The following is a 226,032-nucleotide window of genomic DNA, read 5'->3' on the forward strand; positions in this document are numbered from 1 at the left end:
CTGCGCGGAAGATGTAACGGGGCTAAACCATGCACCGAAGCTGCGGCAGCGAACGTATCACCCAAGACAACTTTGCAGAGTTGACGATTGACGGAGCGAAGCGACGTCAATGCGTTTTACAACGTCGAGTTGGCTTAGGGATACGTTCGTTGGGTAGGGGAGCGTTCTGTAAGCCTGCGAAGGTGGACTGTGAGGTCTGCTGGAGGTATCAGAAGTGCGAATGCTGACATAAGTAACGATAAAGCGGGTGAAAAGCCCGCTCGCCGGAAGACCAAGGGTTCCTGTCCAACGTTAATCGGGGCAGGGTGAGTCGACCCCTAAGGCGAGGCCGAAAGGCGTAGTCGATGGGAAACGGGTTAATATTCCCGTACTTGGTGTTACTGCGAAGGGGGGACGAAGAAGGCTAGGCCGGCCGGGTGACGGTTATCCCGGTTTAAGCGTGTAGGTGGGTGGTCTTGGTAAATCCGGACCGCTATTAACACTGAGGCGTGATGACGAGTCTCTACGGAGATGAAGTGGTTGATGCCCTGCTTCCAGGAAAAGCCTCTAAGCATCAGGTAACACGAAATCGTACCCCAAACCGACACAGGTGGTCAGGTAGAGAATACTCAGGCGCTTGGGAGAACTCGGGTGAAGGAACTAGGCAAAATGGTGCCGTAACTTCGGGAGAAGGCACGCTGGCAGTAGGTGAAGTGGCTTGCCCATGGAGCCGAAGCCAGTCGAAGATACCAGCTGGCTGCAACTGTTTATTAAAAACACAGCACTGTGCAAACACGAAAGTGGACGTATACGGTGTGACGCCTGCCCGGTGCTGGAAGGTTAATTGATGGGGTTAGCGCAAGCGAAGCTCTTGATCGAAGCCCCAGTAAACGGCGGCCGTAACTATAACGGTCCTAAGGTAGCGAAATTCCTTGTCGGGTAAGTTCCGACCTGCACGAATGGCGTAATGATGGCCAGGCTGTCTCCACCCGAGACCCAGTGAAATTGAACTCGCAGTGAAGATGCTGTGTACCCGCGGCAAGACGGAAAGACCCCGTGAACCTTTACTATAGCTTGACACGGAACATTGAACCTTGATGTGTAGGATAGGTGGGAGGCTTTGAAGTGTGGACGCCAGTCTGCATGGAGCCAACCTTGAAATACCACCCTTTAATGTTTGATGTTCTAACTCGACCTGCTGAATCGCGGGTGAGGACAGTGTCTGGTGGGTAGTTTGACTGGGGCGGTCTCCTCCCAAAGAGTAACGGAGGAGCACGAAGGTTGGCTAATCCTGGTCGGACATCAGGAGGTTAGTGCAAAGGCATAAGCCAGCTTGACTGCGAGAGTGACGGCTCGAGCAGGTACGAAAGTAGGTCTTAGTGATCCGGTGGTTCTGAATGGAAGGGCCATCGCTCAACGGATAAAAGGTACTCCGGGGATAACAGGCTGATACCGCCCAAGAGTTCATATCGACGGCGGTGTTTGGCACCTCGATGTCGGCTCATCACATCCTGGGGCTGAAGTAGGTCCCAAGGGTACGGCTGTTCGCCGTTTAAAGTGGTACGCGAGCTGGGTTTAGAACGTCGTGAGACAGTTCGGTCCCTATCTGCCGTGGGCGCTGGAAGATTGAGGGGGGTTGCTCCTAGTACGAGAGGACCGGAGTGAACGCACCGCTGGTGTACGGGTTGTGATGCCAATTGCATTGCCCGGTAGCTACGTGCGGAAAAGATAAGCGCTGAAAGCATCTAAGCGCGAAACTTGCCCCAAGATGAGTCTTCCCTGGGACTTAGAGTCCCCTAAAGGAACGTTAAAGACGATGACGTAGATAGGCTGGGTGTGTAAGTGCAGCGATGTATTGAGCTAACCAGTACTAATGAACCGTGAGGCTTAACCTTACAACGCCGAAGGCGTTTTAGAGACGAAGAATTATTCAGTTTGTTCTGCGGATTAAAGTCCGAAGGATTTCGCGGTGAGGCAAGGCGGCAAACGAGGGCGGCACGGGAACATACATAGGTATGTGACTATGACGACGGAGAGCGGCCAACGCAGCATCAGCGTGAAAGACACAGGACAGAGCACAAAGAATATGCCTGGCGGCGACAGCGCGGTGGTCCCACCTGACCCCATGCCGAACTCAGAAGTGAAACGCCGTAGCGCCGATGGTAGTGTGGGGCTTCCCCATGCGAGAGTAGGGAACTGCCAGGTTCTTAATTTAAAGAAGTAAGCCAGAGCGCTTCTGGTGAGATAAAAATTCGGTGGAGCGGTAGTTCAGTTGGTTAGAATACCTGCCTGTCACGCAGGGGGTCGCGGGTTCGAGTCCCGTCCGTTCCGCCACTTATTAAAAGCCCTGAGTATGCACTCAGGGCTTTTTTCTTGCTTATAACCCTATTGTTGCTTTTTAGGCAAAAATCCTCTGCATTTATCGCTCTTTTTCTTCTTGAATGTGTTGGTCATAATCTCTTTACTTAACAAACACAGAGAGAAAGAGAAACGCAATGACAATCCCCGCATTTGGCCTTGGTACTTTTCGTCTGAAAGATGATGTCGTTATCGCATCTGTAAAAACGGCGCTGGAACTCGGTTATCGTGCCGTTGATACGGCACAAATTTATGATAATGAGGCGGCCGTAGGGCTGGCTATAGCCGAAAGCGGCGTGCCGCGCGGTGAGCTGTACCTCACGACTAAAATCTGGACTGAAAACCTTAGTAAGGAAAAGCTAATTCCTAGCCTGAAAGAGAGTCTGAAAAAGTTACGTACTGACTACGTTGATCTGACTCTGGTTCACTGGCCGTCTCCGAATGATGCGGTTTCCGTTGAAGAGTTTATGCAGGCGCTTCTTGATGCAAAAACGGAAGGGTTGACGCGTGAAATTGGTATATCTAACTTCACAATCCCTTTGATGGAAAGAGCCATTGCGGCAGTGGGAGTGAATAATATTGCGACCAATCAGATCGAGCTGTCTCCATACTTGCAGAACCGCAAGGTGGTTGACTGGGCTAAGCAGCACGGTATTCATATCACGTCTTATATGACGCTGGCTTACGGCAAAGCGCTAAAAGATGAGCTGATTGCTCGTATTGCTACCAAACACGGCGCTACGCCAGCTCAGGTTATTTTGGCGTGGGCGATGGGAGAGGGCTATTCCGTTATCCCTTCTTCAACGAAGCGCGAAAATTTGGCAAGCAATTTGTTGTCTGTTGACCTCCGGCTGGACGATGAAGACAGAAAGGCTATCGCCACGCTCGATTGTAACGACCGTTTGGTAAGTCCAGAAGGGCTGGCTCCAATATGGGATAAGTAAATAATATTATGAGCGGCTTCGCAGCTAGCTGAGCCGCTCGCTTAAAAAATCAATAAAGGCCCGAATACGGGCGCTGACGGCTCTGTCGCTATAGTAAACTGCGCTAAACGGCATTTCGATAGGTAAACGGTGCGTCGGCAGCAGTTCCACAAACTCACCTCGTTCGATTTCCCCGTCAATCATATAGTCTGACAAGCAGGCTATACCATTACCGCTTAAGCATAATTGTTTAATGGTTTCGCCGCTGTTGGATGACAACGAGCTGGTAATTTCAAAGAGCTGGCCGTCACCACGGGAGACCGGCCAAATATTTAGCGAGGCGGGTTCTGTAAAGCCCAGACAGTCATGTTCTTTGAGATCCTCGATCGTTTGCGGCGTCCCCCTACGCGCAAGATAGTCCGGAGAAGCCACTATCTTGCGGTAGCTGGTAAACAGGGGGCGGGCGCGCAGGCTGGAGTCCGTCAGGGTTCCTGCACGGATTGCTATGTCTACCTTTCGCTCAATAAGGTTAATGAAAGTCTCCGACGAAACGAGAGAGAGCGTAATCTCCGGGTAACGTTCGCGAAATGGCTTAATCAGCGGCATCAGAAAATGGAGCATCACCGGCGTCGCCGCATCGATGCGTAATAGCCCGCGCGGCGTTCTTTTTGTTTCCATTATTTCATTTTCGGCGGCCGCCATTTCCTGCAAGATAGCCTGAACGCGACGAAAATAGCGTTCGCCTTCTTCCGTCAGGCTGAGTTGCCTGGTGGTGCGATTGAGCAGGCTAACGCCCAGTTTGGATTCCAACTTTTTGACCGACCGACTAACGGCTGAATTAGCCAGCCCCAGCTGTTCTGCTGCGCGGCTGAAGCTTCCGCTTTCTACGACGGCAACAAAGATGGCAATTTCTTCCGATGTAGCTCTCATTATTGCTCCTGAAGCAAAATTTTATTGAGATTTTGACGGTTTTTGTTATTTAAACACCTATGCATACTACGTGTCATCTTAATCTTGTTGATACGGAGTGAACTATGCCGTTGGCGTTACTTGCCTTAACTATCGGAGCCTTTGCAATCGGTACCACTGAGTTTGTGATTGTGGGTTTGGTTCCCACCATTGCTGAACAGTTATCCATTTCCCTGCCGTCGGCTGGGCTTTTGGTTTCTATCTATGCGCTTGGCGTGGCGGTTGGTGCGCCAGTGCTGACGGCGTTGACCGGCCGCCTACCGCGTAAACAGCTGCTGCTGGCGCTAATGGTATTGTTTACTGCCGGTAACCTGCTGGCATGGTTGGCACCTGGATATGGCGTGCTGGTGGTAGCTCGCCTGCTGACCGGGCTGGCGCACGGCGTGTTTTTCTCGATTGGTTCGACGATAGCGACCAGTTTGGTACCGAAAGAGAAAGCCGCATCTGCAATTGCCATTATGTTTGGCGGCCTGACGGTTGCGCTCGTAACGGGGGTTCCTTTAGGGACATTTATCGGACAGCATTTCGGTTGGCGCGAGACATTTCTAGCGGTATCCCTGCTGGGGGTGGTGTCGCTTATCGGCAGCTTTATTTTGGTGCCGGGTAATATTTCCGGCGGCGCCGCAGCCAGCCTGCGCGAGCGGATGAGAGTTCTTACTCATCCGCGCCTGCTGATAATTTATGCCATAACTGCGCTGGGTTACGGAGGCGTGTTCACCGCTTTTACTTTTCTTGCTCCAATGATGCAGGAGCTGGCGGGGTTCTCGCCCGGTTCTGTAAGCTGGATCCTGTTGGGCTATGGCGTTTCAGTGGCCGTAGGCAACGTTTGGGGCGGTAAGCTTGCCGATAAGCACGGAGCTGTTACTGCACTGAAGTTTATTTTTGCCGCTTTAGCATTATTGTTGCTGATTCTTCAATTCACTGTTTCAGTTCAATATGCGGCGCTGGTGACGGTGTTGCTCATGGGCGTCTTTGCGTTTGGCAACGTTCCTGGCCTGCAGGTCTATGTAGTCCAAAAAGCGGAACAGTATGCCCCTAACGCCGTTGACGTAGCATCTGGATTAAATATTGCCGCTTTTAATATTGGCATCGCTATTGGGTCGGTCATTGGCGGACAAACGGTAGAGCATTATGGCCTGTCGCAAACGCCATGGATTGGCGCAGCCATCGTTCTGGCAGCATTTATGCTGACCGGCTTTAGCGGACGCATGGATAAGACAGTAAGGGCTGCCATGAGCTAATACGTTCTAAGATAAGGTAGCCCATGTTTGATTAATGAAAGGCCGTATCTTTTTTAACAAATGCGGCTTTTTGTTTATATGTTTTTCTGGCTTGAATAAATTGAAAGAGAACAATTCTATTCATGAATGCCGTAACTATTTGTTGGGTTTCTTATTATTTTCTTTAAACTCCTTCGTTTTTTAAAAACGTTTTTATTGTTGTAATTAACTGATGCTAAATAACTTTATTGGCACATGCTTCATGTTGTTTTTATTTTTTGGCAAACGTGGTTCGGCAAAGATAACTTTCCGGTAGTGCTCTATTTATGTATATCTCTGATAGCGCTAAAAAATCATGCTTTAGCGCGGCGACTTTATAGCCTCTTTTTATACTCATGGTTACGTCGACCGGCGTATTTATTCGTGGGGTGATGTCATGAGCACAAGTAACCTAAATCGCCTTGGCGCGCTAGCGCTGGCGATAGCCGTTGCGTTCTCCCTTTCGGCCTGCAGCGGAAGCGGTGGTTCCAGCGATATTGGTTCTGACGGAAAATATACCAATAGCGATGGTGGAAGCGGGGATTCAGGCGGTTCTAACGGTGGAAATGATGGTTCTAATGGTGGTGGGAGCGACGGGGGGACAGATCCTGGCGATGGCGGGACGGGAACTGTGGCTAACGGCTCTGCCGTAAATAATGTTGTTAGCGATTTGGGTACGGCGGGGAACGGTCTTGGCGGCGCGATTAATGATATCGCCGATCGGATTCCGCTTAAGGACAATCCCGTTACGTCTACGGTTGCGGTAACGGTTAGTGGCGTTGGTGATGCCGTTACAACCGTAAGTTCAGGCCTTAAAGACGGAATTGGAGATGTTAACAATCCTAACGGCGTTGGAACGACTTTGACCGGAGTGACCAATACGGTTTCCGGCCTTGGGACAACGGTTTCCGCCGTAGGAAATAATCTGGCGGATACGACGGCTAATACTCCGCTAAAAGGAACGACGGCACTGGTGGGCGGCGTTGTTGATACGACGGGCAAGGCAGTGAACGGCGTTGGAAATACGCTGACTTCCGTCGTTCAAAGCGAACCTGTAAGTACGTTAACGACGGGGACAACGACCGTACTGAATACGACGCTGGCCGATACGCAGAAAGTCACTCAAACCGTGGGTACGGCAACCGGGATTGGTTCTCCCGTTAATACCGTTTTGACCGCCGTAGGTACAACGGTTAGCAACGTTGGATCTCAGGTGGGAGCTACTTCGCCTGCGCTTAACGGCGCTGGCCAGTTGGTTCAAGGGGTCGGTCAGGCCGTTGTGGATACCGGCGGATTAGTTAAACCGATATCTACTACCGACGGAGGCAGTACGTCAGGCAGCGCGGGGGCGGGAAGCGGTGGACTGGGTTCAACTTTAAACGGTTTAACCTCAGGCCTAACCTCGACGTTAACGACCACAACGGCGGCTGGCGGTAGCGGTACGGGCGCCGGAAGTTCAACGCCGGGTACTCAAAGCCCAAATCTTATTACTAATTTGACTTCGAGTTTGTCAAATCTCAATAAAAAATAAATATATAAGCGCTCCCACTCGTCGGGAGCGCTTCTTTTCTGCCGTTTTAATACGAGACAGTTTATGAAACAGCTGACGTCAGTGACGCTTGTGCTGAGCGTAATGATAGGCGCCGTTCGCGCAGATACGACCCCTTTGCTTATTGACCCCAATAACCCCGCCAAACCTTCTCCCGGTGTGGCTCCACCAAAAGCGAGCGCTTCGGCTCCGACCGTCACCGTTGACGCTGAAGCTCCTGCGCTGACGCCGCAAACGGAGATCAAGGTCGGACGGATTCAGTTTGTAGGAGGCTCGCGTTATTCTCTGCCTTCGCTCGTTGGGCCGTTTCGCCCGCTGATAGGTAAAACTGTTCCATTGAGTAAGCTACTCAAGCTGACGTCGGCTATTACTCAACGCTATAGGGATGATGGCTATCCGCTCTCTTTTGCTTTCTTGCCCAATAATAACTTCCAGAATGGGACCGTCACCGTCGTATTGGTTGAGGGCTATATCGCCCATAGCCAGATTAACAGCGATAGCCCACAAATTGCAGAGCGCGTGAAGCGACTGGCTGAAAAGATGATGCAGGAAAAGCCGCTGTCGCAGCGTACATTCGATCGCTACAGCCTTTTAATGACGCGAACGCCTGCCGCTAAAGTAGAGGCTAACGCCCAACTTCCAGCAAATATTTACGGTGCGGCGACAATGAGCGTGAATGCGGCGCAGCCCCGGCGGTGGGATGTGTCTTCAACGCTGGACTCACGCAAAGGGCAGAATCTGGCGATGCTTAACGGCTCACTGAGCAATATTACATCATGGGGCGATCAGCTTGGGCTGGCGGTTCTGGTTCCGCTCGATAAGACCGCCCGCAAGAACTACGTGGGTATGAACTACCAGCAATATCTGAGTGATGAAGGCTTACAGCTACAGCTTAAAGGAAGCTTCTATCAGGAGGATCCCCGTAGCTACACTCAGCTTCTTCAGCTAACGCCGGATATCAACGTTGAGTCGCGTCAAAAACAGACTCAGTACACGGGAGGCGTGGCCCTTAACTATCCGCTGGTGCTGGAGCGGCAGAGGCAGCTTGGGATATCGACCGAGCTTGACTATGTGGATAAGCATAATGACTATCGCCTTCGCGCCAACGGTTTTGGTAATACTGTTGACTTATCGACGGTGCGCCAGCATGTTCGATATCCTGCCGCCGAATTGGGCATCAACGGCTATCAGGAATGGGAAAAGGTATCGGCCAGCGCGCGCGTCGCGATGCGCCAAGGAATTAATGGCGCTGGCGCCGATATCTCTCCTAAAGACAGTGCCGATTTAAGCTTCACGCGATGGAAGGGCGGCTTCGACGGGGCGTGGTCAATGACTGACGCCTGGCGGCTTTCGACCTCTTGGGAAGGCGATTGGAGTAACGATAGCTTACCGGAGTCCGAACGCGCCAGCTTTGGGGCGCTTCGCTACGGGCGCGGTTATCCAGACGGAGAGGCCAGCGGCGACTATGGTTATGGCGGCCAGCTGGAGCTGCGCTATATCATTTCACGCGCTGAGAGCCAGTGGTTGGCCACCGTTCAGCCTTATGTATTGACCGATACTGCGCGAACGCGTTTTAATCAGAGCGGCCTTGGCGAGAAAAAGTTGGCCTCTGCCGCTGCGGGCGTTATGTTTGGCGATAACCGGCACTATACGCTGTCGGTTGAAGGGGCCAGACCGCTCGCGGACAAACCAAGCGACAGCCGCGACCGAGACTGGCGCTTTAGCGTAACCTTAACGTGGAACTTTAACGATTTGCGCTAAATACGATGGCTTCACCAATGGCTCGCCTTCCTACAGGAATTTTGGGGAACAACGCTTGTCGTTAATGGTCTAATTTTTAATAATCAGCTATTTTCTGTTATTGGCTGTAGAGTCGCACTTTTCCCCAGCGGCTTTTTATAAATTAAACAAAAGGACGTTATCGGCTCGGGATGCCGATGTAGCGCATAGGGAGATGCTGGGCTATTAATAGGTAGTGAGCGTGCGAAAAAGAAATTATGCCCTGCGTTATTCCGCCGGCGTGCCAGCCGAGCGCGTGTTTCCGGGTGTCCTGAACGAGCTTAATCCAACTATCGTCGCGCCGCTGCAGGCGTTTCCGACCCATGACGTTTTGAACGTCATGGTATGGAACATTTTCAAGCAGCAGAGGGCGGACTGGCTTAACGTGTTAAAAAGGCACGGTGTTGAAAATCAGCTGGTACTTTTACAGGAAGCGCAAACCTCTCCTGAGCTTATCCGATTTGCCACCTCTAACTACCTTACAGCCGATCAGGTGCCGGCCATCATGCTGCCTCAGTATTCTCTGGGGGTGATGACGTTGGCTTCGGCAAATCCCGTCTATTGCTGCCCGCTTCGCGAGAAGGAGCCGCTTCTTCGCCTGTCAAAATCCGCGCTGGTGACGGTGTACCCGCTGGATGATGGCCGTCAGCTTATGGTGGCTAATATTCATGCCGTTAACTTCAGCTTTGGCGTAGACATCTATCAACAGCAGCTTAAGCCCATCGGAGAGCAAATCTTGCAGCATAAAGGGCCGGTGATTTTGGCCGGTGATTTTAACGCCTGGAGCAAACAGCGCATTCGTTCCCTTTATCGCTTCTCTACGCTAACCGGGCTACAGGAAGTTCGCTTTACTCAAGACTGGCGCAAGCGCGCCTTTGGCCGTCCGCTGGACTTTGTGTTTTACCGTGGATTGGAGGTCATGGAGGCGTCGGTGCTGGTAACGAAAGCGTCGGATCATAATCCTCTGCTGGTCAAGTTTTATGCCGGCTCCAGATGAAGCCGGCATATTCGACAGTTAGCGTTTGTAAAGCGTTAAGGTATCGCCGGGCTGTAGGTTGTGGACGTCTTCAAGGGCCGTGTTCCATTTGAGAACGTCATTAATATCAACGTTATGGCGCCTTGCGATGCTGGTCAGAGAGTCGCCTTTGCGTACTCGATAAGTAATGCTTTTGCGAGAACCGCCGGAACTGACGATCTGCAGCGTTTGCCCAACCTTCAGCTTGCCGTTTTTCGCCAGCTTGTTCCAACGCTGAATGTCGCTGGTTTTTACCTTATGACGTTTAGCGATGGAAGAGAGGGTATCGCCGGAGCGAACTTTATACTTTGACGTTGACGTAGCGCTGCTTTTTGCAACCTGTGAGCTCTGTGCCTGCTGAAGCGCCAGCTGGCTCATGTACTCGGCTGAAACCGGCAGAGTAATGAGCTGCCCAGCGACGACCGGCTCTGTCAGCGCATTGGCCTCTTTTATTTCGCTGGCCTTAATGCCATAGCGCTGGGCCAGAATTTCAACGGTTTCCCCTTCTACGACGCGGTGTTGACCCCAGTTGACCAGATTGACGTCGCCTTTTTTCAGCGATGCCGTAAGCTTTTGGGCATTCTGCACCGGTAGGGTGATGGAATGCGGCCCGTTTGGCGCCGTAAAGTTGTGCTTATAGCCGGCGTTATAGGTCTTCAGTTTTTGAAGAGGGATATCGGCCATTTTGGCCGCCTGTTCCAGCTCTATTTGCTGACCGACTTCGATGCGCGTAAGCGCGCGGCTTACGTTGCCGTGCGGAAGCTCGATGTCATAGCTGGCGCTGTTTTTAATGATGCTGCTCAGGGCCAAAAGCTTAGGAATGTAGGCGGTAGTTTCCTTCGGCAGGTTTAGCGACCAATAGTCGGTTGGGCGCTTCTTTCTTTCGTTTTCTTTGATTGCCTTAAGTACGCATCCTTCACCGCAGTTATAGGCAGCAATAGTAAGCAGCCAGTCGCCGTCGAACATGCCGTTAAGGCGTTCAAGAAGGTTTAGCGCAGCGTCGGTGGATTCAGCAAGATCGCGCCGCCCGTCGTACCAGCGATTTTGCTTAAGGCCGTAGTAGAGCCCTGTCGTGGGCACGATTTGCCAAAGGCCCGCTGCGCTGGCCGGTGAGGTGGCATTAGGGTTAAAAGCGCTCTCCACTATGGGCAGTAGTGCCAGTTCCATCGGCATGTCGCGTTCTTTAATTTCGCTGACAATCCAATACATGTAGGGCTCCGCCCTAACGGCGACATTCTGGAGATAGCTCTTATGCTTTAGGTAATAATCCTTTTGGTCGCGAACCCGGGCGTTTTCCGGGACCTCCATCTTCAGCTCGGTGCTGACCGCTTGCCACAGGTTTTTTTCTGACTGGCCGTCCTCGGCCATAAGCCAATCTAGACTGCCACCCTGAGAGTGTTTAGCAAAAAAGTCGCTGGCGGAAGAAGAGTTCTGCTTGCCTGTGTCGGGCTGGGATACCTGATTATTGGTCGTCTGACAGCCAACGAGCAATACAGAGGCGAATAGAATCGCTCTTATCTTCATGTACTCACGTTGTTATTTGTTTAAAAGTCGACCGATAATACTTTGGCTGGCCGAATAACTCAACAAAAAGCGTCAGTAACTGTCCTTCAGGGCTCTTAATCGCTCAAAAACCTGCCAGGTCGCCATAGTTGTAGTATTAAAGCCTAACTTTCTTTGTAAATCAGACTGATGGCATCTTAAGAAAAGGTTGATTTTTTTCTCTTTTTCCAGCGTTGTGGGTACAGAAGGTTGCCCTTCTGAGCGGAGTTGCTCAATTTGTTTCACATATGTTTCAATTTCGCTATCTTCCGGTAAAATGTGGTGGGCAAAGCGCAGGTTCGATAGCGTATATTCGTGAGCGCAGCATACGATAGTGTCATCTGCGAGCGCGGCCAGTTTTTCTATCGACTCATACATCTGCTTTGCCGTACCTTCAAAAATTCTGCCACAGCCGGCGGAAAACAGCGTATCGCCACAGAACAGGTAGGGCGCACAGTAGTAGGCTACGTGCCCCAGCGTATGCCCTGGAACTTCGATAACCTGAAATGACAGCGAAGCCAGATCTATTTTGTCGCCTTCTTTGACTATTTTTGTTGCGCCCTTACTTTGCGTCTCCTGCGGGCCGTAAACCTCAATGCCGGGATAGCGTTCGCACAGCGTCGCGACGCCCCCCGTATGGTCGTTGTGGTGGTGGGTTAGCAGTATGGCCGAGGGCGCGATGGACTTTTTATCTAATAAATCGATAACCGGCCCGGCTTCTCCAGGATCGACCACGACGTTGATATCTTGACCATTCGTCAGTAGCCAAATGTAATTGTCCTGAAAAGCGGGAATGCTGATAAGATGCATAGAGATGTCCTTAAGGTTAACGTTAGACACAAAGAGATGATAATCCATGAGAGCCGCTCGTATCGAGAAGATTGTAGCACCGCCCGCGTCATGGGATGAGTTATCTTGTGGCGGCGCCCTTTTATCCGCGTTGGAGCAGCAGCTTGAACCCTGGTGGCAGAAGCTGTTTGGCTTTCACTTGCTGAAACTTGGCGAGTTGAGCGTAAATGTTAATACGGCCAGATGCCAAATAGCTCATCATATTCATGCGGCCTCAAAGGGAAGCGATCTTCACGTTTACGCCGACAGCCTTCAGCTGCCTTTCTTGAATAAATCGATAGACGCCTGCCTGTTGGCGAATACGCTGGCGTATTCGGAAGATCCTCATCAGGTACTGCGAGAGGTCGATCGCGTACTGATTGACGACGGCTGGCTGATTATCAGCGGTTTTAATCCGATAAGCGCCGTTGGCGTGGGGAAGCTTGTTCCTTTGGTTCGGCAGCGCCATCCCTATACTTCTCGTATGTTTACCAATATGCGGCTGATGGACTGGCTGAGCCTTCTAAACTATGAGGTGCTGTCCCATAGCCACTTTCAGCCCCTTCCCTGGACGCCGTCCGTCTGCAGGCCGGGAATGTCGTTTCCTATTTTGGGCTGTCAGAGCCTGATTGTCGCGAGAAAGCGGACAATCCCCTTAACGATTAATCCGGTTTCTCTGTTTCGAAAGCGCTTTAAGGTCAGGCCGGGCGCGCTGGGGGCGACGAAAAATATCCATCGGGGAGATTAGAACGTCGTTTCCAATCAGCTTTCAGGCGTATATCCTTCGTCGGTCAGCGTTGGCGAAGAGGCTGCGGTTCGGGCCAGTTCATCGCAGCGTTCGTTTTCTTCGTGTCCCGCATGCCCCTTAACCCAGTGCCACTCCACCTGATGGTGGCCGATAGCGCTATCAAGCCGCATCCAAAGGTCGACGTTTTTGACGGGCTTTTTGTCGGCCGTTTTCCAGCCGCGCTTTTTCCAGTTGTGGATCCAGCTCATGATGCCCTGACGCACGTATTGACTGTCGGTGCTCAGGCTGACCTGACAGGGCGATTTGAGCGACTCCAGCGCAGTGATGGCGGCCAAAAGTTCCATCCGGTTGTTGGTCGTCAGGAAATATCCCGCGCTAAGGGTTTTTTCGTGCTGTTTATAGCGTAAAATAGCACCGTAGCCTCCGGGGCCTGGATTTCCCAGACAGGAGCCATCGGTGAATATTTCTACCTGCTTTAACATCTCTGGTAGACTCATCTTTCAGTTTAAAAGCCTAAGTCTGACATAAAATGGAACCAATAAGCACTGAAATTACGCGCCAGATCGTGCTCGATACCGAAACAACCGGTATGAACATGGTCGGCGTGCACTATGAAGGCCACCGTATTATTGAGATTGGCGCGGTGGAAGTGATTAACCGCCGCCTGACCGGCAGGCATTTTCACGTCTATATCAAGCCGGACCGTTTAGTCGATCCCGAGGCCTTTGCGGTACACGGCATCAGCGACGAGTTTCTGGCCGATAAGCCTTCGTTTGCCGACATTGCCGATGAGTTCCTGGCGTTCATTGAAGGCGCTGAGTTAGTTATCCATAACGCATCGTTCGACGTCGGCTTTATGGATTACGAATTTCGCAAGCTGCGCCCTGACCACCCGAAGGTTGAGTCGTTTTGTACGGTGACGGACTCACTGCAACTGGCTCGCAGAATGTTCCCTGGCAAGCGTAACAGCCTGGACGCGCTCTGCAGCCGCTTGGATATCGACAACAGCCGCCGTACGCTGCACGGCGCTCTTCTCGACTCCGAAATTCTGGCAGACGTCTATCTGACGATGACCGGCGGTCAAACTTCCCTGTCGTTTGCGATGGAGGGGGAGACGCAGTCAGATAATAAAGGTTCCGAGATCCAGAGAATTGCCCGTACGGACTTTGCCATGAAGGTTATCTACGCCAGCGAAGAAGAACTAAGTCAGCACGAGTCTCGATTGGACCTGGTGGCGAAGAAGGGGGGAAGCTGCCTGTGGCGCACGCCGCAGGAGGGCGACACGGTTAATTAGCGTGGGTTATGCGCATTTCGTTGAATTTATGCGCAATTGATTTCGTTTTGATAAATTTAGGTTGACGGCAAAGAGCCTGAGCCTTAGTATCTGCCACATTCGAGTGGAGCGGTAGTTCAGTTGGTTAGAATACCTGCCTGTCACGCAGGGGGTCGCGGGTTCGAGTCCCGTCCGTTCCGCCACTTATTTAAGGCCTACGTTATTATTTAACGCAGGCCTTTTTCTTTTGTCATATCCCCAGTTCCCTTTGCCTTTGCCCCCGCGCTTCCGCTACATTACTCCCATTGCCAATTTATCGGACTGTCCGCATGTGGTTTCTTAAGTTTCTTTTTAAAAAGACGTTTGACGCCGGCTTTGTTGAGGCCTTTTTTGAGGCGCTTTCTGCTCGCATTCCTGAACTTGAGCTCGTATGGAAAAAGGGGGGAAGCATCGTGGCGAAAAGCGACGCCACGTCGGCGGTTATCAAGCGCGGGAAGCGTACGCTCTTTTGTCAAAATCCTCGCAATGGATGGATTGACCTCTTCGGAGCGGGTGAGGATCGTCCCGCGCTGCAGGAGACGGCCATGCGTTTTCAGCTTGGCAAAGAAAAGCCGGGATACGCCATCGGCGTCGTCTGCCTTATTCTCTATCTGATCCTTGCCTTCGGAACGATAACGGCGCGCGCTGGGGAAGAAACCTTAGCCAGCGTCTATATTGTTCTCGTAGGCGCCGTGCTTATCATGACGGCGATGATGGTGACAAGCTACAGCGCTAACTGGTCACATACGGCGCGCAGCCTGTGCGCGACGTTTTGGATTTTAACGATAATAGCGACCGCTATTTCTTCTCTATTACTGCTGCCGCTGGTTTGGGCCTTTAACCGCCAACAGCTTAGCAACCTCTATTATTCGAGCGGTTCTGGCGGCGGGCGGCCTGATTCTTCTCCACCAGCCGAATAGCCCTTTTCGCTGCTGCGGCCATCCGTTAAACTGCCCGGCATTGATTGATTTTATTTGATTACCCAAGAGGTGTGATATGTATCAGGATCTTATTCGCAGCGAGCTAAACGAAGCGGCTCAGGTGTTAAATAAGTTTCTTAGCGATGATGCGAACATTGCGGCCGTCGAACGCGCAGCTTTACTGCTGGCGGAGTCCTTCAAGTCCGGTGGAAAGGTGCTGTCCTGCGGTAATGGCGGTTCACACTGCGATGCGATGCATTTTGCCGAAGAGCTGACCGGACGCTACCGCGAAAATCGCCCCGGCTATCCGGCTATCGCTATCTCCGATCCCAGCCATCTCTCCTGCGTCAGCAACGACTTTGGTTTTGACTACGTGTTTTCTCGCTATCTTGAAGCCGTAGGGCGCGAAGGCGACGTGCTGTTTGGCCTGTCGACGTCCGGTAATTCCGCCAATATTTTAAAGGCGATCGACGCCGCACGCGCCAAAGGAATGAAGGTTATCCTGATGACCGGCAAGGACGGCGGCAAGATGAACGGCATGGCCGACGTCGAGATCCGCGTGCCGCACTTTGGTTACGCAGACCGCATCCAGGAAGTGCACATTAAGGTGATTCACATCCTGATGTTGCTGGTTGAAAAAGAGATGGAAAAGTCGTTTTGACGTTCGGGCCGACGGCGTTGTGTGATTGAGGAGGGCGGTATGTGTGAGTTACTCGGAATGAGCGCCAATGTGCCGACCGACATTTGCTTTAGCTTCACCGGCCTGATTCAGCGCGGCGGCCGCACCGGCCCTCATAAAGACGGGTGGGGCATCACCTTTTACGAGGGGAAAGGATGTCGAACCTTCCGCGATCCCAATCCTGGCTACAATTCGCCTATCGCTCGCCTGGTGCAGGAATACCCTATAAAGTCTTGCGCCGTCGTTTCTCATATTCGTCAGGCTAATCGGGGCGCGGTGGCGTTGGAAAACACGCACCCGTTTACCCGGGAGCTGTGGGGAAAGAATTGGACTTTCGCCCATAACGGTCAGCTAAAAGGCTACCGCAGCCTGAAGAACCCGTCGTTTATTCCCATTGGCGAGACGGACAGCGAATACGCCTTTTGCTGGCTGTTGGAACAGCTCAAACAGCGCTATCCAAGGTGCCCGTCCAACTGGCCTGCCGTATTTCGCTTTATCGCGTCCTGCGCCGGGCAGCTTAGGAAGAAGGGCGTTTTCAACATGCTGCTGTCTGACGGCGACTATGTGATGGCCTATTGCTCCACCCGGCTGCACTGGCTAACGCGCCGCGCCCCTTTTGGCAAAGCGACGCTGCTTGATGAAGACGTTGAAATAGACTTTCAGCGAGAAACGACGCCAAACGACGTCGTTACCGTGATTGCCACTCAGCCGCTAACGGGAAACGAGCAGTGGCAAAAGATTGAGCCCGGTGAGTTCGCGCTGTTCCATCTGGGAGAGCGCGTTCTTTAAGCTGAATTATTGGGCGAAAGGATTTCGGCTGTCGGTTGTCTTACGGTTAGCCAACAGCTCCTGAGATTCCAGGCTGTAGCGCCCGTTCGCCACGGTAACGCTGGGCGGCTGGTGGGTGCGCTCAAAGAAGTCGTACCCAGGCTTTAGCTGCTGCCAGAAGTCATAGTGTACCGAATGGCTGTAGCGCTGCATGTTCTCTTCCGTCATGCGGAAGGGGAAAATGCCGACGTCGACCTGAGGCTGCCCGCCGATCAGCGCATACTCAATAAATTGGTAAATTTCGGCAATCTGCCGGTTGGTCATGGCATAGCACCCTTCTGACACACAGTCGCCGTGCACCATCAGATGCTTACCGGTAAAACCATGCTCTTTGTCAAACTGGTTGGGGTAGCCGAGGTTAAAAGAACGGTAAAACTTGCTGTTGGGGTTCAAGCTGCCCATCGTGACCTGATAAAAGCCCTCAGGGCTCTTGAAATCACCCTGGAAGCGTTTGGGCCCGAGGCCGCCGGAGTAGTTACAGATAGGATATGTCTGTATGAGCTGAAAGTTTCCCCGATCCTTAACGAACAGTTCCAGCTTCTTTTCTTCTTTAATAATGCGGATATATACCGGCTTGCCCAGAAAGCGCTGCTTTTGCGGCGAAATCGGGTATGACTCCTGCTCCTGAGAGAGAGTCGGTTGAGCATAGGTTTGAAACACCGTCAAAGGGAGCAGCAGGCTGAGCAGCAGCAGGGTTTTGCCCATTTTCTTTCCTGTTGTAAAAGCGTATTCCATAACAAATCGAATTAGTAAACAAAAACGGCGGCAAACGCCGCGCATACGATGGACGATAGTGTATGCCAGCCGATGAAAAAAGAGCAACGATTTTTAGCGTAATCGCCCATATTTAGGGGGCTTCACGAGATTTCGAGTTTCAAAATCGGCATTAATGTGTCCATTCGGAACGTAGGGTGTAAAAGATGTCGTTTTCCATGTAAAAATGGCGATGCTCTTTTGTGAGTTTTTATTGTATTGACTGAGGTGGAAGGTTGAATTGGTTTTCTCGTAGGCTGGCGCCCTTTGCTGTCGCCGTTTCGCTGCTTTTTATTTTTGGCTGTCAGCCTGAACGGGTCTCTCTGGACGGTAAGACGATGGGGACCTATTACTCCATCAAATATCTTCCCGCGCCGAGCGCGCCGGGCGCCGAGCCGCTAAAGCAAAAAATTGACGCATTGCTTGAAGAGGTTAACGACCAGATGTCCACCTACAGGCCGGCTTCTGAACTCAGCCGATTCAATCAAAGCCGAGTGGTGAATCAGCCGTTTCCCGTTTCTGCGGCCACCGTCCGCGTGGTCAACGAAGCTTTTCGTATCAGCAGGTTGAGTCAGGGTGCGCTCGACGTTACCGTCGGGCCGCTGGTGAACCTGTGGGGGTTCGGCCCGGAAGCCAGACCGGATGCGCCGCCCGATGAAGCTGAAATCGCCCAGCGCCGGGCCTGGGTCGGTATGGATAAACTTGAAGTTCAGGGGCAGAGCCTGATAAAGCGCGTGCCGGAGCTTTATCTCGATCTGTCGGCTATTGCAAAAGGCTATGGCGTCGACGCCGTGGCGGAGTATCTGGAGTCGTTAGGCATTCAGAACTATATGGTCGATATTGGCGGCGAGGTTCGAACCCGCGGGCTGAACGAGCGGAAAAAACTTTGGCGAATCGCGGTTGAAAAGCCGGTTACCGGGGTTGAACAGCAGGTACAGCGCGTCGTTGAGCCAGGGAACATGTCGATGGCGACTTCGGGCAGCTATCGTAACTTCTTTGACGCGGATGGCATACGCTATTCCCATACCCTCGATCCCCGTTCCGGCAGGCCGATAATGAGCGACGTCGTTTCCGTTACGGTGATTAGCCCATCCTGTATGACGGCGGACGGTTGGGCAACGGCGCTGACCGTCTTGGGCGTCAAGGAGGGAATGGCGCTGGCGGAGTCGCTCGGCCTTCCCGTAATGATGATTTCTTCGACGCCAGAGGGATTTACCGAACACTTTTCGTCGGCGTTTAAGCCCTTTCTGGTTGCGCCCTGATGCACTAAGCGTCGTTTCGCTTGAGGAATGCTAATCTTGACTGTATATTTGTACAGTTTCTGATTCAGGAGTTCGTCGTGCGCAAGATCATTCATGTCGATATGGACTGCTTTTATGCCGCCGTTGAGATGCGCGACGATCCCTCGTTGGTTGATATTCCGATGGCGGTCGGCGGGAGCCGAGAGCAGCGGGGCGTGATAAGCACCGCTAACTACGTGGCCCGGCGTTTTGGCGTACACAGCGCCATGCCGGTCGCACAGGCGCTCAAGCTGTGCCCGCATCTAAAAGTTCTTCCGGGGAGAATGGCGCTGTATAAAGAAATTTCTCAGCAGATCCACGCTATTTTCCGCCGTTACACTTCGATGATTGAGCCTCTGTCGCTGGACGAAGCCTACCTCGACGTCACTGACTGCTCGGCGTTTAACGGCTCGGCGACGCTGATCGCCAGAGATATTCGCGCGGCGATTCACCGCGAGCTGGGCCTTACCGCTTCGGCTGGCGTGGCGTCGGTCAAGTTTTTAGCAAAGATTGCGTCGGATATGAATAAGCCCAACGGTCAGTTTGTTATTGCGCCCGAGCAGATTGGGGAGTTTTTATCAACGCTGCCGTTGACCAAAATTTCCGGCGTCGGCAGCGTGACCGGTAAAAAGCTGGCCGAGCTTGGTCTGCATACCTGTAAAGACGTTCAGCAGTACGATCTGGCTTCTCTCCTGCGCCGCTTTGGCAAATTTGGCCGGGTGCTTTATGAGCGCTGCAACGGCATCGATGACCGAGAGGTATGCAGTGACCGCCAGCGTAAGTCTATCGGCGTTGAAACTACGCTGTCGGTAGATATCTATAGCTGGGCGGAGTGTCTGGCGGTGATAGAGCGGCTCTATCCTGAATTGGAGCGTAGGCTCAGCAAGGCAAGGCCGGATCTGCGCATCGCCCGCCAGGGTGTCAAGCTTAAGTTTGATGATTTTCAACTAACTACGCAGGAGCACGTCTGGCAGCAGTTAGATAAAGGCGATCTGCTGGAGACCGCCGAACAGGTTTGGCAGGAACGTCGGCAGGGCAGAGGCGTTCGCCTGGTTGGGTTACACGTCACGCTGCTGGATCCCCAGATGGAAAAGCAGCTGGCGCTGTTTACCTAGACCATAAAAAAACGGCGGTTGTCCGCCGTTTTTCTCGCAATCACAAGCGCGATTAGCCTTTCTCAGGAATAGACTTCAGCACCTGAGTCAAAAGCTGCCAGTAGCGGCTCACGCTAGGAATGTGAACCTGTTCATCCGGAGAGTGCGCGCCGGTAATGGTTGGCCCGATAGAGACCATGTCCATGTCCGGATAGGGGCGTTTAAACAGCCCACACTCCAGGCCCGCGTGGATCACCATAACGTGAGGCGTGGTGTCGAACAGTTTCTTATAGCTCTCGCTCACCAGGTTCATTACCGGTGACTCAGGGTTGGGTTCCCATCCCGGATAGCCGCCTTTGGTTTTCACTTCGGCGCCGGCCAGCTGGCCCAGAGACATCAGCACTTCAACAACGTACTGTTTACCACTGTCGATAAGAGAGCGGATAAGGTACAGCACCTGCGCGCAGTCCTGCTCGGTCGTCACAACGCCGACGTTGAGAGACGTTTCCACGACGCCTTTAACGGAGTCGCTCATGCGCATCACCCCGTTAGGGCTGGCATTCACCAGACCGACAAGGCGGTTTTGGCTGTCTTGCGTTAGCGCTTTGGAACCACATTCAAAAGCATCAACCTGTAGGGAGATGCCTTTTTCTACGGCGGAAAGCTCATGGCCGATGAGCGTCAGATAGTCCGCGGCGGCCTGCTTCAATGCGCCGACCTTGGATTGAGGCACTGCGACCACCAGAGTGGCTTCTCGGGGGATAGCGTTACGAAGCGTACCGCCGGTAAAGGAGAGCAGGCGCAGTTCCAGCTCACTGGTCTGTGCGGCCAGGAAGCGGGCCATCAGCTTGTTGGCGTTGCCGAGTCCTAAATGAATATCGCCGCCGGAGTGGCCGCCCTTAAGGCCTTTGAGCGAAATTTTGAAGGTTTCATAGCCTGCCGGAAGCGCTTCGCGGCTCAGCGGCAGCGTAGTGATGCAGTCGACGCCGCCGGCGCATCCCATGTAGATTTCGCCTTCGGTTTCTGAGTCGGTGTTGATAAGAATTTCGCTTTTCAGCCAGTTGGGCTGAAGCCCGAACGCGCCATCCATACCGGTTTCTTCCGTCATGGTCAGCAGAACTTCAATCGGGCCGTGAACCAAGCTCTCGTCAGAAAGCACCGCCAGTGCAGAAGCCATACCGATGCCGTTATCGGAACCAAGCGTTGTGCCGCGCGCTTTCAGCCATTGGCCGTCGACGTAGGGCTGTATGGGGTCTTTTTCAAAGTCGTGCTCGGTGTCGTTGTTTTTTTGCGGCACCATGTCGAGGTGGGCCTGAAGAACGACGGACTTACGGTTTTCCATACCCGGCGTCGCCGGCTTACGGATCAGGATATTACCAACGGCATCGCGCTCAGCAAACAGCTTTCTCTCCTTCGCCCAGCTAACGATATGCTGAGCCAGCGCTTCTTCATGTTTGGACGGGTGAGGTATGGAGCAGATGGTTGCGAAGTGCTGCCACAGATGCTGTGGGGTAAGTTGTGATAAGTCAGACACGATGAATCTCCTGTAACGATTTCTTTTTTCAACGAGAGTCGGAAACGGCCGCTGCCGTAGGAAATAGGTTTTCAATTTACATAAGCAGCATATTAACCACAGATGAGGCTTTAGAGGTAGCCATTTTTGGCTGTAATGTGCCCTATAGAAAGATATTTTGGGTTGGCGGAAGGGCGGTCGAAAGAATGAAGAGACTTATGCATTATTCTCTGTCAGAAGCGCTGGTTTTTATGGGCGGCGATCTTTATAATTCCCGTCAACTTTTTTCCCCCTGATTCATTAGTTAAAGCCGTCTAGCGTCGGCTGGGATTCGATTTATATGAGCGAAAAATACATCGTCACCTGGGATATGTTGCAAATTGAGGCCCGTAAGCTTGCGCGTCGCTTGCTGCCGAGAGAACAGTGGAAAGGCATTATCGCCGTTAGCCGCGGCGGTCTGGTCCCCGCTGCGCTGTTGGCGCGTGAGCTCAGCATCCGCTATGTGGATACGGTTTGTATTTCCAGCTATGACCACGACAATCAGCGTGAGATGAACGTGCTTAAACGCGCAGAGGGTGACGGTGAAGGCTTTATCGTCGTTGACGATCTGGTTGATACCGGCGGAACGGCTAAAGCCATTCGCGAAATGTATCCTAAAGCCCGTTTCGTTACCATTTTTGCCAAGCCGGCCGGTAAGCCGCTGGTTGACGACTATGTCGTCGATATCCCGCAGGATACCTGGATTGAACAGCCGTGGGATATGGGCATTACCTTCGTTAAGCCTATCGGCGATTGCTGATCCTAGAGCGCCACGATAGAAAACCATTCAGAAAGCGGATGTCGCCATCAGGCGGCGTCCGCTTTGTTTTATCTTTCAGGCAAATAAAAACGCCTGCATTTGCAGGCGTTTGGGTCTGAAGCTTGAAGCTACATCGTTAGAGCGACTTCACTATCCGGCTCAGTAGCTTGATGCGCGGGATGATGCTGTCCAGCTCAACGTATTCTGCCGGGCTGTGGAAGTCAGCGCCGATAGGGCCGAAGCCGTCCAGAGAAGGCACGCCCAACGCGGCGGTGTGGTTGGCGTCAGAACCGCCGCCCACGGCCAGCCAGTTAATGGCGATATTCTCTTCGTTACCGCATTTTTCCACCAGCGCCATCAGTTTTTCCGTTTCTTCGCTCGGAGACATAGCGGGCGTATGGGCCATTTGGGTCACGGTCGCCGTAACGTCTTCTACGTAGGCGCGGTTGGTCATCTCGTGCATGGCCTTGTTGATGCGGTCATACTCGTTGTTGTCCCAAAAGCGGACGTCAACGACGGCCTGAGCTTTATCAGGAACGATGTTGGCCGCATCGCCGCCTTTGATGACGCCGACGTTCAGCGTAGTGCCCAGCTCTTTATCGCCCAGCTGGTTAATCGCAAGCACCCAGTTAGCCAGTTCAGTGATCGCAGAGCGGCCTTTTTCCGGCGCGTTGCCCGCGTGAGCGGCGCGGCCGTGGAAGTCGATGTTGTAACGAACCATTCCTTTACGGGCCTTAACCAGCGAACCGTCGGCGCGCGCAGCTTCGGCTACCAGCACGCAGCGGCTTTGCTTGGCGTACTTGCCGATCCACTCGTGGGAGTAAACGGAGCCGGTCTCTTCATCCGGGTTCATGGTTACAGCGATAGACAGACGCTCAACGTCTTTATCGTCCAGCGCGCGCAGCGCCCAAAGGATGTTCATCAGGCCGGACTTCATGTCGGCAGCGCCAGGGCCGTACAGGCGGGTTGCGTCCGTTGACATTGGGCGCTCTGCGGCAGTTCCCGGCGGGAATACGGTGTCCATATGGCCTACCAGCAGTACGTCATACTGGCTTGCATTCGGCTTATTGGTTGCGAAAACGCCCGGTCCGACTTCTTTGCCGAGATCGACGATTTCTGCGTGCCAGCCCATATCCTTATATTTTTTTGCCATGATGTCGGCAATGACGGCGACGCCTTCAACGGTTTGAGTGCCGCAGTCAACGTTGACCAGTGGGCGTAGTTCGTCAAGGTAGTTTTCTAACTGCATGATATGTCCTTACTTTTTTGAAGCCGCTGCGCTGAGCGCAGCGGCAAGGTTTACAGCCGTAGAGCAGAAGAGAGGGAGCGTTAGCCGACGAAGATCTTCATCAGGAACATAGCGATAAAGGCGTTGATGACAGAAACGACGATCATTACCGGTATCTTGCTGGCCTTGGTGCCGATAACGCCCAGAATGCGGCCTGCGTACTGGATCTGTGAGCCCATCAGGTAGATGGCCGGAGCCAGAATCGCCAGGTGTTCACCGCTGAGCGTGCCGTTGGCGTACAGGCTGACGGCAACGCCGATGCCGCCGCCCATAGACATCCAGCCGCCGATAAGTACGGCAGCGGCTTCGCCGGGCAGGCCGAACAGGTTCATCAGTGGAGCAAAAACGAATCCCAACCCTTTAAGCGCGCCGGTAATTTCCAGCGCTTTGATGATAACGAAGGCCATCAGTACGTTTGGCAGAGTGCTGGAAGTGGCAATTCCCCATCCTTTACGAGCGCCGGCGACGAATACGTCGGTAATCATGGGTTTGCTTTCATTTGACATGATCTTGATATCCTTAAATTCGGTATGGGGTTATGCGTTAGTCGCTTCTTTTTTAGTGGTCAGGCCCAGATAGAGTCGGAAAATGTTCGTTCCGACGATTTTCATCACGAACATAACGCAAATGCACAGACCGATGGAGGCCGGCACGGCGGGCGTATTGTCTACGGTCATCAGCGTAAACAGCACCGCACCGGAGGAGAAGAAGTTGGTGATCATTGCGCCAGCGGAAAACTGGAACATGGTGATCAGATCCTTTTCTTTTTCATTAAGCTGGCCTTCGTCAACCAGTGAACGAGTCAAGGAGGCGCCGACGTCGGTACTTTGCAGGCTGCCGATAATTGCCAGTCCGGTTGAGCCGGGGATGCCCAGCAGAGGGCGCAGCAGAGGCGTAAGCAGCTTGCGGGCGGCGTTAAGCGCGCCGTAGTGCTCCAGCACGTTGATCATGCCCAGAGCGAACATAACAGAAGGGATCAGGCCAAAAGCAAACAGAAAGCCGTCCATTGCGCCGTTACCGCCAGCGCCGCGGAACGTGGTCTTGGCGACGTTGAGCGCCCCGTCTGCCTGAGTGACGTTGGCAGTTACCTTACCAAACGCGCCGTTGAGCGTCGTAAAGTCGAAAACGGACCACCATTCTTTACCCCCCAGCAGGCCGGAAAAGAATACCATAGCGAAAATAAGTGAAATGTAAGCGCCGATGCCAACCTTAGCTTCCTCAGGTTGAGCCGGCTTAGAGCTTTCTTGAGACATATGAAGTTCCCTGATGAAAAAACACACTGTAATTATTTGATCGTCAATTATCTTTACTTCCCTTCATCATTTTTTTGATTTCTATCAAAATTGGAAGTGCTGTAGATCACGCTTCTGTGATATTTACGATTCAACCGCGCGCTTTCTATACGGTTGATAAAAAGTTTCTGCTGATGTATCCAATTTGTTAATTTATTTGTATCGAATAGACGATGTGACTGAATGGGCGCGGCGGATAGACTTTTATCTCATAATTTCGTCATTTCTTCCTCGGTTTATGTATTTTTATGCGTTATTCGTGCATACTTCGGCCATTCGCCATAAGAAAGTTAACGATAAGGATAAAGCCATGTTTAAACGTCTTTCTATTTTCGGTGCCTGTTTGGCCGCCGCCTTGTGCGCGCTGCCGGCTGCTAACGCCGCAGAGCCGACCTACGTTGTCGGGTCCGGCGGGACCTATCGCCCGTTTGAATTTGAAAACAGCAAGAAAGAGCTGGAAGGCTTCGACATTGACGTTATTACCGCTATCGCCAAAGCAGAAAACTTTAACATCAAGCTGGTTAACACGCCTTGGGAAGGCATTTTTGCGACATTAGGAAGCGGCGATCGCGACATTATTATTTCCGGCATCACCATTACGGAAAAACGTAAGCAGATGGTCGACTTTTCCGCCCCGTACTTCCCAGCCGAGCAGGCCATCGTCGTGCCTAAGGGCAAGACTATCGGCGGTATTGCCGATCTGAAGCCGCTGAAAGTGGGCGTCGTGAACTCCAGCACCGGCGACATCGTCGTTTCTGACGTGCTGGGTAAAAACAGCACCGCTATCAAGCGATTCGATAATACGCCTCTGATGCTGCAAGAGCTGTATGAAGACGGCATCGACGCGGCGGTAGGCGACGTGGGCGTCGCCAAGTTCTATATCAAAAACCATCCGGAAAAAGAGTTTAACCTGGTGTCCGACGCCAAGTTTGAACGTCAGTACTTCGGCATTGCGGTCGCGAAAGGCAACGAAGAACTGCGCGGTAAGATCAACGCCGGTTTGAAAAAGATTATCGCCGACGGCACCTATGCCAAAATTTATCAGAAGTGGTTTGATAACGACGTGCCGGCCCTGCCTGCGGAATAATTTTTCTTTTAGTCACAACGTTCAGGGCGATTGATTCGCCCTGAACGCTTTTTAACTACGGGTTCTTTTTTATGTCAGGATTTCGCTGGGAGATAATCCAGGAATACGCCCCGCTGTTTGCCGACGGGGCGTGGATGACCGTCAAGTGCACCATCATTTGTGTCATTTTAGGCGTCACGTGGGGATTAGCCTTAGGGCTTGGTCGACTGGCGCGCGCGCCGCGCAGCCCCGGTATGGATTTCTTCTTACGGGCTTTCGTACAAACGCCGGTTAAAATCTACGTTAGCGCCTTTCGCGGTACGCCGCTGTTCGTGCAAATCATGGTCGTGCACTTTGCGCTTATCCCACTGCTTATCAACCCGCGAGACGGGCTGCTGGTTTCCAGCGGCATTATGTCGGTGGACTTCGCGCGCATGCTGCGTTCGGAGTACGGCGCGTTTCTCTCCTGCGTAGTGGCGATTACGCTCAATGCCGGCGCCTATGTGTCAGAGATTTTCCGTGCGGGCATTGAATCGATAGACAAAGGGCAGATGGAAGCGGCACGCTCTCTGGGCATGACCTACGGCAAGACCATGCGTAAAATCATTCTTCCGCAGGCGTTTCGCCGCATGCTGCCGCCGCTGGGAAATAACGCTATCGCGATCGTTAAGGACTCTTCGCTGGCGTCCGCCATCGGGCTTGCCGACCTGGCCTATGCCGCCAGAACCGTATCGGGGGCCTACGCCACCTACTGGGAGCCCTATTTGACAATCTCTATCGTGTACTGGGTGATTACGTTCTTACTCTCTTTGATGGTAAGGCAGATGGAAAAGAGGCTAGGCAAAAGTGATTAAGATCCGTAATTTACAAAAGCAGTTTGGCAAAATTCACGTTCTGCGCGGCATCTCCTGCGATATTGCCGCGAATGAAGTGGTGTGCATCATTGGCCCCTCCGGTTCGGGTAAAAGCACCTTTTTGCGCTGCATGAACGCGCTGGAGGAGATGACCGACGGCGAGATTTATATTAACGGATTTGCCGTACACGATAAAAAAACCAATCTCAATCATCTGCGGGAAAGCGTCGGCATGGTGTTCCAGCGCTTTAACCTGTTCCCCCACATGACGGTTTTAGAAAACCTGATTCTGGCGCCGATGGACATCAAAAAGCTCTCCCGAACCGAAGCGATTGAGAGAGCGGAGAAGCTTTTACAAAAGGTGGGCCTGTTAGACAAAATAGACGCCTATCCTAGCCAGCTTTCCGGCGGCCAGCAGCAGCGGGTGGCCATTGCGCGCGCGTTGGCGATGGAGCCTAAAGTGATGCTGTTTGACGAACCGACTTCCGCGCTTGACCCAGAGCTGGTGGGGGAAGTGCTGGCGGTCATGAAGTCGCTGGCCCACGAGGGGATGACCATGGTGGTTGTCACCCACGAAATGGGCTTTGCCCGGGATGTCGCCGACAGGGTGATTTTTATCGATCAGGGCGTTATTCAGGAAGAAGACGTGCCTGAAAAGCTGTTCACGTCGCCTGCAAACGAAAGAACTCGCGCTTTCTTAAGCAAGGTGCTGTAGCTAGCGAACGGTGAGTTCAGAGTAAAAAACGGTCTCCGCTCCTACGGCGACCGTTTTTTTATGCCCGCAGGCGTGAGAGCCGCGTTAAGATTACACTGTGAGCGAAATAAAAAGAAAAGGGCTGGCTTGATATGAAAATCTGGGCGTTAGGCGATGCGGTCGTGGATTTACTGCCGCTGGGCAACCAGCAGTATGAGGCCTGCGCCGGCGGCGCACCGGCCAACGTGGCGGTCGGCGCCGCCAGGCTGGGGGCGTCATCCGGTTTTATCGGCCGCGTCGGCGACGATCCCTTCGGCCGCTTTATGCAGCAGGCATTGGAGGAGAACGGCGTAGACTGTCGGCTCGTCGAGCTGGACACCCTCCATCGCACCAGCACTACGCTGGTCTCGTTGGACGAAAGCGGCGAACGCAGCTTTACTTTTTTAGTTAATCCTGCGGCGGACCGCTTTCTTGAGCTTCGCCGACTTCCTTCAGAAGAGGCGTGTTTGCTTCATACCTGTTCTTTGGCGCTGGTGGGCGAACCGTGCCGCGACGCGGTGTGGGCGCTGACGGCGCAGGCGAAGGCGCAGCAAGGTGCCGTCAGCTTTGACGTCAATCTGCGCAGCCAAATGTGGGACGACAAAGCGGCCATGCGTCAGTCTATCGTTGACTACGCTTTCCAGGCCGACGTACTGAAGCTATCCGAAGATGAGCTGTTTTGGCTCACGTCGGTTGCAGAAGGGGAATGGGAAAAGGCGCTGAAGGCGGTGAGCGACTATCCCGCCGAACTGAAAGTCATCACCTGCGGCGGGGAAGGCGGCGTTGTACTCTGGCGGGGAGAGGCGTTTCGTTTTAATGCCTATGAGGTTGTCTGCATTGATACGACCGGCGCAGGGGACGCCTTTATGGCGGGGCTTTTGTCCGGCATTGCCCAAAGCGGGTTTCCTCAGAACAAAGAGGCGCTGCGAGCCTTGATAAATCGGGCCAGCGCCTGCGGCGCGCTGGCAACGACGCAGAAAGGCGCGTGGAGCGCGCTGCCGACGGCGCTTCAACTACGGGAGTTTCTCTCCCTTTCCTCAACTTTCCATATGGAGTCTGCCGACGAGTTATGGGATGATTAGCCGGTTTTTTGGGGGATAGGATGAAGAAACTTACGCTGTTACTGATTGTTTTGCTGGGCTGGCTACAGTATTCGCTGTGGCTCGGTAAAAACGGGCTGCACGATTATGCCCGCGTGAAAGAGGATATCGCGCTCCAGCAGGACAACAACGCCAAATTGAAGTCGCGTAACGAGCGGCTGTTTGCTGAAATTAGCGATTTGAAAGGCGGGCAGGAAGCCATTGATGAACGCGCGCGCAGCGAGCTGGGCATGATCAAGCCCGGCGAGAGCTTCTATCGCATTATTCCCGAACAGGGCGGTAAAAAGTAGATGTCCCAGGCGGCTTCCCCTTCTTTTCATACCGTCGCCATTTTGCCCGCCGCCGGTATAGGCAGCCGGATGCGCTGCGATCTCCCCAAACAGTATTTAACCATCGGTACGAAAACGATTATCGAGTACGCCATAGGCGCACTGCTTGAGCATCCTGCCGTTGAGCGCGTTATCGTTGCGCTTCATCCTGAAGATTCATACTTTTCTTCGTTGCCCGTTGCTGCCGATACCCGCGTCTCCACCGTAACGGGCGGCGCCGAGCGGGCCGATTCGGTTATGGCCGGTTTGAACTGCGCCAAAGGCATGGGCGCGCGCTGGGTGCTGGTGCACGATGCCGCCCGCCCGTGTTTACGCTACGAAGATTTAGACGCTCTGATGACGACCGTATATGAAGGTCGACAGGGCGGGATCCTGGCGATGCCTGCGAAAGACACGATGAAGCGGGAAACCGTCGGCGAGTCGAGCATTGCTCATACGGTCGATCGCGAGGGCCTGTGGCACGCCATGACGCCGCAGATGTTCCCGCTTGAGCTGCTTTACGACTGCATGGCCCGGGCGCTCGATGAGGGCGTCAGTCTGACTGACGAAGCCTCTGCGCTGGAGCACTGCGGATTTCACCCCCTGCTGGTGCCGGGGCGCTCTGACAATATAAAGGTTACGCGCCCGGAAGATCTGGCGCTGGCCACGTTTTATCTTACCCATCAATCATAGAAGCATAGAAGGAGTATGCCTGTGCGTATTGGTCACGGTTTTGACGTTCATAAGTTTGGCGAAGAAGGGCCGATTATCATTGGCGGCGTCGCTATCCCCTATGAGTTTGGCCTGCTGGCGCACTCCGACGGCGACGTTGCGCTTCACGCCCTGACAGACGCCCTGCTGGGCGCCGCCGCGCTGGGCGATATCGGCAAGCTGTTTCCCGATACCGATCCGGCCTATAAGGGAGCGGACAGCCGCGTTCTGCTAAGAGAGGCCTTTCGCCAAATTAAAGAGAAAGGCTATCGGGTCGGCAACGTCGATGTCACGATTATCGCACAGGCGCCCAAGATGCTGCCCCATATTCCCCAAATGCGCGTCAATATTGCCGAAGATCTTGGCTGTCATGTTGACGACGTCAACGTGAAGGCGACCACCACTGAAAAGCTCGGCTTTACCGGCCGTAAAGAGGGGATCGCCTGTGAAGCCGTTGCTCTGTTGGTGAAGGCGTGAGCGGTTTCGTGACTGAACCCGTTTGGCTTTACGGGCAGCCTGTATCTACCGGGGTCATTAAATCGGAGCCGGAAGACTTCTGCGTTCAGGAGGATTTAGGTTTTTCCTTTGACGGCGAGGGTGAACACGTGCTGGTTTACCTGCGTAAAACCGGCTGCAATACCCAGTTCGTTGCCGACGCGCTGGCCAAGTTTGCTCGCATTTCGGCTCGCGCCGTGAGCTATGCGGGGCTTAAAGATCGCAACGCGGTTACCGAGCAGTGGTTCTGTCTGCAGATGCCGGGGAAAGAAACGCCGGATTTTTCCCGCTTTAAGCAGGAAGGCTGCGAAGTGCTTAAAACGGCCCGCCACCGGCGCAAGCTTCGGATCGGCGCGCTGAAAGGCAACCGCTTTACGCTGGTTTTGCGGCAAATAAGCCATCGCGCCGACGTTGAAGCGCGGCTTGAACAAATCCAAACCCAGGGCGTTCCCAACTATTTTGGCGAGCAGCGGTTTGGCCGCAGCGGCAACAATCTGATAATGGCCCGCAAGTGGGCCAATGACGAAATTGTGGTGAAGGAGCGGGGCAAGCGCAGCTTCTATCTATCCGCCGCCCGAAGCGCCATGTTTAACCAGGCGACAAGCGCACGCATTGAGAGCGGCCATCATCGACAGGTGCTGTTGGGCGACGCCGTAGGGCTTGCCGGCAGCGGCAGCTGGTTTACCGTGGCTGAAGGCGAGCTTGAGAGCGTGCAAAAGCGTTTGGCCGAGGGTGACGTCTACCTGACGGCGCCGCTTCCTGGGGACGGCGCTTTGGGTAGCCAAGGCGAGGCGCTGGCGCTTGAAACAAAGGCGCTGGAGGCAAGCGGCGATTTTCTGTCTCTGATGACCAGAGAGCGCGTAGCGCCAGCGCGACGCGCGCTGATTGTCGTGCCGGAAAGCATGACGTGGCGCTGGCTGGACGACGAAACCCTCCGGCTTGGTTTTGAGCTTCCTGCCGGCAGTTTCGCCACCAGCGTCGTGCGCGAGCTGGTGCGTTCTCAATCAGATTTCCCGATCGACGCCTAATCCCTCATCGTTCAGGCGCGTTGCCCGTTTTCCTGAGCGCAAAGATGAGGTTATAATCGAAAAAGTTTCGGCTGCGGCTTTGCCGCGGCCTCCCTTCGAAATGTACGGGCCTGATTGATACCATGAGAATACTTCTGAGCAACGATGACGGCATAAGCGCTCCGGGGATCCAGACGCTGGCCGAATCTTTACGCCGGTTTGCTCAGGTACAGCTTGTCGCTCCAGACCGCAACTGCAGCGGTTCCTCCAACGCTTTAACGCTAGAAATGCCCCTGAAGATCCATTCGCTGAGTAACGGCGACATTGCCGTACGCGGTACGCCTACCGACTGCGTCTATCTGGGTGTTAACGCGCTAATGACGCCGCGCCCGGACATCGTCGTTTCGGGCATTAACGCCGGCGCTAACCTCGGTGACGACGTGATTTACTCAGGGACCGTCGCCGCCGCGATGGAGGGGCGCCACCTTGGGCTGCCCGCGCTGGCCGTTTCTCTCGATGGGCACCGCTATTTTGATACCGCTGCCGCGGTGACTTGTCGCCTCTTGAAGGCGCTGTCTCAGGAGCCGCTTCGCACCGGGCGAATATTGAATATTAACGTTCCAGACCTGCCTTTGGATGAGATAAAAGGTTTCAGGGTTACCCGCTGCGGCCGCCGCTATCCGGCTGAGCGCGTGATCCGCCAGACTGACCCCCGCGGTAATGACCTTTATTGGATAGGGCCGCCCGGAGAGAAGGACGATTCAGGTGAGGATACTGATTTTGCCGCGCTAGAGCAGGGGTACGTCTCAATTACGCCGCTGCAGGTTGATTTAACGGCCTATGCCGCTCAAGATGTTATTCATCAATGGCTAACGCAAGTGAAGGTTATCTGAGTATGCCAAGTATGCCGAGTAAACGCGTACAGACAATGCTAAAGCAGCTTGTCGGCCAGGGGATCCGCGACGAGCGCGTCCTGCAGGCTTTGGCTTCGGTTCCCAGAGAGCGATTTATTGACGAAGCGCTTTCCCATCAGGCTTATGACAATACCGCACTGCCGATTGGCGCAGGGCAAACTATTTCTCAGCCTTACATCGTGGCGAAAATGACGGAGCTTTTGAAGCTGACGCCGGATTCAACCGTACTGGAAATCGGTACCGGCTCTGGCTACCAGACCGCCGTGCTGGCGAACCTGGCGCGGCACGTTTACTCCGTTGAGCGAATAAAAAGCCTGCAGTGGCAGGCGAAAAGGCGTTTGAAGCAGCTGGATTTACACAACGTTTCAACCCGCCACGGCGATGGCTGGGAAGGATGGGCGGTTCGCGGGCCGTTTGACGCGATTATTGTCACCGCGGCGCCCGACGAGATCCCGCAGTCGCTGATAGAACAGCTGGCCGACGGCGGCCGCATGGTGTTGCCGGTAGGTGAACCCCAGCAGTCTCAGCTTTTGCAGCTGGTGCAGCGCCAGGGCGATCGGTTCGTTGCCGATACGATTGAGATGGTGCGCTTTGTCCCCATGCTAAAGGGCGATCTGGCCTGATTCCATCCGCTTTATATCGCTGGCTTTGCGCACTCGGGCTGATTGTAGAGATAAGTAAATTTCTCCATTCACATTTGACGAAGGATGGGGATAGATATAGGGTTCAAATTGCGAAAGTCTCTCATTTATGAAGAGAGAGTGAATAATTCGATGAGTTTCGACGGCATAGGCGGCATCGTCTGGCCGTTTTTGCTGTATATTTAGCAACCGGATATTGAAATGATTAATTCTGCTATGGTGGGGGAAGCATGAATAAAGGAAGCCCGATGATGACATATCGGCGTATAGCGTTAGGCGTAATCATCAGCGCAGCGTTAGTCGGCTGTAAAAGTGAGCCGAATAAGCCCGCGCCTATTACTTCTATTAACGGGAGCAGCGGAACCTATTCTTCTTCACCGGCTACTTCCGGCGGTTCTTCGAGTAGTTCTTCCGCAGGTGCGGCAGGCGCTTCTTCTCAGAATACGATGGCGATGGATACCAGCCGCCCTAACATTTCCAATGAGGGCGGTTCTTCTACCTCTACGGCAGCGGCGCAGAGCAGCGGCAATCCTTTCCAGGGCGGGCCCGTTGCGAGCAGCAGCGCGGCGGCTTCCGGTGAACGCATCGTTTATAACCGCCGCTACTCAGATATTCCAAAGGGATCTTATAACGGCGGTTCAACCTATACCGTTTCTCGCGGCGATACCTTATTCTACATCGCCTGGATCACAGGAAATGACTATCGCGAACTGGCGCAGCGCAACAGCATTGCTGAGCCTTACGCGCTGACCGTAGGCCAAACCCTGAACGTGGGCAACGGCGTAAATAACGGCGCGGTGGTCGCCTCAAATACGTCCACTACGACCTCCCCGAATGCAACACAAAATCGGACGGCGGGTGTTGATTCTCAAAATTCAGGGGCGTACACTGACACTAGTAAACAAAATGTTGATAAAACGTTACCATCTTCTCAACCGACTGCCGGATCAACGACTTCGGCGGCAACCGGAACGACAGCTTCCAGCAGCGTATCCGGCGTTCGCTGGCGTTGGCCGACGGAAGGGAAAGTGGTTGACAACTTCTCAACATCGGAAGGGGGCAATAAGGGAGTTGATATTTCCGGATCCCGGGGCCAGCCGATAGTCGCCGCCGCTGACGGTCGTATCGTGTATGCAGGCAATGCGTTGCGGGGTTACGGTAACCTCATCATTATCAAGCATAATGATGATTATCTGAGTGCTTATGCACATAATGACTCAATGCTCGTGGCCGAGCAGCAAGAAGTCAAAGCAGGTCAAAAAATAGCAACAATGGGCAGTACGGGAACGACCTCTGTAAGATTGCATTTTGAAATCCGCTACAAAGGTAAGTCCGTTAACCCGCTGCAGCACTTGCCGCAGCGTTGAGTGGGTAGGAACTCCTTTTTTCCTGCCCGAAATGTCGCAACTACGGGTAGGAAAAAATATGAGTTCCAATACGCTGAAAGTCAACGAATGGCCCGAAAATGCCGATTTCGATGATAGTGAACCCGCAGAGTTTGATGAGAAAGCGTCGATTGATGTCGTTGAAGACGACAGCTCTGCGGACGATATACTGCTTTCACAAGATGTGACTCAACATGTGCTGGATGCGACACAGCTGTATCTCGGAGAAATTGGTTTTTCACCCCTTCTAACCGCGCAGGAAGAAGTTTACTTCGCTCGCCGTGCGCTACGCGGTGATGCCGCCGCGCGTACCCGAATGATTGAAAGCAACCTGCGTTTGGTCGTCAAAATTGCCCGCCGCTACAATAATCGCGGTCTTGCGCTTCTGGACTTGATTGAAGAAGGCAACCTTGGGCTTATTCGCGCCGTAGAGAAATTCGATCCTGAACGCGGGTTCCGGTTCTCTACTTACGCAACCTGGTGGATCCGCCAAACGATCGAGCGGGCCATTATGAACCAGACAAGAACCATCCGCCTGCCGATTCATATCGTTAAAGAGCTTAACGTTTACCTGCGCACCGCGCGCGAGCTGTCCCAAAAGCTGGACCACGAACCGCGAGCCGAAGATATCGCGCATCAGCTGGATAAGTCCGTCGGAGACGTAAGCCGGATGCTGCGCCTCAATGAGCGCGTCACCTCCGTGGATTCACCGCTGAACGGCGAATCCGACAGCGCGCTGCTGGACATTCTGCCGGATGAGTACAACAACGATCCCGAGTACACCACTCAGGATAATGATATCAAGCAGAGCATCGTTAAGTGGCTGTTTGAACTCAATCCAAAACAGCGTGAAGTGCTGGCTCGCCGCTTTGGCCTTTTAGGCTATGAGGCCGCAACGCTGGAAGACGTCGGTGCCGAAATCGGCCTGACCCGAGAGAGAGTTCGCCAGATTCAGGTTGAGGGTTTAAGCCAGCTGCGCGAAATTCTGGTCAAGCAGGGTCTGAATATTGAGGCGCTGTTCCAGGAGTAATCGCCTTAACGGCGCTTTTCTGGAAATAAATAAGCCGGCTGGGAGCCGGCTTTCTTATGCGTGTAATTCGCGCGTCATTACCAGTGGTAGTTGATCTTCGCCGTTACGGTGCGGCCTTCGCCGTAGTAACACCAGTAGTTACAGCCGCTAACGTAGTTGGTATCCGTCAGGTTGCTGGCGTTGACCTGTACCTGCCATTCTTTGTTAATGTCGTAGCGAACCATTGCGTCCCACAGGGTATAAGCGGGAACTTTTAGATCCTTATCGTTCGTTTTATCGCCGTAGGTGCTGCCGATGTAGCGAACGCCGGAGCCAATAGTCAGCCCTTCAAGCTTGCCGTTAAAGGAGTAGTTTGCCCACAGGGACGCCATGTGCAGCGGCGTTAACGGCAGGCGGTTGCCGATTTCGTCGCTGTCGCCGGAACGGATGGTTTCTACGCGGTTTAGCGTGTAGTTAGCGTGGATCTGGAGGGAGTCAGTTACGTGGCCTACGCCTTCCAGTTCCAGACCCCGAGAGCGCGCCATCCCCGTTTGAACCTGAGCATAGTTGATTTTCGGATCGTTAGACGTCGTCAAAATGTTCTTCTGGTACATTTCAAACAGGGCCGCGTTAAAGTAGCCGTTGAAACCTTCAGGGACATACTTAACGCCGACTTCCGTCTGTTGGCCGGTCTGCGGCTTATAAGGGCTACCGTAGCCGTCGCGCCCGGACAGCGGCTGGAAGGATTCCGAATAGCTGATGTACGGGTTAAGGCCGTTGTCGGCAAGGTACATCAGGCCCGCGCTTTTGGTGTACTTATGGTCATCCATATCGATACGGCCTTCGGTGGCGCCGCTGTTTACACCCGCGTTTGATATGATATCGCTGGAGCGCGCCTTGTCGTAGCGGCCACCGAGCAGCAGTATCCACTTATCGTCGAACTTCAGCTGGTTCTGAACGTATACCCCCGTTTGAAAACGCTTGGTACGGTGGCTAAACAGCTCGTCGTCGCTGACCGGCGTATAGTTGCCGTAGACGGGGTTAAAGATATCCAGAGGAGAGCCGAAGCCATAAACGTTGCCGTCTTTACCGCGCGAGTTAATGGTTGTGTAGTCGGTGCCTAACAGCAGGGTGTTTTCAAAATTGTCTATCGTCCAGTTACCTACCAGACGGTTGTCGATGGCATAGTTTTGCGCGCTGCCGTCGCGATAGGTCAGGCCGCGCTGAACGTTTCTGTCATCAAGCATATATGAGCCGTAGACGTTGCGCAGCAGCAGATTCAGATAGCTGTAAGAGGCGTTTTGCTTAAACGTCCAGGTGTCGTTGAACATGTGGCTCAGCTCATAGCTGACGTTGAACTGCTCAGAATCGCCCTTGCTGTAGTCCGGTTCGCCGAAGCTGGTGTCTTTATCTACCTTGCCAAAAGGCGTGCCGTGCAGCGTACCGTAAGGCAGCTTAAAGCCGCTTGTGGGGTTGGAATTGTCTTTCATGTAGCTGGTAAGCACGGTCAGGCTGGTTTTGTCGTTGAAATCGACAGAAATGCTGGGCGCAAAGTAATAGCGTTCGTTGGACGCACCGTCTACCGGGCCGTTGTCTTTTTTGGCGAAGCCGACGAAGCGATAAAGCACGTTCCCTTCTTCGTTGAGCGGGCCGGAGGTGTCTAAACCGAAGTGCCGATAGTCGTTCGAACCGTAAGAAACGTCAATTTCACCCTGCTTTAGGCGAGTAGGATGCTTGGTGATCACGTTTACCAGGCCGCCGGGAGGGTTTTGGCCATACAGCATGGACGCAGGCCCTTTCAGCGCGTCAAGGCGCTCGATGCCGTAGGTTTCCTGGTGCCAGGAGTAGAACCCCGCTTCATTGTAAATCGTAGACAGCCCGTTTTGATAAGGCGCCCATTCGAAGCCGCGGATAATCAGCCAGTCGGTTCTGTTATCCGCACCATATTGGCCCGTCTGAATGCCAGCGCTGTAGCGCAGGGCTTCGTCGATTTTTTTAGCGCCGCGATCTTTGATGTCTTCCAGCGTGACTTCCGATACGGAGCGGGGCGTTTCCGCTGCCGGCGTATCAATTTTCATTGCGGTATTGGTACCGGTAACGATAAGGGTCTCACCCGCCTCGGCGTTTTGCTGTTTTTCCTCCGCCATGGCCGGTGAAGCCGCTGCCAGCCCTAAGAGTACGGCATAAGCCAAAGGCTTATAGGTCGGACTATACGGTGCGACTTGTTTGTTCATAGGTATGTTCTTCCCGTTATTGTTAAAAATGATAATTGTTATCATAGCTATTTTCTTTTGAATTGTTAGCGACTGTCAATGGGAACGTTTTGTGCGGATACCGATAGCAAAGATAAAAGATCGCATCCTGATGCAAACATAGAGAATGGTTATCGTTACGAATGAAGTGATATCATCTACACTATGACTTTGGCCGAAGCGCGGTAGCGCTTTGCTATTTAAAAAGGATTAATGATTTCATGTACAAAGGCGTGCGTTACTTACTTATGGCTCTGATTTTTTGTGCGTCAGCGGCCACGGCGGGCGAATGGCCTAAAGAGCTGGTGGATGTTTCCGGTCAGAAGGTCGTGCTAAAGCAAAAGCCGCAGAGAGTGATACTGGCGTCGGGCTACAGCCTGCTGGCGTTTTCATTTGTACATGAGGACCCGACGGCCGTGCTGGTTGGCTGGGGCAGCGAGCTTAAAAGGTTTGATGAAGCGACCTATAAGCTTTTTCTGAAGACTTTTCCAAAGCTGGCTGCGCTGAAAACCATCGGTAGCGGAAGCGGTGATGAGCTTTCGTTGGAGACGCTTCTTTCTTTAACACCGGACCTGGTGATATTTGAAGCTTGGCAGGTGCCGCGTTCTAAGTCGCTTATCGAGCTGCTGCAAAAGAGCAAGATACCGGTTGCCGTTATCGACTACTATCAGGAGCCGATGAAAAATACCGTTCCGTCGACCCGCCTTTTAGGGCAACTGCTGGACAGAGAAGAGAAGGCTGAGGCGGTCATCGATTTTTATCAGCAGCACATGGCGAGGCTTACCGAGCGGTTAAACGACAAAAACCTGACCCATCCGCGAGTGCTGCTGCACGCCTATCCCGGCGTATGGGACTGCTGCTGGAGCAGCGGAGCCGGCGGACTTGGCGAATATATTTCCCTGTTTAAAGGGGAAAATATCGGCGCTGACAAATTTCCAACCGCCAACGGCGGGCTACTGAGTCTGGAATACGTGATTAAAAAAGATCCGCAGGTGTACATCGCCACCGGCCATTCGGCGGTAGACCCCAACAAAGCTCTGCCGATGGGAACAAGCGTAGATCCGGCGCTAAGCCAGCGGCAGCTGAAAGCGCTGGTAGAGCAAAAGGGTATTAGCACCTTTGACGCGGTCAAAAACGGCAGAGTGCACGGTTTTTGGAACTATTTTACCGGTTCGCCTTTTAACGTCGTGGGGGCTGAGGTAATGGCCAAGTGGATACAGCCTCAGCTTTATCAGGATGTCGACCCGCAAAAAACGATGGATGAGATGAATCAGCGTTTTCTTCCGGTTCCTTTAACGGGAACCTATTGGACTACTTTACAGAGATAGCGTTATGTATATTCGACCCGAACATCTGGTGGCGTCTAAAGAGCAGCTGCGCGAGCACTATGCCATGCCGAACGACATCGTAATTAAAAAGCAGCTGGACTTTCTGGCGCCCTACGGCGCGAAAATGATCTCGCTGTCGCCCTTTATGGTGCTGGCGACGGTAGGGGAAAAGGGCGTTGACGTTTCGCCAAAGGGCGGTGTGCCCGGGTTTGTTAAAACGGTCGGCGAAAAGACGCTGCTTATCCCTGACTATGCGGGAAACAATCGTCTGGACGGCCTGCAGAACATCATTGATAACCCGCAGGTAGGCCTGACGTTCTTCGTTCCTGGCGTGAGCGAAGCTTTCCGCGTCAACGGTAAGGCGCGGCTGTCGCTTGATCCGTCGCTGAGCGATTTTTTTAGCGAAACCGGTAAGAAGGTGAAGTGCACCATCGTCGTTGAGGTTGAAGAGGCCTTTATTCACTGCGGCCAGGCCGTTTCGCTGGCAAAGCTGTGGGAAAGCGAAAGCCAGAGTAATAAAGACAAGGCGCCGCTGCTGAAGGATATTATCGACTTTCACCAAAACAGGATGCCGGTTTAAAAAAGAAAGGTCGGAGCATTCCGACCTTTTCTGTATTTACTGCATTACCGCTTGCGCTACAGCATCCCCTTCAGGCGATAGATCCACTCCAGCGCCAGCTTGGGCGAAAGCGCGTCGGGGTCGAGCGCTTCCAGCGCTTCCACGACCGGCGGCGCTTCCTCTTCGACCGTCAGCAGCGCCATTTGAGCGCCTTCGGTCGAGCCGTTGGCCGCGCTGGCGGACAGGCTCTCCAGCTCCTTAAGCTTTTGGCGCGCCCGCTTGATGACGTCGCGCGGCACGCCGGCCAGCGCCGCCACCGCCAGGCCGTAGCTTTTGCTGGCCGCGCCGGGCTGAACGCAGTGCATAAAGGCGATGGTGTCCCCGTGCTCAACGGCATCCAAATGAACGTTTTCCACGCCTTCCATACGTTCGGGCAGGGTCGTCAACTCAAAGTAGTGGGTGGCGAACAGCGTCATGGCCTTAATTTTATTTGCCAGACTTTCCGCACAGCTCCATGCCAGCGACAGGCCGTCGTAGGTTGAGGTGCCGCGGCCGATTTCGTCCATCAGGATAAGGCTTTGCTCAGTGGCGTTATGTAAAATATTGGCCGTTTCCGTCATTTCCACCATGAAGGTTGAGCGGCCCGACGCTAGGTCGTCCGCCGCGCCGATGCGGGTGAAGATGCGGTCTACCGGGCCTATGGTCGCGCTTTCCGCCGGCACGAAGCTGCCGATGTGCGCCATCAGCACGATAAGCGCCGCCTGGCGCATGTAGGTGCTTTTACCGCCCATGTTGGGGCCGGTCACGATAAGCATCCTGCGCTGAGGGGAGAGCTGCAGCGGGTTGGCGATGAAGGGCTCGCTGATAACCTGCTCCACTACCGGGTGACGACCGGCGGCGATTTGGATCCCCGGCCGGTCTGAAAGCGTCGGACAAACGTAGTTCAGCGCGTAGGCCCGCTCTGCCAGGCTGCTGAGCACGTCCAACTCGGCCAGCGCCGCGGCGCTTTGCTGCAGCGTCTCAAGATGAGGCAACAGAAGGTCGAACAGCTCGTCGTACAGGCCTTTTTCCAGCGCCAGCGACTTCCCTTTTGAGGTAAGAACCTTGTCCTCATACTCTTTCAGCTCGGGAATAATGTAGCGCTCGGCGTTTTTGAGCGTTTGCCTGCGGACGTAGTTTATCGGCACCAGGTGGCTTTGGCCGCGGCTGACCTGAATGTAATAGCCGTGAACCGCGTTAAAGCCGACCTTGAGGGTATCGAGGCCGAGCTTTTCTCGCTCGCGAACCTCCAGCCTGTCGAGATAATCGGTCGCACCGTCCGCCAAAGCGCGCCATTCATCAAGCTCTGCATTGTAACCGGGAGCGATGACGCCGCCGTCGCGAATAAGCACCGGCGGAGACTCAATAATGGCTCGCTCCAGCAGGTCCTTAAGTTCGTCAAACTCACCTATTTGCTGCTTAAGCGACAGCACTGCCTGGCTTGCCAGCGGTGCAAGCAGGGCGTGAATGTCGGGCAGTTGCTGGAAAGCGTTACGCATGCGGGCGAGATCGCGAGGGCGCGCGGTGCGAAGGGCCAGGCGGGCCAGAATGCGTTCCAAGTCGCCGATGCTGCGAAGGTACGGCTGAATATCGGTGTAAACGCCCTGTAGTTCCGCAATCGCGGTTTGGCGGTTTCGCAATACGGCATGATTTCGGGTTGGCGCATGGATCCAGCGCTTGAGCATCCGGCTGCCCATCGGCGTTACCGTACGATCGAGAATGGCCGCCAGCGTATTTTCGCTCCCTCCGGACAGGTTCTGCGTCAGCTCAAGATTGCGACGCGTTGCGGCATCGAGAATGATGCCGTCCTGCTGGCGTTCCAGCGTCAGGCTGCGAATATGGGGCAGCGCGGTTCTCTGGGTATCCTTTACATACTGCAGCAGGCAGCCCGCGGCGCGCAGGGCATGGGCCGATTTTTCAACGCCGAATCCGTTGAGATCCTTTGTGCCAAACTGCAGGTTAAGCTGCTGGCGGGCGGTATCGATTTCAAATTCCCACATCGGCCTTCTGCGAAGGCCGCGACGGTTCTCGATAAGATCCATTGCTTCCAGGTTTTCCGGATAGAGCAGCTCCGCGGGATTCGTTCGCTGCAGCTCTGCCGCCATGGTTTCTTTATCAGCCGGTTCCGCGACCTGAAAGCGGCCGGAGCTGATGTCCAACGTTGCATAACCAAAACGGGCTCCTTCCTGCCAAACGGCCGCCAGCAGGTTATCCTGCCTTTCTTGAAGCAGGGCCTCGTCGCTGACCGTGCCCGGCGTTACGATACGAACGACTTTACGCTCCACTGGGCCTTTGCTGGTGGCCGGATCGCCGATTTGTTCGCATATCGCTACGGATTCGCCCAGTTGAACCAGCTTCGCTAAATAGTTTTCCACCGCATGGTGAGGAACGCCCGCCATGGGGATTGGCTCTCCGGCGGAGGCGCCGCGCTTGGTCAGTGAAATGTCCAGCAGCTGGGACGCCCGCTTGGCGTCGTCGTAAAACAGTTCATAAAAGTCGCCCATGCGGTAAAACAGCAGGATCTGGGGATGCTGTGCCTTTAGTTTAAGGTACTGCTGCATCATGGGGGTATGGGCGTCTAAATTTGTCTTCTCATTCATAGAGGTAGTCTTGTTAATCCCTTGAATTCAGCGGTTGGCGCGAGGCGATCTATTCGGCTCCCGGCGGTTGCGATAAACGCAGTATAAATATATGGACGATACCGTAGGCCATACGCGAGGCCGTGGCAAGCGGCGACGGCCGGATAATGGCTAAATGGCAAAGAAGGTTATGATAAAACAAGGAAACGTGGCAATAAATTAAAAAGTGCGGCGAAGAAAAAGCGAGTGGTAAAAGTGGAAGGCGTTTCTAACCATCGGTATGTCGCTTGATATGAGATGGCCCGCATTTTGTGAATCAGGCGCGCAGGCTAAAGCGCTTTTCCCCGAAAGGCGCGACGCCAGTCGCTGGGGCTTATGCGATAGCGCGCCTTAAAACGCTGTCGAAACGATATCGGCGACTGAAAGCCAACGGCCTGAGCGACGCTTTCTATTGACTGATTGGCCGATTCCAGCAGCTCCTGAGCGCGCTGAAGGCGTTCCGTCTCCAGCCATTCGCCTACTGACATGCCGGTCGCCTGATTAAACTGGCGGGTAAACGTTCTGCGGCTCATCATAACGCGCTTGGCCAAGGCATCGAGACTGTGGGGCTGCTGCAGATTCTTTCTCAAGAACGCCAGTAAGGTATTGATGCGCACGTCTTTGGTTGAGAGCGGAAGCGGGCGATCGATAAACTGAGCCTGTCCGCCTTCCCTGTGGGGAGGGACGACCATTCGTCTGGCGATACGGTTGGCGATAGCGCTTCCATAGCGTTCTCGGACGATATAGAGGCAGCAGTCAAGTCCGGCGGCCGTTCCCGCCGAAGTGATTAGCCCATCGTCGTTGACGTAGAGCGCATTGGTGTCCAGCCGTACATCGGGAAAACGCTGGCAAAAATCCTGCTCATATTCCCAATGGGTCGAGGCGCGTCGGTGGGCCAACAGGCCCGCATAGGCGAGAACGTAGGTGCCCAGGCATAGCCCGACAATCGAGGTCCCTCGGTCGCGCGCCTTAATCAGCGCATCGAGTAGCGCCTGAGCTGGCTTTTCTTCCGGGTGAGGCCAAAAGGGAATGACGATCGTATCGGCTTTTTCCAATGCCTCAAGCCCGTGTTCCGCCGTCAGCGTAAGTCCCATCGTGGAGCGAACCGGTCCGGGAGCCTGAGCGCAAATGAGAAGGTTGTACAACTTTTGGTTGGGCAGGACGCTGCCAAAAATAGTACAAGGCACGGAAAAGTGAAAAGGGCTAAAGCCGTCGGTAGCGACGACGGCAACGGACGGCACGGACATACGGGCTCCCGAAAATAAGCGTAAGCAGCCTACAGTGTACAGGATCCGCCGTCTTCAGGAATAAGCAGGCGGTGGCTAAAGCCTTTTTTAAGGGCAAATTGGCGCAGCTCGGTTCTGGAAAGCGCGCAGTGATTGATAGCTTCCATATGCGTTGCAATCAGCGTGGCGTTTGGCGACGCTTGATGAACGCGAAAAACGTCCTCTGCTCCCATAATAATCGCGCCAAAGCGGTCGACCTGCGCAAATCCGGCGTTCAGAACGACAGCCTGAGGAGCGTGTTCTGATAGCGCGTTAGCGACGTGTTGATTCCAAACGGTATCGCCAGCGACGTACAGCGTTTTTTCCTGAGGGTGCTTAAAGACGACCCCGCAAACGTCGCCCAGGCGTTTCACCATATCCGCATTGGCATAGGCTTCATTGCTTCCATGCTGCCCGGAAGTTTTGACCAACGTAACGCCTTCATATTCGGCACGGTTCGATAACACCTCCACATGGCGAAATCCCGCAGCCTGAACGATCTCCGCATCTCCTTCATTTTGGGTGAAGATCGGTTTGTCTTTCGGCAGCGCCTGCGCCGCCGCTTCGTCCCAGTGGTCGGGATGAGTATGGGTAACGATAATGGCATCGACGTCAACGATTTGCGCTATCGGCATTGGAAGCGCAACGAGCGGATTGCGCAGATGAGCGTTAAGCGTACCGGTAAAGCCAGGATAAGCGCCTTTATCCGCCAGCATCGGGTCGATAAGAAAGCGTTTGCCGCCGTATTCCAGCCTTATGGTGGCGTTGCGTATTTGGGTGAGGTTCATTGTAGGACTCCTGTTGTTATTAAGCGTTACGACACATAAAGACAGTGTAAAGCGAGCGCACTCAACGGAATGAGTGGCCTGATGGCCAAATTAAGATGGAATTGGGCCAAGAGTGAACTTATTGATAAAAGAAGGCGCTGGGGCTGAATCTGGAACATATTCCCCATTCCCTTAGAAAGTCGTTTGATTTCGGCGCGCTTCTTTTTTATGTTTAGCGGCAGAATTTTGGCGATACCGTAAAGTAAACGTGAGGATGCGGCCCGTGGACGAGCAAATCTGCCAGTTGAGTAAAACCGTAGGGGAGAGGCTGAAGGCTAGAGGATGGTCGATAACCTGCGCGGAGTCCTGCACTGGAGGGTTGGTCGCCGCCTATCTGACGGAAATCGCCGGCAGCTCGGCCTACTTTGAACGCGGTTTTGTCACCTACAGCAATCAGGCTAAGCAAGAGCTGCTAGAGGTAAGCGCGACTACGCTGGAAAACCACGGCGCCGTCAGTGCACAAACGGTGATTGAAATGGCGAAAGGCGCGCTGAAGGCGGCTCAGGCCGAGGTGGCGCTTTCCATCAGCGGCATTGCCGGGCCGGATGGCGGAACGGTGCAGAAACCGGTGGGTACAGTTTGGTTTGGCTGGGCAAGCAAAGACGGGCTTGTTTTGAGTGAAGTTCACCGGTTTGACGGCGATCGTCACTGCGTTCGCCAGCAGGCGGCGCGGCACGCGCTGACCGTGGTGCTGGAAAAATTTCTTTAAATTGTCTTGATACTGTATGACTATACAGTATAATGATTTCATCAACGGCGCAAAGGCGCCTTATAAATTTATGACCCTGTTTGAAAATCGTGGAGCCGTATAATGGATGACAATAAGCAAAGAGCACTTGCCGCTGCCTTAGGGCAAATCGAGAAGCAGTTTGGTAAAGGTTCAATCATGCGTTTGGGGGATACTCAGGCGCTTGACGTCGAGTCCATTTCAACCGGCTCCCTGAGTCTGGACATTGCGCTCGGCATTGGCGGCCTGCCTATGGGCCGGGTTGTTGAAATCTTCGGGCCGGAATCTTCCGGTAAAACCACGCTGACCCTGTCCGTTATCGCTCAGGCGCAGAAAGAGGGAAAAACCTGTGCGTTCATCGATGCCGAACACGCGCTCGATCCTGTCTATGCCGCCAAGCTGGGCGTTCAGGTTGACGATCTGCTGATTTCTCAGCCGGATACCGGTGAGCAGGCGCTGGAAATTTGCGACGCTCTGGTTCGCTCCGGCGCGGTTGACGTCATCATCATCGACTCCGTAGCGGCGCTGACGCCGAAGGCCGAGATTGAAGGCGAGATGGGCGATTCGCACGTAGGTTTGCAGGCTCGGCTGATGTCCCAGGCGCTGCGTAAGCTGACCGGCAACATCAAGAACGCCAAGTGTCTGGTTATCTTTATCAACCAAATTCGTATGAAGATCGGCGTCATGTTCGGTAACCCCGAAACGACGACCGGCGGTAACGCGCTGAAGTTCTATTCTTCCGTTCGCCTGGACATTCGCCGCGTTGGCGCAATCAAGGACGGTGAAGAGGTTGTTGGTAACGAAACTCGCGTGAAGGTAGTGAAAAACAAAATTTCTGCGCCGTTCCGTCAGGCTGACTTCCAGATCCTTTACGGTGCGGGAATTTCAAAAGAGAGCGAGCTTATCGATCTGGGCGTGAAGCACAAGCTGGTCGATAAATCAGGCGCCTGGTATTCCTATAATGGCGACAAGATTGGTCAGGGTAAGGCTAATTCAATGAAGTTCCTGCAGGAAAACCCTGCAATTTCTTCCGAACTGGAAAAACGCCTACGTGAGCTGCTTTTGACAAACAATCCCGTTATTTCTGCATCGGAAGACGAGGATTCAGAAATGCCGGAAGGCGAAGAGTTTTAATGTCGGTTTGCCGACCTTAATCGGAATTAGCCGTTCATGAACTCACTGTTATCCCGCGCTATGCGGATATTATCCCAGCGGGATTACAGTGAGGCTGAGATGCGCCGTAAGCTTCTTACGGCGCATTCTTCTTTTCGGGGACGGGAGGAACAGGAACCGGTCTCCGCCGACGACGTCAATAGCGTCATCGAATACTGTCGCCAGCACGGCTGGCTTAACGACACAGGCTATGCGCAAAAGTTTGTTGAAAGCCGAAGCAGGAAAGGATACGGCCCCCAGCGTATTCAGTTTGAAATGCAGCAGAAGGGCATTTCACAGGAGGAAGCCTCGGCCGCATTGGCTTCCTGTGATATAGACTGGTTTGAAATAGCCAGAGACGTCGCCGCAAAAAAGGCGGGGCGAGCTATGCCGACGGACTGGAAAGAAAAGGCCAAGCTGCAGCGCCATCTTGCTCAACGGGGATTTCGTCAGGATGAGATCCGCGCCGTTTTCAGTGATTCTGAATATTAACGCCTCTGCTGATTTACTTCCCTCTCAAGAAATTTTATCTTATGCCTACTTTTTTAAAGCGTAAGCCGGTCGTTTTTTCCAACTCAATATTCAGTTACGTACCGCCTTCATTCTATCGATAGCCAGATATTGGAATTTATATGAGCAAGAGCACCGCTGAGATCCGTCAAGCGTTTCTCGATTTCTTTAATAGTAAAGGGCATCAGGTTGTTGCCAGCAGTTCTTTAGTTCCCCATAACGATCCGACATTGCTATTTACCAATGCGGGCATGAACCAGTTTAAAGACGTATTTCTGGGATTGGATAAGCGCGCTTATACGCGAGCGACGACTTCGCAACGCTGCGTGCGCGCCGGCGGCAAACATAACGATCTGGAAAACGTAGGCTATACCGCTCGCCACCACACCTTTTTCGAGATGCTGGGCAACTTTAGCTTCGGTGACTACTTTAAGCATGACGCCATCCGCTTTGCCTGGGAGCTTTTGACCAGCGCCGAGTGGTTTAACCTGCCAAAAGACAGGCTTTGGGTCACGGTATACGAGAGCGATGACGAAGCCTATGACATCTGGGCCAGCGAAGTTGGGGTGCCGAAAGAAAGAATTATCCGCATCGGCGACAACAAGGGCGCGCCTTACGCTTCCGACAACTTCTGGCAAATGGGCGATACCGGCCCGTGCGGCCCGTGTACCGAAATTTTCTATGACCACGGCGACCACATCTGGGGCGGCCCTCCGGGATCGCCGGAAGAAGACGGCGACCGCTACATTGAAATCTGGAACATCGTCTTTATGCAGTTCAACCGTCAGCCTGACGGTACGATGTTGCCGCTGCCCAAACCTTCCGTCGATACCGGAATGGGGCTGGAGCGCATTTCCGCCGTGTTGCAGCACGTGAACTCCAACTACGATATCGATCTGTTCCGCACGCTGATTGCCGAAGCGGCCAAGGTGACGAAAGCAACGGATCTGAGCAGTAAGTCTCTGCGCGTTATTGCCGACCACATTCGTTCCTGTGCGTTTCTTATCTCCGACGGCGTTATGCCGTCAAATGAAGGCCGCGGCTACGTGCTGCGCCGCATTATCCGCCGCGCCGTACGTCATGGGCACATGCTGGGCGCAACGGAGACGTTCTTCTATAAGCTGGTTGCGCCTCTGATTGGCGTAATGGGCAGCGCCGCCGACGAATTGAAGCAACAGCAGTCGGCGGTAGAGCAGGTGCTGAAAACGGAAGAAGAACAGTTTGCCCGCACTCTGGAGCGCGGTCTGGCTCTGTTAGACGATGCGTTGGCGCAGGTTGAGGGCGACACGCTTTCTGGCGAGACGGCATTCCGCCTCTATGATACCTACGGCTTCCCGCTAGACTTAACCGCCGACGTGTGCCGCGAGCGCAACATCAAGGTTGATGAAGAAGGCTTCGAGAAAGCGATGGAAGAGCAGCGCCGTCGGGCCCGCGAATCGAGCGGCTTTAGCGTTGACTACAGCAAGCTTATCCGCGTTGAGCAGGAGACCGGCTTTAGCGGATACGAGCGTCTGGAGCAGTCTTCTCGCGTAACGGCGCTGTTCGTGAACGGCAACGAGGTACAGAAGCTTCAGTCCGGTGAAAACGGCGTAGTGATTTTGGACAACACGCCATTTTACGGCGAGTCAGGCGGCCAGGTTGGCGATGTGGGCCAACTGCGCGCGCTGACGGCAAGCTTTGACGTTCAGGATACGCAAAAATACGGACAGGCGATTGGCCATATCGGGCAGTTGACGCAGGGCGAGCTGAAAGTAGGCGACAGCGTAGACGCCGTTGTTGACGGAGCTCGCCGCAACCGTATCCGTTTGAACCATTCGGCTACTCACCTGCTGCACGCGGCGCTTCGCCAAGTGCTTGGCGCTCACGTCGCGCAGAAGGGATCTTTGGTGAACGATAGCTACCTGCGCTTCGATTTCTCGCATACTGAAGCGATGAAGCCGGAACAAATCCGTGCGGTTGAAGATCTGGTGAACCAGCAAATTCGTCGCAATCTTCCCGTCGAGACTCAGGAGATGGATCTGGAAGCGGCTAAAGCCAAAGGGGCGATGGCCCTGTTCGGCGAAAAGTATGATGACAAGGTCCGCGTTCTCTCTATGGGCGATTTCTCTACGGAGCTTTGTGGTGGTACTCACACTGCTGCTACCGGCGATATCGGCCTGTTCCACATTACCTCTGAGTCCGGCATTGCCGCCGGCGTGCGCCGTATAGAGGCCGTCACGGGAGACAACGCAATTCGCGCTATGCATCAGCAAAGCGACGTTTTAAGCGAAGTTTCCTCACTGGTTAAGGGCGATAGCAGCAACCTGATCGAGAAGATTAAGGGGCTGATTGAGCATGCTAAATCGGTTGAGAAAGAGCTACAGCAGCTTAAAGAGCAGCAGGCTGCTCAGGAAAGTTTATCTCTGGTCAGCAAGGCCGTTGAAGTTAAGGGCGTCAAGCTCCTGGTTAGTCAGCTTAGCGGCGTAGAGCCGAAAATGCTGAGAACCATGGTTGACGACATCAAGAATCAGATGGGGTCGGGCGTTATCGTTTTGGCGACTGTCCATGACGATAAGGTTAGCTTGATTGCCGGTGTAACCAAGGACCTGGTCGATCGCCTGAAGGCCGGAGAGCTGATTGCTCCCGTAGCCCAGATGGTGGGAGGTAAGGGAGGAGGCCGTCCGGATATGGCGCAGGCCGGCGGCACCGATTGTAATGCTTTACCCGCGGCCCTGGCCTCGGTTGAAGGTTGGGTGGCTGCAAAACTGTAACTGAAAGATTGTCGCTTTTGTCCAAGCGCCGTTTGGCGGCGCTTGGCGCGAAAGTGTACCTTTCTCCAGTATTTTTTAGCACGTCGTGTAGTATAAACTTAATATAATTAGCTAAACTTAGGCATATACCTGTTCTTATCTGGGGTATGTATAGAATGAGCATAGGTCTCGGCGATATTTAATATTTATTAAATACCGCAGCTTACGTTCTTAGGCTATATCATGGATAATGGGCTGGATGCACAAGAGAAGCAATGGTTTGTTTAATCTGTCAAGGAGTAACGAATGCTTATTCTAACTCGCCGAGTTGGTGAAACGCTTATGATTGGTGACGAAGTTACCGTAACGGTTTTAGGCGTTAAAGGTAATCAGGTTCGTATCGGCGTTAACGCGCCAAAAGAAGTTTCTGTTCATCGTGAAGAAATTTACCAGCGAATTCAGGCTGAAAAGTCTCAGCAGTCGACTTTTTAAGCAATTGACGCACCCGGCGCGGTCTGGCGGGTGCGTTAATGCCTTTCCTATAGTCATTTTTTAATTTTATTTTCTCACGCTCAGGCGCGCCGAAACGGGCGTTTTTACTTTTGTCATTTGTTTTTTTGCTGGCAAAGTGTTCGGGTTGTTTGCTTAGTGCTCAAACGGACGGGATGCGCGAAAAAGTATTTGACTTATAGGGCCGGGAAAGTAATATGTGCGCCACGCAGAACTGATAAGCGCTAACGCTGCTTGAGGTTTTGCTGATAGTAGATATGGTGAAGTGGCCGAGAGGCTGAAGGCGCTCCCCTGCTAAGGGAGTATGTGGTCAAAAGCTGCATCGAGGGTTCGAATCCCTCCTTCACCGCCATTTACGAACTGCACCCGTAGCTCAGCTGGATAGAGTACTCGGCTACGAACCGAGCGGTCAGAGGTTCGAATCCTCTCGGGTGCGCCATCTTAGTAAGGTATCGCTATAATGCGATACGCCAGTGAACGTAGTCGTAACGCTCACTTCAGTTATTCAATGTGCATCCGTAGCTCAGCTGGATAGAGTACTCGGCTACGAACCGAGCGGTCAGAGGTTCGAATCCTCTCGGATGCGCCACTTTATTTCTAAGCGTCATGCAGCGTAAGTTAATCAAATGCATAATGCTTAGCGCCGTTGTCCTCAGCGTGAGGGTTAATCGGTAGATTTATCGGATGCACCCGTAGCTCAGCTGGATAGAGTACTCGGCTACGAACCGAGCGGTCAGAGGTTCGAATCCTCTCGGGTGCGCCACCTTTTCTTTCTATCTAAATCCCTTTTTTCAACCCCATCATTCTTTCAATCGTTTGCGTTTTTTACATCGACATAGCTATGCCGCTGTATTTCTCGTGCTTGCGTTTGTTGCCTATAACTAACGAAATTTGAAGACGTTAAAGACCTAAACAGATAAGAATTGGCTATTGAAGCAATCGCCTTCTCTTTTTTAGAAATCTGGTTTAATAGTGTGAGAGCTAGAGGAAAATAGATGGCGTCCCCGACAGGAATCGAACCTGTAACTAGCCCTTAGGAGGGGCTCGTTATATCCATTTAACTACGGGGACTTCTTTTTGAGTGTGTTCGGTGTTTTCTGCTTCTTTTCTATATTACCGCGTTTCTTCCCGTCCCATCAAGCATAACCTTTCGTTTCATTCTCAATTCTTCGCCTTTATTCTTGTTTGATATTGCTTCCTTCACTTGCCATTGCGTACAGTTTGAGTACAAAATGCGGTCATGCGATGTGTACAGGATATAAAACATGGCCCTTAGCGATACGAAACTGCGAAGCATTCACGGCAAACCATACAGCGGTCAGCCTGAGTTAACCGACGGCGATGGGCTAAGCGCCCGTGTATCCCCTGTTGGTACAATCACGTTTCAATTCCGATATCGCTGGAATAGTAAACCTGTACGCTTAACCGTTGGCCGCTATCCTGCTATCACTTTAAAGGACGCACGAGTGATTGTCGGAGAAATGCGGGCATTGTACATGAAGGGTATTAGCCCTAAAAATTATTTTGCGCGTAACAGCGGTGAGTTGACATTAAAAGAATGCCTTGATCAGTGGTGGGATAAGTATGTCACTGGACTGAAGCCAAATACTCAAACGCTATACCGATCTGTTGTGTACAACACCATGTACACAGAGTTTGAAGATATGCCAGTGACCAATATCCCCATCTCCCTCTGGGTGCAGTTTTTTGATAAGCAGGAAAAGAGGAATGGGAAAAAAGCGAGGGTGCTTTTGCTGCAACTTCGATCCGTTATCAATTGGTGTATAAGTCGTCAGCTAATCCCAACATGTGAGCTAACCAAGCTCAGCGTAAAAAATATTGGTAAAAAGCCGGACGTTGGGCATAGGGTTCTAACCTACAGTGAACTGGCAAGAATATGGATCGCCTTGGATAGATCCCGGTTAACTTCGTCGAACCGAGTGCTTCACCAATTGCTGCTACTTTGGGGGGCCAGACTTTCAGAGCTACGCCTTTCGACTGCTGAAGAGTTCAATATGAAAGATCTGATATGGACGACGCCGGCGGTTCACTCAAAGATGGGTAACGTTATCCGACGCCCGATCTTCGAACAGGTGCTGCCCTATATTGAACGGCTTCTAAATTCAGGAAATCAGATTTTATTTCCTGGTCAGGAACTAGACAAACCGATCGACTTATCCTCGGCAAATCTGTACATGAGAAAGCTAAGGGTAACGATCGACATTCCCGAGTGGCGTACGCACGATTTCCGGCGCTCTCTTGTCACGAATCTATCAAGCGAGGGTATCATGCCCCATGTCACCGAAAAGATGCTGGGGCACGAATTAGGGGGCGTAATGGCGGTCTACAATAAACATGATTGGCTGGACGACCAAAAAAAGGCATACGAGCTGTACGCTGATAAAATTTTTTGGCACGTTAAGCAGCTCGGTTAACTCCGCCTTCCGCTATCCATTTTTCTACAGCTGTGCGGCTGAACCTTGCCGGGTGGGTCAATACTGGCTCAGGAAAGCCGCAGTATTTTCTCAGTCGCCATAGCGCCGTCTCTTTTTTGCCGATCCGTGCAAACACCTGTTCTTTGGTCATGAAATCGTTATCGTTGGCCATGATTCGCCTCCTCTTGATTTTCTATACAGCCTTTTACTTTTTCCAACCGCACCAGAACGTCCTTTAAGTCTTTCAGTCGTTTGAACTCCGCGTGTAGCTGCTTTAACTGACGTTCAACGTAAGCGACGGTGGGTAGCGTTATTGTTTGCATTTCATCGCCTGCTGGTGGCAGGTTGATAGCGGCCTGAATAACGGTACTTTTGGTGTCGATTTCCTTTACTGGTGCGGGTTCAGCGCTGGCCGGAGTGCTGGTTGACAAATCCGAGCTTTTTGGTAATTCAGTTGACGCAATTTCGTCAACCAGCGCAGGGGTTGTTGATAGAGGTTTTTGTGTGGTGGTCATACCGTAGTAATTCACACCGTCTATTTTCCTCATGCTGAGCTTTCCTGCTTTTACATCCGTAGACAGTAGGCCGTAAATATTCTTCCTCGACACACCGGCGCGTTCTGCCAACTCAGCAGAATTCAACTCATGGCTAGCCTCTGCAAGCGCGATTCGACAGCGGTCAGTTTGTCCTGGTGCTGGTGGCTCAACGATGGTTTTCTTCGCCGGCGCGGTATCGGTTTTTATCGGGGCGCTGACTTGCGTAACTGGCGCAACCTCTCGTTTTTTCTCTTCATTTAAGATTGGGGTACTGACTGGCGCCGACGTGCTCATATCGTCGCTTAGGCGGTATTTATCGCCATCCCTGACAATAACGCCACGTTTCAGAGCATGAGTTAAGCTGGCGTTTATCATGCCTTCGCTTCGGTCGAGGTATCCGGCCAGCGTAGCTACGTCGCTTGGACCCAATTCTTCAATCGCTTCTATCAGTGGTGATTTCATTTTTTCTCGTCCTCTCGCTGGACAACTACGCTGTAAGTCTTGTGGGGCTGGGCGGCCTGTGATACGGACGCCCCTATGGTTTATTCCGCCGCCTTGGCCTTTCTCTGCCGCTTTTTCTTCGGCGCCTTAATCGGCTTAAATGACACCTCCGACACTTTCGGTGTTTCTGGTGGCGGTTGATAAATACCGTTCCTCATTCGGCGACGGGCGTTCATTCTCCAAACTATGCGATTAGTCCAATCGCAACCGTCATCAACAATCAATGCGCTTCTAACTAGCGGGTCGTCGATGTCTACCATGCCGTAATCGTCGGCTCCGATATCGGTCATCGTTCTTCCTCCCGCAATGCGACTTTGTAGGCTCGCATGACTGCTGATGTTTTCCCGCTGATAACCGTTGTGAGAAAGAAGAAGCCACTTCGCCTAGCAGTGACATAAGCGCTGAGTAGAGCGGCATCAACGACGCGGTTATGTCTTCTGAATTCGAAAACTGTACTGGTAATGGTTAACGTTGCGACGCTGCCGTGGTCTTGGTATTCAAATTTCATCCCTGTGGCCCCCTAACCACGTCAAAGGCATTGTCACGGCAGGGCATGACGACAAATTTCGGGTTGCCGTACATCCTGTTTATTGCCCGATCGAACTTGATAGTCACTGCGCTTTCTTTGCCTGATGGCAGCAGCTGCATAGGGATAAACTCCCGTTCGCGTCCGAACATCTTCTCTGGGTAGCTAAGGAGTCCTGCCTGAACAACAGGGTTAATGCTGTGGTCTACCGTCGTTGGTATAACTCGATCCATATCTGGAAAACGCCCATCCAGTAGCTTTATGGCGGTAAACCCTACGCGTTGCTCATTGGCGTCATAGTGAGTTGCCAGCAGTGATTTTCCGAACGCTAGCTCAGTCGTTTCTGCGCGAGCTGGGATACGCCCAATAAACTGAATAATGATATTTCGACGAGTGTTAATACCGTGCTCAAGGCGCAAAGCAACGTGACCGTTGGTTGCCTCGATATATTTTGACGTAATGTGGATACCGTTTAAGTAATAACGCGGATCGTCTTTTGCAACACAAACCAGCGCTGCACGAAGCATTGCAGATTTAATTTTCATTTCAGTTATCTCCCTTATTGGTAAAGCCCATAATTAATCCAAGAGTGAATGACAGTTTGTGAATAGCTTCACCATCATCAGAGTTCTTATTTAATAAATGGTCTACGTGAGACTCGAACTCGCTCAAAGTATTTGTCTTATTTAATAGCGCCACATAATCTTCATGCTTCACATATTCGCCGCTATCGCTTTCACGCATTAATACAGCTTCATGGCCTATGCTCATGCAATAGTCGGGTGTATATCGTTTAATGCTATTCATTTTCCTGCGCCTTCTGATGTAAGCGGTTCGCAATTAACTCGGTGATATAACCAAGAAACTCTGTGCCGGCTTTAGTTAAGTTCCCGCTGACGGTGTAGAGTTCGGCGTAAGTCGATATGATTTCGCCGTCAGTCAACGCCATAACTTGCCTGCATACGTTATTTTCATACAGACTTTCCAGCGCCTTACTTAATACCGTCTCATCTAAATTAAATTCATATTCATAATCATCGATAACACGAAGGCAGGTTGTGGTTTTTTTATTTTTCCGCAGGTGGTAAAAAACGGAATCAATAAAATTCTTTCTTCTTTTTTCGAGCAAAGATTTATTTTCCATTTCAATGTTCTCTTATTTTGGCCGAAGTTAACCCCGGCCATTGAGCCGTAAATAAAGTTGGGCGCTGCCTAAGTTAAATTAAAACGCTGGTGTCTTATTTTTTCTCCTGGCATATGTCGAGTTCACCAATAAGTTCTTCGCTATAACCTTCAGGGACGACAGAAAATAACGAATGATTAGTTGCTCCGATTCGATCATCTTCTAATGCATCAGTCGTCCTGCTTGTCGCTTCTTTAGCGTCTATGGCCAACACCGCCATTTGCAGCGGATGTCGGTGCCCGCATGGATAGCTGCTCAGATAGGTAACGATATACTTCTTAGTGTATTGCATCATCAAAACTCCCACCCGATAGCCTGAAATAGCCCCATTTTAGGGTGATACCTGCGCGTATTCCCGCGAGGCTCTGCTTCCGACATCATTTGATGAAAAGCGGACATGAAAGGTTCAAGCTCAACGATAGCACGACGGGACAACAGTCCATCCGGCGTCATAAATTCGTGTGTATCTGTGGGGATGTTATAGGCGTTAACCAGATTTCGGCATTTCGCATCAGTCATTCCGCTTTTGGCCACGACCTGACGATACCCAACGTATCCAGCTCGCATAGTGCCGCGCTTAATGTTCTCCACGGCTTCGGTTACCGTCTCGATCCGTTCTTCGACGTGATTCAGGCGTTTTTGCTGGCGAACGGCGTCGGCGGCCATTGCGGCAATCATTTCTATTTCAGTCAGTGGCTGGGTCTGCTTAGTGCGGAAATAGCTATTAACCAGATCTCGCTGAACCTGCCAGGCTAGATCGTCATTGAATGGCTTCGTCAACATCAGGTAGCCAGACTCGAAAAGAATGATTCCTTTGGCAGTGCGAGCGGCAAATACATCAGAAAGTGACTCCGTACGTATTACGTCCGCAGTCAATTCAAGAAAATCCACACCTTCAATAAAGTGAGTACGGTTACGGTTAAATGCCGCACGCGCTGTGCCCTCTGGCCGCTGGTGGACTTCATCAATCATCGCCAGAGTAACAATGCGCTGACCGCGATATTCAACAACAGGCAGTTGGGTGTTTTGGATAGTGATAACTTGGTTTTTCATGTCTATCATTCCTCTTAGTGAATCGCTGCCGGTGGCGGTGGTTGTAGCTCACCGGAAAGCAGTAACACTGCACTGTCTTTCAAAAAGTCATCAATGAATTTATTCAGCCAAGGACCACCTCTATTTTCCTCTTCCCGCTGATTCATCAGGTAGAAGTTCATAACGTGAAGGTAGCCATCGGAGTCAGGTATTTCTAAAAGCGCCGACTCAACCTGAGCCTGTAACAGCAGCTCAATGACATCACGGTCGATTGCGATAACGATATTGTCGCATTGAAAAACAAACCCGTTATCCCGTTTACCGAACCGTTCACCGCAGTAAATCAGGTAGCTTAATGCGGCATTGGTGCGGAGTAGGCCGGAGCAAATTTCCGCATACTCCTGCAGTTCCTCAGGCGTCATTGGACGCGAATTTTTCAGCCGTTCCGGCGCTGTCATCCACGACGGCAGCTTTAAGTCTTTCGAATCGAGGAACGCAATAAGCTCACTTTCGGTCATGTCGGCAATTAAGGGGCTAAGCAGTTTTTTCATTGACCCACCTTCATTGTCCCGTCAACAATTAGTTCATTGATGCTGACTTCAATAGCCCTCATCTTCTTAAACAGGCTCCGTAAAGTGCGGTACATGTGATCGTCACTATTATCGCCAACGGCCTCAGTCATCATCCCTATCGTTCCCACTACCTCTTCAACCTCTTCGTTGAGGGTGGTTAAGTTGACGTTACTCATCTTTCTCTGCCTCCCTGTCCAACCAAGAGGAAATTTTGCAGGATAAATCCCATGCAAGGCCGATAAGAGAGTAAACTTCTGCGCCGCCTGTTTTTTTTGGTCCGCGTTCATGCAATATGCATAGCAGTGACTGCAGGTTATCGGCAGTGATCGCCATTTCGTCGATAGTGGGTTTATTACTCATTGGTCACTCTCCGTTGACGACAGACAATCTCACCACCAGCGGCACTAGAATTCCGGTTAAGTACGTCCGCTATCTCTGCAAGCGTGGACAGGAACGCCCCCAATTTGCTCATATCTTTTTTGGCTTGTTCTTCTGGGTAGCCAGAACCTGATGCTGCCAAAAAGACTAAATTTCCTACCGTCGAAATACCGTCTAAAATGGTACAAACCGCATCATATTGAGTCTCAGATATGCTTTCCAACTCAGCCTCACTCACACTGGCGAGTCGTGAATATGCAGTTAGTTGTTCGCTTAGGCTCATACGTTCACCTCTGTATTCTCCATGTCGGCTAGTTTGCAATAAGCGTCTTCGACAAGGCTTCTTATGCCACTGAGGGCGATTTGTATGTCGGCGTTATCCATGTGTTCTACAGATGACTCAACGGCGATCAGTAGGGATGCTGCCTGAGTTGTGAGCCGAACTACGGACTTGTATTCCCGGACGCCGGTTGTCGATACCTTGTTCATTCACCCACCTCCGCACGCAAAGATGTAGTGATTTCCTGATTCAGATCGGCCGCAATGGTGATTAGGTCATGAAATTTTGGAGAGCATTCATCGGCGAATTTTTCCATCATGGCGGAAAGTAAAGACGCCAATAAACCGGCCTTATAGCAGGCCATATCCAGTGGAATAGCTTTCAGTGAAGGCTTACGCATGACTCACCTCCTGACGAATACGAGCAGAGAACATCAGCAGAAAGCCGCCGGACAGCATTTGACGAGCACTGCGCTCATCAGGAGCGATGATTTCACGCCGTGATGGAGTAGGTGAACGCACATCCCAGAACCGAAAGCGGAACAGGGGAAGGCGCACTGGACAGGCATCCACTACAAATGGGCGCTGGTTTGCGGTATGATTTATGCTGGTCATATAGACTCTCCGTTTGTTGTGACCTATGCAGCCCCGCAGTTGATTGCGAGTCGGTGCGGGGCTGTATTTTGTTAGCTTAATGCAGATTAACTACTGCTTGCCGGATGTGAACTAAAGTTAATATAAATTTTTACTTTAGTAAAGTGCGTGGTTTGATATTTTTATTTTCTGGAGTTAACTGTTTGAAATTTAAAAATAAAAAAACCGGCAACAGGCCGGTTTTTAGTGCGTTAAGTGTAAGCGAAGTTATATTAGAACAGAATACCAGAATACTCTCCCTATAATCTCAACGTCATCCATAGGGACTTCTTGATCTGGGAAGTCAGCTTTGTTGTAGCTGCGTATTCCCAGTATGTTGTTGGGCATGAGGTAGAGAAGCTTTATGCGTTTTAAACCTAAGTGGTTTATTGCGTACATCTTTCCATCAACGACTCTTTTGCTATTTGTGTTTACAGCAACAGTTGTTCCGTCTGGAAGTACTGGTTCCATACTATCTCCAGTAGCAGGAAAACATATAACACCAGACCCGTCAGTATTAGCGCCAACCCTCCGCAGGGTTGCTTTAGAAAATCGGAGCATAAAGCCGTTGTAATCCCCCTCATTAACCCGACCATCACCACAAGCAAACTCTATATCTTTAAGGAAGGGAACCTCTACTTCATCATCTTCAAGTGGGGTATTTTTATCCCAAACACTTATTGGCATCCATTCACTCTCTGGTGGTACTGAAGCTTCTTTTGATTGTTTTTTAACTATAGAGTTTTTGGGGCCATTACCGGTGGATAGCCATTCTGGCTCAACTCCGAGAACCTTTGCTATCTCAACCAGTTTTCTAGTGCTTGTAGATTTACCATTAGTTAGCTTCCAGATCCCGGGCGCACTCACACCCACTGCGTTAGCCAAGGAAGCTTGTGAGTGTCCTGATTCTTTAATAGCGGCATTTAACCGATCTGCAAATGTTTTCATAATTGTCATTCTAATCCCTTCGTTAATATTAGTAAATTAACTTACGTTATTGCCATAAGTTAATCAATGGGCTAATATCTATCCCTGAAATTAACTTATGGATGTGACTGTATGACTAATCCACATATTCAAAAAGCAGTTGAGATCACAGGTAGCCAAGCTGCTTTGGCTCGTTCCTGCGGTGTGTCTCCTGCGGCTGTATTCAAATGGTTAAATGGTCGTCGCGTAAAAGCTGACTATGTGATGTCGATAGTTCGCGCCACCGGTGGTCAAGTCATGGCTCATGAAATCCGTCCGGATCTAAAGGAATTATTTCCACACCCAGATAACCAACGATGCCCAGAGAAGCATACCTAAGCGCGGTTATGCCGGTGGTTTTTTGCCCTGATGATGAATTATGACGGATGAAATTATCGTTTTAGATCGTCGTTACCGAGATCCGCGTGGTGTCATTGTGCATGTCATCGGGTACAACGCGGAAAAGCAGCAAGTGATTTTCATGAGGTCAGGTTATGAACATCCCTGCATGCAACCAGTTTGGAAGTTTCAACAGTATTACGAGAGGTTAACGGTATGAGCAGCAAAATCCAAGGTTATGTTTGGGATGCCTGCGCCGTCTCAGGAGTAAAAGGCACTAAATTAATGGTAATGGTGCGCCTTGCTGATTATTCCAGTGATGAGGGAACCAGTTATCCGGGGATAAAAACGATTGCCCGCCAGATTGGTGCTGGTGAAAGTACGATCAGGACAGCTATAGCTGAGTTGGAATCTGATGGCTGGCTACGTCGTGAGAATAGGCGTAATGGCAATCGCAATACTTCAAATATGTACTACCTCAACATTGAAAAGCTGGAAGAAATAGCACTTTCTGAAAGGGTAAAACTTAAAGTCACACGGCGCAGAAAAGATGATTTTCACCCGTCAGAATCTGACCCGTCTAATTCTGAACAGTCAAAATCTGACCCGTCAGAAATGAGCGTGTCAACAGCCTTTCACCCGTCAGAATCTGGCAAAAACAACGCTTTTGACCCGTCAGAATCTGGAGGACAGGAACTACAAGTATTAAAACATGATCCACAAGTAAAAGATCATAAACCACAAGATGCGCACGCGAAGGACAAAAATAAATTTAATCCTGCAAAAGCAAAACCTGAAAACGTCAGTGATGAAATTTGGCAGGATTGGATTAAATTTCGCCGAGAGAAGCGTCAGCCCCTGACGGAAACAACCTGCACATACCAGACCAGACAGCTTGCAGGGCACCAGAACGCTGATGAGGTCATTCGCCGCTCAATTGCCAGTGGTTGGCAGGGATTATTCCCGGAGAAGGTACCAAACCAGCCTCTGTCCACGGTAGTAAAACCCACGGAAAAACCTGACAACTCAGGATGGTTCACCCCATCCAATGACGGCTCGGCTGAAGTCTTCGTGGATTACGCCGCTTTGGAGAGAGCCAAGCGTGGGAGCTGGCGACAATGAAACCCTTCCTCAAGCGTGTGCTGGTGGCTGGATATAACCACGGCATTTTGCGTGAGGAGTTTGTTACGTGGTGTTTTGCGAAGTTAGATTTACGGAGTGTGTAAATGACCGCCGCTGATTTATCCGAGAAGTTATGGGACAACGTGGAACGTGTATCCAAGTTCCTTTTGCCAAAAGGGCATAAGGAAGGCCATGAATGGTGTGCGGGAAGCGTGAACGGCGAGGCAGGGAAGAGCCTGAAAATTAACATGAGCGGCAAAAAGGCATGGTCTGACTTTGCTAGCGGCGACAGTGGCGACTTACTGGATCTGTGGGTTCTGGTTCGGAACTGCCAACTTCATGAAGCCATGCGGGAAGCCAAGGAGTTTTTAGGACTTAAGGATGACGATCACCACTTTGAGGCGAAGAAAAAGAACTTTGCGCGTCCGACGAAAAAAGGCGTTAAAAAAGCGGATCTATGCTACGAATACCTTGCGGCGCGGGGTATTACTCGCGAAACCGCCGATCTGTTTCGTATTTCTGACGCTGTTGTATGGTATCACGATGAAAACCGCGAGATCCCGGCCGTGGCTTTTCCGTATATCCGCAATGGTGAGTTGCTTCAGGTAAAGCGTATCGGTATTGAGCGGCCAAACGGCAAAAAACTGATTATGGCTGAGGCTGACTGTGAACCAAGTCTGTTTGGTTGGCAGGCGCTTGATGCAAAAATCCGTATGGTTGTTATCTGCGAAGGCGAAATCGACTGTATGACTTATACGCAGTACGGATTCCCCACACTATCAGTGCCGTTCGGTGGCGGTAAGGGCGCCAAGCAGCAATGGATTGAGTACGAATATCACAACCTCGATCGCTTTGATGAAATCTGGCTCAGCCTGGACAATGACGATGTAGGCCGAGAGGCTGCTAAAGAGATTGCCCGCCGACTGGGAGAACACCGTTGTCGCTTGGTAGAACTCCCCCATAAAGATATTAACGAGTGCCTGATGGCGGGTATGGATGCTGAACAGGTACTTTCTTATCTGGAAAGGGCTAAATTCTTCGATCCCGACGAACTATGTTCAGCGGGCGATCTTCTCCAAGAAACTATTGCGGCTTTCGAGCACCGTGATTCGGGGTTGTTCGTCAGTCCTTGGAAATCATTGAATTACAACTTCAGGTTCAGGGGAAGCGAACTGACACTGGTCAACGGCATAAATGGGCACGGTAAAACCGAGCTGGTTGGACATATTGCCGTTGAAGCAATGAGTCAAGGAGTGCGTACCTGCATCGCTTCACTGGAGTTAAAACCGGGAAAAATGCTAGCCCGCCTGACCCGGCAAACTATCTGCACTTCATCACCGTCACGCGACGAAATCATCATGACTAACGAATGGTTTTCTGACCGCCTATGGGTATTCAAGCTCACGGGAACGGCAAAGGCTGGCCGACTGCTTGATATTTTCGTTTATGCTCGGCGCCGGTACGGGATTGAGTTGTTTGTGATTGATAACTTGGCTAAGTGCGGCTTAGACGAAGAGGATTATTCCGGTCAAAAAGACTTCATCGACGCACTGTGCGACTTCAAAAATGAGCACAATTGCCACGTTCTGCTAGTGACGCACAGTAGAAAAACGAATGAAGCCGCGCCGACGGGAAAAATGGACGTTAAAGGGACGGGTGCACTAACGGACATGCCCGATAACGTTATGGCCGTTTGGCGTAACATCCCCCGTGAACTGGCTCAACGGAAAGCCGACAGGCAGGGTTATGAGAACTTAAGCAAGGATGAACAAGCCGCGATGGATTTACCGCCATCAATGATCCGACTGCTGAAGCAACGAGAGGGAGAGGGGTGGATTGGCGACATTGGCGCCACTTTTGACTCTCGTTCTCACCAGTTTTTGGAGGGGAATAACGGCGCTCAAAATTATTTGGTTGGCAAACCGCAGAGTGAAATCGATTTGGAATGGGAAGCGAACAACGTAACGAGGGCAGCATGAAGATTAATAACGAACTGAAAACAGCGATGAAAAAGTATTTTGAAATCAAAAATACCATACGGCAGCAGGAGAGTGAAAACGAGACTAGAGAACTGGAAGAAACAGGAAGTGGTTTCGATGCGAGCTTGTTACAGAAATTGATCGAAGCGCGAGACGAAGTTTCTCGTTTGATTTCTCCTGATAATTATATGGATGCATACAATGAAGTTATTAAGCTGAAGGGAGCCATTGGTGAGCTCATTTTAGAAAATTTAGCGCTGAAATCTGCCGTTAGTCGGTTAGGGGGCGCCCCCGGCTTTGTTGGCAACACAGCAGCAGGGGATAGTCAGCAATGAGAATCGACAATCCAGAGCACAAGGCGTTATTTTCGATCCCTGCTGCATCCTATAGCACCGAACTGGCGACAACCAAGCCGTTACCACCTCAGAAGACCATCACCGGACATAAGCAAACTGACGCTTATCTGTGGGTTCTGGAGGTCATAAGGACGAATGAACCAGCCCACCTACCGGCAGCAGAAGAGGCGCTAAAGAAGCTGAAAATCACGCCTAAAGAGGCTCAGAAGCGTTACTCTGATTATCTGATGGCATCCGGGGCCCATCCGTTACAGATTGCGTTTGGCACGATGAATATTGATGACCCGGAGGGATATTTGCGTGGCGCCCGTCGGAATATTGAACGGGCTAGCCTTGTACGCTCCTATTTTGGCAGTTATAGCGCAGCGTTAGAAAACACCCCACCTGAGAAGCTTATGCTGGTGGGCGAGCTAGATGATGTTTATAGCGCCCGCTGGGGATGGACAAAGGAAGAAATAGCGGCAAATTGTGTGCAGGGGGAGCGCTGTCAAGAGCTGGATAAACAGAGAAAGGCCATTTCCAAGGGATTTACGAAGCAGCTACCAGAGCCAACCACCCTATCTGATGTCGTTCGTGAATTCCAATATTGGGACTGGCTTTACTCCATGCGCAATAGTGCAGAAAAAGAGCTTGGCTATGAGTACGCCGATGGCGGTCGTTGCCACGTAAACGATCGTGAAGAATATCTTGAAACGCTACTCCCTAAAATTAAACCAGTAACCCGGCAAGAGGCTATCAATGTGTGTAAGTGGATACTGGAAGAAGAACGCTTTATGGATCGCGGTGAGCTTACAGACGAAATCATTCTTAACCTGGTGGGGGAATGCGGCTGATGAAACAGTATCAAATAGATTGTCTAATTGAATCAAAAGTTTCGCGCACAAAGGAAAAGGGCATGCTACTCGGTGTTGGTCATTTTGACGTCTCGTTTCCGCGTACGATTAGAATCGACGGCAAGCAGCACAATCATAGCGTCTATAGCGTTTGGCGTGACATGCTCCGTCGTTGTTATAAGCCAAACACTGAGAAATGGAAGCGTAACTATGCCGGCTGCACTGTCTGTGATGAGTGGTTGTATTTCAGTCACTTTCTGGCGTTTTACAAAATGAATTACCGTGAAAATTATGTGTTAGATAAAGACCTGCTCATTCTGGAAAATAAAGTCTACTCACCAGAGCACTGTGTATTTATCCCTCATGCACTGAACAACTTCACTGTAGATCGCGCATACGCACGAGGTGAGTGTCCTCAGGGCGTTTGCTGGGATAAGCGGCATGGTAAGTTTAAGGCGAGCATCCGTGTAAACAGTAAGCTAAAGCACTTAGGATTGTACGATACCGCTCATGCTGCACATATCGCATGGCACAATAAGAAACGGGAACTGGCAATGCAATGGCAGCCAGCATGTGATGAAATTCATTCAGGGCTATACAAAGGACTGATGGTGAAGATTGAATCGATGAGGGAGGCGTCATGAAGTTGGAGTCTTCACTAAAGCATTTCAGCCCACAAGGGCTGGCAATCACTGATTCACCGAGCGGAACCTCGGCAGAACGGTTGACTGGTACTGATATTATGGCCGCTATTGGAGTGTGCCAATCTAAAGCGGCTTTCGGAATGTCAGCATTTTTAGGGAAGACTGGTATTAGCGTTGAGGACAAAGCCAAAGCCATAGAGGCGCTGACGCATTATGCGCACAGGAAAGCCCCCCGGCTGGTGGGTAAAGTCGCCGGGCGTCGGATGGCCCACAGTATGAGGATTATCGCTACCTTGGCCTATGAAGAGTATTGCCATTCAGCCGGCGCCAGCGTGATATGCCACCATTGTTACGGTAAGGGGCTGGTGGAAGAATGGCGGGAGGTGGTGAAATATCCCGGTTACATCGGTGTAGATGGCGAAGAGAAAATCCCACCGGTCATCGAGCGTGAATTGGTTCGGGTGCTGTGCCAGCCTTGCGACGGTAAGGGCGTCATCCATAAACGCTGCCGGAACTGCAAAGGGACAGGGAAGGCGGTAGACCGGGAAGCAACAAAGGCCACAGGGGCACCAGTGGTAAAGGACTGCGAGCGTTGCGGCGGAAAAGGGTATAGCAGGATGCCGTCATCTACGGCTTACAGGGCAATTAAAGAGCTACTCCCAGAGTTAACCCAGTCATCGTGGTCGCGGAACTGGAAGCCGTTGTATGAGCAGTTGGTCGCCAAATGTGACGCAGAAGAGAGCACAGCTGACGCCACATTTCAGAAAATCACGCGGTAGGGGGAAATTCTATGCGGGTGCCGCTTGCATTTTGCATAAGAATGGCGTAATTTATCTAAATAGTGGGAATTTGTAGCTATACACCACTAAAATACATTTCAAACCTCGCTCCGGCGGGGTTTTCTTTTTTGGAAGGTGCCGCTCAGGAAGGGCGCATTGTCAAAGCCCGCACTATTAGTCAGTTGGAAACGTTTCCTCAAAGTCTTAATATGGTAACGCTATTTTCGATAAACTTTAGTGCATGGGGTTTTTATGAAAGATGGTATCTATTTTGTCGTATTCAAAAGCAATAACTTGGCTGCTGGTAGCGGAACTGTCGTTGTTAATGGGAATGCTGTTAACGGCGGAGATTTTGCCTACTCCTACAAGGGAAGGGCAAATGGTAATGCGGTGACTCTCGTTGTAGAGAAGCACAATAAGACGGCCACATCTGTTTTTGGTGATGTCAATAAATTCAATCTCATTCTTACTGCGGCTGAAACTCCTCACGGATATCTTATTTCCGGTAACATGGAGGGGATTCCTTCTGCGCAAATACAGATTGATGCAAAATTTATTGGAGATTTACTGTAAGAATCTCCAGTGATAACAGGCCACCGATTGGTGGCTTTTTTATTGGAGAATTTATGAAAAAAATATTCATTCATATTTGCGTTAAATTGTCAGGCAAGAGCCAATCTCAATTAGCTAAAGAATTCGAGTTTCATTACTTTCTTACCCGCTCTCGGTTTATAGCATACTTTAAGGCAGTATTTGCTTAACCCTTGCTATTTGTAACCCCATGCATGGTGTATAGCAAGGTGACGGCCGGGAAAGACCGGCTCACAATACAAAGCCCACACATCCCCAGCCAAACCCAACATACACCCTCATATGCTCAGTGGCTACGACTGAGGGCTAACCCTATTAACTAAAACGGACACTTCCGGTAGGAGGTGGATATGCGCATGGACAAATACTCAACTGGCTCTGCATACGGATGGGGGGCGTTTACTGCAATGCTAGGAGCTTTATCTCTAAATGACTGGGCTCTCGTCATTGGTATCGGCTGCACCATCGGGACTTTTGTTGTCAATTGGCACTACAAGCGTAAAGAGTTTGAACTCAAGGCTGGGGGAAATGATGAAAGAATCTCTTAAAAATAGGTTTCTTCAAGCTGGATTGCTTAGCGGGGCGTTGACGCTTGCCGCAACGATGGTGATGTATTTCGAAGGCTATGAGTCGAAGCCTTACCGTGATGTGGTCGGAGTCCTCACTGTCTGCTATGGACATACGGGGTCGGATATTGTTCCCGGTCGCGAGTATTCAAAGGCTGAGTGTGAAGAGCTTTTACGCCAAGATTTAGCTATCGTTCAGCGCCAAGTTGACCGCCTGGTGACGGTACCGCTCCCCGACGAAACGAGAGCCGCGCTTTATTCGTTCACGTACAACGTTGGTACCGGAGCCTTTAGCCGCTCAACGCTACTAAAAAAGCTTAATGCCGGAGACGGTAAAGGCGCATGTAACGAGCTGAAACGCTGGACATACGCAGGCGGCAAGGTTTGGAAAGGGCTAGTGACTCGCCGTGAGATTGAGCGCGAGGTTTGTCTGTGGGGTCAGAAATGAAAGCCCGCTATGTAGTTGCCATAACAGTGTTTGCCTTAAGCCTGTTCGGGGGAGTTTGCTGGTCAGCATATCACTACCACGGCAAATACCAGACAGAGAAAGCCAGAGCGGATTCAGCGGAACAGCGAGCCGATAGCGCTGGTGCCATCATTGAGCGAACACTGGTCGCCGCTAACGCCATCAATACCGTAATAGGGATAACTCACAATGCAAAGTTACAAATCGCACTGGAGTCACAGAGAGCCGAGGAAGATATCAAAGTGGCTGTTACAGGTGATGAGTGCGCTGGTCGCGCTGTTCCTGCTGCTGTCGATAGGCGGCTGCGAGAATACGCGCGTGGTTTACGTACCGGTTCCGGCGCTACCGCTACCGACGAACCTGACAGCCGAGACGCCACAACCACCAATACCGGCACCACTGACATGGGGAGGCAGCGTTAACCTGAACGTGGCGCTGCTGGCGGCGCTGGCGCAGTGTAACGCTGATAAGACGGGGATCAGGGAAATTGACATAAAAAAATAGCCCCAACTTTCGAGAGAGGAAGAAGGGGCAACCCATGAATATACATAGTATCTTTATTATTCCATGTGCCGTGCACGGTAATCATCGTAGCTAATAGTAATCGTATTTGCCAGTTGTTTGATTAATTTTTAAGCGGCCACCTTCAGCGCTGTACGTAGACTATCGGTCTTCTTCGTCAAAAAAGAAAGAGACCACCGCAGCAGCAGACAGGATTGAAATAAACAGAATGATAAATATATCAACGCTATTCATAGTGTCAGCTCCACGAAAAGAGATTTGGCATACTTAATGATAGCCGAGTTATGTGAATAAAATGTGAAGCTTTGATTTAAACGTCGTAGTTTGAGTATTGAAGATAAAAAAATGCCCCATCATCAGTGAAGGGGCGAACATCTTCTTTTGTGCACTCGTCTTAGCTTTCTGTTTTATCATCTGGATTTACGTGTTTAACACGCCCTTAAAGCGTAGTTAACAATGGCTAGGGCCGTCAAGCGTAAGGACATAAAAAATACCCCTTCATCCGGGAACAATAGAGATGAAGGGGAACGGAGACCAGTTTGTATTTTTTGGGTTTAAGTGAGTTTTACTGTTTCACCTTGGTTACGTGCATTGAACACGTCAGCAAACAATAATTAACAAGCATTGCAAGTGTCAAGTTTGATTTTAGAAAATGCTAAATTGATGCGTGATGATGTGACGAATTTAGCATAAACGCGCTGTATTGATACCGAGCACTCTTAAAAACATCGAGGGCTATATTTTCATGTGTAGCATAATATTCTGATGGGGCTCTTTGGAAGCCTTTCTCATCCCACAAAACAAAGAAAGTATGAACTTTTAACGAAAAGGTATGATAATCTAGCGTTGCTAACAACATTGTAGACTTGAATAACATACTTGTTATTAATGCCAGCCTTCCCGCTGGCATTTTTTATACCCCAAATTTGCCGCGCCACCCGTCGCTGTCTCCCTGCTTTAGCTATGACCATGATCCGCAAGGGTGCTCCTTATCATGCGAGCGGGCGGGGTTAATCAATAACGGGCAACGCCGGGTGAAGTTCCCATCATAGCGGTCTATCGGCAACCGTGGCGGAAGAATACTGATCACTAATACCAATCAGAGAGGGGAGAAAATGAAGAAACTGAATTTAAACGATGTGATGGCCTACATGAAAGTGACTATCACCGAAACCGGCTATGAGATATCAAGCCCGGCAGGCTCGGCACAGTATGACGCGTGGGGAAGCCGCACGACGGTCAACGGTATCCCTGAACACTTTCCGCGTTCATTGACAGTTAAGCAACCTAAGGCAGAGAAGGTTATCAGCACTCTAATAGTTGAAGTGAAGCCAAAGGTTGACGAATCAGCACTGGTGGACGTAGCGACGGCGATAAAGGCGGCAACAGAACGAGCAGCAACCGAAATCCTTTCACGCCTAAGGTAGCCTTATGCCAGCAAGAATACCCCGAGCTTGCCGTAAGCGTGGCTGCGGTAAGACTACAACTGACCGAAGCGGGTTCTGTGAGCAGCACCGCAACACAGGCTGGGAGAACCACCAGCGCGGACTCAGTAGGCATGAGCGCGGCTACGGTAGTAAGTGGGACATCATCAGGGCTCGCATACTGAAGCGCGATAACTATCTGTGTCAGAACTGCCTACCCACTGGCCGTGCCGTTGAGGCTAAGACCGTGGACCATATCACCCCAAAAGCACATGGCGGCACCGATGCAGATATTAACCTACAGGCATTGTGCTGGCCCTGCCATAAGACAAAGACAGCGAGAGAGAGGAACGCATGACACAAGACGAGCAGACGGTATTGATGTTCAAGGGGCTGATTGGTGCCGAGCTTCAAAATGAGTGTAAATGAGAATAAATCTCAAGTGTGGGGAGGGGGGATCAAATCTCTACCACTCTCGGCCTAAAGGACCGCTGCCTCACCTTTTTTCACACCGCCGCAGGTTAGAAACCTTTTTTGGGGCGTTTTTTAGCGGTGATTAATAGGAGTTTTCGATTATGTCAGGACCACCGAAAACCCCGACACACCTACGGTTAGTGAAGGGGAACCCATCAAAGCGAGCGATAAATAAAAGCGAGCCTAAACCACCGTCAGGGGTTCCCCCAATTCCAAAGCATTTTGATAAACAGGGGAAGTACTGGTTTAAGCGGATTGGGGAGGAGCTCGACGCCGTTGGCGTGATGACCACGTTAGACGCAAAGGCTCTTGAGCTGCTGATCGAAGCATACGTCGAGTACCGGCACCACTGTGACACGCTCGACCGCGAGGGATACACCTACGCGGTATATAGCGAGGATGAGCGTGACGAAGGGAAAGATCGTGAGATCCGAATGATTAAACCGCACCCTGCAGCTGTGATGAAGGCGGATGTTTGGAAACGTATTCGAGCCATGCTGTCTGAGTTTGGCATGACCCCCTCAAGTCGATCCAAAGTTGCGGCCAAAGGCCCGGCGGAGGAAGACCCATTGGAAGCATTTCTTAAAAAGCGCAAATGATGAATGGCAACCGTTGCAGATGGATTCCGCTACGCAGAGCGCGTGGTATCTGGCGAAATTGTTGCTGGCGAACTGGTGCGCCTGGCGTGCCAGCGGTTCTTTCATGATTTAGAGCACGGCCCTGAGCGCGGTGTCTATTTTGATGAGGACCGCGCTCAGCACATTCTCGATTTTTATTGCTTTGTCCCGCATGTAAAAGGGCATTTGACCGGCAAGCCGATCGAGCTGATGGATTGGCATGTTTTTATACTGATCAACATTTTTGGTTTTGTCATTCCGCTGATAGACGAAATGACATCAGAGCCGGTGATCGATGAGGATGGCGAACCGGTTTACGTTAGGCGATTCCGTACTGCCTATGACGAGGTTGCGCGTAAAAACGCAAAGTCCACGCTGTCTTCCGGTATCGGCCTTTATATGACCGGCGCCGATGGTGAAGGGGGGGCGGAAGTTTATTCCGCAGCTACCACTCGCGATCAGGCCCGCATTGTCTTTGAAGATGCCAAGCGAATGATCAAGTTGGCCGCCAAGACGCTCGGCAGGATGTTCGGCAGTAACAAGCTGAATATTCATCAGGAGCGCACCGGTTCGAAGTTTGAGCCGGTGGCCAGCGACGCCAACAACCTGGACGGCTTGAACATTCACTGCGGTATTGTGGATGAGCTGCACGCGCATAAAACCAGAGACGTCTGGGACGTTCTGGAAACGGCGACGGGCGCCCGCCTGCAATCGCTGATTTTTGCCATTACCACAGCGGGCTTCAACAAAGAGGGGATCTGCTACGAGCAGCGCGATTACGCGATCAAGGTGTTGCAGAATTTCGACAACCCGGACCCGCTATCTATAAAAGATGATAGCTATTTCGCGCTGATCTACACGCTGGATAAGGATGACGATCCATTTGATGAGGCTAACTGGCCAAAGGCCAACCCCGGACTAGGTATCTGTAAGCGCTGGGATGACATGCGCCGCCTGGCCAAGAAAGCCAAAGAGCAGGTATCCGCACGCGTTAACTTCTTCACCAAGCACCTCAATATTTGGGTACAGGGTGAGCAGGCGTGGATGGATATGGCCCGCTGGGAAAAATGCCGCGACACGTGGGATAGTTCGGAATCTGCTATTTGGTCTATGTGGCTCGGCGTTGACCTTGCCAACAAGATCGATATTTCAGCGGCGGTTAAAGTATGGCAATCGCCAAGCGGGGATATCTATATCAAGTCGAAATTCTGGATCCCAGAAGGGCGGCTTGAGGCGTGTTCCCGGCAGCAGGCTGAGTTGTATAAAAAATGGAATGAGGCGGGCTATCTGGAGTTTACCGACGGCGATGTTGTCGATCACAACTTAATCAAAGAGGAGACGTTGGACTGGGCTCGCGGTGACTCAATGAATGAGTTGGCCTACGATCCTTGGAGTGCAACGCAGTTTGCCCTATCTGTAGCGGCGGAAGGAGCTCCGATCGTAGAGGTTCCTCAGACTGTGAAAAATCTTTCTGAGGCCATGAAGGAGATAGAGGCGAAGGTTTACGCCGGGCGCCTTCATCACGACGGCAACCCGGTCATGACATGGATGATGTCAAACGTTACCGTCAAGCCGGACAAAAACGAAAATATCTTCCCTAACAAATCTACTCCAGAAAATAAGATCGACGGTCCTGTTGCGATGTTCATCGCGACGAGTCGTCTTCTGGTTAATGGTGGCGAACAGGAGCCGAGCCTGTCCGAGCACATTTCTAACGTTGGCATTCGCTCACTATAAACGAGGAAATTATGATCCTAACCATTCTCGCCCTGATTGTAGGGGTGGCGGGGGCGCTATTGCTCTCAATCGGGGCATGGATGATTTACCCGCCGGCGGGGTTTATCGCAGGCGGCGTTTTATGTCTAGCCTGGTCGTTCCTTGCGGCCCGCGCGCCACAGAAAGGGGGTAGTTAATGTTCTTCCCTGGACTGTTTAAGAAGTCTCATGATTCTACGCCGGTGACTACGCCGGCAGAGTTGGCCGAGTTAACTGGTTTAACTTACGACACCTACACCGGAAAACGTGTCAGCAGCCAGCGAGCGATGAGGCTCACGGCGGTTTTCGGCTGTGTTCGCGTATTGGCAGAATCGATCGGCATGCTGCCTTGCAACTTGTATAAAGCGACCGGGAAGGGCAAGGAAAAGGCGTCGGCGGAGCGGCTCTATAAACTTCTGTCTATGAAGCCCAACGGATACATGACGCCGCAAGAATTCTGGGAGTTGCTGACGGTATGTCTGTGCCTCCGCGGTAATTTCTATGCCTACAAAGTCAAAGCGCTGGGGGAGGTGGTTGAGTTGCTTCCACTCGATCCCGGCAGTGTAGCCCCTAAGCTCAACTCTGCATGGGAGCCGGTTTATCGGGTGACGTTCCCCGACGGTTCAACTGACGTTTTAGGCCAAGACGACATATGGCATGTCAGAACGCTAACGCTTGACGGACTGGTTGGGCTCAATCCTATTGCGTATGCGCGAGAAGCAATCGCTCTGGGGCTGGCGACAGAAGAGCACGGTTCGAGGTTGTTTAGCAATGGTGCGGTAACGTCCGGCGTGCTGCGCACTGAACAAACGCTGACTGATGCAGCTTATAACCGGTTGAAAAAGGACTTTGAGGAACGCCACTCCGGGCTGGGCAATGCTCACCGCCCAATGATCCTTGAGATGGGGCTGGATTGGAAAGCGATGGGGCTCAACGCGGAAGATAGCCAGTTTCTGGAAACCCGCAAATTCCAGCTGGAGGAAATCTGCCGCTTGTTTCGCGTCCCTATGCACCTGGTACAGAACACCGACAGGGCGACGTTCAACAACATAGAAAATCTGGGGATCGGTTTTATCAACTACTCCCTTGTGCCGTATCTCACCCGGATAGAACAGCGGATCAATACGGGGCTGGTACGGGAGTCGAAACAGGGCATCTATTACGCCAAGTTCAACGCGGGGGCGTTGCTGCGCGGCGATATGAAGTCGCGGTTTGAGGCTTACTCAACCGGGATCAACTGGGGGATCTATTCCCCCAATGATTGCCGGGAGCTGGAAGACCTTAACCCGCGTGCCGGCGGCGATGTTTACCTGACGCCAATGAACATGACGACTAAACCGTCTGACGGCGGCAAGCGAAAAATAACCGAGGAGCAGCACAATGCTGATGACCAAACAGCGGCTTGATATTCCGTTAAAACTAAAGTCGGTCAGTGATACCGGCGAATTTGACGGCTATGGCTCAGTATTTGGCGTCAAGGACAGTTACGACGATGTTGTTGTCCCCGGCGCGTTTTCTAAGTCGCTTCAAACGTGGCGAGAGAAGAATGCTATGCCAGCTATGCTCTGGCAGCATCAAATGGATGAGCCCATCGGTGTCTATACCGAAATGAAAGAGGACGAGGTGGGGCTGTATGTCAAGGGGCGACTTCTCATTGATGATGATCCTTTGGCAAAGCGCGCTCATGCTCATATGAAGGCCGGTTCTTTAACCGGCCTTTCTATTGGTTACATGCTGAAGGATTGGGAGTACGACCGGACTAAAGAGGTTTTTCTGCTTAAAGAGATCGACCTTTGGGAGGTCAGCCCAGTTACTTTTCCGTCCAATGACGAAGCCCGTATCAGCGAAGTAAAAAGCGCAGTAGCGCGGGGTGAAATGCCCTCCCAGAAAACTATCGAGCGAGTCCTGCGCGATGTTGGACTCTCCCGCACCCAGGCGAAAGCGTTCATGGCCGGTGGCTATGGCTCACTGTCTCAGCGTGATGTTGATGGCGTGTCTTCTGCATTGGATGCACTTAAAACCCTTAAATTTTAATTAGGAAAATAACTTATGGCTGTTGATATTAAAGATGTTGAACAGGTGGCGCAGGATCTGCAGGCGAAGTTTAATGACTTTCGAGCCAAGAACGACAAGCGCATTGATGCCATCGAAGGCGAAAAGAGCAAGCTGGCGGGCGAAGTGGAAACCCTGAACGGCAAGCTGTCTGAGCTGGATGCCTTGAAATCTTCGCTGGAAGCCGAATTGGCTGCGCTGAAACGCCCCGGCGGTGGCACGGAAACCAAAGCGGCCAGTGAGCACAAGGGCGCCTTTATGGATTTCCTGCGCAAAGGCAAGGATGACGGCTTGCGTGATCTGGAGCGTAAAGCGCTGCAGGTTGGTGTTGATGAAGATGGTGGATTCGCAGTACCTGAAGAACTCGACCGCGCTATTTTGGAACTGCTGAAAGATGAGGTCGTCATGAGGCAGGAGGCTACGACAATCACTGTTGGTGGCGCCAACTATAAAAAGCTCGTCAATCTTGGCGGTACGGCGTCTGGCTGGGTGGGGGAAACGGATCAGCGTCCAGCTACCGATGCCTCTAAGCTTGGTCAGATTGAACCCTTTATGGGTGAGATTTACGGTAACCCGCAGGCAACCCAGACCATGCTTGACGATGCCTTCTTCAATGTTGAAGCGTGGATCAATAGCGAGCTGGCGGTGGAATTTTCCGAGCAGGAAGAGATCGCCTTTACCAGCGGTAACGGCACTAAAAAGCCGAAAGGGTTTCTGGCGTATGCTTCCAGCCTGGACAATGACAAGCTCCGCGCATTTGGCACGCTCCAGCATATCCTCTCTGGTGCCGCTGCAGGTGTTACTGCCGATGCAATTTTTAAGCTGGTGTATACCCTGCGTAAAGTTCACCGTGCTGGCGCTAAGTTCATGATGAACAACAATAGCCTCTTTGCGATTCGCATCCTAAAAGACTCCGAGGGTAACTATCTGTGGCGGCCCGGTCTGGAGGTGGGCCAGCCGTCCACGCTGGCAGGCTATGGCGTGGCGGAAAATGAGCAAATGCCCGATATCGCGGCAGACTCCAAGGCGATCGCGTTCGGCAACTTCAAGCGCGGTTACACCATCGTGGATCGCATCGGCACGCGCATTCTCCGTGACCCGTACACCAACAAGCCTTTCGTAGGCTTCTATACGACGAAGCGCACCGGCGGCATGCTGACGGACTCGCAGGCAATCAAATTGCTGAAGATTGGCACTGGCGCATAACAATTATGGGGGCTTCGGCCCCCTTTCTGTTTATAAGGATGAACGATGATCAGACTTACTCGCGATTTAACGTGGTCCCCGGACGGCTGCCATGTAGAAACAATTAAGAAGGGAGACCACGACGATCTCCCCGAACGGGCGATAGAAATCGCTCACGAATTGGAAATTGTCGGCGATATTGACAATAAACCACCTGAACAAAACACTGGCCCGCAGCCAGAGCCAGAGCCAGAGCCAGAGCCAGAGCCAGAGCCAGAGCCAGAGCCAGAGCCAGAGCCAGAGCCAGAGCCAGAGCCAGAGCCAGAGCCAGAGCCAGAGCCAGAGCCAGAGCCAGAGCCAGAGCCAGAGCCAGAGCCGACCAAAAAGAGCAAAAAGTAACAGGCGGTAAAATATGCCATTGCCAACGCTTGAAATGTTGAGAAAGCAGTGCCGGATTGATGAAGACAATGAACTTGAGAATGATTTGCTTCTGAAATATCTCGGCGCCGCTCGAAAGCAGGCGGAAATTTATATCAACCGGGCTCTGTACGATAAGGATATTCCAGATACGGATCCTGATGGGGTGCGGATTTCTGAGGATATCGAGTTAGCGCTGATGCTGGCTGTAAACCACTTTTATGTGAACCGAGACCCGTCGGTTATGCCGAACGGGGTGAAGGTGATGTTGGGGCCGTATCGCCTAATAAACGTATAGGTGAATAATGAAAACTGGTGAGAAAGATAAGGTCATTACCCTTTATTCTCCGCAGCTGGTTTCTGGTGATTTGGGGGATGTTCGTACCGAGTTGGTGAAGGTGGTCTCGATATGGGCAAAGGTTGAGTCCATTTCTAACCGCAAGATTCGGACCGCTGAGCAAGAGCAGGTTATCGAAACTCTGCAATTTACGGTAAGTCCTCGCTCAGACGTTCAAATTGATTGGGTTATTGAATATCAGAAGCGGCTTTTTACTGTACGCGCCTGCGATCGCAATAACTCGGCCGAGCTTATCATTACAACGGAGGCAGATGTCCGCCATGATAGAGAGTGACATTCGTCAGTCTCTTTCCGGTATAACGAAACTTCCTGTTTTTCCCTTACTACTGCCAAAAGACGCCCAGGAAGGCATCACCTATCAGCGTATTAGCGATCCTCGCTATAGCTCAGGCCTAATCACGACTCATCTTGTTCAGGCTCGCTTTCAAGTCAGTATTTACATACTGAATGATTACGAAAAGGCCTTGAGGCTGGACAGGGCCGTTTGTGATGCTTGGGAGTCGGTGAGCCATGGGTATATCGGCAACCATCCTGTGCAGACAGTGCAGCGTGGAGGGATTAAGCAAGGCCGGGAGGAGCTGACAAAAAATACAGTCCGGTGGTCTGTTATACGGGACTTCATCATCATCTATCCCGAGGGGGCCGCGTGATAACGATGGAGATTAAGGGGCTGGACGAGCTAGCAAGACAGCTCGAACGGCTTGATCAAAAAGTGTCAGAAAAAATCCTCCGGCAAGCTGGCCGGGAAGCGATGGAGGTCGTTAAAGAGGATATGCAGGCAAACGCTGGGTTTGATGACTCAAGCGGCAGTGAGCACATGCGCGACAGCATTAAGATCACAACTAAAAAGCGCCGTAACGGCGTTTCTGTTTTTGTTGGCCCGTCAAAGCGTCACCGTATGAAAGCCGTGGCACAAGAATACGGAACCATTAAACAAGTCCCCCAAGCCTTCATCCGACCGGCCCTCGATTACAACAAGCGGGCCGTTCTTAATAAGCTAACCCAAGCGCTCCGTGATGCGCTTCAATCATATAGAAATATAAGGAGTTAAAAGATGGGAAGTGAAAAAAAATCATCCCCAGAGTACGCCATGCTGCCCGCTGGAACGGTTGTTAAGTTTGGTGCAGTTGGCGCCGCGGTCAGTGCATTACGACCGTTGGTGAATTGTAAAGCTCTCGGCGCTACAGGATTAACCGGCGGTTTTGTCGATTGCACGACTTTGTTAGACAAAAATAAGCAGTCTATTTCAGATTTGCCGGAAGGGCCGGAAAAATCGCTAGGATTTATCGATGATCCTACGAATGAAGATTTCGCCGCATTTCTAAATGCAGCTGAAAAAAGAGAGACAGTTCAATTTTATGTTGAGCTGCCAAACAAACGCACGTCAACGACGATCCTCTCGCTATCTGGCTGGGAGATGAATGAAATCTCCGCCCCTGCGAGTGAGGTGATTCAGATCACGGTTAAGGGCAAACAGAACAATTTGACCTGGGGAACGGTCACTGAAGCGCCTTCTGGCGAATAAGAACGGTTTTGTTAATAAGATAAAGATTAAGGAATTATATGAAGTCGTTGAAAGAACAATTGCTGACGCCGGGAAATACGGCTGAATCCGTTCATATCCTGGGGGCCGACGTGTTTATTCGCCGGAAGACGGCGCAGGAGCTGATCGATTACGATCGTGAATCAGCTCTCATTCGGGACAAAAAAGACGCAGAAGGGCAGTCTGTTTTTAGCGTCAACTTTATCCTGTCGGCTCTCGTTGATGAAAACGGCGCCCAGATCCCAGCGGAGGACCTGCCGACGGCTGCGGAGGTATTAGCCGTTCACGATAACGTGGCGCTAATGGATGCGTTAGTGAAAGTGCAAAAACACAGCGTCGGCACACTGGAGGAAGCGGAAAAAAACTCCTCGCCTCGCCGTGGTTAATGCTGGCCTTCCAACTGGCTGAGCGCTTCGGCGAGATAGACCCACGAAAAGTAACGCAACTCCCCGCGGATATTCTTTTGCACTGGCAGGCGTATTTCAAGATTAGCGCCGGCGCCATAAGCACTTCCGATCCTGAAATGCCCGCAGTGTCTGATATTGACGCTCAATGCGCGGCTGTAATGCGAGTATTATCATAATGGCAGATGTTGCATCTTTGGCTGTCGGCTTGCACTTGAATGCTGCGAGCTTTAAAGCACAGCTTTTTGAATCGTTAGGCAATTCAGAGCGTCGCTTTGCTACGTTTAACAGCAAGGCAAGGACCGATGCCAAAAAGACAACTGACGCCTATAGCGGGCTTTCTCGGGAAATTGCGAAAGCAAGCGGCTTGATTGCAGGGTTGACAGGGGCTGGGCTGTCGTTTGGTAGCATCATCAATACAACCCGTAAATATGAGCAGTCTCTGTCCGATCTGTCTGCTATTACAGGGGCTACCGGACGGCAGCTCAATGAGTTGAATAAAGCGGCTCAGGATATGGGCCGCTCTACTGGATATAGTGCCTCGGAAGCGGTTGAGGCACTTAAATTAATGGCCAGCGCAAAGCCTGAACTGATGGAAACGGCAGACGGCCTAGCGACGGTGACAAAGAGTGCGTTAGTTTTGGCACAGTCGTCCGGTGTAGCTTTGCCGGAGGCAACAAAAGCGCTGGCGCTTTCTTTGAACCAGTTCAGTGCCAGCGCTAAAGAGGCCGATCGGTTTATCAACGTATTGGCCGCCGGCGCGGCAGCTGGCAACTCAGAAGTACAGGACACGGCCGCCGCTATTAAAAATAGTGGTGTAGCAGCGGCACAGGCAAAGATTCCATTTGAACAGCTAAATGCCGCGATTCAGGTATTAGCTGAGCGAGAGGTTAAAGGCGGGGAAGCGGGAACCGCGCTGCGAAACGTAATTCTACGGCTGGAGAAAGCGACAGATGGCAATTTGAAGCCCTCTGTTGTTGGGCTTGAGAAAGCGTTAGAAAATCTCTCTAAGAAGAATTTATCCACGACACAGGCGATTAAGCTATTTGGACTTGAGAACTATAACGCCGCGGCGATTTTGGTTTCTCAACGAGAAAAGCTCAATAGCTTGACGCAGGCACTTACCGGCACCCAGTCAGCGCATGAGCAAGCCGCTGTGCGGGTTAATAACCTGAACGGCGATCTGCAGGCGCTGGCCGGTTCGTTTGAAGGAATGGCCATCAAGATCGGCCAGTCATCCAGCGGGCCGTTACGCGGTGCGATTAAAGGCACATCGGATGCCGTAAATTATCTCGCTGAAAACTTTGATACAGTCTCTAAAGTCGCGCTCTACACGCTTATCCCCGTCCTTGCTAATAAGCTTACCGCCGGACTTCAGCAGAATATAACTGCCTGGGTTAATTCAGAGATGGCCGCGAGAAAGGCGGCAGTGCAGCAGGCGGCAACCGCCAAGGCCGCACTTGAGGGGGCGCAGGCAATAAAGGCGCAAACTATCGCGCATAACCAGTGGATGGCCGCGCAGTCAGCCATTAATAGGCAGAATGGCCTAGTGGTTAATTACCAGGCTGACTACGTGAAAAATGCACGGGTCATAAGAGAGGCCACGATAGCGGAAACAGCCGCCAAGCGGCAACTGACGGCGGCAAATGCTCAATTAGCCGTTAGTGCCAGAGCCGCATCGGCGGCTGGTGGGTTGATGCGTGGTGCGCTCGGTTTGGTTGGTGGGCCGATGGGGATCGCCGTCATGGCTGCCGCCGGGATAGCCACGTTTGCTGCTAATGCATTTGCGGCAAAGAGCCCTACAGAGGATCTATCTGAACGCGTTAGGCAGCTCACCGCCGATATGAAAACCTTACAGCTGACCGAGCTTGATAAGACGCTTGGGGAGGTTGATAAGCAACTGGAAAATGTAGCCGGGCGCTGGAAATCACTTGAAGTTGCGAAAAAAACCGGCGGGGACGTTCCTACTTATGCAACCGATAAACTAACGGCTGAACAGGCTGAACTGAATAAAAGCCGTGAAGCCTTAGTAAAGCGGCGTGAGGAGATAGAAAAACAGGCATCGATTAAGCCTGAGCAAATTAGCTATGGGAGCAGCTTTTCTGGTTCCGGTGGGGCCGGCAAACATTCTGGACAAGTTAATCAGTTCAATACGTTTAGGCAGGAGATTGAACAGGCTAACGCCTCAAGCTTGGCCCGTATAGATTTGCAAGAGCAGCAGGCAAAGCAAAAGATGCTGGATTCAGCCAAGAAATCATCGGCCTCATTGGCTGAGGTTGAGGCTTTATCTGTACAAATTTCCCAGAAATACACCCGAGAAAGGCAGGCTTTAGCGGAGCAGTTTTCCCCAGGGAAGGCGTTGATTCGTAAAACACAGGAGACGAACGACACGCTAAAAGAGTTGTATGCCCGCGAGCTATTGAACGCGCAGGAATACAACCGGGCAAAGCAGGCTCTATATGTTGATAGCACTCGGGAGCGGCTGCGGGCTGAGGCTGAAAACGCTGTAAACCCTATGGATAGGCTGCGGGCTGATGTTGACCCTACGGCACAAATCCAGAATGAATATACGCAAAAACTAGCCTTACTTGATGCTTACCAGCAAGAGGAGGTGTTGAGGGCTGAGGGGCATGCTCAGAGAATTGCCGAGATAGAAGAGCGCTATGGTCAATTGAGGGTTCAGGCTGAAAGCGATAGAACCCAGAAGCTGCAGCAAACCAGCGCACAAGCTGCCCAGACAATGTTCACGGTAACAAGTCAGTTTGCATCGTTAACTTCAGACCTGATTCAAAACTCAGGACATGAAAATACGACAGCGATGAAAGTTCTGTTAGCTGTTCAGAAAGCGTTGGCTATTCCTTCGATTATGGTTCAAACGCAAATGGCGGCGGCGGCGGCCAGGGCTCACGGAGCTTTGTTGGGGGGGCTTATTTCTGGTGAGACTGCTGCTGATTTTGTTCAAGCTCAAGGAATGCTTTCCATTGGAATTGTGGCCAGCCAGGCGTTAACAGGTATGGCCCACTCAGGGATTGATGATGTTCCGAAAGAGGGGACCTGGCTTCTTGATAAAGGTGAGCGGGTAGTAGATCGGAGGACCAACGAGGATCTGAAGACCTACTTGAAAAGCCAGAATCAGACGCAACAGCGCGGCGCTGGCGGTACCACTCAAATTAATATTGAGGTCCCTGTTTCTATTGCCGGTCCTGAAAATTCTGGCGGCAGCGATAGCAGCATTTCGCCGGAGACAGCAAAGCTTCTGAGTCAATTTGTTACGGGGAAAATTAGGGAAGCTCTTGTGGAGCAATCGCGGGACGGCGGGCTTTTAAGCAGACGTTAAGGAGTCGAATGGAAACGTTTAATTGGGTTCCCGTGCCGGGAATGTCTGTTCAGGCAGAGCCAGACGTTAGGGTTGTAAAATTTGGCGACGGCTATGAACAGCGACAGAAGAAGGGTATTAACAATAAGTTGCTAAAATACTCGGTAACATTCAGGGTTCCACGTGCAGAGGCTTGGCTACTGGATGAATTTCTGGCGCGCCACGGAGGGGTAGCTGCGTTCCTGTGGACTCCGCCATATCGCTACAAACAAAGCCGGTTTGTCTGCCGTAAATGGACGTCGAACATCCGAAGCACGGTTACAGAGATTTCTTGCGAATTTGAAGAGGTAATGGCGTAATAGATTGAATTTAATGACGCAACAGGATGAAGCATGAAAAAAATCATATTATCAGTTGTTGGCGCAGTCTTGGTTTTTGGGCTATTGATGTTGGCTTCAGACGATTTTAACTATCTGGTGAAATCGAATATCCGGCGGTTAACTCAGGATCCAGGTCAACTCTGTGTTGACTATGAGCGTGACAATTTTTCATCTCCTAAAACAGTAAAATACTACAAAACTATATCCCATAATTCGGATGATATAGCGGTTATGGTTCTGGCTAAAAATCCCCTAGGGATAGAAGTACAAGATGTGATGCATTGCTATTTGAGTGGCGGTAAATTCAATGAATTGCATCATAGAGTTAAGAAGCTCACTAACTAATGAGCGATAAAGACTAATTCACACAAGCCCGCTGCACGCGGGCTTTTTCTTGCCTAATGTTCAGGGGACGCTATGCATAATTTACCAACGGAGACGCTACTGGAAACAGCGAAGCCGAGCCAAGAGGTTTTGATTGAGCTGTTTGATTTAGACCTGACACACATCGGCGGCGATCTTTACCGGTTCCACTCCGGCATGAACGAAATGCGCGGGGATGTCGTCTGGCAGGGCCACACATATACGCCATACCCCATAGAAGCGAAAGGATTTGAATTCAACGGCCAGGGTACAAGCAACCGCCCGACCATGACCGTCGCCAACCTGACAGGGCTGATTACCGGGCTGAGCCAAGACTATGACGATCTTGTGGGCGGCATCGTCACCCGGCGCCAGGTCTACGCGAAATTTTTGGATGCGGCCAACTTCTATCAGGGCAACCCTAACGCAGACCCAACCCAGGAGCTGGTGTCGCGCTACATCGTTGAGCGCATGACGACACTGCTGGCTGATTTCGCTACGTTTGAACTTGCGCTGCCGAGTGAAAGCGATGGGGCAAAGCTGCCGGCGCGGATCATCGTAGCGGACACCTGCGGCTGGATCTATCGCAGTTCAGAATGCAGCTACACCGGCGGGCCGGTGGCTGATGAGTTTGACACCCCTACAACAGATCCAAAATGCGATAAGTGCGGCAAGCGCCTGTCGTCTTGCAAGCTGCGGTTTGGCCGAAATGCGCCGCTGCCGTTCGGCGGGTTCCCCTCAGTATCTAAAATGTCCCGGTAATCATTATGGAAAAAGACATACTGGATCACGCTGCGGCGTGCTATCCAGCGGAGTCATGTGGCTTCGTTATAGAGACGGCCGCCGGGCGGCACTATATGCCCTGCGCCAATGTCGCCGAGTCGCCGACGGAATCGTTTGAGATATCGCCTGACGACTGGCTACGGGCGCATACCGCCGGGGAGGTTGTCGCAGTAGTTCATAGTCACCCCGACGGGCTGCCGGCCCTAAGTGTCGCGGACAGGGCCGCACAGCGCCGCACAGCTCTTGAGTGGTGGCTTGTTTGCGGCGGAACAATCCGGAAATTCCGGAACGTTCCGCCGCTGCTTGGCCGCCAGTTCGAACATGGCGCCACGGACTGTTACACGCTGTTCCGTGATGCGTATCATCTTGCTGGCGTCGATATGCCGGATTTTGCTCGGACGGACGAATGGTGGGCGCGAGGGGAGAATCTCTATCTGACGAATATGGAACCGACAGGCTTTCAGCGCGTCGATGCTCCAGAGCCAGGCGACATCATTTTAATCTGTCTCGGTACCGCGACGGCGAATCACGCAGCCATCTACTGCGGCGAGCAGATGATCTTACACCACTGCCCGAACCGGCTTAGCCGCCGGGACCTTTATAACGGCTACTGGCTCAACTACACGCATTCAATATGGAGGCATAACCAATGGCAATCGTCCGGTTTTATGGCGATCTCCAACGATATGGACGCAAGTTCACTATGAACGCACCCACAGCGAGCGAGGCGCTCCGTGGGTTAATACTGCAAATTCCCGGCCTGCAGCGGCATATTGCCAGTGACTTTTACCGCGTGCGGATCGCCGGGCGAGATATCGACGAAGGTGGTCTGCACGCGGGAATGCTGTCGCCGCTGCGCGATGATGACGTAATTCACATTATCCCGCGCGCGGTGGGAGCGAAAAACAGCATGGGGATTATCCAATTTGTCGCTGGTGCCGCTATGGTGATCGTTGGTATTTTTTCTTCGGCGTATGGCGGAGCAGGGATGATTGCCGCCGGTGCCGGTATGATGCTGGGTGGCATAGCAACAATGCTCACCAAAATGCCAAAAACAAAAACAGCCAATGATGGAGAGGGTAACAATAATACCGCGTTCTCCAATCTCGACAATACGGTTGCTCAGGGGCAGCCAGTCCCGCTCTGCTATGGCCGGATGATGATCGGCTCGAAGGTGCTATCACAAGGCCTAAGCACGCTGTAATCCATTTCTTTTTTCGTATAGCTCGCCCCGTGCGGGCTTTTTTATGCCTGGAGTTTTCTATATGGGTAAAGGTGGTGGTAGTTCACATACGCCAACTGAGGCGCCGGACTCGCTTAAATCACGACAGCAACTCTCAATTATCGACATGCTTTGCGAAGGCCCGATCGAGGGACCGGTAGGCGGCCTGCGTGGCGTCTATCTGAACAAAACGCCGGTGCAGGGGGATGATGGTACAAATAACTTTTCCGGCGTTCAGCTTCAGTGGGTTGCGGGTACACAGACACAGGAGCATCTTTCCGGCTTCCCGTCGTCAGAGAATGAGATATCCGTTGGCAGCGAAGTAAAGTACAGCACGCCAATTGTCCGAACCATTACGGATGTTGATATTGATCGGATCCGCGTAACAGTCGGCGTTCAAGCTCTCTATGAAGTGAATGATAAAGGCGACACAAACGGAAGCCGCGTGCAGCTGTTGGTACAGGTGGGGAGCGGTTCTGTATGGCGGACGGTTGAAACTGTTGATTTTAGCGGGAAGACGCGCAGCCAATATCTGCGCTCAGTCATTATCGATAACCTGCCGCCGCGCCCGTTTAATATCCGAGTGGCCCGCACGATAGAAGACAGCACGTCATCGCGGCTTGAAAATCGGACGCTATGGTCAAGCTATACCGAAATCATTGACACTAAGCTCACGTATCCCAACACAGCGGCGGTCGGCCTGCTGTTTGATTCCGAGCAGTTCAACGGCGTGCCTAGTCGGCAGTATCTGATCGACGGAATGATCATACGGATTCCGGACAATTATGATCCTGTTAACCGGACGTATAGCGGCGTATGGTCAGGAAATTTTAAATTTGGCTGGACCAACAATCCCGCCTGGATTTATTACGATATGGCGATGAATGAACGCTATGGGATGGGGAAGCGGCTCGGGCCGTTCGGCGCTGACAAATTCATGCTCTATACCATCGGCCAATATTGCGATCAGTTCGTTCCCGACGGCTTTGGTGGCACAGAGCCAAGAATGACGTGTAATGCATATATCACCGATGCGCGGGCAGCATATGAGTTGTTAAACGACTTAGGCTCTATTTTCCGTTCCATCCCAGTATGGAATGGGCTTCAAATGACGGCAATCATGGACCGTCCGGCGGATCCTGTTTGGCGCTACAGCAATGCTAACGTCGTTGACGGCAAATTTTCCCGCTCATCTTCAGCGCAAAAAGCCCGGCACACGGCGGCGCATGTTCGTTATATCGACCCGTTTAACGGCTGGGAGACGGCGACAGAGTACGTCGCGGACGATGACATGATAGCCCGCTACGGACTGAACGTCCTGCAGGTGGATGCTTTCGGTTGTACGTCACGCGGGCAAGCGCACCGCGCCGGGAAGTGGCTTCTTGAAACTGAACGCCTGGAACGCATGACAATCACGTTTGAAGTTGGGCGGGAAGGGCTCAAGCATTTGCCGGGTGACATTATCGAAATCGCTGACAATGACTATGCTGGCGCCCGCATCGGTGGACGCATCGTCAGTATCAGCGAGGACCGGCAAACTGTCACGCTTGACCGAGACGTTGTGATTAACGAAGGGGAGCAGGCGTTTTTTGGTTATATCGACGCCGACGGCACGCCGCAGCGTGTGCAGGTGTTCTCTCAGCCAGAGCCGAATGTGTTGGTTCTTGGTAAAGCCATTGCCGGCATGACCGACTTTGGCATGTGGACCCTATCGACAGCTTCCCTCAAACCGGAGCTTTTCCGCGCGCTGGGTATCTCTGAGTCCGACGGGGTTTACACTATCACCGCCGTACAGCATGAACCCCAGAAAGAGGCCGTGGTTGATCGCGGCACCGTCTTTGAGCCGGACACAAACACGCTATACAGTGGCGCCATTCCGCCGGTTGAACACCTACAGATTGAAGCCGTTCCGGACTCCGACGCGTATCAGATCCGGATGACATGGGACACGCCCCGAGTGATTAGCGATCTGTCGTTCGAGGTGAAATTGCTGCGCGGTGATGCTGTACATAAACGCGAAACCGTCAGGGATACCGAATTCTTATGCGGCAATCTGCCACTGGGCGATTATACAGTATCAATCCGGGGTAAAAGCGCAGCTGGTCAGATAGGGACGGAGACGACAGCAGTTTTTGAAATCGGGCCGCCGGCGCTGCCGGATAGTCTGCAGATCACCGCTGGAAACTTCAGCGTCACTATCAAACCGGTTGTAACAAAACCTACGAGTTTAGGGACTCAATACGAGTTCTATAAAGGTATGAGCGAAGCGGAAGTGTTGGCGCAGTCGAACTATCTTGGCCGGGCGTCGGTGCTGAATGACGTTAACTGTGCTCCTGACACTGAATACTGGTACGGCGTGCAGGCGGTTAATGGCGTTGGCCGCTCGGCGCTGCTGGTTCAGCGGGTACGAACGCAGCTTAAGCCAGAGGACATTCTTGATCTGATTGGCCCCGAAATTCCGAAGTTGGATTGGGCCAAAGACCTGCAAAATCTAGTTGAGGAAAACAGCAGTAATATCGTCCTGTTGTCTGACCGCGCCGCGCTGGTGGTGAATAAAGATAACCGGGTTACGGGGATCACTGTTACCGCCGGGGATGAGGCTAGTGCTATCGACTTTCTGGCCGACTTCGTTTCCTTCACCGATCCGGACTCTTTCGAAAGAAACCTTTATTGGGACAACAACCGGAAGACGCTTGTCTTAAAAGGACAAATTCAGCTTTTGGACGGGACTAGCATCTCATCTAAAAATGATTTGGGGAACGGCGGAGGCGGTATTTTTAGGATTAAGTCGGCTGGCGGCATATTTCCAGAAGACGATGCGGTGGTTAATGCGTTATTTCGCACTGCGTTCGGCTCCGATCCCGGCGTCGATACTGTGCTGACATTCTACGCTGTGAACGACGCAGGAAAGGTCACAAACTCCGATTCTCGGATGTACGACGGGCGGGCATGGATAAAGCCTCAGCTTTTCCTTGATGGCGACTTAATCGCGCTGGGGACGATTCGAGGCGATCGGCTGGTGGCCGGTACTGAAATTTACGCGCCGGTTATTAGAGGCGGACAGCTTGTGGCGGCAAATATTCAGGGCGGAACGTTGAATATTAATAACCGTTTTATGGTTGACGCTGCCGGGAATCTTTCTGTTGTTAACGGGAATGGTACCACGGGCCTTCAAATTACAAATGGTCAAACCATCAGCGTTGTTGATGAATATGGCCGGACTCGATGGATGGCAGGGAGGCTACGATATGGATGAGTATGGAGTGATAGCGTTTCCGGATATTGGGAACGCCGTTACGTTGACAGCAGGCAGTAGGGCTATGAGCTATTTGGGGTATTATGAGGTCGGGATTAGAAATAATTCCGGCTCGTTTTCTGTACCCAATAAAACGGCTGGCTCAACGCTTTACCTCGTGCCGATTATGTTCGGCACTATGATCGACGGTGGCGCATGGGCGCAGGCCGCCGTTGTAGATAGCCTGAGTATTAACGATAACGTCGTTAATTTTCACGTCAATAATCATAACCTAATAACTGTTAAATTCGCGGCATTCGAGATATTGGGGGTGTCAACGACGACCTCGACGTATGGCGTTATATTGTCGGATAGTAGCAATTATATGGAGTTGAACAGTAATACTGCAGGTTGCTGCGTCTGGCGAGGTTCGGTCAATATCAACGGGGCGTGGAGTGTCCCGACGACTATTCCCGCGCGACAGAATGCCGTTGTTTTTGCTAATTGGAGCGACCCGAATGCGGCGCTGACGTTCGACAATGCATCGAAGCAAATCAGATGCTATGCCCCCGATGGCAAGAGCGCCAGCGTGTGGGCTAACGTGTGTGTTTTTACGTCTGGTTTTAACCTTGAGCTTCCAATGTACGGCGACGCTATATTTAACGAAGCAGGGCAATGCACGTATTCATCTCTATATGCTCCGATATTTTTAGCCGGGGTGGCGGCACTAAACAAAACGCCAGGAACTTGGACGGCCTGTCCGGTTTCGGCGCCACTAATTCCTGTTGGTAGTGTTGGCGCGATGCGCACGGGTAGCGGCGGCAAAGACTACTATTTGTGGAGCCGCTGCGGCGTCAAGATGTATAACGGCAGTATCGCGGGCGGCCCCGGCGAATATCTTGGTTCATTCAAAGAGGCTGGCGCCGCGTCCTATTCTTGCGTATCTCCGGTTTCATTTCCGGTTCTTAACCTCTCCGATTATTTCTAAAATTTAAAGGTCAATTATGGCTATTCAAATTAGCGGCATTCTGAAAGATGGGATGGGGAAACCTATTCCCTGCACTATTGAACTACGTTGTAAAAAAACGTCTCTTACCGTTATTACGAAAACCGAGGCGCAACTCGGGCTGGACATTTCCGGTGCCTATAACATGCAAGTGGAACCGGGTGAATATTCGGTTTCGCTCTATGTTGATGGATATCCGCCGAAGACCGTCGGCGACATTCTCGTTTATTCCGACTCCGTGTCGGGGACGCTAAACGATTTCCTGATGATGCCCGGCGAGAGTGATTTAACGCCGGAACTCGTCCAAATATTCCAACAGCTCAGGTCAGAGGCGCAGCAGGCGGCCAGCATTGCGACCGGCGCGGCTACCACGGCGACAACGGCAGCCACGACGGCGACGAAGAAAGCCGAAACCGCGACGACCGCAGCAGACACGGCGACGGAGGCGGCGGAAACGGCAACAGAGAAAGCCGAGACAGCGACCGACGCAGCAGACACGGCAACGGCAGCAGCAGCAACAGCGACGGCGAAAGCGGGAATAGCCACGGATGCTGCTGATACGGCGACGGAGGCGGCGGACACGGCAACGACGAAAGCCGAGACAGCGACGACGGCGGCGACTACCGCAACAACGAAAGCGGAGACGGCCACAACTGCCGCGAACACGGCAACGACGAAGGCCGAAACGGCTACGACCGCCGCCAATACAGCCACAACGAAAGCTGGAGTGGCCACATCAGCCGCCGATACCGCGACAGCCGCAGCAGCGACAGCGACGACGAAAGCAGGGGTAGCGACCGACGCCGCTGATACTGCAACATCAGCGGCAACGACAGCAACGACGAAGGCCGGGATAGCAACGGCGGCAGCCGACAGCGTTAAATCGTTAACGGCTGAAGCCAGCACCTTGCCGCCTGGCTCAAATGCCACAGCGGAATGGGATGCGGAAGAGAATAAGCTGAAGCTGGGAATTCCCACTGGGGAAGAAGGGCCGCCAGCTCAGTTATCAGCACTACTAGAATCAATTTCCGCGCTTCAGACAGCAGCAAACCAAATCATCTACTTCACCGGAAGAGATAGTGCTGCGACCGCCGCTCTTAGCGAATTTGGCCGTTCGCTGATCGCGGCGGCTGACAAAGGTGCAGCTCTCGAACACCTCGGTTTAAGCGAAGCGGCTATCAAGACCGATGGCGCAGTGCCGCTCGACCAAGGCGGAACGGGGGCCACGACGTCCGAGGTGGCTCGGGTAAACTTGGGGCTTGGCAGCGCGGCAGTTCTTAATGCCGGAACAGAGACTGGTCAGGTAATGAAAGTTGGTGATACTCAGTATGTTTACAATGCAGCATACTCAGGTGGTTCATCTGCTGTAATCCCACAAGCTGGTTTTTTGTCTTCCGCTGCCGTAGGTCCAAACTCAGTAGTTAAAAACCTTGCTATTAAAGCAAGTAACGCTTCTGCGGGGTGGGTATTGTATTCTTCGTTTGGATTTTATGTTGATGGCACCAATAGCCCCAATACCTCAGCAATAATATTAACATGTACAGATGGTGGGGCGTACACGCGAAACTGGTTCTTATTTAATAATGGTGATTTGTTAGGGCCTGGCGGGGCTATGTGGGGACCAACAAATACAGTGGTTGATGCTAACGGATTTATTAAACGCGCATCGCCTGTCGTCAAACTGTTCGGGGACGGCGGCAGTGAACCAAATGGCGAGGCGGTAGGTGTAACGTCTGAGCGAATCTCAGAGGGAGTCTACCGGCTGTCCGGTGCGATTATGGGATTATGCTCGGATACAGCATGGCATATTGAAGTTCCGGCAGATGAGAACAAGCAGCCGCTGATATGGGTAGACTACGAAATAGAGCCGACAGGTGACGTTATCGTGAAAACGTATCATAGAACCCATCCAACAGCGCCAGCATTTGCGCGTAATGAGCGCGATGGATATGACGACGGCGAGCCGATTGATATACCAGCAGGTCGGTGGGTAGACCTGCGCGTTCAGGTTTATTCTGACGAGGCTCAACCTTAATCAAAATCACGGCGCTGTACTCAATGCAGCGCCGCATTTCCCCCGCTCTGTACTGGCTGGTGAGCGTTGTTACTGCTGGTTAACGGTGTCACTGCTGGTAGACGGTTTACCGTGTGAAAGGTAGACTGGTGCATTGTGGATTAGGCAAAGCTTTGAGTTGTGTACATATTGGTGTACTTTAATCTTGGTTTTTAAATTTCATTTTTTTGATTTTAAATGGAATATTTTGTTTTTTAGTTATATCCATTTAACTACGGGGACTCAAAAGCAGGCTGGCATTATATCCGCTTTTTCTATTCGTTTCAGCAGTTCAGTGTTCGTTTGTCTAACTTATCGCCTGTCTGCGGGTAAAAGGCGGTTTTTTGATAGGCTTCACATTCTGCAGACTTTCTCCCATAGGCTTTGATCTGACACCCTATTTTACTCATAAATAGGTACTTTTGGCACGGGGTGTACGCTACGAGCCCAGACAAGGCTATGTTATGATAACGGCAATTTTTCATCGACAACGTGTAATGTAAGCAATGCTGGAAGTACAAGGACTAAACTGTATCCGAGATGAAAGAGCTCTGTTCACCGAGCTTGGTTTTGTCATACATCCCGGTGAGCTAGTTCAGGTTGAAGGGCCCAACGGTGCGGGTAAAACCAGCCTGCTGCGTATTTTAGCCGGGCTTGCCAGCAGCGACGGCGGTAAAATCCTCTGGAAAGGGGAAGAAACCCGCCGCTCTCGCGACGGCTACCATAGCGACCTCCTCTATATCGGCCATCACCCTGGCGTAAAGGCCGTGCTTACTCCTTATGAAAACCTCTCCTTCTTTCAGAAAGCGTCTGGTAAAGCCGACGATAGCGCCATTTGGGACGCGCTGGCGAAGGTTGGGCTGGTTGGCTATGAGGACGTGCCCGTAGCGCAGCTTTCGGCCGGACAGCACCGTCGAGTGGCGTTGGCCAGGCTGTGGTTAAGCAGCGCGCCGCTGTGGATTTTAGATGAGCCTTTGACGGCGATAGACAAGCAGGGCGTTGAGCACCTGACTCGTCTGTTTGAAGAGCACGCTCAAAGCGGCGGCATTGTGATATTGACGACCCATCAGGATATGATTAGCGCGCGCTGCCCTATCCGCAAAATCAAGCTTGACGGCGGGGTGTGGCGCTAATGTTTATTTCCATCCTTCACCGTGAGCTGAAAATCGCCTTTCGCAAAGGGGCGGAGATCGTCAACCCGCTGTGGTTTTTCCTGATTGTCGTCACGCTGTTTCCTCTAAGCATTGGCCCCGAACCTCAGCTTCTGTCGCGCATCGCGCCGGGCGTCGTTTGGGTGGCGGCGCTGCTGTCTTCTCTCTTATCTCTTGAGCGCCTGCTGCGCGACGATTTTCTTGACGGCTCGCTTGAACAACTCATGCTGCTGCCCGTTCCGCTGCCGGTGACCATTCTGGCGAAGGTCTGCGCGCACTGGCTGCTGACCGGCCTGCCGCTTTTGATTCTGTCGCCGCTGGTAGCGCTGCTGCTTTCTTTCGATTTTTCTACCTGGCGCGCCGTTGCGCTAACGCTGCTTTTAGGAACGCCGACGCTGAGCTTTATTGGCGCCATCGGCGTTTCGTTAACGGTGGGGCTGCGTAAGGGCGGCGTCCTGCTGAGTTTATTGGTGTTGCCTCTGTATATCCCGGTTTTGATTTTCGCCACGTCGGCGATCGATGCGGCGTCAATGCTGCTGCCTATCGGTGGATATCTGGCGATTTTAGGCGCTATCCTTGCAGGGACTGCGACGCTGGCGCCGTTTGCCGCCGCCGCAGCGCTGAGAGTGAGCGTACAGTAACGGCAGCGTAGCGATTTTTTATTTTAAATGTGAGCGTAACGACTATGTGGAAATGGCTACATTCCCTCGCTAAACCCGAGACGATGTATCGTCTGTGCGGGAGGTTCATTCCGTGGACGGCCATTGCCGGTACGGTTCTCTTGTTAGGCGGCTGGACCTGGGGATTTGGCTTTGCCCCGGCGGATTACCAGCAGGGCGACAGCTTCCGGATTATCTATATCCACGTTCCTGCGGCCATCTGGTCGATGGGGATCTACGGTTCGATGGCGATCGCCGCCTTTATCGGACTGGTTTGGCAGATGAAGTCAGCCGACATGGTAGCCTCAGCGATGGCGCCCGTAGGGGCCGTCTTTACCTTCATTGCTCTGGCGACGGGGTCCGCGTGGGGTAAGCCCATGTGGGGAACCTGGTGGGTGTGGGACGCGCGTTTAACTTCTGAGCTGGTGCTGCTGTTTCTCTATCTCGGCGTTATCGCGCTGTATAACGCGTTTGAAGACCGCCGTCTTGCCGGGCGCGCTGCGGGCATTCTGGTGTTGGTGGGCGTTGTTAACCTGCCGATAATTCATTTCTCGGTTGAGTGGTGGAACACGCTGCACCAAGGCTCGACCAATATGCAGCAGTCTATCGACCCAAGCATGCGAGCGCCGCTGCGCCTGGCCATTTTCGGCTACCTTTTCTTCTTTATTACGCTGACGCTGATGCGCATGCGTAACTTGATTTTAAGCCACGACCGCCAGAAGCCCTGGGTTGAGTCGCTAGTCACCAAGGGGGCGCGCTAATGACACCGGCATTTTCTTCATGGCAGGAATTTTTCGCGATGGGTGGCTATGGCCTGTACGTTTGGCTGGCGGTATCGGCCACGATTTTGCCTCTGCTTATTTTAGTGTGGCACACGCGCTGGCAGCGTAAAAAGCTGCTAAACGAAATCCAACGCCGGAAATCGCGCGAGGCGCGCATTGAGAACGCAAAACGGGAACAGGAGGCCGTCCTATGAATCCACGTCGCAAGAATAGAATGTTTTTGGCGATCGCCATTCTTATCGGCATGGCCGTCACGATTTCGCTCGTACTGTACGCATTGCGCTCCAACATCGACCTGTTCTATACGCCGGGCGAGGTGGTTTACGGCAAGGGCGAGGACAAGATTAAGCCAGAGCCGGGGCAGCGGCTGCGCATCGGCGGCATGGTGATGCCCGGTTCCGTTGTGCGTGACCCTACGTCTTTAAAGGTGACCTTTAAGGTTTACGACGCGCGCGCGGCGATCGACGTTCGCTACGACGGCATTTTGCCTGACCTTTTCCGCGAAGATCAGAGCGTCGTTGCGCAGGGCGTATACGGTGAAGACGACGTGATTACCGCCAAGGAAGTGTTAGCTAAGCACGACGAAAACTATATGCCGCCGGAAGTTGAAGAGGCGATGAAGGATAACCACCACCGTCCGGCTGAAAGCTATAAAAAAGAGGCCGAGATGCAGGGGAAAAAGCAATGATCCCTGAACTCGGCACTTTTTCCCTCGCGCTGGCGACGGGACTGGCGCTGCTGTTGAGCATATATCCGCTGCTCGGCGCCTATCGACAGGACATGCGGATGATGGCGGTAGCTCGCCCTCTGGCTTACGGCCTGCTGGCGGCAACGCTGCTGGCCTTTGGCAGCCTGGTTTATGCGTTTATCGTCAACGACTTTAGCGTTATTTACGTTGCGGCCAACTCTAACAGCCTGCTTCCCGTCTACTTCCGCATGGCGGCGGTTTGGGGCTCGCATGAAGGTTCTCTGCTGCTGTGGATTGTGCTGCTGTCTCTCTGGACCGGCGCGGTCGCGGCGTTTAGCCAGAAAATGCCGATGGACGCCGTCGCACGCGTGCTGTCCGTGCTTGGCATGATAAACGTCGGTTTTTTGCTGTTCGTCATTTTGACCTCTAACCCTTTCCTGCGCGCGCTGCCGATGATCCCTATTGACGGTCGCGACCTGAACCCGCTGCTGCAGGACGTCGGGCTGATTTTCCATCCGCCGCTGCTTTATATGGGCTACGTGGGTTTCTCCGTTGCGTTCGCTTTCGCTATTTCTTCTTTGATGGCCGGTAAGCTCGATACCGCCTGGGCGCGATGGTCTCGCCCGTGGACGACCGCCGCGTGGGTTTTCCTTACTCTGGGTATTGCGCTGGGCTCCTACTGGGCCTATTACGAACTGGGGTGGGGCGGCTGGTGGTTCTGGGATCCGGTAGAAAACGCCTCGTTGATGCCCTGGATCACCGGCACTGCGCTGCTGCACTCGTTGGCGGTGACCGAGAAGCGAGGTTCGTTCAAAGCCTGGACGGTGCTGATGGCGATTGTGTCGTTCTCGCTGTGCCTGCTGGGCACGTTCCTGGTTCGTTCCGGCATTCTGGTTTCCGTCCACTCGTTCGCCTCAGACCCCGCACGCGGCATGTTCATTCTGGCGTTTTTAATCGTGGTGATCGGCGGCTCGCTGCTGCTGTATGCGATTAACGGCAGTCGAGTGAGAAAAACGCGGGCTCATCATGAGTTCTTTTCACGCGAATCCTTTTTGTTAGGCAACAATATCTTGCTGATGGCCGCCATGATGGTGGTTCTGTTGGGAACGCTGCTGCCTTTAGTGCATAAGCAGCTGGGGCTTGGCTCTATTTCCGTTGGCGCGCCGTTCTTTGACACGATGTTCATCTGGCTGATGGTGCCGTTCTCATTGCTGCTGGGCGTGGCGCCGCTGGTGCGCTGGCGTCGCGACGAGCCTTCCAAGCTGTTCAAGCGCTTGGCGGTCGCTCTGGTGGTTACGCTCGCCGCTTCGTTTATTCTGCCTTGGTGGCTGCAGGATAATATTATCGCCATGACGGTGCTGGGCCTGATGATGGCCGTTTGGGTCATCGTGCTGACGCTGATGGAGCTGCATGAGCGAGCGACCTACCGCCACGGCTTCTTTAAGGGATTGGCTCAGCTTCCCCGCAGCCACTGGGGTATGGCGTTAGCCCACCTTGGGGTTGCAATCACCGTGTTTGGCATTGCCTTTAGTCAGAACTACAGCATCGAACGAGACGTTCGGCTGAAGGATGGCGACAGCGTAGCGATCCGCGACTATACCTTCACCTTCCGCGACGTACGCGAAATTCAAGGGCCCAACTATACGGGCGGGGCGGGCGAGCTGGAAATCACGCGTAACGGCAAGCCGGAAGCCACGCTGCACGCAGAGAAGCGCTACTATAAGGTTGCAGGCAGCATGATGACCGAAGCCGCGATTGACGGCGGCATTACCCGCGACCTTTACGCCGCGCTGGGCGAACAGTTGGAAGACGGCGCCTGGGCGGTACGTATCTACTATAAACCGTTTGTTCGCTGGATCTGGTTTGGCGGCCTGTTTATGGCCTTTGGCGGCCTGCTGTGCATTCTCGATCCGCGCTATCGTATGAAGAAACATCCAACACGCGAGGAAACAGTGTGAACAAGAAACTGCTGTTTATTCCATTAGTCGTTTTCTTAGGCATGGTGATTGCCTTTATGGTGCAGCTGCAGCGCAACGCCGAGGGCGATGACCCAACTTCCCTTGAGTCCGCGCTTATCGGTAAGCCGGTGCCAAAGTTTAAGCTGGAGTCGCTGGATATACCCGGTAAGGTGTACGAGCAGGAGGCGCTAAACGACGGCAAACCGCTGCTGCTTAACGTCTGGGCGACCTGGTGCCCGACCTGCTATGCCGAACATCGGTTCTTAAACCGCCTGTCGGCGGAAGGCATTCGCGTAGTAGGTCTGAACTACAAGGATGAGCGGGGAAAGGCCATCAAGTGGCTGCAAGACTTGGGAAATCCTTACTCCCTTAGCCTGTATGACAACAACGGCATGCTGGGGCTGGATCTCGGCGTCTATGGCGCGCCGGAAACCTTTCTTATCGATGGAAAGGGGATTATCCGCTATCGCCACGCCGGTGATTTAAACGATAAGGTTTGGAACGAAGAAATTAAGCCTCTATGGCTTAAATATCAGGGGGAGGTTTCCCAATGATGAAGTCACTTTCAGCCATGCTGTTTACGCTGCTTATGGCGTTTAGCGTTCACGCGGCGATAGATACCTATAACTTCAAGTCCGTAGAAGAAGAGCAGCAGTTTCGCGAGCTTACCGGCCAGCTGCGCTGTCCTAAATGCCAAAACAACAGCATCGCCGACTCCAACGCGCCGATCGCAACCGATATGCGCAATAAAGTGTTTGAGCTGATGGAGCAGGGGCAGTCCAGACAGGAGATCGTTGACTACATGGTCGATCGCTACGGCCATTTTGTGACCTACGAACCCCCGGTGACGGCTGCAACCCTCATTCTGTGGATAGTTCCCGCTTTGTGCGTCGTATTTGGCATTGTTGCTATTGTGATGCTGTCCCGTCGGCGAAGAACGTCGGCGGCTGCCGGTGGCGCAGCGCTGTCGGTAGAAGAACAGCGTAGGCTTCAGCGCCTGTTAAATGAAGATAAGGGCGCAAAGGGCGGTAAAGCATCATGATGATATTTTGGCTTATCGCTGCCCTGCTGCTGATTGCGGCGACGGCGCTGTTTATCTTGCCGACGCTTAAAGGTCCAAATGAAAAGGCAGATGCAGACAGAGATGCGCTAAATAAGGCCTACTATCAGCAGCGCTTAAACGAGCTTGAGGACGACGAGGCATTGGGCGTCGTCGGTGAAAGAGACGCCATGGTAGCGGAGCTACAGCATAACCTGTTGGAAGACATTCCCGCTCGAGCCGGTACGCGTAAGCGCGCCCCCTTTAGCCTGACGGTTTTGCTGCCGGGCGTATTGCTGCTTGTGGCCGTGTCCGTTGGATTATACGTGTATACCGGTGGGATGACTCAGGTTTCCCAGTGGCGGCAGGTAGTAAAAAACATGCCCGAACTGCGGCAGAAGGCCGATGCCGGACAACTGAACGAACCCGAGGAGATTGCCCGATTTGCACTGGGGCTGCGCACCAGCCTGCTGACCGATCCGACAAACGTTCGCGATTGGACTATGCTTGGTTTGGCCGGGCTGCGCTTGGGCAACGGCGAAATGGCGCTACAGTCTTATGAAAAAGCGTATGAACTGTCGCCAAACGACGGCTATATCCAGATTATTTACGCTAAGCTGCTAACGCGCTCCAACAACCCGGAAGACGTAGCTCAGGCAAGCCGCATTCTGAAAACGCTGCTCAAGTCTGAGCCGGATAACGTGGATGCGCTTTCCGCGCTGGCGATGAACGCCTTTGGGCAAGGGAACTTTAACGAAGCTATCGCCGCTTGGGAAAAGGTTTTGACCCTGATGCCGCCGGACGCCAAAGGCGCTGACGTTATCAGGCAAAGTCTGGCCTACGCCAAGTCACAGGTAACGTCCAACGGCGTTCACCTGGGCGTGACGATTTCCGTTTCGCCTGACGTAGCGGCCCAGCTGCCGGCTCAGGGCGGCGTGCTGATTGCGGTGACCGACGGTAAGTCCACCGTTCCGGTAGCCGTAAAGCAGTTACAGTTAGGAACGTTTCCGCTTAAGGTCGAGCTGGACGACAGTAACGCGATGATGCCCTCCCGTTTGCTTTCCGGCCTGAAACAGGTAAAGATAATAGCTACCGTTACCAGCGGTGATGAGGCGGATAAACGGCGGATGATTGGAGAGAGTCGCGTTTATTCGTTCACCGGCAAAGAGAGCGTGGACGTTACGATTGAGCGAATTGAACAGTAAGCGCTGTGGCTATCAAGGCCAGCATTTGAGGGAGAAGAAAATGAAAAGCCGATTGGTCAGTTGTGTATTTGCTGCAGCGATGCTGACGGGCTGCGTTAACAGCGGCAGCCTGAACGAAGACGGTACGCGGCCAGACCCGCTAGAGGGTTTTAACCGCACCATGTTCAACTTTAACTACAACTATATGGATCCGTACGTCGTGCGTCCTGTCGCCGTCGTTTGGCGCGACTATATGCCGCAGCCGGCGCGCAGCGGATTGAGCAATTTCACCAGCAACTTGGGTGAACCTGCCTCGATGGTTAACAACTTTCTTCAGGGAAACATTTACGACGGTTTCCGCCATTTCAACCGCTTCTTCGTCAACACCCTGTTGGGGATGGGCGGCTTTATGGACGTGGCGGGCATGTCTAACGACAAGCTGAAGAAGGATTACAATAAAGAGTTCGGCCAGGTGCTTGGCCACTATAACGTGCCCTACGGGCCATACGCTGTTCTGCCCGCTTACGGTTCTGCGACCGTGCGCGACGAAGGCGGCGGCTATGTAGACTATGCCTATCCGGTGTTAAGCTGGCTCACCTTCTGGGGATCGGTCGGCAAGTGGACGGTAGAAGGCATTGAAAGCCGCGCTCAGCTGCTCGATCAGGATCAGATGCTGGCCAACTCGCCGGATCCATATATCTTCGTGCGTGAAGCCTACTTCCAGCGTCATGACTTCTTGGCTAACGGCGGCAAGATTGATGAGGAAAACAATCCGAACGCCGAAGCGCTTAAGGATCAGTTGGACGACATCGACTCAGAGTAACGTAAATTCAATAAAAAACCCGTCGAAAGACGGGTTTTTTGCATCATCAGCACAGAAAGCGGCTTAGAACGTATAGTTCAGGTTAACGCCATAAAGCCAAGCTTTGCCTTCAGATTCGAAGTGATACACCGGGCTGTTTGCCGAGTTGTTTTGCTTCTCGCTGATTTTGACCTTTTGGCCGTGCATGTAGGAGACGCCAACGTCGACCGATGCATCCGGCGTGAAGTTATAGGTCGTTCCCATACTTAGCCACAGGCGATCCTGATCGGGAATTGAAATAGAGCGGTTGCTAGCGGGAACCGCGCTGTCGTCAAAGGCGATGCCTGCGCGCCAGGTCCAGGTTTCGTCGTGGTAATAGGTGGTTCCCAGCGCCATGCGGTAGGCGTCCCTGAAGCCTTCATGCTTTTGGAACAGAACGTTGCCGTCGCTGTCTTTGGCCTTAAGCTCTTCGAACTCGCTCCAGCTGGTGTAGCTTAGGGTGTAGTGCATCGCCCACTTCGGCGCGACTTTGTGGTAGCCGGACAGCTCCCAAATCTCAGGCAGAGTCAGCGTCAGCTTGCCGGAACGAGAGGAGCCGTCGGTGCCCCAGGGCAGGCCGGTGATGGGCTGATAGCCGTTGAGGCGGCTGTTCAGATCGCTTTTGTACGTACCTTTAAAATCGATATCGATCTTCGAGCGGTAGCTTAGGCCGATACGGTTGTCTTTATCGATTTCATACAGCATGCCGGCGTTCCAGCCATAGCCCCATTCGTCACCGTGCAGGTAGGCGACGGTTGAGTTTGGCTGCATGGCGCCGCTGGCGCTTTCGCCCGCATAGCGTCTGATTTTCGCCTTGGCGTAAACGGCGTTAGCGCCAAGGCCGAGGCTGAAGTGTTCGTTGACGCGGTAGGCCGTGCTCAGGTTGAAGTTGCCCGTTTGCAGCTTGGTTGTGCCCGCCAGAGGGCCTGCGGCGTATTCGTCGTTAAAATGGGTTGATAACCCGTAGTTGCTGGTGGCGAAAGCGCCCAGCGCCCATTTTTCATTAATGGGGAGAACGAAGTGCAGGTTAGGAACCCATTCGTTAGGCGTGATATCGTTGGCGTGCATGTCGTTGCCCTGAGGCGACGTGCCGGTGATTTCTACCTCTGGCTGAACGTAGATGGCGCCGCCGGAAAAGGTTGCGCGATCGAACATTGTCATCGAGGCCGGGTTACGGTTGCCTGAAGAGGCGTTATCGGCAATGGCTCCTTCGCCGGAAAAGGCGCGGCCCAGGCCGGAAGCGGAGGATTCTTGCAGCTGAAAACCGGATGCGTACAAATTGCTCGAAAGGCTGGCGACGGCAATCGCCAGAATAGACTTCTTCAAATTCTTTTTTAGAAACATACAAAATCTCAACGAATCATAAGAATTATTACGAATTGTAATAATCGAAGCGCGCATTTTAGGGAGGATTAAAGGGCTGACAGATTAGACCAGTTGACTAAAAAGCGTGTTTTTAGCGGAGATTTTGATGTGGTAACCGCTGAAGTAGAGAACGCTTTTTATCAACAGGCCGATGGTCGCTTTATGTAACGCACCTGGTTGTTAACTAAAATCAATATAAATCAATAAAATAAATGACTTTCGTTTATTAAGCGAAGGGGAGGCGGTAGCCGTTAAGCGGGGATAAATGGTAAAATTCATGCATCGCGTGAGAGGAAGGCGTAGTATAAAGAAAATCATCGATTTTTGAGCCAGATCTCATAACAGCTTAGCCGTAAAGCGGAGATTGTTCCGCCTTACATAGAGGAGAAAAGAGATGTCAGATTCATTAAAGTGCAATGCTCAGGAAACTGCCGCCTGCTGCTGCGTTGACGTAGGGACAGTGATGGACAATACCGACCTGACGGCGTCCTATAAAAGCGAGTTTGCGTCCCGCGCTGAAGCGGAAAAGATGCTGAACATGTTGACGGAAAAAGCGCGCGCCACTGAGTCCGAGCCTTGCGATATTAAGAGCAGCATTGTTGACGTTAACGGCGGCGTTGAGCTTACCGCTGACTTTACGTTCTGCTGCCAGGCTGAAACGCTGATTTTCCAGCTCGGGCTGCGTTAGTTTTTCTAAGTAAGATTTTTACAAATGTGACTTACAGCAACGCCGGTTTTTCCGGCGTTACTTTTTTGCCAGGAGGGAAACCATGCGGGTGTTTATTATGCGTCACGGCGAGGCCAGCTTCCATGCAGACAGCGATCCTGCCCGTCGCCTGACCGAGCGAGGCGTTGAACAAACGGCGGACATGACGCGTCGACTGCGCGAGCAGTCAAACGGCATTGAATTTGTTCTGGTTAGCCCCTACGTTCGCGCCCAGCAGACGCTGGAGGTCGTGCGCCGCGAATTCCCGCTGCCTTCTGCCGTTTGTATTGAGACGTTTCCCGCGCTGATCCCCGGCGGCTCCCCCGCGCCGTGCGCTGACTACCTTACGGTGCTGGCACAGCAGGGCATCGGTTCCGTATTGATTGTTTCCCACCTGCCGCTGGTAAGCTATCTGGTTTCCGAGCTTAGTCAAGGGAGCGCTTCGCCGATGTTTCCAACCTCTGCGGTTGCCTGCGTTGAGCTGGATGCCCAAACTGCGAGAGGGCGGTTTGAGTGGATGATGGCGCCAGGGATATAGCCTGAGGCAATAAAAAAGAGATGCGTTAAGCATCTCTTTTTTCTCATTTCTTTTTGCCTATAGCCCCAGCCTGTGAGCGACAACTTCTTCAAGCAAAGCCACCAGCTCGGAGTCCATGTACTGATAGTCGTCGGGAATATCCAGCACGTGAATCGGCTTATGCTCCACCAGTCGGCGATAGTCCGCGACAATGCGGCTTTTGTGCTTTTGCTCCATCACGCAGATGACGTCGGCCCATTGCAACATTTCCGGCGTTAAGGGCTTTCTGGCGTTGCGGCTGGTGCCGGCGGAACGCACGGAAAGCCCCGGATGTTTACGCCAAACCTGCTCGGCCGTTGGGCTGCGCCATTGGTTACGGCTACAGATAAATAAAACATTCATACACTTCATCCTTCAAGCTGCCTCTTCGTTGGCTGCGTTCGCTCACCCTAGTCACGTACTTTTGTACGCTCCTAGGGATTCCCTCACTTGCCGCCTCGACGCACCTTGAATGATTTTGTGTATTACTTATATTCTTCCATCGCGCGGCGGGCGAGCTGTCCGCTTCGCACTCTCGGATAGTCCATCCCCAGTTGAGCCGCTCTGGCAAGCTTCTTTGAGCGGATATACATCAGCTTCCAGCGCTTTTCTTTAGGAAAGTCGCTGCGGGGTGGGTGACTGTCGCGTGAGCGATTGCGACTTTTCTGTGCGAGCCGCCAGGCCCGCGTGCGGTTATTGTCCATAATGTTCTCTCTGAATGAATTTACCGGGTTCAGCAGCCGCGGTAATACAGAGAGGCCTAAGCCGCGCGTATCATAGCGCGATTTAGAGAAAAGTACAGCCTAAGGCCTGTCGGCAAAATAGAATCCCTTAGGCGTGATGAGCGCCATGACGGCGCCCGACAGCATTCCCGGCGCAACGTAAAGCGCAAAGCGATGGAACAGGGAGCCTGGCCGATCCGTACCGATAAGCACGTCCTGAACGCCGAACACGACGGTGAAAAAGAGGAGCGCCAGCATCGCGCCCAATAGTGCGCAAAACGCCGTTCGGCGAAGCCTTGAACCGTAATGCCTAGCGGGAAGGCAGGCTGCGCCGATGCCCGTAAACAGCGCGGGAAGTACACCGAACGCATAGCTGATAAAAAACAGAATGGGGAAGAATGAAACCGTTGTGGCTTTGTCTTCGCTGCCGGGCAGCATTACGCCAAAAGCAATGTATAGGAAGCCAATGATTGGCCCTATCAGCGAAAACCAGAAGGCGTGGCACAGGGCGCGGTAGGCGAGCGTCATCGAGCTTCTCCTGTATCAGCTACGCTGTAGCCGTTTCTGGATTGCGTTTGAAAAGGTAAATGCATCAACGTCAGCAATGCGCCAGCAGAGGCAAAGGCGCCAGAGAACGCATAGAGAAAGAAGGTTAGAGGCCTATCTCCAGCTAACGTTGTCATGCCGAAAAAGAGCGGCAGAGGCAGTGATATGAGCGCACCAAACGCGATGATGACGTAATGGCGATAGGCGCGACGGCTGATGAAGCTGGCGAAAATTCCGGTTAACAGGGCAGCAGGGCCACCGAATATATAGGTGAACAGGATCGTAAGAAGCGGTTCTTCAATAAGTATTCCAATTGCGTTAAATGGCGTTTTGCCTATCGTTTCTAATATGATGATGCAGGCGACAAGCCCGAACAGCGGGCCAATGGCAGTGAACCAGAATGCATTAAGCAGTACGTGACGCGGCGTTGGCATGGTTTTTCTATTTATCCTGTGAATACCGTTGCGTTTATTTTTATAGGCTACCGCGGCTCTGTGAGCCGAAGATGAAGCTGGTGATAAATTATGTCTGTCGCTGAAGTCGGCCCTTTTTCCCACCGGGGAAAAAGGGCGCAATCAGGGCCGCCAATAAGGTCAGAAGCATGCCGATTCCACCAAGCGTCGCGCTGATGGTGAGGTCTTCGATGAATTGGCTGTATCCCGAAATACCACACTCTTCCGGATGATAGCTTGAGCTGGTAAATACAAATGTCGAACATACTAATACATAGATAAATACGATTAATCCACCCAATATGGATGTCGTGGCTAGACGGCGAAAAGGGGTATTAGCGTATTTTACTGATAAACAGGCCGAGCATATTCCTGTGATTATCGTCGGAACGCTGAGAATATAATAGAGCTTCGCAAGCTCATCGATATCAACCAGCGTTGATATTACGGCCAGTAAAGTGATGATAACGAAAATAAATAGCGTAAACCCAAAAACATGGCTCAGAGGACAGTAGCGGAAAGTCATCGTTTTTCCCTTTCTGAATAACCGGGCAGGCGAGTAATAACAAGCGAGAGCAGCGCGGCGGGGAATGCTCCCAGCTTGGCGCACATCATGATCCCTGTGAGAGGGGACCGAGAAAATCCACTTAAAACGTCCGATATGCCGAATAGCACGATAAGAAGGATAAATGCCGAACAGGCGCCAAACGTTGCTGAAAAAGCGATACGGCATACAGCAGGTTGATAACATCGTTTGGGAAGAAATGAGGTGCCAACTCCCGTAACCAAGGCGGGGATCGCGCCAAGGCAATAAATGATGGTGAACATGTCCCTTGGTGGGAGGCGACCGGCTAAAAGTAAAAGGGGAAGCGCAGTTATCAGGGGGCCTAAAAGCATAAACCAGAAGGCGTGATGCAGCATACTGCGTAGCGTTGGCATAATATTCCGTTTGTCCTGTAAGAGCGTTCCATTTTTTACACGTTAATGCGGCTTTGTGAACAGATAATGAAGTGGGCGATATATTATGTTTGTCGTTGAGGCCGGTTCTTTTTCCCTACGGGGAAATAGGGCGCAATCAGAGCTATCAATAGGGTAGAAAATAGACCGATTGCGCCAGCGGCTACGCAAAGGCCGCAGATTAATTGGCTGACATGGGAAATATCATACTCTTTTGTGTAATGGTCTGAACTTGTAAATGAAAGCATTACACGCAGTAAAAAATAAAAAAATGCGACTAATCCACCCCATGCGGAAGTAGACGCCAGGCGGCGTAAGGGAAAGCTCGAATATTTTACCGATAAACAGGCTGAGCCTATTCCCACTATTAACGCTGGCATACTGAAAGCGTAATAACTTTTTGCCAGCGACTGGAGAAATGGTTCCGTGTTCCACGGGGTAAACGGCATGAAAAGCAAAAGAGTGACGGCGGGGTTTAATAGCGTAAACCAGAAAGTATGATATAGGGAGTAACGCATATTTCCATTCTATCGTTGAAGTCGTTCCGTTTTTTTACAGGCTACCGCGGCTCTGTGAGCCGAAGATGAAGTAAGCGATAAGGTAACGCTGCTTTTACCTTATCGCCGGAAAGAAATACGATCAGCGCGCAACCCGGAACAGAACCTGACGCACAATAATCCGGGTGATGAGTGAAGAGAACAGAATTGTCAGAAAGCAGTGCAGGAGAAAGTTTTCCGGCACGTAGGTTGGGTTGAGAATGATAAGCTGAAGCAGCAAAACGGTGCAGCTTACGGCAATCATCATCAGGTTGCTTAAAATCCGTGAGCGAAACACCGCCGCAATAGTTCCTGCAGCAAAAGAAGCCGGTACGCCGAATGCATAAGTCATCAGGAAAAACTCAAACTGGCCCTGAGACAAAAATCTTGTAATAAACGCGAAGGGATCGTTGGTATTGGACGCGCTAAGAGCGGTAATAAAAATAAGGGAAACGAGCGGCATAATAAGCATAAACAACGGCACATAGCATAAAACCCGGTGCGCGGTTTTCATAAGCCTTATCCTCCTTGGTAGATGACGTTACTGCATTACTCTTCCCTTTCAATCAACACCAAAATGGCCGCATCGCCGCCGAACTCTTTCGGTGCTTGATGAAACGCCCGTACGTCGGGATGCTGCGCCAGCCACAGTGGAGTCTGTTTTTTCAATACGTGCTTGCCGTGGCCGTGCATCACGCAGGCGCAGTGGACGTGTTCCCGCCGACAGGCGGCAAGCAGCGCCCCCAGCTCCTGCTTGGCCTGCGCCTGCGTCAGGCCGTGCAGGTCGAGAAACAGTTCAGGCGTATAGTCTCCTCGCCTCAGCTTTTTCAGCTCGTAGTGGTCGACGTCGGAACGCACGTAGCGCATCGCGCCGTCTTCATTCAGCAGCGGCTGAAATTCGTCGGAAAAGTAAAACGATGCGTCGACCTGTTCCTGCATCAGGCGTTCTGGTGAAACGGCCTTTGCCTTACGCATGGGTCTATGCACCTTGGTCGTTTGTCGCAAAGGCTTCGCGCCCTGAACGGCGTCTTTAAACTGGGCGCTCTCTTCATCGGTGAGCGTAAATTTCTTTTTTGTCACAAAATAGCGCTAGCGTAAATTAAACGGAAATATCGGCGCAGGGCGCCCGAAATATAAGGGAAATTTTTCTATAAGAATAAAGGATGGAAGCTGATTTGTCGCGCGTTTCGTGGCAAACTGTTCGGCTATTTCCAGCCAGATTTCCCGTCGGAGGGGTAATTGGACAAGATTGTTATAGATGAAGCGGTTAGCGAGCTGCGTACCGTTCAGGACATGCTGCGCTGGTCGGTCAGCCGCTTTAGCGAGGCCAGCGTGTATTACGGCCACGGTGCTAACAACCCTTGGGATGAAGCCGTACAGCTCGTGCTGCCTACGCTCTTTTTGCCGCCGAATTCTCCGCCTGAAGTCTACCTGTCTCGCCTCACGAAAAGCGAGCGCCAGCTGATTGTAGAGAGGGTAGTGCGTCGCGTCGAAGATCGCCAGCCGGTGGCCTACCTGACCAACAGCGCCTGGTTTGCCGGGCACGAGTTTTACGTTGACGAACGCGTTCTTATTCCCCGTTCTCCCATCGGCGAGCTTATCGAGCAGCGCTTTACGTCGCTGCTGCCCCACGAACCTCGCGCCATTCTGGACATGTGTACCGGCAGCGGCTGTATCGCCATTGCCTGCGCTTACGCTTTCCCTGAAGCAGAGGTGGACGCGGTGGACATCTCCGCCGACGCGCTGGAAGTCACCGAATATAATATTCAGTCTCACCGCATGGAGCATCAGGTCACGCCGATGCGTTCGGACCTGTTTCGCGACATGCCGTCGATGATCTACGATCTTATCGTGACTAACCCGCCCTATGTGGACGCCGAAGATATGGCCGACATGCCGTCGGAGTATCATCATGAGCCCGAACTCGGGCTTGCGGCCGGGCACGATGGGCTCGATCTGGTTAAGCGCATTCTGGCCTGCGCGCCGGACTTCTTAAGCGACGACGGCGTGCTGATTTGCGAAGTGGGCAACAGCATGGTGCATCTGGATGAGGCCTATCCGGATATTCCGTTCACCTGGCTGGAGTTTGAGTTCGGCGGCGACGGGGTATTTATGTTGACCAGAGAGCAGCTGCTGGCGTGCCGCGAGCACTTCAGCGCCTACCGTGATTAATTACCGTAAATAAGAAAGACAACGCCTGAGGAACTACCATGGCCGGAAACAGTATTGGACAACTCTTTCGCGTGACGACGTTCGGCGAGTCTCACGGCGCGGCCCTTGGCTGTATCGTCGACGGCGTGCCGCCGGGGCTGGCGTTAACCGAGGCCGACCTGCAGCACGATCTGGATCGCCGCAGGCCGGGGACGTCTCGCTATACGACCCAGCGCCGAGAGCCCGACAGCGTACGCATTCTTTCCGGCGTGTTTGAGGGCGTTACCACCGGCACCAGCATCGGGCTGCTGATTGAAAATACCGATCAGCGTTCTCAGGACTACGGCGCCATTAAGGACCTGTTCCGCCCTGGGCATGCGGACTACACTTACCAGCAAAAGTACGGCGTTCGCGACTATCGCGGCGGCGGTCGCTCTTCAGCGCGGGAGACCGCCATGCGCGTAGCGGCGGGGGCGATTGCCAAGAAATACCTGCAGGAAACTCTGGGCGTTCGCATTCGCGGCTATCTGTCGCAGATGGGGCACGTTCAGTGCGAGCTGAAAGACTGGGAGCAGGTAGAGCAAAACCCGTTTTTTTGCCCGGACGTCGGTAAAATTGAGGCGCTGGACGAGCTGATGCGCGAGCTGAAAAAAGCGGGGGACTCCATCGGCGCCAGCGTAACGGTCATCGCCGACGGCATACCCGTCGGGCTGGGCGAACCGGTTTTTGACCGTCTGGATGCCGATCTAGCCCATGCGCTGATGAGCATCAACGCGGTGAAGGGCGTTGAAATCGGCGACGGTTTCGGCGTTATCGGCCAGCGAGGCAGCGAGCACCGCGACGAGATGACCCCGCAGGGCTTTTTGAGCAACCATGCCGGCGGTATTCTGGGCGGCATCAGCAGCGGCCAGCAAATCGCCGCTCGCATCGCCCTTAAGCCGACGTCGAGCATCATGGTTCCCGGTCGCACCATCAATATGCAGGGCGAAGCCGTAGAAATGGTGACTCGCGGGCGCCATGACCCCTGCGTCGGCATTCGCGCGGTGCCGATTGCCGAAGCCATGGCGGCCATCGTGTTGATGGATCACTTTTTGCGCCACCGCGCCCAGTGTGCGGACGTGACGACGGATATTCCTCGCTGGTAGTTAAGGACAGCAGAAAGACAAGTCATAAGGACAGATATAATGAAATATGGGTTTTGGGCCGCCGTAATACTGGCGGCAAGCGCTTTTTCTGCAACGGCCGCCACGCCGTGGCAAAAGGTGAAAGAGCCGGTTCCCGGCGCCCCTCAGGCGATCGGCGGCTTTTCTAACGGCTGTATTATTGGCGCGCAGCCTCTGCCGCTTAAGGGCGACGGCTATCAGGTTATGCGTACCGACAAGCGTCGCTACTTTGGTCACCCTGACCTGTTGAACTTTATCGATCGCCTGACGCAGAAGTCTCTGGCGCAGGGGCTGGGCGTGGTGCTGATTGGCGATATGGGCATGCCCGCCGGCGGCCGTTTTGCTACTGGCCATGCCAGCCATCAGAGCGGGTTGGACGTTGATATTTGGCTTCAGCTTCCGACGGAGCGCTGGAGCAATGCGCAGTTGAAAAGCCCCAGAGCGATAGATCTGGTTTCCGGCGACGGCAAGAGCGTAATTGAAAGCCTGTGGTCGCCGCAGGTGGGCGAGCTTATCAAGCTTGCCGCCAGCGACAGAGAGGTTACGCGCCTCTTCGTACATCCGGCCATCAAGCAGAAGCTGTGCCAGACGGCCGGCACCGATCGCACCTGGCTTAGAAAGGTGCGTCCGTGGTTTGGCCATCGCGCCCATATGCACGTTCGCCTGCGCTGCCCGGCCGATAGCCGGGAGTGCGAAGAGCAGGCGCCGGTACCCGCAGGGGACGGCTGTGGCGCAGAGTTGACCAGCTGGCTGGAGGCGCCGGCCAAGCTGCCTAACGCGAAGCCGAAGCCGCCGGTTATCCCCGAGCCGCCCGCTTCCTGTAAGGCGTTAATTGTGAACAGCTTTAAGGCAAAATAGGTTATGGAGTGGTTTCCGCTCGGCGCAGAGGTTTACGTTATCCTGTTTTTCGTTGCGATGATTGCAGGGTTTGTCGACTCTATTGCGGGCGGCGGAGGGCTTATTGGCCTGCCGGCGCTGCTGTCGGTGGGGCTTCCTCCCGCGCAGGCGCTGGCAACCAATAAGCTGCAGTCTATCGGCGGATCGTTTTCCGCCAGTCTCTATTTCATTCGCCAAAGGGCGGTGGACCTAAAGGGGCAGCGTTGGACTATCCTGTTAACCTTTATTGGCGCCATGATTGGCGCCATTTTGATTCAGCATATCCAGGCTGATATTTTGCGGGCCGTGTTGCCGATACTGGTGATCGCTATCGGCCTCTATTTTCTGTTTTGCCCTAAAGTGGGTGAGTTTGAACGCAGGCAGCGCCTGACCACATGGCCGTTTGCCTTTATCGCCGGCTTTTGCGTCGGCTTCTATGACGGCTTTTTCGGCCCCGGTTCGGGGTCGTTTTTCGCACTGGCCTATGTCACTCTGTTGGGTTTTACTCTGACGCGAGCGACGGCGCACGCCAAGGTGCTGAACTTCACTTCCAACCTGGCTTCGCTGCTGTTTTTTATTCTTGGCGGCAAGGTTATCTGGAGCATAGGGCTGGTCATGCTGTGCGGCCAGGTCATCGGGGCCCGCACCGGCGCCAAGATGGTGTTGAGCAAGGGGCAGAAGCTGATTCGACCCATGCTTATCGCCGTGTCGTTCGTGATGAGCGTTAAGCTTATTTACGACAGCCACGGCGCTGAAATTCAGCGTTGGCTGAGTCAATTTTTTAGTTAACCCGCATTGAAATAATAACAAAATGGACGTAAATCACCGTGACGTTGAAGCATAATCCTCAGGATCTCGTCGAGCTGTTCGACAGGACGTTTAAAGCACAGTACCAAACCGAGTTGGTAAACGACGGCGACGAGCCGATTTATCTGCCGGCGGACGAGAATTCTCCCTATCACCGCATCATATTCGCCCACGGCTTTTACGCCAGCGCGTTTCATGAAATCTCCCACTGGTGTATCGCGGGGGAAGAGCGGCGCAAGCTGGTGGACTACGGCTATTGGTACTGCCCGGACGGCCGCAGCGCCGAAAAGCAGGCCGAGTTTGAAGTCGTTGAAATTAAGCCGCAGGCGCTGGACTGGCTGTTTTGCGTCGCGTCAGGCTACCCGTTTAACGTCAGCAGCGACAATCTAGACGGCAACTTCGATCCTGACCGCGTCGCCTTCGCGCGCAAGGTTCAGGCTCAGGTGGTAGATTATTTGGCTAATGGCAATATTCCCGAACGCGCGGCCCGCTTTATTGACGCGCTGCGGGCGTTTTATAACACGAAGCCGCTGACGGCGGACGACTTCCCCTATCCGGAATACCCGGCGGGGTGGCAATAATAGCCTGTTGACTTGAGGTACTGCATGATTTCACAGTTCGAGCAGCGCATTCTGGCGCTGATTGATGAAAACGTTGAGCACGCCAGCGACGATGAACTGTTTGCCGGCGGCTATTTGCGCGGCCACGTCACTCTGGCCGCTGCGCAGGCGGAAGCGCAGGGTGAGGATTCGCTTGAAGCATATTCTGAACTGATTGAGCAGAGCCTGGACGGCGCCATTGCGGCAGGAGAACTGTCTCCACCGGACAGGGCGCTGGTGTTTGAAACGTGGAACGCCTTGAAGGCGCGCGTTGCCTGACGTTCTTCAATTAACGGCCCTCGCGGGCCGTTGTCGTTTATTCCACGCGGCTACCCTGATATTGCCGTCCCTTTTAGCAGCTTACGCACCCACAGTCGGTTAGGATTTAGCGCCGAGGCGAGATCCGCCGACAGCGGCAGCGGTTCGCCGAAAATCTGGCTGGCCAGCGTCTCGGCCATCAGCGGTGCGGAGCAAAGCCCGCGCGAGCCAAGCCCTCCCAACATGTAGAGCCCTCGCCATACGGGAGCCGCATCAACGTCTTCTTTACGCCTGATTTTTTCATGCAGATTTTGGTAATCGTTCAGGAGGCGCTCCGTATCGGGCACGGCGCCGACCATCGGCAGGTGATCGCGCACTGCGCTTCGTACGCCGCAGCGGGCAAGCCCGGCGCTCACGTCAACGCGCGTGGGCCATTCGACATTCGGCAGGCAGCGGATCAGGCGCTGGCGGTTTTCCTGCTGCTCCTCTTCGCGGTAGTCCGTGTTTTGCTCATCGCGCCCATAGCTGGCGCCGATGCAGTGAAATTGTCCCTCTGCGTCGACCGGCGTCATGTAGCCGTCATAGCAGATAACCTGCTGAAGGCGGCGAAGTTCGCTTGAGGTGGGGATCTGGCTGACCTGGCCGCGAACCGGAGTGAGCGCAAGCGAGGAGGTTTGGTTAAAATCGGGCAGGCGGTGGCCGTTGGCCAGGATGACCGTTTTGTGGCGCACGACGTCGCCGTTTTCAAACCTGAGCTTCCAGCCGTCGCCGGACTGGGTTAATGACGTTAGGCGGCGTTGATAATGGGCGCTCATTCCTCTTTTTTGCGCCTCTTCGATTGCCCGTTGAGTCAGCCTGCGGGGCGACAGCCACCCGCCCTGCGGATAGTGAATGCCGCCGCAGCCCGTTGGCAGCCCGCACAGGGCTTCCGCCTCTTCCTGGGTCACCGCGCGGGCAAGCTCAGAAAGCGGAGCCGAAGCCAGCATGTTAGCGACCTTTTGCCTGCTTTTTTCGTCATAGCCGAGCTGGGTTACGCCGCACCACTGGTGTTCGAAGTCAATGCCCTGAAGTAAAAGCGCATCGTAGCGCCGCCGGGCGAAGATAAAAGCGTGAGTAAAAACGTCGCTTAACGCGCTGGCCTGTTTAGCCAGCAGCGGATATAGCGCCCCCTGAGCGTTGCCGGAAGCGTTCTGAGCGGGCTCGTCATCCGCGCAGTAGAGCGTGACTAGCGCTCCACGACGCAGCAGCGCCAGGGCGGCCATAGCGGAAGCGATGCCGCCTCCGATAATGGCGACGTCGTCAGAGCCTTCAGCCTTGGGTGTCCGGTACCAGGGGCGCTCGTCGCGCAGAGGAACCGGCAATTCGCTGCGGCGAACGCCGACCAGCATTTCCCGCTTTTGGCCAAATCCTTTGATGCGGGAAACGTCAAATCCCGCCTGCTGTAACCCGCGGCGTACGAAGCCGGCTGCGGTAAAGGTAGCGAAAGTGCCCGACGGCGCGGCCATGCGCGCCATGCTGTCAAACAGCAGCGGCGTCCACATTTGTGGATTTTTTGAGGGCGCAAAGCCGTCGAGAAACCAGGCGTCGACCTGTTCCTGTACGCCGTCGCCCAGCGTCGGCAAAACTTCGTTAACGTCGCCGAACCAAAGGTCGAGCGTCACTCGTTCGTCGTCTAACAGCAGGCGATGGCAGCCGGGCAGAGCAGGGGGCCAGGCGCGCTGTAGCTCTTTACAAAGTTCGAAGTACTGCGGCCAGGCGCGGTGTACCTCTTCTAAATCCCTCAGGCTTAAGGGGAACTTTTCAAAGCTGATAAAGTGCAATGCGGCGAGCGGTGCGTCCGGATTCGTATCGCGAAACTGTCGAAAGGCCTGCCACAGCGTAAGAAAGTTTAGCCCGGTGCCAAAGCCGGTTTCTGCGACAGTAAAGCGCCGTGCGCTATGTTTGGCAAAACGTTCAGGCAGGCCGTTGCCGGTTAAGAAAACGTAGTGGGTTTCCTCGGGGCCATCCTGATTGGAAAAGTAGACGTCGTCAAACGCTCGGGATACAGGTGTACCCTGTTCATTCCATTCAAGAGATGCGTGTTTTATAGGGGGAGCGTTCACGTTAAAAGACCGTTTTTCAAGTACTGACGAGCGTTTAATGATGACTGACTTACACAGAAATTAACACAATTAATCGGATCATTTTGCTGATCGGACTTGTTCAGCTTACATCTGTAAGCTAATCTGTTAGCCAAACTCCGTTATATGATAAAAAGTAGAAAGAGGTCATTGATGAAACGTGCAGTTATCACCGGTTTAGGTGTTATATCTAGTATCGGTAATAATAAAGAGGAAGTTCTGGCATCTCTGGAGCTAGGGCGTTCCGGTATTACCCATGCTCAGGAACTGCAAGACGCAGGCATGCGTAGCCACGTCTGGGGTAATGTTAAACTGGATGCGGCAGGCTTAATTGACCGGAAGATCGTTCGCTTCATGAGCGATGCTTCCATTTATGCCTACCTTTCTATGCAGGAAGCAATTAAAGATTCCGGCCTGGCGGACGATCAGGTGTCTAACGAGCGTACTGGCCTGGTGGTCGGCTCCGGCGGCGGTTCTCCGCGCAGCCAGGTCGCCGGCGCTGACGGCATGCGTTCGCGCGGCATCCGCGGCGTGGGGCCTTATATGGTGACCAAGGCGATGGCCTCAGGGGTTTCCGCCTGTCTCGCGACGCCTTTCAAGATCCGCGGCGTTAACTACTCCATCAGCTCAGCCTGTGCAACGTCAGCTCACTGTATCGGCCACGCCGTTGAGCTGATTCAGCTCGGCAAGCAGGACGTTGTTTTTGCCGGCGGCGGCGAAGAGATGTGCTGGGAGCTGGCCTGTGAGTTTGACGCCATGGGCGCGCTGTCCACCAAATATAACGAGACGCCGGAAAAAGCGTCCCGTACCTATGACGAAGACCGCGACGGCTTCGTTATTTCCGGCGGCGGCGGCATGGTTGTCGTTGAAGAACTGGAGCACGCGCTGGCGCGCGGCGCTCATATCTATGCTGAAATCGTCGGCTACGGCGCAACGTCTGACGGCGCCGACATGGTTGCTCCGTCCGGCGAGGGCGCTGTTCGCTGCATGAAGATGGCGATGCAGGGCGTTGATACGCCTATCGACTACCTGAACGTTCACGGCACCTCAACGCCGGTTGGCGACGTGAAGGAGCTGGGCGCTATTCGCGAAGTGTTTGGCGACAAGACCCCGGCGATTTCTTCCACCAAAGCGATGACCGGCCACGCGCTGGGCGCAGCGGGCGTTCATGAAGCAATCTACTCTCTTCTGATGTTGGAACACGGCTTTATCGCGCCGAGCATCAACATTGAAAAGTTGGATCCCGAAGCTCAGGGGATGAACATCATAACCAAGATGATTCGCCAAGAGTTGACCACCGTGATGTCCAACAGCTTCGGCTTCGGCGGCACTAACGCGACGCTGGTTATGCGTAAGTATCGCTAATCATATGTAAAAGCGTTTAGAACGTTATACGGGCCCCGACCTCTTTGGTTGGGGCTTTTTATTTGGTGAGAGCGAGCCTTCCGACTGCCGTCTCGGTTCTAGCTGAATAACTTCGATAAAATTTCCCGTTTAGAACATGAGTTTTTATCAAAAGGTTGCTTTATTTTTTTCAATATTAAATGGCGACAGAGAATAGCGCGGAAATATCGCTTTCTCTAGCCTGATTTATAGGATGTTAGGCTCATTTTTTATTTTTATAAAAGAGAGGATGTTTGAAGTAGGCCCTATTTTATCGCTACCGCTATGTTAGCATTGACGGGTATTAGTATCATTTTGTTATTTCCTTTTCTATTTATTTTATAAAGGGCCTTCATGATGCGTAAATTAACCTTAGTCGTTGGTGCTATATCGTTAGCATGCAGTTTGAACGTTTTTGCTTTAAGCCAGCCGGATACGGCGCTATATCCGGGAGTAGATATAGCGCAGATATCTTATCAGGCGCCGGTCCATTGGGTTTCCGTCGAGCAAATTAAAATGAGCCTGGAAGGCAAGCCTGCTATGGCGGTTGGCTTTGATATCGACGACACGGTTTTGTTTTCTTCGCCGGGTTTCTTTCGAGGCCAGCAGCAGTTTTCTCCTCATTCATCGGAATTTCTAAATAATATGGAGTTTTGGGAAAAGATGAACGGCGAATGGGATAAGTTCAGTATTCCAAAAGAATCGGGTCGAGCTTTAATCTCCATGCATTTAGAACGAGGTGACGCTATTTATTTTATTACCGCGCGCCCGCAAACCAAGAATGAAATCGTAACGCAAGTTCTGCAAGAAGACTTTAATATACCCGCAGATAAAATGAATAAGGTTATCTTCGTCGGCGAAAAAGAAGGGGTGAATTTAAAAGTTCCCGCCATGAAGGAGAAAAAAATTAAGGTCTACTATGGCGACTCCAATGGCGATATTACAGGTGCAAGAGAAGCCGGCGCCAGAGGGATCCGAGTGCTGCGTCCTGATAATGGAACGAACAGTCCTTTGCCAAAAGCGGGAATATTTGGTGAAGAGGTGCTTGTAAACTCCAACCGCTAGGCTGCATCAACTTTCCGATACCGGCGACGTTCGCCGGTATTTTTCTCTTCTGGGGTAAAACCCGTTCCTTTAATCGGGTATCATACGGCCTGTTTCTTATTTATTAGGCCCGCCGAGCACGGATAGCGCAGCGGCGGCTGAGTGTATCTATGTCCCTGAAGATGAAAAAATCGCCGGTGTTAGTACCGGTGCTGCTATTGCTTATCGCTATGCTCTCTATTCAAAGCGGAGCATCTCTTGCTAAAACGCTTTTCCCCATTATCGGCGCGCAGGGAATGACGGCGCTGCGCCTGTGCCTGGGAACGATAATCCTGATGGTGTTTTTACGGCCGTGGCGTAAAAGCGCGACCCGCACGCCCGCTCCCGGTGCGCGCGGCTGGCTGGTGGCCTATGGGCTTTCTCTGGGGGGAATGAACCTGCTGTTTTATATGGCGCTGCAGACCGTACCTCTGGGAATTGCCGTTGCGCTGGAGTTTATCGGCCCGCTGAGCGTAGCAATGTTTTCATCTCGCCGAGTCGTTGACTTCCTCTGGATTGCGCTGGTGATTGCGGGCTTGGCGCTGCTGCTGCCCCTGCGGGATTCCGTCGACGGCGTAGATCCGGTCGGCGCTGGCTATGCGTTGGGCGCCGGCGTCTTCTGGGCGCTGTACATTATTTTCGGCCAGAGGGCCGGAGAGAACTACGGTACGCGCTCTGTCGCCTTTGGCGCAATGGTTGCTACGGTCATCGCGCTTCCTATCGGTGTCATGCACGCCGGCAGCGATCTGTTCTCTTTGTCGATTCTTCCCGCCGCGATTGGCGTGGCCATTCTGTCTACGGCGCTGCCTTATTCTCTGGAGATGGTTGCGCTCACCCGCCTGCCGGCCCAAACGTTTGGTACGTTGACCAGTCTGGAGCCCGCCATGGGGGCGCTGTCGGGGCTGATATTCCTCAATGAAACCCTGTCTCTCCTTCAGTGGTCCGGGCTTTTGGCTATTATCGTTGCTTCGATGGGGGCGTCGTTGACCATTCGGCCAAAGGGGAAGGTAAAGCCGGTGAAGAAGAAAGAACCGCTTGAGTCTTAAATATGAAACGCCGCAGCTGCGGCGTTTTTCTTTTTAATTTCTTTGATATTAACTACATAGATTCCAGCTGCCGCTGAAACTCGCTCAGGTCGCCGATGTGTTGCCGTACCCATTCCGGGCTGTAGTAAGTGTCCAGATAGCGCTCGCCGCTGTCGCAAAGCAGGGTGACGATAGAGCCCTGTTCACCGCGCTCTTTCATTCGCTTTGCCATCTGTAGCGCGCCCCAGACGTTGGTGCCGGTGGAGGCGCCGGTTTTACGGCCAAGGATTTTTTCAAGCCAGAGAACGGTCGCGATGCTGGCGGCGTCCGGCACGTGGAGCATTTCATCAATGACCTCTGGAATAAACGACGGCTCTACGCGCGGGCGACCAATGCCTTCAATCCGGCTACAGGCTTCTCCCGGCGCACGATCGCCGGTTTGGTAGTAACGATAAAACACGGAGTTTTCCGGATCGACCACCACCAGTTTAGTGTCGTGCCCCTGATAGCGGATGTATCGACCGAGGGTGGCCGAGGTGCCGCCGGTTCCTGCGCTCATCACTATATAGTCCGGGGTTGCATGAGGCTCTTTTTGCATTTGACGGAAAATGCTGTCGGCAATGTTATTGTTGCCGCGCCAGTCGGTTGCACGCTCGGCATAGGTGAACTGATCCATATAATGGCCGTTGAGGGACCGGGCCAGCTCTTCTGACGCAGGATAGATTTCCGACGGGTGCTTCACAAAGTGGCAGCGGCCGCCGTAAAACTCGATGAGTTCGATTTTCTTTCTGGCGGTGCTGGCGGGCATGACGGCTATAAAAGGTAAACCGAGCAGGCGGGCAAAGTAGGCTTCAGACACGGCGGTGCTGCCCGACGACGCTTCAATAATCGTCGTGCCTTGCTTAATCCATCCGTTGGACAAACCGTATAAAAACAAAGAACGCGCCAGGCGGTGCTTCAGGCTGCCCGTCGGATGAGTGCTTTCATCCTTAAGATAGATATTGATGCCGGGAAACTGCGGCAGGCAGAGGCGAATAAGGTGCGTATCCGCCGAGCGCTGGAAGTCCGCTTCGATTTCACTGATGGCCTGTTTGACCCATGAGCGCGTCATACTTTTCCCCTATACTATATTAAGTTTCAGGCGGTGAGAGAGCCTGTAGATAGCGTAGCCAGATCGGGGGAAAATGTTATTGCTATTTATCCTTCGATGTCGCTAAATGAGAGAAATTTTTTCTCTTTGGTGCCGAAATGCTAGATAAAATTGATAGAAAGCTGCTGGAGATGCTGCAACGAGACTGCACGCTGTCTCTTCAGGCGTTGGCCGATAAGGTGAATCTGACCTCAACGCCCTGCTGGAAGCGGTTAAAGCGCCTGGAAGACGAAGGTTTTATCCGTCATCGAGTCGCCCTGTTGGATGCCGAGAAGCTGGGCGTTGGGCTGACGGCGTTTGTTTTGATAAAGACCCAGCACCACAGCAGCGAGTGGTACCAAACCTTCGTTGATCGGGTCAGCGATATGCCGGAAGTCATGGCGTTTTACCGCATGGCCGGCGAGTACGACTACCTGATGCGCGTGCAGATAGCCGACATGAAGAGCTACGATCGCTTCTATAAGCGTCTGGTTAACAGCGTTAGCGGGCTAAGCGACGTGACGTCAAGCTTCGCTATGGAAGAGATTAAGTTTACTACCTGCCTGCCGATGGATGAGTCTAAATGAGAAATTGTTTCATTTAGATGTGATAAAAGTGGTATCCTTGCCGGCTTTACTAGTCTGAAAATTCTATCCAATGGCCTAGGCCATCAGTATCGTCCAGCAAATAAATACAGCGAATACAACAAATACCGTGAAACTGTTTTCCCAATTGCGTTGGTTCTTCGTTCAGGAATGGAAACGCTATGTTGGCGCCGTAGCGCTGCTGACGCTGATAGCCATGCTTCAATTGCTGCCGCCAAGGCTGGTAGGCATCGTCGTTGACGGCATAACGCATCGGGAAATGGGCGTTGGTACGCTGCTGATGTGGGTTGGCGCGATTATTTTCACGGCGATAGTCATTTATCTGCTGCGCTACGTGTGGCGTATCTTGCTATTCGGCGCTTCTTATCTGCTGGCCGTCAGGCTTAGGCGGCAGCTTTACCAGCAGCTTAGCCGCCAGTATCCCGATTTTTACCTTCGCCATCGCACCGGAGACCTGATCGCCCGCGCGACGAACGACGTCGACAGAGTGGTGTTTGCGGCCGGAGAGGGCGTACTGACGCTGGTTGATTCGCTGGTGATGGGATGCGCAGTGCTGGTGGTGATGAGCAGCCAGATCAGCTGGCAGCTGACGCTGTTCTCCCTGCTGCCGATGCCGATTATGGCGATATTTATCAAGCGCTACGGTGAGGAGCTACACCAGCGCTTTCGCGCGGCTCAGGCGGCGTTTTCTTCCCTTAACGATAAGACGCAGGAAAGCCTGACCAGCATTCGCATGATTAAGGCCTTCGGGCTGGAAGAGTATCAGTCCAGCGCGTTTGCCGACGTGGCGGCCGACGCCGGGCAAAAGAATATGCGGGTTGCGCGAATTGACGCCCGTTTCGACCCTACTATTTATCTGGCTGTGGCCTGCGCCAACATGCTGGCGGTCGGCGGCGGCAGCTGGATGGTCATTCATAACCATATGACGCTCGGTCAGCTAACCAGCTTTATGATGTATCTGGGGCTGATGATTTGGCCGATGCTGGCGCTGGCGTGGATGTTTAACATCGTTGAACGCGGCAGTGCCGCTTATGGCCGGGTCGCCGCACTGCTGCAGGAGCCTCCGGGCGTGAGCGACGGAGAGCGGTCTCTGCCAAACGGCCGGGGAACGCTGGCGTTGGACGTACGCCGCTTTTCTTATTCCGGCTCGGAGCGCATCGCGCTGGAAGACGTCAGGGTGCGGTTGGAGCCTGGAAAAACGCTCGGCCTATGCGGCCCGATCGGCTCCGGAAAAAGTACGCTGTTGGCCCTCATCCAGCGGCAGTTTGACGTTACCGACGGCGAAATTGTTTTTCACGATATACCTCTGAATCAGGTCAAGCTTGCACAGTGGCAGGCCAGGCTGTCCATTGTCAGCCAGACGCCGTTTCTGTTTTCTGCAAGCGTCGCGGAAAACATTGCGCTCGGCAGGCCGGATGCGACTCAGGAAGAGATTGAGCACGCCGCTGCGTTAGCCTGCGTGCATGAAGACATACTCAATTTCCCTCAAGGCTATGAAACCGAGGTTGGAGAACGGGGCGTGATGCTGTCCGGCGGGCAGAAGCAGCGTATTGCCATCGCCCGCGCCCTGTTAATCGACAGCGAAATACTGATCCTGGACGACGCGCTGTCCGCCGTGGACGGGCGTACGGAATATCAGATTCTGCAAAACTTGCGCCAGTGGGGGCAGGAGCGAACGCTTATCATCAGCGCCCATCGCCTGTCCGGGCTGGTGAATGCCGGAGAAATTCTCGTTTTACAGGACGGCGCCGTTGCGCAGCGGGGAACTCACGCAGAGCTTATCGAGCAAGAGGGCTGGTATCGCAACATGTATCGCTATCAGCAGCTGGAGGCCGCGCTGGATGAGTAACGTAGCGCCAACGCCGCGCCCGCCGTTTCGCCATATATGGCCGACGTTAAAACGCCTGCTTTCCTACGGTTTGCCCTATAAGCGCCCTCTGTCGCTGGCGGCGCTGCTGCTGTGGCTGGCCGCTGGCGCAGAGGTATGCGGCCCGGCGCTGATTAGCTACTTTATCGACGATATGGTGGCAAAAAACCAGATGCCGATGGACAAGGTCGCTTTGCTAGCGGCGGCGTTTTTGCTGTTACAGGTTCTGGCTGCAACCCTACGCTACAATCAGGCCCTGTTGTTTAACCGCGCAGCGGTAGGCGTGGTGCAAAGCGTTCGCAGCGACGTAATGGCCGCTGCATTAAAACAGCCGCTTTCGGTGTTTGACACTCAGCCGGTCGGGCAGCTTATTTCCCGCGTGACCAATGATACGGAAGTGATTAAAGATCTCTACGTGACGGTAGTCGCCACGCTTCTTCGCAGCGCGGCGTTGATAAGCGCGATGCTGATTGCGATGTTTAGCCTGAGCTGGCGGATGGCGCTTATCGCCATGATTATTTTCCCCGTAGTTCTAGTTTTGATGCTCCTTTACCAGCGCTTCAGCACGCCGGTTATCCGTCAGGTAAGAAGCCTGCTGGCCGACATCAACAACGGTTTTAACGAAGCCATTAGCGGAATGACGGTGTTGCAGCAGTTTGGGCAGCAAAAGCGCTTTGGTGAACGGCTGGAAGAGGTTAATCAGGCTCACTATCGCATGCGCCTGAAATCGCTCAGGCTTGAGAGCCTGTTGTTGCGCCCGCTGCTGAGCCTGATATCTGCGACCATATTGAGCGGGCTGCTGTTGACGTTTGGGCTAAGCCCAGAGGGCAGCATTGGCGTCGGCGTGCTTTATGCCTTTATCAACTACCTTTCTCGTCTGAATGAGCCGCTAATTGAGCTGGCCTCTCAGCAGGCCATGTTGCAGCAGGCCGTGGTGGCCGGCGAGCGCATCTTTGAGCTGATGGACGGCGAACGGCAGCGTTATGGTGATGACGACAGGCCGCTGTCCTCCGGCGAAATTGCCGTTTGTGGCCTGAACTTTGCCTATAATGCGGAAAAGCCAGTGCTTAAAGACGTTAACCTGTCTATTCCTTCTCGCCACTTTGTGGCGCTGGTAGGGCATACCGGCAGCGGAAAAAGCACGCTGGCCCACCTGCTGATGGGATATTACCCTATATACGAGGGGATGATTAAGCTTGACGGCAGACCGCTTGCGAGCCTGAGCCACCGCACGCTTCGCGACGGTGTGGCGATGGTGCAGCAGGACCCGATCGTGCTGGCCGATACGGTTTACGCCAACGTAGCGCTGGGGCGGGAGGTCAGCGAGTCTCGCGTGTGGGAGGTATTGGAACTGGCGCAGCTGGGCGATTTAGTGAGAAAGCTGCCTCAGGGGCTCAATACGGTATTAGGCGAGCAGGGCAACAATCTTTCCGTAGGCCAAAAGCAGCTGCTGGCTTTGGCCAGAGTGCTGATAAAAACGCCGCAGGTGCTGATCTTGGATGAAGCGACGGCCAATATCGACTCGGGGACCGAGCGGGCCATTCATCGTGCGCTGAACGCGATTAGGCATCGCACGACGCTGGTCGTTATTGCCCACAGGCTTTCTACCATCGTCGACGCCGACAGCATCGTGGTGCTAAATCGCGGTGAAGTGGTTGAATCCGGTACTCACGCCCAGCTGTTGGAAAATAAGGGACGTTATTATCAAATGCACCAGCTGCAGCTGGCGGCAACGGCGCTGGATGAGCCGGCCTTTACGGCGTGAGAGAACGAGATAACTGCACGTTTTCAATGCCTTTTCTATACAAGTTAAAAAATAAATTATCGACAAAGTATAATCGTTGTTACAATTTGAGTGTTTTATGAGCAACGCTTTTTCTTTTATTTTCAAATAATAACTAAAGGCAGAGGCACGTCAGGTTATGCCAACGATCGTTTTTAAGTACCGCTACGACGTAAATGATTTCGTTATTCATTGAATTTTATTATTTTTTATTCCTCAATAAACGCAGTCTTTATCTTACAAATTATTTACATCGAAATTACTTTATTTTGACCCTCTCTGACAGTCCGAGCGCTATTCTCTATTTCAGATTTAACGAAAACGTATGTGGCGCTAAATCAGACGTTAGCGCGGGAGAAATCCCGCGTCGCAAACAAAACATATTCCCTTGAGGATAAATCCATGAAAAAGCTGTTACCGTTAGCCGTTGCTTCACTGTTCGTTCTGTCCAGTTCCGTCTTCGCTGCGGAAACCGCCACCGCTCCGGCCGCTGAAGGCCAGCAAGCGGCCCAGCACAAGACGGCAGATAAAACCAAGCAGCATAAAAAACACGCCAAGAAAAAAGCCGAAGCTCAAAAACCTGCCCAGCAGGAAGCACAGCAGCCCGCCGCGAAGTAGTTCGCGAATGGGCGTCTAAGCCCTATGCGTTTCTAGCGTCCTGAACAAAACCCGGCCTCTGTCGCCGGGTTTTTTACGTGCACCGTTTCGGTGCCTGCACGAAAAACAACGCACGCCGTTGGCGCATTGTTCTTGCCTTACCGCGGTCATTCAAAAAATAAAACGTTCCCCTCCGTGATTGTTTGATTAATAAACACAAAAGTTATCAATTTGTTATATGTTCGGCATTCTCCTTTCTGTCTTTGCCAACGTTAGCGCTCTCCCATGCTGGCACGCAAATTGCTCATCTTCTTATGACGGGCGAGATTCCGTCGGGAGGTGGTTTCTTAATTTAGGGGGAGAGAGCGATGAAACTGGTAACCGTCATTATAAAACCCTTCAAGCTGGAGGACGTCAGGGAGGCGCTATCGTCTATCGGCATTCAAGGGTTAACCGTCACTGAAGTTAAGGGATTCGGCCGTCAGAAAGGCCATGCGGAGCTTTACCGCGGCGCGGAGTACAGCGTCAACTTTCTACCAAAAGTAAAGATTGATATTGCGATGACGGACGAGCAGGTGGATAACGCCATCGCCGCCATTACTGAAGCAGCCTATACGGGCAAGATCGGCGATGGAAAAATTTTTGTAACCGAACTACAGCGGGTAGTACGCATTCGCACCGGCGAAACGGACGAAGGCGCGTTGTGATATCGGTCCGTCAGCATCATTTTGGAAGGGGAGAAGGCAATGAAACGATATTTATCCCGTACTGCGGTCGGCCTCTTGATTCTGCTGCCCGGCGTTGCGGCGGCGCAGACCGCAGCAGATAAGGCGGATAACGCCTTTATGATGATAAGCACCGCAATGGTGCTGTTTATGAGCATTCCCGGCATTGCGCTGTTTTACGGCGGCCTGCTGCGGGCGAAAAACGTACTTTCTTTGCTGACCCAGGTCATTGCGACCTTCTCTTTAGTCAGCGTTTTGTGGGTGGTTTACGGCTATAGCCTGGCCTTTGGCGAAGGCAACGACATTATTGGCAACCTGAGCGGCGTGATGCTTAAGGACGTTCAGCTTACTGACGTCACCGGAACCTTTTATAAGCTTATTCACGTGGCGTTTCAGGGCTCATTTGCCTGTATCACCGTGGGGCTCATCGTCGGGGGATTCGCCGAGCGGATCCGATTTTCGGCGGTGCTGCTTTTTGTCCTGATTTGGTTCACGCTGGCTTACGTACCGATGGCGCACATGGTGTGGGGCGGCGGCTACCTGTTTAAATTAGGGGCCATTGACTTTGCGGGCGGCACGGTGGTGCACATCAACGCAGCTATTGCGGCGCTGGTAGGCGCTTACATGCTGGGTAAACGCAAGGGTATCGGCCGCGAGGCGTTTAAGCCGCACAGCCTGCCGATGGTGTTTGTCGGCACGGCCATCCTCTACATCGGCTGGTTCGGCTTTAACGCCGGCTCCGCTAGCAGCGCTAACGAAATCGCCGCTTTGGCCTTTATCAACACCGTGATTGCGACGGCGGGCGCCGTGCTGGGCTGGCTCGGGGCCGAGTGGGCTTTGCGCGGTAAGCCCTCACTTCTGGGCGCCTGCTCGGGCTGCATTGCAGGGCTGGTGGCTATCACTCCCGCTGCCGGGTCCGTCGGCATCGGCGGCGCGCTGGTGCTGGGTGTCGTAGCCGGAATTGCCGGACTTTGGGGCGTCGTGGTGCTTAAGTCCTGGCTTAAGGCCGACGACACCTGTGACGTCTTCGGCGTACACGGCGTCTGCGGGATCGTTGGCTGCATCGGTACGGGCATTCTGACGTCGGCGGCGCTGGGCGGAACGGGCTATGCCGAGGGCGTGACGATGCTTAAACAGGTTGGCGTGCAGGCGGCAAGCGTGGTGGTGTGCCTGCTGTGGTCGGGCATCGTGGCTCTCGTAGCCTATAAGGTGGCCGACATCTGTTTGGGGCTGCGGGTTTCGGAAGAGACGGAACGGGAGGGGCTGGACATCAACAGCCACGGAGAAAGCGCTTACAACCCGTAACGTATTTCGGACTTTCCCCATGGCCCCGAGCGTCTTGCCCGGGGTCATTTTTATATTTAACGCAATGCGGGAGGATTTACTCGAATTCGTCTTCCTGATGGAGGCGGATTACCCCTTCCTGCGCGGTAGAGGCGACCAGCAGGCCCTGACGAGTAAAGAACTGCCCGCGAACAAAGCCGCGCGCGCCGCTGGCCGAGGGGCTGTCGACGGCGTAAAGCAGCCAGTCGTCAAAGCGGAACGGACGGTGGAACCAGATAGAGTGATCGATAGTGGCTACTTGCATACCCGGCTGGAACAGCGCCGCGCCGTGAGGTTGAAGCGCGGTTAGCAGAAAGTGAAAGTCGGAGGCGTAGCCCAACAGGTATTTATGAACGCCCGGGTCATCCGGCATCGCGCCGTTAGCCTTAAACCACGCGTATCTGACCGGCTTGTCGATTTCCGCTTTGTGCAGCGGGTAAAACTTCACCGGCCGGATTTCAATCGGCATCTCCTGGCAGAACGGGCTATTAAGCCCCCCCGGCAGCAGGTGGGCCATCTTCCTGGCGATTTCCGTCTCGGAAATAAGCGATTCCGGCGTCGGTACGTCTGGCATAGGGAAAGCCTGATGGTCAAAGCCAGACTCGCTGCTTTGAAAAGAGGCCGTCATATAAAACAGGTTTTGCTCATTTTGATAGGCGCTTACTCGGCGGGTACTGAAGCTGTTGCCGTCGCGAATGATTTCAACCTCGTAGTCAACGGGCTGATTGCCGTCGCCGGGGCGCAGAAAATAGCAGTGGCAGGAGTGAGTGCGCCTGTCGGGCGGAATGGTCTGCTTGGCGGCGGAGAGGGCCTGCCCGATAACCTGACCGCCAAACAGCTGCTTTAGGCCAAGATTCTGGCTCCGACCGCGAAACCGCGTTTCGCCTATTTTTTCCAAATGCAGCAGTGTCAGTAGATTCTGTAAAACGTCACTCATTGAGGCCTAATCCCGTGTAATGCTAAATCGCGTCGATTTTTAGTATAACAATCCAGACGTTAAGTCTAGCGCGATTTATCTTCGTCAGGGAATGCTATCGTGGATTTAAAACCAACGCTTCAGTGTTTAATGATGGTTTAGCCTGCCTAATTGAATAAAAAAATCATTTTCTGACGTTAGTTTAGACGGGTTAACTGAAATTTTACGTTTTTTACGCTATAGTTAAGGCTGTAACCTGATGTAACAAGGAGATTGATATGCATTTTTTAAAGGTGTTAAGCGGTGCGGCATTGGCCGTAGCCCTGGTGGGCTGTAGCGCGGGAGACCAGACGTCCAATAGTCAGGATCCGCAGGTTTCCGGCTCTGTCGCCTATCGCGAACGCATGGCGCTGCCGGCGGATGCGAACGTAACCGTTTCGCTTGTCGATATTTCCCTTGCAGATGCGCCGGCAAAGGTTATTTCTACGGTTACCTTCCCCGCTAAAGGGAAGCAGGTGCCGTTTAACTTCTCTCTTCCCTATAAGCCAGAGCAGGTAACAGGGGCGCAGAGAGTTTCTCTGTTCGCGACGATTTCCGTAGACGGTAAGCTGCTTTATACCTCAACGGAGGTCAATGAAGTGTTGACCAACGGCAATCCCGCCCAGCGCGACGTAGTGCTGGAACGCGTTCAGCATTAATCCTCTGAACGACGTACGGCGCGGCTGCGGAGCTTAGGGCTCCGTCAGCCAGCCGTATTTTTTGAAGCTAACGCGTCCGCTTTGGCTAAACAGTATTCCCTCCGCCAGCAGCGCGTCCCGCTGACGAATATAGTCCGGCCCGGTAAGCGAAATTTTCCCCTGAGAGTTAATCACCCTAAACCACGGCAGCCTGCTGTCTTTAGGTAGCCGACTCAGCAGCGTGCCGACGTGGCGCGCATAGCCAGGAAAGCCCGCCAGGCGTGCGATGCTGCCGTAAGTAGTGACTTTTCCTTCCGGAATAGAGGCGACGACGGTATAAACCTGGACGGGAAACGAAGGCTCGTCAAACTCCATGCTGGGCGTTCCTTATGCGCGCTAATGAATAGCGGCTATTCTGACGCTCTTGGGGCATTTGGGCAAGAAAGCGGCGCTTGCGTGGCGGCGGCTTGCAATTACGGCCTGCATGCCGGATAATGCCATCCGCTCCGGTTCTCCGGGGCCGTCAATGGGGGCTCTGTTGGTTCTCCCGCAACGCTAACCTGTGAACTCGGTCAGGTCCGGAAGGAAGCAGCCGCAGCAGGCGTCGCGTGTGCCGGGATGTAGCTGGCAGGGCCCCCACCCATTTTGACCTTCGGCTCGCGGTTTATCCCATAAGCCCCAGATAGCCGTGGATCCCCATATATACCCCAACGATGCCAATCAGCGCGCTTGAAAAATAGGGCGCCCGGCGGGCAATCGTATTAAAGCCGCTCCAGCGCTTCGCCGCCTGCCTTACGCTAACGGCGGCGCCCACGCCGACGGCGACCAGCGTAATCGCAAGTCCGATGCTGAATGACACCACGAGGGTAGCCCCCAGCGTTAACGCCTTAATCTGAATACAGATAAGCAGGATCGTCACGGCGGCCGGGCAGGGGATAAGCCCACCCGTCAGGCCAAACAGCAGGATTTGCCCGTTGGTGACCTGCGTGCCGGTAAAGCGCCGCTTGATGTCGTTGGCGTGGGCCCGTTCGTGCGCGTCCTGATACTCTTTGGTGCCGACTTCCAGCCCTTGAAGCTCATGGTGATGATGTTCGTGGAAATCAGTTCGGTATTCGGTGATATTTCCATCGCGCTTTATTTTAAGCGAAACGGAAAACGCATGAGGCTCAGGGATCTCCTCTACTGACTCAAGAAAATTGTCTTTTTGAATAAAGCGGTAGCTTTCTTCACAACCGTCTTCGCGCCACAGCGTGAGCTCAATTTCACTCGCTGCGCTTTTTGCTTCTCCGCTCTGGTGGATTCTGAAGTGCGGGGGCTGCGACAGCTCAAAAATAGACAGTTCGAGTTGACCTCGGTCCGTTTCTATAATTTTTGATTCATCATGCTCATGCTCATGCTCAGCGGCAGCATACCAGGCCCTCTCCCCGCGCCAGGTGCGCCAGAACATCCACCCTGCGGTACCCAGAATAACAACGGCGGACAGCATCTGAAGCCAGGGCTCAACGGACTGCGCGGTAAACTTCTGGCTCACGTACATGCCGCCGAAGGCGATCAGCCAAACGATCGCCGTATGGGACAGGGTGGCGGCAAGGCCTAACATAACGGCCTGTTTGACGGTGCCTTTAACGGCGATAATAAACGCCGCCATCATCGTTTTGGAGTGGCCCGGTTCAAGGCCGTGCAGCGCGCCGAGCAGGATGGCGCTGGGGATAAAAAACCAGGCGTTTCCCTGCTGTAGCAGGGTGGTAAAGTCGCTCATGATTGCGCATCGGAAAGTGTATTGTTGTCGAATTATACTCCCCTAGGGTATATAAATACTACCCCCTAGTATACCGAGGTGATATAACAGTACGAGTCTTAACGATTAAAGAGGTGGACATGCCGCATACGGTACGCGATAAACAAAAGCTGAAGGCTAGAATCAGCCGAATTGAGGGGCAGTCGGCCGCATTAAAAAAGATGCTGGATGAACCGCACGAATGCGCGGACGTGCTCCAGCAAATTGCCGCAATTCGCGGCGCGGTCAACGGCCTGATGCACGAAGTCATAAAGGGGCATCTGCTTGAGCATATCGTTCATGAAGACGACGTAAGCAAGCGCGAAGCCGACCTCGACGTGATTCTAAAAGTGCTGGGCTCTTACGTTAAGTGAGCGACGCTCGATATTTCCACAGTGATTAAAAACGGTTAGGCGCTGCCGATAAACAGGCCGGTAGCGAATACCAGCAGGCCTCCTACCACGACCTGAAATGCCGCCTGTAAGAGGGGCGTGTCCATATACCTATTGCGGATCCAGGAGATGGCGGCCAGCTCGGCGAGCACCACGATGGCGGAAACCGTCATTGCCGTCCAGAAGTCGCTGATAAGAAAGGGCAGCGTGTGGCCAAGCCCGCCCAGCGTGGTCATTACGCCGCAGGAGGCGCCGCGAAGCCACGGGTTGCCGCGTCCGGTTAGCGAGCCGTTGTCCGAAACCGCTTCGGCAAAGGCCATCGATATCCCTGCGCCTATCGAAGCGGCCAACCCGACGAGAAAGGCCTGCCAGCTGTCCTTTGTCGCCAGCGCGGCGGCAAATACCGGGGCAAGCGTAGAAACCGAGCCGTCCATCAGACCTGCCAGCGAGGGTTGGACAATTTGCAGCACGAACAGGCGCCGCCCGGTGTTCTCTTCCTTTTCCTTGACTGAAGGGCTGACGATCTGTTGTTCGAGCTGTTCGGCTCGCTGCTGATGGCGAAACTCTTCGGCGGCTAAATCGCCCAGAAGCTGGCGTATCTGTACGCTGGTCGCTCTTTGTGCCGCCTGAGCGTAAAAGCGCTGGGTTTCCATTTCCATCACTTCTGACTGCCTGCGCACTTTATCGATGCTCAGCGGGCGGCTAAGCCAGATGGCTTTTCGTTCGACGAAGCCCTTAACGTCCTGACGGCGGATGAGGGGAATGTGGTCGCCGAACGTCTCCTTATAAAGCTTGAGCAGCCGGTGACGATGGCCGTCCTCTTCCTGCGCCATCAGAGAAAAAATTCTGGCGGAATCGGGATAGGTTTCCCGCAGCCCCTCAGCAAATTCGCGGTAGATTTTGTTGTCTTCTTCTTCGAGTGAGATAGCGAGCGCCAGAATTTCGCGTTCGGAAAGGTCGGAAAAGTTCTTCATAAGTCTTGTCCGTTTGCAGATGAGGGTATTGACTAATAGTAATCCTCCGGCTGATGGAATACCAAAAAATCAGGGCCGCATTGCGGCCCTGTTGTTGTTTGCTAAACGGTCTTATCGTTAAGCGCTGTGTTCAGTATTCACCGCATGTGAATGCTCGATGTCTTCACCACGCTTGCTGAAGCGGCGGCGAACGACGACGAAGAACACCGGCACGAAGAAGAGCGCCAGAACTGTCGCACTGACCATCCCACCCAGAACCCCGGTACCTACGGCGTTCTGTGCGCCGGAGCCGGCGCCGCTGCTGATCGCCAGCGGCAGAACCCCGAGCATAAAGGCCAGCGAGGTCATCAGGATTGGGCGCAAACGCATTCGAACCGCTTCCAACGTCGCTTCAACAAGGCCTTTGCCCTCTTTGTCCATCAGGTCTTTGGCGAATTCAACGATAAGTATCGCGTTCTTCGCCGACAGCCCAATCGTGGTCAACAGGCCTACGATAAAGTACACGTCGTTTTCCAGCCCGCGCACGGAGGTAAACAGCACTGCGCCGATGATCCCCAGAGGAACGACCAGCATGACCGAGAAGGGAATTGACCAGCTCTCATACAGTGCGGCCAGACACAGGAACACCACGATCATTGAAATTGCGAGCAGCGTAGGGGCTTGAGAGCCCGCCAGCCGTTCCTGATAGGATGTCCCCGTCCAGTCGTAACCGATGCCGTCCGGTAACTCCGAAGCCAGTTGCTCCATCATCTTCATGGCGTCGCCGCTACTCTTGCCCGGCGCAGCTTCGCCCAGGATTTCCATAGATGGCAGGCCGTTATAGCGTTCCAGACGCGGAGAACCGAACTCCCAGTGAGCGCTGGAGAAGGCGGACATCGGCACCATTTGGCCGTTAGCGCCGCGAACGTACCAGTTGTTGATGTCTTTCGGCATCATGCGGTACGGCGCCTGCGCCTGCACGTAAACCTTTTTGACGCGGCCGCGATCGATAAAGTCGTTCACGTAGGTGCCGCCCAGTGCGGTAGACAGCGTCTGGTTAATATCGCTGATGGATACGCCCAGCGCCTGCGCTTTTTCATGGTCAACGGTCAGTTTGAACTGTGGCGTATCTTCCATGCCGTTTGGACGCACCTTAACCAGCAGGTCAGGATGTTCGGCAACCTTGCCCAGCAGTTCGTTACGCGCCTGAGTCAGCCTGTCGTGGCCTAAACCGCCCTGATCGATAAGCTGGAAGTCAAAGCCGGTTGCCGTACCCAGTTCAACGATAGGCGGCAGGTTAAACGCAAGAGCGATACCGTCCTGAATTTTTGCAAAAGATCGCGATGCACGTTCAACGATGGCGCCGACCTTGTTCTCGTCGCCTTCGCGCTCGCTCCAGTCTTTAAGGCTGACGAAGGCCAAGCCGGCGTTTTGCCCCTGACCGCTGAAGCTGAAGCCGTTAACGGTGAACACGGATTCAACGTTGTGCTTCTCTTCATTCAGGTAGTAGTGGGTCACCTGATCGAGCACCTTTTGCGTTCTTTCCTGAGTCGCGCCCTGCGGCAGCTGGACGAGGTTCATGAATACGCCCTGGTCCTCATCCGGAAGGAAAGAGGAGGGCAGGCGCATAAACATGAAGACCAGGCCGATACACAGAACCAGATAGATAAGAATATAGCGACCGGTGCTGCGCAGGATGTTAGCGACGCTGTTGGTATAGTGGTGCGTGTTCTTCTCAAACAGGTTGTTGAACCAGCCAAAGAAGCCCGTTTTGACCTCATGGTGGCCTTTCTCAACCGGCTTAAGAATAGTGGCGCACAGCGCAGGCGTCAGGATCATCGCCACCAGTACGGACAGCACCATGGCGGATACGATGGTGATGGAGAACTGGCGATAAATCGCGCCGGTTGAACCGCCCATAAAGGCCATAGGGATAAATACGGCGGACAGCACCATGGCGATACCGACCAATGCGCCCTGAATTTGCCCCATCGACTTACGGGTTGCTTCCTTCGGCGGCAGGCCTTCTTCCGCCATGATCCGCTCGACGTTTTCCACCACCACGATGGCGTCGTCCACCAGCAGGCCTATCGCGAGCACCATGGCGAACATCGTCAGGGTGTTTATCGAGTAGCCGAAGGCCGACAATATGGCGAAGGTACCTAGCAGAACGACCGGTACGGCGATGGTTGGGATCAGAGTGGCGCGCAGGTTCTGTAAGAACAGGTACATAACCAGGAACACCAGCAGGATGGCCTCAACCAGCGTTTTTACCACCTCGTTGATAGAGATCTTAACGAACGGCGTCGTGTCGTAAGGGTAAACAACTTCCATCCCAGCCGGGAAATACTTCGACATGTTGGCCAGTTCGCTTTTTACCGCGTTAGCGGTATCCAACGCGTTTGCGCCGGTAGCGAGCTTAATGCCCAGACCGGAAGCCGGCTGCCCGTTAAAGCGTGCGATAACGTTGTAGCTTTCCCCGCCCAGCTCGATTTCAGCCACGTCTTTCAGACGAACCTGAGAACCATCCTGATTGATTTTCAGCAAAATCTTGCCGAACTCTTCAGGCGACGTCAGGCGCGTTTGAACGATGATGGAGGAGTTCAACTGCTGGCCTTTGACCGGCGGCGTACCGCCTAACTGGCCTGCGGCGATCTGGTTATTCTGGATCTTGATGGCGTTGTTGACGTCAATCGGCGTCAGCGAGTAGCTGTTGAGCTTGTTGGGATCCAGCCAGACGCGCATGGCGTACTGAGAACCGAACAGCTGAACGTCACCTACGCCGGAGGTCCGACTGACGGTATCTTTGACGTTTGAACCTACGTAGTCAGAGATGTCTTCCTGAGTCATATCGCCGGATTTAGAAATAAAACCGGCGACCATCAGGAAGCTGCTGCTGGCCTTTTCAACGCTGATACCCATTTGCTGTACTTCCTGCGGCAGCAGGGGCATCGCAAGCTGAAGCTTGTTTTGCACCTGAACCTGCGCGATGTCCGGATCGGTACCGGCTTCGAAAGTCAGAGTAATGGTAGCGCTGCCGGACGAGTCGCTGGTTGAGGACATGTACATCAGGTTATCGATACCGTTCATGTTCTGTTCGATAACCTGAGTCACGGTATCCTGTACCGTTTGGGCGTCAGCGCCTGGATAGTTGGCGGAGACCGACACCGCCGGAGGGGCGATGGTCGGATACTGGGCGATCGGCAACTGTATGATCGCCAGCAGGCCCACCAGCATGATGATTATGGAGATTACCCAAGCAAATATTGGGCGATCGATAAAAAATTTGGCCATCTGCTACACTCAATATGAATTATTACTTCGCTTCGGGCTTAGCGTCGCCTTTAGGAGCTTCGCCTGTATTTGGCTTATCGGAAAACTCCGATGCGCTGACCTCTACCCCTACTCGAATCTTCTGCAGACCGGTAACGATCACTTTTTCTCCCCGATCGAGCCCGCCGGTGACCAGCCAGTTGCTGCCGACGGATTGGCCGGTAGTAATGACTTTCTGCTCGACCTTGTTATCCTTATTTACCACCAGCACCGTCGCTTCACCGCGTTGGTTGCGGGTTACGCCCTGCTGAGGAACCAGGATAGCGTCGGGGCGAAGGCCCTGTTCAACCTTGGCGCGAACGAACATGCCCGGCAGGATCTGGTTTTTCGGGTTAGGGAAAACCGCGCGCATAGTGATTGAACCGGTCGTTTCGTCAACCGTGACGTCTTCGAATTCCAGCTTGCCCGGAAGTTCGTAAACGGTGCCGTCGTCAAAGACCAGGCTGACCTGAGCCTTAGCGCCTTTATCCTTCGTCAGAGTGCCGTTGGCGAGCTCTCTTTCCAGCGCCATGTAGTCATTGCTGGACTGTGTAACGTCAACGTAAATCGGGTCAAGCTGCTGAACGGTCGCCAGCGCAGTCGTCTGGTTCGCGTTGACCAGCGCGCCTTCCGTCACGTTGGATTTACCGATGCGTCCCTTAATCGGCGACATCACCTTGGTGTATTCGAGATTGATGCGAGCGGTGTCCAGCGCGGCTTTCGCCGCCAGTACGGCCGCGTCGCTCTGACGGGCTTTGGCTACGGCAGTGTCGTAATCCTGACGGCTGATAAAGTTGGTGCCGACCAGCGGCTTGTAGCGTTTAACCGTCAGGTTATCAATATTGGCCTGCGCCTGCGCCTTGGCTAAATCGGCCGCTGCGCTGTCGTAGGTTGCCTGATAAGTTGCCGGATCGATTTGATACAGAGACTGGTTCTCTTCGATCATGCTGCCTTCGGTAAACTGACGCTTCAGGATGATTCCGCTTACCTGCGGGCGGACTTCAGCAATGCGGTACGCCGCTGTGCGTCCTGGAAGTTCAGTAGTGATATTGACGGGCTGCGATGCGATAGTCACAACCTCAACTTTAGGTGCAGCCCTCTGAGCGCCATCTCCCGACTGGTTATCGCATCCCACGAGCGCCAGACTGCTTGAGAGCATTAGCGCTGCTGCCAGAGGCTTCAGTCCTCTGTATTTACTCATAGATTAACCTCAAATTTTCAATATCAGTTACCGTAAATATAGGCAAGTATGCTTGGGTAACCACATAGTTAGGATAAATATTTCAGCGTGCTATAATACAAACATTCATGTATGTATGTAAGACATGGCAAAACCACACCGCACAAAAGCATAAAATAATGAGCCGCAATACAAAACAGCAGTCATTGGAGACCCGACAGCACATCCTTGATGCCGCCATGCAGGAGTTTTCCCGCAAGGGGGTCACCAGCACGTCTCTTAATGATATCGCTCTGGCTGCTGGCGTCACGCGCGGTGCGATCTATTGGCATTTCAAGAATAAAGTCGATATTTTCACGGCGATGTGGGCTCAGGTAGAGTCTAGCATTGATGACGTAGCCCTGCGATATAGAAATGAGTTTTCTTCAAACCCAATGCAGGCGCTGCGGCAAACGTTAATCTACGTTTTGCAGCTCACGGAAACCGACGCTCGTCGTAAAATTTTACTGGGAATATTATTCCATAAGTGCGAGTTTGTTGGCGAACTTATTTCGCTACAACAAATACATCAATCCCTTTATTTACAAAACGAAGAGAAGATTGAAAGGGCGCTTGCGGAATGCGTTGAATGTGGACAATTGTCCGATACGCTGGACCTGCGCTTGGCCGCTATTTCCATGAGAGCCTATATCTGGGGGCTTATCGGCAGCTGGCTGTTCATGCCGCAGGCCTATAGCCTTGAAAAAGAGGCGCCCAGGCTGGTCGATGCCTATCTGGATTCTCTAAGACAAAGTAGCGCGCTGAAACGAGTAGTGACAGAATAAGAGGCCATCGCGTTTGGCCTATTACCAGGAGTAGCTCAATGCAACGTATTTTAGTTATCGCCAACGGCGCGCCTTACGGCAGTGAACTGCTGTTTAACGCGCTGCGCCTGTCTATTGCGCTAAAAGAACAGACCGCCGGGTGTGAGCTGAAGGTCTTTTTAATGTCTGACGCCGTCAGCGCCGGGCTTTGCAATCAGCGTCCCCATGAGGGCTATCATCTTCAGCAGATGTTGGAAATTCTTACTGCGCAGGGCGTGGCGATAAAATTGTGTAAAACCTGTACCGACGCCCGCGGCATAAGCGCGCTTCCTCTGATTGACGGCGTGGAGATAGGTACGCTGGTCGAGCTGGCGCAGTGGACATTGGAAGCCGATAAAGTCTTGACGTTTTAACGCCGGCTGAGCCCAGGCGTTCAGGAGCATGGATGAATCACGCGACTCCCGCCAGAACGGCGCTTAGTCAGCTGGCGCACATTATTATCGTACTGGTGCTGTTATTGCCATTGTGCAGTCAGGCGCTGGCGTTCCTGTGTTCTATGCTGGTGGATTCCAGCTGCTGGTTTAGTCGTGATTTGACCTATGACGCGACGCTTTTGTTAAGCCGCGATACGCAGGTAGATTTGACCAAGTGGTTCTGCCTGGTGATTTTTTGCCTGGGCGTGCTTTTTATGGGGAGCCTGTACGGTAAGCATGCGGCGCTGCCCGTACGCCGCTGGCTTTGCTACGGCCCGTTTGCGGCGTTTATTGGCTATAGCGCCGTGATTTATGGGCTTTCGGTCGGGTTTTTCGGCTCGTTGAAGCAGGAGGCGATCGAAGCTGCTCTGCTGCCGTTTTTCTGGCGCCATGCCTTTTTCTATGAGCCGACGCTTTTAGCGCTAATGGCCTTTTTAACCTACGTGCTGTTTACGGCGGGTGTCCTGCTCGCTCGCTTCCGTCGACCCGTTCTGTAGGCGACGCTTTTGGATTATTTGCCGGCCTTAAGCTTGTCCTGAAAGTCTTTTTCCACGATCTTCAGCGCCGCCAGCACGGTAGCCGGCGCGATATCGTGCGTTTCCAGCAGGTAAATCAGATCAACGGCCAGCTTCACTTCTTCCGGCGCCTGCTCCAGCGGTGTGGGCGATGGGTTCATCGGTATATCTCAAATTGCGGACAGAAGGGCATATTAACCGATCTCAAGGGCGAGCGTTACTCCTGATAGCGATAGCCGGAGCCGTGAACGGTTCTGATCAGCGTTGGAGCTGCTGGGTCAGGCTCAATGAGCTTACGCAGCCGCGATATGTGCTGATCCAGCGTTCTGCTATTGGGCATGTGGTCGCAGCCCCAGGCGCAGTCAATTAGCGCGTCTCGCCCGACCGCCTGGTTTTTATGCTGGTACAGGTAGGTAAGAAGCTTGATGTCTCTTAGAGAAAGCTCGATCGTTTGGCTTTGCCGCCTGGCGCACAGCTCGGAAGGAAACACCTCCAAATCGCCAAAGAGAAAGGGGATGTCCGGTGCGAAGCGCTTTGCCCTCAGGCAGCGGCGGGCGATGGTTTTTATCCTTGCCCGGACTTCGTGAATGCCAAAGGGCTTATTGATGTAGTCGTCGGCGCCCAGCTCAAGGCCCAGCACCTTATCTATCTCTTCTCCTTTGGCTGATAAAAAGACGACCGGCGTGTGTTCATCCAGCTCCCTGATGGCCTTACACACCGAGTAGCCGTCCATTTCCGGCATCATGATGTCCAAAATGACGAAGTCCGGCCGCTCGTTTCGGTATAACTCCAGCGCGACTTTGCCGTTTTCAGCCGTAAGTACGTCGTAGCCTTCTCGACACAGCATGTCTTTCAGGCCGTTGCGAATGTGAAGGTCGTCTTCTGCAATAAGTATTTTCACGCTATGCCTCCGTGCCGCGGCGCGGCAGGGTAAGTATAAACGCCATGCCCGCATCCAGATTTTCTGCCCCAAGCGTGCCGGACAGGCTTTCAGCCAGCTGCCGGGCGATGGTCAAACCGATCCCCGTACCGCTTACGCCCTCTGTAATGGTGGACTTCACGCGATAAAACGGCTGGAAAATAGCCTTAAGCTCCCGCTCCGGCAGGCCGTTGCCATAGTCCCTGACGCACAGGTAAACGTATTCATCGTCCTGCCTTACGCGAAGCTCAACGCGCTTGCCGCTGGCGGCATATTTTTCGGCGTTGCTGAGCAGGTTGCTGATAATTTGAGTTATCCGGTCGACGTCGCTGTAAACGCGGATGTCGCCTTCAGCGTACAGATGCAGCGCAATGCCTTTAGCGTCAAAGACCGGCGTGAAAATTTCTTTAACCTGCTCCAGCAGACGATTGACGTCGACTTCCTGTCGGTTGAGCTTGGGCGCTTTAGTAAAGGTCAGCACGTTTTGAATTAGCCGGGAGAGCCGCCGACTTTCGCTGACGATGACGTCAACGTAATGGACGTGCGGACTCTCTTCTTCCTGTGCGATTTCCTTAAGCATCTCTGCGTAGAGCGTAATGTTGGTCAACGGCGTCTTCAGCTCATGGGAAACCTGCCCGACGAAGCTGACCTGCTGGCGAGCAAGCAGCGTTGCTCGGTTAAATTCGCGATACAGAAGAAACGCCACGGCGATGACGGTCACCACGATAAAAGCGATGAGGGCCAATCCCGCATAAAACAGCCCGGAACGGTCTTCCGCCGCGGCGTAGTAGTCTATCTTCCAGTTATGCAGGGGGAAGGGGAGCGCCTGACTATAGGTTGGCTGCGTCTGCCGGTTTAGCTCTCCGCTGGGGGCGTATTGGTATAACAGCTGGCCGCTGTCGGATAGCGTGAATCCGTCCGGCGCATAGTTAAAGTCAACGTTGGCGATAACGTCTGCCAGCAGCTTGGCGTAGCTGAGCTTGATGCCAATCGTCTCATCTGCGTTTTTTTGCCAGTAGAGCAGCAGCGGATGGCCGTTTTCCTGCATCAGGTACCAGCCTGCGTCCGGTGTTTTATCGTCTGAGCGGTGCTGTTTGCCGATGAGCTGCGATGGGTCCTGAAGCACCGGCGTCAGGGATTCAATAAAGCGAGACTCTTTTTGGCTGATGGGTGAATGAACGTCAGGAAAGGCCAGCCTGCCGTTTTTGAGTATAAAAATCGCCTCGATGTCGCTGTCTTGGGCTATCAGCGCGCGAAGCGCATCGGGATCTTGGCTCAAATAGGCCAGCATCGCGCTTAGACGAACCTGCTTGTGGTCCAACTGCTGCAGGATGAAGCCCTCAGTCTGCGCGACGCGGCTTCTGGCCAGCTGCTCGGCCTGATAGGCGCTGACGGTTTGTTCCTGATTGAGCGTACGAAAGCCAACGCCGCCGATAAGTACCGTCAGCAGCAGGGTGATAAAGATAAACAAATAAAAAGGGCGTTTGGCTTTCATTCCTTCTCCACGCGTAAAACGACGGGCCAGCTAAGCCCGTCGTTCGCTCAACGCTACTTCGACTGCTGTTTTTGCGTCTTGTAGGTGCTTTCCTTCAGGCTCTTGCGCGAGGCCGCTTCGCCTTTGCTTTCAAGTTCGGTTACCAGACGCTTGTTGTCTTCCTGATTGGTCAGCGCTTTGCTTTTGGCCGCCGGGCTGCTGACGGAGTCGTACAGCGCGCCCATGCTGGCGGCGTTGCTTTGCAGGATCTGGTTGGCCTCGTCCTTCTTACCTGCGTCTAGCAGCTTGATGGCGCGCTCGTTTTCCAGATTGGCCTTCTGAATGGCGGAGTCAACGACGATCTCTTCCTGCATCGCCGCCTTTACGGCCTTCTCAGACTTACTGTAAGCGATATCGACGCGGTTGTTAACGCTATCTTTCTGCTTGGTTTGCAGGTTGTCGTAGGTGACGGAGACGTCAGCGACCGGCTTTTTCTCATTCTCTTTGCCTTTGGGGGGCTCAAGCTCCAGCAGAACGTACTTTTCCTGGTTGGAGTAAAGCTGATTGAGCTTGACGGTGACCTGATTGCCGGTGATGTCGCCTTCGCGGCCCAGCAGGCGCAGAGGCTTGACGCCTTCCTGCAGGCGAATAGTGACGGTCACTTCCTGCGCGACGACGGACATGACGTCTTTAAATTCTTTAATAAAGGCCGCTTCCAGATCGGAGGATTTCTCCACGTACGCGTGGTTGCCGTCGCTGTAGCTTGCCAGCGCGGCCATCAGGTCTTCGTTGTAGCTGGTGCCCAGGCCAATGGTCGTGACGGCGATACCCTGTTTGGCAGCGACAACGCCCAGATCGGCCAGCTCTTTGGTTGAGCTGGGGCCGACGTTGGCCTGCCCGTCGGACAGTAGAATAATACGGTTAACCTGATCCTTCTTCAGGTTCTTGTTGACCTCCTTTATTCCCTTGCTCACTCCGGCGAACAGCGCGGTCCATCCTTGAGGCGTGACCTTATCGTTGATTATCTGGATAAGCTTCTTTTTATCGGTGGCCTTGGTGGCAGGGATAAGTACGTGAGCGTCATTATCGTAGGCGATGATAGAAATGATGTCGTCATCCTGCAGCATGTTGACGGCCAGAATGGCCGCTTCTCGGGCTTTTTCTATCCTGTCGCCGCTCATGGAGGTTGAACGATCAATCACCAGCGCCAGATTGATTGGCGTGCGTTTGGAGGCATCCCGCGTATATCCGGTAAGGGACACCTTCAGATAGTTGTTCTCTTTGCTATTTTCTAAGATGACCGGCGACGCCAGTTCGGTTGTCACGTTAACGTGAAGCGGTACGGGAGAGACGGCGAAGGCCGAAGCGGACAGCATGGCCAACGAGGGCAGCAGATATTTCAGATTCATCATATAACTCCTTTTATTGAGGGTGCTCCGTCATTATTGGGCAATGATGTTTCGAGTTGTCTGTTTCATGCATCAAGATGTAACAAAATGTAAATTATGCCGCGTAAACGGCACGGGCTATCCGCCGTTCTCACGCTGGGCTATTTGTCTTTCTATCTTGGTCAGCGCCTGTCTGCATCGCATCAGGCGACCTTCCAGCGCGGCAAGCTCCTTCTGGATCTGCTGCTGGGCTGCGAGGGTGGTTTGCCTACCCAGCAGGCTTTCCTTATCGCGCCGCATGGCAACTAGCCTGCGCTCATAGTCCTGATGGCGCGCCAGCGTTTGGTAGATATCCTGTTCTACCTTGACGTTAAAGGCGTTTCGCTCGCGAACGGGCAGCGTCGCCAGCTCTCTTTGCAGGGCGCTAATTTGGTCTACGATACGTTCGGCAAGAAAGGCGACCTGCTGCAGCGCGCGCTTTTCCGCGGCCTGAGTGAGTAGGGCAAGATTGTTCTCCACTTCCGCCAGACAGTGGCTTAAGCGAGTATCGCGGGTATTAAACAAGCGATCATCAAAGCGAGGCTGTAGAACGGCGGCGGCCGGCGCGGCGGCAACGGCGGCCGCCAGCTGATGAACCTGTTTTTGCAGCGTCTGTAATAGGGCTCCGGTATTCATGAGGCTCCGGCCAAGGCGAGTGATAAAGGTATCGGTTATCATATCCCAGACGGCAAGGATGGAGAAAGGGCGGATATTTTTACGGGCGGATTGAGAATCATTTACTGGTATGGGCCTTGGTTTTTGATTACGCTAGGCATCATGATGTGCGTAGTTTGCATATAATTCAGATACGCGATCGGATATATGATTTAAGGACTGCGGTTAACGACGATGCGGCGCTATGTATAAGCTTTTTCTTCTCTGTCTTGGATGGCTATCTATCGGCCTTGCCGCGCTTGGCGTGCTGTTGCCGATACTGCCGACTACGCCGTTTTTACTGCTGGCCGCCTGGTGCTTTGCCCGCTCTTCCCCGCGTTTTCACGATTGGCTGCTGTATCGTTCCTGGTTCGGTCCCTATCTTAGGCACTGGCAAACCTACCGCGGTCTGCCGCCCGGCGCAAAAAGCAAGGCGATTTTGCTGATTATCTGTACGTTCGCCGTTTCTCTGTGGCTGGTTTCAATGCTGTGGGTGCGCGTACTTTTGATGGCGATCCTCGTCGTTTTGCTAACGTTCATGCTGCGCCTGCCGGTTGTGGATGTGAAAAAGCAGCAGGCCGCGGCGTCGGAGAACGACGGCGGGATCCCTCCGGAATAATTTATCAATTGTGATAACTAGCGGTTGCATTTCCCTGCGCCTTTGCATAGATTTGAGCGTTTTTCGTTGGTAACCGCGTGTGATTAATAAACGGCTACCCGAAGCCTGCGGTTAATGAGTACACGGACACTGAATTTATGACGACAATTGAACAGCATCAATTAATTAAGGACAGCATTGTCACTATCCCCGACTACCCCAAGGCGGGGATCCTGTTTCGCGATATCACTACGCTGTTGGAGGATCCGGCCGCCTTTTCTGCGACTATTCGGCTTATCGTCGAGCGTTTTAAAGATAAAGGCATCGCTAAGGTCGTCGGCACTGAAGCGCGCGGCTTTTTGTTTGGCGCGCCGGTAGCGTTAGCGCTGGGCGTGGGCTTTGTTCCGGTACGCAAAAAAGGAAAGCTGCCGCGTGAAACGCTGAGCGAAACCTATGCTTTGGAATACGGCACCGACGTGCTGGAAATTCACGCCGACAGCATTAAGCCTAACGAAAAGGTGCTGGTGATTGACGACCTGTTGGCTACCGGCGGTACGATTGAAGCGACGGCCAAGCTGATTCGACGCCTTGGCGGCATCGTTCACGATGCGGCATTTGTTATCGAGCTTCCTGAACTGGGCGGGCGCGAGCGTTTGGCCTCTTTGGACATCGAGTGCTATAGCCTGGTCTCTTTTGACGGTCACTGATCCACGGTCGCTAATTGACGACAAAGGTCGTCGTTCAAAGGCGGCCTGTGGTAAGATGCGTCTAACCGTGTTAACTGACTTTGCCTTATATCGATGAGCTATCAAGTTCTGGCGCGTAAGTGGCGCCCTCAAAGCTTTGCAGACGTTGTCGGTCAGGAGCACGTCCTGACCGCCATCGCCAACGGCCTCTCGCTCGGGCGAATTCATCACGCATATCTTTTTTCCGGCACGCGCGGCGTGGGGAAGACCTCGATCGCCCGCCTGCTGGCGAAGGGGCTAAACTGCGAAAGCGGCGTGACGGCGACCCCCTGCGGCAAGTGCGCCAACTGCCGCGAAATTGAAGAAGGGCGATTCGTCGACCTGCTGGAGATCGACGCCGCTTCCCGAACTAAGGTCGAAGATACCCGCGAACTGCTGGACAACGTGCAGTACGCGCCGGCCAGGGGCCGCTTTAAGGTTTATCTTATCGACGAAGTTCACATGCTCTCCCGCCACAGCTTTAACGCGCTGTTGAAAACGCTGGAAGAGCCGCCCGAACACGTTAAGTTTCTGCTGGCGACTACCGATCCGCAAAAGCTGCCCGTCACGATCCTTTCCCGCTGCCTGCAGTTTCATCTGAAGGCGCTGGACGTTGAGCAGATTAAGGGGCAGTTAGAGAAGGTCCTGCAGGAAGAAAAAATCCCATCGGAGCCGAAGGCGCTGAGCCTGTTGGCTCGAGCGGCCCAGGGCAGTATGCGCGACGCGCTAAGCCTGACCGATCAGGCTATCGCCATGGGCGATGGCCGAGTGGAGACCGAATCGGTCAGCGCGATGCTCGGGACGTTGGATGAAGAATACACGCTTTCTCTGATTGAAGCGCTGGTGCATGCCAACGGCGAAGCCCTGATGGCTCAGGTCAATCAGATAGCGGCTAAAGGCATCGACTGGGAAAGCCTGCTGGTAGAGACGCTGGCGCTGCTGCATCAAATCGCTATGGTTCAACTGCTGCCCTCAGCGCTCGATCCGCTAAAGCATAACGAGCCGCGCATGCGCGAGCTGGCCAGGCAGATAGCGCCGCAGGATTTACAGCTTTATTACCAAACCCTGCTGGTCGGCAGAAAGGAACTGCCCTACGCGCCGGATGGCCGCATGGGCGTAGAAATGACGCTGCTGCGCGCGCTGGCGTTTCATCCGAAAAGCGTCGGTACGCTGGCCGAAGCCGTTCCTCAGCCGGTTCCGACCTCTATTTCTGCGCCTCCCGTAAGCGGCGCTGCGCCAGTCAATCACGCTTCATCGGCGCCGCAGCCGCATAGAGCGGCGCCAGCGCACTTTGTCGACGAACGCCCGCCAGCGCCGGCTCCTGAGGCCTACGTAAACCCAAGGCCAATAGAGCCGCCGCCTCGTGAGGCGCCGGTCGGAAACGACGGCGCGGCCAATCTGCCGCCGGCGACGGCCCAGATGCTTCAGGCGCGCAGCCAGCTGCGGCGTCAGCAGGAGAGCAGCGAAACAAAAAAGAGTAAGCCGGCCACGCCTGCGGGAGTGAAGCCGGCATCCTCTGTGCTCGAACGTCTGGCGGCAGCAACAGAGAATAAGGGCGAATCTCCGACGCGATCGGTGAAGTCGTCCAAGCCTGAAGGAAAAAAAGAGAGCTATCGCTGGAAGGCCCAGCACGACTTTGAGGCCGTAAGCCAGCAGGTGGCTACGCCAAAGGCGCTGCGCTCCGCGCTTGAGCACGAAAAAACGCCCGAACTGGCCGCGAAGCTGGTGGAAGAGTCCCTGACGCGCGACGCCTGGGCGGCGGAGGTTGCGGAACTTACGCTGCCGAAACTGGTGCAGCAGCTGGCGCTGAACGCTTTTAAACAGCAGGTGTCAGAAAGTGAAGTCTGTCTGCATTTAAGACCGGGGCAGCGGCATCTCAATTCGGCATCGGCCCAGCAGGCATTGGCCGAAGCGATGAGCCAGCGGGCAGGGCATGCCATTACCCTGACGATCGTCGAAGACGACGATCGTTCGATAAAGACGCCTCTCGAGTGCCGTCAGGCAATCTACGAAGAGAAGCTGGCGCAGGCCAAGACGTCTATTATCGAAGACGGCCATATTCAAACGCTTTGCCGCTATTTTGACGCCGAGCTGGATGAAGACAGCATCCGGCCCGTCTGAGGCAGAGTTTGGTTTAACGTAACTATAATCCCTTAGCAAAGAGAGAGACGAACATGTTTGGTAAAGGTGGACTTGGCAACTTAATGAAGCAAGCTCAGCAGATGCAGGAAAAAATGCAGAAGATGCAGGAAGAGGTTGCGAAAATGGAAGTCACCGGCGAGTCCGGGGCCGGCATGGTTAAGGTGACGATCAACGGCGCGCACAACTGCCGCCGGGTAGAGATTGACCCCAGCCTGCTGGAAGACGATAAAGAGATGCTGGAAGACCTGATCGCAGCAGCCTTTAACGACGCGGCTCGCCGCATTGAAGAAACGCAGAAAGAAAAAATGGCGCAGGTGTCCGGCGGTATGCAACTGCCTCCTGGCTTTAAGATGCCGTTCTGATGCAAACCAGTCCTCTGCTTGAATCTCTGATGGAGGCGCTGCGCTGCTTGCCCGGCGTAGGGCCTAAGTCCGCGCAGCGCATGGCGTTTCAACTGCTGCAGCGCGATCGCAGCGGCGGAATGCGTCTGGCGCAGGCGCTGACGCGCGCCATGTCGGAGGTGGGCCACTGCCGCGACTGCCGCACCTTCACCGAAGAGGACGTGTGCACCATCTGTAGCAACCAGCGCCGTCAAAGCAGCGGTCAGATATGCGTGGTGGAAAGCCCGGCGGACATTCATGCGATTGAGCAAACCGGCCAGTTCGCCGGCCGATACTTCGTTCTGATGGGGCATCTGTCCCCGCTGGACGGCATCGGGCCGAACGACATCGGCCTGGACCGCCTGGAAGAGCGCCTGGCGAACGAGACTATCCGCGAGGTTATTCTCGCCACCAACCCGACGGTAGAAGGCGACGCGACGGCTAACTTTATCGCCGAAATGTGCGCCTCTTACGGCGTGATGGCCAGCCGCATCGCCCACGGCGTTCCGGTCGGCGGCGAGCTGGAAATGGTCGACGGTACGACGCTCTCTCATTCTCTGGCGGGGCGGCAGCAGATAAGGATCTGATCGCGCGTTTACCTGATTTTTTATATGAAGGTGCCTGATTCAGGTGCCTTTTTTATTTCTAACGCTTGAAATTGTATCCCTCTATCCCCATCTGTTTACCATTCCCTATTGACGTAAAGGGCGCGTAGCGTATTCCGCCCGAATAAATCGACACACTGAGGTAAGCGATGAGTATGAAAGGCCAAGAAACCCGCGGTTTTCAGTCTGAGGTGAAGCAGCTTCTGCACCTAATGATTCATTCCCTGTATTCCAATAAAGAGATCTTTCTGCGCGAACTGATTTCCAACGCGTCCGACGCGGCGGACAAGCTGCGCTTTCGCGCTCTGTCTAACGCCGATCTCTACGAAGGGGACGGCGAGCTGCGCGTTCGCGTTTCGTTTGATAAAGAAAAGCGTACGCTGACGCTTAGCGATAACGGTATCGGCATGACGCGCGACGAGGTGATTGATAACCTCGGCACCATCGCTAAATCCGGCACCAAGGCGTTTTTAGAGTCTCTCGGCAGCGATCAGGCGAAAGACAGCCAGCTCATCGGCCAGTTCGGCGTCGGCTTTTATTCTGCCTTCATCGTGGCCGATAAGGTCACCGTGCGCACCCGCGCGGCGGGCGCTAGCGCCGACGAAGGCGTATTTTGGGAGTCCGCCGGCGAAGGAGAGTACACCATCGCCGATATCAACAAGCCCGGTCGCGGTACCGAAATTACGCTGCACCTGCGCGACGGCGAGGACGAATTCCTCGACGATTGGCGCGTGCGCTCCGTTATCAGCAAATACTCCGACCATATCGCGCTGCCGGTTGAAATTTTAGTAACCGAAGAGAAAGAGGGCGAAGAGCCGGTCGAGAGCTGGGAGAAGATTAACAAGGCACAGGCCCTGTGGACCCGCAACAAGGCCGACGTCAGCGAAGACGAGTACAAAGAGTTTTATAAGCACGTTTCCCACGACTTCAGCGATCCGCTGGCCTGGAGCCACAACCGCGTTGAGGGCAAGCAAGAATACACCAGCCTGCTTTACGTTCCCGCCCGCGCGCCGTGGGATCTGTGGAACCGCGACCACAAGCACGGCCTGAAGCTCTACGTGCAGCGCGTCTTTATCATGGACGACGCCGAGCAGTTCATGCCCAACTACCTGCGTTTTGTTCGCGGCCTGATTGATTCCAACGACCTGCCGCTCAACGTTTCTCGCGAGATTTTGCAGGATAACCGCATCACGCAAAGCCTGCGCAGCGCCTGCACCAAGCGCGTGCTGCAAATGCTGGAGAAGCTGGCTAAGGACGACGCCGAAAAGTATCAGGACTTCTGGCGCGAATTCGGCCTGGTGATGAAGGAGGGGCCGGCGGAAGACGGCGCCAACCGCGAAACGATCGCCAAGCTTCTGCGCTTTGCCTCAACGCATAGCGACAGCGACGCGCAGACGGTGTCTTTGGAAGAGTACGTTAGCCGCATGCAGGAAGGTCAGGAGAAGATTTACTTCATTACCGCCGACAGCTATGCCGCTGCTAAAAACAGCCCGCTGTTGGAGCTGTTCCGCAAGAAGGGCATTGAGGTTCTGCTACTGTCAGACCGCATCGACGAGTGGATGATGAGCTACCTGACCGAGTTTGACGGTAAGGCCTTCCAGTCCGTCAGCAAGGCGGACGAGTCACTGGACAAACTGGCGGACGCCGACAGCGATGAGCAAAAAGAAGCGGATAAAGCCCTTGAGCCGTTCGTTGAGCGAGTGAAAACGCTGCTGGGCGAACGAATCAAAGAGGTTCGCCTGACCCACCGTTTGACGGACACTCCGGCTGTGGTGACCACCGATGCGGACGAAATGACGACGCAGATGGCCAAACTGTTTGCTGCGGCCGGGCAAAAGATGCCGGAGATCAAATACGTCTTCGAACTCAACCCGGACCACGCGCTGGTCAAGCTGGCGTCTAACGTGAATGACGAAGCCGAGTTCGCCGAGTGGATTGAGCTGCTGCTCGATCAGGCGCTTTTGGCGGAAAAAGGCGGGTTGGAAGACCCTAACCAGTTTATCCGCCGCATGAACAAGCTGCTGATTAAGTAAGCCGTTTGAGATAGGTCTAAGCCGGGAGAGGGGAGCTTCTCCCGGTTTTTATATATTTTGAGATAGCGTTAAAAGATAAGTCGTTGTCGGTTTTGTTAAATTAACAAATAGCGTCTGCAAATATTGTCTAAGTAATCGATGCGTTGGTTTGCACCATCGGCGACGTTGGAGTTTATTCGCGGGGCGAACTATCCCTGCCGACACAGGCCTTGAGCCATCTCCCACTTGAGCATTAACGCATTGAGTGATAAGGTTCACAGGTTTTCTTTCATTGACATACAAAAAGCAAAATTTCTAGGGGATTTACGCAATGCGTATCATTCTGCTTGGCGCTCCCGGCGCCGGTAAAGGCACACAGGCTCAGTTTATCATGGCGAAGTACGGTATCCCGCAAATTTCCACGGGTGACATGCTGCGTGCGGCGGTTAAGTCCGGTTCCGAACTGGGGCAACAGGCGAAATCGCTGATGGATGCTGGCAAGCTGGTGACCGACGAGCTGGTTATTGCGTTAGTCAAAGAGCGTATTGCACAGCCGGACTGCAAAAACGGCTTCCTGCTGGACGGTTTCCCTCGCACCATTCCTCAGGCGGACGCCATGAAGGAAGCGGGCATTCAGGTTGACTACGTGCTGGAATTCGACGTACCTGATGAAGTTATCGTTGAACGCATCGTAGGCCGCCGCGTACACGCGCCGTCCGGTCGCGTTTATCACGTAACCTTTAATCCGCCGAAGGTAGAAGGCAAAGACGACGTCACCGGCGAAGAGCTGACGACGCGTAAAGACGACCAGGAAGATACCGTGCGTGCGCGCCTGGTTGAATACCACACGCTGACCAAGCCGCTGGTGGAATACTACAGCGCCGAAGCCAAAAACGGCAACACCCAGTACGTGAAGCTCAACGGCACGCGTAAAGTGTCTGAAGTTAGCGAAGAGCTGGCGAAGATTTTGGGCTAAGGCCTGATTAAGCGCTGAACTTAAGGCGACCGAGAGGTCGCCTTATTTTTTATCGGTGATTGCACTCAAAGAGAAAGTAAACAACTATATGGTTTCAACATGAAACTTTATGGAATATAATTCGCCTTTGGCGCTTTAAGTGAAAGCGGGCAGTAAAGGGCTATTTTTACGGTCATTTCGCGAAAGGAGAGCGATATTATGGCAATCGTTATTGAAGAACCGGTAAAGATAGTGCTAAACGAAATAGAGATTGACGATCGCATTCCGTCCATTAATTTCGATCTCTATATCGAGGTAAACCACCTGATGTATTCTACTGAATATAAGGGAAACATATGGATCCCGAACCGCGAGCTGGGTAATTTTATCTCTTCTTTTAAAAACAACGACGCCGAGTTTTCTTTATCAGATACCTTTGGCAATGCGTTTATAACGCTCAAGAGCGTCGACGACAGCGGGTATCAGTTTTGCGTGACGAAAAGCAGAAAGACCCTCAATCATTCCAAATTTGAGATTTCTTACTCTGAACATATCTCTATGGACGTCTTCTATAATATAAAGGCCAAGTTTCTTGATTGCCCTGTAATATGGTAAGTCTGACAGGTATAGGCGAGGTTATATGGAATATCTAAATAATTGCCTGGCTTTACCGTAACTAATCTTTAGAAATTGGCGGTTATTTCTAATTTTTTTCTAAGGGATAATTTTAACGTAGGAAAATGCGCTGAATTCTGGAAATAAGATTAGCATTTATTGCCGAGATGCTGTGGCGGTAAGCTCTGAGTTTTTTTACTAAAAAGAGTCAAGCGCTAATGAACCCTCCAGCGTTTTTATTCTATTACGATATATCACTATTTGCATTTTAATAATGTGATTTAGTAATGGTAAGACTTATGATATCTATTGCATTTCTTGATTTTAATGGTAATTAAGGACTGTTAGATATGCTAGGTGTAAATGAGGTTTTTAATTTAAAAATAGCCGAGTAACAATATATTGAATACTGATTTTATATTTTCAGCGTATAAATTACGAATCTTCGGATAGGATGTTCATGGTCTCGCGTCTATATATGTGCTGTAAAAGTTACTAGGTTTAAAAATTTTTTAATTAAATAGAATTCTAATTACACCTTAGTATTCATTGAAGACGATCTTTGCTTCATTTTTTTGTAATTTATTATTAATAAATGAATTTTTTATGGTTGTCATGTAAATATATAGGCCTTTCCCAGCGATGGGAAGGCCCATGGTGGATGAAAAAATATCAGTGCTATTCACTGTTTTTTAAAGGGCTCTATTCATTTAGACGTAGAGTGGAATTTTTTCTCATTCGAAATAATCTAGTTATAGAATGCTTGATATTATTTTTATATATCAATGTTATTAACTTTTAGTATAAGAGCAACATTGACATGATTAAGTTACTTGACCAAATTTAAATTGCATAGATATTTATTTTCTGCGATGTAATGGAAATTATTGTTTTCGCAAATTTGTGATCTATGCGCCACTATTAATTAATATCATATACGCATATAAATAATGTTATTTTATTCAAACGAATATAAGGACGTAAATATGTCAGATTTTATTGTAATTGATAATCAGAATCCCCGTTACGATACCTTAAAGAAAGGGTTTAATTTACGCTTTCCGGATGTCGGAGAAGGTACGGATTTTATCTACATATGCAAAACGGCGCAGGAGGTTATCGATGCCGCCAATAGCGCTTTAGAGGCCGGATATCGACTGACCGTTCGCAGCGGTGGACACTGCTATGAGGGCTTTGTATCAAATAAGCTCAGTAGCGACGGCAGCCAGCCTATGGCGATAATCGACCTTGGGCTAATGACCGGAATGCAATACAGCGCAACCGGCGGTATCGTTTCCCCATGGGACAGCTCCGTTTCTTATCGTTTTTCCGCCGCTACCGGAAACCAGAACTGGGATGGTTACGTCAGCTTATACAAACTGTCTGGTAAAATGGTTCCCGGTGGTTCCTGTTACTCGGTGGGGTCTGGTGGGCACGTTTCTGGCGGGGGATATGGGCTGTTGTCCCGCCTGTATGGCCTAACGGTAGACTGGCTTTCCGGCGTAGACATTCTTGTTCCTCAGGCGGCGGGCAGCAGCAGCCTTGTTGTGAAGCACGTTAACCTGAATAGCGTAGGCAGCGATCGCGATCTGTTCATTGCTTGCCGCGGCGGCGGCGGCGGCAACTACGGTATTATCCTTAATTATTACTATGAAGATCTTCCTCTGGCGCCTCAGAAGGCGTATCTGCTGTCGCTTTCCTGGCCGTGGGACAGTTTCGGCTCGGGGGACGTGGGAAAGGCTGCGTTTGGTGATTTCTTGCATACCTACTGGCAATGGTTCTCCGATCACGATGGAGAATGGAACAGTACCGATCCTACGCTGGCGAATGGCGGGCTTTTCACCCTGTTGAAATTGCAGCACCGTTCAACGGGAGACGTGGTGATGACTATCCAATACACCGGATTGGACGGCACCGTAGGCGGCTCTCAGGATCAACCCTTCATTGATTTTGTTGAGACAATGACGGAAATCGTTGGCGTAGCGCCAAGGATTGAGGCCCAGCCGGTGTGGCAGGGCGCCGTCGCACGCACAGAGGATCGGCAGGAAGCGCTGCGTGACCCCGTTGGCGATGCTCAACTGATGGACTGGCTATGGCTCACCGAAACCATTAACGGTTCCGGCGGAAACATGCGCAATAAGCATAAATCGGCCTATCACGTTGCTGATTTTACAGATACGCAAATTACCGCGCTTTGGAATTATCTGAATGCCAGCGAGGACGCCAGGCTGACCCAGGCTTGGGTACAGGTTGATTCTTATGGGGGATGTATCAACAGTAACGATGAGAACACTAATCCTACCGCCGTTTATCAACGCGGTTCCTTGCTGAAATCACAGTTCCAGCTTCACTGGAACAATGCCGAAGACGACGATTTTTGCGTGTCGTGGATGGCGAACCTGTATTCCGCCTATTTCGCCGAGACGGGCGGAAAACCGTTTGACGATGGCAGCGGTCGTTATCAAGGATGCTATATCAACTACCCGGATATAGACATGAAATACACCGATGCCACACACGCAGCGGTCGACCCTCAATGGCTGACTTTATATTATGGAAATAAAGCGGCGGCCTTGGTGGCCACAAAGCAGGCGGTAGATCCGAGTAATATTTTCCATCATGAAATGTCGATTCCTTTGACATTACCATCGTCCTGATAGCCCAGGTTAGCTCCAGGGAGGGAGCTGACTTTGCTGGTTGCAGCCAATGTCATATTTCTTTTTTAATAGCCTTGGCTAATCACATCGTTTGGCGCATTCGTCCGTCTCTGGCGTAGGCAGGCTGGCGGCAAGCTGCTAGTATTGTTGCTATGTTACTTATTGAAAAAGCGGCGATAGAAGCAACTATGTCACAGCAAAGCACCGGCGTTCTTCTCGTTAACCTTGGCACTCCCGATGCGCCGACGGCGTCGGCGGTAAAGCGCTATCTTTCCCAGTTTTTACAAGACCGAAGGGTAGTCGATACAAACCCCTTGCTGTGGTTCTTTCTGCTTAACGGCGTGATCCTGCCGCGTCGGGCTCCGCGCGTCGCCAAGCTTTATCAGGAAGTCTGGACGCCGGAAGGCTCCCCGCTGCTGGCCTACAGTCGTCGCCAGCGGCAGGCTTTGGCCGACCGTCTGCCTGACGTACCGGTTGAATTGGCGATGACCTACGGTTCGCCTTCCGTCGATGAGGCGTTAACCCGGCTTCAGTCCAAGGGCATTAAGCGCCTTATCGTGCTGCCGCTTTACCCGCAATACTCTTGTTCAACCACGGCCGCCGCCTGGGACGCGCTGTCGGCGGCGTTTTCTCACCGTCGCGACCTGCCTCAGGTGTTTTTTATCCGCGACTATGCGGAGCACCCGCTCTATATCGCCGCGCTGGCGGACTCCATTCGGGCCTCTTTTGCTCAGCACGGAGAGCCTGACCTGCTGCTGTTTTCCTATCACGGCATTCCCCAACGCTACGCCGCCGAGGGCGATGACTATCCGCAGCGCTGCGAGGCGACGACCACCGCGGTGGTAAAGGCGCTAGGGCTTACGGATGCGCAATACAAAATGACCTACCAGTCGCGCTTTGGCAAAGAGGTATGGCTTCAACCCTATACGGATGAAACCATGCATTCGTTACCCTCACAGGGCGTTAAGCGCGTTCAGGTCATCTGCCCCGGCTTTTCCGCCGACTGCCTGGAAACTATCGAAGAGATCGATAAGCAGAACCGGGAATTTTTTATGGAGGCGGGAGGAGAAAGCTTTAATTATATTCCCGCGTTAAATGATTCTGCGGCACATATCGAGTTAATGCAGGCGCTGGTTGAAGCACACCTGTAGCTCCATCGTGCAGACCCTTTTTTAAGGCCGTTTATAATCTATTGATTTTAAATGGCCTTATCGACCCTCTTAAAAAAGGGTTTTGGGACTTAGAAATGGAAAAAGTGATTAACGGCAAGGGGATAGTGGGGTATTGTTCTACTTGACCGCCGCATAGGCGGCTTAGAAACAATGGATCCATTCCTCTTGCCGGGGAAATAACTTGACCGCCGCATAGGCGGCTTAGAAACTCAGGCGGTAGGGATCCGCGATGTACTGTTGCTTGACCGCCGCATAGGCGGCTTAGAAATTACCGCTAACCTTTGTCGGGTCATGGGATTCCTTGACCGCCGCATAGGCGGCTTAGAAAGCCAACGCTCAGTCCTTTAGGCAGCGCCGTGACTTGACCGCCGCATAGGCGGCTTAGAAACGAATGGTGCTTAAGAACATGCGAGAGTCGAACTTGACCGCCGCATAGGCGGCTTAGAAAATACCATTGTCGTTAAAAAACTCGCTCAACGACTTGACCGCCGCATAGGCGGCTTAGAAATAGCTGCTCAGCCATTTTTTTGGCTCCGCCTCCTTGACCGCCGCATAGGCGGCTTAGAAAAATGGCGGACACCTGACGATTTGTTCATGGGTCTTGACCGCCGCATAGGCGGCTTAGAAACTGTATGGACCGCTGGTACTGGACCTTTTCACCTTGACCGCCGCATAGGCGGCTTAGAAAGAACTGTCACCCGTCGCTGACGATGCCGACCTCTTGACCGCCGCATAGGCGGCTTAGAAAAAGCGAAATTAAGGTGAGTGAGAAGGGGCTAGCTTGACCGCCGCATAGGCGGCTTAGAAAAGGCGTCTCCGCGCTTGCATCTTAGGCGTAATCTTGACCGCCGCATAGGCGGCTTAGAAATCCGATAGGGTGCAGTAATCCCTCGTTAGTAACTTGACCGCCGCATAGGCGGCTTAGAAAAAGCATCTTCGTGCCACAACTGATGCATGGGCCTTGACCGCCGCATAGGCGGCTTAGAAAAAGCGTAATGGCAGGTCTATGAACTCTGAGATCTTGACCGCCGCATAGGCGGCTTAGAAATGACAGCCGAGGATGACGCGCTAACGTGTGGACTTGACCGCCGCATAGGCGGCTTAGAAAATAGTCCCGGCGGCGGCTACTCTTTTCCCCATAAAAAATACCGAGCTAATGCTCGGTATTTTCCTATCCAGCGAGGCTAGCCTACACCGGGCATCCCTCCGGCTCCTTCCTGTCGCCGCTTAAAATGCCGTTGTACATCTCGTCCAGCATGGTCTGGGCGATTTCGCGTTCGCCCATGATCACATGGTCGGCGCCGCGTTCGGAGATGTATTCCACTTCGTCATCGTAGTGGGCGCGGGCGATGATGAGCAGGTCAGGGCGCTGGGCGCGGGCGTAGGAAACGATCTCTCCCGCCTCGTAGCCGTTTGGCGTCGTGACGAACAGGCAGCGGGCGCAGTCAAGGCGGGCCAGGCTTAGGATGTCGTGGCTGCCCGCGTTGCCCAGCACGGTGCTGATTTCACGCTCGCGCAGCATTTCCACGCGCGACAGCGAGTTTTCCACCACCACCAGCGGCACGTCGAGGATGTGCAGGCGTTCGCACAGAATGCTGCCGACCCGGCCGTAGCCTATCAGAATAACGTGGTTGCACATGTCCACCGGCACCTGCGCTACTTCCTCTTCCACCACCTCTTCGACAATCTGGTCTTCGATGGTTTCGGTTTTACTCAGGTACTTACCGACCAGATTAAAGACCAGTGGGTTAAGCAGAATTGACAGAATCGCGCCGGCCAGAATCAGGCTCTGTGCGTCTCTGTCAAGCACGCCCAGCGCAACGCCCATAGTGGCGAGAATAAAGGCGAATTCACCGATTTGCGCCAGGCTGGCGGAGATGGTCAGCGCGGTGCGCTTGGAGTGGCCAAACAGGCGCACGATAAAAAACGCCGCCAGCGATTTGCCTAAGACGATAATAACCAGCGTCGCCAGAACGGCCAGCGGCTGTTCGATAAGCGTCATGGGTTCAAACAGCATGCCGACGGAGACGAAGAACAGCACCGCGAAAGCGTCGCGCAGCGGCAGGGTGTTCTGCGCAGCCCGGTGGCTCAGTTCCGATTCGTTAAGCACCATACCGGCAAAGAATGCGCCCAGCGCGAACGACGCGCCGAACAGCTGCACTGAACCGTAGGCAATGCCCATGGCGATGGCGAGCACCGACAGGGTAAACAGCTCGTTAGAGCCGGTGCTGGCGCTTTTTGCCAACAGCCACGGCACCACGCGGCGTCCGACGACAATCATCAGCACGATAAAGGCGATGACCTTTCCAAGAGTGATGCCCATCGAAATCGCCAGATTAGAGAAATCGCTGTGCCCCTGCTGCATAATGCCGGTGACCGCAGGCAGCAGAACCAGCGCCATCACCATCGCCAAATCTTCGACGATGAGCCACCCAATGGCGATTTTCCCCCGCTGGCTTTCAATCAGCTGCCGCTCCTCTAACGCGCGTAAAAGCACGACGGTACTGGCGGTGGAAAGACACAGGCCAAAGACGATACCGTTAAATAAACCCCAGCCTAACAGATGCGCCAATCCCATCCCCAGCAGCGTTGCCACAGCAATCTGCGCAATAGCGCCCGGAATGGCAATCTTTTTTACCGACAGCAGATCTTTTAGCGAGAAATGAAGCCCCACCCCGAACATCAACAAGATCACGCCCACTTCTGCCAGCTGGTTCGCCAGCGCTTCGTCCGCGACGAAACCCGGCGTATGTTTACCCGCTACGATGCCCGCGATGAGATAGCCGACAAGCGGCGAAATCTTCAGGCGATTGGCTATCATACCGAACAAAAAGGCGAGAACGAGGCCGCCGGCAATGGTGGTTATCAAGGGAGTAGCGTGATCCATCAATGCTCCTTCTAGCTTTAGGACTGGGGGAATAAGTTAATTTTATGGTATTTATCGTCTTTTTGCTTGGGAAAATTTACTTTTTTTGAAAAATAACGCGCATTCATTACTGAATCGATTAAAGGAGGGCGTTTTTACAAAAATGAGAGACTATTGTTAGATGGATTAAGGGATTTCCTCGGGGAGAAAAATTTTTTCTCCCCCGAGGAAAGCGTTAGTTATCGCGCGCTGTGTTCAATATTTGGTAATAGAGCGGTAAGAATGCCGAGCAGTGGCAGGAAAGAACAAATATGGTAAACGGTTTCAATGCTGCTATGGTCTGCAACATAGCCCAGAGCGGCTGCGCCGAGCCCACCCATGCCGAAGGATAACCCGAAGAACAGCCCAGATATCATACCGACTTTACCGGGGATCAGCTCCTGAGCGTAGACCAGTATGGCGGAAAAGGCTGACGCGATGATAAGACCAATAATCACCGTTAAAACGCCGGTCCAGTAGAGGGATGCATAGGGTAAAATAAGGGTAAAAGGCGCTGCGCCGAGAATTGAGGCCCAAATAACATATTTTCTTCCTATTTTGTCGCCCACTGGCCCGCCAATAAAGGTTCCCGCCGCAACGGCAAACAGGAAGACAAACAGGTGGATCTGCGCATTTTGCTCGGTTACGCCGAACTTATGTATTAGATAGAAGGTGTAATAGCTGCTAATGCTGGCCAAATAGAAATATTTTGAAAATATCAGCACTAGCAGAACGCCCAGAGAGAAGACGATGGTGCGATTAGGCAGGCGATTTACGGCAACGGCTTTAAACGGCTTGCCGCCGTTGCTACGTTGCTGCGCCTGATACCAGCGGCCGATTTGCAGCAGAACGACGATGGCGAGCAGCGGAGCTACGGCAAACCAGGTCAGCGTACCCTTGCCGTAAGGCGTAATAAACGCTGCCGCCAGCAGCGGCCCCAGCGAAGAGCCGAGGTTCCCGCCTACCTGAAACAGCGACTGCGCCATGCCGTGCTTTCCGCCGGAGGCCATGCGCGCCACGCGCGATGACTCAGGGTGGAATACCGATGAGCCGGTGCCTACTAGCGCGGCGGCCAGCAGTACCATGTGGAAGTTACTGGCGAAGGCCAGCAGTATCACCCCTACAAGAGTGAACCCCATACCGATAGGCAAAGAGTAGGGTTTAGGGTGCTTATCGGTGTACAGGCCGATAAGGGGCTGTAGCAGCGACGCGGTGAGCTGATACGTTAGGGTGATCAGGCCGATTTGGCCAAACGTCAGCGAGAATTCGCCCTGCAGCAGTGGATAGATAGCGACGATCAGCGACTGCGTCATGTCGTTTAGCATATGGGAAACGCTGATCGCGCTGAGGATGCGAAAAGACGTTTTGCGTGAGTTATCAGCGACCGAGGGCAGGGCCGTATTGCTAGTCTGGTTTGTCATGGCGATAAATGGTGTTTACGAGCGGCGGATAGAATAAAACGGGCAAAACGGAAGTATTTTGCCCATAAAATCGGCGAAACGGCCTAGTATAGCGTGGTCATTCAACGCATTGAAAGACGTGTGTGTGAGAAGCTGTAACTTTTATTTCTAAGGCGCCGCAATCGGCGCAAAAATCCCGGACGTCATGCGGCAAAGATCGGCTGGCGCCAGCTCAATGTCCAGCCCGCGCTTGCCGCCTGAAACATATACGGATTCAAAACTTTCGGCGTCTGCGTCAATAACGGTAGGCAGCCGCTTTTTCTGTGCCAGCGGGCTGATGCCGCCCACCAGATAGCCGGTAACGCGCTGAGCCAGCGTCGGGTCGGCCATGTCGACTTTCTTGACTGACAGCGCCTTGGCCATCTTTTTCAAATCCAGCATGCCCGAAACGGGCACCACCGCGACCGCCAGCTTCTTCTCATCGCCGTTCAGGCTGACCAGCAGCGTTTTATACACCCGGCTGGCGTCCAGACCGAGTTTTTTTACCGCCTCGTCGCCGAAGTTGGTTTCGTTGGGATCGTGGTCATAGGGATGAAGAACGTAGTTTACCTTTTGCTGTTTCAGCAGGCGAACGGCCGGCGTCATTACGGTTTCCTCTTTCTGTTTTTGCTTGGTGTGAGTGGCGTATCGTCAAATCGGGACGCGTTATGATAGCGCGTTGGCGCGGCGTTTTCTCGCCGGGAACGGTCTTTAATTTTTCACCAACGCTAAAAATACGAAGGGCTAAGGCGCTCGGCCTAACAGCGCCGGTAAATTATGCTCGCCAAACAGGTGCAGCGCGCCGACCACCACCACATAGTCGCCCTTTGGCAGTGCTTTAAGCTTTTGCGCCCAGTCCCGGTTTCGTTCGGTTATCATGATGCGATAAATGTCGTCTCCCATGCCGTAGGGGAGGCGCAGCGTTTCGCGCTGCGGTTTTTCGTTAAGCCACCAGCGAACCATGATTAACATCAGCCGCTGATTGTCCTGCCAGTGCGCCAGCGTGTCGCGCAGCAGGGGGAGCCCTTCGGCGGGCAATCGTTTTAACAGCGTCATCTGCTTCTCCGCGCCCTCAAGCTCTATAACGGAAAGCGCGTCTTCGCGGGCGGCCAGAATGCTTTGATAGTCGATGCCGAACTCGCTTTTCAGCCCGGAACGTTCGGCCTGCATCGCCTGCAGCATTAAGGCTACGTGCCACGCCGGCTTGCTTTCCAGACTGTCTTCGCTAAGTCCTACCTGTCGACTGCGCTTAAGAAGCTGCTGATACTCTTGTCCGCTGAGGCTTTCCGTCAGGCGCGCGCCGGTGGGCTGAGCGTCAAAGCGAACGGGCTGAGAAATGTCGACCTCAACGATAAGCGCATCGGCCTGCGCCATTCGCTGGCGCAGTAAAGGGGGCAGGGGAGCCATCTCCCGGCTGCCCATATGAATGCTGCCGACCAGATGAAAGCGGCTGCCGCCGTCAGTGACGACGTCAAATGCCGGGTAGGCGTACGGCAGCGAGGGCGTAAGCCCCAGAATGACGGCCAGACGCCGCAAAATGCGTTTCATTGAAGGCCTAAAAGTTGTCGTTACGTGAATAGCTAAGAGTATTAGCAGGTAATAGCGGCGTACTCAAGAATGAGCGCGCCGCGGGAAGTAAAAAACGGCTATTGTCTGGGCTTGAACCTCAACAGTCGATTCGCGTTACTGACCACCGTAATCGACGAGAGCGCCATCGCCGCGCCGGCGACCACCGGGTTAAGCAGCGTTCCCGTCAGCGGGTACAAAATGCCTGCGGCGATCGGGATGCCCAGCGAGTTGTACACAAACGCGCCCAGCAGGTTTTGCTTCATGTTGCGAAGCGTCGCTTTAGACAGCGCGAGCGCGTCGGCGACGCCCTCAAGGCTGTGGCGCATCAGGGTGATAGCCGCCGTTTCGATGGCGATGTCGCTACCGCCGCCCATGGCGATGCCGACGTCGGCGCGAGCCAGCGCGGGGGCGTCGTTAATGCCGTCGCCGACCATGGCGACTTTATGGCCGTCCTGCTGCAGGCGCGCGATGGCCTCCGCCTTTCCGTCCGGCAATACGCCGGCGATCACTTCGTCAATACCGGCCTGTTGTGCGATCGCATTGGCGGTGACCGGGTTGTCTCCGGTCAGCATGACCAGCCGATAGCCCTGCTGGTGCAGCCGATTCAGGGCGGAAACGCTGTCTTCTCGCAGCGGATCGCGGATTGCCAGTACGGCGGCTAACGCGCCGTTAACCGCCAGCAGCACCGGCGTTGCGCCCATCGCCGCTTCTTTGGCGATAGCGTCGGCGGCGGCCTGCGTGTCGATCTGCTGTTCTTGCAGCAGGCGTTCGTTACCTAGCAGCAAAGACGCGTCGCCAGACCTGCCGGTAACGCCCAGCCCGCGCAGCGTCCGGAAGTCGCTAACGTCAGGCAGCGCCATTCCCTGGGCTTTCGTCATGATGGCGTGGGCCAGAGGGTGGCTGGCGCCCTGTTCCAGCGCGGCGGCATATTGGAGAATCTGCGACTCGTGGTATCGATTAAAGGCGTAGATGGCGCTGACCAGCGGTTTGCCTTCGGTGAGCGTCCCGGTTTTGTCAAAAACGACGGTGTCTATCGCGCTTGCCTGCTGGAGCGCGTCCGCGTCGCGGACTAATACGCCCATTTCGGCTGCGCGCCCGACGCCCGAAATGATCGACATCGGCGTCGCCAGCCCTAACGCGCAGGGGCAGGCGATGATAAGGACGGTAGTGACGATAACCAGCGTATAGACCAGCTGAGGCTGCGGGCCGACTAAATACCAAATCAGACCGCTAATTAACGCAATGGCGACCACGACCGGTACAAAGATGGCTGAAATACGATCCGCCATCCGGCCGATTTCCGGCTTGCTGCTCTGCGCCTGACGCACCAGCTTGATGATGCGCGCCAGCGTGGTTTGGTTACCGATAGCGTTAGCGCGGAACAGGGCGCTGCCGTCCTGTACGACCGTACCCGCGTGTAGCGCGTTTCCTGCGGCTTTTTGCTGCGGCATGGCTTCGCCGGTCAGCATCGCTTCGTCCACCCAGACTTCGCCCTGGAGCATTTCACCGTCGACCGGCACCCGATCGCCGGTCGTCAGGCGCAGCGTCATGCCCAGCTTTACTTCCGACAGCGGCAGAACGGTTTCCCCTTGCTCGGTAACGACTCTGGCGGTCGGCGGCGTCAGGTCCAGCAGCCGCTCAAGCGCCTTGGACGAGCGCGAGCGCGCCCGCTGTTCCAGCGCGTGGCCGAGGTTTATCAGGCCGATAATCATCGCGCTGGCTTCAAAGTACACGTGCCGCGCTTCGTGCGGAAAGAGTGAAGGCCAAACCGCGACGCTGATGGAGTAGATCCAGGCCGCGCCGGTACCTAGTGCGATAAGCGTATCCATGGTCGCACTGCCGTTTTTCAGGCTGCGCGCCGCGTTGACATAAAAATGACCGCCCGCGGCAATCATCACCGCCAGCGTGGCCACCCCGGCGACTATCCAGAAGGTTTGATTGTCGGCGCTGACCATCATGTTGTCGCCAATCATCCCCCAGACCATTAGAGGAATGCCTAAAGCCAGAGCCAACGCGGACTGCCAGCGGTAGCGGCGGATGTTTTGCTGCGCCGTTTCGTGCTGACGGGCGCGGCGCGTTTCTTCATCCTGAATAACCTCCGCGCCGTAGCCCGCCTGCTCAACGGCGTTGACCAGCGCGCCGACGTCCGGCGTGCCGAACGCCATTGCGCTACGTTCGGCGAGGTTCACCCGCGCTTGCGCAACGCCGGGAACGCTTTCCAGCGCTTTTTGCACCTTATTCACGCAGCTGGCGCAGGTCATGCCGTTAATCAACAGCTGTACGCTGTCGTCATCGTCAGACGGCGCGGCCGGAGAGGAGACTTCTGCCGCTGTCACTGGCTCCGGCGTTTCTGATGCAGGCAGCGGCTCAGTTTTTGGGGGCGTAGCGCCATCGCTCAAGGTGGCTTCATATCCCGCCTGAACAACGGCGTCAATCAGCGCCTGAGGGGATGCGCTGCCGGTGACGACGGCTTCCGTCAGGCTGACGTCGGCGCGTTCTACGCCCGCAACGGCCTCTAGCGCCTTCTTTGTAGATCCGACGCAGTGTTGGCAGGTGAGTCCGGCCAACCGCAGGTGCACTTCCGAACCGGCGTTAGCCTCGGAGGCCTCATAGCCGGCCTGTTTTACCGCCTCAACCAATGTGGCGGGCGAAGCCGTGCCGTAGATTTCCGCCTTGTCCAGCGTGACGTCAGCCGCCAGTACGCCGTCTACGGCTTCCAGCGCTTTTGCCGTTCTGCCGGTGCAGTGCCCGCAGGAAAGGCCGGACAGGGCTAAAACAACGTCCGGCTGCGCCAGCCGGGCCTGATAGCCCGCGCCTTCAACGGCAGCGATAAGCGTCGCGGCATCGGCTTCGCCAACAATCTTCGCACTCGTGACGTTGACGTCCGTTGATTGAACGCCGGGCAGCGCATCGAGCGCTTTTTTCACTCTCCCGGCGCAGCCCATGCAGGACAGCCCGGTCAACTGTAAAACGGTAGTGTGTTGCATAACGTAGCTCCTGAATTCTGAGCCCGGCGGCGCCGAGCAGAAGAAGGTTCTCTGACTGTGATTAAGTCTAAACCTTCCAGCAACAGGAAGGTCAAGCGATAAGGCGGATTATTTATTTCAGGAATGTCAAAACCGCATTTTGCCGTCGTTAAGAAGAAGAGTGGGATCTCGCTCATACTTTTACGCTAAGTCACGCTGAGCTACGATTAAATTCTGTTCATCATATATTATATATAATATATTATTTGTGAATTGGAGATGAGTTAGCGCCTTGTCTTTCATGTTTTCAATGGGTTGTGTTCAGTCATTCCAAGGAGAATAAAGATGAAAATTGTCAGCGTTGACGTTATTGACGTAAAAAATCCGCTACAGTCCGCCGTAGCCAAGTGGCGCCCGGTTGTGGTGCGCATCAATACGGATGAAGGGATTTCCGGCTTTGGCGAAGTGGGAATGGCCTACGGCGTAGGGGCTTCCGCAGGCTTCGGCATGGCGAAAGATCTTGCCAGCATCATCATCGGTATGGATCCGATGGAAACGGAAAAGATCTGGGACAAAATGCAGAAAAAAACCTTCTGGGGTCAGGGCGGCGGCACCGTCGTTTCAGCCGGGATGAGCGCGATCGACGTCGCGCTGTGGGATATCAAGGGGAAAGCGCTCAACGTGCCCTGTTACCAACTGTTGGGCGGTAAGTGTCGCGATTCGCTGCGCACCTACGCCAGCCAGCTGCAGTTCGGATGGGGCGACGCAGAGAAAAAGGAAATCTTAACGACGCCCCAGCAGTATGCGGCAGCGGCGGAAAAGGCGCTGGCCGAAGGTTATGACGCCATCAAGGTTGACGTTAACGAAATCAACGAGCAGGGCGGCGTAAAGAAAAGCAATCTGTACGGCGTGTTTGCCGACCGCGAACTGAAGGTCGGCTACAAGCGCCTTAAGGCCATTCGCGAAGCGGTGGGCGACGAGGTCGATATTATCGTCGAGGCTCATGCGTTGACCGATACCGCTTCCGCCATTCGCTTTGGCCGCATGATTGAAGACCTGCGCATTTCCGCTTATGAAGAGCCGGTGATGAACCTGAACCACGGTCAACTGAAAGAGGTGAAGCGCAACGTCAACATTCCTATCGCCGCGGGTGAACGCATCTATACCCGCTGGGGCTTCCGTCCGTACTTTGAAGAACACATCATCGATCTTATCCAGCCCGATCTCGGCACCTGCGGCGGCTTTAGCGAAGCGAAAAAGATCTGCGACATGGGCCATATCTACGACACCACCTGTCAGATCCACGTTTGCGGCGGTCCGATCATGACGGCGGCGGCGCTACAGCTTGAGTGCGCCATCCCCAACTTCGGCATCCACGAGCTGCATCGCTACGCGCTGCTGGACGGCAACCGCGCCACCTGTAAGTACGACTATCTGCCCAAAAACGGCCAGTATGCGATCCCCGATTTGCCAGGCATTGGTCAGGAGCTGACTGAAAAATCGATTGCCGAATCGCCAAAAGAAACCGTGAAGTAACAGGCTGACGTTACCGAGGGTTGCCGCCTTACCGGTGCGAATACGCCGGGTGCGAAGAATGTAAAAAGACGTTTGTCGACAGCGAATGAGGAGTAATCCGCATTTGCCGGAGGCGCCTATTGTCAAAAACAACGCATCTGATGCAGTATTTCGTTGCCGAATAAATATAAATAACGGCGGCGACCCTGACAGAGGGGAGGCTTCGCGAGAAAGCGTGAAAACCTCCTAATCGTTGATTAGGGTTAATTACGCAGAGCCGGCGAGTGGTATCGTCGGCTCTGCGGGGAGTTGAAGCATGGGATTAACAATATCGCTTGTTGTCATCGCATGGGTCGCCTGGATGATAGCAAGGAAAGGGTACGCGACCGCCGTGCTGCTGATTGCCGGCGTTTTCCTGCTGGGAACGTCGGTCCTTCTTGACCTGGGCCCCGGGCTGACGCTGAAAAAGTCTACCGGCAGCGGCTTTTTCGATATTTTTCAGGTCGTTCAAAACATTATGTCAAGCAACCTCGGCGGGCTGGGGCTGGCGATTATGGCAATGGGCGGCTTCTCCCGCTATATGGACACGCTGCACGCCGGTCAGGCGCTGTACGCCGTCGTCGGCGGGCCGCTGAAATACATCAAATCTCCTTATCTTCTGGCCTGTATGGGCTTCATCGTTTCCCAGATTATCGGTATGGCGATCCCCAGCGCGTCCGGGCTGGCGCTGATGCTGATGGTGACGCTGTACCCCGTGATGATCCGCGCCGGCGTTTCCCGACTGACGGCGGTGGCCATTATCGGCTCCAGCCGCTTCTTCGACCTGGGGCCTGGCTCGGCCAACTGCCTGCTGGCGGCTAAAACCTCAGGTATTGAGTGGGCTGAGTATTTCCTCCACTGGCAGATGAAGATCTATTTTCCGCTGCTGCTGACAATGTTGGTTTCACACTACTTCGTTCAGCGCTTCTGGGAGCGTCGCGAAGGCCCCGATCCGGAAGACTTGATACTGCAGGAACAGTTTCGCAAAGAGCAAGAAGGGCAAACCGCGCAGGTGCCGAAAATTTACGCGCTGTTGCCTATCGTTCCGCTGGTGATTCTGCTGCTGTTTAACCCGGTTGTGCTCGGCCAGTTTGGCGTCAACATCAAGGTTGGCGTACCGTCGGCCATCGTTCTCAGTACGCTTATCGCCATGCTGTTTGACTTTATTCGCCGCCGCAACGGCTTTGACGTGCTTAACGGCATGAAGTCCTTCTTCGAAGGGCTGGGCAAGCAGCTGACTATCGTTGTGGCGCTGATTATCGCAGGTCAGGTGTTCGGCGAGGGGCTTATCGCCATCGGCGCCGTGAATTCACTCATCGCTGGCGTAGAAGGCGCAGGGCTTGGCGCGGGCTTCATGATTATTCTGATGAGCCTGATTATCGGCGCCGTCGCCTTCCTGATGGGCTCCGGCAACGCGCCGTTCTTCTCCTTTGCAGCGCTTATCCCAAGCATTGCCGCCAAGATGGGCGTACCGTCCGCAGCCATGCTGCTGCCGCTGCAAACCATGACCGGATTTGGCCGCACCATGTCGCCGGTAACCGGCGCTATCGTTGCGGTGGCGGGCATCGCGGGGGTATCGCCGTTCCAAATCGTCAAGCGTAACGCCATTCAGCTGGTTCTGTGTATGTTGGTCAACTTTATCCTGACCTTTACCGTCGTGCTGCCCTGACGGCGCGTCGTCATTGACAACGCCCGCGCGCCGCGCGGGCCGATAAGGAGAAAATCATGCAGGCGGATGTTCAAAAAAATCTGGCCGACTTTATCGCCAACTGTCGTGATGAACTGATTGTCGGACGGCTTATTGAGGACATGAAGTATCGCGTCATCGACTGGCTGGGCTGCGCCGTAGTTGGCGCGCGCTATCCGCAGTGCGACATCGCGCGTCGAACGTTTACGCACTTTGGCGGCGTCGAGGAGGCCGTCGTTATCGGCGCGTCGGGGCGCTACCCCGCACCGGCGGCGGCGATGGTCAACGGCATTATCGGCCACGTTTCCGAACTTGATGACGGCCATCGTAAGGCCATCGGCCACCCGGGTTCGGTCACGCTGCCCGTCGCCCTGGCTCTGGGTGAGTTGCTTAACGTGAGCGGTAGCGCGTTCCTGAAGGCGCTGATTGTCGGCTACGACGTTTATATTCGGCTGGGGCAGACGGTGAATCCTTCCCACTATGCCTACTGGCACACCACCGGTACCTGCGGCACTTTTGCCGCCGCAGCGACGGCGGCGTCGCTGATGCGGCTTACGGCCGAACAGGCGCGCAACGCGTTAGGCATCGCGGCAACTATGGCCAGCGGGCTGGTGGCCTCGTTTGGCTCTCACGCCAAAGCGCTAAACGTTGGGCACGCCTGCCAAAGCGGCGTTTATGCCGCGCTTCTTGCAAAAGAGGGCTTTACCGGCTCGCCGCAGGCTCTGGCGGGCGACAAGGGCTTCGTTAAGGCGACAAGCGATTATGAGTCGCTTAAGTATCTGGAATGCCTCACGGAGGAGGGGCTGCTGTCCGATACCGCCTTTTATAAGGTCTACGCCTCTTGCGGACACACCAACTCCCCGCTGGATGCAGTATTTAGCCTGATGAATGCGCACACGCTGGACGTCAAAAAGATAGCCCGCATTCACGTCGCCACCTACCGCATTGCGGTATCGCTGACGGCGGCGCTGAAGGCGAGTAATGAGGATGAGGCTAAGTTTTCGCTGCCTTACTGCACCGCGGTGGCCCTGATCTTTGGCCGCGTTTCACTGGCGGAGTTTCAGCCACAGGCGTTGAGTAATCCCGACGTGCTGGCGCTGGCGAAAAAGGTTGAGGTCGTAGAGTCAGAAGAGGCGACGGCGCGCTTTCCCAAGCGGCAGGCGGAAGTCACGATAGTCATGGAGGATGGAAAAACCTATCGACATCGGGTGATGGACGCCACCGACGTCGCCAACTTCGCCATGCTGGAGCAGAAGTTCCTCCACTCGGCGCAGGGCGTGGACCGGCAGGCGTCGGAAGCGGTGCTGGCGTATATTAAAACGATGGACAATAGCGCGGACATCGCACCGCTGGTGGACTATCTGCGAAGAGTAGGGTGATAACGATAGGGTGTTTGGTGCGAAAGAACGATATTTCATCAAACGCCTTTATCCTTTAAGCCGCTTCCCGATTAATCGGCATTCCGCTTTCGTCGAAATAGCGGTTTCCCTGATAAAAGAAGTTGTTGATGCTGTGATAAACGAACGTATTGTATTGAGGGACGGGTTCAGACGCCTCCTTCAGATTGACGTGCCTTTCATTATCATCGCCATAGCGAAGGCTAAAATAGTCCCAAATATCTTTGCCGTAACATATGACATCATCTCCTTGATGAATCGAATAGACCGAGTTTCCGCTTTGATGCGGAGATAAAGAAAGATACCTGTTGGAGTTGATCGGAATAAAAAGCGGTGTTTGCCGTATTTGATTTTTGGCCAATGCAATTGCTTCGTCATCGCTAGGGGGACGTATTCCCCAGGCATCCGGCCATCCACCCAGCCTGGTTATGGTGTATAACACGCCGTCGATGGTCTCGTCGTACATTTTACATTTGATATGGCTAACGTATTTATCCGAGGTATTTCGCCAGTCGGTATAGTCATAGTCGTACAGCGGCAGACAGATGGATAAAAACGCGCGATAGTCGGTGGGAAACGTGATGTTATAGCAGCGCTCCGCTTTTTCAATTTCTTGCTCCGTCATGCCTTCGGTTAGAAAAATGCCGTTATTCTCTAAAAGCCGCATGCTGTTGGCGATATGTTCTTCAAACATGCTGTCGTTCCCTGTACGCTAACCGTCTATGAATAAAAAGTATTCTACTCTTTTTCCCGTCTATTTAGTAAAATTGTGCTCATAGCAGCGGCTTTCCCGCCCGACACCTTACGCTTGGTTTCCCATGACGATGATAACGAAAACAAAAGCAAAGACGATTTACTTCGATTTGAAGCATAAGATTTTATCCGGTGAGCTGAAGGCCGACGCCCGTTTGGTTATCCACCAGCTGGCGGGGATGTATGACAGCAGCGATATTCCCGTGCGGGAAGCGCTCAAGGAGCTGGCGGCGGAAGATCTCATCGAGATGAGCCCGCACAAGGGTTCCAGAGTGAAGAAGCTCTCGGTTAAAGACATGCAGGACATGCTGGAAATCCGCAAAACGCTGGAGCCGCTGGCGGCGCGCTTAGCGGCGGAAAACGCCACGCCGGAGCTGGTGGCCGCGTTGGAAGCGGTGTATGAGAAATGCGTAAAAATGGCGCAAGAGCAAAACTACAGCGACTACTCTACCGCTAACCGCGAATTCCATCAGCTTATCGTCGAAGCCAGCGACAACACCTATCTAAAAAAGCTGCTCAGCGAGCTGTTGCGCAACGAGCGGCGCACCAAAACTATCTTTGACCTGTTTCCCGAAGTCGTCAGCGTTTCTCTGGAAGAACACCGTGAGATGATTCGCCTGATTGAGCAGAAGAAGGGCAAAGAGATGGCCGAGCTGATGCTTAAGCACAAGGCCCGTTCTTACGACAAGCTGCACGCCTATTTTTCTAATCTGCTTAAAGAGCAGGAAGAAGCTCAGTAAATATCAGTAAATAAAGGAAAGGCAGACTGCCGGTTGCTTTTCGCGACGGGTGTTTTGAGCCATGGAACACCGTAATGTAATAAAAGGGAATGAAGTGAAAAGATTGATTCAGCTGCTATGCGTGCTCTTTACCGTATCTATTGCCGCATGCGTCGTCGGGCAGGATGAGTTTTCCTCACTCCGTTTGCAGGCCGATAGCGGCGACATTGACGCTCAACGAAACCTCGGCATTCTATATCTTAAACAGGAAGAACGTTCGGCCAGCGATAAACAACGCGCTGTCGCTTGGCTGAAAAATGCGGCTGAGGGTGGGGATACCATTGCGCAGGGCTATATGGGATATCTGTATATTAACGGTATCGGCGTTGAAAGAAATAAAGAGAAAAGCATCGAATGGTATAAGAAATCGGCGGTTCGAGGCGATATTTCTGCGCAATATGCACTGGGTATGCTTTTTGAGCGCGACAGGGAAGACTTATCCAACTACTGGCTGAATCAGGCCGCACGTCGCGGCGATCCAAAATCTCAGGTGACGTTAGCTCTCAAATTCAAGAATGGCACTGGTGCAGACAGTACCGGCCTACGGCGGGTTGATAATACCAAGACGTTCTTTTGGGCGCAAAAAGCCGCATTGGCTGACTATGGCAGCGCGCAATTTTTTGTCGGCGATATGTATGCTTCTGGTGACGGCATTCCTCAAAACAGCGTATTAGCTGGGGCGTGGTTGATGGTGGCAGCCGAAAAGGATCGGCCTGCAAGTATTGTTACGGCGAGTAAAAACAGCGTTGTTAATTCGCTAACGCCCGATCAAAAGAAGCAGGCTGAGCGACTCTTCAAACAGTATAAACAAGCGATAAAAGACAATGAGCAGACGCTGAATCAGCGCTTTGCAAAGCTAATTCCCGTGACGGAACCCGATCCCGAGGCTAATTTTAAAATTATGCAAGCACAGGCTGAAGGGGGAGACATTCAGTCTATGGTTAGACTGGGGTTAATGTATGGAAATGAAATAGGCGTCGAAAAAAATTATCCTCTGGCGATGAAGTGGTTTAGCGCGGCGGCGGAGAAGGGCGATGCTGAAGCACAGTACTATCTTGCATATGGTTATTACCATGGAATGAGCGTGGCGATTGACAAGGATAAAGGCAATAAATATTTTGCGCTGGCGGCTCAGGGTGGGGAAAAGTATTCTCTTAACTATATGGGAGGAAGATTCCGTGATGGTGAAGGAGGTGCTAAAAATCTTCCTTTAGCCTTCTCCTATTTTAAACGTTCGGCGATACAGGGCGTGGCTAATGCACAATACAACCTTGCAGAATGTTATCTGAAGGGCATAGGAACCAAGGCCGATCCGCAGGCCGCCTATGTCTGGTTCTCTCTAGCCAGCGCGTTTGGTCGGGATAGTGCGATGGTTCAGCGCGATAATCTTTCCCGTCAGCTAAAGCCGCTTGTGCTGGAGCAGGCTCAGCGTGAAGCGCAAGAGCTGTTTGACCAAATATTCAAACCGGATCCGGATATTTAAGTCATATCGCCAAATACGAAAATGGGGCGGGTTAGGCCAGGCAGCCTTTTCCCGCCGAACAAACTCAACCTTTCTCTTTCATGATTTCGTCCGCTTTTTCTCTGGCGTTCGCCTTCACGTCGTCATAGCGGCTGTTGCCCTTGCAGTCCATGGTGACGATAAACGGGCCGAAGCGCTTGACGTCCATCACCCACATGGCTTCGGGCATGCCGTTTTCCAGCCAGTGCACGGCCTTAACGCGCTTAACGCCTTCCGCCAGCACCACTGCGCAGCCCGGTGCGGCCTGTAAATAGGCCTGCTTGTATTTTTTAAACGCCGCCAGGCTGTCGGCCGCCATGCCGCCTTTACCAATGATGAGCTTGATGCCCTGTTGGCCGACAAAGTCGGCGTGTGGCTCCATGCGGATCGAGGTGGTTGGGCCGATGACGCGAAGCTGCCAGCGGTCTTGGTCGTCTTTCACCATCACCGGGCCGGCGTGAAAAATAGCGCCTCCCTGAAGGTTTTCCGGCAGCGGCCGCTGGCTGTCCGCCAGTTCGCGCATGTTAAGGTGGGCCATGTCTCGAGCGGTGCAGACGGTGCCGGTCAGGTAGACCGCGTCGCCGACGCTCAACTGCTCTATCGCCTCATCAGCCAAAGGGAGCGTGAGTTCATAAATAGCCATGATTATTCCTCCACCTGAAAGAGTGATTCACGACGGCCGTCCGGATAAATGCGAACGCCGAAACGCCGGGCGACCCAGCAGTGGAAATTGATGGTGACCGGGCAGATAGCGGTGTGAGTTGCCGCATAGGCCATTTTGACCGCCAGCGTCGTGGTTTTTCCTCCGATCCCCGCCGGGCCCACGCCCAGCCTGTTGATATCCTCCAGCAGCTCGGTTTCCAGCTGGTCGAGCAGAGGATCGGGATTGTGGTCTAGCCAGTTGCGGGTACTGATGGCTTCGCGGCTCAGCTTGGCGCTGACGTCCATTTGTCCGCCCAGACCGATGCCAATAGCGGACGGAGGGCAGGGGAAGCCGCCGGCGTTAATCACGGTGTCCAATACCAGCCGCTTTAATCCTTCGTAGTTTTTCCCAAGCGTCGCCGGGGTCAGAATTTTTGACACGTTGCCAAGCTCGGCGCCGCATCCTTTCGCGCTCATGATGATTTCTACATATTCCTGATTGGGAACGTGCTGCAGCTCAACGTTAGGGACGCCGAGGCCCGTGCTGTCGCCGGGGTTATGGCGCGTCAGCGGGTGGACGATGCTAGGGCGAATCAATCCCGCTTTAGTGGCTTCGGTCAGCGCTCGGGGGAGATAGCTTAGCAGCGGGTCCATATTAAACGCCTGCCCGAAGCGGATCCAAACGGTAGGAAAACCGGGCGACTGGCAAACCGGCTTATCTTTTTGGGTTGCTTGAGCGACGTTATCGATCATTGTTTCCAGAAAAACCCTGGCTTCCTGATGCGTTTCTTCTCGAGCGGCATTTTTCATCAGGTGGAGCACATCGGGGGAGATCGTCGTACAGGCGCGGTGAAGAAGGTCGTAAACCTCTTCGTAGGTAATGCCCAGTTCTCTCATTTTATTATCCTCTGATTGGCATTGGTTAATCATATATTATATATAATATATAAAATCGCAATGACTTTTCAAACGGGAGAAAGAAGGGGGCAGGTGGTGAAGCCATATGCTTTTTGATTATGAAATATGCCTAACCATTCTTTATTGCCGGACATTTGGATGGATATTCTTACGTAAAACAACCATTCAGGAATCCGTACCGTTATGTTTGACAAGGCAACGTCCGTACCGCTTCTCCCTATACCGCAAGAGCAGCTGACTCAGCTTTCTTCAGCCATCTCGGGTATGACGTCGCAGCAGCTGGCGTGGGTGTCCGGCTACCTTTGGGGAATTGCGGCGCAGGGGCAGGAAAGCGCGCAAGTTTTACCGTTAACTTCCGCCGCCGGCGCATTGCCACAGGTGACGGTAACCGTGCTTTCCGCTTCGCAGACGGGCAACGCCCGCAGGCTGGCGGCACAGTTGAAAGACGACCTGCATCAGGCGGGGCTTGCCGTAACGCTGGTTAACGCCGCGGACTACAAGTTTAAGCAGATAGACAAAGAGCGCTTTCTGGTGGTGGTCGCTTCCACTCAGGGGGAGGGGGAACCGCCGGAAGAAGCGATAGCGCTGCACAAGTTTCTGTTCTCTAAAAAAGCGCCGACGCTTGCGAACACCGCGTTCGCCGTTTTTGGCCTGGGCGATCGCAGCTATGAAAACTTTTGTCAGACGGGAAAAGACGTTGACGCGCGCCTTGCCGAACTGGGGGCCGACCGCCTGCTGGAGAGAGTGGACGCTGACGTTGACTATCAGGCGCTGGCACAGGCATGGCGCGAAAAGGTGGTTGAACGGCTGAAGCAAGAACTGGGCGACGTTAAATCAACGGCGGCCGTTTCTGCCGTTGCCGCAAGCGGCGTTGGAGAGGCCGAACGCTATAGCCGCGAGCAGCCGCTGGTGGCTTCTCTGAGCGTAAACCAAAAAATCACCGGTCGGGACTCCGAAAAGGACGTCCGCCATATCGAGATTGACCTCGGCGACTCCGGCCTGAGCTACCGCCCCGGCGACGCGCTGGGCGTCTGGTTTCAAAATGACCCCAAGCTTATTGATGCGATTTTGCAGCCGCTGTCCCTGACCGGCGAAGAGTCGGTTGAGGTTCAGGGAAAAGTGCAGACGCTTCGCGATGCGCTGACCTACCACTATGAGCTGACGCAAAACGCGCCGTCCGTTGTTGAACGCTATGCCCAACATGCCGACAGCGAGGCGCTCAGCGCCCTAATTAATGATAAGGCGGCGCTTGCGGCCTATGCAGAAACCACGCCGATTGTCGATATGGTAAAGCGAACGCCTGTGCGCATCGCTGCCGCCGATCTGTTGGCGATGCTGCGCCCTCTGACGCCGAGGCTCTATTCCATCGCCTCTTCGCAGGAAGAGGTAGGCAGCGAAGTTCATCTAACGGTCGGCGTAGTGCGCTATCGCGTTGATGATGAAGAGCGCACCGGCGGCGCGTCCGGCTATCTGGCCGACAGGCTGCAGGAAGAGAGCGATATCGCGGTGTTCGTTGAGAAAAACGACAACTTCCGCCTGCCGGACGACCCCAACACGCCGGTGGTAATGATTGGCCCCGGCACCGGCATTGCCCCGTTTCGCGCCTTTATGCAGGAGCGCGAGGCAACCGGCGCCGCGGGCAAAAACTGGCTGCTGTTTGGCAATCCGCACTTTACCTCCGACTTCCTTTATCAGGTGGAGTGGCAGCGCTACGCAAAGAGCGGCCTGCTGACGCGCATTGATCTTGCATGGTCGCGGGACGCCGAGCAAAAGGTTTACGTACAGGACAGGCTGCGCGAGAACGGCGCAGAGCTTTGGCGCTGGCTTCAGGACGGCGCGCACCTTTACGTCTGCGGCGATGCCGGCCGTATGGCGAAGGACGTAGAACAGGCCTTACTGGATATCGCTTCAACCCACGGCAGCCTGACGTCAGAGCAGGCCGACGATTTTTTAACCGAATTGCGCCTTGAGAAGCGCTACCAGCGGGACGTTTACTAATGAGCAATGAACAACGACAGCCCGGCGAGCCTTTGGGGCCGCCATCCGACAACGAACGCCTTAAGCGCGACAGCAACTTGCTGCGCGGCACGATTGCCGAAGATTTAAAGGACGGCCTGACCGGCGGCTTTCGCGGCGACAACTTTCAGCTTATTCGCTTTCACGGCATGTACCAACAGGACGATCGCGACATTCGGGCCGAACGGGCCGAACAGAAGCTTGAGCCGCTGCTAAACGTGATGCTGCGCTGTCGGCTGCCCGGCGGCATCATTACGCCTCAACAGTGGCTGGGCATCGACCGCTTTGCCGGGGAGGAGACGCTCTACGGCAGTATCCGGCTGACGACGCGGCAAACCTTCCAGTTTCACGGCGTGCTGAAGGGCAAAATTAAGTCCGCGCACCGGATGTTGAGCCAGCTGGGGCTGGACTCTATCGCCACCGCGGGTGACGTAAACCGCAACGTGCTCTGCACCTCTAACCCGGTGCAGTCGGCGCTGCATCAGGAGGCTTACGAGTGGGCGAAGAAAATTTCGGAACACCTGCTGCCGAAAACGCGCGCCTATGCGGAAATCTGGCTGGACGGCGAAAAGCTGGCTACCGAAGAGGAGGAGCCGATACTCGGAGAGACCTACCTGCCGCGTAAGTTTAAAACCAGCGTTGTGATCCCGCCGGATAACGACGTCGACCTGCACGCCAACGATCTCAACTTCGTTGCCGTAGGGGAAAACGGCCGCCTGACAGGGTTTAACGTTCTGGTGGGGGGCGGTCTGGCGATGACCCATGGCGATAAGCAAACTTATCCGCGCAAGGCGTCCGAGTTTGGCTTCATCGCTCTGGAGCATACGCTGGAGATAGCCGAAGCGGTGGTCACTACCCAGCGCGACTGGGGCAATCGCTCCGAACGTAAAAACGCCAAGACCAAATACACCCTTGAGCGCTTCGGCGTTGAGGCGTTTAAGGCCGAAGTGGAGAAGCGTGCGGGCGTGAACTTTGAGCCAACGGTTCCCTACGTCTTCACCCACCGCGGCGATCGCATCGGCTGGATCGAGGGTATCGACGGGCGATGGCACCTGACGCTGTTTATTGAAAACGGCCGCCTGTTGGACTATCCCGGCAAACCGCTAAAAAGCGGCGTAGCCCAAATCGCTAAAGTGCATAAAGGCGACTTCCGCCTGACGGCCAACCAGAACCTGATTGTGGCCGGCGTCGCGCCCGAAGACAAGGCGCTGATTGAAGGGATTGCGCGAGAGCACGGCCTGATTGACGACGGAGTGAGCGAGCAGCGTAAAAACTCCATGGCCTGCGTCGCGTTTCCCACCTGCCCGCTGGCGATGGCGGAGGCGGAGCGCTTTTTGCCGGAGTTTGTTACCCAAATCGAAGCGCTGATGGCAAAGCGCGGGCTTGCCGATGAGCACATCATCCTGCGCGTGACCGGCTGCCCCAACGGCTGTGGGCGGGCGATGCTGGCGGAGGTAGGGCTGGTGGGCAAAGCGTTGGACCGCTATAACCTGCATATCGGCGGTAACCGCGAAGGCACGCGCATTCCGCGCATGTACCGCGAGAACCTGACGTCGACGCAGATCCTAGCTGAACTCGACGAGCTGATTGCCCTGTGGGCCAATGGGCGAGAGGCGCAGGAAGGCTTTGGCGACTTTGTCGTTCGCACCGGCGTCGTTAAGCCGGTGATAGATTCTGCTCGCGATTTTTATGACTAAAAGCGTTAGGTGGAGGGCGAAACGATGTTGAATTTAGACTTGGCCTGGTTGAATACCCTCGACCGGGAGCAGCAGCGGGCCGCACTGGCGCAGACTAACCGTCATCTTGAGGGGCTTAGCGCGGAGGCGCGGGTGGCCTGGGCTTTGGAGAATCTTCCCGAGAACAAGGTGCTGTCGTCAAGCTTCGGCATACAGGCGGCGGTCAGCCTGCATCTGGTCACTCGCCTGCGGCCGGATATCCCGGTGATCCTCACCGACACCGGATATCTGTTCCCTGAAACCTATCGCTTTATTGACGAGCTCACTGAACGGCTGGGCCTGAACCTTAAAATCTATCGCGCCGCGACGTCGCCCGCCTGGCAGGAGGAGCGCTACGGCAAGCTGTGGGAGCAGGGCGTTGAGGGCATCGAGCGTTACAACCAGTTAAACAAGGTCGAGCCGATGAACCGGGCGCTGTCCGAGCTGAACGCGTCGGTATGGTTTTCCGGCCTGAGGCGCGAGCAGTCCGGCAGCCGAAGCAGGCTTCCGGTGCTGGCGATTTCCCGCGGCATCTTTAAGCTGCTGCCGATTATTGACTGGGACAATCGGCAGGTTTACCGCTATTTGCAAGAGCACGGCCTGAGCTATCACCCGCTGTGGGAGCAGGGCTACCTGTCGGTCGGCGATACCCACACCAGCCGCAGGTGGGAGCCGGGCATGAGCGAAGAAGAAACGCGCTTTTTCGGCCTGAAGCGGGAGTGCGGGCTGCATGAGGAGTAAGGTCGCTATTTGCCTGTCGGCCTGAGCGTAATGCGTATTTTATCGGGCAGCGAAGGCGCATCTATCGTTACCTGCTGCGCTTTGGTAAAAAATTTATAGCTCATATACGCGTCAGGATCGGTGCTGTACAGCGCTCTTTCATAGTCTCGCGCAGAAACAAGCAGCGTGTTGTTTCCCGCATCCGAGCAGGGAGAGATAAACGGGAAAAGTAAAGACAGGTCATATACGGCGGAAAACCTGAATTCGCCCTCTTTGTTCGTTGTGGCCGACGCAGAACAGCTGTTGCTTTCAGTTGAGGTATGTCGGCTAATAACTACGCCGCTAATGGGCCGTTCGGTCACGCTATCTACGACTTTGCCTTCTATTGGGGCTGCAACGTTCGTGAAAAGGCGCCCCGCAAAAATCAGGATGCCAAAAACGGCAAGTAGGTAGAAAAAGCCTTTCTTTTTTATTTTCATCTAGTAGTAATCATCCTCTCGCTGGTGCCGCACGGCCAGAACGGTGACGATGGCTTCGCTGTCAATCTCAAACAGGGCGACGTAGCCGGATGAGCCAAAGGAAATCAACAGCTCGCGCAGGAAGGGGGAGCCGTCTGGAGAAACCTTGCGGCAGGTAAAGGGGAAGTCCTGCAATAAGGCTAGCCCCTTGGCGATGGCTTCCTTTGCGCGCTCTGCGGCTTGAACGTCCCGCTCTGCCAGAAACGCATACAGCCGAAGCAGGTCGTCTCTGGCCTCTTGGGTAAAGCGAACGCGGTAGCTCATTGGCGATGATTATCCCGCGCCTGCTTTAAGATGTCGTCCAGGTCTGTCATGACGGACTCGGCGTTGTAGTAAGTTCCGCTGACCTTAGCGTCGTCTCTAGATGCCAGCCCGCGGGCGATAAAGGCGTCCTGCGCTCTCCTTCTGGCGACGTTAAGCTCAATGGACTGTTCGATAAACGCCGACAGGCTTTCGCCTTCGTACAGCACTTCTTCAACGGCGCGTCGCGCATCGGCGGTGACGCGTACGGGGGGTAAAACGGCGGTTTTGGCGGATGACATAGCGTGCCTCGGTGATGTATTACAAACGTAATGCATTATGGGGCTTTGCTCGATGCTTGTCAAAATGCCGCTGCCGGATTTTAGCTCAAGACGGACGTGCTTTTTGTGTTCATGGCGCGGTGCGTATTTGTCCATTTTTCTTTTTTCCCGTTTTGTAAAAGTGAAAGCCGCAGCGACGTCATACAGGCGCGGTCTGCGTCGTCACCGGTTTTATGTGAAGGGACGGTAAGGCATTGCAAAGAAAAAGTGGACGGGCAGATGTAGAATTTGCGAGGTGTCTCCAGCGAGTTCTATTTATGTCGACACACTGTTGCAGGCCAATTCACTCTAAGTCGTAAAACGTAAACTTCAGGTTTTCGATAAGGTCGGTTAATAGCAGCAGGCGTTCGTCGGTTTGGCCGTGGGTCAGGATCAGGTTTTCCAACTGATAGATGATTGAAAGGTACTGGGCGTCTTTTTCATCCATGGCGTCATACGCATGCTGGCTGCATAGCCCTAGCATAAGCGATAAAGCCTGATTGAGGGGGCTGTCGTCGATGCCGTCGCGATAGCCTGGAATATGCTTTGTTGCGTTGGTTAACGCAAAGCCACAGTAGTTTAGGCCTTCGTCCAGCAGGAAATAGAGGTCGCCTGAAACTTGGGCTTTATAACAACAGCGCGACAAGTCGGTGGCTACGGTCAGCTGATTTGAGTTAAAAGAGAAAAAGGCGCTGTCCTGAAGCTCTACGCTGAACATAAAGTTTTTTACACTGCGCGAAAGCGCCACGTCGCGCAGGCTGCTAACGTCGATGCATTGGTCTGAAATAGTGATGATGGAAGGGACGGTCAAGCATAGAAAGGCAAGCTTTCCGCTGTCCTTATCGACTAAAAACCAGTCTAACGTATTCAGTTCGCTGAAGTTGGCGCTACCTGACAGGGTTTGGATGTCTTCTTCCAGTTCGTAGAGAGAGTTGTACTTGCCCCTCATAGAAACATCGAACCCGCTGGGATCCCATAGTGCAGCTTTCATTGGCAAATATCCCGAAACACAACGCGAGCAACGGTTCCCGCCATCCCCCCTATGCCAATTGAAACGGCGCTAAAGAAAAGGTAGATCCATCCGACAACCTTCAGCCCCTCTACTCCCGAAAAATCGACCGCGACGCCCATTTCTCCCTGAATCAAATGTATTAACGACATCAGCCCGCTTAGCAGAAGGATATATCCCAGGCTGATTAATAGCGGCGCGCGGGCGCGTCGAAAGTAGGCTAAAAACGACGCGCTGGCCGGGAGGAGCCAAAAAAAGGTTAAGAGTATGTTGCGGCTAATGTGGACTCGGTTATACACATAGTCTTGAAAAAGGGATGAGGACCAAAGCAGGAAGCCGCTTATTACGATTATCGTAACGCCGAAGGCAACGTTTTTTCGCGTTGTCATGGTGACAGTCCTTGTCGCTAATTTGTTTCTTTGGATTCTATCTCACACACCTTCCACATCTCCTTATAGGGAACCAGCGTTACCTTCAGGCGCTTTGCGGGGTACTCAACGCCGCCGAGCGTGATGTCGACCTGCGCCTTTTCCGGCGTTTGGTTTATTGGCGCGCTTTTAACGTGCCGCCAGTCGTCAAGCACGTCCTGAGACTTGGTAAAGTAGTTTCCTTCATCGTCGCCCAGATATTGAATGCGGTAGAGCTGATCCCAAAAGTTGGCCGTGACGTAGTTAAGGATGTCATCGCCGTTCTCCGCCTCTTTTTCGGCGAGCTCCATCGACATATACCAGCGGTAGAATGCTTCGGCCGCTTCCTGCGGCGACTGCTTGACGGTTTTCTCCGGGCGGGTATCGTTTTCCGTACTGCACGGATCTTTAGCGCCAATGAGGGCGACGTCGGAGATTTTCCACCGCTGTTCCTGCTGCCTGAGCGTAACGGCCAGCGTTTCTATTGGGGTAGATACGCCCTGAAAGCCGATCTCCACCGTAAGCAGGGCGCTATCGCCGTCAATTGTTTCTGATTTGACGTCAACCCGGTTCCAGCTGTCGTCCCAGTATCCGACCTTAAGAAAGTAGTCGATATCGGTTGATTGATTAGGCTTATCCAGACTCTTTTGCTGTTGTTCTATCAACGAAGGAGCAAGCAGCCCGTCGAGCGTGCTGCGATTCTCCGGCTTAAACACCGTCTCTCCGTCGTAGAGATACCAGCTGTAGAAGTTTTGGACTATCTGCGCAGGCGGTAGCGCGGGGGAACTTTGGGCTGAGGTAGTAAATAACCAGAACGCGCCAGCAAAAAAAAGGCGGGAAATAAAGGCGGAAAAATGAAGTTTCATGGTGTGCTCTTTAGCTATACGGCGTAAGCCTGACGCCATTCTAATAAAATAATGTGACTATTTCCCTCGTTTTGTTGTGTATGATTTCTTCAATTTAAATGATAACGATGACGGAGTTCGTCAATGAATCAGCGGCTGCTTTCTCTTTTCGTTGGCGGCGCCTTTTGGGCGCTTGCCGCGTTTGCTTCGGCCCAACCTACGCTCGCCGAGCTGGAAAAGCAGGCTGCCGAAGGAAGCGTCGAAGCGATGTTTCGCCTCGGGCAAGCCTATGATGAGGGGCAAGGCGTTTTACAGGACTACCCTCGAGCGCTTGACTGGTATTACAAGGCGGCAGACAGAGGAAACGTCGACGCGCTTTATCGGCTAGGCGTTATGTTTGAGAAGGGCCTGGGCGTGCCCCAAAACTATCCGCAGGCGATGATGTGGTACGAACAGGCTGCGAAGCTCGGCAGCGCCGACGCGCAGTTTACGCTCGGCATGATGTACGACTTTGGCCGCGGGCTGCCGAAAAACTACCGTAAGGCGCGGGAGTTCTACCAGCAGGCGGCCGAGCAGGGGCATGCGATGGCGCAGTTCAACCTGGCGTCTATCTACGATAACGCTCAGGGTGTGCCGCAGGATTTTGCCGTCGCCGCAAAGTGGTACCAAAAGGCCGCTGAACAGGGTGTTTGGGAAGCCCAGTTTAACCTGGCCGGGCTCTATTTTTACGGCGAGGGCGTAGCGCAGGATTACGTTCAGTCCTACGCCTGGTACGCGGCGGCGGAAGCGGTTATCGGCTATAGCGAAGCGAAGGTGAAGCAGTTGGAGATAGCGCAAAAGCTGAGCCCGCAGGACGTCGAACGAGCAAAAGCGCTGGCGAGCGACTATGTGGATAAGTACGCAAGGGTGAGAAAGTAGCAATACGCGCGGGGAATTACCCGCGCGTATTCTTCCTCACTTCCAAAATGTCCACGCAAACATCGTAATCACCGCAATACTCACCAAATTTAACCAGAAGCCGACCTTGATCATGTCCATCTGCCGGAAAAAGCCGGAGCCGAACACGATAGCGTTGGGCGGCGTCGCTACCGGCAGCATGAAGGCACAGGATGCGCCAAAGCCGATGATGAGCGTCAGCGCGGCCGGAGGCATGCCCAGCGCTTCCGCGACGGTGGCAAATACCGGTACCAGCAGCGCGGCGCTGGCGGTGTTGCTGGTAAACTCGGTCAGAAAGATAATCAGCGTCGCCACGGCCAGCATGATGATAAACCAGTGGCTGGCGCCAAACAGGTCGGCAATGCCGTTAGCCATCACGACGCTTGCGCCGGAGTCTTTCAGAATGGCGCTCAGCGTCAGCCCGCCGCCGAACAGAATCAGCACGCCCCATTCCATGTTTTCCTGGATCTGCTTCCAGTTCGCCACGCCGCTGACGCTGATAAGCACCGCAGCGCCGACGGCGATAAGCGAATCGAACTGAGAAACGCCGCCGAGCGCCTTGCTGATTTGAGCGCTGAATATCCAGCAGACGACCGTCAGAGCAAAGATCGCCATCGCTAACAGGCGAGGCTGCGTCCATTCGATTTCCTCACGCTTTATTTCAACCTTATGCGACAGGTTGGGGCGAAGGATAAGCCACAGCAGGCCGATCATCACCGGCATCAGTATCAGCATGATGGGAATGCCGTATTTCATCCAGGTGAAGAAGTCCAGGCCGAGCGCCGCAGCCGCTATCGCGTTTGGCGGGCTGCCGACAATGGTGCCGAAGCCGCCGATGCTGGCGCTGTAGGCAATGCCCAGCAGGAGGAAAATAAAGGTCCGGCGATCTTTTTCCGGGTCAAGGCTGGTCAGAATGCCCAGCGCCAGCGGCAGCATCATGGCGGCGGTGGCGGTGTTGCTTATCCACATCGACAGCAGTGCAGTGACGCCAAACAGCATCAGCACCGCGACGTTAAGCCTCCCTTTAGCCAGCATCAGTACGCGGTTGGCAATCAGCCGGTCGATGCCCTGAATGTGGAGCGCGGTGGCTAACGCAAAGCCGCCGAAGAAAAGAAAGATGATGGGATTGGAAAAAGACTTTAGCGCGCCGTCCGCGTTAAGCAGGCCGAAGGCGACCGCCATTAGCGGGATAAGCAGCGCGGTAATGGTGATGTGAATAGCTTCCGTCAGCCACAGCACGCCGATAAAGCACATCAGCGCCAATCCGAGATTGGCCTTTTCGTTAAAGGGAAGGGTATTGAGCAAAATAACCAACAGCACAATATCCACGGCGAGAATCGCCAGGCCGCGGGCAGACGGCGGCGTCGTAATGGCGGGGGTTAGCGGTGTCGTCTCCATAGCGTCCTCCTGTGTATACAAAATGTTTCATTTGTTAACTCTAAGTAAAATTAAGCACGGAAAAGCGTTGGAGGAAATGTTTAAGGTATAAAAGTGAGAGGTGACACCATTCAATAAGTCAGATTTATTGTTTAAATGCTGGTCATGTATCTGTTTTAAATTTTGGAAAAAATTAATTTATTTTGTGTTTATTCCATTTTGATTGTTTTTTGCTCTCTTTGCATATTTCAGTTAATGCGTGTGCGAACCTGTGGGGCTAAAGGCAAAAAGCGCTCTGAGCAAAATTTCTTATCCCCCTTCATTCCATCCCGCTATATCAAATTCCTTTTCATCATTTCATTCCTTTTTCCCCTCTCTCTATAGTCGAGCTATCGCTTTGTTAATGAACGGAAGGTCAACGTGGACTATTTACCCCTGTTTGCCGATTTGCACCACCGCCCCGTGCTGGTAGTGGGCGCAGGCGAGGTGGCGGCGCGCAAGGTCAGCCTGCTGCTTGACGCCGGCGCTGAAGTCGCCGTGGTTGCCCAAAGGCTGGGGAAAGAGATTGCTCAGCGGCTGGATGAAGGGCAGATACGCTGGCTGGCCGTTGAATTTGAGGCCGAGCAGCTTGACGACGTGTTTCTCGTCATCGCGGCGACCGACGACGCGCTTTTAAACGCCCGCGTGTTTCAGGCTGCCAACCAGCGCCGCAGGCTGGTTAACGTGGTGGACGACCCCAACCGCTGCTCGTTTATTTTTCCTTCTATTATCGACCGTTCGCCGCTGGTGGTGGCGGTGTCTTCCGGCGGCAAAGCGCCGGTGCTGGCGCGGCTTCTGCGCGAAAAATTAGAGGCATTGCTTCCGGAAAGCCTGGGGCTTTGCGCTGACATTGCGGGCCGCTGGCGCGATCGGGTGAAAAAACGGCTGTCGTCAGTCTCTAAACGCCGCCGCTTTTGGGAGCGCCTGTTCAACGGGCGTTTTACCTCGCTGGTGGAAGCGCATCGCTTGGAAGAAGCCGAAGCCGAGCTTGCCGACACCCTTGCCGGGCACGTTTTTCCGGGGGGCGAAGTCACGCTGGTCGGCGCCGGGCCGGGCGATGCCGGGCTTTTGACGCTAAACGGCCTGCGGGCGATACAGCAGGCGGACGTCGTACTGTACGACTCGCTGGTGACGGAGGACATCCTCAATTTAATACGCCGTGACGCCGAACGCATTAGCGTCGGCAAGCGTGCCGGTGCGCACAGCGTGGCTCAAGAAGAAACCAATCGGCTGTTGGTGGAATTGGCGAAGAAGGGTAAGCGCGTCGTCAGGCTGAAGGGCGGCGATCCGTTTATTTTTGGCCGCGGCGGCGAAGAGCTTGAAACGCTGGTCGAGGCAGGCATTCCCTATCGGGTCGTTCCTGGGGTAACGGCGGCCGCTGGCGCCGCTGCTTATGCCGGGATCCCGCTGACCCACCGAGAGCACGCGCAGAGCGTCACCCTGATTACCGGCCACGCTCAGGCGGGCGCTCAGGGGCTGGACTGGGGACAGCTGGCGCAGGGGAAACAAACCCTGGCGGTGTATATGGGAACGCTGAAGGCGGGAGATATACAGCAGCGGCTGATAGAAAACGGGCGTGAGCCCTCGACGCCAGTGGCGGTGATTGGCCGTGGCACGCGCGCCGATCAGCAGGTGCTGAGCGGCAGCCTGGGGGATCTTGAGGCGCTGGCGAAGCGCGCCCCGACGCCTGCGCTGCTGGTGATTGGCGAAGTGGCGGCCCTGCACGCGAAGCTTGGCTGGTTTGGCGAACGGTCAGCGGGTGAGGATATTCAACGCCCCGCGCTCGCGGCCGTCGGCAGCAAATAACAGAGGATAGATAAGGTGAACGAAAAACGGTTGACCCACCTGCGCCAGCTTGAGGCGGAGAGTATTCACATCATTCGCGAAGTCGCGGCCGAGTTTTCCAATCCGGTCATGCTTTATTCCATCGGCAAAGACTCTTCGGTGATGCTGCATTTAGCGCGTAAGGCCTTTTATCCCGGTCGGCTGCCGTTTCCTCTGTTGCACGTCGACACCGGCTGGAAGTTTCAGGAGATGTATCGGTTTCGCGATGAAACGGCCAAGAAGTTCGGCTTGGAGCTGCTGGTTCACCGCAACCCGGACGGCGTGGCGATGGGGATTAATCCCTTCGTGCACGGCAGCAGTAAGCATACCGACATCATGAAAACCGAAGGGCTCAAGCAGGCGCTGAATAAATACGGCTTTGACGCCGCGTTCGGCGGGGCCAGGCGTGATGAAGAGGCCTCCCGCGCGAAGGAGCGGATCTATTCGTTTCGCGACGGCCACCACAGGTGGGACCCCAAAAACCAGCGGCCCGAGCTTTGGCGCAACTATAACGGCCAGATAGACAAAGGCGAAAGCATCCGCGTATTTCCCCTTTCCAACTGGACCGAGCTGGATATTTGGCAGTACATCTTTTTGGAAAATATCGACATCGTACCGCTGTATCTGGCCAAAGAGCGGCCGATTCTGGAGCGAGACGGCATGCTGATGATGGTGGACGACGACCGGATCGACCTTAAGCCGGGCGAGGTGATTGCTCAGCGCAAAGTCCGCTTCAGAACGCTGGGCTGTTGGCCTCTGACCGGCGCCGTGGAGTCCGAGGCGACAACGCTGCCTTCGATCATCGAAGAGATGCTGGTGTCGACCACCAGCGAGCGTCAGGGACGAGTGATCGACCGCGACAAGGCGGGATCGATGGAGCTGAAAAAACGCCAGGGCTATTTCTAAGGGGAACCCATGAGCACGACAACATCTTCTATTAACGACGCGGTAGCGAAGCAGATTGCCGCGCAGGGCGGCGTGGAAGCCTATCTCTATGCGCAACAGCACAAGGGGCTGCTGCGTTTTTTGACCTGCGGCAGCGTCGACGACGGTAAAAGCACGCTGATTGGCCGACTGCTGCATGATACCCGGCAGATCTATCAAGATCAGCTAAATACGCTGCACAGCGACAGTCGCCGCATCGGTACCGCCGGGGAAAAGCTGGATCTGGCGCTGCTGGTGGACGGCCTGCAGGCCGAGCGCGAGCAGGGCATCACCATTGACGTGGCCTACCGCTATTTTTCCACCGAAAGGCGCAAGTTCATCATCGCCGATACGCCGGGGCACGAGCAGTACACCCGCAATATGGCGACCGGCGCGTCGACCTGCGACGTGGCTATCGTGCTGATTGACGCCCGCAAAGGCGTATTGGATCAGACCCGTCGTCACAGCTTTATCGCTACGCTGTTGGGCATTCGCCACCTGATTGTGGCGGTCAATAAAATGGATCTGGTGGACTACCGGCAGTCGAGGTTTGAGGAAATTCGCAGCCAGTATCTGAGCTTCGCCGAACGCCTGCCGGGTGCGGCGACCTTTAGCTTTGTCCCGATCTCAGCGTTGGACGGCGATAACGTGGTTGAGGTCGGGGAACATATGCCCTGGTATGAGGGCGACACCCTGCTGGCGCAACTGGAAACGGTTGACGTTGAGCGCGACGGGGCCGACGCGCCGCTGCGCTTTCCCGTGCAGTACGTTAACCGGCCTAACCTGGACTTTCGCGGCTACGCCGGCACTATTGCGTCCGGCACGGTGCGGGTAGGGCAGGCGGTTCGAGCGCTGCCATCCGGCGTGGTGAGCCGAATCAAGTCCATCGTCACCTTTGACGGCGAACTGGCGAAAGCTTCCGCCGGGGAGGCGGTGACGCTGGTGCTGGAAGACGAAGTGGACGTGAGCCGAGGCGATCTGCTGGTTGCCGAAGATGACGCTGCCCTGCAGGCCGTCTGGGGCGCGGAGGTCGACGTCGTTTGGATGACGGAAGCGCCGCTGACGCCGGGCCATCGTTACGACATCAAGCTGGCCGGTAAAAAAAGCCGGGCGCACGTCGAGCGCATCGCCTATCAGTACGACATCAATACCCTTGAGCAGCGCGACTCGCGGGCGCTGGCGCTAAACGCCATCGGTACCGTCAGCGTCGCGTTTGACGAGCCGCTTTTATTAGACCGCTATGAAACCTGCCGGGAAACGGGAAGCTTTATCTTTATCGATCCGCTGACCAACGTCACAGTCGGCGCGGGGCTGGTGCGCACTCCGGGGATCGCCTCCGCGCCGTCGCTGGTTGAGTCGTCTAACGACCGAGAGTTTGAAAAGGCGCTCAACGCCCTGATCCGCCGCCACTATCCGCACTGGCACGCGCGCGACATCAGCGGGGAAGGGTAAGGGAATGGCCGATAACATCGTTTGGCACGCTCACGCCGTATCTAGGCAGGACCGCGAGGGGCTTAACGGCCACCTCGGCGCTCTGGTCTGGTTGACCGGGCTGTCTGGCTCCGGCAAGTCGACCATTGCCGGGGCGCTCGAACAGGCGCTGCACCAGCTGGGGGTGAGAACCTACCTGCTGGACGGCGACAACCTGCGCCACGGCCTGTGCCGCGATTTAGGGTTTTCCGAGCGGGACCGGCGGGAGAACATTCGCCGCGTCGGCGAAGCCGCGGCGCTGATGGTCGACGCCGGGCTGGTAGCGATCGCGGCCTTTATTTCGCCCTACCGCAGCGACCGGGCGGAGATTGCCGAAAGGCTGCCGGAGGGGCGGTTTATTGAAGTGTTTGTCGATACGCCCTTGGAAGAGTGCGAGCGCCGCGACCCGAAGGGCCTCTACCAAAGGGCCCGCCGGGGCGAAATCCCTCAGTTTACCGGCATCGATCTGCCCTACGAGCCGCCGCTAGCACCAACTGCGCACCTCGATGGCCAAGGGCCGGTGGAGGCGCTGGTAGCGCAGTTGGTAGCCGCGCTGCGGGAAAGGGGGATTGTTGGGGCGAATAAGTAAGAAAGTAGAAAGCAGGCTGACGCGCCGCGGCTTTTGTCAGTATGTTGGCAGTAAGCGGAGAGGATGAACCGCTGCTGTCGGACTGAGTGCCAGCAGTTATCTCACTATTTATTTGATTATTAATGATAAAGATGAAATTTTTCCACCGGAATGTTTGACCCTATGGCTAAAATAAAACCGTTCCGGTAGATTAAGGGAGAACGTTAGGCGTGATATTTTTTTCTATAGTGATTAATGGGTTAGCGTTCTTTAAAAATAGGGATATGCTGGTGGACTTTATTGGTGGATAAAACTTTTTTAAAATCAATTGGATAGTTTTAGAGAATTCCCCGCGCCAGCGGGGATAAACCGGCGGAGGAGTTTAGCGTCGCCAGAGACCGTTTGAATTCCCCGCGCCAGCGGGGATAAACCGCGATCGGCGTTCATATCATGCTGGATATTTCACGAATTCCCCGCGCCAGCGGGGATAAACCGGGTGCTGAGGTCTTGCTGAACGACGTGCTGTCGAATTCCCCGCGCCAGCGGGGATAAACCGTTGCCGATCTCATTTTCCACCAGGCGGTTAATGAATTCCCCGCGCCAGCGGGGATAAACCGCCTGATTGCTGCTGAAGATATTGATAGAAGCCGAATTCCCCGCGCCAGCGGGGATAAACCGTTGGTAGCCGGTGCGATCCAGCAATTAGCCGAGAATTCCCCGCGCCAGCGGGGATAAACCGTTTTTTTTATATACCCTTCATCGCGAGCTTTTGAATTCCCCGCGCCAGCGGGGATAAACCGGCGTCGCCGGGATGCTCTCTCGCACTCGTCCGGAATTCCCCGCGCCAGCGGGGATAAACCGATGTGAGACCGGCAGGCGTTCTTTATAGTGTGGAATTCCCCGCGCCAGCGGGGATAAACCGGCGGGGCATGCAGCTGTTGATGGTGTTGGTACGAATTCCCCGCGCCAGCGGGGATAAACCGCTATTATGTCTGAAACCAACTGACAGCTGGGCGAATTCCCCGCGCCAGCGGGGATAAACCGGTTCTATCAATATTCCTTTCTACAAGGATGCTGAATTCCCCGCGCCAGCGGGGATAAACCGTCATACCTTTCTTGGGGTGTGAAGTTGGACGGGGAGTTCCCCGCGCCAGCGGGGATAAACCGGTAGACATGCCGCCCACGTCCCACGCGTACAGGAGTTCCCCGCGCCAGCGGGGATAAACCGTATGACCGCACTCAACGTCTGAACAGGCAGCGGAGTTCCCCGCGCCAGCGGGGATAAACCGCGAACTGCTCAGGCATGGCAACGCCCATGTTCGAGTTCCCCGCGCCAGCGGGGATAAACCGCGTTCGAACATCAGGAGCTGACGGTGTCCGCCGAGTTCCCCGCGCCAGCGGGGATAAACCGCCTGTTGAGTTCGTTAAACACTGCGCGAAGGTGAGTTCCCCGCGCCAGCGGGGATAAACCGAATAGCAACACCGACGCGCCCCCGAAATCAGGGAGTTCCCCGCGCCAGCGGGGATAAACCGGATTGGAAATTCCTTCTGATTCGTATGCCACAGAGTTCCCCGCGCCAGCGGGGATAAACCGTCTGGAGCGTAATAGGAGCCATTGTTTCCAGCGAGTTCCCCGCGCCAGCGGGGATAAACCGCCATGAATATTGCCCTTCCTGGTCCCTCGGCCGAGTTCCCCGCGCTAGCGGGGATAAACCGCAAAAAAGCTTCGCCGGATGACGAAGCTTTATGAGTTCCCCGCGCCAGCGGGGATAAACCGCGTGGGTGATATCGTTTTCAGCGCGAGTAAATGAGTTCCCCGCGCCAGCGGGGATAAACCGTACGGCGCGGATGTGAAGGCACAGGATATTAAGAGTTCCCCGCGCCAGCGGGGATAAACCGTGTGGGACCTGACCGCGGGCGACCCAATGCCCGAGTTCCCCGCGCCAGCGGGGATAAACCGGCGGGGGAAAATACCAGCCACAAACACACGTTGAGTTCCCCGCGCCAGCGGGGATAAACCGATCGGCGTTCAGCTTTGGAATGGCATCAGCCAGAGTTCCCCGCGCCAGCGGGGATAAACCGCAGCAGCGCTGGCGGGATGCCTGCGAACAGTTGAGTTCCCCGCGCCAGCGGGGATAAACCGATTCCGGTTGATATTGTTAACGGCTTGCACGTCGAGTTCCCCGCGCTAGCGGGGATAAACCGGCAGAACGTCGCGAATTGATGCGTCGGCATGGCGAGTTCCCCGCGTCAGCGGGGATAATAAACCCTAAATTATTTTTCTGACTCAATACCGCGCCGATCCAGCTCTCTGCGCAGTAACCGTTTAATCCAGCCAGCCTTATTGTCATCGCCGTCTTCTTTCATGGCGATAGTCAGCCTTTCCGATAAATCGGCATCGAGACGAAGTTGCACGACGTATCGCTCTTTTTGGTTTTCATTGGTTGACATCGGTTATCACTCGTGTATATTTTATTTGCTGGTTTTAAATGTACATCAATGTATAGCAATCAGTAAAGCAACGCCTCGGAGTGCTGGAACACATCCGAGGCGTCTAACCACAACATTAATAGGAGTAATGCTATGGCTACCGCCAATGGTATCACGCACGCACATCCAAATCTCTACACTTTCCTGAACGTCCGTTCCAACTGCCCGCTCTGTGAAATTCAGCAGCTGATTTCCATATCGGCCACAACGGAGGCCGAAGCTCGTCGCCTGTTGGCCAGTCTCCCTCTGGTGTCCGTCTCCTGTAAACCGCAGGAGGTGCATCATGCTGCCTGAAGCTAACCTGCTTTCTTCTGAGCTGGCGGACGTCATTCGCAAACTGGATCTTTCGCACCTAAGCGCTGAGGACGTTCTACAGCTGGCGGACAGCAGTGAAGAGTGCTGCGCCGGGCTGTGTCACGGCCTGTCTTTTCTGGGGAACGCGCTCGTTTCTTTCGCCGATAAAAACGTGCTGGAGTTTTCGGCACAAAGCCTGTGTCAGCTGGGGCATAGCCTGTCGGCTTCAGCGATGCTGATCCCGGCGCTGTTGCAGCTTCAAAAGAGCGCTGAACTGCAAATTATTAATGCGGAGTGAGAAAGGGCGATCTTTTGATTTCCCCGCGAGAGCGGGGAATATGTGAGCGAGAATGCGTAGGCCGGAGGGCGTTTGCGACGTCATCCGGCACTAACCGAATCACATCCGCATCCCGACCGCCAGCCGGTTAAAGCAGTTCATCAGGCCGATAGCAAAAGTCAAATCGCTGATTTCGCGGGCGCTGAAATGCTCGAGCAGCGGCAGGTAAACCTCATCTTCGGCATGCGTTCTGGCGATATCCGTCACGGATTCCGCCCACGCCAGCGCGGCCTGCTCTTGCGCGCTAAAGTGATGGCTAACCCGCCAGCCTGCCAGGGCGTCCAATTTGCTCTGCTCAACGCCGGATTTACGCAGCGCCTTGCTGTGCATCTCCAGACAAAACGCACAGCCGTTAATCTGCGAGATGCGCAGAAAAATGAGTTCCATCAGCGTGGTATCCAGAGCGCCGTTCTCCAGCGCTTTTTTTGCTTGCCCAAGGGCGCTGTAGACTTCAGGGCTGAGTTCATAATAGGGCTGACGTAACGTAGTCATGGTGTTCCTCCTAATTTGGATGCCCCGCAGTGTAGCGCTATAATGGACTGCAAAAGAGAACCATATTTTGACTAAAAAAGCAGACCATATGCCGCACTATCAGCAAATCGCCCGTCAGCTAAAAACGGCCATTGAACAAGGCGAACTCAAGCCCGGCGCTAGGCTGCCTTCCAGCCGCACCTGGTCGCAGGAGCTGGGCGTCTCGCGCTCGACGGTTGAAAATGCCTACGCCGAGCTGGTGGCGCAAGGCTGGCTGGAACGACGCGGTCAGGCCGGAACCTTTGTCAGCGGGCAACTGCATCCGCAGCAAACGCCAACTATCCCCGTCGCTTTCGCCGGGGAAAGCCAGACGCCGCAGCCGTTCCAGATGGGGCTACCGGCGCTGGATCTCTTCCCGCGCGAGATCTGGGCGCGGGTGATGGGGCGGCGCTTACGCACCCAGACGCGATTCGAACTGGCGCTGGGCGACGTCTGCGGTGAAGCCGCGCTGCGCGAGGCTATTGTGAGCTACCTGCGGGTGTCGCGCAGCATCGAGTGCTTGCCGGAGCAGGTGTTTATTACCTCCGGATACGCTTCTTCAATGATGCTAATCTTACGCTCGCTGGCGCAGGCGGGTGATGGAATGTGGATGGAGGATCCCGGCTTCCCGCTTATCCGGCCCGTTATCGAGCGGGAAGGCATTCACCTGCTGCCGGTGGCGGTTGACAGGGATGGGCTGAACGTCTCCGCTGGAATACGCGATTACCCGGATGCCCGCTTTGCGCTCCTCACGCCTGCTCACCAAAGCCCGCTTGGGACGGCGCTGTCGTTAACCCGACGGCATCAGCTGCTGGAGTGGGCTGATAACGCCAAGGCATGGATTGTCGAAGATGATTACGACAGCGAATTCCGCTATCGAGGTAAGCCGTTGCCGCCGCTGAAAAGCCTGGATGCCCCACAGCGGGTGATTTATGCCGGAACGTTCAGCAAATCACTCTTTCCTGCATTACGTACCGCATGGCTAGTGGTGCCGGTGAATCAGGTTGCTCGTTTTCGAGAGCAGGCCGCGTTGAGCGCCTGTACCGTGCCGGTGCTATGGCAGCTGACGCTGGCTGACTTTATTCGCGACGGCCATTTCTGGCGGCATCTGAAAAAGATGCGTCAGCATTATGCCGAGCGCAGGCAGTGGATTGCGCAGGCGCTAACGGAGCAAGGGTTTCAGGTAGCGCCACAGGACGGCGGCATACAGCTGGTTATTATGGTGGAAGGGGATGATACCGCTATGGTGAGCAAAGCCAATCACGCAGGGCTGGCGGTACAAGCGCTCAGCCGCTGGCGAATGGAGCCAACGGGGCAAGGGGGAATGTTGCTCTCCTTCACTAACATCACTAGCGCAGAGATGGCGCAGCAGGTTGCTCGACGGCTTCGGCAGGCCGTCATATAGGAGCCGCGCGTTTATGGACTTTTCTGGATGCGTTGTTAATACTGAATCAGGTACGAGAAGCCTGCTGTAAAAGATAACGAGGACAGACTATGTATTTACGACCTGACGAGGTGGCGCGCGTTCTTGAAAAAGTGGGATTTACCGTAGATATGGTGACACAGAAAGCCTATGGCTATCGGCGTGGTGAAGACTATGTCTACGTTAATCGCGAAGCGCGCATGGGGCGTACCGCTCTGGTGATTCATCCGACGCTGAAAGAGCGCAGCTTACTGCTGGCAGAACCGTCCTCTGAGATTAAAACCTGCGATCATTATCAACATTTCCCGCGCTGTTTGGCCGGACTGACTCACGAACATTACGGTATTCCGCACGGATTTAGCTCGCGCATGGCGCTTGAGCGTTATTTATATGGACTTTTTGGCGCAGCGTAAGAGGCTATTTGCGATTAATGACGGATTAATAGTGAGACTACTGTTTAAAAAATATTTAAAATCAATATATTAATATTTGAACGGCGTCAGAGTTTATTCTTTAGCCAGCTTGATAATAGGTAAGCCACCTGTCGGCATAAATGGAGAATATGCATATGACGAAAATCATCGGCGCCGTGCTGGTTGCCGTCGTGTTATTGACCAGCGTAGCCGCTTTCGCCCACGGTGGAAGAACGGATAAAGACGGTTGCCATATGGATCGTAAAACGGGAAAGCGTCACTGTCATTAATGTGAGAAAAAGGCTGAAATTAGTTTCAGCCTTTTTGTGTAATAAAAACAGCGTGCCATTTCATCGCTTTGTTACCTGCATCAATATATTCCGCACCTTTTTGCCCATAATGCTTCAATCTTATTTTTAGGCCCCCAAAAGGAACGTCCATGGCCGACTGGAACCCTTCGCTTTACCTGCAGTTTGAATCCGAAAGAACCCGCCCCGCCGAAGAGCTGCTGGCGCGCATTTTTCACCCGTCCCCTCGCCACATCAGCGATTTAGGCTGCGGGCCGGGCAACAGCACCGAGCTGCTGCACCGCCGCTACCCGACGGCGCAGACCACCGGCGTCGACAGCTCCAAAGCGATGCTGGAGAAAGCGGCAAAGCGCCTGCCCGGCTGTCATTTTGTCGAGGCGGATATCGGCGCCTGGCGGCCCGACGTCCTACAGGACGTCATCTACGCCAATGCCTCCTTGCAGTGGGTGCCGCACCATGAGGTTTTGATGCCTCATCTGTTGGACCAGCTTGCCGACGGCGGCGTGCTGGCGTTCCAGGTGCCGGATAACCTGCTTCAGCCTTCCCATGCGCTGATGTGCAAAGTGGCGCTGGAAGGAGAGTGGAAGGGAAGGTACGGAGAAGACGCGCTGAGCCGCAAAAAGCTGTTAACCACGGAAGAGTACTACGACCTGATGGCCAGCCGCGGCTGCCGAGTGGACGTCTGGCGAACGACGTTCTACCACGTGATGCCTTCGGTTGCGGCCATCGTCGAGTGGGTTAAATCGACCGGCCTAAGGCCTTTCCTTAACCCGCTGAACGAAGAAGAGCAGGCGCTTTTCATTCAGCGCTATTTGGCCGAACTAACTCAAGCCTACGACGTGCGCAGCGACGGCAGCGTGCTGCTGGCGTTCCCTCGTTTGTTTGTGGTGGCGAGTAAGGTGGCTTAGAAATGGCGGATACGGCGTACTTGCGGTAGTGAGAAGTAGATCGCTGTGAGTGGGGATGAACCGTCCGACAACGTCGAGGCTACGTCGCAAACAGGAATTCCCCGCGTTGGCGGGGATAAACCGCAGTGGAAAGAGCTGGGAGCGATGGCCGGTGTCTGTTCCCCGCGTTAGCGGGGATAAACCGCATATCCAAAATGATTTAGGCATATTGGCATTGAGTTCCCCGTGCTAGCGGGGATAAACCGGTGTGGCCGTCGCGTTCTTGCATGTCGTTAAAGAGTTCCCTGCGCCAGCGGGGATAAACCGTAGGCAGCACCGATTGGCACCGTATAGACATCGAGTTCCCCGCGTCAGCGGGGATAAACCGAGGCAGATAGACAACGACGAGCAGGTTTACGTGCGTATGCGGCTTCAAAATCAGCTCATCGTTAAAGCGTTAAAAGATGGCCGTTGACCGCCGGATAGTCGGCCCCCAGATTCCCAACAGCGTCACTCACTTAGGCTTGAACAAACAACAATCTCAATCGGCGGGCGGGGCCCTTCAGGCCCCACTCCCGCCGCACTCCCAAGTTTAATACAAGCACTCTCCCGGCCGAGCACCATGGTGATATAAGCACGGCGCCTTTTCGGCCGGAATATCCTCCGAAGCTGATTTAACCGGCCCGTCGTCAATCCCCACGCTTTCAGCGTTTACTTATCTGATCAAACACCCCATCAGTAGCAAAGTGCGTCTTCTGAGCCTTCTGCCAGCCGCCAAACACCTCGTCAACGGTAAACAGCGTCAGCGACGGGAAGGTGGAGGCATACTTTTTCAACACATCAGGATCGCGCGGGCGGTAGTAGTTCTTCGCGGCGATTTCCTGTCCCTCTTTTGAATACAGGTACTTCAGATAGGCGGTCGCCACTTCGCGGTTGCCGTTCTTATCCACCACGCTGTCGACCACGGAGACGGTCGGCTCCGCCAGAATAGAAACGCTGGGCGTAATGATGTCAAACTGGTCTTTTCCCAACTGCTCGACGGCCAGCAGCGCTTCGTTTTCCCAGGCGATCAGCACGTCGCCGATGCCGCGCTCAACGAAGGTGGTGGTAGAGCCACGCGCGCCGGTATCAAGCACCTGCACGTTGTCATACAGCGCTTTGACGAACTGCTGCGCTTTCTGCTCATTGTTGTTGTTATGCTGTAGCGCGTATCCCCAAGCGGCCAGGTAGTTCCAGCGCGCGCCGCCGGAGGTTTTCGGGTTAGGGGTGACGACGTTAAGGCCGGGCTTAATGAGATCGTTCCAGTCGTGGATCTGCTTAGGGTTGCCCTTACGGACTAAAAAGACGATGGTGGACGTATAGGGTGCGGAGTTGTCCGGCAGGCGGGTAATCCAGTCTTTGGCAAGCTTGTCGCGCTCGGCGATGGCGTCTACATCGTAAGCCAACGCCAGCGTGACGACGTCGGCAGAAATACCGTTAATCACTGAAGAGGCCTGCTTGCCCGAGCCGCCGTGAGACTGCCTGACGGTAACGACGTCGCCGGTTTTGTCTTTCCAATAGCTGGCGAAAGCCTGGTTATACTGCTGGTAGAATTCGCGAGTGGGATCGTAAGATACGTTAAGAAGCTGAACGTCTTTTGCCAGAACGCTGGTGCTGGCCAGCAGAAACAGAGCGCCGAGTTGCCATTTTTGCATGGGTGTAGCCTCACGGTAGTTGGTTATAAATATAAAGCGACGGTAAGTGGAAGAATGATGAACAACACGTTGAGACTGCCAGAAAGTGGGCTTTAGTAATAAAGAATAAAAAGGGATTTTTTATACAAATAGAGAATATAAACGGGCGCGATTTTTGCCTACGCTTACCTAAAGACGCGACGAAAAGGGAACTATTCTAATGAAACGTATGCTATTACCCGCAGCAATGCTGCTGTGTGCAACCACTCCAACCCAGGCAGAAACGCAGCCGGAAGTAGACTGTAATAATGCGATGACCACGCCAGAGCTTAACGCCTGCGCGGAAAAAACGTTTAACGAGGCGGATAAAAAGCTGAATCAGGCCTATCAGGCGCTGATGAAAACGCTAAGCCAGCCGGACGAAGACGGCCTTCCCTACTCCAAGGTGAAAAGCAACCTGCGGGAAGGGCAGCGGGCGTGGGTGACCTTCCGCCAAAAGGACTGCGATGCGGTGTTTGCGCTTCACTCTGGCGGTACGATACGCAGCGTGATGTACTGGGGCTGCATGACGGACAGAACGAGCAAGCGTACGGAGGAGCTAACGTCCTATATTTATAATGAGTAATGAAATTGCGAGGTTTGTCGTACGGGCATTGTCGTTTTTAATTGCTTCGCTAGAACCTTTGCGAGTTATCTCTGATGTGCGAAACATCCGGATTGACGTATCTTTGCTTAATAACCTCATAATAGGCGCAAACGGGCAGTGAGAAGGTTATACCACGATTGACGCTTATGACCGCGACCGGCGTTGAACGCTGGCTGGACTCCCCTGAATATGCCAACGCAATATGGGCCTTAGTCGACGTCAACGTAGCTCCCTGATGGGGGCGTTGAAAAGATTAGCCAGGTAGTTTTTAATCAATCCATACGAAGTACACTTGTTAACCGCACAGAGGCAACCATGAATATAAGCCAAGTTGCAGAAAAAACAGGCTTAACCAGCAAAACGATCCGCTTCTATGAAGAGAAGGGGCTGATTACGCCGCCGAACCGTTCGCTGAACGGCTATCGGACCTACAACGCCCGCAGCGTTGAAGAACTGACGCTGCTTCGTCAGGCTCGCCAGGTGGGGTTTACGCTGGAAGAATGCAAAGAGCTGCTGGCGCTGTTTCACAACGCCGAGCGGCGCAGCGCCGACGTTAAGGCGCGCACGCTGAAAAAGGTAGAGGACATCGACAACCACATTCGCGAACTGACCGAGATGCGCGAACGGTTGATGTCTCTGGCGAATCTCTGCCCCGGTGACGACGGCGCGGACTGCCCGATTATTGATAGCTTTACCGGCTGCTGCCACCATCATAATAAAGCGGAATAGTATTTCTACATCGCTTTCTCGCTAAACTAAACAGATAAATAGCGCCCTCCTTAAAAAAACGCTACCCAAAAAAAATCCTGCTGTTATAATCATAAGGTTTGACCACAATTCCCATAAATTTTCATCACTCCGTTGACTTGTTATACGCCCTTGGTCGTTTTACCAATGGGTGCGCGTTTTCTTACGCCTGAAATAAGGTGAGGGATGGTTAAAAATGCAACAAATTCAACGTGATAAAATTTATGCAACGCGTTTGAAATGAAATGCAGACTGGTGGAATAACGAACGGACGGTTTTGCCGAAATGACGATAAGCGAATAAATACGGGGAAAAAGCAGTGACTAACCAATCGATAAGCCTTACGGAAAGTCAAAAAGTTCTGGTCGTCGAGGAGGCAAAAAGAAGAAAGTACGCCTATAAGGCCGTAATTGCATCCACGGTAGGGTACGCCATGGACGGGTTCGACCTTCTTATCCTTGGGTTTATCTTGAACGCCGTCGCACTGGGGCTGGGGCTGACCACCAGCGAAGCCGGTTCGCTGGTAACCTGGACGCTGGTCGGCGCGGTGATCGGCGGGCTGATATTCGGCGTTCTGAGCGACTACTTTGGCCGCGTGAAGGTGTTGACCTGGTCTATCGTCCTGTTTGCCGGCTTTACCGGCCTGTGCGCGCTGGCACAGGGGTACTGGGACCTGCTGATTTACCGCACTATCGCCGGTATCGGCCTTGGCGGCGAGTTCGGCATCGGTATGGCGCTGGCGGCGGAGGCCTGCCGGCCCAACGAGCGCGCCAGAATGTCTTCCTACGTCGGACTTGGCTGGCAGCTGGGCGTTCTCGCCGCCGCGCTGCTCACCCCGCTTTTGCTGCCGGTTATCGGCTGGCGCGGCATGTTCGCCGTCGGCGTGGTTCCCGCGTTGGCCTCTTTCGTTATTCGCCACTACATCGGCGAGCCGGAAATTTTCGTTAAAAAGCGTAAAGAGAAGCGCAAGAGTAATCCCTTTAAGGCGCTGGTCGCTGACGGGGAAGCTATTCGCGCCAGCATCGGTATCTCCATCCTGACGTCGGTTCAAAATTTCGGCTACTACGGCATCATGATCTGGATGCCTTCTTACCTGAGCAAGCAGTTCAACTATTCGCTGACCAAGTCCGCCATGTGGACCGCCGTCACCGTGGTCGGCATGGGCTTCGGCATCTGGCTGTTCGGCCAGCTGGCGGACCGCTTCGGGCGTCGCCCCATTTTCCTGCTCTATCAGGTCGGCGCGGCGCTGATGGTGCTTGCTTACTCACAGCTGACGGACCCGATGACGCTGCTGGTCGGCGGCGCGGTGATGGGGATGTTCGTTAACGGCATGATGGGCGGCTACGGCGCGCTGATATCAGAGGTGTACCCGACCGAGGCGCGCGCTACGGCGCAGAACGTTCTGTTCAACATTGGGCGCGGCATCGGCGGCCTGGGGCCCTTGGCCGTCGGCATGGTGGTATCGCTGTACTCTTTCCAAGTGGCGATTGCCATGCTGGCCTCGCTGTACGTGCTGGACATCCTGGCCACGCTGTTCCTTATCCCTGAGAAGGCGGGCAAGCCGCTGGAATAACGCAGGCTTTGCGCTAAGCTGTGGAATGCTGACCGAGGAATATTCGGTCGGCATTTTTGTATTCAGAAAAAAAGTGGCTTCAGGTGAGGAAAAAGAGCGGGGCGAAATAGATAAATTCTTTCATGACGGCGTTAAAACCGATCCTAACCGGTCAAAGTTGACGTTTTGTGCGAAATTTTATCAGAATTTCCCGCTGACTCGTGTTAAAAGCCTTCGTTTATCATTGATATAAACCGGTCAATGTGTTTTGATGAAGGAATGGCGTTAATGGTTTTTTCCAGTCTTTAAGTGGAAAACAACTCTATAACGCTAAATTTTAATAAGAAAGCGGTCGAAACCGTCGTTTATAGACAAGGAAGGGTCATTTAGGAGCAGAGTCGTAGAACTTAAAACGTAGGGAGTAGCCGTGACAGAACGATTATTCGCCACAGTAGAGACGCTCGCCGGTAGCCAGCTCTTTTGGGTTGTCTTTTTTCTTCTCGTCGCGATTGGCCTGTTTATTTCCAATAAAGTCCGCATGGACGTCGTAGCGCTTCTTCTTATCGTCGTTTTCGTTATTAGCGATATTCTTACCGTACCCGAAGCCGTTTCAGGCTTCAGCGATCCCAACGTGATTCTGATTGCGCTGCTCTTCGTCATAGGCGAAGGGCTGGTGCGAACCGGTATTGCCTATCAGGTCGGCGACTGGCTGGTCAGAGTGGCTGGCAACAGCGAGGCCAAGCTGCTTATTTTGCTTATGCTGGCGGTGGCGAGCCTGGGCTCTGTGATGAGTTCTACCGGCGTGGTGGCGATTTTTATTCCCGTCGTAATGAGCGTGTCGTCGCGATTAAACCGAGCTCCCGGCAGATTGATGATGCCGCTGGCGTTTGCCGGGCTTATCAGCGGCATGATGACGCTGGTGGCGACGCCGCCCAACCTGGTGGTAAACAGCGAGATGGTGCGCTACGGCGTCGGCCAGTTCGACTTTTTCAGCTTTACGCCGATTGGCGTAGTCATCCTGCTGTTGGGCATCGGCTATATGCTTTTGGTACGGCGCTTTCTGGTCAAGCCCTCTCTGGATAAGCCCAAGGGGAGCGCCCGCCGCGCCATGCGCGATCTGATTCGCGAATATAAGCTCAGCGGTCGCGCCCGCCGCTTCTCCATTCGACCCGGTTCCCCGCTAATTGGCCGTACGCTGGACGAACTGCATCTTCGCTCCCGCTACAGCGCTAACGTGGTCGGCATCGAGCGGTGGCGCAAGTTCCGTCGCGTGATGATAAGCGCTTTCGCCTCAACCGAGCTGCGGGTTCACGATATCCTGCTGGTGGATATGCATGACCCCGACGTCGACGTTCGCCACTTCTGTACCGAAGAGCAGCTTGAGCCGATGATACTGCGCGGCGAATACTTCTCCGAGCAGGCCCGCGAGGTCGGCATGGCGGAAGTGTCGCTTATTCCCGAGTCGGAATATATCGGCAAAACCCTGCGCCAGATGGCGTTTCGCACCCGCTACAGCCTGAACGTGATCGGTATTCGGCGGGGCGATAAGCTTATCGACAGCAATCAGCAGATAGATATCGAGCTCAAGATGGGCGATATGATGCTGGTCATCGGCGACTGGCGCCAGATTCGGATGCTGCAAAGCAACACTCGCGACTTTTTGGTGATGAACCTGCCGGCTGAAGTTGATGAGGTCGCGCCGTCCATCAGCCAAGCGCCTCATGCCGTGCTTTGCCTGTTCTTGATGATTTTCCTGATGGTGACGGATTTAGTGCCCAACGTGATTGCCGCGCTGCTGGCCTGCCTGCTGATGGGGAAATTCCGCTGTATCGACATGGAAAGCGCCTATAAGTCTATCCACTGGCCGACGCTGGTGCTGATCGTCGGCATGTTGCCCTTTGCGCACGCGCTGCAAAAAACCGGCGGTATTGACCTGGTGGTGCAGGGGCTGATGGAGGCCGTCGGCGACAGGGGGCCGCACGTGGTGCTGGCCAGCCTGTTTATCCTGAGCGCCGTTATCGGCCTGTTTATTTCCAACACCGCCACGGCGGTGTTGATGGCGCCCATCGCCATCGGCGCCGCCAATCAAATGGGCGTTTCGGCGCTGCCGTTCGCCATGGTGGTAGCCGTCGCGGCCTCGGCGGCGTTTATGACACCGGTCTCTTCCCCGGTTAACACCATGGTGCTGGGGCCGGGGGGCTATAAGTTCAGCGACTTCATGCGTATCGGCATCCCGTTTACGCTGCTGGTGATGGTGGTAAGCGTGGTGATTATTCCGGTGTTGTTTCCGTTTTGAGTCAGGTAGCGAGACGCCATGAATGATGTTGAGCAGGATAATATGAATATTGATCTTCCCGATTGGTATGACGAACTGTTTGAATTTGAATGCGAATCAAAGGGATGCGTTTTAAATTTTAACGTCGTCATAAGCGGAAAGGAGAAGGTAATAAACTTTTATGATCTAACCCGATTTTCTCAGGACGCTGAAAGCGAACTGAATGAAAATGGGTATTTTAGCGATGAGAATGCGGTTATTCTTCCGAAGGTTACAAAGAAAAATATTATGAGCTATCTTTACTCGCTGGTATGACTTAGGTGTGTTAGCTCAGACGTGGCCTGACAGTTTTCTCGTACAACGCACAATCGAATTCGACAGTCAGCTGTGAGCGAAAAGCTGGCATTCCGCCCAGCGAAAGCTCGTAAAAATACGCCTTACGGCGGCTTAGTTATGTGATTACGACGTGGCGCTTGCGAGTCGTGCTGCAAATCCAATAAAGAACATCCCTACCAACGTGTTTCCGATTGCAGATAGCCTACGGTTGCCTTTAAGACGACTAAGAAGGTAAGAGCCGCAGAAAACGAGAAAACCGAAATATACGAGAGTAATTGCGAACATTACAGCAGCAAGAATGATAAACGCTACCCAGGAGTGTTCAGCCTGAACATTTATGAACTGGGCGAAGAAAGAGATATAGAACAGTAGCGTCTTCGGATTCAGTAGCGTAACCAGCATTCCGCGTCCGATGATCCCTCCCGCATCAGTTGAAGATTTTTTTTCCGCACTCGTTTCGACGGCCGGTTTAAACACTGCGCGTATAGTCTGGACTCCGAGATAGAAAAGATAAGCAGCGCCTGCGTATTTGATGACGTTAAACAAGGCGGGTGTTGAGCTTATGACCGCAGCTAGTCCACACCATGCCAGCAGAACCAGAATAACATCGCTCAGGAGAATGGAAAAAATTGCAGCAAAGCCCCGTTTGATGCCGCTGGTAATACTCGTTTTAATCACGAACATGGTTTCAGGGCCAGGTACAAGGACTATAAGCGTCGCACCAAGCAGGTATGTCCAGAAATTCACGACACCAAAATCAGCAAACATTTTCTCTCCAGCGCTCTTGTTTTCAACGGGCCATTCTAACGTAATCCGCATTAATGAAAACATATCACGTATTCTTTCATTTCAGTCAATGTCCGCTTCTGGTACAGAGCCGCCTGTCAGATTAAATTTAGCTCTGTGCCGTAACAGTGTCGGAGCAAATTTGAACTAATACAACTGGGGCAAGTATGCTTGCCGACACCTAACCGACACACGTTGGTCATAAAACTGTCATTTCCTCCCTCTAAGCTTCTCCTGAGAATAAAAACATCAGGAGAAGATCATGAAAGTACGTTGGTTTGTTCCCGTTACGCTGGCAATGGCGCCGTTGTTGTTACCGATGGCGGCGTCCGCGCTGACCGTTTATCCGCTCGATCGTGCGACGATGCTGACCGGGGGCAAGTTTGACTTTAAGGTGGAGTTCGATGCTCAGGTGAAGCCTGAGCAGGTCCACATCCAGATTAACGGCAAGGACTATCGCGACGTATGGAAGCAGGACGGTGAGTTTATCGCTAATGAAGACGGCCTGAATGCCTCCTCTTTGGTGATAAAAGACGTCTCGCTGCCGACGGCGGGGGACTACCGCATTGACGTCAGCGCGGGTGATGACAAGGGCGCAGTGAGTTGGAGCATCTACCAAACGCCGACCACCCGTCAGGCCAAAAACGTCATTCTGTTTATCGGCGACGGCCTCTCCGTCGCGCACCGCACCGGCGCCCGAGTGCTTTCCAAAGGGATCACCGAAGGAAAGGCTAACGGGCGCTTGGCGATAGACGACCTGCCCAACATGGCCTTTATCGGTACCTCCAGCACCGACTCCATCGCGGCGGACAGCGCCAACACCATGAGCGCCTACATGACGGGCCACAAGTCCGGCGTCAATGCGCTGGGGGTGTACGTCAGCCGCGCGAAGGATTCGCTGAACCATCCGAAGCAGGAGACGCTGGGCGAGCTGATTAAGCGGACCACCAAGATGTCCGTCGGCATCGTTAGCGACGCCGAGCTTGAAGACGCCACGCCCGCGGCGGTGGTTGCCCACACGCGCCGTCGTGCTGATAAGGCCGAAATCGTGAAGATGTTCTACGACGTGAAGCCGGACGTCATGCTGGGCGGCGGCTCCGCCTACTTCCTGCCGTCCTCCACGCCGGGATCGAAGCGTAAGGACGACGTGAACTACGTCGAACGCTTCAAGCAGGACGGCTATACGCTCGTGACCGATGCAGAATCGCTGAAAGCGCAGGGGCCAAGCGCAGATAAGCTTCTGGGACTGTTCCACACCGGCAACATGGACGACGTGCTGGACCGGCGCTTTTTGAAAAACGACGTCAGCAAGAAATTCCCCAACCAGCCGGACCTGACCGACATGACCCAGACGGCGCTGGACGTGCTGTCTAAAAACGAGGATGGCTTTTTCCTTATGGTGGAGTCAGCGCTGATTGACAAGGCGTCCCACCCGCTGGACTGGGAGCGCGCCATCTATAACACCATCATGCTCGACCAGTCGGTTGAGATTGCCAAGAAGTTTGCCGAAAAGCACCCCGATACGCTGATTATCGTCACCGGCGACCACACACACGGCATTTCGATTATCGGCACGGTAGATGACGACAAGCCGGGTACGGACATGCGCGAGAAGGTGGGCGTATATGAAACGGCGGGCTACCCTAACTACGAGGATAAAAACGGCGACGGCTATCCGGATAAGGTGGACGTTTCCAGACGCTTAGCGGTGTTCTTCAACAACTATCCCGATCACTATGAAACTTTCCGACCCAAGCTGGACGGTCGCTTCGTGCCCGCTATTCAGAACGAGAAGGGCGAGTATATCGCTAACGCCGCCTACAAGGATATACCGGGCGCCGTGCTGCGCGTCGGCAACCTGCCGCGCAATGCCGACACCGGGGTTCACTCCGTTGACGACATGATAGTTCAGGCGGCCGGGCCCGGCGCAGAGCGCATTCGCGGCTATATGGACAACACGGAACTGTTCCGGGTGATTGCGGACTCGCTGTCTCTGGGGCACGGCCAGGGGGCCGGTCAAGGGAGTGCTCAGTAATGTTTAGTCTTGTTCAAAGCCGGATACGTTCCGGCTTTTTTTCTTACCAAACTGCCGCTAGGGCACTCTGTGCGCTGCTGCTTTTCGGCAGCTCGACGGTCAGCGCTGAGTCCCGTCAAACCCTAACGTTCGACGAGTTTTACAGCAAGGTCGGCGTTCTGGGGCTGGAGTTCTCCGATAGGGTGAAGTCGCTGGCGGGCAAGGAAATCGAGATTACCGGATTTATGGCGCCGCCGCTGAAGGCCGAGTCGCAGTTTTTCGTACTGACCAAAATGCCGATGGCCATGTGCCCGTTCTGTTCGTCAGACGCAGACTGGCCGGAAGACATTCTGGTGGTGTATCTAAGCCAAAGGCAAACCTTCGTGCAGAACAACGCCATGATCAAAGTGACCGGCGTTTTGGAGTACGGCTCGTGGCGAGATCCGCAAACGGGATTCGTCAGCCAGCTCCGCCTGCGCGAGGCGGGATTTAGTTCGCTTTAAGGGAGGGAACGGTGTCGGAACTGATAGTTAAAGGCTTAAAAGTGCATTTCAACGGCAGCGCCCAGCCAGCGCTGCATATCCCCTCGCTAACGGTGACTTCCGGTTCGCATATCGCCGTGACCGGCGCCTCAGGCAGCGGTAAAACCACGCTGGTTAACGCCGTTAGCGGCCTTGAGCGCAGCCCGGTAGGGCAGATTTTTTGGGATGGTCAAGACATCGGCGGCCTGTCTGAAAGCGTCAGGGACGACTGGCGGGCGCGCCGCGTCGGCCTGATTATGCAGGACTTCCATCTGTACCCCGGCCTGAGCGCGCTGGATAACGTCCTGCTGCCCACGCGCTTTCGCGCCTGGCGCACGCCTATTGGCCTAAAGGCTCGGGCCAGCGCGCTGTTGGACCGGGTTGGGATATACAGAGAGAACCAGCCGGTAGATACGCTGTCTCGCGGAGAAAAGCAAAGGGTCGCTATCGCCAGAGCGCTGCTTTCCTCTCCGTCGATTCTTATTGCGGATGAACCCACCGCAAGTCTGGATGAGGAAAACGGCAGGCGCGTTATTCAGTTGCTCACCCAGTTTGCCAAAGAGGGGCGCTCTACGCTGATTTGCGTCACCCACGACGCGAGGCTTTCTTCTCGCATGCAGCGCGCCATCGTTTTGGAAAACGGCCGCGTGCAAAGCGATGTCAAAATGGAAAAAGCGACATGATACCTTTGAACATTATTTTTGCTGACTTAAAGCGCCTGTGGGGCGGCGCTCTGCTGCTGGTGCTGCTTATCGCCGCCGCCGTGGCGTTTAGCGTAGTGGTTAACCTTCAGGAGCGGGCGCTTAGAGAGGGGGCGGCCAGAGCGGCGGACAGGTTCGATCTGCTCATCGGCGCGGCGGGTAGCGAAGCCCAGCTGGTGCTGTCGAGCGTGTTCCTACAGCCTTCGCCGCTTCCCCTGCTGGACGGCCGCTATCTGGATGAAATTAAAAACAACCCTCTGGTCGAGTGGGCGGCTCCGCTGGCCTTTGGCGACACGTTCAAAGGCATGCCGATAGTCGGCACCGACGATGCGCTGTTTACCGGCCGCCGCATTAGCTACGCGCCGCGCCCGCTGCCGGACGATACGTTGGTTTTTCAGGGACAGCGCGACGCTATCGTCGGCGCTGCGACGGGGCTCGCCTTAGGCGATAAGATCGTGCCGCTGCACGGGCAGCAGGGCAGCGAGGGCGCGCACGTCCACGAAGAGGCGGGATATACGGTAACCGGCATTCTCGACCCTTCCAACGACGCCTGGGACAAAGCCATCATGGTGCCGATCGGCGCGGTGTGGGATATCCACCACGAGCATCATGATGATGAACACGAGCATGAGCATGCGGACGAGCCGGAGCATGAACATGAGCACCAAGCGTCGGGTCGGGTTTCCGCCGTGGTGGTCAAGCCCAAGAGCATTGCGGGCGCTTACCAGCTAAGGTCGCAGTACCGCAGCGGAGAAACGCTGGGCGTATTTCCCGGCGAAGTGCTGGCTCGCCTGTACGGCACGCTGGGAGACGCTCGTCAGGTTTTGGCCTGGGCTGCCGTTGGCACGCAGGCGCTGACTATTATCGCAATTTTAATGGTGATCGTTATTCATCTTGAGCAGCGCAAGCGCCAGCTGGGCGCGTTGAGAGCGTTCGGCGCGCCGCGTCGAGGCATCGTCGGCGTTGTCTGGGCGGGGCTGATGCTTATCATGAGCGCAGGCATTGCGCTGGGCGTTGTGGTCGGCTATTTGGCCACGCTGTGGATTTCAGCGCGCTTTACCTCCCACTATGGCATGGCGCTGCCGGTAACGCTGCGGGTGGAAGACGGGATAAGGGCGCTGACGCTGTGGGGCGCGCTGGCGGTGATTCTGCTGCTCCCATCTCTTGTGACCTATCGCTATTCGCCGGCGCAGGCGCTGCGGGGCTGACTATCTGCGCGGCCGGGAAGGGATTACCGGCCGCGTGGCGATCACATCGGGCTATCGCCGCTGATTTCATCAAGAGAAAGCTTAAAGCTCGGTACGAAGACCTTCATAAAGTAGTCCATCTCCGGGCTGTGGCGCAGCTTTAGGGTCTTTTCCAATCGCTGTTTGGCCAGCTTGAACTCGTTGTTGCCCGCCGACAGCTCTTCCAGGCTTTTCAGATAGGCGCACAGCGCGTCCGCCTGCTTGACGACCATCTTTTCGTCTTCGGTGTAGTAGCTGTCGTCCAGAATGGAGCGGAAGTCCTGTTGGAGCTCTTCCGGCAGCATCTCTATCAGCTTGAGCTGGGCGGTTTTTTCGATCTTTTTGTATTCGTGGGCTATCTGCGGGTTGTAATACTTGATTGGCGTCGGCATGTCGCCGGTCAGAACTTCGCTGGCGTCGTGATACATCGCCAACAGCGCCACTCGGTCAGGACTGACGTTGCCGTTGAACCTGCGGTTTTTAATCACCGCCAGCGCGTGGGCGACGAAGGCCACCTGCAGGCTGTGTTCAGAGACGTTTTCAGTACGGACGTTGCGCATCAGCGGCCAGCGGCTTATCAGCTTCAGGCGGGAGAGATAGGCGAAAAAATGGCTTTGGGGATGGCTCATGGCGACGTTACCTTTGACTGAAAGCGTGATGCAAAAAACAGGGATAGATTGTGGGCGGTTATGGCGCGCAGTGCAAATGGAATCGCCGCTTGAGATAAAAGAAAAGCCAGCAGGGCTAAACGTGATTGCCTAACGTATTGGCGGATTGATAGCTTCGATTTCCAAAAAGGCTGCGCCACTCTCTTTTTAGCTGTTCCAAACTTTGCGTAAATACGGGAAAAGATGCCTGAGAATTATCGTGCCAAAGCCGCTGTTTATCTTTGGTTGATAATGGAGCGTCAATGATCTCCATCAGCGCGTCAGACGAGAACTGGCCGTGCCGCTTTCGAAAAGCGATGAAGTTCGCCAGATCTTCCATTTCTTGCTTCAGGTAGCGCAGGCCCGTTGCCGTTTCATGCGTGGCGGCAGTAAAGAGGTTTTCCATTCTTACAGCACTGATCGGCTGTTCGGCAAACGCGTTTCCTTCAAATAAGGTAGGTACGTTCTGGAATGTTCTTTCTATGTCGTCCAACGCCCTGATGGCTTGCGTTAGTCGTTCTTGAAGCCTTATCCATTCACGGCTTTGTTCGGATGAACTCATACTGATATTTCCTATCCTTTTAACGACGCGCCAGCGGCCAACGGTGATTTTACTGGTGAAAGCAGATGAATGAAATGAATAAAGGGCGGCCTAAGCCGCCCTCTGAACCGGAACGAGATGTCTTATTATTGTCAGGCTTGCTTATAGGTTTCGAGGAACTTCGCCAATCGACCGATGGCCATGTCCAGCTCGTCGACGCGCGGTAAGGTCACGATGCGAACGTGGTCAGGGTAGGGCCAGTTAAAGCCGGTGCCCTGAACCAGCAGAACCTTTTGCTGTAGCAGCAGGTCGTGAACCATCTTCTGGTCGTTTGTGATGTTAAAGCGCTTGGCGTCGATTTTCGGGAACATGTACAGCGCGCCTTTGGGCTTAACGCAGGAGACGCCGGGAATGTCGTTGATCATCTCCCACGCGCGGTTGCGCTGTTCATACAGACGACCACCGGGCTGGATAAATTCGTTGATGCTCTGATAGCCGCCGATCGCGGTTTGAATCGCGTGCTGCATCGGCACGTTGGCGCACAGGCGCATCGAGGCCAGCATTTCTAGCCCTTCAATGTAGCCCTTGGCGTGCTCTTTCGGCCCGCTCAGCACCATCCAGCCCTGACGGAAGCCGGCAACCCGATAAGTTTTGGACAGTCCGTTAAACGTGACGGTCAGCAGATCTGGCGCCAGCGCGGCGATGGAGTGGTGTTTGGCGTCATCGTACAGGATCTTGTCGTAGATCTCGTCGGCGAAAATAATCAGGTTGTGCTCGCGGGCGATTTCAACGATTTCCAACAGCAGCTCTTTGCTGTAGACCGCGCCGGTCGGGTTGTTCGGGTTAATGATGACGATGCCGCGGGTGCGGGGTGTGATCTTTTTACGAATGTCGTTTAAGTCCGGGAACCAGTCTGACTCTTCGTCGCACATGTAGTGCACGGCGTTGCCGCCGGAAAGGGAAACGGCGGCAGTCCACAGCGGATAGTCAGGCGCCGGGATCAGCATTTCGTCACCCATGTTTAACAGCGCCTGCATGGCCTGAACGATAAGCTCCGACACGCCGTTGCCGATGTAGATATCCTCAACGGTGATGTCCATGATGCCCTGAGCCTGATAGTGCTGCATGATGGCCTTGCGAGCGGAATAAAGCCCCTTGGAGTCGCTATAGCCCTGGGCGGTAGGCAGATTGCGAATGACGTCGACCAGAATTTCGTCCGGCGCTTCAAAGCCGAAGGGGGCCGGGTTGCCGATGTTGAGCTTGAGGATCTTGTTGCCTTCTTCTTCCAGGCGCTTGGCCTCTTTCAGTACCGGGCCGCGGATGTCATAGCAGACGTTTTCCAGCTTGCGGGACTTTTCAATCGTGCCGGTGCGCTGCTGAGTCTCGGCTGCGCTGGTTGTGGGAAGAAGCTGGCCGTTTGCCGCGGCGTCCAGCATGGCGTCAACTAACGGATTGCGTTCTTTTTCCTCAGACGGATTGTCGTTCGCTGCGACGATAATGCCGGCGTTTTCCGACACTAGGCGCATGGTCGCGCCGGTAGAAAAGGCGGGCGCTGCGTCCAGCAGCTCTTTCTTTAAACGCAGGGCCTGAGAATTGCCGCTTTTAAACGACGTCAGATCGATCCATTCGTTAGTTGAGTCTGTCATGCTATACCGCCTCTGTTTTGTATATCCATGCTGGGTTAATTTGTATATCGCGTGATGCTACTCTTGGATATACCCATTGGCAAGCTAATTCTTGTTCGCTATGCGCTATTTTTCATCAGGCCGGGCCGCAGACGAGAGGAGCCATTTGGCCAGCGATAGAACCACATCCGCCTTCGGAGGCTTGATTACAGCCGGTAAGGAGTAGAGCGCAGATAAACAGCGTTGAGGCCGTAAGGCGTTTCAGATTTAGCATGATTGTCTTCCCTGGACGTGGTGAATGGGGGAAAACGATGCGTCAGGAACGTGAAGGCAGGATGAAGCGTTAAAAATAAATCCCCGTCGGCGGGAACCGCCGACGGGGCTTGCAGAGGGCATCAGGCTTTAGAAAGGACGCCCTCTTCACGCTTTTTTGCCGGAATGAGGAACGCCAGCGCCAGAATAATCGCCGTCGGCAGCACCCACGCCATGCCCTGATCGGACAGCGGCATATACGCCGTTTGCTTATCCAGCAGCCACTTGATGGCGTCAACCTTTTGCAGCGGTGCGATGCTGCGCATGCCGTCCAACAGGCTGAAAATCAGCGCTACGCCCATAACGGTGCGAAAAGCGGCTTTGGGGTTCGGCAGCCAGGGGCGAATAAAGGTGAGCGCCACCAGCGCGATAGCCAGAGGGTACAGCGCCAGAAGCACCGGTATCGACAGTGCGATAAGCTGGCTTAGGCCGACGTTGGCGACCAGCGCGCAGATAATGCTCAGAACTACCACCCACTGGCGATAGCGCAGCGGCGTCAGGGTTGAGAAGTAGTCGGCGCAGGCGCTGATAAGGCCGACGGCGGTCGTCAGACAGGCAAGCAGAACCACGCCCGACAGGATCCACTGCCCCGGCTGGCCAAACAGCGCCTGAACGTAGGCTGCCAGTACGACGCCGCCGTTGTCCGCGCCCGCGGCGACGGTCGAAGAAGTGGCGCCCAACCAGAAGAGGGAAACGTAGACAAAGGCCAGGCCGGCGGCCGCAATGAGGCCTGCAATGACCAAATACTTGTAGGTGGCTTTCGGATCGGTAACGCCTTTGCCGCGAAGCACGTCTACCAAGAGCATGCCGAACATCAGCGCGGCAAACGTATCCATCGTGTTATAGCCACCGATGAAACCTTTGGTGAACGCGGTGTCTCTGTAGCTTTCCACCGGTGCGGTCAGGGCGCCCTGCGGGGCGACGAGAACGCCAATCGCCAGGCAGATAAGCAAAAAAAACAGCGCGGGGGTCAGTATTTTGCCGATATTGTCGATAAGCTTGCCGCGGCTCCAGGAGAAAATCAGCGCTGCGGCGAAAAACAGCGTCGTGACCAGCGCCTGGGTTTTGTCCAGCGCGATACCTGAAAACAGTTCCAGGCTATTGTCGCCTTCGAACGTACCGACCAGCGGCTTGATAGCCATTTCATAAGCGACCAGGCCGGTACGCGGCGTGGCGAAAGCAGGGCCGATGATAATAAACAGCAGAACGGCGGCGAAGGTGCCGGTTCCTTTGGGCAGATCGGTGGTCATTGACGGCAGGCCGCCGCCGACGCGGGCAACGGCGATGATGGAGATAAGCGGCAGGCCTACGGCGGTCAGCAGAAAGCCCGACATGGCGGACAGCACGTTAGTGCCGGCCAGCTGTCCTTCCAGCGGAGGGAAGATAATGTTCCCTGCGCCCAAAAAGAAAGCGAAGGTCATCAAGCCCAGGCCAATCGTATCGGCTCGGCTTAAACGCTGGTTCATATGTAGTTCCTTGTTTTTAATTCGGCAGGCCGAGCGCAGAGGCAAAATCGCCGTCGAACCTACTTGGCCTTTTAATTATTTCTTTCGGCCGTTCGCTGGTTGGAAATGCGCTTCAAATAAACGATAACCATTATCGTTATAAATACAGAAAGCGAACGAAGACCGCACGAGGGGGATAGTCCACGATTGGCGCGCATTACGCAAGGGTTGTAGCATAAAATATGAAGATATTCGGTACTGAATCCAAAAAACTGGTTTTAGTCACTATATATTTCTATTTCACTGGTGTTTATATCTAAAGAAACCGTTTTTTTCTCTTCAGGCCTCCGGGGTTTTTCTTAAAAAGCCTTGTGAGCCTTAGCTAAACGGCGCTTTTATGAGCGTTTTAAGATTTGAGTATTGCATGATCTACTCCTATATAGGTAGCGGGAAATCAGCGTATTATCGACCGCTTCAACCATGCTCTATTGCGACGCTGTTTCACGTGAAAATAAGAAAGCAGCCCACAATAAATGCGATATAGCCTCATTTCAGCACTAGGCTTTTGCGCTTAGCCTGACGGTAGGATATATATGGTAGTCTTAAGCGTAGCCTATGGGCGCCGTTGTTAAGTTACTTGGCTAAGTTATTGATAGATAGCCGCTGAAGAAGGCCATGGAGAAATAAAGAGCCAGACTATGGTACACATAAAACGTTCTATTCCTAATCTTGAGCTGGACTTACTGCGGACCTTCGTTGCCGTTGCAGAGGGTAACAGCTTTGCCGCTGCCGCTGAATCCGTACACCGCACTCAGTCCGCCGTCAGCCAGCAGATGCAGCGGCTGGAACTGTTGATTGGTAAAGAGTTGTTTAGCCGCAGCGGCCGTAATAAGGCGCTGACTGAACACGGTGTGAAGATGCTCGGCTATGCGCGGCGCATTCTGCGCCTGAATGACGAAGCCTGCCTTTCCCTCATGTATGACGACGTGGACGGCGTGTTGCGCATAGGCTCGCCCGACGACACCGCGGATACGATCCTCCCCGAGCTGCTTTCCCGTTTTTCAAAAGCCTATCCCAGGCTCGCCATCGAAATTGTCGTTAAGCGCAGCCCTTTCCTGATGGACATGCTGAAAAACGATGACGTCGATATGGCCATTTCTACCGTTGAAAGCGTCGACTATCCCAGTCTGGTGCTGAGGGCTTCTCCGTCGCTGTGGTTTTGCGGCCTGAACTATGAATTTAATCTCGATGAGCCTCTGCCGCTAGTGTCGTTGGATGAGCCCAGTACCTACCGCAATATGGCGATTAACCATCTTGACCAAGCGGGGATCCCCTGGCGGATTGCCTACGTGGCGACGACGCTTTCCGGCGCGAGAGCGGCGGTCGTGGCGGGGCTTGGCGTCATGGCGCGTTCGATTGAGCTTCTGGGCGACGATTTGCGCGTGCTGGGGGAGGCGGAAGGGCTGCCGAGGCTGCCGGATATCAAGTTCAATTTGTACATGCGGCGCAACAGCCCGCAGAAGGCTGCGAAGGTGCTGTTTGAATCGCTATTAGGGGAAAATAATCAGGTAGGGACGCCGCGCAGATAGGTTTTATCAAATCGGAGGCGTGTAATGACAAATTTTTCAGGCATTTTTCCTTATCTCGTTTCGCCTGTAGACAACCAAAGCGGCAAGGTTCTTGAGCGTTCGCTGCGCAGATTGGTCGAGCACCTTATCAACAGCGGCGTGCACGGGCTTAGCCCGCTGGGAAGCACCGGCGAGTTCGCCTACCTCTCCACCGCACAGCGCGAAGAGATTGTCCGCATCGTGTTGGATCAAACCGCCGGTCGAGTACCCGTGCTTGCCGGCGTTGCGGCATTTTCCACCCGAGAGGCGCAGGAGCAGGCCGAACGCTACGCGCGCTTGGGCGTAGACGGCTTGGTATTAATTATGCAGAAGATGTTTCCGGTCTCTCCCCAAGGCCAAACGCGCTTTTTTGCTGACGTGGCCGAAGCGCTGCCGGACGTCTCAATGACGCTCTATACCAACCCTGGCCTGCTGGGTGGGGATATACCGATGGACGTGCTGGACGACCTTAGTCACGTTAAGAATATTGAATATATAAAAGATGCATCCGGCAATACCGGCCGTATTCTGACCATGATTAACCGCTTTGGGGATCGCATGAGAGTGTTTAGCGCCTCAGCGCATATTCCTCTGATGGTGTTTAAGCTTGGCGGCGTCGGCTGGATGGCGGGCCCCGCCTGCGTAATGCCAAAGCAGTGCGTAGAGCTCTACAACCTGGCTCAGGTCGACGACTGGGACAGGGCGCTGGAGAAGCAAAAAAGCATGTGGCGGATTAATGAAGCGTTTACCAAATATGCGCTGGCCGCCTGCATTAAGGGCGCATTGAATATCCAGGGCTTTGAGGTGGGCTCACCCATCGCGCCCCAGCAGCCCTTAAGCGCTGAGGCGATGAATGAGCTTAGGGCCATTTTGGCTGACCTGTAGCGCAATACCTACATTCCGTGTTCTATCTCAACCCGTGCAGCGGGTTTACGTTGCCGTCTATGACGGCAACGCTTTCATCAATTGTACGGTCGTTGCTTGAGGAAAACGTTCCGACAGTAAGGTCGTGCAATCTCCTTTTGCATTCACTGTTATCTTAATCTTTTTGGTATTGATGTATTAAATACGCGTTTTTATTCAGTGGCGTTTAGCAAAACCGTTGGGTTTAAGATTCAATATAAGAGGTGAGATGTTATTGTTTAAAAATAGTTTTTATTTGTTTGGTTATTTTCCCGAGATTTTTATTTCTATTCTTGTTGATTTTTCTTGTGTTTTATATAGTTGACTAATTAATTATTTTTTCTATATTACGGTTATCATTCAATATGATTACTTGAATGAAAATTATAGTTCATAAATTAAATGCGTGTTATTATATTAAGAATTTAATGTATTGTTATGTTTTAAATAGGTTTTATTTTTCATTTTTTGCAGTGGGGATGCTGTTATAACAAGGAAAATTGCCACTTTTATTGTGTTGTTATTCGCGTTTTTATCTTCTTCGTTTGCTTATGCGGAATGTATTTACGTCAGCCAAAGCATTGGGGGGTGGAGCCCGGCGCAGAACAGTCCTATCGGCCCTCCGGCGGGATCGTTAAAGATTTATCCTCAGACCTTTCAGCCTGCGGGAACGGTCCTGTTCGATCAAACCTACCCAATGAGCGCTATTTTAGGCGGAAACCCTGAAGCCGTGCTTTATAAGTGCAGAACGTTGGATGAGGTCAATAATGCTAACGCAATATTAAGGCTGGACGACACTTTCGCTATTTACGGCACCTACATGTATAACGGCGTCGCCTATCACTACATGAATTATTACGCGTCTGCGGCAAATAACTACGGCACGGTCGCTTATAAAATGGCGGCAGTGATGCACGACGGGACTGAACGCGATTTGGTGTTTAACGATGGGCGTTATAACAATACCGACGTCACTTTTTTGAAGTCGGGTTACGAAGAGTCACAGCTGTCGGATAGCGCAACCTACCCATGGGTTGTAAAGGTAAAACACTATCCCTCCGTGCGCTTAACGATGATCCGAACGTCCTATGACACCAACAGATCGACCACCTATTGGGAAGGCTACTATGGCCGTATTGCCTATGATAACCCGGTTGACGGATATAACTACGATGCAACCTATGGCTATATCAAACTTTATAACCATATTGCCGCGCCCGTTTCATCATGCGGCGTCACTCAGGTGCCGAGAACGGTTAATTTGGGGACGTATTCAATTGCAGATATTCGTTCAGGGCGAACGAGTTGGTCGCCTTTTACCGTTACCTACCAGTGTAATAACGACAGCTCGCCGGTAAATTCGCTGCGTCTCGGCATACAGCCGCAGATAGCGTCGAATTTATTATCAAGCGACTACCGCTACCTTAAGCCGGACGAGGGCGGCGCTTCAGGCGTGGGCATCGTTTATCGCCGTCAGGGTCAGAGCGCGTACCGCAACTGGATTCAGAATTCAGGCTGTATCGGCATTAGTACCGATGCAGAGAATCATTCAAACTGCTTTGCGGCCAGCGGGCAGGGAGAAAGTGAGGGCTGGTATTCGGTAAACCCGGAAGGGTCTTCCGCATCGGCCATATCGGGGAATACGGATTACTACGAAACGTTTGAAGCCAGCATCCAACCGCTGCCTGACGGCGGCGCGATTTCGCCGGGAACGGTCGTGAGCACCGTAAACGTTTTGGTTAATCTGCCCTAACTATATATATCGAAGGAACAAAGGAGTTAAGGAACAATGAAGACGTCAACGCTAATGATTTTTCTGGGCGCATTTCTCGCAGGGACCAGCGCCACCCAGGCCGCCAACACCATCACGTTTAACGGCGAGGTGTTGGATACAACCTGTGAGCCTGCGGTAACCGACGGTGACTATACGGTAAGGTTAGATCAGGTCGTTAAAAGCGCATTAACATCAAACGGCATGTATTCGGCCATTAACGCGCCGTTTTCGCTGCAGTTTATTAACTGCCCGGCAACGTCTACTCGAGTCGGCGTCGTGCTGGACTCGAGCAACTACGATGCGGCGACGGGAAATATGACCGACGTAGCCGGTTATGGAAACGATTCCTTGCAGATTCGGATTATGGACGGTACGTCGACCAGCACTCAGGTCGTGATTGGCGACATTACGCCCGTGACTTACGTCACCATCGACGGCAGCCACTCGGCGTCGATACCGATGACCGCCTACTATTACGTGAAAGACGTATCGAGCCTGGCGGTTGGTACCATTTCCACGACGGCAACGTACACCATCCGCACGCAATAAACGGTAAGGCGGGTCGTTTGAGTGCGGCCCTTCCTTATTTTCTGTAAGCCCTGTCAGAGTTAAATGAAATGATACGTGTTTATGCCTGCCTGCTGCTTTTGCTCAGTGCCATCGTCACCTCTGCGCATGCCGGTGTCGTTATGCTGGGTACGCGGGTTATTTATCCGGAAAACAGCGCATTCGCCCAGGTCAGATTCGACAATAAAGACGCGCAGAGTCACTTAATGCAGGTATGGGTGGACGACGGCAAGGGCGTGCCGCCCGCCGACGGCGCTCGCGTGCCTTTTGTCGTCACGCCGCCCATTTTTAAAATCAACGGTAAAAGCCAGCAGACGGTCAGAATCGTGATGGGGAAAGGCCAGTCGCTTCCTTCTGACAGAGAGACGCTTTACTGGTTTAACTTTTTGCAAATCCCGCCCGCGCCGCAAAGCGGGGAAGATTCATCATCCAAAGTCAGCCTGGCGTTTTTAAATCAGGTCAAGCTGATTTATCGCCCCAATGGCATTGCTGGGCGGGTAGAAAACCTGCCTAACAACCTGACGTTTAGCCTGAAGCGAACCGGCCGCGGCTGGCGGTTAACGGCAACAAACCCTACCGGATATTACGCGACCTTTATGAATAAAGCGCAGATTAGCGCCGCCGGAAAGAGCCATTCCGTCACGTTGCAGCCTGAAGTGACGCTGGCGCCGTTTTCGTCTCTGTCCTGGGATATCGGGCTGAAGGCGAGTTCGCTTAGTAACGCCCGGATTAGCTACGCGCTAATTAACGATAAGGGCGCTCAGACAGACGCCGTTCAGACGATAGGCCAATCTCAGTAAGCGCGAAAGCGAGAACAAAACGGAATGATTACGGTGAAGCAACGGCAAATGCGGTGCGTCGCCTGAAATAATGGAAATATAGCGATCTCATGATAAATAAGAGTAGGCACCCAAAGCGAAAGAAGCACTACATTTTCCTTTTCTTACCCCTATTTTTTCTTGGCTCATCTTCCATTTATGCCGCAGAGTCAACCGACATTACGTTTAATGCCAGCTTCCTGAAAGGCGTTTCTCTGTCACAGGAAGACCTGTCCTCTTTGCTTAAAGATGACGGCGGTCCCGCCGTCAGCGGCAGCTATTTCGTTGAGATTTACGTTAACGGCTCGTTTTTTACCAACGACAGCGTCGAGTTTCAGCCGAATGAAAAGGGCGAGGTGCGCCCTTGTATTCCCCTACCGCTGTTGCTACAGGCCGGCGTGTTTAAATCAAAAATAGCGCCCGAGCAGGCCTCCCGCGAGTGCCTTTTCCTGGAGCAGGGGTTGGAGGGCGCAACCACTTCGTTTAATCAGGAAAACCTGCGCCTGGAGCTGTCCATCCCGCAGGCGTCTCTTGCCGGAACGGTCAGGGGCTACGTTTCCCCCGACGACTGGAATGAGGGAAACAGCGCCCTGTTTGTCAGCTATTCCGGCAACTACTTTAACAGCCAAAACCGACAAGGGGGCCCGCGCAACGAGTCTGTCTATTTTTACCTGCGCGACGGCGTCAATCTCGGCGCCTGGCAAATCCGAAACAGCAGCAACGTTCGCTATACCCCGGACGACGGCGCCAAATTCAACTCGGCGGGTACCTATCTGCAGCGCGCGCTGCCGGGCATTCAGTCGCAGCTGATTGCCGGTGAAACCTCAACCACCAATACCATTTTCAGCCCCTTTAGCTTTAAGGGCGCGACGTTGAAAAGCGACGAGCGAATGCTCTCGCCGAACCAGCAGGGCTACGCGCCGGAGGTTCGCGGCATGGCTAACACCAACGCCCGGGTGTCGATCAAACAAAGCGGCAGAATTATCTATGAAACTACGGTGGCGCCGGGGCCGTTTGTTATCAACGACCTTTACCCAACGCTGAATTCGGGCGACCTGACGGTAGAAGTGACGGAGTCGGACGGCCAGATCTACTCGTTTATTGTACCGTTCTCGTCGGTCACTAACTCCCTGCGCCCCGGCCTATCGAAGTATTCCGTCACGCTGGGGAAAACGGACTCGGCGTACGTTAACGCCGAAAATACCAACTTTGCCGAAGTGACGTATGAACGGGGCATCAATAACGCCCTGACGGTTAACGGCGGGCTACAGGCCGCGGATAACCACTATTATTCTGCCGCGACCGGCGCGGTGGTGGCGACGTCATGGGGCGCCTTCGGCGTTGGCGGTTCGTTTTCTCAAGCAAAGACGGCCGACGGCAGCCGACAGGGCTGGCAGTTGGATACGCAGTACAGCAAAACCTTCTCTGCAACGGAAACGACGGTCTCCATGGCTGGCTACCGCTACTCCAGCGATGGCTACCGCACCCTTAGCGACAGCCTGTCCTACGGCTCGACGCCGTATTACGTCGATGACGATCGCGTCACAACGCGATCCACGTCCTATCAGCAGCGCCAGCGCCTGGAAGTTTCGCTCAGCCAGAACCTTTCCGGCTACGGCTCCGTGTTTGCCAACGCCTTGTGGCAGGACTATTACGACAGTAGGTCAAGCAATAGGCAGTATCAGGTGGGCTATCAGAACTCGCTGGGCAAGGTGTCTTACAGCATTACCGCCGCCCGGCAGATGTCTACCGCCGACAGCGGCAGGAAAGAGTACGACGACGTGGTGACGCTGTCGTTTCGGGTGCCGCTCGGGACGCGAACGTCGCTCTCTTCCCACGTGAGCCATTACGGAAAGGGCGGCACCAATGCGACAGCCGGCGTCAGCGGCACGCTGGGAGAAGGAAACGACTATTCTTACGGTGTTAACGTCGCCTATGACGCCAATAATTCGGCCAACAGCATCTCCGGCAACCTCAATCACCAGAACTCGTTTGGCAACTGGGGCGTCGGCTACAGCCATTCCGACGCCAGCCGCACCTATTCGGCAACTGCCCAGGGCGCGGTGGTGGTCCACGGCGGCGGAGTGACGCTGGGGCCTTATCTGGGCGATACGTTTGGCATTATTGAAGTGCCGAACGGTAAAGGCGTGCAGGTGACCAACGTGTCCGGCCTTGAGCTTAACGGCTCGGGCTATGCCATTATTCCGTCTCTGGTGCCCTATCGTTACAACCATATTACGCTTGACCCGAAAGGGATAGGAAACAGCGTGGAGCTGGAAGAGACCCAAAAGCGCGTGGCTCCTTATGCAGGGGCTATTCCGATGATGACCTTCAAGACGCGGACCGGCTATCCGGTGCTGATTGAAAGCCTGACGGACGACGGCAGGCCGCTGCCAATTGGCCTTGACGTCTATGACGAATCCGACGCGTCTATTGGCATCATCGGCCCCGGCAGTCGGGTTTATGGCCGAGTGGCCAGGCTGGCGGGCGAGCTGTACGTCAAGCCTTACGGCAAGAGTGAAAAATGCACTATACGCTATGAGATTGATGAAAAAGAAAAGGATGAGATCTTGATTCAGCTTTTGTCCCCCTGTGTTGCGGTGAGATGAGGATAGTCACTATGTTGAACGGTGAGCTGGCTTTTTCAGTCGTGCGCTTCCTGCGGCTTTTCCTTGTGCTGACGCTTATCGGCTACGGCGCTTCGGTTAGGGCCGACGCTGGGCTGCTGATAGATAAAACCCGGCTGGTTTTTCCCGCCGCTTCAAAAGAAGAGACGCTGTATATACACAACGTAAACAGCTATCCGGTGATGGTGCAGAACTGGATTGACGACGGCGACATCGATGCCGATCTGGGTACGCTGAAAACGCCGCTGCTGGTCGTTCCTCCGCTGTTTAAGCTACAGCCGAACGAAAGTAAGTCGGTCAGGGTTATCCTCGGCCGCCACCGTCTCCCCGCCGATCGAGAGAGCGTTTTTTGGCTTAACGTACAGATGATCCCGCCGGTTGACCCCAACAAAACGAACGGCCTGGCCGTGTCGGTACGCACCAGAATGAAGGTGTTCTATCGGCCCGAATCTCTTATTAAAGGCGGTTCAACCGCTTGGATCCAGAAGGTGACGTGTTCAGCCGGGCAGGGTAGCGCTGCGTATATAGAGTGCGTTAATCCGACGCCGTACTATGCGACGGTGGACGCGCTGACGCTGAGCTTTAGCCGTTCGGCGTCAGTCAAGACGCTGGATGGATTTATGCTCGCGCCGTATGACAGGCAGCGCTATGCCGTCTCTACGGTAAAAGGGCTTAGCGCGATAACGCTCTCGCTGGTGAATGATGACGGTTATGTAGAAAAGAAAAAGGTCAACGTCCGCGAGCGTTAGCGTTTTTAACGCAAGGCGAATTGGCCAAAAAAGAGCCCCTGTTCCGGTTAGAGGGGGAACAGGGGCAAGGGGTATACAAGGAAATAATTATAGTTATTAGTATTCGGCGAGCGCCCCGCAGGCCTTCAGCGGGCGCTAAAAAACGCTAGATGACCGTTTTCGTCAACCACTGGGCCAGCTCGGCGACCGAGTGGTTTTCTATATTCGCCACCAGTTCAATCACCTTTTCAGTCGCCTGCGGCGTCAGGATGCCGCTGACGTTGTCGCGAAACTTTTGTTCAACGTCGCAGCTACGCATCGGATTCTCCGGGTTGCCATAGTTGACGTTCAGGCGCTTCGTCACTTCGCGGCCGTCTTTAAGCGTCACGGTAATGAAGCCGGGGAAGTAGGTTGGGAAGGGGATTTCGCCCTTCTCGCAGTAGCGGTAGGACACTTTCTTCGACAGTTCCAGCACGTCGGCGCGGGTAAGCTGCTCGGGGCGGAACGACTTCAGGCTTAATCCATCGTCAATCATGCCTGAAGCGACCAGATAGGGCAGGCTGAACTTGGCGGCGTAGGGCGTTTTTGGCTCGAACTTGGTGTCCAGCGGCTCACAAATCAGCGCAGAGGCGATCGGGTCGACGACGCAGTGAATGCGTTCGACGTCTTCAGGCCTGATGCCGTCCTTCAGCAGCATGCGGGCGCAGTCGACGGTCGCATGGGCGAAGTGGCAGCACGGATAGGGCTTAATGGATACGCGCAGCATTTCCCAACGGTCGTCCAGCTCGCTGCACACCTCGGCGGGATCCGCTTCGTTTTGAATACCGTGAGTGACGTACAGGCCAAAGCGGCCTTCAAAGATAGTGAGGGGGCCTGTCATACCCGCATCTGCCAGGTAGGCGGACAGTATGCCTGAGTGGGCCGCCCAGCCCGCGTGGAAGCACTTGGCCGAGGAGCTGTTGGTTAAGTATTCCGCAACGCCGGACGCCTGGCTGCCCGCCAGACCAATGGCGTGGGCGCAGGCTTCGGGCGAGAGCTTCAGCAGGCGTGCGGCGCTGCTGACGGCGCCGAAAATGCCGGCGATAGCGGTAGAGTGGAAACCGCGCTTGTGAAAACTGCCCTTGGAGGCAAGGCCGACGCGAGCCGCCACTTCCCAGCCGATGACGTAGGCGGCGAGCATGTCTTTGCTGCTAAGGTTGAGGTCTTCCGCCAGCGCGATGACCAGCGGCACCAGCACGGCGCTGCCGTGAGCGATGGAGTCGGTATGGGTGTCGTCGAAGTCCAGCACGTGCGAAGCGATGCCGTTGGCCAGCGCGGCGTAGGCCGGAGACAGTTTGAATTCGCTTCCCCACACGTGGCACTTGCCCTGAGTATTCGGCATGGCGTTCAAACCGTTGCGTCCGTTGATGCCGTTGGCCTGTACGGTGCCCGCCAGCGCCACGCCGAGCGTGTCCAACAGGTGGAGCTTGGCGCGCTCGATAACGTGGGGGGGAATAGTGTCAAAGCTTTTGCTGGTAATAAACTGACTAAGTTGTTCGCTGTAAGTCATGGTATCAATTCCAAAATAGGGGCAGGGCTTATTTCATCTGGCCGTACGCCGTTTGACGCTAACGGTGTGCACACCGCGTTTGCTACGACCCGATGAAATAAACACTGTATTGTGCTTGAAAAATTAGACTGCTTATAAACCGTCCTAATAAGCCCCAGAGGATATTCCGGCCGAAAATACAACCTGCTTATATCACCACGGTGCTCGGCCGGAAGAGCGCCTGTATTAGCTTTGGGAGCGCGGCGGGCCTAGCCCTCCTACGGGCACTTCGTTGGCTTACGCCAAGTCGACCCCAACGGAGGCCTCTCCCGCCGTTTGACCCTGTAAGTTTTATCCAAAACTGTTGTCAACAATCTCAAATACGGGGCCGCGAGGCCCCGAAGTCGAGAGGGATCAGTTAAGCCAGCCGCTGGCTTTGACCTCAGCCACGACGCGGTCGACCTGATCCGGCGCGTTGCCGACGTAGGTGGTAGGATCCAGAACGGCGTCAAGCTCTTCTTTGGTCATTGCCGCCTTGATGCGCGGATCGTCAGACAGCGCCTGAGCGAAGGTGCCGCCGTCTTCCAGGCCGTGCATGGCCGCTTCGTACACCAGTTCATGAGCGGTTTGCTTACCGACTTTTTCCGACAGTACGAACATCACGCGCTCTGCCAGCATAAAGCCGCCGAGGATGTCGAGGTTGCTGCGCATTTTGTCTTTCTTCACGTGCAGGCCGGACAGAGTGAACTTCATGTTGTCCAGAATAACTGAAAGCATCAGGCAGATTTCCGGCAGAACTTTCCATTCCATTTTCCAGATGGCGCCGTCGCGCTCGTGCTGGTGCTTCATCAGGTCGAGCAGGATAGAGACGTTGCCTTTCAGCGTATTGCTGACGCAGGAAGCGTTTTCGGTGATAGCCGGGTTGCGCTTGTGGGGCATGGTGGAGGAGCCGACCTGGCCTTTGCCGAACGGCTCGGCCACTTCGTCAAACTCGTTGTGCGCCAGCAGCAGGATTTCGTTGGCGATTTTACCCAGCGTCGCGCTGACCATGCCAAGCACCATGCCGTACTCGCAGAAGCGATCGCGGGCAGGCTGCCAGGAGATTTCCGGTACGCCCAGCTCCAGGCGTGCCAGTACGCGTTTTTCCAGCTCGTCGGCGCGCTCGCCGAAGGAGGCTTTGGTACCGACGGCGCCGACGACGCTGCCGACGAACAGGCGAGGCTCCAACTGAACCAGACGCTCATGATGGCGCATCAATTCAGCAAGCCAAATAGCGGTTTTATGGCCGAAGGTGATAGGAATGGCCTGAAGGGCCAGGGTGCGGCCGGCCATCGGCGTATTGCGATGCTCTTCAGATAGTTTCAACAGTGAACGGCCGATGTCCTGCAGGTCGCGCAGGATGATTTTGTGGGCCATTTTGAATTGCAGCACCATGCCGGTATCCATGACGTCCTGGGTGGTCGGGCCGAAGTGCACGTATTCGCCGAAGCCGTTTGCACAGGCGTGCTCAAGGCCGCGGATGGTGGGAACCAGCGGGTGCTTGGTCAGGCGAACCTGTTCAAGAATGAAGTCCATGTCCAGACGTTCAAGCTTGGCGCAGGCGACGATTTCGTCTGCGGCTTCCTGCGGAATGATGCCCATTTTGGCCTGTTCGATAGCCAGGGCCGCTTCATAGTCCAACCACATTTGCATGCGGACGTTGTCGGAAAATACCTGACGCATCTCTTCGGTGGACCAGAGATTTTTTAGCAGTACTGAGTCAAAAACGCTGGTAGACATACATTTATCTCCTGATAATTGATTTATTCTAAATAGACGAAATCCAGACACTTTAAATATGTGAATGCAATTAAAGATATTGTGATTTTTTTGTGACAATAATCTTCGGATTGAATTAAGTGTCCAATAATGCCAAAAGATAAACAAGGTGTTTTATACCGATATTGCATTAGTAATATTTAACCGTTCTTAAATATTACTAATGTTTTGCTAAAATGGCTTTTTTCTCCGTTTTCTCATTTTTTATTTTTTGCGAGGCATCTTCCTGTTATTGGTATAACTTATTGTTTTATTTTTATATTTTTCTTATATTAGTTCGGCTTTAACAATCTTAAATATAATTAATGTATTAAAGTGAGATCGGGATCAATGTTTGACTAGCTACGGATTTTTTACTTGATCCTTCGGTGGTAGTTTCGAAAAAGAAGGTAAGAAATATAGGCGTATTTACTTAGCAAAATAATTATAGACACATCTTGGATACATAACGATTGTTTCAGTGTTTATTGATAGTTTATTTATTATTACACATCAGTGAATGGTCAATATTTCGGCAAATATTCTATATGAGGAGCAAATAATAATGACTCAAACGCGTAAAACTCGGCTAATTCATGGTGGTAGAGGACAGGCTCGCGATATTGGTCCGGTAAACCCGCCGGTCATGAGAGCCAGCACCATTCTTTTCGACTCCATCACGACCTGGCGCGACGCCCGTAAGCGCAGAGAGACTGAACGTCTTCTCAGCTACGGCGCACGCGGAACGGAAACCGCATTTGCTCTGGAAGAGCTGGTCACCGAACTGGAAGGTGGATATCGCGCACAGCTGTTCCCGACCGGGCTTGCTGCTATCGCGATGACTATCATGGGCTATGCTCATGCCGGTGGACACGTACTGTTTGCCGACTCTGTCTATGCGCCGGTACGTAATATTGCCAAGAGCTTCCTTACGCCGAACAACATCAGCTTCGACTTTTTCAAAACCGACGGCAGTGACTTTGAAGCCAAACTCCGCCCGAATACTCAACTAGTGTTTGCCGAGTCTCCCGGCTCCTTGCTTTATGAAATGCTGGATCTGCCCGAAATCTGCCGTATCGCTCACGAACGCAACATTCCGGTCGCGGTGGACAATACCTGGGGCTCTGCATGGCTCTATAACCCTCTGAAATTGGGCGCAGACGTGTCCGTTATCGCAGCGACCAAGTACCTGTGCGGCCACTCCGACGTGATGATGGGCATCATGGTGGCTAACGAGGAAGCCTGGAAAAAAATTGGCGATCTGCCGGAGGCATTAGGGCAGGTGAGCAGCCCGGACGACGTGTCGCTGGTGCTGCGCGGCGTGAGAACGCTGGGTACTCGCCTGGCGGTTCACGGCCAGAGCGCGCTGACGGTGGCCAAGTGGCTGCAGCAGCGTCCCGAAGTTCTGAAAGTTTACTTCCCGGCACTGGAAGATCATCCGCGTCACGACCTGTACAAGCGCGACTGTAAGGGCGCCAACGGCCTGTTGACCATCGAGCTGAAGCCAGAATATACGCTGGAAAAAGCGGAGGCGCTCATCGATGCGCTGGAACTTTTCGGCATTGGCGCATCCTGGGGCGGCTTTGAAAGTCTGGTTCTACCGGCCAACGTGAAAGATGCTCGCTCCGCGATAGATTGGAGCCAGCACGGACAGTGCATCCGTTTCCATATCGGCCTTGAAGACGTAAACGATCTGCTGGCCGATCTGGAGCAGGGATTTAAGGCGTTGAACGCCTGACGTTAACCGGCGGGCAGGTGTCTCTGCCCGCCAGTCATAGACGGCGGAGCGCCGTTGATACGAGGAAAAATTATGCTTGGCGTTATTCTCGCATTATTAGTGACCGCGCTGGTCATTTTTATGCTGGCGAAAGGCTATAAGCCTCAGCCGGTACTGCTGTTAGGGGGCCTGTTGCTGATGGGGCTGACGGTGGCGTTTGACCTCGGCACGCTGCTGCCGGAGAAAAAAACCACCAACTTTGAGTTTTTTGATATTTTTAAAGTCTTCAGCGACATTTTAAGTTCTCGGATGGCCGGGCTAGGTCTGACGCTGATGGCCATTGCCGGTTTTTCCCGCTATATGGACCACGTCGGCGCCAGCAAGTCGCTGTTCGCGCTGTTTGAGAAGCCGCTGAAGTCCGTTCGTTCGCCGTACCTGCTGCTGGTCGTCGCTTTTCTGGTGACTCAGGTGCTGGTTATCTTCATTCCCAGCCACGCAGGCCTGGGGATGCTGTTGATGGTAACCATGTATCCGATTCTGATCCGTACCGGCGTTAGCCCGCTGTCCGCGCTGGCGGTTATCGGTACCTGTCAGTTTATCGACCACGGGCCGGGGTCCGGCAACGTTATCATGGCGGCGAAAACCGCAGGCATCGATCCGGCCGTCTACTTCGTGCATCACCAGCTGCCGGTCACTATTCCTATTATTATCGCAGTTGCTGTTGCCCACTTTTTCGCACAGCGCTGGTGGGACAAGCGCGAAGGCTTCGTGTTTAATCAGGATGCGCTGGACAAAATCGACCATAACGACCACAGCCGTCCGCCGCTGATTTACGCGCTGTTGCCGGTGGTGCCGCTGGTGTTGATTATCGGCTTTAGCCCGATCTTCAAGTCAGTCATCAAGATGGACGTCACTACCGCGATGATCATCAGTACCATCGTGGCGCTAATATTCGAATATTTCCGCCTGAAAAGCGCCAAGGCCGTTATGGACAGCTTCATGCTGTTCTTCGAAGGCATGGGCAAACAGTTTGTGCTGGTTGTTTCGCTGATTGTCTGTGGTGAAGTGTTCGCAAATGGCCTGCTGGCCGTCGGCGCGGTTGACACTATGATCACTGCGGCGCAAAACGCGGGCTTCGGCGTCGGCGCCATGATTATCGTTATGAGCTTCATCCTGGCGCTGGCCGCCTTCCTGATGGGCTCCGGCAACGCGGCGTTCTTCTCCTTCGCTGCCCTGACGCCGAAAATCGCCGCCTTCCTGAAGGTTGACGTAGTAACGCTGATCCTGCCGATGCAGATCATGACCAGCTTTGGCCGCACGGTGTCGCCGATCACAGCTGCGATCGTTGCCATCGCGGGCATCGCCGGCGTGTCTCCGTTCCAAATCGTTAAGCGTACGGCAATACCGATGGCGGTGGCCGCCATCGTGAACCTGGTGATGACGTTTGTCTATCTGGGATAATTGGTTGTAAGCAGTGGTATAAAAACAGGCTCCGTTGAGAGCCGCCCAGCCCCGGAGGTTCACCGCTTTCGGGGCTTCATTACATAATCAATCTTTCACCCCGTAAGCGCTGCGCTTACGGGGTGTTTGTCTTTTTAAGAGGCTAAATATGATGGCGTGAATCCTTTTGCGATCTTTCGTCCTCTGGTTAAGAGAACGCGCAATTATATGAGGAGTTCATCATGCTGGGTTTAAAACGAAATCTGTGTGTTGGGAGGCGTCTTAGCCGTTTGGGATTCGCCGTTTTGATTGGTTTGGGGGCATATTATTTTCTGGAAATGAGGGGATTACAGGTGCTAGCGTTTGTTATCGCCGCGACGCTAGCTGCGCCTGGGCTTCTTGGATTTTGCCCCCTCAGGTTTGTTCTGAACAGAAGATCGGGAGACTTGTAGCGATGATTCAGGCAAACGAAGCGTTGATTGAGGCCGCCTGTGCCGGCAGTGAACAGGCGCTGTCACACCTGCTTATCGTCTGTCAGCCGGACTTGAAACGATTTGCTCGTCGTACCTGCTCAACCAGTGAGGACGCTGAAGACGCGGTACAGATCGCGCTATGGCAACTGTATAAAAAGGTCGGCACGCTGAGAACCGTGGCGGCCTTTAGCGGCTGGCTGTTTCGCATCGTCGAGCGAGAATGCTACCGGCTGTTTCGAAGGACGTACACCGAGTCCATTTCCGAAAGGTTTGACGATGCCGTCGAACGCTTGACTGACGATGAGCTGTGTATCGACCTGGCTCGCTCGATTGCCGAACTGCCGCAGGCTTACCGTATCGTCTTTATTTTGCGTGATATTGAAGGGTGGACTACGCCGGAGGCCGCGGAAAAGCTTGGGCTTAGTCCTGAAGCGGTGAAAAGTCGGCTTCATCGCGCACGGGCCGCCGTTCGAGACAATCTAAGTCGAAGTGGGTATCGGCAGTCCAGCACTGCTTTGTATACCAATGCCGAATCAGACGACTGAAACGCATAGTCAGACCTTTTCATACACCACATTGAGAAATGCTAATCATGAACAATTACCAATCACCGGATGATTTTCAACAAACGGCATCATTGCTTAATTTGGCTCCGCAAGAAGGCGCTGCGTTTATGGCGTTTGACCATGCGGTCAGGCGTGAGGATGGACACATCCCGCCGAAAGTTCGTGAATTTATTGCATTGGCCGTGGCGTTGACCACGCAATGCGCATACTGCCTGGATGTTCATACAAAAAGAGCGAAGCGGGCGGGAGCGACGGGGGAGGAGCTGGCCGAACTGGTGTCGATTGCCGCTGCGGTACGCTCTGGGGCGACGATGGGGCACGGCCTGATGGCTTTGCGCTTGTTTGAAGCAGGCCTCAAGACTGACTGAGAGGACGGCACATTAAAAAAGAAAGCCTCACTCACCGTTTAGCGGGTGAGGCTTGCCTTGAGGGAAGAAGGTAAACGTTACCTACGATACTTGAAATATTCTCGTCGTTGCTAAGCTGTTGGGCAATGTTGCTCTCAAACACAGAGATAAGGCAAACGTCTTCAGAAAAGAACTAACCGTTCGCGTGCGGTAAGCGCCTTCTTAACCCTCTTCTATATACCTCTTTATAATGTAAAAACGCATGTACGTCGGTTAGATAAAATCCTATCCGATGAGGTGTCGCAACAACGCGTTTGAACGTTTCTATTACGTCGCGCTGAAAAGTTTCAGGCAGCCCAGCCAAATGTCAAAATCAGTGTTGCAAAAACGGGAAGATACGCGTTTTTTTATCTACACTTGTCTTTAGCTGTGCTCGCAACCCGCATCTGGACTAGGAGGACTAAATGAACAATATGTGCTTAAAATATTTTGTGATGTGCTCTGTATCAAAGAAAAGAAGGTGTTAATCAGTGGTAAAAAAATCTATTTCTGTCAAAATAGCCTGCTGATTGGGTTCAGCTATCTGGGAGGCTGACTCGATTTAGTTAGTTTCTGAGAGTAAGTTTTGATTTTCCTGATTGTATCCATAATTGTTTGTTTGATGTTGACAATATGTTGTAAAGAAGAGTAAAACGCCCACTGAATCACTGCGTAAGACAGTGAGCCTTGATTGCCTAAAACGGATGCAGGGATGGACGTTTTACTTTTGTCGTCACCGGACCGGTTCACGCCGTGAGCAGTCCGAGTAATACTATTTTTTAAACAGAGTAGTAAGAGCATGCCTACAAGCACCGAAGTCGTAGCCCATAACTGGGCCCTTGCCGTTTATATCATCGTCGCCCTGGGCCTGTGCGCCTTTATGCTGATCGCCGCTTATTTCCTCGGCGGCCGCGCTCGGGCCAGAACCAAAAACGTACCGTATGAATCCGGTATCGACGCCGTCGGATCCGCGCGCCTGCGCCTGTCCGCCAAATTCTATCTGGTCGCGATGTTCTTCGTTATCTTCGACGTTGAAGCCCTGTACCTGTACGCCTGGTCCGTTTCCGTTAGGGAAAGCGGCTGGATAGGCTTCATCGAGGCGACCATTTTCATATTCGTTCTGCTGGCCGGACTGTTTTATCTGGTGCGCATCGGCGCGCTGGACTGGACGCCCGCGCGCTCCAAGCGTCAGCTGAAAAACAAGATCCCCAACAATTTGCAGTAACTGCGAGGCTTGAAGATGAAATATACGCTCACTCGCGTAGACCTTGACGGCGATAATGACCGTTATCCGCTACAGAAGCAGGAAATCGTTACCGACCCGCTGGAGCAGGATGCCCAAAAGGGCATCTTTATGGGCAAACTCGACACCGCGCTGAACGACGTTGTCAACTGGGGGCGTAAGAACTCCCTGTGGCCGTTTAACTTCGGCCTTTCCTGCTGCTACGTAGAAATGGTGACCTCTTTTACCGCTGTACACGACGTTTCCCGCTTCGGGGCGGAAGTGCTGCGCGCCTCGCCTCGCCAGGCGGACTTCATGGTCGTGGCCGGCACCTGCTTCGTCAAAATGGCGCCGGTTATTCAGCGCCTGTATGACCAAATGCTGGAGCCCAAGTGGGTTATTTCCATGGGCGCCTGCGCCAACTCCGGCGGCATGTACGACATCTATTCCGTCGTGCAGGGCGTGGACAAGTTTATTCCGGTCGACGTGTATATTCCCGGCTGCCCGCCGCGCCCGGAGGCCTATATGCAGGCGCTGCTGCTTTTGCGTGATTCTATCGGTCAGGAACGCCGCCCGCTGTCGTGGGTTGTCGGCGAACAGGGCGTATACCGCGCCAATATGCAGTCAGAAAAAGACCGTAAGCGCGCGGAGCGCATCGCGGTGACCAACCTGCGTACGCCTGACGAAATTTAACGATTTTAATTTGAGTAATGAGCGGCGATATCACTATGACAGAACCAATGACGCAAGAGTGCGCCCTGCCGGAATGGCAGACTCGGGATCATCTCGATGACCCGGTAATCGGCGAACTGCACCATCGCTTTGGACCTGACGCCTTTACCGTTCAACCTACCCGTACCGGCGTGCCGGTGGTGTGGGTGAAGCGGGAGCAG

232 protein-coding genes, 7 tRNA genes, 2 rRNA genes, 1 other RNA gene, 1 pseudogene and 2 CRISPR repeat arrays (2 of these 245 cut by a window edge) are annotated in these 226,032 nt (G+C 53.7%); of the genes and pseudogenes, 165 read left to right on the top strand and 78 right to left on the bottom strand.

All coding sequences use genetic code 11. The annotated features are described in order from the left end of the window. The 4 genes from V8L73_RS05655 to dkgB all read left to right on the top strand — a co-directional run. Positions 1-1,874 (top strand): 23S ribosomal RNA (locus V8L73_RS05655); it begins 1,230 nt to the left of the window's first position. A gap of 194 nt (positions 1,875-2,068) precedes the next feature. After that, positions 2,069-2,184 (top strand): 5S ribosomal RNA (gene rrf / locus V8L73_RS05660). Positions 2,185-2,236: 52 nt separating this feature from the next. Then, positions 2,237-2,313 (top strand) — tRNA-Asp (locus V8L73_RS05665). Positions 2,314-2,474: 161 nt separating this feature from the next. Continuing rightward, positions 2,475-3,281: a 2,5-didehydrogluconate reductase DkgB gene (dkgB, locus tag V8L73_RS05670; protein WP_347254331.1), complete on the top strand. Its 807-nt coding sequence runs from the start codon at positions 2,475-2,477 to the stop codon at positions 3,279-3,281. Positions 3,282-3,305: 24 nt separating this feature from the next. Here dkgB and yafC read toward each other — a convergent pair whose 3' ends face one another. Next, a complete protein-coding gene (gene yafC, locus V8L73_RS05675) occupies positions 3,306-4,190 on the bottom strand; it encodes a DNA-binding transcriptional regulator YafC (protein WP_347254332.1) in 885 nt (294 codons plus the stop codon). 104 nt (positions 4,191-4,294) lie between these two features. Between yafC and V8L73_RS05680 the strand changes: the two genes are divergently transcribed. From V8L73_RS05680 to V8L73_RS05695, 4 genes are all read left to right on the top strand, one after another. Beyond that, on the top strand, positions 4,295-5,470 hold the full coding sequence (locus V8L73_RS05680; protein ID WP_261831434.1) for an MFS transporter: 1,176 nt from the start codon (positions 4,295-4,297) through the stop codon (positions 5,468-5,470). A gap of 415 nt (positions 5,471-5,885) precedes the next feature. After that, positions 5,886-7,019, top strand: coding sequence for a collagen-like triple helix repeat-containing protein (locus tag V8L73_RS05685; RefSeq protein WP_347254333.1), 1,134 nt, complete (start codon positions 5,886-5,888; stop codon positions 7,017-7,019). A gap of 63 nt (positions 7,020-7,082) precedes the next feature. After that, positions 7,083-8,798: a ShlB/FhaC/HecB family hemolysin secretion/activation protein gene (locus tag V8L73_RS05690; RefSeq protein ID WP_347254334.1), complete on the top strand. Its 1,716-nt coding sequence runs from the start codon at positions 7,083-7,085 to the stop codon at positions 8,796-8,798. Positions 8,799-9,018: 220 nt separating this feature from the next. Beyond that, the gene (locus V8L73_RS05695; protein WP_261831437.1) at positions 9,019-9,813 is read left to right on the top strand and encodes an endonuclease/exonuclease/phosphatase family protein; all 795 of its coding nucleotides are present in this window, start codon (positions 9,019-9,021) and stop codon (positions 9,811-9,813) included. An 18-nt stretch (positions 9,814-9,831) separates the two neighbouring features. Here V8L73_RS05695 and mltD read toward each other — a convergent pair whose 3' ends face one another. Both mltD and gloB read right to left on the bottom strand, forming a co-directional pair. Then, positions 9,832-11,355 (bottom strand): murein transglycosylase D, encoded by a 1,524-nt coding sequence (gene mltD, locus V8L73_RS05700; protein WP_027275141.1) that lies wholly within the window; start codon positions 11,353-11,355, stop codon positions 9,832-9,834. A gap of 72 nt (positions 11,356-11,427) precedes the next feature. After that, entirely contained in the window at positions 11,428-12,183 is a 756-nt protein-coding gene (gene gloB, locus V8L73_RS05705; RefSeq protein WP_347254794.1) for a hydroxyacylglutathione hydrolase, read from the bottom strand. A 46-nt stretch (positions 12,184-12,229) separates the two neighbouring features. On the opposite strand from gloB, the gene V8L73_RS05710 reads away from it, so the two are divergent. After that, positions 12,230-12,949 (top strand): class I SAM-dependent methyltransferase, encoded by a 720-nt coding sequence (locus V8L73_RS05710; protein ID WP_347254335.1) that lies wholly within the window; start codon positions 12,230-12,232, stop codon positions 12,947-12,949. A 14-nt stretch (positions 12,950-12,963) separates the two neighbouring features. On the opposite strand, the gene rnhA is transcribed toward V8L73_RS05710, so the two are convergent. Next, a complete protein-coding gene (gene rnhA, locus V8L73_RS05715) occupies positions 12,964-13,431 on the bottom strand; it encodes a ribonuclease HI (protein ID WP_261831439.1) in 468 nt (155 codons plus the stop codon). 47 nt (positions 13,432-13,478) lie between these two features. On the opposite strand from rnhA, the gene dnaQ reads away from it, so the two are divergent. The 5 genes from dnaQ to V8L73_RS05740 all read left to right on the top strand — a co-directional run bounded on the left by dnaQ (position 13,479) and on the right by V8L73_RS05740 (position 16,649). Further along, positions 13,479-14,243, top strand: coding sequence for a DNA polymerase III subunit epsilon (gene dnaQ, locus V8L73_RS05720; RefSeq protein WP_134389001.1), 765 nt, complete (start codon positions 13,479-13,481; stop codon positions 14,241-14,243). Between the two features lie 105 nt (positions 14,244-14,348). After that, positions 14,349-14,425 (top strand) — tRNA-Asp (locus V8L73_RS05725). A 126-nt stretch (positions 14,426-14,551) separates the two neighbouring features. After that, positions 14,552-15,181: a hypothetical protein gene (locus V8L73_RS05730; protein ID WP_347254336.1), complete on the top strand. Its 630-nt coding sequence runs from the start codon at positions 14,552-14,554 to the stop codon at positions 15,179-15,181. Between the two features lie 76 nt (positions 15,182-15,257). Continuing rightward, positions 15,258-15,842, top strand: coding sequence for a D-sedoheptulose 7-phosphate isomerase (lpcA, locus tag V8L73_RS05735; protein WP_027275147.1), 585 nt, complete (start codon positions 15,258-15,260; stop codon positions 15,840-15,842). 39 nt (positions 15,843-15,881) lie between these two features. Next, the gene (locus V8L73_RS05740) at positions 15,882-16,649 is read left to right on the top strand and encodes a class II glutamine amidotransferase (RefSeq protein WP_347254337.1); all 768 of its coding nucleotides are present in this window, start codon (positions 15,882-15,884) and stop codon (positions 16,647-16,649) included. A 6-nt stretch (positions 16,650-16,655) separates the two neighbouring features. Here the strand turns inward: V8L73_RS05740 and V8L73_RS05745 are convergent, their stop codons facing one another. Further along, complete coding sequence (locus V8L73_RS05745; RefSeq protein WP_027275149.1) at positions 16,656-17,393, bottom strand: L,D-transpeptidase family protein; 738 nt, start codon at positions 17,391-17,393, stop codon at positions 16,656-16,658. 284 nt (positions 17,394-17,677) lie between these two features. Here V8L73_RS05745 and V8L73_RS05750 point away from each other — a divergent pair, with 284 nt between their 5' ends. After that, positions 17,678-18,703 (top strand): FAD:protein FMN transferase, encoded by a 1,026-nt coding sequence (locus V8L73_RS05750; RefSeq protein WP_051155767.1) that lies wholly within the window; start codon positions 17,678-17,680, stop codon positions 18,701-18,703. A gap of 77 nt (positions 18,704-18,780) precedes the next feature. Then, positions 18,781-19,836 (top strand): DNA polymerase IV, encoded by a 1,056-nt coding sequence (gene dinB / locus V8L73_RS05755; protein ID WP_347254338.1) that lies wholly within the window; start codon positions 18,781-18,783, stop codon positions 19,834-19,836. Between the two features lie 52 nt (positions 19,837-19,888). Here the strand turns inward: dinB and V8L73_RS05760 are convergent, their stop codons facing one another. Continuing rightward, complete coding sequence (locus tag V8L73_RS05760; RefSeq protein ID WP_027275152.1) at positions 19,889-21,349, bottom strand: aminoacyl-histidine dipeptidase; 1,461 nt, start codon at positions 21,347-21,349, stop codon at positions 19,889-19,891. A gap of 319 nt (positions 21,350-21,668) precedes the next feature. Here V8L73_RS05760 and gpt point away from each other — a divergent pair, with 319 nt between their 5' ends. Further along, entirely contained in the window at positions 21,669-22,127 is a 459-nt protein-coding gene (gpt, locus tag V8L73_RS05765) for a xanthine phosphoribosyltransferase (RefSeq protein WP_027275153.1), read from the top strand. A gap of 136 nt (positions 22,128-22,263) precedes the next feature. Here gpt and V8L73_RS05770 read toward each other — a convergent pair whose 3' ends face one another. From V8L73_RS05770 to V8L73_RS05780, 3 genes are all read right to left on the bottom strand, one after another. Then, entirely contained in the window at positions 22,264-23,376 is a 1,113-nt protein-coding gene (locus V8L73_RS05770; protein ID WP_027275154.1) for a M20 family metallopeptidase, read from the bottom strand. 80 nt (positions 23,377-23,456) lie between these two features. After that, positions 23,457-23,921 carry a YjiG family protein gene (locus V8L73_RS05775; protein WP_036024160.1) on the bottom strand — a complete coding sequence of 155 codons (465 nt, stop codon included), beginning with the start codon at positions 23,919-23,921 and terminating at the stop codon, positions 23,457-23,459. A 30-nt stretch (positions 23,922-23,951) separates the two neighbouring features. Then, positions 23,952-24,668 carry a nucleoside recognition domain-containing protein gene (locus V8L73_RS05780; protein WP_027275156.1) on the bottom strand — a complete coding sequence of 239 codons (717 nt, stop codon included), beginning with the start codon at positions 24,666-24,668 and terminating at the stop codon, positions 23,952-23,954. 349 nt (positions 24,669-25,017) lie between these two features. Here V8L73_RS05780 and V8L73_RS05785 point away from each other — a divergent pair, with 349 nt between their 5' ends. The 12 genes from V8L73_RS05785 to rpoS all read left to right on the top strand — a co-directional run bounded on the left by V8L73_RS05785 (position 25,018) and on the right by rpoS (position 34,951). Further along, complete coding sequence (locus V8L73_RS05785) at positions 25,018-25,794, top strand: basic amino acid ABC transporter substrate-binding protein (protein WP_027275157.1); 777 nt, start codon at positions 25,018-25,020, stop codon at positions 25,792-25,794. A gap of 71 nt (positions 25,795-25,865) precedes the next feature. Further along, positions 25,866-26,627, top strand: a complete 762-nt coding sequence (locus V8L73_RS05790; RefSeq protein ID WP_261831446.1) for an amino acid ABC transporter permease — start codon at positions 25,866-25,868, stop codon at positions 26,625-26,627. Beyond that, complete coding sequence (locus V8L73_RS05795) at positions 26,620-27,342, top strand: amino acid ABC transporter ATP-binding protein (RefSeq protein ID WP_027275159.1); 723 nt, start codon at positions 26,620-26,622, stop codon at positions 27,340-27,342. The genes V8L73_RS05790 and V8L73_RS05795 overlap by 8 nt, the downstream gene beginning before the upstream one ends. Positions 27,343-27,473: 131 nt before the next feature. Next, positions 27,474-28,442 carry an aminoimidazole riboside kinase gene (locus V8L73_RS05800; RefSeq protein WP_051155768.1) on the top strand — a complete coding sequence of 323 codons (969 nt, stop codon included), beginning with the start codon at positions 27,474-27,476 and terminating at the stop codon, positions 28,440-28,442. Between the two features lie 20 nt (positions 28,443-28,462). Further along, positions 28,463-28,750, top strand: a complete 288-nt coding sequence (gene ftsB / locus V8L73_RS05805) for a cell division protein FtsB (protein WP_261831447.1) — start codon at positions 28,463-28,465, stop codon at positions 28,748-28,750. Continuing rightward, positions 28,751-29,461 (top strand): 2-C-methyl-D-erythritol 4-phosphate cytidylyltransferase, encoded by a 711-nt coding sequence (gene ispD, locus V8L73_RS05810; protein WP_027275161.1) that lies wholly within the window; start codon positions 28,751-28,753, stop codon positions 29,459-29,461. Positions 29,462-29,482: 21 nt separating this feature from the next. Next, complete coding sequence (gene ispF / locus V8L73_RS05815) at positions 29,483-29,956, top strand: 2-C-methyl-D-erythritol 2,4-cyclodiphosphate synthase (RefSeq protein WP_027275162.1); 474 nt, start codon at positions 29,483-29,485, stop codon at positions 29,954-29,956. Positions 29,957-29,964: 8 nt separating this feature from the next. Next, the gene (gene truD / locus V8L73_RS05820) at positions 29,965-31,002 is read left to right on the top strand and encodes a tRNA pseudouridine(13) synthase TruD (protein WP_261831449.1); all 1,038 of its coding nucleotides are present in this window, start codon (positions 29,965-29,967) and stop codon (positions 31,000-31,002) included. A 122-nt stretch (positions 31,003-31,124) separates the two neighbouring features. Next, positions 31,125-31,874, top strand: a complete 750-nt coding sequence (surE, locus tag V8L73_RS05825) for a 5'/3'-nucleotidase SurE (RefSeq protein ID WP_027275164.1) — start codon at positions 31,125-31,127, stop codon at positions 31,872-31,874. An 11-nt stretch (positions 31,875-31,885) separates the two neighbouring features. Beyond that, complete coding sequence (locus V8L73_RS05830; RefSeq protein WP_027275165.1) at positions 31,886-32,518, top strand: protein-L-isoaspartate(D-aspartate) O-methyltransferase; 633 nt, start codon at positions 31,886-31,888, stop codon at positions 32,516-32,518. Between the two features lie 248 nt (positions 32,519-32,766). Further along, on the top strand, positions 32,767-33,903 hold the full coding sequence (gene nlpD, locus V8L73_RS05835) for a murein hydrolase activator NlpD (protein ID WP_347254339.1): 1,137 nt from the start codon (positions 32,767-32,769) through the stop codon (positions 33,901-33,903). A 58-nt stretch (positions 33,904-33,961) separates the two neighbouring features. Continuing rightward, complete coding sequence (rpoS, locus tag V8L73_RS05840; protein WP_027275167.1) at positions 33,962-34,951, top strand: RNA polymerase sigma factor RpoS; 990 nt, start codon at positions 33,962-33,964, stop codon at positions 34,949-34,951. 77 nt (positions 34,952-35,028) lie between these two features. On the opposite strand, the gene V8L73_RS05845 is transcribed toward rpoS, so the two are convergent. Then, a complete protein-coding gene (locus V8L73_RS05845; RefSeq protein WP_347254340.1) occupies positions 35,029-37,164 on the bottom strand; it encodes a TonB-dependent siderophore receptor in 2,136 nt (711 codons plus the stop codon). A 266-nt stretch (positions 37,165-37,430) separates the two neighbouring features. Here V8L73_RS05845 and V8L73_RS05850 point away from each other — a divergent pair, with 266 nt between their 5' ends. Together V8L73_RS05850 and V8L73_RS05855 are read left to right on the top strand one after the other, a co-directional pair. Next, positions 37,431-38,510, top strand: coding sequence for an ABC transporter substrate-binding protein (locus V8L73_RS05850; protein ID WP_261831451.1), 1,080 nt, complete (start codon positions 37,431-37,433; stop codon positions 38,508-38,510). 4 nt (positions 38,511-38,514) lie between these two features. Further along, positions 38,515-39,090 (top strand): MSMEG_1061 family FMN-dependent PPOX-type flavoprotein, encoded by a 576-nt coding sequence (locus V8L73_RS05855; RefSeq protein WP_347254341.1) that lies wholly within the window; start codon positions 38,515-38,517, stop codon positions 39,088-39,090. Between the two features lie 56 nt (positions 39,091-39,146). On the opposite strand, the gene mutS is transcribed toward V8L73_RS05855, so the two are convergent. From mutS to V8L73_RS05870, 3 genes are all read right to left on the bottom strand, one after another. Then, on the bottom strand, positions 39,147-41,708 hold the full coding sequence (mutS, locus tag V8L73_RS05860; RefSeq protein WP_347254342.1) for a DNA mismatch repair protein MutS: 2,562 nt from the start codon (positions 41,706-41,708) through the stop codon (positions 39,147-39,149). A gap of 308 nt (positions 41,709-42,016) precedes the next feature. Further along, the gene (locus tag V8L73_RS05865) at positions 42,017-42,973 is read right to left on the bottom strand and encodes a GlxA family transcriptional regulator (RefSeq protein ID WP_261831454.1); all 957 of its coding nucleotides are present in this window, start codon (positions 42,971-42,973) and stop codon (positions 42,017-42,019) included. 29 nt (positions 42,974-43,002) lie between these two features. Next, positions 43,003-43,779, bottom strand: a complete 777-nt coding sequence (locus tag V8L73_RS05870) for an MBL fold metallo-hydrolase (protein ID WP_347254343.1) — start codon at positions 43,777-43,779, stop codon at positions 43,003-43,005. A 262-nt stretch (positions 43,780-44,041) separates the two neighbouring features. Here V8L73_RS05870 and pncC point away from each other — a divergent pair, with 262 nt between their 5' ends. The 9 genes from pncC to V8L73_RS05915 all read left to right on the top strand — a co-directional run bounded on the left by pncC (position 44,042) and on the right by V8L73_RS05915 (position 50,209). Beyond that, positions 44,042-44,527 (top strand): nicotinamide-nucleotide amidase, encoded by a 486-nt coding sequence (gene pncC, locus V8L73_RS05875; protein ID WP_422655613.1) that lies wholly within the window; start codon positions 44,042-44,044, stop codon positions 44,525-44,527. A gap of 102 nt (positions 44,528-44,629) precedes the next feature. After that, entirely contained in the window at positions 44,630-45,679 is a 1,050-nt protein-coding gene (recA, locus tag V8L73_RS05880; RefSeq protein ID WP_027275173.1) for a recombinase RecA, read from the top strand. Between the two features lie 36 nt (positions 45,680-45,715). Then, positions 45,716-46,189, top strand: coding sequence for a regulatory protein RecX (locus tag V8L73_RS05885; protein WP_347254345.1), 474 nt, complete (start codon positions 45,716-45,718; stop codon positions 46,187-46,189). 140 nt (positions 46,190-46,329) lie between these two features. After that, positions 46,330-48,957: an alanine--tRNA ligase gene (alaS, locus tag V8L73_RS05890; RefSeq protein WP_347254346.1), complete on the top strand. Its 2,628-nt coding sequence runs from the start codon at positions 46,330-46,332 to the stop codon at positions 48,955-48,957. Between the two features lie 285 nt (positions 48,958-49,242). Continuing rightward, positions 49,243-49,428, top strand: a complete 186-nt coding sequence (csrA, locus tag V8L73_RS05895) for a carbon storage regulator CsrA (RefSeq protein ID WP_027275176.1) — start codon at positions 49,243-49,245, stop codon at positions 49,426-49,428. 277 nt (positions 49,429-49,705) lie between these two features. Continuing rightward, positions 49,706-49,798: transfer RNA gene (locus V8L73_RS05900), tRNA-Ser, on the top strand. 10 nt (positions 49,799-49,808) lie between these two features. Further along, positions 49,809-49,885: transfer RNA gene (locus V8L73_RS05905), tRNA-Arg, on the top strand. A gap of 73 nt (positions 49,886-49,958) precedes the next feature. Then, a tRNA-Arg gene (locus V8L73_RS05910) sits at positions 49,959-50,035 on the top strand. Between the two features lie 97 nt (positions 50,036-50,132). Further along, positions 50,133-50,209: transfer RNA gene (locus V8L73_RS05915), tRNA-Arg, on the top strand. Positions 50,210-50,442: 233 nt separating this feature from the next. On the opposite strand, the gene V8L73_RS05920 is transcribed toward V8L73_RS05915, so the two are convergent. Beyond that, positions 50,443-50,517 (bottom strand) — tRNA-Arg (locus V8L73_RS05920). A 194-nt stretch (positions 50,518-50,711) separates the two neighbouring features. Between V8L73_RS05920 and V8L73_RS05925 the strand changes: the two genes are divergently transcribed. Continuing rightward, positions 50,712-51,881, top strand: coding sequence for a tyrosine-type recombinase/integrase (locus tag V8L73_RS05925; RefSeq protein ID WP_347254347.1), 1,170 nt, complete (start codon positions 50,712-50,714; stop codon positions 51,879-51,881). Here V8L73_RS05925 and V8L73_RS05930 read toward each other — a convergent pair. The 16 genes from V8L73_RS05930 to V8L73_RS06005 form a co-directional block, all read right to left on the bottom strand. Then, entirely contained in the window at positions 51,865-52,053 is a 189-nt protein-coding gene (locus V8L73_RS05930) for a hypothetical protein (RefSeq protein WP_347254348.1), read from the bottom strand. The genes V8L73_RS05925 and V8L73_RS05930 overlap by 17 nt on opposite strands. After that, on the bottom strand, positions 52,040-52,879 hold the full coding sequence (locus V8L73_RS05935; RefSeq protein WP_347254349.1) for a hypothetical protein: 840 nt from the start codon (positions 52,877-52,879) through the stop codon (positions 52,040-52,042). Before V8L73_RS05935 ends, V8L73_RS05930 begins: the two co-directional genes overlap by 14 nt. 80 nt (positions 52,880-52,959) lie before the next feature. Next, on the bottom strand, positions 52,960-53,208 hold the full coding sequence (locus tag V8L73_RS05940) for a hypothetical protein (protein WP_347254350.1): 249 nt from the start codon (positions 53,206-53,208) through the stop codon (positions 52,960-52,962). After that, positions 53,205-53,426, bottom strand: a complete 222-nt coding sequence (locus tag V8L73_RS05945; protein WP_347254351.1) for a hypothetical protein — start codon at positions 53,424-53,426, stop codon at positions 53,205-53,207. The genes V8L73_RS05940 and V8L73_RS05945 overlap by 4 nt, the downstream gene beginning before the upstream one ends. Next, positions 53,423-53,989, bottom strand: coding sequence for a hypothetical protein (locus tag V8L73_RS05950; RefSeq protein WP_347254352.1), 567 nt, complete (start codon positions 53,987-53,989; stop codon positions 53,423-53,425). The genes V8L73_RS05945 and V8L73_RS05950 overlap by 4 nt, the downstream gene beginning before the upstream one ends. Before the next feature lies 1 nt (position 53,990). Beyond that, positions 53,991-54,251 carry a hypothetical protein gene (locus tag V8L73_RS05955; RefSeq protein ID WP_347254353.1) on the bottom strand — a complete coding sequence of 87 codons (261 nt, stop codon included), beginning with the start codon at positions 54,249-54,251 and terminating at the stop codon, positions 53,991-53,993. Further along, positions 54,244-54,588, bottom strand: a complete 345-nt coding sequence (locus V8L73_RS05960) for a hypothetical protein (RefSeq protein ID WP_347254354.1) — start codon at positions 54,586-54,588, stop codon at positions 54,244-54,246. Before V8L73_RS05960 ends, V8L73_RS05955 begins: the two co-directional genes overlap by 8 nt. Before the next feature lie 94 nt (positions 54,589-54,682). Continuing rightward, the gene (locus V8L73_RS05965; protein WP_347254355.1) at positions 54,683-54,922 is read right to left on the bottom strand and encodes a hypothetical protein; all 240 of its coding nucleotides are present in this window, start codon (positions 54,920-54,922) and stop codon (positions 54,683-54,685) included. Further along, positions 54,922-55,680 (bottom strand): ORF6N domain-containing protein, encoded by a 759-nt coding sequence (locus V8L73_RS05970; protein WP_347254356.1) that lies wholly within the window; start codon positions 55,678-55,680, stop codon positions 54,922-54,924. The genes V8L73_RS05965 and V8L73_RS05970 overlap by 1 nt, the downstream gene beginning before the upstream one ends. Positions 55,681-55,694: 14 nt before the next feature. After that, complete coding sequence (locus V8L73_RS05975; RefSeq protein ID WP_347254357.1) at positions 55,695-56,210, bottom strand: hypothetical protein; 516 nt, start codon at positions 56,208-56,210, stop codon at positions 55,695-55,697. Then, positions 56,207-56,407: a hypothetical protein gene (locus V8L73_RS05980; protein WP_347254358.1), complete on the bottom strand. Its 201-nt coding sequence runs from the start codon at positions 56,405-56,407 to the stop codon at positions 56,207-56,209. The genes V8L73_RS05975 and V8L73_RS05980 overlap by 4 nt, the downstream gene beginning before the upstream one ends. Further along, positions 56,400-56,591: a hypothetical protein gene (locus V8L73_RS05985; protein WP_347254359.1), complete on the bottom strand. Its 192-nt coding sequence runs from the start codon at positions 56,589-56,591 to the stop codon at positions 56,400-56,402. Before V8L73_RS05985 ends, V8L73_RS05980 begins: the two co-directional genes overlap by 8 nt. After that, the gene (locus V8L73_RS05990) at positions 56,584-56,892 is read right to left on the bottom strand and encodes a hypothetical protein (RefSeq protein ID WP_347254360.1); all 309 of its coding nucleotides are present in this window, start codon (positions 56,890-56,892) and stop codon (positions 56,584-56,586) included. The genes V8L73_RS05985 and V8L73_RS05990 overlap by 8 nt, the downstream gene beginning before the upstream one ends. Before the next feature lie 202 nt (positions 56,893-57,094). After that, positions 57,095-57,289, bottom strand: coding sequence for a hypothetical protein (locus V8L73_RS05995; protein ID WP_347254361.1), 195 nt, complete (start codon positions 57,287-57,289; stop codon positions 57,095-57,097). Continuing rightward, a complete protein-coding gene (locus tag V8L73_RS06000; protein ID WP_347254362.1) occupies positions 57,282-57,503 on the bottom strand; it encodes a host cell division inhibitor Icd-like protein in 222 nt (73 codons plus the stop codon). The genes V8L73_RS05995 and V8L73_RS06000 overlap by 8 nt, the downstream gene beginning before the upstream one ends. A gap of 246 nt (positions 57,504-57,749) precedes the next feature. Next, positions 57,750-58,472, bottom strand: coding sequence for an XRE family transcriptional regulator (locus V8L73_RS06005; protein WP_422655621.1), 723 nt, complete (start codon positions 58,470-58,472; stop codon positions 57,750-57,752). 108 nt (positions 58,473-58,580) lie between these two features. Between V8L73_RS06005 and V8L73_RS06010 the strand changes: the two genes are divergently transcribed. The 36 genes and pseudogenes from V8L73_RS06010 to V8L73_RS19830 form a co-directional block, all read left to right on the top strand. Next, a complete protein-coding gene (locus V8L73_RS06010; RefSeq protein ID WP_347254363.1) occupies positions 58,581-58,826 on the top strand; it encodes a helix-turn-helix domain-containing protein in 246 nt (81 codons plus the stop codon). A 40-nt stretch (positions 58,827-58,866) separates the two neighbouring features. Beyond that, on the top strand, positions 58,867-59,046 hold the full coding sequence (locus V8L73_RS06015; RefSeq protein WP_347254364.1) for a DUF4222 domain-containing protein: 180 nt from the start codon (positions 58,867-58,869) through the stop codon (positions 59,044-59,046). Next, positions 59,043-59,948: a helix-turn-helix domain-containing protein gene (locus V8L73_RS06020; protein WP_347254365.1), complete on the top strand. Its 906-nt coding sequence runs from the start codon at positions 59,043-59,045 to the stop codon at positions 59,946-59,948. Before V8L73_RS06015 ends, V8L73_RS06020 begins: the two co-directional genes overlap by 4 nt. 104 nt (positions 59,949-60,052) lie before the next feature. Continuing rightward, positions 60,053-61,927, top strand: a complete 1,875-nt coding sequence (locus tag V8L73_RS06025) for a toprim domain-containing protein (protein ID WP_347254366.1) — start codon at positions 60,053-60,055, stop codon at positions 61,925-61,927. Then, the gene (locus V8L73_RS06030) at positions 61,924-62,262 is read left to right on the top strand and encodes a hypothetical protein (RefSeq protein ID WP_347254367.1); all 339 of its coding nucleotides are present in this window, start codon (positions 61,924-61,926) and stop codon (positions 62,260-62,262) included. The genes V8L73_RS06025 and V8L73_RS06030 overlap by 4 nt, the downstream gene beginning before the upstream one ends. Then, positions 62,259-63,116 (top strand): helix-turn-helix domain-containing protein, encoded by an 858-nt coding sequence (locus tag V8L73_RS06035; RefSeq protein ID WP_347254368.1) that lies wholly within the window; start codon positions 62,259-62,261, stop codon positions 63,114-63,116. Before V8L73_RS06030 ends, V8L73_RS06035 begins: the two co-directional genes overlap by 4 nt. Beyond that, a complete protein-coding gene (locus tag V8L73_RS06040; RefSeq protein ID WP_347254369.1) occupies positions 63,116-63,760 on the top strand; it encodes a hypothetical protein in 645 nt (214 codons plus the stop codon). Before V8L73_RS06035 ends, V8L73_RS06040 begins: the two co-directional genes overlap by 1 nt. Beyond that, a complete protein-coding gene (locus tag V8L73_RS06045; protein WP_347254370.1) occupies positions 63,757-64,539 on the top strand; it encodes an antitermination protein in 783 nt (260 codons plus the stop codon). Before V8L73_RS06040 ends, V8L73_RS06045 begins: the two co-directional genes overlap by 4 nt. A gap of 252 nt (positions 64,540-64,791) precedes the next feature. Then, positions 64,792-65,112 carry a GrlR family regulatory protein gene (locus tag V8L73_RS06050; RefSeq protein ID WP_347254371.1) on the top strand — a complete coding sequence of 107 codons (321 nt, stop codon included), beginning with the start codon at positions 64,792-64,794 and terminating at the stop codon, positions 65,110-65,112. Positions 65,113-65,480: 368 nt separating this feature from the next. Further along, on the top strand, positions 65,481-65,678 hold the full coding sequence (locus V8L73_RS06055; protein ID WP_347254372.1) for a phage holin family protein: 198 nt from the start codon (positions 65,481-65,483) through the stop codon (positions 65,676-65,678). Further along, positions 65,659-66,144, top strand: coding sequence for a lysozyme (locus V8L73_RS06060; protein WP_422655614.1), 486 nt, complete (start codon positions 65,659-65,661; stop codon positions 66,142-66,144). The genes V8L73_RS06055 and V8L73_RS06060 overlap by 20 nt, the downstream gene beginning before the upstream one ends. A gap of 207 nt (positions 66,145-66,351) precedes the next feature. Continuing rightward, positions 66,352-66,666 carry an Rz1-like lysis system protein LysC gene (gene lysC, locus V8L73_RS06065; protein WP_347254373.1) on the top strand — a complete coding sequence of 105 codons (315 nt, stop codon included), beginning with the start codon at positions 66,352-66,354 and terminating at the stop codon, positions 66,664-66,666. A 1,133-nt stretch (positions 66,667-67,799) separates the two neighbouring features. Beyond that, positions 67,800-68,111 (top strand): hypothetical protein, encoded by a 312-nt coding sequence (locus tag V8L73_RS06070; RefSeq protein WP_347254374.1) that lies wholly within the window; start codon positions 67,800-67,802, stop codon positions 68,109-68,111. Positions 68,112-68,115: 4 nt separating this feature from the next. Beyond that, on the top strand, positions 68,116-68,466 hold the full coding sequence (locus tag V8L73_RS06075) for an HNH endonuclease (protein ID WP_347254375.1): 351 nt from the start codon (positions 68,116-68,118) through the stop codon (positions 68,464-68,466). A 217-nt stretch (positions 68,467-68,683) separates the two neighbouring features. Beyond that, positions 68,684-69,181 carry a phage terminase small subunit P27 family gene (locus V8L73_RS06080; protein ID WP_347254376.1) on the top strand — a complete coding sequence of 166 codons (498 nt, stop codon included), beginning with the start codon at positions 68,684-68,686 and terminating at the stop codon, positions 69,179-69,181. Positions 69,182-69,184: 3 nt separating this feature from the next. Next, the gene (locus V8L73_RS06085; protein ID WP_347254377.1) at positions 69,185-70,936 is read left to right on the top strand and encodes a terminase large subunit; all 1,752 of its coding nucleotides are present in this window, start codon (positions 69,185-69,187) and stop codon (positions 70,934-70,936) included. A gap of 11 nt (positions 70,937-70,947) precedes the next feature. Then, positions 70,948-71,112, top strand: coding sequence for a hypothetical protein (locus V8L73_RS06090; RefSeq protein ID WP_347254378.1), 165 nt, complete (start codon positions 70,948-70,950; stop codon positions 71,110-71,112). Then, positions 71,112-72,359, top strand: a complete 1,248-nt coding sequence (locus V8L73_RS06095; protein WP_347254379.1) for a phage portal protein — start codon at positions 71,112-71,114, stop codon at positions 72,357-72,359. The genes V8L73_RS06090 and V8L73_RS06095 overlap by 1 nt, the downstream gene beginning before the upstream one ends. Then, positions 72,337-72,987 (top strand): HK97 family phage prohead protease, encoded by a 651-nt coding sequence (locus V8L73_RS06100; RefSeq protein WP_347254797.1) that lies wholly within the window; start codon positions 72,337-72,339, stop codon positions 72,985-72,987. The genes V8L73_RS06095 and V8L73_RS06100 overlap by 23 nt, the downstream gene beginning before the upstream one ends. A 15-nt stretch (positions 72,988-73,002) precedes the next feature. Then, positions 73,003-74,211 (top strand): phage major capsid protein, encoded by a 1,209-nt coding sequence (locus V8L73_RS06105; protein WP_347254380.1) that lies wholly within the window; start codon positions 73,003-73,005, stop codon positions 74,209-74,211. A gap of 45 nt (positions 74,212-74,256) precedes the next feature. Beyond that, complete coding sequence (locus tag V8L73_RS06110; RefSeq protein WP_347254381.1) at positions 74,257-74,589, top strand: hypothetical protein; 333 nt, start codon at positions 74,257-74,259, stop codon at positions 74,587-74,589. A gap of 13 nt (positions 74,590-74,602) precedes the next feature. After that, positions 74,603-74,905 (top strand): head-tail connector protein, encoded by a 303-nt coding sequence (locus V8L73_RS06115; RefSeq protein ID WP_347254382.1) that lies wholly within the window; start codon positions 74,603-74,605, stop codon positions 74,903-74,905. Between the two features lie 7 nt (positions 74,906-74,912). After that, on the top strand, positions 74,913-75,239 hold the full coding sequence (locus tag V8L73_RS06120; protein WP_347254383.1) for a phage head closure protein: 327 nt from the start codon (positions 74,913-74,915) through the stop codon (positions 75,237-75,239). Further along, positions 75,217-75,615 carry a hypothetical protein gene (locus tag V8L73_RS06125; RefSeq protein WP_347254384.1) on the top strand — a complete coding sequence of 133 codons (399 nt, stop codon included), beginning with the start codon at positions 75,217-75,219 and terminating at the stop codon, positions 75,613-75,615. The genes V8L73_RS06120 and V8L73_RS06125 overlap by 23 nt, the downstream gene beginning before the upstream one ends. Positions 75,616-75,620: 5 nt before the next feature. Next, positions 75,621-76,016, top strand: a complete 396-nt coding sequence (locus V8L73_RS06130) for an HK97-gp10 family putative phage morphogenesis protein (protein ID WP_347254385.1) — start codon at positions 75,621-75,623, stop codon at positions 76,014-76,016. A gap of 3 nt (positions 76,017-76,019) precedes the next feature. Then, on the top strand, positions 76,020-76,490 hold the full coding sequence (locus V8L73_RS06135; RefSeq protein WP_347254386.1) for a phage tail protein: 471 nt from the start codon (positions 76,020-76,022) through the stop codon (positions 76,488-76,490). 38 nt (positions 76,491-76,528) lie between these two features. Further along, on the top strand, positions 76,529-76,894 hold the full coding sequence (locus V8L73_RS06140; protein ID WP_347254387.1) for a phage tail protein: 366 nt from the start codon (positions 76,529-76,531) through the stop codon (positions 76,892-76,894). 196 nt (positions 76,895-77,090) lie between these two features. After that, positions 77,091-80,249 carry a phage tail tape measure protein gene (locus V8L73_RS06145; protein WP_347254388.1) on the top strand — a complete coding sequence of 1,053 codons (3,159 nt, stop codon included), beginning with the start codon at positions 77,091-77,093 and terminating at the stop codon, positions 80,247-80,249. 8 nt (positions 80,250-80,257) lie between these two features. After that, positions 80,258-80,587 carry a phage tail protein gene (locus tag V8L73_RS06150; protein WP_347254389.1) on the top strand — a complete coding sequence of 110 codons (330 nt, stop codon included), beginning with the start codon at positions 80,258-80,260 and terminating at the stop codon, positions 80,585-80,587. A gap of 33 nt (positions 80,588-80,620) precedes the next feature. Continuing rightward, a complete protein-coding gene (locus V8L73_RS06155) occupies positions 80,621-80,953 on the top strand; it encodes a hypothetical protein (RefSeq protein ID WP_347254390.1) in 333 nt (110 codons plus the stop codon). 72 nt (positions 80,954-81,025) lie between these two features. Beyond that, on the top strand, positions 81,026-81,733 hold the full coding sequence (locus V8L73_RS06160; protein ID WP_347254391.1) for a phage minor tail protein L: 708 nt from the start codon (positions 81,026-81,028) through the stop codon (positions 81,731-81,733). Positions 81,734-81,738: 5 nt separating this feature from the next. Then, positions 81,739-82,461 carry a C40 family peptidase gene (locus V8L73_RS06165; RefSeq protein ID WP_347254392.1) on the top strand — a complete coding sequence of 241 codons (723 nt, stop codon included), beginning with the start codon at positions 81,739-81,741 and terminating at the stop codon, positions 82,459-82,461. Beyond that, positions 82,458-82,958, top strand: a complete 501-nt coding sequence (locus V8L73_RS06170; RefSeq protein ID WP_347254393.1) for a tail assembly protein — start codon at positions 82,458-82,460, stop codon at positions 82,956-82,958. The genes V8L73_RS06165 and V8L73_RS06170 overlap by 4 nt, the downstream gene beginning before the upstream one ends. A 61-nt stretch (positions 82,959-83,019) precedes the next feature. Further along, positions 83,020-86,232 carry a host specificity protein J gene (locus V8L73_RS06175; RefSeq protein WP_347254394.1) on the top strand — a complete coding sequence of 1,071 codons (3,213 nt, stop codon included), beginning with the start codon at positions 83,020-83,022 and terminating at the stop codon, positions 86,230-86,232. Then, positions 86,225-87,199: a DUF6453 family protein gene (locus tag V8L73_RS06180; protein ID WP_347254395.1), complete on the top strand. Its 975-nt coding sequence runs from the start codon at positions 86,225-86,227 to the stop codon at positions 87,197-87,199. Before V8L73_RS06175 ends, V8L73_RS06180 begins: the two co-directional genes overlap by 8 nt. A gap of 52 nt (positions 87,200-87,251) precedes the next feature. Next, positions 87,252-87,548: pseudogene (locus tag V8L73_RS19830) on the top strand (prophage tail fiber N-terminal domain-containing protein); the annotation flags it as partial. Here the strand turns inward: V8L73_RS19830 and V8L73_RS06185 are convergent. Next, positions 87,443-88,123 carry a hypothetical protein gene (locus V8L73_RS06185; protein ID WP_347254396.1) on the bottom strand — a complete coding sequence of 227 codons (681 nt, stop codon included), beginning with the start codon at positions 88,121-88,123 and terminating at the stop codon, positions 87,443-87,445. The pseudogene V8L73_RS19830 and the gene V8L73_RS06185 sit on opposite strands and share 106 nt — an antisense overlap. 1 nt (position 88,124) lies before the next feature. Between V8L73_RS06185 and V8L73_RS06190 the strand changes: the two genes are divergently transcribed. The 11 genes from V8L73_RS06190 (at position 88,125) to mlaA (ending at position 97,554) form a co-directional block, all read left to right on the top strand. Further along, a complete protein-coding gene (locus V8L73_RS06190) occupies positions 88,125-89,252 on the top strand; it encodes a hypothetical protein (protein WP_347254397.1) in 1,128 nt (375 codons plus the stop codon). A gap of 524 nt (positions 89,253-89,776) precedes the next feature. Beyond that, positions 89,777-90,403, top strand: coding sequence for a cytochrome c biogenesis heme-transporting ATPase CcmA (gene ccmA, locus V8L73_RS06195; RefSeq protein WP_261831458.1), 627 nt, complete (start codon positions 89,777-89,779; stop codon positions 90,401-90,403). Further along, positions 90,403-91,062, top strand: coding sequence for a heme exporter protein CcmB (ccmB, locus tag V8L73_RS06200; RefSeq protein ID WP_027275178.1), 660 nt, complete (start codon positions 90,403-90,405; stop codon positions 91,060-91,062). The genes ccmA and ccmB overlap by 1 nt, the downstream gene beginning before the upstream one ends. Before the next feature lie 44 nt (positions 91,063-91,106). Next, positions 91,107-91,841: a heme ABC transporter permease gene (locus V8L73_RS06205; RefSeq protein ID WP_027275179.1), complete on the top strand. Its 735-nt coding sequence runs from the start codon at positions 91,107-91,109 to the stop codon at positions 91,839-91,841. Continuing rightward, the gene (gene ccmD / locus V8L73_RS06210; RefSeq protein WP_027275180.1) at positions 91,841-92,056 is read left to right on the top strand and encodes a heme exporter protein CcmD; all 216 of its coding nucleotides are present in this window, start codon (positions 91,841-91,843) and stop codon (positions 92,054-92,056) included. The genes V8L73_RS06205 and ccmD overlap by 1 nt, the downstream gene beginning before the upstream one ends. Further along, a complete protein-coding gene (ccmE, locus tag V8L73_RS06215; RefSeq protein WP_027275181.1) occupies positions 92,053-92,550 on the top strand; it encodes a cytochrome c maturation protein CcmE in 498 nt (165 codons plus the stop codon). The genes ccmD and ccmE overlap by 4 nt, the downstream gene beginning before the upstream one ends. Then, on the top strand, positions 92,547-94,508 hold the full coding sequence (locus V8L73_RS06220; RefSeq protein ID WP_347254398.1) for a heme lyase CcmF/NrfE family subunit: 1,962 nt from the start codon (positions 92,547-92,549) through the stop codon (positions 94,506-94,508). Before ccmE ends, V8L73_RS06220 begins: the two co-directional genes overlap by 4 nt. Next, positions 94,505-95,062, top strand: a complete 558-nt coding sequence (locus tag V8L73_RS06225) for a DsbE family thiol:disulfide interchange protein (protein WP_027275183.1) — start codon at positions 94,505-94,507, stop codon at positions 95,060-95,062. The genes V8L73_RS06220 and V8L73_RS06225 overlap by 4 nt, the downstream gene beginning before the upstream one ends. Further along, positions 95,062-95,550 carry a cytochrome c-type biogenesis protein gene (locus V8L73_RS06230; protein ID WP_027275184.1) on the top strand — a complete coding sequence of 163 codons (489 nt, stop codon included), beginning with the start codon at positions 95,062-95,064 and terminating at the stop codon, positions 95,548-95,550. The genes V8L73_RS06225 and V8L73_RS06230 overlap by 1 nt, the downstream gene beginning before the upstream one ends. Beyond that, positions 95,547-96,752, top strand: a complete 1,206-nt coding sequence (gene ccmI, locus V8L73_RS06235; protein ID WP_245614563.1) for a c-type cytochrome biogenesis protein CcmI — start codon at positions 95,547-95,549, stop codon at positions 96,750-96,752. Before V8L73_RS06230 ends, ccmI begins: the two co-directional genes overlap by 4 nt. A 40-nt stretch (positions 96,753-96,792) precedes the next feature. Then, complete coding sequence (gene mlaA, locus V8L73_RS06240) at positions 96,793-97,554, top strand: phospholipid-binding lipoprotein MlaA (RefSeq protein WP_027275186.1); 762 nt, start codon at positions 96,793-96,795, stop codon at positions 97,552-97,554. 63 nt (positions 97,555-97,617) lie between these two features. Here the strand turns inward: mlaA and fadL are convergent, their stop codons facing one another. Then, positions 97,618-98,916 carry a long-chain fatty acid transporter FadL gene (fadL, locus tag V8L73_RS06245; RefSeq protein ID WP_347254399.1) on the bottom strand — a complete coding sequence of 433 codons (1,299 nt, stop codon included), beginning with the start codon at positions 98,914-98,916 and terminating at the stop codon, positions 97,618-97,620. Positions 98,917-99,331: 415 nt separating this feature from the next. Between fadL and V8L73_RS06250 the strand changes: the two genes are divergently transcribed. Both V8L73_RS06250 and sixA read left to right on the top strand, forming a co-directional pair. Then, positions 99,332-99,625: a YfcZ/YiiS family protein gene (locus V8L73_RS06250; RefSeq protein ID WP_027275188.1), complete on the top strand. Its 294-nt coding sequence runs from the start codon at positions 99,332-99,334 to the stop codon at positions 99,623-99,625. Positions 99,626-99,707: 82 nt separating this feature from the next. Further along, the gene (sixA, locus tag V8L73_RS06255) at positions 99,708-100,181 is read left to right on the top strand and encodes a phosphohistidine phosphatase SixA (RefSeq protein WP_347254400.1); all 474 of its coding nucleotides are present in this window, start codon (positions 99,708-99,710) and stop codon (positions 100,179-100,181) included. Between the two features lie 57 nt (positions 100,182-100,238). On the opposite strand, the gene V8L73_RS06260 is transcribed toward sixA, so the two are convergent. From V8L73_RS06260 to smrB, 7 genes are all read right to left on the bottom strand, one after another. Further along, a complete protein-coding gene (locus V8L73_RS06260) occupies positions 100,239-100,562 on the bottom strand; it encodes a phosphotyrosine protein phosphatase (RefSeq protein WP_347254401.1) in 324 nt (107 codons plus the stop codon). A 122-nt stretch (positions 100,563-100,684) separates the two neighbouring features. Next, a complete protein-coding gene (locus tag V8L73_RS06265; protein ID WP_027275191.1) occupies positions 100,685-100,903 on the bottom strand; it encodes a hypothetical protein in 219 nt (72 codons plus the stop codon). A 99-nt stretch (positions 100,904-101,002) separates the two neighbouring features. Next, positions 101,003-101,449, bottom strand: a complete 447-nt coding sequence (locus V8L73_RS06270; protein ID WP_347254402.1) for a hypothetical protein — start codon at positions 101,447-101,449, stop codon at positions 101,003-101,005. Then, complete coding sequence (locus V8L73_RS06275; protein WP_347254403.1) at positions 101,446-101,901, bottom strand: hypothetical protein; 456 nt, start codon at positions 101,899-101,901, stop codon at positions 101,446-101,448. Before V8L73_RS06275 ends, V8L73_RS06270 begins: the two co-directional genes overlap by 4 nt. A gap of 88 nt (positions 101,902-101,989) precedes the next feature. Continuing rightward, positions 101,990-102,445, bottom strand: coding sequence for a hypothetical protein (locus V8L73_RS06280; RefSeq protein ID WP_347254404.1), 456 nt, complete (start codon positions 102,443-102,445; stop codon positions 101,990-101,992). A gap of 1,070 nt (positions 102,446-103,515) precedes the next feature. Continuing rightward, a complete protein-coding gene (locus V8L73_RS06285) occupies positions 103,516-103,926 on the bottom strand; it encodes a hypothetical protein (protein WP_347254405.1) in 411 nt (136 codons plus the stop codon). Between the two features lie 35 nt (positions 103,927-103,961). Beyond that, the gene (gene smrB / locus V8L73_RS06290) at positions 103,962-104,492 is read right to left on the bottom strand and encodes an endonuclease SmrB (protein ID WP_347254406.1); all 531 of its coding nucleotides are present in this window, start codon (positions 104,490-104,492) and stop codon (positions 103,962-103,964) included. A gap of 159 nt (positions 104,493-104,651) precedes the next feature. On the opposite strand from smrB, the gene prmB reads away from it, so the two are divergent. The 6 genes from prmB to V8L73_RS06320 are packed head-to-tail and all read left to right on the top strand — an operon-like array spanning position 104,652 to position 109,287. Then, complete coding sequence (gene prmB / locus V8L73_RS06295) at positions 104,652-105,584, top strand: 50S ribosomal protein L3 N(5)-glutamine methyltransferase (protein WP_347254407.1); 933 nt, start codon at positions 104,652-104,654, stop codon at positions 105,582-105,584. A gap of 38 nt (positions 105,585-105,622) precedes the next feature. Beyond that, positions 105,623-106,708, top strand: a complete 1,086-nt coding sequence (aroC, locus tag V8L73_RS06300; protein WP_347254408.1) for a chorismate synthase — start codon at positions 105,623-105,625, stop codon at positions 106,706-106,708. 39 nt (positions 106,709-106,747) lie between these two features. After that, on the top strand, positions 106,748-107,584 hold the full coding sequence (gene mepA / locus V8L73_RS06305) for a penicillin-insensitive murein endopeptidase (protein WP_347254409.1): 837 nt from the start codon (positions 106,748-106,750) through the stop codon (positions 107,582-107,584). Positions 107,585-107,587: 3 nt separating this feature from the next. Next, the gene (locus V8L73_RS06310) at positions 107,588-108,391 is read left to right on the top strand and encodes a TSUP family transporter (protein WP_027275199.1); all 804 of its coding nucleotides are present in this window, start codon (positions 107,588-107,590) and stop codon (positions 108,389-108,391) included. A 44-nt stretch (positions 108,392-108,435) separates the two neighbouring features. After that, positions 108,436-108,990, top strand: a complete 555-nt coding sequence (locus V8L73_RS06315) for an elongation factor P hydroxylase (protein WP_422655622.1) — start codon at positions 108,436-108,438, stop codon at positions 108,988-108,990. A 24-nt stretch (positions 108,991-109,014) separates the two neighbouring features. After that, positions 109,015-109,287 (top strand): YfcL family protein, encoded by a 273-nt coding sequence (locus V8L73_RS06320; RefSeq protein ID WP_347254411.1) that lies wholly within the window; start codon positions 109,015-109,017, stop codon positions 109,285-109,287. 50 nt (positions 109,288-109,337) lie between these two features. Here V8L73_RS06320 and mnmC read toward each other — a convergent pair whose 3' ends face one another. Continuing rightward, positions 109,338-111,368, bottom strand: a complete 2,031-nt coding sequence (mnmC, locus tag V8L73_RS06325; protein WP_347254412.1) for a bifunctional tRNA (5-methylaminomethyl-2-thiouridine)(34)-methyltransferase MnmD/FAD-dependent 5-carboxymethylaminomethyl-2-thiouridine(34) oxidoreductase MnmC — start codon at positions 111,366-111,368, stop codon at positions 109,338-109,340. Between the two features lie 171 nt (positions 111,369-111,539). Here mnmC and fabB point away from each other — a divergent pair, with 171 nt between their 5' ends. The 3 genes from fabB to rhtA all read left to right on the top strand — a co-directional run bounded on the left by fabB (position 111,540) and on the right by rhtA (position 114,898). Beyond that, on the top strand, positions 111,540-112,751 hold the full coding sequence (fabB, locus tag V8L73_RS06330) for a beta-ketoacyl-ACP synthase I (protein ID WP_347254413.1): 1,212 nt from the start codon (positions 111,540-111,542) through the stop codon (positions 112,749-112,751). A 375-nt stretch (positions 112,752-113,126) separates the two neighbouring features. Further along, entirely contained in the window at positions 113,127-113,834 is a 708-nt protein-coding gene (gene aphA, locus V8L73_RS06335) for an acid phosphatase AphA (RefSeq protein ID WP_347254798.1), read from the top strand. A 149-nt stretch (positions 113,835-113,983) separates the two neighbouring features. After that, on the top strand, positions 113,984-114,898 hold the full coding sequence (gene rhtA / locus V8L73_RS06340; protein ID WP_261831472.1) for a threonine/homoserine exporter RhtA: 915 nt from the start codon (positions 113,984-113,986) through the stop codon (positions 114,896-114,898). Positions 114,899-114,950: 52 nt separating this feature from the next. Here rhtA and V8L73_RS06345 read toward each other — a convergent pair whose 3' ends face one another. Beyond that, complete coding sequence (locus V8L73_RS06345) at positions 114,951-115,988, bottom strand: PLP-dependent cysteine synthase family protein (protein WP_261831473.1); 1,038 nt, start codon at positions 115,986-115,988, stop codon at positions 114,951-114,953. Between the two features lie 137 nt (positions 115,989-116,125). Here V8L73_RS06345 and V8L73_RS06350 point away from each other — a divergent pair, with 137 nt between their 5' ends. The 6 genes from V8L73_RS06350 to amtB all read left to right on the top strand — a co-directional run bounded on the left by V8L73_RS06350 (position 116,126) and on the right by amtB (position 122,888). Further along, a complete protein-coding gene (locus tag V8L73_RS06350) occupies positions 116,126-116,593 on the top strand; it encodes an Lrp/AsnC family transcriptional regulator (protein WP_027275207.1) in 468 nt (155 codons plus the stop codon). A 127-nt stretch (positions 116,594-116,720) separates the two neighbouring features. Further along, positions 116,721-118,460: a SmdA family multidrug ABC transporter permease/ATP-binding protein gene (locus tag V8L73_RS06355; protein ID WP_347254414.1), complete on the top strand. Its 1,740-nt coding sequence runs from the start codon at positions 116,721-116,723 to the stop codon at positions 118,458-118,460. Then, positions 118,453-120,243 carry a SmdB family multidrug efflux ABC transporter permease/ATP-binding protein gene (locus V8L73_RS06360; RefSeq protein WP_347254415.1) on the top strand — a complete coding sequence of 597 codons (1,791 nt, stop codon included), beginning with the start codon at positions 118,453-118,455 and terminating at the stop codon, positions 120,241-120,243. The genes V8L73_RS06355 and V8L73_RS06360 overlap by 8 nt, the downstream gene beginning before the upstream one ends. 420 nt (positions 120,244-120,663) lie before the next feature. After that, complete coding sequence (locus V8L73_RS06365) at positions 120,664-120,879, top strand: hypothetical protein (RefSeq protein WP_027275210.1); 216 nt, start codon at positions 120,664-120,666, stop codon at positions 120,877-120,879. Between the two features lie 347 nt (positions 120,880-121,226). Continuing rightward, positions 121,227-121,565: a P-II family nitrogen regulator gene (glnK, locus tag V8L73_RS06370; RefSeq protein ID WP_027275211.1), complete on the top strand. Its 339-nt coding sequence runs from the start codon at positions 121,227-121,229 to the stop codon at positions 121,563-121,565. Positions 121,566-121,604: 39 nt separating this feature from the next. Further along, entirely contained in the window at positions 121,605-122,888 is a 1,284-nt protein-coding gene (gene amtB, locus V8L73_RS06375) for an ammonium transporter AmtB (RefSeq protein ID WP_027275212.1), read from the top strand. Between the two features lie 76 nt (positions 122,889-122,964). On the opposite strand, the gene tesB is transcribed toward amtB, so the two are convergent. Continuing rightward, positions 122,965-123,843 carry an acyl-CoA thioesterase II gene (gene tesB, locus V8L73_RS06380; protein WP_027275213.1) on the bottom strand — a complete coding sequence of 293 codons (879 nt, stop codon included), beginning with the start codon at positions 123,841-123,843 and terminating at the stop codon, positions 122,965-122,967. A gap of 257 nt (positions 123,844-124,100) precedes the next feature. Here tesB and V8L73_RS06385 point away from each other — a divergent pair, with 257 nt between their 5' ends. Next, complete coding sequence (locus V8L73_RS06385) at positions 124,101-124,520, top strand: YbaY family lipoprotein (protein WP_261831476.1); 420 nt, start codon at positions 124,101-124,103, stop codon at positions 124,518-124,520. A 33-nt stretch (positions 124,521-124,553) separates the two neighbouring features. Here the strand turns inward: V8L73_RS06385 and V8L73_RS06390 are convergent, their stop codons facing one another. Further along, on the bottom strand, positions 124,554-124,874 hold the full coding sequence (locus tag V8L73_RS06390; protein WP_027275215.1) for an MGMT family protein: 321 nt from the start codon (positions 124,872-124,874) through the stop codon (positions 124,554-124,556). Positions 124,875-125,035: 161 nt separating this feature from the next. Here V8L73_RS06390 and ffs point away from each other — a divergent pair. Then, an RNA gene (gene ffs / locus V8L73_RS06395) (signal recognition particle sRNA small type) lies at positions 125,036-125,132 on the top strand. A 31-nt stretch (positions 125,133-125,163) separates the two neighbouring features. Here the strand turns inward: ffs and V8L73_RS06400 are convergent. Next, positions 125,164-126,258, bottom strand: coding sequence for a nickel/cobalt efflux protein RcnA (locus tag V8L73_RS06400; RefSeq protein ID WP_347254416.1), 1,095 nt, complete (start codon positions 126,256-126,258; stop codon positions 125,164-125,166). 119 nt (positions 126,259-126,377) lie between these two features. Here V8L73_RS06400 and rcnR point away from each other — a divergent pair, with 119 nt between their 5' ends. Continuing rightward, the gene (gene rcnR, locus V8L73_RS06405; RefSeq protein ID WP_027275217.1) at positions 126,378-126,650 is read left to right on the top strand and encodes a Ni(II)/Co(II)-binding transcriptional repressor RcnR; all 273 of its coding nucleotides are present in this window, start codon (positions 126,378-126,380) and stop codon (positions 126,648-126,650) included. Between the two features lie 35 nt (positions 126,651-126,685). Here rcnR and mbfA read toward each other — a convergent pair whose 3' ends face one another. The 3 genes from mbfA to V8L73_RS06420 form a co-directional block, all read right to left on the bottom strand. Beyond that, positions 126,686-127,642: an iron exporter MbfA gene (gene mbfA, locus V8L73_RS06410; RefSeq protein ID WP_027275218.1), complete on the bottom strand. Its 957-nt coding sequence runs from the start codon at positions 127,640-127,642 to the stop codon at positions 126,686-126,688. A 117-nt stretch (positions 127,643-127,759) separates the two neighbouring features. Further along, positions 127,760-130,915 carry an efflux RND transporter permease subunit gene (locus tag V8L73_RS06415; protein WP_347254417.1) on the bottom strand — a complete coding sequence of 1,052 codons (3,156 nt, stop codon included), beginning with the start codon at positions 130,913-130,915 and terminating at the stop codon, positions 127,760-127,762. A 22-nt stretch (positions 130,916-130,937) separates the two neighbouring features. Beyond that, positions 130,938-132,134, bottom strand: a complete 1,197-nt coding sequence (locus tag V8L73_RS06420; RefSeq protein WP_027275220.1) for an efflux RND transporter periplasmic adaptor subunit — start codon at positions 132,132-132,134, stop codon at positions 130,938-130,940. 158 nt (positions 132,135-132,292) lie between these two features. On the opposite strand from V8L73_RS06420, the gene acrR reads away from it, so the two are divergent. Genes acrR through V8L73_RS06435 form a run of 3 tightly spaced genes read left to right on the top strand, consistent with a single transcriptional unit; the run spans position 132,293 to position 133,886 of the window. Then, entirely contained in the window at positions 132,293-132,937 is a 645-nt protein-coding gene (gene acrR, locus V8L73_RS06425) for a multidrug efflux transporter transcriptional repressor AcrR (RefSeq protein ID WP_027275221.1), read from the top strand. A gap of 38 nt (positions 132,938-132,975) precedes the next feature. After that, the gene (locus V8L73_RS06430) at positions 132,976-133,329 is read left to right on the top strand and encodes a DsrE/DsrF/TusD sulfur relay family protein (protein WP_027275222.1); all 354 of its coding nucleotides are present in this window, start codon (positions 132,976-132,978) and stop codon (positions 133,327-133,329) included. Between the two features lie 32 nt (positions 133,330-133,361). Beyond that, entirely contained in the window at positions 133,362-133,886 is a 525-nt protein-coding gene (locus V8L73_RS06435) for a hypothetical protein (RefSeq protein ID WP_347254418.1), read from the top strand. Between the two features lie 14 nt (positions 133,887-133,900). Here V8L73_RS06435 and rsmS read toward each other — a convergent pair whose 3' ends face one another. The 5 genes from rsmS to priC form a co-directional block, all read right to left on the bottom strand. Then, complete coding sequence (rsmS, locus tag V8L73_RS06440) at positions 133,901-134,065, bottom strand: pleiotropic regulatory protein RsmS (protein ID WP_261831478.1); 165 nt, start codon at positions 134,063-134,065, stop codon at positions 133,901-133,903. Positions 134,066-134,121: 56 nt separating this feature from the next. Continuing rightward, positions 134,122-134,805 carry a response regulator transcription factor gene (locus V8L73_RS06445; RefSeq protein ID WP_347254419.1) on the bottom strand — a complete coding sequence of 228 codons (684 nt, stop codon included), beginning with the start codon at positions 134,803-134,805 and terminating at the stop codon, positions 134,122-134,124. A gap of 1 nt (position 134,806) precedes the next feature. Further along, a complete protein-coding gene (locus tag V8L73_RS06450) occupies positions 134,807-136,318 on the bottom strand; it encodes a HAMP domain-containing sensor histidine kinase (RefSeq protein WP_347254420.1) in 1,512 nt (503 codons plus the stop codon). Positions 136,319-136,371: 53 nt separating this feature from the next. Beyond that, positions 136,372-137,709 (bottom strand): vWA domain-containing protein, encoded by a 1,338-nt coding sequence (locus tag V8L73_RS06455; protein ID WP_248616908.1) that lies wholly within the window; start codon positions 137,707-137,709, stop codon positions 136,372-136,374. A 114-nt stretch (positions 137,710-137,823) separates the two neighbouring features. Continuing rightward, positions 137,824-138,360: a primosomal replication protein gene (priC, locus tag V8L73_RS06460; RefSeq protein WP_261831482.1), complete on the bottom strand. Its 537-nt coding sequence runs from the start codon at positions 138,358-138,360 to the stop codon at positions 137,824-137,826. A 223-nt stretch (positions 138,361-138,583) separates the two neighbouring features. On the opposite strand from priC, the gene V8L73_RS06465 reads away from it, so the two are divergent. From V8L73_RS06465 to hemH, 10 genes are all read left to right on the top strand, one after another. Next, the gene (locus V8L73_RS06465) at positions 138,584-138,997 is read left to right on the top strand and encodes a DUF454 family protein (protein WP_347254421.1); all 414 of its coding nucleotides are present in this window, start codon (positions 138,584-138,586) and stop codon (positions 138,995-138,997) included. Positions 138,998-139,134: 137 nt separating this feature from the next. Beyond that, positions 139,135-139,683: an adenine phosphoribosyltransferase gene (gene apt / locus V8L73_RS06470; protein ID WP_027275228.1), complete on the top strand. Its 549-nt coding sequence runs from the start codon at positions 139,135-139,137 to the stop codon at positions 139,681-139,683. A gap of 93 nt (positions 139,684-139,776) precedes the next feature. Beyond that, positions 139,777-141,822 (top strand): DNA polymerase III subunit gamma/tau, encoded by a 2,046-nt coding sequence (gene dnaX / locus V8L73_RS06475; RefSeq protein WP_261831485.1) that lies wholly within the window; start codon positions 139,777-139,779, stop codon positions 141,820-141,822. Between the two features lie 53 nt (positions 141,823-141,875). Next, a complete protein-coding gene (locus V8L73_RS06480; protein ID WP_027275230.1) occupies positions 141,876-142,205 on the top strand; it encodes a YbaB/EbfC family nucleoid-associated protein in 330 nt (109 codons plus the stop codon). Continuing rightward, the gene (gene recR, locus V8L73_RS06485; protein ID WP_027275231.1) at positions 142,205-142,810 is read left to right on the top strand and encodes a recombination mediator RecR; all 606 of its coding nucleotides are present in this window, start codon (positions 142,205-142,207) and stop codon (positions 142,808-142,810) included. The genes V8L73_RS06480 and recR overlap by 1 nt, the downstream gene beginning before the upstream one ends. 173 nt (positions 142,811-142,983) lie before the next feature. Then, positions 142,984-144,861: a molecular chaperone HtpG gene (gene htpG, locus V8L73_RS06490; RefSeq protein WP_347254422.1), complete on the top strand. Its 1,878-nt coding sequence runs from the start codon at positions 142,984-142,986 to the stop codon at positions 144,859-144,861. Between the two features lie 310 nt (positions 144,862-145,171). After that, on the top strand, positions 145,172-145,816 hold the full coding sequence (adk, locus tag V8L73_RS06495; protein WP_347254423.1) for an adenylate kinase: 645 nt from the start codon (positions 145,172-145,174) through the stop codon (positions 145,814-145,816). Positions 145,817-146,014: 198 nt separating this feature from the next. Beyond that, a complete protein-coding gene (locus V8L73_RS06500) occupies positions 146,015-146,410 on the top strand; it encodes a hypothetical protein (RefSeq protein WP_347254424.1) in 396 nt (131 codons plus the stop codon). Between the two features lie 986 nt (positions 146,411-147,396). Then, the gene (locus V8L73_RS06505) at positions 147,397-149,067 is read left to right on the top strand and encodes a BBE domain-containing protein (RefSeq protein WP_347254425.1); all 1,671 of its coding nucleotides are present in this window, start codon (positions 147,397-147,399) and stop codon (positions 149,065-149,067) included. A gap of 188 nt (positions 149,068-149,255) precedes the next feature. Further along, on the top strand, positions 149,256-150,218 hold the full coding sequence (gene hemH, locus V8L73_RS06510; RefSeq protein WP_347254426.1) for a ferrochelatase: 963 nt from the start codon (positions 149,256-149,258) through the stop codon (positions 150,216-150,218). A gap of 141 nt (positions 150,219-150,359) precedes the next feature. After that, positions 150,360-151,347: direct repeats of the CRISPR family, unit length 28 nt; unit sequence CTTGACCGCCGCATAGGCGGCTTAGAAA. Positions 151,348-151,428: 81 nt separating this feature from the next. On the opposite strand, the gene ybaL is transcribed toward hemH, so the two are convergent. The 5 genes from ybaL to copA form a co-directional block, all read right to left on the bottom strand. Further along, entirely contained in the window at positions 151,429-153,126 is a 1,698-nt protein-coding gene (ybaL, locus tag V8L73_RS06515; RefSeq protein ID WP_027275237.1) for a YbaL family putative K(+) efflux transporter, read from the bottom strand. A 218-nt stretch (positions 153,127-153,344) separates the two neighbouring features. Beyond that, complete coding sequence (locus V8L73_RS06520) at positions 153,345-154,565, bottom strand: MFS transporter (protein WP_347254427.1); 1,221 nt, start codon at positions 154,563-154,565, stop codon at positions 153,345-153,347. 147 nt (positions 154,566-154,712) lie between these two features. Beyond that, the gene (gene ybaK, locus V8L73_RS06525) at positions 154,713-155,189 is read right to left on the bottom strand and encodes a Cys-tRNA(Pro)/Cys-tRNA(Cys) deacylase YbaK (protein WP_261831490.1); all 477 of its coding nucleotides are present in this window, start codon (positions 155,187-155,189) and stop codon (positions 154,713-154,715) included. A 138-nt stretch (positions 155,190-155,327) separates the two neighbouring features. Then, positions 155,328-156,131, bottom strand: a complete 804-nt coding sequence (locus V8L73_RS06530) for a TraB/GumN family protein (protein ID WP_347254428.1) — start codon at positions 156,129-156,131, stop codon at positions 155,328-155,330. A 98-nt stretch (positions 156,132-156,229) separates the two neighbouring features. After that, complete coding sequence (gene copA / locus V8L73_RS06535; protein WP_347254429.1) at positions 156,230-159,139, bottom strand: copper-exporting P-type ATPase CopA; 2,910 nt, start codon at positions 159,137-159,139, stop codon at positions 156,230-156,232. 324 nt (positions 159,140-159,463) lie between these two features. On the opposite strand from copA, the gene V8L73_RS06540 reads away from it, so the two are divergent. From V8L73_RS06540 to V8L73_RS06550, 3 genes are all read left to right on the top strand, one after another. Then, positions 159,464-160,654, top strand: coding sequence for a mandelate racemase/muconate lactonizing enzyme family protein (locus V8L73_RS06540; RefSeq protein WP_027275242.1), 1,191 nt, complete (start codon positions 159,464-159,466; stop codon positions 160,652-160,654). Positions 160,655-160,949: 295 nt separating this feature from the next. After that, on the top strand, positions 160,950-162,341 hold the full coding sequence (dcuC, locus tag V8L73_RS06545; RefSeq protein WP_027275243.1) for a C4-dicarboxylate transporter DcuC: 1,392 nt from the start codon (positions 160,950-160,952) through the stop codon (positions 162,339-162,341). 56 nt (positions 162,342-162,397) lie between these two features. Continuing rightward, a complete protein-coding gene (locus tag V8L73_RS06550; protein ID WP_347254430.1) occupies positions 162,398-163,738 on the top strand; it encodes an MmgE/PrpD family protein in 1,341 nt (446 codons plus the stop codon). A gap of 55 nt (positions 163,739-163,793) precedes the next feature. Here V8L73_RS06550 and V8L73_RS06555 read toward each other — a convergent pair whose 3' ends face one another. Then, the gene (locus V8L73_RS06555) at positions 163,794-164,450 is read right to left on the bottom strand and encodes an SMI1/KNR4 family protein (RefSeq protein ID WP_347254431.1); all 657 of its coding nucleotides are present in this window, start codon (positions 164,448-164,450) and stop codon (positions 163,794-163,796) included. A gap of 124 nt (positions 164,451-164,574) precedes the next feature. On the opposite strand from V8L73_RS06555, the gene V8L73_RS06560 reads away from it, so the two are divergent. Together V8L73_RS06560 and V8L73_RS06565 are read left to right on the top strand one after the other, a co-directional pair. Then, positions 164,575-165,249 carry a GntR family transcriptional regulator gene (locus V8L73_RS06560; RefSeq protein ID WP_347254432.1) on the top strand — a complete coding sequence of 225 codons (675 nt, stop codon included), beginning with the start codon at positions 164,575-164,577 and terminating at the stop codon, positions 165,247-165,249. Between the two features lie 61 nt (positions 165,250-165,310). Then, positions 165,311-166,771 carry a tetratricopeptide repeat protein gene (locus V8L73_RS06565; RefSeq protein WP_347254433.1) on the top strand — a complete coding sequence of 487 codons (1,461 nt, stop codon included), beginning with the start codon at positions 165,311-165,313 and terminating at the stop codon, positions 166,769-166,771. A gap of 64 nt (positions 166,772-166,835) precedes the next feature. Here the strand turns inward: V8L73_RS06565 and V8L73_RS06570 are convergent, their stop codons facing one another. Together V8L73_RS06570 and V8L73_RS06575 are read right to left on the bottom strand one after the other, a co-directional pair. Continuing rightward, positions 166,836-167,432 (bottom strand): FumA C-terminus/TtdB family hydratase beta subunit, encoded by a 597-nt coding sequence (locus V8L73_RS06570; RefSeq protein WP_347254434.1) that lies wholly within the window; start codon positions 167,430-167,432, stop codon positions 166,836-166,838. 2 nt (positions 167,433-167,434) lie between these two features. Continuing rightward, complete coding sequence (locus V8L73_RS06575) at positions 167,435-168,328, bottom strand: fumarate hydratase (protein ID WP_027274318.1); 894 nt, start codon at positions 168,326-168,328, stop codon at positions 167,435-167,437. Between the two features lie 204 nt (positions 168,329-168,532). On the opposite strand from V8L73_RS06575, the gene cysJ reads away from it, so the two are divergent. The 3 genes from cysJ to V8L73_RS06590 are packed head-to-tail and all read left to right on the top strand — an operon-like array spanning position 168,533 to position 172,821. Beyond that, positions 168,533-170,347, top strand: coding sequence for an NADPH-dependent assimilatory sulfite reductase flavoprotein subunit (cysJ, locus tag V8L73_RS06580; protein ID WP_347254435.1), 1,815 nt, complete (start codon positions 168,533-168,535; stop codon positions 170,345-170,347). After that, a complete protein-coding gene (cysI, locus tag V8L73_RS06585; protein ID WP_347254436.1) occupies positions 170,347-172,062 on the top strand; it encodes an assimilatory sulfite reductase (NADPH) hemoprotein subunit in 1,716 nt (571 codons plus the stop codon). The genes cysJ and cysI overlap by 1 nt, the downstream gene beginning before the upstream one ends. A 24-nt stretch (positions 172,063-172,086) precedes the next feature. Then, a complete protein-coding gene (locus V8L73_RS06590; RefSeq protein WP_027274321.1) occupies positions 172,087-172,821 on the top strand; it encodes a phosphoadenylyl-sulfate reductase in 735 nt (244 codons plus the stop codon). A 5-nt stretch (positions 172,822-172,826) separates the two neighbouring features. Here the strand turns inward: V8L73_RS06590 and V8L73_RS06595 are convergent, their stop codons facing one another. The 6 genes from V8L73_RS06595 to V8L73_RS06620 all read right to left on the bottom strand — a co-directional run bounded on the left by V8L73_RS06595 (position 172,827) and on the right by V8L73_RS06620 (position 176,160). Beyond that, entirely contained in the window at positions 172,827-173,279 is a 453-nt protein-coding gene (locus V8L73_RS06595; protein ID WP_347254437.1) for a hypothetical protein, read from the bottom strand. Further along, positions 173,280-173,582: a type II toxin-antitoxin system RelE/ParE family toxin gene (locus V8L73_RS06600; RefSeq protein WP_261831499.1), complete on the bottom strand. Its 303-nt coding sequence runs from the start codon at positions 173,580-173,582 to the stop codon at positions 173,280-173,282. Beyond that, entirely contained in the window at positions 173,579-173,860 is a 282-nt protein-coding gene (locus tag V8L73_RS06605; RefSeq protein WP_347254438.1) for a YlcI/YnfO family protein, read from the bottom strand. Before V8L73_RS06605 ends, V8L73_RS06600 begins: the two co-directional genes overlap by 4 nt. Positions 173,861-174,182: 322 nt before the next feature. Continuing rightward, positions 174,183-174,869 (bottom strand): hypothetical protein, encoded by a 687-nt coding sequence (locus V8L73_RS06610; protein ID WP_347254439.1) that lies wholly within the window; start codon positions 174,867-174,869, stop codon positions 174,183-174,185. Continuing rightward, positions 174,866-175,276 carry a hypothetical protein gene (locus tag V8L73_RS06615; protein ID WP_347254440.1) on the bottom strand — a complete coding sequence of 137 codons (411 nt, stop codon included), beginning with the start codon at positions 175,274-175,276 and terminating at the stop codon, positions 174,866-174,868. Before V8L73_RS06615 ends, V8L73_RS06610 begins: the two co-directional genes overlap by 4 nt. Before the next feature lie 17 nt (positions 175,277-175,293). Next, a complete protein-coding gene (locus V8L73_RS06620; RefSeq protein WP_347254441.1) occupies positions 175,294-176,160 on the bottom strand; it encodes a DUF3828 domain-containing protein in 867 nt (288 codons plus the stop codon). 123 nt (positions 176,161-176,283) lie between these two features. On the opposite strand from V8L73_RS06620, the gene V8L73_RS06625 reads away from it, so the two are divergent. Next, complete coding sequence (locus tag V8L73_RS06625) at positions 176,284-177,057, top strand: tetratricopeptide repeat protein (protein ID WP_347254442.1); 774 nt, start codon at positions 176,284-176,286, stop codon at positions 177,055-177,057. A 36-nt stretch (positions 177,058-177,093) separates the two neighbouring features. Here V8L73_RS06625 and V8L73_RS06630 read toward each other — a convergent pair whose 3' ends face one another. Continuing rightward, positions 177,094-178,473: a DASS family sodium-coupled anion symporter gene (locus V8L73_RS06630; protein WP_347254443.1), complete on the bottom strand. Its 1,380-nt coding sequence runs from the start codon at positions 178,471-178,473 to the stop codon at positions 177,094-177,096. Positions 178,474-178,872: 399 nt separating this feature from the next. Between V8L73_RS06630 and cysG the strand changes: the two genes are divergently transcribed. From cysG to cysC, 4 genes are read left to right on the top strand one after another with little or no spacing between them, the layout of a single operon-like run. Further along, positions 178,873-180,297 carry a siroheme synthase CysG gene (cysG, locus tag V8L73_RS06635; RefSeq protein ID WP_347254444.1) on the top strand — a complete coding sequence of 475 codons (1,425 nt, stop codon included), beginning with the start codon at positions 178,873-178,875 and terminating at the stop codon, positions 180,295-180,297. A 15-nt stretch (positions 180,298-180,312) separates the two neighbouring features. Then, the gene (gene cysD, locus V8L73_RS06640; protein ID WP_261831512.1) at positions 180,313-181,221 is read left to right on the top strand and encodes a sulfate adenylyltransferase subunit CysD; all 909 of its coding nucleotides are present in this window, start codon (positions 180,313-180,315) and stop codon (positions 181,219-181,221) included. Positions 181,222-181,251: 30 nt separating this feature from the next. Continuing rightward, positions 181,252-182,691 carry a sulfate adenylyltransferase subunit CysN gene (gene cysN, locus V8L73_RS06645; RefSeq protein ID WP_347254799.1) on the top strand — a complete coding sequence of 480 codons (1,440 nt, stop codon included), beginning with the start codon at positions 181,252-181,254 and terminating at the stop codon, positions 182,689-182,691. Between the two features lie 4 nt (positions 182,692-182,695). Continuing rightward, positions 182,696-183,298 carry an adenylyl-sulfate kinase gene (gene cysC, locus V8L73_RS06650; RefSeq protein WP_347254445.1) on the top strand — a complete coding sequence of 201 codons (603 nt, stop codon included), beginning with the start codon at positions 182,696-182,698 and terminating at the stop codon, positions 183,296-183,298. A gap of 322 nt (positions 183,299-183,620) precedes the next feature. Then, a CRISPR array of direct repeats spans positions 183,621-185,544; the repeat unit is 29 nt; unit sequence GAGTTCCCCGCGCCAGCGGGGATAAACCG. Between the two features lie 7 nt (positions 185,545-185,551). Here cysC and V8L73_RS06655 read toward each other — a convergent pair. Continuing rightward, on the bottom strand, positions 185,552-185,692 hold the full coding sequence (locus V8L73_RS06655) for a hypothetical protein (RefSeq protein WP_347254446.1): 141 nt from the start codon (positions 185,690-185,692) through the stop codon (positions 185,552-185,554). Positions 185,693-185,860: 168 nt separating this feature from the next. On the opposite strand from V8L73_RS06655, the gene V8L73_RS06660 reads away from it, so the two are divergent. Both V8L73_RS06660 and V8L73_RS06665 read left to right on the top strand, forming a co-directional pair. Then, entirely contained in the window at positions 185,861-186,061 is a 201-nt protein-coding gene (locus tag V8L73_RS06660) for a hypothetical protein (protein WP_027274333.1), read from the top strand. After that, entirely contained in the window at positions 186,051-186,359 is a 309-nt protein-coding gene (locus V8L73_RS06665; RefSeq protein ID WP_347254447.1) for a hypothetical protein, read from the top strand. The genes V8L73_RS06660 and V8L73_RS06665 overlap by 11 nt, the downstream gene beginning before the upstream one ends. A gap of 99 nt (positions 186,360-186,458) precedes the next feature. Here V8L73_RS06665 and V8L73_RS06670 read toward each other — a convergent pair whose 3' ends face one another. Then, positions 186,459-186,890 carry a carboxymuconolactone decarboxylase family protein gene (locus tag V8L73_RS06670; RefSeq protein WP_261831517.1) on the bottom strand — a complete coding sequence of 144 codons (432 nt, stop codon included), beginning with the start codon at positions 186,888-186,890 and terminating at the stop codon, positions 186,459-186,461. Between the two features lie 88 nt (positions 186,891-186,978). On the opposite strand from V8L73_RS06670, the gene V8L73_RS06675 reads away from it, so the two are divergent. The 5 genes from V8L73_RS06675 (at position 186,979) to V8L73_RS06695 (ending at position 190,131) form a co-directional block, all read left to right on the top strand. Then, positions 186,979-188,313, top strand: coding sequence for a PLP-dependent aminotransferase family protein (locus V8L73_RS06675; protein ID WP_347254800.1), 1,335 nt, complete (start codon positions 186,979-186,981; stop codon positions 188,311-188,313). Between the two features lie 89 nt (positions 188,314-188,402). Further along, positions 188,403-188,744, top strand: coding sequence for a DUF2002 family protein (locus V8L73_RS06680; RefSeq protein WP_027274337.1), 342 nt, complete (start codon positions 188,403-188,405; stop codon positions 188,742-188,744). Between the two features lie 155 nt (positions 188,745-188,899). Then, complete coding sequence (locus V8L73_RS06685; protein ID WP_347254448.1) at positions 188,900-189,034, top strand: YHYH domain-containing protein; 135 nt, start codon at positions 188,900-188,902, stop codon at positions 189,032-189,034. 149 nt (positions 189,035-189,183) lie between these two features. After that, positions 189,184-189,960, top strand: a complete 777-nt coding sequence (gene tam, locus V8L73_RS06690) for a trans-aconitate 2-methyltransferase (RefSeq protein WP_347254449.1) — start codon at positions 189,184-189,186, stop codon at positions 189,958-189,960. A gap of 45 nt (positions 189,961-190,005) precedes the next feature. Next, positions 190,006-190,131 (top strand): hypothetical protein, encoded by a 126-nt coding sequence (locus tag V8L73_RS06695; protein WP_347254450.1) that lies wholly within the window; start codon positions 190,006-190,008, stop codon positions 190,129-190,131. 512 nt (positions 190,132-190,643) lie between these two features. Here V8L73_RS06695 and V8L73_RS06700 read toward each other — a convergent pair. Beyond that, complete coding sequence (locus tag V8L73_RS06700; RefSeq protein ID WP_261831520.1) at positions 190,644-191,633, bottom strand: sulfate ABC transporter substrate-binding protein; 990 nt, start codon at positions 191,631-191,633, stop codon at positions 190,644-190,646. Positions 191,634-191,832: 199 nt separating this feature from the next. On the opposite strand from V8L73_RS06700, the gene V8L73_RS06705 reads away from it, so the two are divergent. From V8L73_RS06705 to V8L73_RS06725, 5 genes are all read left to right on the top strand, one after another. Next, positions 191,833-192,237, top strand: coding sequence for a lysozyme inhibitor LprI family protein (locus V8L73_RS06705; RefSeq protein WP_261831521.1), 405 nt, complete (start codon positions 191,833-191,835; stop codon positions 192,235-192,237). A 336-nt stretch (positions 192,238-192,573) separates the two neighbouring features. Then, positions 192,574-192,987, top strand: coding sequence for a Cu(I)-responsive transcriptional regulator (gene cueR / locus V8L73_RS06710; protein ID WP_347254451.1), 414 nt, complete (start codon positions 192,574-192,576; stop codon positions 192,985-192,987). A gap of 451 nt (positions 192,988-193,438) precedes the next feature. Next, complete coding sequence (locus V8L73_RS06715; protein ID WP_051155687.1) at positions 193,439-194,578, top strand: MFS transporter; 1,140 nt, start codon at positions 193,439-193,441, stop codon at positions 194,576-194,578. Positions 194,579-195,095: 517 nt separating this feature from the next. Continuing rightward, positions 195,096-196,853 (top strand): SLC13 family permease, encoded by a 1,758-nt coding sequence (locus V8L73_RS06720; RefSeq protein ID WP_347254801.1) that lies wholly within the window; start codon positions 195,096-195,098, stop codon positions 196,851-196,853. A gap of 18 nt (positions 196,854-196,871) precedes the next feature. Continuing rightward, positions 196,872-197,147, top strand: coding sequence for a hypothetical protein (locus tag V8L73_RS06725; protein WP_347254453.1), 276 nt, complete (start codon positions 196,872-196,874; stop codon positions 197,145-197,147). A 144-nt stretch (positions 197,148-197,291) separates the two neighbouring features. On the opposite strand, the gene leuE is transcribed toward V8L73_RS06725, so the two are convergent. Next, positions 197,292-197,999 carry a leucine efflux protein LeuE gene (gene leuE / locus V8L73_RS06730; protein WP_347254454.1) on the bottom strand — a complete coding sequence of 236 codons (708 nt, stop codon included), beginning with the start codon at positions 197,997-197,999 and terminating at the stop codon, positions 197,292-197,294. Between the two features lie 217 nt (positions 198,000-198,216). Between leuE and V8L73_RS06735 the strand changes: the two genes are divergently transcribed. Genes V8L73_RS06735 through V8L73_RS06750 form a run of 4 tightly spaced genes read left to right on the top strand, consistent with a single transcriptional unit; the run spans position 198,217 to position 202,398 of the window. After that, complete coding sequence (locus V8L73_RS06735; protein WP_347254455.1) at positions 198,217-199,989, top strand: alkaline phosphatase; 1,773 nt, start codon at positions 198,217-198,219, stop codon at positions 199,987-199,989. Next, positions 199,989-200,471, top strand: a complete 483-nt coding sequence (locus tag V8L73_RS06740; RefSeq protein ID WP_347254456.1) for a hypothetical protein — start codon at positions 199,989-199,991, stop codon at positions 200,469-200,471. Before V8L73_RS06735 ends, V8L73_RS06740 begins: the two co-directional genes overlap by 1 nt. 11 nt (positions 200,472-200,482) lie before the next feature. Next, positions 200,483-201,172 (top strand): ABC transporter ATP-binding protein, encoded by a 690-nt coding sequence (locus V8L73_RS06745; RefSeq protein ID WP_347254457.1) that lies wholly within the window; start codon positions 200,483-200,485, stop codon positions 201,170-201,172. Further along, entirely contained in the window at positions 201,169-202,398 is a 1,230-nt protein-coding gene (locus V8L73_RS06750; protein WP_347254458.1) for an ABC transporter permease, read from the top strand. The genes V8L73_RS06745 and V8L73_RS06750 overlap by 4 nt, the downstream gene beginning before the upstream one ends. A gap of 41 nt (positions 202,399-202,439) precedes the next feature. Here the strand turns inward: V8L73_RS06750 and yfbR are convergent, their stop codons facing one another. Next, on the bottom strand, positions 202,440-203,045 hold the full coding sequence (gene yfbR / locus V8L73_RS06755) for a 5'-deoxynucleotidase (protein WP_027274349.1): 606 nt from the start codon (positions 203,043-203,045) through the stop codon (positions 202,440-202,442). Here yfbR and V8L73_RS06760 point away from each other — a divergent pair. Continuing rightward, positions 203,044-203,178, top strand: a complete 135-nt coding sequence (locus V8L73_RS06760) for a hypothetical protein (protein WP_347254459.1) — start codon at positions 203,044-203,046, stop codon at positions 203,176-203,178. The genes yfbR and V8L73_RS06760 overlap by 2 nt on opposite strands. On the opposite strand, the gene V8L73_RS06765 is transcribed toward V8L73_RS06760, so the two are convergent. From V8L73_RS06765 to brnQ, 4 genes are all read right to left on the bottom strand, one after another. Continuing rightward, entirely contained in the window at positions 203,161-203,625 is a 465-nt protein-coding gene (locus V8L73_RS06765) for a hypothetical protein (protein WP_347254460.1), read from the bottom strand. The genes V8L73_RS06760 and V8L73_RS06765 overlap by 18 nt on opposite strands. Positions 203,626-203,756: 131 nt before the next feature. Continuing rightward, positions 203,757-205,250: a pyridoxal phosphate-dependent aminotransferase gene (locus V8L73_RS06770; protein ID WP_347254461.1), complete on the bottom strand. Its 1,494-nt coding sequence runs from the start codon at positions 205,248-205,250 to the stop codon at positions 203,757-203,759. A gap of 115 nt (positions 205,251-205,365) precedes the next feature. Next, positions 205,366-205,503, bottom strand: a complete 138-nt coding sequence (locus tag V8L73_RS06775) for a hypothetical protein (RefSeq protein ID WP_347254462.1) — start codon at positions 205,501-205,503, stop codon at positions 205,366-205,368. A gap of 121 nt (positions 205,504-205,624) precedes the next feature. Then, on the bottom strand, positions 205,625-207,007 hold the full coding sequence (gene brnQ / locus V8L73_RS06780) for a branched-chain amino acid transport system II carrier protein (protein ID WP_261831526.1): 1,383 nt from the start codon (positions 207,005-207,007) through the stop codon (positions 205,625-205,627). A gap of 677 nt (positions 207,008-207,684) precedes the next feature. On the opposite strand from brnQ, the gene V8L73_RS06785 reads away from it, so the two are divergent. From V8L73_RS06785 to V8L73_RS06815, 7 genes are all read left to right on the top strand, one after another. Next, positions 207,685-208,575 (top strand): LysR family transcriptional regulator, encoded by an 891-nt coding sequence (locus V8L73_RS06785; protein ID WP_027274353.1) that lies wholly within the window; start codon positions 207,685-207,687, stop codon positions 208,573-208,575. 24 nt (positions 208,576-208,599) lie between these two features. Then, positions 208,600-209,478 carry a dihydrodipicolinate synthase family protein gene (locus tag V8L73_RS06790; protein WP_027274354.1) on the top strand — a complete coding sequence of 293 codons (879 nt, stop codon included), beginning with the start codon at positions 208,600-208,602 and terminating at the stop codon, positions 209,476-209,478. Between the two features lie 715 nt (positions 209,479-210,193). Next, positions 210,194-211,249, top strand: coding sequence for a fimbrial protein (locus V8L73_RS06795; RefSeq protein ID WP_347254463.1), 1,056 nt, complete (start codon positions 210,194-210,196; stop codon positions 211,247-211,249). Positions 211,250-211,285: 36 nt separating this feature from the next. Beyond that, positions 211,286-211,819 (top strand): fimbrial protein, encoded by a 534-nt coding sequence (locus V8L73_RS06800; RefSeq protein ID WP_027274356.1) that lies wholly within the window; start codon positions 211,286-211,288, stop codon positions 211,817-211,819. A gap of 68 nt (positions 211,820-211,887) precedes the next feature. Then, entirely contained in the window at positions 211,888-212,637 is a 750-nt protein-coding gene (locus V8L73_RS06805; RefSeq protein WP_051155668.1) for a fimbrial biogenesis chaperone, read from the top strand. An 89-nt stretch (positions 212,638-212,726) separates the two neighbouring features. Beyond that, positions 212,727-215,264, top strand: coding sequence for a fimbria/pilus outer membrane usher protein (locus tag V8L73_RS06810; protein ID WP_347254464.1), 2,538 nt, complete (start codon positions 212,727-212,729; stop codon positions 215,262-215,264). A gap of 11 nt (positions 215,265-215,275) precedes the next feature. Continuing rightward, positions 215,276-216,031: a molecular chaperone gene (locus V8L73_RS06815; RefSeq protein ID WP_347254465.1), complete on the top strand. Its 756-nt coding sequence runs from the start codon at positions 215,276-215,278 to the stop codon at positions 216,029-216,031. Positions 216,032-216,176: 145 nt separating this feature from the next. Here V8L73_RS06815 and V8L73_RS06820 read toward each other — a convergent pair whose 3' ends face one another. Then, positions 216,177-217,559 (bottom strand): MmgE/PrpD family protein, encoded by a 1,383-nt coding sequence (locus V8L73_RS06820; RefSeq protein ID WP_027274357.1) that lies wholly within the window; start codon positions 217,557-217,559, stop codon positions 216,177-216,179. Positions 217,560-217,952: 393 nt separating this feature from the next. Continuing rightward, entirely contained in the window at positions 217,953-219,317 is a 1,365-nt protein-coding gene (gene purB / locus V8L73_RS06825) for an adenylosuccinate lyase (protein WP_027274358.1), read from the bottom strand. Between the two features lie 583 nt (positions 219,318-219,900). Here purB and metC point away from each other — a divergent pair. The 7 genes from metC to nuoC form a co-directional block, all read left to right on the top strand. Beyond that, positions 219,901-221,073, top strand: coding sequence for a cystathionine beta-lyase (gene metC, locus V8L73_RS06830; RefSeq protein WP_261831530.1), 1,173 nt, complete (start codon positions 219,901-219,903; stop codon positions 221,071-221,073). 72 nt (positions 221,074-221,145) lie between these two features. Further along, entirely contained in the window at positions 221,146-222,513 is a 1,368-nt protein-coding gene (gene dcuC / locus V8L73_RS06835) for a C4-dicarboxylate transporter DcuC (RefSeq protein WP_027274360.1), read from the top strand. Positions 222,514-222,946: 433 nt separating this feature from the next. Then, positions 222,947-223,510 carry an RNA polymerase sigma factor gene (locus V8L73_RS06840; RefSeq protein ID WP_051155671.1) on the top strand — a complete coding sequence of 188 codons (564 nt, stop codon included), beginning with the start codon at positions 222,947-222,949 and terminating at the stop codon, positions 223,508-223,510. 47 nt (positions 223,511-223,557) lie between these two features. Continuing rightward, positions 223,558-223,899 (top strand): carboxymuconolactone decarboxylase family protein, encoded by a 342-nt coding sequence (locus V8L73_RS06845; RefSeq protein ID WP_347254466.1) that lies wholly within the window; start codon positions 223,558-223,560, stop codon positions 223,897-223,899. Between the two features lie 817 nt (positions 223,900-224,716). Then, positions 224,717-225,142 carry an NADH-quinone oxidoreductase subunit A gene (locus V8L73_RS06850; RefSeq protein WP_027274363.1) on the top strand — a complete coding sequence of 142 codons (426 nt, stop codon included), beginning with the start codon at positions 224,717-224,719 and terminating at the stop codon, positions 225,140-225,142. A gap of 15 nt (positions 225,143-225,157) precedes the next feature. Next, a complete protein-coding gene (locus V8L73_RS06855) occupies positions 225,158-225,832 on the top strand; it encodes a NuoB/complex I 20 kDa subunit family protein (protein ID WP_027274364.1) in 675 nt (224 codons plus the stop codon). A gap of 35 nt (positions 225,833-225,867) precedes the next feature. Continuing rightward, positions 225,868-226,032: the 5' end (the start) of an NADH-quinone oxidoreductase subunit C/D gene (gene nuoC / locus V8L73_RS06860; protein ID WP_347254467.1), read on the top strand. Its footprint extends 1,632 nt past the window's final position; the window shows 165 of its 1,797 coding nt (coding positions 1-165); it begins with the start codon at positions 225,868-225,870; the stop codon falls past the right edge of the window.

The sequence above is a fragment of the Leminorella grimontii genome, from assembly GCF_039789245.1.
GTDB lineage: Bacteria > Pseudomonadota > Gammaproteobacteria > Enterobacterales > Enterobacteriaceae > Leminorella > Leminorella grimontii.

Coding starts and splice junctions, on each gene's coding strand:
- V8L73_RS06025 (WP_347254366.1), top strand. CDS start 60,053: ATGACCGCCGCTGATTTATCCGAGAAGTTATGGGACAACGTGGAACGT.
- V8L73_RS06120 (WP_347254383.1), top strand. CDS start 74,913: ATGAAAACTGGTGAGAAAGATAAGGTCATTACCCTTTATTCTCCGCAG.
- V8L73_RS06680 (WP_027274337.1), top strand. CDS start 188,403: ATGTATTTACGACCTGACGAGGTGGCGCGCGTTCTTGAAAAAGTGGGA.
- V8L73_RS06565 (WP_347254433.1), top strand. CDS start 165,311: ATGGAACACCGTAATGTAATAAAAGGGAATGAAGTGAAAAGATTGATT.
- V8L73_RS06070 (WP_347254374.1), top strand. CDS start 67,800: ATGAAGAAACTGAATTTAAACGATGTGATGGCCTACATGAAAGTGACT.
- mlaA (WP_027275186.1), top strand. CDS start 96,793: ATGAAAAGCCGATTGGTCAGTTGTGTATTTGCTGCAGCGATGCTGACG.
- V8L73_RS06345 (WP_261831473.1), bottom strand. CDS start 115,988: ATGACGCGCTCATGGGTCAAACAGGCCATCAGTGAAATCGAAGCGGAC.
- V8L73_RS06310 (WP_027275199.1), top strand. CDS start 107,588: ATGGAGTGGTTTCCGCTCGGCGCAGAGGTTTACGTTATCCTGTTTTTC.
- V8L73_RS05775 (WP_036024160.1), bottom strand. CDS start 23,921: ATGTCAAATGAAAGCAAACCCATGATTACCGACGTATTCGTCGCCGGC.
- V8L73_RS05865 (WP_261831454.1), bottom strand. CDS start 42,973: ATGTCCGTGCCGTCCGTTGCCGTCGTCGCTACCGACGGCTTTAGCCCT.
- V8L73_RS06630 (WP_347254443.1), bottom strand. CDS start 178,473: ATGGAGACGACACCGCTAACCCCCGCCATTACGACGCCGCCGTCTGCC.
- V8L73_RS06020 (WP_347254365.1), top strand. CDS start 59,043: ATGAGCAGCAAAATCCAAGGTTATGTTTGGGATGCCTGCGCCGTCTCA.
- V8L73_RS05950 (WP_347254352.1), bottom strand. CDS start 53,989: ATGAAAATTAAATCTGCAATGCTTCGTGCAGCGCTGGTTTGTGTTGCA.
- V8L73_RS06605 (WP_347254438.1), bottom strand. CDS start 173,860: ATGTCATCCGCCAAAACCGCCGTTTTACCCCCCGTACGCGTCACCGCC.
- V8L73_RS06620 (WP_347254441.1), bottom strand. CDS start 176,160: ATGAAACTTCATTTTTCCGCCTTTATTTCCCGCCTTTTTTTTGCTGGC.
- V8L73_RS06530 (WP_347254428.1), bottom strand. CDS start 156,131: ATGAAACGCATTTTGCGGCGTCTGGCCGTCATTCTGGGGCTTACGCCC.
- V8L73_RS06715 (WP_051155687.1), top strand. CDS start 193,439: ATGGACGGGTTCGACCTTCTTATCCTTGGGTTTATCTTGAACGCCGTC.
- V8L73_RS06360 (WP_347254415.1), top strand. CDS start 118,453: ATGAGTAACGTAGCGCCAACGCCGCGCCCGCCGTTTCGCCATATATGG.
- V8L73_RS06135 (WP_347254386.1), top strand. CDS start 76,020: ATGGGAAGTGAAAAAAAATCATCCCCAGAGTACGCCATGCTGCCCGCT.
- V8L73_RS06670 (WP_261831517.1), bottom strand. CDS start 186,890: ATGACTACGTTACGTCAGCCCTATTATGAACTCAGCCCTGAAGTCTAC.
- V8L73_RS06595 (WP_347254437.1), bottom strand. CDS start 173,279: ATGAAAATAAAAAAGAAAGGCTTTTTCTACCTACTTGCCGTTTTTGGC.
- V8L73_RS06075 (WP_347254375.1), top strand. CDS start 68,116: ATGCCAGCAAGAATACCCCGAGCTTGCCGTAAGCGTGGCTGCGGTAAG.
- leuE (WP_347254454.1), bottom strand. CDS start 197,999: ATGTTTTCATTAATGCGGATTACGTTAGAATGGCCCGTTGAAAACAAG.
- V8L73_RS06350 (WP_027275207.1), top strand. CDS start 116,126: ATGCTAGATAAAATTGATAGAAAGCTGCTGGAGATGCTGCAACGAGAC.
- rsmS (WP_261831478.1), bottom strand. CDS start 134,065: ATGAACCCATCGCCCACACCGCTGGAGCAGGCGCCGGAAGAAGTGAAG.
- V8L73_RS06010 (WP_347254363.1), top strand. CDS start 58,581: ATGACTAATCCACATATTCAAAAAGCAGTTGAGATCACAGGTAGCCAA.
- V8L73_RS06030 (WP_347254367.1), top strand. CDS start 61,924: ATGAAGATTAATAACGAACTGAAAACAGCGATGAAAAAGTATTTTGAA.
- V8L73_RS05845 (WP_347254340.1), bottom strand. CDS start 37,164: ATGAACAAACAAGTCGCACCGTATAGTCCGACCTATAAGCCTTTGGCT.
- V8L73_RS06145 (WP_347254388.1), top strand. CDS start 77,091: ATGGCAGATGTTGCATCTTTGGCTGTCGGCTTGCACTTGAATGCTGCG.
- V8L73_RS05960 (WP_347254354.1), bottom strand. CDS start 54,588: ATGGAAAATAAATCTTTGCTCGAAAAAAGAAGAAAGAATTTTATTGAT.
- recA (WP_027275173.1), top strand. CDS start 44,630: ATGGATGACAATAAGCAAAGAGCACTTGCCGCTGCCTTAGGGCAAATC.
- V8L73_RS05710 (WP_347254335.1), top strand. CDS start 12,230: ATGAGAGCCGCTCGTATCGAGAAGATTGTAGCACCGCCCGCGTCATGG.
- V8L73_RS05740 (WP_347254337.1), top strand. CDS start 15,882: ATGTGTGAGTTACTCGGAATGAGCGCCAATGTGCCGACCGACATTTGC.
- dcuC (WP_027274360.1), top strand. CDS start 221,146: ATGCTTGGCGTTATTCTCGCATTATTAGTGACCGCGCTGGTCATTTTT.
- V8L73_RS05830 (WP_027275165.1), top strand. CDS start 31,886: ATGCCGAGTAAACGCGTACAGACAATGCTAAAGCAGCTTGTCGGCCAG.
- lpcA (WP_027275147.1), top strand. CDS start 15,258: ATGTATCAGGATCTTATTCGCAGCGAGCTAAACGAAGCGGCTCAGGTG.
- fadL (WP_347254399.1), bottom strand. CDS start 98,916: ATGTTTCTAAAAAAGAATTTGAAGAAGTCTATTCTGGCGATTGCCGTC.
- V8L73_RS05780 (WP_027275156.1), bottom strand. CDS start 24,668: ATGTCTCAAGAAAGCTCTAAGCCGGCTCAACCTGAGGAAGCTAAGGTT.
- dkgB (WP_347254331.1), top strand. CDS start 2,475: ATGACAATCCCCGCATTTGGCCTTGGTACTTTTCGTCTGAAAGATGAT.
- V8L73_RS05800 (WP_051155768.1), top strand. CDS start 27,474: ATGAAAATCTGGGCGTTAGGCGATGCGGTCGTGGATTTACTGCCGCTG.
- purB (WP_027274358.1), bottom strand. CDS start 219,317: ATGTCTACCAGCGTTTTTGACTCAGTACTGCTAAAAAATCTCTGGTCC.
- V8L73_RS06055 (WP_347254372.1), top strand. CDS start 65,481: ATGCGCATGGACAAATACTCAACTGGCTCTGCATACGGATGGGGGGCG.
- V8L73_RS06815 (WP_347254465.1), top strand. CDS start 215,276: ATGTTGAACGGTGAGCTGGCTTTTTCAGTCGTGCGCTTCCTGCGGCTT.
- rhtA (WP_261831472.1), top strand. CDS start 113,984: ATGTCCCTGAAGATGAAAAAATCGCCGGTGTTAGTACCGGTGCTGCTA.
- amtB (WP_027275212.1), top strand. CDS start 121,605: ATGAAACGATATTTATCCCGTACTGCGGTCGGCCTCTTGATTCTGCTG.
- nlpD (WP_347254339.1), top strand. CDS start 32,767: ATGAATAAAGGAAGCCCGATGATGACATATCGGCGTATAGCGTTAGGC.
- dnaX (WP_261831485.1), top strand. CDS start 139,777: ATGAGCTATCAAGTTCTGGCGCGTAAGTGGCGCCCTCAAAGCTTTGCA.
- V8L73_RS06480 (WP_027275230.1), top strand. CDS start 141,876: ATGTTTGGTAAAGGTGGACTTGGCAACTTAATGAAGCAAGCTCAGCAG.
- V8L73_RS06520 (WP_347254427.1), bottom strand. CDS start 154,565: ATGACAAACCAGACTAGCAATACGGCCCTGCCCTCGGTCGCTGATAAC.
- V8L73_RS06675 (WP_347254800.1), top strand. CDS start 186,979: ATGCCGCACTATCAGCAAATCGCCCGTCAGCTAAAAACGGCCATTGAA.
- V8L73_RS05930 (WP_347254348.1), bottom strand. CDS start 52,053: ATGGCCAACGATAACGATTTCATGACCAAAGAACAGGTGTTTGCACGG.
- V8L73_RS06265 (WP_027275191.1), bottom strand. CDS start 100,903: ATGGACAATAACCGCACGCGGGCCTGGCGGCTCGCACAGAAAAGTCGC.
- V8L73_RS06765 (WP_347254460.1), bottom strand. CDS start 203,625: ATGAGTTCATCCGAACAAAGCCGTGAATGGATAAGGCTTCAAGAACGA.
- V8L73_RS06180 (WP_347254395.1), top strand. CDS start 86,225: ATGGATGAGTATGGAGTGATAGCGTTTCCGGATATTGGGAACGCCGTT.
- cysJ (WP_347254435.1), top strand. CDS start 168,533: ATGTTTGACAAGGCAACGTCCGTACCGCTTCTCCCTATACCGCAAGAG.
- V8L73_RS06085 (WP_347254377.1), top strand. CDS start 69,185: ATGGCAACCGTTGCAGATGGATTCCGCTACGCAGAGCGCGTGGTATCT.
- V8L73_RS06385 (WP_261831476.1), top strand. CDS start 124,101: ATGCATTTTTTAAAGGTGTTAAGCGGTGCGGCATTGGCCGTAGCCCTG.
- copA (WP_347254429.1), bottom strand. CDS start 159,139: ATGCAACACACTACCGTTTTACAGTTGACCGGGCTGTCCTGCATGGGC.
- V8L73_RS06155 (WP_347254390.1), top strand. CDS start 80,621: ATGAAAAAAATCATATTATCAGTTGTTGGCGCAGTCTTGGTTTTTGGG.
- V8L73_RS05770 (WP_027275154.1), bottom strand. CDS start 23,376: ATGCAGTTAGAAAACTACCTTGACGAACTACGCCCACTGGTCAACGTT.
- priC (WP_261831482.1), bottom strand. CDS start 138,360: ATGAATACCGGAGCCCTATTACAGACGCTGCAAAAACAGGTTCATCAG.
- V8L73_RS05995 (WP_347254361.1), bottom strand. CDS start 57,289: ATGCGTAAGCCTTCACTGAAAGCTATTCCACTGGATATGGCCTGCTAT.
- V8L73_RS06720 (WP_347254801.1), top strand. CDS start 195,096: ATGGACGTCGTAGCGCTTCTTCTTATCGTCGTTTTCGTTATTAGCGAT.
- V8L73_RS06160 (WP_347254391.1), top strand. CDS start 81,026: ATGCATAATTTACCAACGGAGACGCTACTGGAAACAGCGAAGCCGAGC.
- V8L73_RS06205 (WP_027275179.1), top strand. CDS start 91,107: ATGTGGAAATGGCTACATTCCCTCGCTAAACCCGAGACGATGTATCGT.
- V8L73_RS06390 (WP_027275215.1), bottom strand. CDS start 124,874: ATGGAGTTTGACGAGCCTTCGTTTCCCGTCCAGGTTTATACCGTCGTC.
- V8L73_RS06855 (WP_027274364.1), top strand. CDS start 225,158: ATGAAATATACGCTCACTCGCGTAGACCTTGACGGCGATAATGACCGT.
- V8L73_RS05970 (WP_347254356.1), bottom strand. CDS start 55,680: ATGAAAAACCAAGTTATCACTATCCAAAACACCCAACTGCCTGTTGTT.
- V8L73_RS06685 (WP_347254448.1), top strand. CDS start 188,900: ATGACGAAAATCATCGGCGCCGTGCTGGTTGCCGTCGTGTTATTGACC.
- mutS (WP_347254342.1), bottom strand. CDS start 41,708: ATGAATGAGAAGACAAATTTAGACGCCCATACCCCCATGATGCAGCAG.
- V8L73_RS06610 (WP_347254439.1), bottom strand. CDS start 174,869: ATGAAAGCTGCACTATGGGATCCCAGCGGGTTCGATGTTTCTATGAGG.
- V8L73_RS06785 (WP_027274353.1), top strand. CDS start 207,685: ATGGTACACATAAAACGTTCTATTCCTAATCTTGAGCTGGACTTACTG.
- V8L73_RS06500 (WP_347254424.1), top strand. CDS start 146,015: ATGGCAATCGTTATTGAAGAACCGGTAAAGATAGTGCTAAACGAAATA.
- V8L73_RS06060 (WP_422655614.1), top strand. CDS start 65,659: ATGATGAAAGAATCTCTTAAAAATAGGTTTCTTCAAGCTGGATTGCTT.
- V8L73_RS06465 (WP_347254421.1), top strand. CDS start 138,584: ATGTATAAGCTTTTTCTTCTCTGTCTTGGATGGCTATCTATCGGCCTT.
- glnK (WP_027275211.1), top strand. CDS start 121,227: ATGAAACTGGTAACCGTCATTATAAAACCCTTCAAGCTGGAGGACGTC.
- rnhA (WP_261831439.1), bottom strand. CDS start 13,431: ATGTTAAAGCAGGTAGAAATATTCACCGATGGCTCCTGTCTGGGAAAT.
- V8L73_RS05990 (WP_347254360.1), bottom strand. CDS start 56,892: ATGAGCCTAAGCGAACAACTAACTGCATATTCACGACTCGCCAGTGTG.
- tesB (WP_027275213.1), bottom strand. CDS start 123,843: ATGAGTGACGTTTTACAGAATCTACTGACACTGCTGCATTTGGAAAAA.
- V8L73_RS06125 (WP_347254384.1), top strand. CDS start 75,217: ATGTCCGCCATGATAGAGAGTGACATTCGTCAGTCTCTTTCCGGTATA.
- V8L73_RS05745 (WP_027275149.1), bottom strand. CDS start 17,393: ATGGGCAAAACCCTGCTGCTGCTCAGCCTGCTGCTCCCTTTGACGGTG.
- V8L73_RS06220 (WP_347254398.1), top strand. CDS start 92,547: ATGATCCCTGAACTCGGCACTTTTTCCCTCGCGCTGGCGACGGGACTG.
- V8L73_RS06090 (WP_347254378.1), top strand. CDS start 70,948: ATGATCCTAACCATTCTCGCCCTGATTGTAGGGGTGGCGGGGGCGCTA.
- metC (WP_261831530.1), top strand. CDS start 219,901: ATGACTCAAACGCGTAAAACTCGGCTAATTCATGGTGGTAGAGGACAG.
- V8L73_RS05680 (WP_261831434.1), top strand. CDS start 4,295: ATGCCGTTGGCGTTACTTGCCTTAACTATCGGAGCCTTTGCAATCGGT.
- rcnR (WP_027275217.1), top strand. CDS start 126,378: ATGCCGCATACGGTACGCGATAAACAAAAGCTGAAGGCTAGAATCAGC.
- V8L73_RS05885 (WP_347254345.1), top strand. CDS start 45,716: ATGAACTCACTGTTATCCCGCGCTATGCGGATATTATCCCAGCGGGAT.
- V8L73_RS06130 (WP_347254385.1), top strand. CDS start 75,621: ATGGAGATTAAGGGGCTGGACGAGCTAGCAAGACAGCTCGAACGGCTT.
- cysI (WP_347254436.1), top strand. CDS start 170,347: ATGAGCAATGAACAACGACAGCCCGGCGAGCCTTTGGGGCCGCCATCC.
- V8L73_RS06725 (WP_347254453.1), top strand. CDS start 196,872: ATGAATGATGTTGAGCAGGATAATATGAATATTGATCTTCCCGATTGG.
- V8L73_RS06615 (WP_347254440.1), bottom strand. CDS start 175,276: ATGACAACGCGAAAAAACGTTGCCTTCGGCGTTACGATAATCGTAATA.
- ybaK (WP_261831490.1), bottom strand. CDS start 155,189: ATGACGCCGGCCGTTCGCCTGCTGAAACAGCAAAAGGTAAACTACGTT.
- V8L73_RS05985 (WP_347254359.1), bottom strand. CDS start 56,591: ATGAGTAATAAACCCACTATCGACGAAATGGCGATCACTGCCGATAAC.
- alaS (WP_347254346.1), top strand. CDS start 46,330: ATGAGCAAGAGCACCGCTGAGATCCGTCAAGCGTTTCTCGATTTCTTT.
- V8L73_RS06570 (WP_347254434.1), bottom strand. CDS start 167,432: ATGGCTATTTATGAACTCACGCTCCCTTTGGCTGATGAGGCGATAGAG.
- V8L73_RS06400 (WP_347254416.1), bottom strand. CDS start 126,258: ATGAGCGACTTTACCACCCTGCTACAGCAGGGAAACGCCTGGTTTTTT.
- V8L73_RS06455 (WP_248616908.1), bottom strand. CDS start 137,709: ATGATGAATCTGAAATATCTGCTGCCCTCGTTGGCCATGCTGTCCGCT.
- V8L73_RS06590 (WP_027274321.1), top strand. CDS start 172,087: ATGTTGAATTTAGACTTGGCCTGGTTGAATACCCTCGACCGGGAGCAG.
- V8L73_RS06000 (WP_347254362.1), bottom strand. CDS start 57,503: ATGACCAGCATAAATCATACCGCAAACCAGCGCCCATTTGTAGTGGAT.
- V8L73_RS06555 (WP_347254431.1), bottom strand. CDS start 164,450: ATGTTTGAAGAACATATCGCCAACAGCATGCGGCTTTTAGAGAATAAC.
- yafC (WP_347254332.1), bottom strand. CDS start 4,190: ATGAGAGCTACATCGGAAGAAATTGCCATCTTTGTTGCCGTCGTAGAA.
- V8L73_RS06035 (WP_347254368.1), top strand. CDS start 62,259: ATGAGAATCGACAATCCAGAGCACAAGGCGTTATTTTCGATCCCTGCT.
- V8L73_RS06080 (WP_347254376.1), top strand. CDS start 68,684: ATGTCAGGACCACCGAAAACCCCGACACACCTACGGTTAGTGAAGGGG.
- V8L73_RS05940 (WP_347254350.1), bottom strand. CDS start 53,208: ATGACCGATATCGGAGCCGACGATTACGGCATGGTAGACATCGACGAC.
- aphA (WP_347254798.1), top strand. CDS start 113,127: ATGCGTAAATTAACCTTAGTCGTTGGTGCTATATCGTTAGCATGCAGT.
- V8L73_RS06175 (WP_347254394.1), top strand. CDS start 83,020: ATGGGTAAAGGTGGTGGTAGTTCACATACGCCAACTGAGGCGCCGGAC.
- cysC (WP_347254445.1), top strand. CDS start 182,696: ATGGCCGATAACATCGTTTGGCACGCTCACGCCGTATCTAGGCAGGAC.
- ccmI (WP_245614563.1), top strand. CDS start 95,547: ATGATGATATTTTGGCTTATCGCTGCCCTGCTGCTGATTGCGGCGACG.
- V8L73_RS06280 (WP_347254404.1), bottom strand. CDS start 102,445: ATGACTTTCCGCTACTGTCCTCTGAGCCATGTTTTTGGGTTTACGCTA.
- V8L73_RS06040 (WP_347254369.1), top strand. CDS start 63,116: ATGAAACAGTATCAAATAGATTGTCTAATTGAATCAAAAGTTTCGCGC.
- V8L73_RS06600 (WP_261831499.1), bottom strand. CDS start 173,582: ATGAGCTACCGCGTTCGCTTTACCCAAGAGGCCAGAGACGACCTGCTT.
- V8L73_RS06285 (WP_347254405.1), bottom strand. CDS start 103,926: ATGAAAACCGCGCACCGGGTTTTATGCTATGTGCCGTTGTTTATGCTT.
- V8L73_RS06625 (WP_347254442.1), top strand. CDS start 176,284: ATGAATCAGCGGCTGCTTTCTCTTTTCGTTGGCGGCGCCTTTTGGGCG.
- surE (WP_027275164.1), top strand. CDS start 31,125: ATGAGAATACTTCTGAGCAACGATGACGGCATAAGCGCTCCGGGGATC.
- V8L73_RS06760 (WP_347254459.1), top strand. CDS start 203,044: ATGGCGACGTTACCTTTGACTGAAAGCGTGATGCAAAAAACAGGGATA.
- V8L73_RS06435 (WP_347254418.1), top strand. CDS start 133,362: ATGAATCACGCGACTCCCGCCAGAACGGCGCTTAGTCAGCTGGCGCAC.
- acrR (WP_027275221.1), top strand. CDS start 132,293: ATGAGCCGCAATACAAAACAGCAGTCATTGGAGACCCGACAGCACATC.
- ybaL (WP_027275237.1), bottom strand. CDS start 153,126: ATGGATCACGCTACTCCCTTGATAACCACCATTGCCGGCGGCCTCGTT.
- brnQ (WP_261831526.1), bottom strand. CDS start 207,007: ATGAACCAGCGTTTAAGCCGAGCCGATACGATTGGCCTGGGCTTGATG.
- V8L73_RS05850 (WP_261831451.1), top strand. CDS start 37,431: ATGGCTCTGATTTTTTGTGCGTCAGCGGCCACGGCGGGCGAATGGCCT.
- V8L73_RS06095 (WP_347254379.1), top strand. CDS start 71,112: ATGTTCTTCCCTGGACTGTTTAAGAAGTCTCATGATTCTACGCCGGTG.
- sixA (WP_347254400.1), top strand. CDS start 99,708: ATGCGGGTGTTTATTATGCGTCACGGCGAGGCCAGCTTCCATGCAGAC.
- mbfA (WP_027275218.1), bottom strand. CDS start 127,642: ATGAAGAACTTTTCCGACCTTTCCGAACGCGAAATTCTGGCGCTCGCT.
- V8L73_RS05935 (WP_347254349.1), bottom strand. CDS start 52,879: ATGAAATCACCACTGATAGAAGCGATTGAAGAATTGGGTCCAAGCGAC.
- V8L73_RS05730 (WP_347254336.1), top strand. CDS start 14,552: ATGTGGTTTCTTAAGTTTCTTTTTAAAAAGACGTTTGACGCCGGCTTT.
- V8L73_RS06740 (WP_347254456.1), top strand. CDS start 199,989: ATGTTTAGTCTTGTTCAAAGCCGGATACGTTCCGGCTTTTTTTCTTAC.
- csrA (WP_027275176.1), top strand. CDS start 49,243: ATGCTTATTCTAACTCGCCGAGTTGGTGAAACGCTTATGATTGGTGAC.
- V8L73_RS05685 (WP_347254333.1), top strand. CDS start 5,886: ATGAGCACAAGTAACCTAAATCGCCTTGGCGCGCTAGCGCTGGCGATA.
- V8L73_RS06660 (WP_027274333.1), top strand. CDS start 185,861: ATGGCTACCGCCAATGGTATCACGCACGCACATCCAAATCTCTACACT.
- V8L73_RS06430 (WP_027275222.1), top strand. CDS start 132,976: ATGCAACGTATTTTAGTTATCGCCAACGGCGCGCCTTACGGCAGTGAA.
- V8L73_RS06045 (WP_347254370.1), top strand. CDS start 63,757: ATGAAGTTGGAGTCTTCACTAAAGCATTTCAGCCCACAAGGGCTGGCA.
- V8L73_RS06560 (WP_347254432.1), top strand. CDS start 164,575: ATGACGATGATAACGAAAACAAAAGCAAAGACGATTTACTTCGATTTG.
- ccmB (WP_027275178.1), top strand. CDS start 90,403: ATGTTTATTTCCATCCTTCACCGTGAGCTGAAAATCGCCTTTCGCAAA.
- V8L73_RS06800 (WP_027274356.1), top strand. CDS start 211,286: ATGAAGACGTCAACGCTAATGATTTTTCTGGGCGCATTTCTCGCAGGG.
- gloB (WP_347254794.1), bottom strand. CDS start 12,183: ATGCATCTTATCAGCATTCCCGCTTTTCAGGACAATTACATTTGGCTA.
- V8L73_RS06115 (WP_347254382.1), top strand. CDS start 74,603: ATGCCATTGCCAACGCTTGAAATGTTGAGAAAGCAGTGCCGGATTGAT.
- V8L73_RS05855 (WP_347254341.1), top strand. CDS start 38,515: ATGTATATTCGACCCGAACATCTGGTGGCGTCTAAAGAGCAGCTGCGC.
- V8L73_RS05955 (WP_347254353.1), bottom strand. CDS start 54,251: ATGAATAGCATTAAACGATATACACCCGACTATTGCATGAGCATAGGC.
- V8L73_RS06170 (WP_347254393.1), top strand. CDS start 82,458: ATGAACGCACCCACAGCGAGCGAGGCGCTCCGTGGGTTAATACTGCAA.
- V8L73_RS05965 (WP_347254355.1), bottom strand. CDS start 54,922: ATGATGCAATACACTAAGAAGTATATCGTTACCTATCTGAGCAGCTAT.
- V8L73_RS06320 (WP_347254411.1), top strand. CDS start 109,015: ATGATTTCACAGTTCGAGCAGCGCATTCTGGCGCTGATTGATGAAAAC.
- lysC (WP_347254373.1), top strand. CDS start 66,352: ATGCAAAGTTACAAATCGCACTGGAGTCACAGAGAGCCGAGGAAGATA.
- V8L73_RS06260 (WP_347254401.1), bottom strand. CDS start 100,562: ATGAATGTTTTATTTATCTGTAGCCGTAACCAATGGCGCAGCCCAACG.
- V8L73_RS06805 (WP_051155668.1), top strand. CDS start 211,888: ATGATACGTGTTTATGCCTGCCTGCTGCTTTTGCTCAGTGCCATCGTC.
- dnaQ (WP_134389001.1), top strand. CDS start 13,479: ATGGAACCAATAAGCACTGAAATTACGCGCCAGATCGTGCTCGATACC.
- ccmD (WP_027275180.1), top strand. CDS start 91,841: ATGACACCGGCATTTTCTTCATGGCAGGAATTTTTCGCGATGGGTGGC.
- V8L73_RS06450 (WP_347254420.1), bottom strand. CDS start 136,318: ATGAAAGCCAAACGCCCTTTTTATTTGTTTATCTTTATCACCCTGCTG.
- V8L73_RS06015 (WP_347254364.1), top strand. CDS start 58,867: ATGACGGATGAAATTATCGTTTTAGATCGTCGTTACCGAGATCCGCGT.
- V8L73_RS06840 (WP_051155671.1), top strand. CDS start 222,947: ATGATTCAGGCAAACGAAGCGTTGATTGAGGCCGCCTGTGCCGGCAGT.
- ftsB (WP_261831447.1), top strand. CDS start 28,463: ATGAAGAAACTTACGCTGTTACTGATTGTTTTGCTGGGCTGGCTACAG.
- cueR (WP_347254451.1), top strand. CDS start 192,574: ATGAATATAAGCCAAGTTGCAGAAAAAACAGGCTTAACCAGCAAAACG.
- V8L73_RS06105 (WP_347254380.1), top strand. CDS start 73,003: ATGGCTGTTGATATTAAAGATGTTGAACAGGTGGCGCAGGATCTGCAG.
- V8L73_RS06110 (WP_347254381.1), top strand. CDS start 74,257: ATGATCAGACTTACTCGCGATTTAACGTGGTCCCCGGACGGCTGCCAT.
- htpG (WP_347254422.1), top strand. CDS start 142,984: ATGAAAGGCCAAGAAACCCGCGGTTTTCAGTCTGAGGTGAAGCAGCTT.
- V8L73_RS05790 (WP_261831446.1), top strand. CDS start 25,866: ATGTCAGGATTTCGCTGGGAGATAATCCAGGAATACGCCCCGCTGTTT.
- V8L73_RS06735 (WP_347254455.1), top strand. CDS start 198,217: ATGAAAGTACGTTGGTTTGTTCCCGTTACGCTGGCAATGGCGCCGTTG.
- V8L73_RS06275 (WP_347254403.1), bottom strand. CDS start 101,901: ATGCCAACGCCGCGTCACGTACTGCTTAATGCATTCTGGTTCACTGCC.
- hemH (WP_347254426.1), top strand. CDS start 149,256: ATGTCACAGCAAAGCACCGGCGTTCTTCTCGTTAACCTTGGCACTCCC.
- yfbR (WP_027274349.1), bottom strand. CDS start 203,045: ATGAGCCATCCCCAAAGCCATTTTTTCGCCTATCTCTCCCGCCTGAAG.
- V8L73_RS05870 (WP_347254343.1), bottom strand. CDS start 43,779: ATGAACCTCACCCAAATACGCAACGCCACCATAAGGCTGGAATACGGC.
- tam (WP_347254449.1), top strand. CDS start 189,184: ATGGCCGACTGGAACCCTTCGCTTTACCTGCAGTTTGAATCCGAAAGA.
- mepA (WP_347254409.1), top strand. CDS start 106,748: ATGAAATATGGGTTTTGGGCCGCCGTAATACTGGCGGCAAGCGCTTTT.
- V8L73_RS05690 (WP_347254334.1), top strand. CDS start 7,083: ATGAAACAGCTGACGTCAGTGACGCTTGTGCTGAGCGTAATGATAGGC.
- V8L73_RS05925 (WP_347254347.1), top strand. CDS start 50,712: ATGGCCCTTAGCGATACGAAACTGCGAAGCATTCACGGCAAACCATAC.
- recR (WP_027275231.1), top strand. CDS start 142,205: ATGCAAACCAGTCCTCTGCTTGAATCTCTGATGGAGGCGCTGCGCTGC.
- V8L73_RS06505 (WP_347254425.1), top strand. CDS start 147,397: ATGTCAGATTTTATTGTAATTGATAATCAGAATCCCCGTTACGATACC.
- V8L73_RS05980 (WP_347254358.1), bottom strand. CDS start 56,407: ATGAGTAACGTCAACTTAACCACCCTCAACGAAGAGGTTGAAGAGGTA.
- V8L73_RS06790 (WP_027274354.1), top strand. CDS start 208,600: ATGACAAATTTTTCAGGCATTTTTCCTTATCTCGTTTCGCCTGTAGAC.
- V8L73_RS06420 (WP_027275220.1), bottom strand. CDS start 132,134: ATGAGTAAATACAGAGGACTGAAGCCTCTGGCAGCAGCGCTAATGCTC.
- V8L73_RS06795 (WP_347254463.1), top strand. CDS start 210,194: ATGAGCGCTATTTTAGGCGGAAACCCTGAAGCCGTGCTTTATAAGTGC.
- ccmE (WP_027275181.1), top strand. CDS start 92,053: ATGAATCCACGTCGCAAGAATAGAATGTTTTTGGCGATCGCCATTCTT.
- apt (WP_027275228.1), top strand. CDS start 139,135: ATGACGACAATTGAACAGCATCAATTAATTAAGGACAGCATTGTCACT.
- V8L73_RS05785 (WP_027275157.1), top strand. CDS start 25,018: ATGTTTAAACGTCTTTCTATTTTCGGTGCCTGTTTGGCCGCCGCCTTG.
- V8L73_RS06770 (WP_347254461.1), bottom strand. CDS start 205,250: ATGACAGACTCAACTAACGAATGGATCGATCTGACGTCGTTTAAAAGC.
- adk (WP_347254423.1), top strand. CDS start 145,172: ATGCGTATCATTCTGCTTGGCGCTCCCGGCGCCGGTAAAGGCACACAG.
- V8L73_RS06550 (WP_347254430.1), top strand. CDS start 162,398: ATGCAGGCGGATGTTCAAAAAAATCTGGCCGACTTTATCGCCAACTGT.
- mltD (WP_027275141.1), bottom strand. CDS start 11,355: ATGAAGATAAGAGCGATTCTATTCGCCTCTGTATTGCTCGTTGGCTGT.
- V8L73_RS06575 (WP_027274318.1), bottom strand. CDS start 168,328: ATGAGAGAACTGGGCATTACCTACGAAGAGGTTTACGACCTTCTTCAC.
- V8L73_RS06150 (WP_347254389.1), top strand. CDS start 80,258: ATGGAAACGTTTAATTGGGTTCCCGTGCCGGGAATGTCTGTTCAGGCA.
- V8L73_RS06230 (WP_027275184.1), top strand. CDS start 95,062: ATGAAGTCACTTTCAGCCATGCTGTTTACGCTGCTTATGGCGTTTAGC.
- V8L73_RS06415 (WP_347254417.1), bottom strand. CDS start 130,915: ATGGCCAAATTTTTTATCGATCGCCCAATATTTGCTTGGGTAATCTCC.
- V8L73_RS05945 (WP_347254351.1), bottom strand. CDS start 53,426: ATGAAATTTGAATACCAAGACCACGGCAGCGTCGCAACGTTAACCATT.
- V8L73_RS06140 (WP_347254387.1), top strand. CDS start 76,529: ATGAAGTCGTTGAAAGAACAATTGCTGACGCCGGGAAATACGGCTGAA.
- rpoS (WP_027275167.1), top strand. CDS start 33,962: ATGAGTTCCAATACGCTGAAAGTCAACGAATGGCCCGAAAATGCCGAT.
- V8L73_RS06700 (WP_261831520.1), bottom strand. CDS start 191,633: ATGCAAAAATGGCAACTCGGCGCTCTGTTTCTGCTGGCCAGCACCAGC.
- ispD (WP_027275161.1), top strand. CDS start 28,751: ATGTCCCAGGCGGCTTCCCCTTCTTTTCATACCGTCGCCATTTTGCCC.
- V8L73_RS06850 (WP_027274363.1), top strand. CDS start 224,717: ATGCCTACAAGCACCGAAGTCGTAGCCCATAACTGGGCCCTTGCCGTT.
- V8L73_RS06820 (WP_027274357.1), bottom strand. CDS start 217,559: ATGACTTACAGCGAACAACTTAGTCAGTTTATTACCAGCAAAAGCTTT.
- V8L73_RS06165 (WP_347254392.1), top strand. CDS start 81,739: ATGGAAAAAGACATACTGGATCACGCTGCGGCGTGCTATCCAGCGGAG.
- V8L73_RS05975 (WP_347254357.1), bottom strand. CDS start 56,210: ATGAAAAAACTGCTTAGCCCCTTAATTGCCGACATGACCGAAAGTGAG.
- aroC (WP_347254408.1), top strand. CDS start 105,623: ATGGCCGGAAACAGTATTGGACAACTCTTTCGCGTGACGACGTTCGGC.
- ccmA (WP_261831458.1), top strand. CDS start 89,777: ATGCTGGAAGTACAAGGACTAAACTGTATCCGAGATGAAAGAGCTCTG.
- V8L73_RS06250 (WP_027275188.1), top strand. CDS start 99,332: ATGTCAGATTCATTAAAGTGCAATGCTCAGGAAACTGCCGCCTGCTGC.
- V8L73_RS06540 (WP_027275242.1), top strand. CDS start 159,464: ATGAAAATTGTCAGCGTTGACGTTATTGACGTAAAAAATCCGCTACAG.
- V8L73_RS06705 (WP_261831521.1), top strand. CDS start 191,833: ATGAAACGTATGCTATTACCCGCAGCAATGCTGCTGTGTGCAACCACT.
- V8L73_RS06665 (WP_347254447.1), top strand. CDS start 186,051: ATGCTGCCTGAAGCTAACCTGCTTTCTTCTGAGCTGGCGGACGTCATT.
- V8L73_RS06750 (WP_347254458.1), top strand. CDS start 201,169: ATGATACCTTTGAACATTATTTTTGCTGACTTAAAGCGCCTGTGGGGC.
- dcuC (WP_027275243.1), top strand. CDS start 160,950: ATGGGATTAACAATATCGCTTGTTGTCATCGCATGGGTCGCCTGGATG.
- V8L73_RS06270 (WP_347254402.1), bottom strand. CDS start 101,449: ATGACGCTCGCCTACCGCGCCCTGTGCCACGCCTTCTGGTTTTCGCTG.
- gpt (WP_027275153.1), top strand. CDS start 21,669: ATGAGCGAAAAATACATCGTCACCTGGGATATGTTGCAAATTGAGGCC.
- V8L73_RS06050 (WP_347254371.1), top strand. CDS start 64,792: ATGAAAGATGGTATCTATTTTGTCGTATTCAAAAGCAATAACTTGGCT.
- fabB (WP_347254413.1), top strand. CDS start 111,540: ATGAAACGTGCAGTTATCACCGGTTTAGGTGTTATATCTAGTATCGGT.
- V8L73_RS06845 (WP_347254466.1), top strand. CDS start 223,558: ATGAACAATTACCAATCACCGGATGATTTTCAACAAACGGCATCATTG.
- V8L73_RS06810 (WP_347254464.1), top strand. CDS start 212,727: ATGATAAATAAGAGTAGGCACCCAAAGCGAAAGAAGCACTACATTTTC.
- V8L73_RS06365 (WP_027275210.1), top strand. CDS start 120,664: ATGAAAAAGCTGTTACCGTTAGCCGTTGCTTCACTGTTCGTTCTGTCC.
- V8L73_RS06775 (WP_347254462.1), bottom strand. CDS start 205,503: ATGCTAAATCTGAAACGCCTTACGGCCTCAACGCTGTTTATCTGCGCT.